This is a genomic window from Kribbella sp. WER1 (assembly GCF_054189145.1).
Window position 1 is genome coordinate 6,834,929 of record NZ_CM135186.1, and the last position, 225,330, is coordinate 7,060,258.

The following is a 225,330-nucleotide window of genomic DNA, read 5'->3' on the forward strand; positions in this document are numbered from 1 at the left end:
CGGGAAGTCCACCACCATCCGGGTCCTGCTCGGACTGCTGCGCGGCGACGCCGGCGATGTCTCGTTGCTCGGCGGGGACCCGTGGCACGACGCGGCCAAGCTGCACCGCCGGCTCGCGTACGTCCCGGGCGACGTGAACCTGTGGCCGAACCTGACCGGCGGCGAGGTGATCGACCTGCTCGGCCGGCTCCGCGGCGGGCTGGACGAGAAGAAGCGCGACGAGCTGCTCCGCCGTTTCGACCTGGACCCGACCAAGAAGGGCCGGACGTACTCCAAGGGCAACCGGCAGAAGGTCGCGCTGGTCGCGGCGCTGTCGAGCGACGTCGAGCTGCTGATCCTGGACGAGCCGACCTCCGGCCTCGACCCGCTGATGGAAGAGGTGTTCCGGCAGTGCATCGAGGAGGAGCGGCAGCGTGACCGTACGGTGCTGCTCTCGAGCCACATCCTCTCCGAGGTCGAGGCGCTGTGCGACCGGGTCAGCATCATCCGCCGCGGCAAGGTGGTCGAGACCGGCACGCTGTCCGAGCTGCGGCACCTGACCCGGACGTCGATCCACGCCGAGCTGGCGGAGTCGCCGAACGGCCTGGCGCAGCTCCCCGGCGTCCACGATCTCGATGTCGAGGGCAACCGGGTGCGGTGCGAGGTCGACACCGCGCAGCTCGAGGCGGTGATGCGGCAACTGTCCGCGAGCGGCATCAAGAGCCTGGTGGCGCAGCCGCCGACGCTCGAGGAGCTGTTTCTGCGGCACTACGAGGACGACGTCGCGGAACCCGAGGTGGCCGTCCGATGAACGACTTCGTCGGTACCGGGACGCTGGTGCGGCTCGCGCTGCGCCGCGACCGGTTGCTGATCCCGATCTGGATCATCGTGTTCGTGATGTCGGCGGCCGGTTCCGCCAAGGCGTCGATCAGCCTGTACTCCGACCCGAAGGCGCTGGCCGAGGCGGCGTCGACGTCCAACGCGTCACCGGCGCTGGTGTCGCTGTACGGGCGGATCTTCGACGAGCATTCGCTCGGGGAGGTCTCGCTGTTCAAGCTGACCGCGTTCGGCGCGCTGCTCGTCGGCCTGCTCGCGGGAATGCTCGTCGTACGGCACACCCGGACCGAGGAGGAGTCCGGCCGGCTGGAGCTGCTCAGCGCCGGGGTCCTCGGACGGTACGCCGCCTTGACCGCCGCGCTGATCGTGTCCGCGGCCACGGTCGTGGTCCTCGGGCTGGTGACGGCACTGTCGCTGATCGGCAGCGGGCTGGACACGCCGGGCTCGTTCGCGTTCGGGCTGATGTGGGCCGCAACCGGCCTGTCGTTCGCCGGCGTTGGGGCCGTGACAGCTCAGGTCACCGAGAGTGCCAGAGCAGCCAACGGGCTCACCGCGGTCGTGCTGGGTGTGTCCTATGTACTGCGGGCGATCGGTGACTCCTCGTCGGACGGCAGCACGCGCTGGGTGTCGTGGCTGTCTCCCATCGGCTGGTCACAGCAGGTCCGTGCGTACGCCGGTGACCGGTGGGCCGTACTGCTGCTACCGCTGGCGTTCCTGGCCGTCATGGTTGCCGCAGCGACCGCACTGATCCGGCGGCGCGATCTTGGCGCCGGGCTCGTACGGCCGCGTCCGGGTCCGCCGCGGGCCGCCGCTTCGTTGCGGTCGCCGTTCGCGCTGGCGTGGCGGTTGCACCGAGGCTCCCTGGTTGCTTGGGGATTCGCGTTCCTGCTGCTGGGGCTGCTGGTCGGCAACATCGCCAGCAACGTCGACGGGTTCGTCACCAGCGAGAGCGCCAAGGAGATGGTGCAGAAGCTCGGTGGCGTCCAGGGCATCACGGACGCGTTCTTGGCGACCGAGATGGGCGTGATGGGGCTGCTGGCATCGGCCTTCGGTATCCAGGCCGCACTGCGGCTGCGGTCGGAGGAGACCGCTCTCCGGGCAGAACCGTTGCTGGCAACCGGTGTGACGCGTGCACAGTGGTTGGGCAGCCATGTGCTGATGGCACTGCTCGGCACCGGTGCGCTGATCCTGGTTGCGGGTCTTGGCTCCGGGGTCTCCAGTGGGGCGTCGCTTGGCAACATGGGCCATCAGGTGCCGCGGATGCTGGCGGCTGCCGCCGTACAGCTGCCTGCGATCTGGCTGGTGACTGCGTTGGTCGTCATCCTCTTCGGTGTTGCGCCCAAGCTGGTCACCGCGGGTTGGGGGCTGTACGGGATCTTCCTGCTGATCGGGCAGTTCGGTGAGATCTTCAACCTGCCGCAGTGGGTGATCAACCTCAGCCCGTACGGCCACACGCCGCGGCTGCCTGGCGGTGGCTTCTCGGTCACACCGGTGCTGTGGCTGACCGGGATCGCCGCCGCGCTCACGATTGCCGGATTCGCCACGTTCCGGCGCCGCGACATCGGCTGACTCCTGAGCGGCGCTGGTCTGAGGGGTCCAGCGCTCACAGGCCCGCCCGGCGACGTTCCGGGCGGGCCTGTCTACGATCGCGGGGTGTTGAGTGAGCAACTGGTCGGCTTCTGGACCGAGCGGCACCTGTGCGTGCTGAGCACGGTCCGTGCCGACGGGACCGTCCATGCGACCCCGGTAGGCGCCACCCTGGATGCCGAGGCCGGGCTGCTGCGCGTGATCTGCTCCGGTACGTCGTACAAGGCGCGGACGATCCGCCGGCTGGGGGAGGCGTCCGTCGCGGTCACGCAGGTCGACGGGCGCCGGTGGAGCTCCCTGGAAGGCCGTGCCGTCGTCAGCGACGACCCGGCCGACGTACTGGAGGCCGAAGCCCGCTACGCCAAGCGCTACAAGCAGCCCCGCCCGAACCCCGCCCGCGTGGTCCTGCACATCACGATCACGAAGGCCCTTGGCAATGCCGGCTGACCCGCTCACCGTCGTCGGCATCGGCCCCGACGGCTGGTCAGGTCTCTCGCCAGCGGCCCGAGACGCGTTGACGACAGCGGACGTTCTGTTCGGCAGCTCCCGCCAACTGGCCCTCCTTGACCTGTCCATCGAGCGTGTTGCGTGGCCTTCACCGCTCTCGGAGGGTTTGCCTCGGTTGCTGGCGGAGTACCGCGGGCGACGGATCTGCGTGCTGGCCAGCGGCGACCCCACCTTCCACGGCATCGGTACGACGCTGGTCCGTCTACTCGGCGCCGACGCCGTACGCGTGATCCCGCACCCGTCCAGCGTCTCCCTCGCCTGCGCACGTCTCGGCTGGCCGCAGGACCAAGTGCAGGTCGTCAGCACCGTAACCAACCCCGTCGACCGCCTGCACCCGCACCTGCAGCCAAACCGTCGCCTACTGATCCTCAGCCGAACCGCTCAGACCCCAACGGAGGTCGCGCAGCTTCTGACTGCTCGCGGCTACGGCAGCAGCAGCTTCACCGTCCTGGAACAGCTCGACGGCCCAGCCGAACGCATCCGCACCTCAACAGCCGCCGACTGGTCCCACGAGGTCGACCCACTCAACGTCATCGCCATCCACTGCGCCGCGGACGCTCCCGGACTCTCCACCGCACCTGGCCTCCCGGACGACGCGTACGAGCACGACGGCCAGCTCACCAAACGCGAAGTACGCGCCGTCTCCCTCTCGCGCCTCGCACCCGTCCCCGGGCAACTCCTCTGGGACATCGGCGGCGGCGCCGGCAGCATCGCGATCGAATGGTCCCGCCATCACCCGGCCTGCCGAGCCATCGCGATCGAACGCGACCCCGCCCGCGCCGAACGCCTCGGACGCAACGCCACCGCACTCGGCGCCGCGGTCACCGTCGTCGAAGGCTCTGCTCCCAAGGCTCTCGACGACCTGGAAGCCCCCGACGCGATCTTCATCGGCGGCGGCGCCACCGCACCCGGCCTGTTCGACGCCTGCTGGAACGCGCTACGCCCCGGCGGCCGCCTGGTCGCGAACGGCGTCACACTCGAGACCGAAGCGCTGATCGTCCAGTGGTACAAGGCGTACGGCGGCGACCTCGTCCGCCTGGACGTCCACCGCGCATCCGCGATCGGCACCATGACCGGCTGGCGCCCCGCCATGCCCGTCACGATCTGGAGCGTGACCAAGTGACCGTGCATTTCATCGGCGCGGGCCCGGGCGCCGCCGACCTGATCACCGTCCGCGGGCGCGACCTGATCGCGGCGTCGCCGGTCTGCCTGTACGCCGGTGCGCTCGTCCCCGTCGAGCTCCTCGACCACTGTCCGCCCGGCGCCCGCAAGGTCGACACCGCGAACCTCACCCTCGACGAGATCGTCGCCGAACTCACCGCCGCGCACACGGCCGGCCACGACGTCGCCCGCCTGCATTCCGGCGACCCGTCCGTCTTCAGCGCGATGGCCGAACAACTGCGCCGCCTCGACGCCTTGCAGATCCCGTACGACGTCACGCCCGGAGTGCCGGCGTACGCCGCCGCGGCCGCCACGCTGCACCGGGAGCTGACCGTCCCGGAGGTCGGCCAGACCGTCATCCTGACCCGCATCGGCGGCAGCGCCAGCGCGATGCCGCCCGGCGAGGACCTGGCCGCCCTCGGCGCCGGGGGAGCGACGATCGTGCTGCACCTCGCCGTCCAGCAGATCGACCGCGTCGTCGCCGAACTCGTCCCGAACTACGGCGCCGACTGCCCGGTCGCGGTGGTCGCCCGCGCCTCCCGGGACGACGAACTGGTCCTCCGCGGCACGCTCGCCGACATCGCGGAACAGGTGAAGTCCGCCGGCGTCCGGCGTACCGCCGTGATCATCGCCGGAAAGGTGCTGTCGGCAACGGCGTTCCGGGACAGCCACCTGTACTCGGCCGACCGGTCCCGATGAGGGTGCTGCTGCTCGGCGGCACCGGCGACGCCCGCGAACTCGCGCGGCTGCTGGTTGCCGACGGCATCGAGGTCATCTCGTCGCTGGCCGGCCGGACGACCGGCGCCCGCCAACCGGCGGGCGAGGTCCGGGTCGGCGGTTTCGGCGGCGTCGACGGGCTGATCGCCTGGTTGCGAACGCATCCGGTCGATGTCGTCGTGGACGCCACGCACCCGTTCGCCGCCCACATGACCGCCAACGCCGCGGCCGCGACCACTCACCTCAACCTCCCGTTTGTGGCCCTCGACCGCCCGGGATGGGGCTCCGAGGACGACTGGCACTGGGCCGATACGCCCGCGGCCGCGGCGGAGCTGCTTCCCCGGATCGGTTCCCGGGTCTTCCTCACGATCGGCCGGCAGGGCCTCGACGCCTTCGCGTCCACCGGACTCTGGACGCTCGCGCGTTGCGTCGACCCACCCGCGCCGCGGCCGGCCTGGTGCGACCTCCTCCTGGCCCGCGGCCCGTTCTCGGAGGCCGACGAGCTGCGACTCCTCGAGCGGCACCGCATCGACGTACTCGTCACCAAGAACAGCGGCGGCCCCGCGACCGCCCCGAAGCTCCGGGCCGCCCACCAACTACGCATTCCGGTGGTCGTCATCCGGAGGCCGCCGCTGCCCGCCGGCCTCGACGTCGTGACGTCGCCCGCTCAGGCTGTCGCCTGGGTGATGCGAAAGAGCCATTCGTCGAGCACGTGACGCTCTCCGTCTGTCAGCGTCTTCAGCTCCGGCAGATGAGCCCGCAGCGCATTGGCCGCGCCGGTCGCGCCGTCACCACCGGACGTTGCGGTGCCGGCAGTCGCGATCGCGGAGATGACCGCATCGAACATCGCGTCCGCCAACCGTGCGTCGCGACTCTCCTCGGGCATGGCGAGCACTGTGAGTACGGCGCCTGAGCCGGCCGCCTGCATCATCTCCGTCGCCAGTTCCTCCGCCACACGCAACCGGCCGGCGGCCGCCAGGTTGCGGATGCGTGTCCGCAGGATCACCAGCCCGGCCTCCGCCGCCGCGGGGCGCTTGCCCGGCTGCATGTCGGCGTACATCAGCAGGAACAGCTCCCGGTTCGCCAGGCCGAAGCCGACGTGCAGGTCCCAGCCGGCGCGCAGGTCCGCGATCGGGTCGGCCGTCGGGTCGTGCGGCGGCTTCTCGGCGAGGTACTTCGCGAAGCCGTACTCGAGCACCGCCTGCAGCAGCCCGTCCTTGTCGCCGAACAACCGGTAGATCGTCGGCGCCTGCGTGCCCGCTGCCGCGGCGACCGCCCGGGTCGACACCGCCTCCCGGCCGCCGGACGCGAGCAGGCCGGCGGCGACCTCGACGATCTGCGCCCGCAGTTCGTCGCGGCTGCCTGTGCTCTCGTCCACGGACGCAACCGTAACGCTTGGCCGCGCGTGTTTCCAGTGATAACTTGATTGGGTTTCCACTGATAACAAGGAGTGTTCCATGATCATCGTCACCGGAGGTACGGGTCGGCTCGGGCGGGCCGTCGTCGAGCGCCTCGCCGAACAGGTACCGCCTTCCGAGCTCGGCGTCAGCGTCCGGGATCCAGGGAAGGCCGCGGACCTGGCTGCCCGGGGGATCCGGGTACGGCGAGCCGACTTCGACGATCCGGCCGCGCTGGCGACCGCATTCGAAGGTGCTACCCAGGTGCTGATCGTGTCGGGCCCGGCTGATCCGGCGCCGCACCGCGTCGCGATCGACACCGCGAAGGCGGCCGGCGCCGAGCGCATCCTCTACACCAGCCATCAGGCCGCGAACCTCGACTCGTTGTTCGTCGCCACCCGCGGGCATGCGGCGACCGAGCAGGACCTGGCGGGTTCCGGCGTACCGTTCACCGCGCTGCGCAACGGGTTCTATGCGAGTACGCCGGTGTATCTGCTGCGTTCGGCGCTGCAGAACGGGGAGCTGGTCCTGCCTGAGGACGGCCCCTTCTCGTGGACCGCGCACCGGGATCTGGCCGACGCGGCGGTCGTGGCGATCACCGATCCCGGGCGCCTCGGCGGAGTCACCCCGGCTTTGACCGGGCCCGAGACACTCGACTATGCCGACGTCGCCGCGATCGCGTCGGAGCTCACCGGGCGGAAGATCACCCGCGTGACGGTGCCGGACGAGGAATGGAAGCAGACGGCGCTCGGGCGCGGGATGCCGGAGTTCGCGGTCGAGCTGACGCTCGGGATCTTCCAGGCCGCCCGGCGTGGTGAGTTCGCGGTCGTCGATCCGGCACTGCCGAAGCTCCTCGGCCGCCCGGCGACCACGATCCGCGAGTTCCTGGCTGCCGAACTCGCCGTGTGACCCACGAGGTAACCACCGCGGGTCGCGCCGGGTGATCCGCGAGGGCTCGGCGGGTGAGGTCGGCCACCTTCGGGGCCCACCGCCTTCCGGGGGCGCGGTGAGCGCTCGATAGATTGACGCCATGGGGATTCAGATCGCGCCGAGCATCCTGTCCGCCGACTTCGCCCGGCTGGCCGACGAGGCCGTTGCCGTGTCGAACGCGGACTGGCTGCACGTGGACGTGATGGACAACCACTTCGTGCCGAACCTGACGCTCGGGATGCCGGTGGTCGAGTCGCTGGCGAAGGCGACCGACAAGCCGCTCGACTGTCACCTGATGATCGAGGACCCGGACCGCTGGGCACCCGGGTACGTCGAGGCCGGCGCGTCCAGCGTCACGTTCCACGCCGAGGCCTGCCGGGCGCCGATCCGGACCGCGCGGGAGATCCGCGCGAAGGGTGCCCGGGCCGCGATGGCGCTGAAGCCCGCGACCCCGATCGAGCCGTACGAGGACCTGCTGTCCGAGCTCGACATGATCCTGATCATGACCGTCGAGCCCGGGTTCGGCGGTCAGAAGTTCCTCGACGTGTGCGTGCCGAAGATCCGCCGGACCCGCGAGCTGCTCGACAAGCACGGCCTGGACCTGTGGATCGAGATCGACGGTGGCATCTCGGTGGAGACGATCGAGCGCTGCGCCGAGGCCGGCGCCGACGTGTTCGTGGCCGGCTCGGCGGTGTACGCCGCCGACGACCCGAACGGGATGGTCGAGGAACTACGCGGTCTCGCCGAGCAGGTCAGCGGCCGGTAACGGCTCCGCCTCCGCGACCTCCGGCGGCACACGGAGCAGCAGCACCGTCGAGAGCACCGCGAGGACGGCGGCCAGCAGCCACACGTACCGCACGCCCAACCCGTCGATGATCGCCCCGGCCACAGCCGCGCCGATCGCCCCGCCGGCGGTCGCCGCGCTGCTCATCCACCCGAACACCTCGGTCTTCGCGACGTCCGGCGTCAACGCCCCGAGCCGCCCGTACAGCGAGCCGATCGCCGGCGCCAGCGTCAGCCCCGACAACGCGAGCGCGATCCCGAGCGACACCGGCGACCCGGTCGCGAACACGCACAACAGCATCCCGACCGCGACCAGCGCGGCCCGGCGCCACAGGTGCGACGTACGGCGGCCGGGCAAGGCGCCCGCGACGACGCCGCCGAGCAGGCTGCCGAACGCCCAGGATGCCTCGAAGATGCCGGCGATCAGCCGCTGCCCGTGATCGTCCGCGAACGCGACGATCGCCAGCGAGATCCCGTTGAACGACATGATCCACAGGCCGAACGCGAGGATCAGCGGCAACCGGTGCCGGTGCCACAGCAACTCCCGCGCGGTCAGCGGTACGACGGTCCGCGGGTCGCGCCGCAGCGGCTCGGGTTGCCGGAGCGCGTACCACCAGATGAAGACCGCCGACATCGCCGCCGCGGACAGGACGCCGAGCCGTGGACTGGCCACGCTCACCGCGGTGGCCCCGAGCATCGGCCCGACCATGAACAGCAACTCCTGCGCCGTGGCGTCCACAGAGTACGCCGTCCGCAAGGCGGGACCGTCGACGACTCGCGGCCAGGCGGCGCGCAGCGTCTGGCTGACCGGCGGCACGACCGCACCGGCGAGCACCGCGAGCACCGGCAGGAACTGGTGCCGGCTCGCGGGCAGCAGGGCGATCGCGACCAGCGCGACACTCCACGCGAGGCCCGTCGCGAGCAGGATGCCCCGGGCGCCGCGGCGGTCCGCCGTCCGTGACCAGAGCGGCCCGGCCGCCGCAGTACCGACCGAATACGCGCCCGCGACCACGCCGGCCCAGCGGAACGAGCCGCTGGCGTCCTTCGCGAGGAAGGCGATGGGCACCGCGGTCGCGAGCATCGGCAGCCGCGCGAACAGCGACGACACCAGCAACGGAACCACCCCGCCGGCGCGCCACAAGTCTCGATAGCCCATGTCGAGATGCTCCCGGAAGCCACCGACAATTTACGATGAGCAGCGTGACCGAGCCCAAACCGGTGGATACCTGGCTGACCGACATGGACGGCGTCCTCGTGCACGAGGAGCGCGCGATCCCCGGCGCCAGCGACTTCATCGCCGCACTGCAGGCGTCCGGCAAGAAGTTCCTGGTCCTCACCAACAACTCGATCTTCACCCCGCGCGACCTCCGCGCCCGGCTGCTGGTCGCGGGCATCGACATCCCGGAGACGTCGATCTGGACCAGTGCGCTCGCCACCGCCCAGTTCCTCGACGACCAGCGCCCCGGCGGGACGGCGTACGTGATCGGCGAGGCCGGGCTGACGACCGCGCTGCACGAGGTCGGGTATGTGCTGACCGAGCGCGACCCGGACTACGTCGTACTCGGAGAGACCCGGACGTACTCGTTCGAGGCGATCACCAAGGCGATCCGGCTGATCGCCGACGGCGCCCGGTTCATCGCGACCAACCCGGACCCGACCGGCCCGTCCCAGGAAGGCCCGCTGCCCGCGACCGGGTCGGTGGCCGCGCTGATCACCCGCGCGACCGGCGTCGCGCCGTACTTCGTCGGCAAGCCGAACCCGCTGATGATGCGCAGCGCCCTGAACCGGATCGAGGGCCACTCCGAACACACCGTGATGATCGGCGACCGGATGGACACCGACATCATCAGCGGCCTGGAGGCGGGGCTGCGGAGCGTGCTGGTGCTGTCCGGGTCGACCGGCGAGCACGAGGTCGAGCGGTTCCCGTACCGCCCGACCCGGATCGTCGCCTCGATCGCCGACGTCGTACCCCTGGTGGGCGCGCTGTCCTAGCAGGTCAGGGTGCGGAAGCCGTACCCCTGCGCCTTCAGTGCCTTCAGGATCGCGGGTAGTGCGGCGACCGTCTGCGCGCGGTTGCCGCCGCCGTCGTGCATCAGGATCACCGAGCCGCTGTGCACGTTCTTGAGGACCCGCTGGACGATCGCGGTCGTCCCGGGCTTGGTCCAGTCGCGGGAATCGACCGTCCACACGACCAGGTCCTTGTGCAGTTGCCGGGCCCGTTGCCGGACGGTCGCGCTCACACCGCCGTACGGCGGCCGCAGGCAAGCCGGCGTACTGCCGATCGCGGCGCGGATCGCCTGGTCCGTCCCGGCGACCTCCTGCTGGAACCGCGCGGCGGTCAGCTTGCGCAGGTCGCTGTGGTCCCAGGTGTGGTTCTGCACGCTGTGCCCGGCGTCGTGGATCCGCTTGGTCAGCTCGGGATGCTTGCGGACGCTCTGGCCGATCTCGAAGAAGGTCGCCTTGGCGTCGAACTTCGCCAGCACGTCGAGCACCTTCGGGGTGTACTCGGCATCGGGACCGTCGTCGAAGGTCAGCACCACGTACTTGGTCGGCAGCGGCGTCGGGCTGGGCGTGCCGGCGGCCGGCGCGGCGACGGCCGGTGCGGGCGTGACGGGTTTGGCCGGCGACTTCGCGGCCGCGACCACGACCGTCCCGATCACCGCGCTCACCAGCATCATCACCGCCAGACCGACGGCCCTGTTCCCCGCACGCGTCAAGCGAACGTTCATTTTCCCCCCAGGGCGGTGGGTGGTTACTTCCTCACCCGTCCAACCCTCGGCGAACCACCGCCGAAAGCCAGCGGCCACGCCGCTTCCGCCGCAACAATTCACGGATACCGGACGCGTCAGGTGCAGGACATCGTGGTGAAGCCGAAGCCACGGGCCTTCAGCGTCCGCAGGATCGTCGGGAGCGCAGCCACCGTCTGACTGCGGTTCCCGCCGCCGTCGTGCATCAGGATCACCGAGCCGTCGTGCACGTTCGCGAGTGCTCGGCGCAAGATCACCGACGATCCGGGGCGCGACCAGTCGCGGGTGTCGATCGTCCAGACCCGGATCTTCTTGCCGAGCAGCGCCGCGCGACGCGCCTCCAGCTTGTCCATCCCGCCGTACGGCGGCCGCAGACACCGCGGGGTGTACCCGGTCTGCGCCCGGATGACCCGATCCGCCGTCAGCACCTGCGACCTGAACACCGGCCAGGAGACCCGCCGCAGATCCGGGTGTGACCAGGTGTGGTTCTGCACGCTGTTGCCCTGTCGATAGACGTTCCGCGTGTACGCCGGGTACCGCCGCACGTTCTGCCCGATCTCGAAGAACGTCGCCCGGGCGCCGTACGCGCGAAGAATCTTCAGCACCTGCGGCGTATACGTACTCGGTCCGTCGTCGAACGTCAGGTAGACGTACCTACGCGCCCGGGCCTCGCTCGTGCCGGTCGCGGACGCCCTGGGCGCCAGCCCGACCACGAGCAGGCAGAGTGCGAGCACTGCGACCAACAACCGGCGTACAGGCATGGCTACCCCCAGATGCAGCGTCGGACCTCCATCGTGCGCTTCGACCGGCTCACTCAGAGTACTTGCGAGAGGAACTGCCGCAACCGCGGCGACTCGGCTGCGCCGAACAGCTGGTCGGGTACGCCGGACTCGACCACGACGCCCTGGTCCATGAACGCGACCTGGTCCGCGACCTCGCGGGCGAAGCCCATTTCGTGGGTGACCACGACCATCGTCATCCCGGCGCCGGCCAGGTCGGCCATCAGCGCGAGCACGCCCTTGACCAGCTCCGGGTCGAGCGCGGACGTCGCCTCGTCGAACAGCATCACCTCGGGTTTCATCGCCAGCGCCCGCGCGATCGCGACCCGCTGCTGCTGGCCGCCGGACAGGTTGCCGGGGCGCGCGTTCGCCTTGTGCGCCAGGCCGACGAGCTCGAGCTGCTCGCGCGCCGCGGCCTGTGCGGCCTCGGTGCCGAGCTTCTTGATCTTGCGCAGCGGCAGCGTGATGTTGTCGAGCACGCTCTTGTGCGGGAACAGATTGAAGTGCTGGAACACCATCCCGATCCGGCGCCGCAGCACGTCCGGGTCACCCCGCAGTACCGACTCGCCACCGAGCCGTACGTCGCCTGCGTCCGGCTCGAGCAGCCGGTTGATCGCCCGCAGCAACGTCGACTTGCCGGAACCCGACGGGCCGATCACGCACGCGGTCCGCCCGGCCGGTACGGCGAGGTCGACCCCGCGCAGCACCTTGTTGCTGCCGAACGCGAGCTCGACACCGCTGACCTCCAGGCTCGCGGCCTCAACGTGCTGCATGTTCGACCTCCTCCACCGGGCGCCCGTCGCGCAGCCGCTTGTCGAAGTGGTTCACCAGATGCGTCAACGGCACCGTCATCACCAGGTAGAAGATGCCCGCGAGCAGCAGCGGCGAGAGGTTCCCGTTCGTCGCGGCCGCGTCCTGGCCGATCCGGAACAGCTCGCGCTGACTCGCGAGCAGCCCGAGGAAGTACACCAGGCTGGAGTCCTTCACGAGCGCGATGAACTGGTTCACCAGCGCCGGCAGCACCCGCCGAACCCCTTGCGGGATGACGACCAGCCGCATCCCGCTCGGGTAGCTGAACCCGAGCGCGCGGGCCGCCTCGAGCTGGCCCGCCTCGACGCTCTGGATCCCGGAGCGGAAGATCTCGCCGATGTACGCCGCCGCGATCAGAGACAGCGCGAGGATGCCGAGCGGGTACGGGTTCGGGCCCCACCAGTGCCGGGTGATCGGGGACAGGCCCTGGCCGATCAGCAGGATCGTCAGGATCGCCGGCAGGCCGCGGAAGATGTCGGTGTAGATCTTCGCCGGCCAGCGCAGCCACCGCGTCCGGGACAGCGCGAGGACCGCCACGACCATGCCGAGCACGGTGCCCAGCACGACCGAGGCGGCCGCCAGGATCAGCGTGTTGACCAGCCCGACCTTGAGCATCTCGGGCAGTACTTCCTTCATCGACTCCCAGTCGAGGAAGGTGTCACGCAGGGTCGACCAGATGTCCATCAGGCTTTGGGAGCCGTGAACTTGACCGATCCGCTGCCCGGCTTGAAGTTCGCCGGTACGGCGCGACCCGGGTAGTACTGCTCGACCAGCTTGGTCCAGGTGCCGTCGGCGATCACCTCGTCGAGCGCCTTGTTGACGGCCTCGCGGAGCTTGTCGTTCTTCTTCGCGACCGCGAACGCCATCGGCGCGTCACTCAGCTCCTTCGCGGCCAGGATCACTGTGCCGCCGCCCTGCTCCTTGGCCATCTTCTCGCCGATCTCCGCCGGCGACACCCACGCGTCCGCGGTGCCGGCCTTCAGTTGGCCGAGAGCGGCGTTGTAGTTCGGCACCCGGACCGGGTTCAGGTTCTTGCCGGTCGCGTAGTCGTCCTGGACGGTGCCCTGGACAACCACCACACGCTTGCCCGGCAGCTGGTCGAACTTCGTGATCCCGGAGCTCTTGGTGGTGTTCAGCCCGAGGTAGCCGAAGTCGTACCCGTTGCTGAATGCAACGGTCTTCTTGCGTGCCTCGGTGACCGTGATCGACGAGCTGCCGAGGTCGAACTGGCCGCCGTTCACCTGCGAGAGCAGCGCCGAGAAGTCGGTGCCGACGAACTCGGGCTTCAGGTTCAGCTTCGCCGCGACCGCGGTGATCAGGTCGTTGTCGAACCCGGTGAACTTGCCGTCCTTCACGTACACGTTCGGCGGCGCGTCGGTGAGCGTGCCGATCCGCAGCGTCCCCGGCTGCATCAGGCCGAGGTCCGGGCCGGAGGCGGAATCCTTCTGGTCGCTGCCGCAGGCAACCATCGCCGCCGCCAAGGTGATAGCCCCGACCACTGCGGCAACCCGCCGAAACGCACGCACAACTGTCTCCTCACACCGTCAACGAAGACGGAGCGATCGGCTCCGCCTTCGCAACCCAACACCAGCTTTCGGCGGTCGTATTCCGGTGTGACAAGACGTGAGACGGTGGTAAAAGTGCAGTCGGTCTGTGCTATATCAGGCGTGATTCCGCTCGTAGTGCGCGAGCGCATCCGCGGTCCGACCGGTGCCATAGGCAAGCAGTAGCTCGGCGACCGCCGGCGACTCCCCGGCAGCGGCCGCCGCCGCCCGCTGAATCTCGTCGGCCGACGCAACCGCCCGGAACAAATCCTGGATCTCCCGTACGACGGTCCGCGCGGGAAGCTCGGCACGCACCTCAGCGTGAGCCGGCTGCCAAGCGGCGGCTCCCGTCTGGACGGGCAGCCCGCCGGGGGAGACGAACGGCGCCGAGGCCTCCGCGCCCGCGGCGGTGCCCGCCCCCAGGCTCGCGCCCGCACTCCCGCCGAGACCTGCGCGTGCGCCCGTGTGCGGACCCTCGCCTCCGTCGGTGGCGGCGCGGGGGAGGTGGTTGGTGGTGGTGTAGGCGCTGGTTGCCGAGCGGATCGACTGCAGTTCGATCGCGATCTGCTCCGGTGGGAGTGCGTCGGCGATCGCGACGTCGGCGAGCTCGGACACGGCCCGCAGGCGGGTCACCACGGCGGGGTTGCCGATCTTCACCCGCTGCGCCCGGACCAGCTGGGACAGCATCGGCGCGGACAGCCCGATCACGGCCGCGAGCCCGCCCTGGGTCAGACCGAGCGCCTGGGTGACGCGCCGTACCACCTCGCCGAGCGGTTCGCCGTACAGCTCGACCTGCTGCTGCAGGTTCTGCCTGCTCTGTTCCATCCTCGCACTCCTCGCCGACCTGTCCGTTGGCACCTGCAAAGATCTTCGCACTTGCGAACAGCAAATACCAGTAGGGACCCGCTTGACATTTGCAATCGCAAACTGAGAGTGTTTGCGGCAGCGAATCCCACTCGGAGGAAACGATGACGACTCACCATCGACACCGCCACCCGGCGGTGCTGGCGCTTCTCGCCATCACACTGACCGCGCTGCTGGCCGGTCTGGCAGCGCCGACGGCCCAGGCCGACCCAGCCCCCGACAGCGGCAAGCTGGTTCTCGTGCTGGACTCGTCCGGCTCGATGAAGGAGCCGGCCGGTGACGGTACGACGAAGATCGCCGCGGCCCGGACCGCCCTGACCAAGGTCGTGGGCGCGCTGCCCGCGGACGCCCAGGTCGGTCTCCGGGTCTACGGTGCCACCGTGTTCAAGCGCAGCCAGCCGGGCGCCTGCACCGACACCCAGCTGACCGTCCCGATCGGAGCCGGTAACCGGCCGCAGCTCCAGGCGGCGATCGCGAAGTACCAGCCGTACGGCGAGACCCCGATCGGCTACGCGCTCCAGCAGGCCGCGAAGGACCTCGGCCCGAGCGGCCGGCGTACGATCGTGCTGGTCTCCGACGGTGAGGCCACCTGTGACCTCGACCCGTGCGTGGTCGCGCAGTCGATCGCCAAGCAGGGGATCGACCTGAAGATCGACGTGGTCGGGTTCCGGGTCGCGGGCAAGGCGCGCAGCCAGCTCCAGTGCGTGGCCCGCGAGGGCCGCGGCGACTACTACGACGCCGACTCGACCATCGACCTCGAGGCCGGGCTGGGCAGGCTGTCCACCCGGGCCTTCCGCCCGTTCCGGATCTCCGGTACGCCGGTCCACGGGGCGCCGCAGCCGGAAGGCGCGCCGGAGCTTGCCCCGGGCCACTACTCGGACATGTTCGGTGTCGACGACACCTCGAAGCACTACCTGATCAAGCGGACCATCAAGGGCTCGACGCTGCGCGCCGGGGTCAGCTTCCGGCGTCCGTCCGGCGGCAGCCTGGTGATCCAGACCGAGGTCCGGCTGACCACGCCGGACGGCAAGCAGTGCGGCTGGAGCTATCCGCGCAGCTTCGACGGCGATCAGGGGCTCGCGACCGGCACCGCCTCGAGCTGGTCGAAGTACGACTCCAAGGGCCTCTGCACGGACGCCGACGCGATGGTGCTCACCGTCAATCCGGGCAAGGACTTCCGCGAGCTCAGGGGCGTGCCGTACGAGCTGCGCATCGACGAGGAGCCGCCGGTCGACTCCACCACCAGCCTCCCGGCGGCGGCCGCCGACCCGGTCTGGATTCCGATGAAGGGATCGACTCCGCGCGAGGTCGTTCCCGGTTCGAGCTTCCCGGACGCCCCGGTGCTCCAGTCCGGTACGTACAAGACGACGCTGATGCCCGGCGAGCTCCAGCTGTACAAGGTCAAGCTCGACTGGGGCCAGCGGCTTCAGGTGCAGGCGACCGTCCCGGAGATGGCCGGCGCCACCGCCGAGGCGCTCGACGGGATCCGGTACCTCGACACCGCGGTGATCTCGCCGATCGGCGAGGACGTGTACGCCGTCTTCGCGAAGAACGTGCCGGGCGGCGGGTACAAGCGGGGCGTGCTGACCAAGCGCGGCCTGGTCAAGGCCGTCACCACCAAGGAGGTCCGCTACCTCAACCGCAACGGCGCCAACAACCAGGACACCGGCACATCGGTGCCCGGCGAGTACTACGTCGCGGTCTCGCTCACCCGGAAAACCGACGACAAGGCGTTCACGATCCCGCTGAACCTCACGGTCGCCGCGGTCGGTACGGCGGGCACCGGCAAGCCGGAGTACGTCGGCGGCGCGACACCGGTGACCGGCGAGACCGCAACCCCGACGCCGACCGCTTCCGAGCCGACTGCCTCGGAGCCGACCGCGTCCGAGCCGACCGGCTCCGGCGACAAGACCGAGGCCGGCGCGCCGATCCAGGACGACGCCGACACCACCGGCAACACCCCGATCGCGCTGATCGCCGGCCTCACCGGCGGCGGCGTTGTCCTCCTCCTCGTCGGGCTCCTCGTGGTGCTCCGCCTCCGGCGTACGCCCCAGCACCAGGGCGGCCCGCAGTACCCGGGCAATCAGCCGCCGAACAACCCTCCGGCGCCCAACTACCGCTGACCACGAGCCCCGGCCGAACCCACGGCCGGGGCTCGTCCCGTACTGCTCGTGGTCGTGCGAGGCGGTAGGTTCTGGGCGGTGGAGGCGTTTGCGGGGCGGTATCGGCTGATCGATCTGATCGGGACCGGTGGCATGGGTTCGGTCTGGCGCGCCTGGGATCTGCGACGTTCGACGTACGTCGCCGCGAAGGTGCTCGGGCAGCACGACGCTGCGACGTTGCTGCGGTTTGTTCGCGAGCAGTCGCTGCGGATCGAGCACCCGCAGGTGATCGCGCCGCACGGGTGGGCCGCGGACGACGACAAGGTCGTGTTCGCGATGGACCTGGTGCGGGGCGGTTCGGTCGCGACGCTGCTCGGCGACCACGGCCCGCTGCCGACGGCGTACGTCGCCGTACTGCTCGATCAGCTGCTGCACGGGCTGTCCGCGGTGCATGCGGCCCGCGTCGTACACCGCGACGTGAAGCCCGCGAACCTGCTCCTGGACGTGACCGGCACCGGCCGGCCGCATCTCCGGTTGTCCGACTTCGGCGTCGCCGGCCTGCTCGACGAACCGAGAATGACCCGCCACAGCACAATCCTCGGCACCCCTGGCTACCTCGCCCCCGAACAGCTCGCCGGCTCCGACCCCGACCCCCGCCAGGACCTGTACGCCGTCGGGGCCGTAGCCACCGAACTCCTCACCGGCGAACGCCCCACCCCCGCAGGCCACCTGCCGTCACCCGGCGGCCCCCTCGCCGACTTCGTCCACCACCTCACCGCACCGGACCCCGCCAACCGCCCCGCCACAGCAGCAGCCGCCGCCCAACTCCTGGCCGCCATCCCCACCACTCCCTGGGCAACAGGCCCCGACGCCCCCGAAGTATTCGACCAACTCCCACCCCTCCCACCCCCGTGGACCCCCACCGGCCCACAACCCACAACCACCACCCCACCACCCACACAACACCTCCAAATCCAGCCCCCACCAAGAACCCCACCTGCCACCGGCAGGCCGGCTACGGGTGAGCCGCCCGCCCCGGTCGGCGCCGCCGGCGCGCCGGGCGCACCCGCGCCAGCCAACCCGCGTGGGCACGTGGGGCGCGGTGCCGCGAGCGGTGAGTCGGGCACTGCCCGGCCGGTGGACCTGCCAGCAGCAGCTGCACCGGGTGCAGCAGGTGGCGTGCTGGGCGCACCCGCGCCAGCTAACCCGCGTGGGCACGCAGGGCGCGGTGCCGCGAGCGGTGGGCCGGGCTCCGCCCGGTCGGTGGATCTGCCTGCCGCAGCTGCGCCGGGTGCTGCAGATGGTGTGGCGGGTGTGCCCGCGCCTGGTGCAGCGGGTGGGGTGGTGTCGGGGGTGCGGCGGGGGTTGTGGTGGGTGGTTTGGGTTTGTTGGTTGGGGGCGGTGGGGTTGTTGGGGAGTGCTCTCTGGTTGTTGGTGCGGTAAATCGGCGGACGTCCGCCCGCCGCAGTGGGAGACTGCTGAGGATGGGTTCGCTTCTGGGGGAGCGGTTGCGGTTGTTGGTGGCTGCGTTGGCAGTGACGACAACCGTTGGGTACGGCGTACTGATCTACGCGTTCAGCGCGCTGCTCGGGCCGATGAGTCGGGCGTTGGATGTCTCCACCACGACCGTGGTCGGCGCTTCGACCACCGCTGTGCTGGTGAGCGGGCTGATCTCGATCCCGGTGGGCCGGCGGCTGGATGTGCGGGGCGGCCGCGGGCTGATGACGGCCGGCTCGATCCTCGCGGCCGTCGCCGTACTCGGGTGGTCGCAGGTCCACAGCACCTTCGAGTTGTACGTCGCGTTCGTCGCGATCGGCGTCGCCTCCGCGATGGTGCTGTATCCGCCCGCCTTCGCCGTAGTCGTCGCCGTCGCCGCGCCCGCGCGAAGGACCAACTCGATCCTCACCATCACGCTCGTCGGCGGTCTGGCGAGCTCGATCTTCATCCCGCTCACCGGATACCTCGCGCAGAGCCTCGGCTGGCGGACCGGCCTCGCCGTACTGGCCGGCGTACTCGCGCTGACCACCGTCCCGCTCCACTTCCTCGCCGTACCGCGCCGACCCCCAAGCCGCCCGACCGACAGATCAGCCAAATCACCAGTGAGAGTTCTCAAGGACCCCGGCTTCTGGCTGCTTGCCGGCGCGTTCGTCGTGCACAGCGCGGCGCTGGCCGTGATCGCCGTCCACCTCGTCCTGTACCTGATCACCCTCGGCCACCCGCCGGCCCGCGCGGCCACCCTCGCGGGTCTGCTCGGCCTGCTGTCTGTGACGGGCCGCCTGGTGACCAGCGTCTCCGCCCGATGGTTGCCGATGGCGACGATCACCGCGCTGATCCTGTTCGTCCAGGGGGTCGCGATCGCCCTGCTCCCGGTGGTCGGGCGGCACGTCGCGGGCGCGGTCGGCTGCCTGGTCCTCTTCGGTCTGGGCTTCGGCGTGTCGTCGATCGCGACGCCGGCGATCCTGCTCGACCGGTACGGCGCGACCGGGTTCGGCACGATCGCGGGCCTGCTCGGTACGCCGACCACGATCGCGAAGGCGACCGGGCCGCTCGCGGGCGCGGGGCTCGCGGACGCGTTCGGGTACCGGCCGCTGGTGCTCACCGTCGCGGTGGCCTGCGTGGTCGCGTCAGGCGGTCTCGCGCTGACGCGGAGGGTCCGCCCGGTGGCCACGATGTGACCTGGGTCGTGGCGGGGGTTGGCGGAGGGGGCATACTTGAGGAACGAGTGAAACCCACTCGCGTGCTCCGGGGTCGGTGTAATTCCGAGCCGGCGGTGACAGTCCGCGACCCGTGACTTCGCAAGAAGGAGCGGTTGACCTGGTGGAATTCCAGGACCGACGGTGAAAGTCCGGATGGGAGGCGCACGCGGTCGGCGGGTGTGCTCTGGCGCCCGGCGGCGCGGAGCGTGGGCTGTGAGGCCTGCGGGACGCGACCGGCGAGGGTCCGGTGACGGGCCTGGCGTTGGGACCGGCGAGTTCCAGCGACGGCGACGGAGCGGATGCGCCGAGCGAGGCCCCGGCAGTGCGTCCGTGACGACGAGGGGCCCGAGTAGTGAACGACGTGTCGCCGATGGATGTCGCGTGGATGCGGCGTGCCGTCGAGCTGGCCGCCCGCGGCACCGGCAGCACGCATCCGAACCCGGTCGTGGGCTGCGTGGTCACCGGCTCCGACGGGCATCCGGTCGGCGAGGGCTTCCATGCTGTTGCCGGCGGCCCGCACGCGGAGGTCGAAGCGCTCCGGATGGCGGGTGCCCGGGCCCGGGGCGGTACGGCGTACGTGACGCTCGAGCCCTGCAATCACACCGGGCGGACCGGTCCGTGCGCGGACGCGCTGGTCGAGGCGGGCGTCGCGCGGGTCGTGTACGCCGTACCGGATCCGAACCGTACGGCGGCCGGCGGCGCGGACAAGCTGCGCAGCAAGAACGTCGACGTCGTCGAGGGCGTCCTGCGGACCGAGGCCGAGGCGGTCAACCACGTGTGGCTGCACAGCGTCCGGGTCGGGCGGCCGTTCGTGACCTGGAAGTTCGCGACCACGCTGGACGGGCGGTCCGCGGCGCCGGACCGGACGAGTAAGTGGATCACCGGACCGATCGCGCGTGCGGACGTGCACCGGCTGCGGGCCGAGTGCGACGCGATCGCGGTCGGTACCCAGACGGTGCTGTCCGACGACCCGGAGCTGACGGTTCGGGACGAGAACGACGTACCCGCGGCGCGGCAGCCGTTGCGGGTGGTGGTCGGCGACCGGGAGATCCCGGCGACCGCGCGGGTCCGCAACGACCGCGCGGAGACGTTGCTGCTGCCGACGCACGATCCCGCCGAGGTGCTCCGGCAGTTGGACGACCGGCAGATCCGGCACCTCTGGCTCGAAGGCGGCCCGACGCTGGCCGCCGCGTTCCTGCGCGCCGGGCTGGTCGACCAGATCGTCGCGTACGTCGCCCCGGCCGTGCTCGGTTCGGGGTACGCCGCGGTCGGCGACCTCGGCGCGGAATCGATCGACCACCTGCTGCGGTTCAACCTAGCGGACGTCACCCGCCTCGGCGACGACGTCCGGCTGACCCTGGTTCCTCTGGGAGGAAAGTAGATGTTCACCGGCATCATCGAAGAGCTCGGCACCGTCGAGTCCCTGGAGCTGCTCGACGGCGACGCGGCCCGACTGACCATCCGCGGACCCCGCGTGACCGAGGACGCGGCGCACGGCGCGTCGATCGCGGTCAACGGCTGTTGCCTGACGGTCGTCGAGTACGGCGGCGGCGTGTTCACCGCGGACGTGATGCGCGAGACGCTGCAGCGCACCAGCCTCGGCGGCCTGGACAAGGGCTCGCCGGTCAACCTGGAGCGGGCGGTCGCCGCGCACGAACGACTCGGCGGGCACATCGTCCAGGGCCACGTCGACGGCACCGGGACGATCGCGTCCCGGACCCCCGGGGACCGCTGGGAGGATGTCCGGATCGCGACCTCGCCGGAGATCCTGAAGTACGTCGCCGAGAAGGGCTCGATCGCGATCGACGGGGTGTCGCTGACAGTCACCGACGTGGACGACGCGAGCGGCACGTTCGGCGTCAGCCTGATCCCGACCACGCTGGAGCTGACCGTGCTCGGCGCGAACAAGGTCGGCGACACCGTCAACCTCGAGGTCGACGTGATCGCGAAGTACGTCGAACGCCTGCTGACCGCGGGCGTCACTCCCTCTTCTGTTGCTGGAGGCAACAAGTGAATCCGATCGACTGGCTGTTGACCTCCCAGGTCACGATCGCCGGCTCGCCGGTGCTGGTCCGGGAGATCGTCGGCAACGTGTTCGGCCTGGCCAGCGCGCTGTTCGGGATGCGCCGGCTGGTCGCCGCGTGGCCGGTCGGCATCGTCGGCAACGTGCTGCTGTTCACGGTGTTCGTCGGCGGCATCTTCGACACCCCGCAGGACAAGGACCTCTGGGGCCAGGCCGGGCGCCAGGTGTTCTTCGCGCTGATCAGCCTGTACGGGTGGTACCGCTGGTACCAGACCCGCCACCACGGTTCCGCGCAGGCGGTCCAGCCGCGCTGGGCGACCGCCCGCCAGCGGCTCGAACTGCTCGGGATCGGCGTCGTCGTCTACGCGATCGCGTACTTCGTGCTGAAGGCGCTCGGCTCGTGGGGCCCGCAGTGGGACGCGTGGATCCTCACCGGGTCGATCCTCGCGACGTACGGGATGGCCCGCGGGTTCGTCGAGTTCTGGCTGATCTGGGTGGCCGTCGACGTGGTCGGCGTACCGCTGCTGGTGCAGGCGAAGTTCTACCCGTCGGCGACCATGTACGTCGTGTACGGGCTGTTCTGCGTACTCGGTTTCGCGTCGTGGTGGAAGATCCAGAACCGCGAGCGGGCCGCAGCTCCCGAGGCAGTGGTGGTGGGTTGAGATGGGCGAATCGTTGAAGCTCGACACGATCGAGGACGCGATCCACGAGATCCGCGCCGGCCGCGCCGTGATCGTGGTCGACGACGAGGACCGGGAGAACGAGGGCGACCTGATCTTCGCCGCGTCCAAGGCGACGCCGGAGCTGCTCGCGTTCCTGATCCGGTACAGCTCCGGGGTCGTGTGCGTACCGATGGAAGGCGCCGAGCTCGACCGGCTCGGCATCCCGCTGATGACGCCGCACAACCGCGAGCGGATGCGGACGGCGTACACGATCTCCGTTGATGCGCGGGACGGGATCAGCACCGGAATCTCGGCGGCCGATCGAGCGCGGACGATCCGGGTACTGACGGATTCCGCGTCGGAGTCGTACGACCTGGTGCAGCCCGGGCACGTGTTCCCGCTGCGTGGGCGCGAGGGCGGCGTACTCGTCCGCCCCGGCCACACCGAGGCGTCGATCGACCTGGCGCGGATGGCCGGGCTGACGCCGGCGGCCGTCATCTCGGAGCTGGTGAACGACGACGGCACGATGAAGCGCGGGCAGGAGCTGCGCACGTTCGCGGACGAGCACGGGCTGGTGCTGGTGTCGATCGACGACCTGATCCGGTACCGGCGGCGTACCGAGTCGCAGATCCAGCGGGTCGCGACCACGACGCTGCCCACGCAGTACGGCGATTTCGTTGCCCACGGCTACCGGAACACGGTCGATGGGTCGGAGCAGCTCGCGCTGGTGCGCGGTCCTGTCGGCGACGGGCCGACGCTGGTGCGGCTGCATTCGGAGTGTCTGACCGGGGACGTGTTCGGGTCGCTGCGGTGCGACTGCGGGCCGCAGCTGGACGAGGCCTTGCGTCTTGTTGCGGCTGAGGGCGGTGTCGTTGTCTACCTGCGCGGGCATGAAGGGCGCGGGATCGGGCTGTTGCACAAGCTGCAGGCGTACGAACTGCAGGACGCCGGGCGGGACACGGTCGACGCCAACCTCGACCTAGGGCTGCCGGCGGATGCGCGCGACTACGGGACCGGGGCGCAGATCCTTGCCGACCTCGGGGTGAAGTCGGTGCGGCTGCTGACCAACAACCCCGACAAGCTCGCCGGGGTCCAGGGCTACGGCATCGAGGTCGTCGAACGGCGCGGGATCTCGATCGACCCGACCGAACACAACCTGCGCTACCTGCGGACGAAACGCGACCGGATGGGCCATCACCTCCCCGATGGCCTCCTGACCGAAGAGAACGGAGCCGGCTGATGTCGGGCAGTGGAGCACCCACCATCGAGGCCCCCCGCGTCGAAGGCGCCCGCGTGGCGGTCGTCGCGGCGCAATGGCATCCCAAGGTGACCGACGGTCTGCTGGCCGGCGCACTTCGCGCGTTGGAGGACGCTGGGGTCACGGACCACACAGTCGTTCGTGTACCTGGATCCTTTGAGCTGCCGGTCGCCTCGTTGCACGCAGCCAAGTCCGGGTACGACGCTGTGGTCGCGCTGGGCGTGGTGATCCGCGGGGACACACCGCACTTCGAATACGTCTGCCAGGCAACGACAGAAGGCCTGATGCAGGTCGGCGTCACCACCGGAGTCCCCGTCGGCTTCGGCGTCCTCACCTGCGACAACGACCCACAAGCCTTGGACCGCGCCGGCCTACCCGACAGCCGCGAGGACAAAGGCTACGAAGCCACCCAGGCCGCCCTCTCCACCCTCGCCGCAATCCGCCAACTGCCCTGACCCGCGCGCCACCCGCCAACTGCCCTGACCCGCCGGCACCCGCCCGGCACCCACCCGGCACCCGTCGGCACCCGTCGGCGCTGGTCCGGCCGTCCGCGCGCACAAGAGGGGATATCCCGGCGTGTTGTGGCTTCTCCCCTCGTATACCAGGGGAGAAGCCACAACACCTGGGGATATCCCCTCCCGTTGGCCTGGCGGGGGGACGACCTGCGGCTGGTTGGCGGGCGCGGGTTATGACAGGCGGGTGTGTTCCATGTACCAGTTGGCGGTCCAGGTTTTTCCGTTGTCGGGGGAGAAGGATTGTTGCCAGGCGGCCTTGTCGGTGCCGGGGGTCCAGAGGAAGCGGACGTCGATGGGCTGGTTGTCCCAGGTGTCGGGGCCTTCGAAGATGCCTACGCCGTCGGTGAAGGAGCCGACCACCGGTGTCTCCAGTTGCCCGCGGGTGCTGTTGATCCAGTGGATGGACCATGTGCGCGACTCGGGGTTGTAGAGGCGGAACGTCGCCCCGCGGAAGCCTTCGCTCGGGAACCAGCCCTCGTCGAAGCTGATGGCGCCGTCGAAGTATGTCGTCGCCTCCATCGTCGCGTCGTGTTCGTACCAAGTGAACGGCTCGCCCAGCACCGGACGGCGTCGGCGGTTGTGGAAAGACCAGCGGCCGACCAGGAAGTCGAAGTCGGACGTGACCTTCGGTACGTCGAGTGCGGGCGGCGCATCCATTCGCCGGGTGAAGTCCATGGTCCAGTTGGTTTCCCAGGTGTCGCCGCCGTCTTCGGAGTATGCCTGTTCCCAGTGCGCTGTCTCGGAGGTGATCGACGACCATTCGTAGCTGCACAGGATCGGCCGGCCTTCGTGGGTGTCCTCGCCGACCAGCCGGCAGCGCGAGCCGTCCGCCGACCAGCCGCCGTGGACCGGTGGGTAGAGCTTCATCGTGGTGCTGTTGATCCACCAGATGCTCCACTGCTCGCTCACCGGGTCGAACAGCCGGAGCGACAGCCCGTACGTGCCCTTCGTCGGGAAGCGCATTTCGTCGATGCTGATCTGGCCGTCGAAGTACGTCCGCGCGCTCGTGGTGCCGTCGTACTCCAGCCACTCGTCGCAGCCGGCGAGGGCTTGTTTCAGTGTGCGGTGATGTACGTCGAAGTACCCGTTGAGGAAGTCGAAGTCCCCGGTCAGCTTGTCCATGGGTCCAGCGTGCGAGTGAAACCTGACAATCCATGGCAGTGATCGGGATTAACCTCGGAGTATGCGTTCGAGCCGGCTGTTGTCGATCCTGCTGCTGCTGCAGACGCGTCGGCAGTTGACGGCGCGTGAGCTCGCCGATGAGCTCGAGGTGTCGCTGCGGACGATCTACCGCGACGTCGAGGCGCTGGCGGCGGCAGGGGTTCCGGTGTACGCCGACCAGGGCCGGGCGGGCGGGTACCGCCTGGTGGAGGGTTACCGGACCCGCCTGACCGGCCTGACCGAACAGGAGGCGGCTGCGCTGTTCCTGGTCGGTATGCCCGGTGCTGCCGCGGCGCTCGGGTTAACGGCCGAGACGAGTGCAGCCGAGCTCAAACTGCTGGCAGCGCTCGCCCCGGACCAGCGGGACCGGGCTGGTCGTTTGAAGAACCGGTTCCATCTGGACCTGCCGGCCTGGTACCAGGACGCCGAGAACTCGCCCCAGCTCGCCGCAGTCGCCGACGCGGTGCTGCACGACCGCCGTGTCCGCGTGCGGTATCGCAGGTGGGAAGAGCCGCGCGAGGTCGAGCGGCTGCTCGAGCCGTACGGTCTCGTGCTCAAGAACGGCAGCTGGTACGTCGTGGCCGCCACACCCGGTGGACTGCGTACGTACCGCGTCTCGAACATCTTGGAGCTCACACCGACCGACGAGCAGTTCGAACGTGCCGACGGGTTCAACCTGGAGCAGTACTGGCAGGAACACCTGGAAGGTTTCGATCGCGTCCGTTTCACGGCAGAGGCGGTGATCAAGGTGTCAGCCGGGCTGGCCGGGCGGATGTACGACGTTTCGTACCCAGCACTCGTCAAAGCGGTCACGACTGCTGCTCCGGAGTCAGACGGGAGTGTTGTGGTGACGGTCCCGATTGAGTCCGTGCAGAACGCCGCAGCCTCGCTGAGTCGCTTCGGTGATGCTCTAGAGGTGCTGGAGCCGCAGGAGCTCCGGGCTGAGCTGGCTGAGCTCGGCCGGAAGCTCCGCGACCTCTACTCCTGACCCAGCTCTCCGTTGACGCGCTGGCCGGCCTCTGAGCTGCGCTTCAAGAAGTCAGCGATCACCGTGAGCTCGGCGTCGTTGTAGTCCGCCAGTACGTCGTCCATCGCGCCGATCATCGGCTGGTACAGCCGGAACACCTCGGTACTGCGGTCCGGCAGCACCCTGATCGTCACGCTCCGCCGGTCCGCGCGGGCGCGGTCGCGGGCGATCCAGCCGCCGCGTTCGAGTCGGTCGAGGATCCCGGTCAGCGTTGCCGGGTGCAGGCCGGCCTGGCGGGCGAGGGCGCTCGGGGTGAGCGGTCCGCTGCGGGCGAGGACGTCGAGGCAGTCCAGGTCGACGTCCTTGAGCGCCAGCTTGCCGCCGATCTGGTGGTTCAGCAGGGCGAGCTGGATCCGGAGGTCGCGGAGCGCGGCCTTGATCTCGTTCCCGGTGCGCCGGCGGTGCCGGACGTCCGCTTGTTCTTTCTGTTCCATATATTATGATTTCCGTACTATACGAGTTGCGGATCAGATTTACGGTAGCGCACAGGAGGCGGTTCGGATGCGGATCACGGTGTTCGGTGCCACGGGCGGGATCGGCGGTCACGTCGTCCGGCAGGCGCTGGAGGCGGGGGAGAAGGTGACGGCGGTGGTGCGTACGTCGTCGGCGTTCGAGGTGGAGCACCCGTCGCTGGAGGTCGTCCGGGTGCCGGGGCTGGACGTGGCGGAGGCGCTGCGGGACGCGGTCGACGGGAGTACGGCGGTGATCTCGGGCGTCGGCCCGCGCGGGCGGAAGGACGGGCCGGTCGCGTCCCGCAGTACGAAGGCGATCCTCGCCGCGATGGAGGCCGCCGGGGTACGGCGGTTCGTCGCGGTGAGCGCGGCGCCGCTCGGGCCGGTGCCGACGGACTTCCTCAACCGGCGGGTGGTGTGGCCGATGATCAACGCGTTCGCGGCCGAGGTGTACGCCGATCTGCGGGTGATGGAGGCGGACATCATGGGCAGCGCCGCCGAGTGGACGATCGTGCGGCCGCCGAAGCTCAACAACAAGCCGCACACGCGGAACTACCGGACCGAGGTCGGTGGGACGGTTGCTCGCGGGTACTTGATCTCCCGTGCCGATGTGGCCGATCTGATGCTCAAGTCGCTGACCGACCCGGCAACCGTCCGTCGGCCGGTTGGTGTTGCCTACTGAGGTCGCGGGACAGGTGGGACCGGCGGAGGCCGTGGTTGAGCAGGTAGCGCAGGTCGGGGGCTGTGTCGTACATGAGCTGCGTGTGGAAGTAGTTCACGTACTCCAGGACGGCTACTGCGGTGAAAACCAGGCCTGGGACGGTGTTGGCGCCAGGGTGCTGTAGGAGCGACCAGGTGGTGTAAAGGACGCCGGCAGTTAGTAGTGGGACATTCCAGCGGCGGGCGTGGGTGAACCAGCGTGCGCCGGGCAGGGCGCTGCGGGGGCGTTGGCGGAGCTTCAGGTGCCAGTAGGCGGCGCCTTGGAGTAGTAGGAGGGCGAAGAGTGCGTATCCAATGAGGTTGGGGGCTGTTGTCGGCAGGGCGACCAGGTGGAACCACACGACGTACTGCAGGGGGATGTTGAGGAGTTCGAGGGTTGTTAGAGAGCGGAGACGGTGGGTGATTCGGGAGCGGGTCACGTGGGCGGCTGGATTCGGTGGTGGGGGACGGCGTGGGCGGTGTGGTTCTGGAAGCCGGTGGTGGTGTGGGCCATGGTGAGGGAGTTGAGGAGGGCTTCTTCTGTTGCTTCGGTGACGGCCTGGAACGGGGTGCGGAGGTCGCGGTCGGCGTAGGACGGCGTACGGCTGGTGGTGAAGGCGATCGCGTAGTCGCCGGAGCCTGGCGCGTAGTCGGAGCCGACGCGGGCCATCGCGAAGACCGCCCGCCGGGCGAGGCGGGCGAGTTGGCGGGCGTCGAGGGGGAGGTCGGTCGCGACGACGATCATGCAGGAGTTGCCGTCCGCGTCGATGGGCTCTGCAGGCACTTGCCGTCCCAGCACAGTCAACACACCGGAAAAGTTCGCCTGCACCAACGTTCCTACTGTGTGACCGTCGATTGTGCGGGAGGCGGTGCCTATTCCGGCTTTGAAGCCTAGGGCGGTGGTGCCGGTGCCGGCGCCTGCGCAGCCTTCGGTGGGGAGTTCGTCCGAGGCGGTGTCGAGGGCGGCGTGGACGTCGGCGGGGGTGATGGGGCGGCGGCGGATGTCGGAGAGGTGGCCGTCGTTGGTTTCGCCGACGATGGGGTTGAGGCTGGTCGCGTGCGGGTTGCGGTCGAGGAGCCAGGTGAGGAAGGCGTCGGCGACGCGGAACGTGCTGAGGGTCCCGGTCAGCAGAATCGGGGTCTCGATGACGCCGAGTTCGTCGACCTGGGTGGTCCCGATCAGCTTGCCGTATCCGTTGCCGACAGCAACCGCCGCCGGCAGGGTCGCCTCCCAGCCGTCGGGGACGACCGCGGTGACGCCGGTGTTCAGCCCGTCGCCGGTGATCGTCGTCTGCCCGACGCGCACCCCTGGTACGTCGGTGATCGCGTTCAGCGGCCCGATCGGCAATGACCCCACCACGACGCCCAGTTCGCGCACTCTCCGGGGACTCTGCCTGCGGTTAAGGTCGGCCACATGCTGCAGCATCTCACCGGCCGGGTCTGGCTCGCCCCGCTCGACCCGGACCCGGACGCGATCCGCCCGTCGGTCGCGGTCATCGCCGACGACCGCGGCAGCGTCCTCGTCGACGCCGGCAACGGCCCGGAGCATGCCCGAACCATCCGTACGGCGATCGCCGCCGCCGGCCTGTCCGCCCCCAAATGGCTCGTCTACACGCACCACCACTGGGACCACACGTGGGGTGCCTGCGCCTGGCCGGACGTCACCGTCGTCGCCCACACCTCGACCGCCGGCCTCCTCCAGCCGGACGAGCCGTGGAGCCACCGCTACCTCCACGACCAGGTCGCCCGGAACCCGAAGCTCGGCCCCAGTTACCGCGCCCGCGCCCTCGCGGTCCCGGACTGGTCCGGCTTTCGCGTCGTCGTACCTGACCAGACCTTCGACGACACCCTCACGCTCCCGACGGGCGTCGTACCACCTCCGCACGGCCGACGACACCGCCGACCACGCGATGATCAAGGGGTTCCTGGCCGAGCGCCACAGCTGGTACGTCGACGCGCACTCGCCGCCGCGCCGGCTGTCCGAGGCGTTGACGCAGTCCGCGTAGCGGACCTGGGGACGGACCTCGCCGGACCGCCCCGTAGGCTGGGCGCGCGATGAAGACTTTTGACGAGCTGTTCGCCGAGCTGGGTGAGAAGGCGCGGACGCGGCCGGAGGGTTCCGGGACCGTGGCGGCGCTGGATGCCGGCGTGCACTCGATCGGCAAGAAGCTGGTCGAGGAAGCCGCCGAGTCCTGGATGGCCGCCGAGCACGAGGGCAAGGAGCGCGCTGCCGAGGAGATCTCGCAGCTGCTCTACCACGCCCAGGTGATGATGCACGCGCTCGGCCTGGACCTCGACGACGTGTACCGACATCTGTAGGAGTCCGCCACAGATCACCGGTTCACACCATCCGAAAGGGCAGTGCCATGCTGCGCGTCGCAGTACCGAACAAGGGCTCGCTGAGCGAAGCCGCCATCGGGATCCTCACCGAAGCCGGCTACAAACAGCGCCGGAGCACCAAGGACCTCACGCTCACCGACTCGGCCAACGAGGTCGAGTTCTACTACCTGCGCCCCCGCGACATCGCCGTGTACGTCGGCGAGGGCACCCTCGACGTCGGGATCTCCGGCCGCGACCTGGTGCTGGACTCGCACGCGGACGCGGACGTGATCATGGGCCTCGGGTTCGGCTCCTCGACGTTCCGGTTCGCCGGACGGCCCGGGGTCGCGGACTCGGTGAAGGACCTGGCCGGCAAGCGGATCGCCACGTCGTACGCCGGCGTGCTCCAGGACCACCTGGCCGACAACGGTGTCGAGGCGTCGGTGGTCCGTCTGGACGGCGCCGTCGAGTCGGCCGTCCAGCTGGGCGTCGCGGACGTGATCGCGGACGTCGTCGAGACCGGTACGACGCTGCGCCAGGCCGGGCTCGAGGTGTTCGGCGAGCCGATCCTGCAGTCCGAGGCCGTCCTGATCAAGCGGCACGGCGTGGAGATCCCGCCGAACGGCCTGCAGCAGCTGGTCCGCCGGCTGGAAGGCGTCCTGATCGCGCGGAACTACGTGATGATGGACTACGACATCCGCGCCGAGGACGTGGACGCGGCCACGTCGGTGGCGCCCGGGCTGGAGTCGCCGACGATCTCGCCGCTGCACCGGCAGGGCTGGGTCGCCGTCCGGGTGATGGTGCAGCGGGCCGAGGCGCAGCGGCTGATGGACCAGCTCTGGGAGGTCGGCGCGCGGGCGATCCTGACCACCGACATCCACGCCTGCCGGATCTGAGATGGCGTCCCGGGACCGGTTGCTGTCGTTCCATCCCTGGATCGTGTCCGGGATGTCGACCGGGATGGGGCTGTGCCTGATCGCGGTGTTCGGCGTGATCTGGTTCCGGTTGTCGCCGGAGGACCGGGCGACGTTCGACTGGTTCCAGCGGATCACGCTGCTCGCGTTCTTCGGCGCGGTGCTGTGGATCCTGTACCGGATGGCGACGCTGCGGGTGACGGCGTACGAGGACGGGCTGCGGGTGCGGAACGTGTTCAAGTCGTACACGCTGAAGTGGTCCCAGGTGACCGCGCTGCGGTTCCGGCCGGGGGACGCGTGGTTGCAGCTGTTCGATGCCGACGACAACCGGATCGGGATCCTCGCGGTCCAGGCCGCCGAGGGGGCGCGGGCGACCCGCGCCGCCAAGGAGCTGGCGGCGGTCGCCCGCGCTCACGGCGCCGGGGCTAGACCGACACCTGAAAAGTAGTCGTGTGGGACTCGCCCGGCTGCAGGACGGTCAGGTCCTGGCCGGTGCGGAACGCGTCCGGCGGGCAGGTCATCGGCTCCACGGCGAGCGCCGTACGGCCGACCGGTTCGCCGGTGAAGAGCTGCAGCCACGGGGTGTCACTCGAAAGGATCGAGCGGGCTCCGCTGTCCGGGTCGGTCAGCGTGACGGACCATTCGCCGGGTAGCCCGGTGAAGGCGTTGTCGATGACGGTGGCGCCGATCGGGCGCGGCTCGTGGAAGTCGTACTCCGTACCGCTCACCGGGGTGCGGCCGGTCGGAGTCATCCGCTCCGACAGTTCCAGGCGTTCGGCTGCCTCGAACTGGAGGACGCATTCGTCGATCGGGCGTCCTACGGTCAGGTACGGATGTGCTCCGTAGCCGTACGGCGCCGCGGTCTTGCCGACGTTGGTGGCGGATGCGGTGACGGTCAGGCGGTCGGTGAGGGCGTAGGTGAGCCGCAGGTCGAGTTGGTGCGGGTAGCCGGGTTCGCCGTGGAGGCGGTGCGCGAGTTCGAGGGTGGACTCGTCGGAGGCGTCGGCGATGCGGTCCCAGCCGGCCCAGCGGGTGAGGCCGTGGATGGCGTTCCGGCGGGCGGGTTCGCTGAGCGGGAGGTGCTGGGTGACGCCGTCGAAGGTGTACTCCCCGTCCGTGATCCGGTTCGGCCACGGGAACAGGTGCTGGCCGATTCCGGCATGCGCCAGCTCGTCCTCGCCGTACCCGAGCAGCACCGGGCGGCCGTCGTGGCTGAGCCCGCGCAACCCGCCGCCGACACTCACCACGGTCGCCTCGTACCCGCCGCCCCGCAGACCCCACTGATCACCTGAAGGCAAGACAGTCATGCGTCAATCCTCACCCAACCTGTCCATCGGAGGCGAACCCGTTCGTGGTGATGCTGTAGACACGGACACAGGAGGTACGACGTGAAGTACATGCTGCTGATCAACGCCGGCGAGCTCGACCTGCAGAACGCGCCGGTCGGGTGCGAGCCGGAGGACTGGATGCGGTTCGACAAGGAGATCCAGGACGCGGGCGTGGTGGTCGCGTCCGAGTCGCTGGCCGATCTGGTCACCGCGACTCGGGTGCAGGTCGCGAACGACGGCAGGCGGACCGTGGTGGACGGGCCGTTCGCGGAGACCCGGGAGGTGCTCGGCGGGTTTTACGTGATCGACGTACCGGACCTGGACGTCGCGCTGGACTGGGCCGCGAAGTGCCCGGGGTCGCGCGGCGGCGGGTCGGTCGACGTCCGCCCGGTCGCCGACTTCGGATGATGGACCAGGTCGAACACGTCTTCCGGGAGGAGCGCGGCCGGTTGCTGGCCGCGCTCGCCCGGCGGTTCGGCGACCTCGACCTGGCCGAGGAGGTGACGTCCGAGGCGATCGAGGTGGCGCTCACCCGCTGGCCGGTGGACGGCGTACCGCCGAACCCGGGCGGCTGGCTGATGACCACCGCCCGGCGCAAGGCGGTCGACCGGCTGCGGCGTGACCAGGTGTACGCCGCCAAGCTGGCGATCCTGCAGGTCGAGGCCGACCGCCCCGCGCCGCAGGCCGCCGGCGACGACCTGCCCGACGAGCGGCTGCAGCTGTTCTTCACCTGCGCGCACCCGGCGCTCGCCCCCGAGGACCGCGGCGCGCTGACGCTGCGCTGCCTGGCCGGGCTGACCACGCCGGAGGTGGCGCGGGCGTTCCTGGTGCCGACCGCGACGATGGCGAAACGGATCGTCCGCGCGAAGAAGAAGATCCGGGAGGCACGGATCCCGTTCCGCGTCCCCGGCCCGGACGAGCTGCCCGAGCGGCTGCCCGGCGTACTGCAGGTGATCTACTCGGTCTTCACCGAGGGGTACGCCGCCAGCTCCGGGCCGTACCTGCAGCGCCTCGACCTCGCCGAGGAAGCGATCCGCCTGGCCCGCATTGTGCATCGGCTGCTGCCGGCTGCCAGTGAGGTGACCGGTCTGCTCGCGCTGATGCTGCTGATCCACGCCCGCCGCGACGCCCGCAGCGGGCCGCAGGGCGCGATCGTCCTGCTCGAACACCAGGACCGCGGCCGCTGGGACCAGGACCTGATCGCCGAAGGCCGCGCCCTGGTCGTCGCCGCGCTCACCGGCGGCCCCGCCGGACCGTACGCCGTCCAGGCCGCGATCCACGCCGTCCACGACGAGGCCCCGGACTTCGCGGCCACCGACTGGCCACAGATCGTCCAGCTGTACGACGTCCTCCTCGAGCTCGACCCGTCGCCGGTGGTCGCGCTCAACCGGGCCGCCGCGCTCGCCTTCCGCGACGGCCCCGCGGCCGGGCTCGCGCTGCTCGAGGAACTGGCCGCCGACCCGCGGCTGCAGGACTACCATCCGTACGCCGTCGCCCGCGCCGACCTGCTGCGCCGGCTCGGCCGTTTGCCCGAGGCAATCACCGCGTACGAGCAGGCGCTGGCGCTGGCCGGCTCCGAACCGGAGCGTGCGCAGGCCCGTGACCAGCTCGCCGAGTTGGGGCAGACTGCCGATATGGAGACCGTTTACGAAGCGGCGGGTGGGTCCGAAGGTCTGGTGCGGCTGGCGGCCGCGTGGCACGAGCTGGTGATGGCCGATCCGGTCGTCAGCCACGCGTTCCACGGCGGGGCGAAGCCCGATCACACCGAACGGCTGGCGGCGTACTGGGGCGAGGCGCTGGGCGGGCCGCCCGACTACACGACGAAGTACGAGACCGAGGCGTTCGTGCAGCGGTTGCACTCGGGGAACGGCGAGCACGACGAGATGAACCGGCTCGCGATCGACTGCTTCGACCAGGCGATGACCGACGCGGAACTGACCGATCCGCGGGTCCGTCAGGTGCTGCACGACTACTTCGCCTGGGCGACGTTCAACACGATGTACCAGCATCGCGGCGAGGAGATCGCCGACGGTCAGGCTGTCGTCCGGTGGTCGTGGGACGGGCTGCAGGCGTGACCGACCGGCTCTCGCGCCTGGCCCGCAGCTGGGACGAGGCCGCCGAGGGCTACGAGCAGTACTTCGTCCCACGGTTCGCGCCGTGGGTCCGGGACGCCGTGGACACGATCGGCACGTCGCTCCCGGACGGCCCGATCCTCGTCCCGTGCTGCGGCACCTTCCCCGAACTCGGCCTGCTCGCGCCACGCTTCCCCGACCGAAAGCTCGTCGGCCTCGACCTGTCCGCCGAGATGGTCCGCCTGGCCCGCGAACGCGCGGCAGGACGAGCAGAAGTTGTTCAGGCCGACGCCACCAAGCTCGATCCCCAATGGTCAGCAGCAGCTGTGGTGTCCGTCTTCGGGCTGCAGCAGCTTCCGGATCCGGCCGCCGGCCTCCGCTCGTGGTACGACGTCCTCCGCCCCGGCGGCCGGCTCTGCGTCGTGTACTGGCCCGAGGTCGCCGAACAAACCGGCCCGTTCGCACTCCTCGACAAGGTGATCGGCCGCGCCGACAACACCTGGGAGCACACCCTCATCCCCGCCCTCGAAGGCGCGATCGTCGAACGCGACGAACTCGTCTCCCACCCGATGACCCACCCCGACGCCGCCGCGTACTTCGACGCCGCCAACCTCCACGGCCCGCTCCGCGCACGAGCCCTCGCGTACGGCGACGCCTCTATCGCGGACCTCCGCCGGCGCTACCTCGCCGAAGCGCCCACAGGGGAGTGGACCCACCACCCGCAGGCCCGCCTGATCGCGGTCAGCCAGTGATTCTCAGGAGGCAGCCGAATCGTGCAACGGCAGCGCCACCGACGTCGTGACCAGCTCCAGCGCCGGGTCGAACGGGATCGACGCGTTGCCGTCGACGATCACGTGCGCCCGGGACCGGGTGGCCTGCTCGGCGAAGTGGTCGCGCTCCCAGCGCATCCACTCCAGCCAGTGGTCGCGGAGTGCCTCGCCGTCGCGTTCGATCCCCCGGTCCAGGCGGACCTGGTTCGACGTCTCCACCCACAGTCGCAGCGACTGCCAGTGCGCGGCGTCCCGGTCGCAGGCGGTGACGCCTTCGACGATCAGCAGGTCCACGGTGTTCGGTACGACGTGCAGCTCGTCGTACGCGCCCTTGTACCAGTCGTACCGCCGGTAGCGTCCCTCGCGGCCGTCGGCCAGCCGCTGCAGGACGTGGTCGCGGAGCAGCGCGAATCCACGCTCGGCTCCGGTCCAGCCGTCGTACAGGTCGTCCATGTGGATCACGGAGGTGTTCAGGTCGCGCAGTTTCGCGCGGGCCTCGAGTCGGGCCGCGACGGTGGTCTTGCCGGAGCCGGCCGGTCCGTCGATGCCGATCAGCCGGGTCCGGCCCAGGCGCGGGGGGCCGGCCTGAACGTTGTCCAGCAGCGAGTCGATGGTCAGGGGGGAGCCGTGGTCAGCGGCTGTTTCAGTTGATTCCATGGCGCTTCAGGATGTCCTCGATCTCGTCGAACTCCGACGATTCCTGCTGCTTCGCCTTCCCCTTTGACGGCTTGGCAGCTTTGGCGGTCGTGGCTGACGCCGGCTCGGGGCCGGTTCGCGTCAGCTCTCCCGCGGGCGAGGCGGGTGTCTTCTTCTCCGATGCCTTCGGTGTGCGGCCGCGGGCGACGCCGGAGACGACGTACAGCACGACCGAGACGCCGAACAGGGCGACCCCGGCCCACACGGTCGGCGAGAAGATCAGGTGGGCGGCCCAGCTCACGACCGAGCGCACGACGTCCCAGAGCACCTTCAGCAGCCCGGTCATGTACAGGGACACCGGCAGCAGCGACCAGGCCACCCCGCGCGTCCCCGCCGCAAGCCCGCGGCGTCGCCAGGCGAACCACGAGCCGATCAGTCCGAGCAGCGTCAAGCCTGCGCAGAGCGGCAGTAGCGTCGAAGCGTCGTAAGTAGGCACATGTCCAGGCTCGCACAGATGGCGCGCGAACCAAGAGGGGAAGAGCCCTGACGTACCCCTGAAACAGTGCTTTGCGCACCTGAAGGGAGAATACCGGCATGCAACCAGAGCGGCGGCTGGCCTTCACCGGGTTCGACAACGACGACGGGTCCGCCGATCCGGCGTTGGCGGCGGCGCTGGCGGCGGGGGACGACGGCGCGATGCTGGCCGCGCTCACCCGGGCCCGGCTGCTGGTCCCGGTGGTGGCGATGCTCGGCGACGTCGAGTACGACGAGAACGGGCTGGCGCACGACAAGACGTCCGACATGGCCGTCGTACTGCTCCAGGGGCAGGACGGGCGGAACGCACTGCTCGCGTTCACCAGCAGCGAGAGCCTGGCCCGCTGGGACCCGGCGGCCCGCCCGATGCCGCAGCACGCCAAGCTGGTCGCGACCGCGGCGATCCAGGAGGGCGCGGCCGCGATCGTGCTGGACGTCGCCGGCCCGGCCGCGGGCGTGATCGAGTCCGACGACGTACGGCGACTGGCCGCCGGCCTCCAGGTCGTACGCCTGGAAGACGGCGGCTACGCGTGGATCGAACCCTCACCCAACCGGTGAGCTGAGCGCGTCCATCGGCCTGGAGCGCATCGCGATCCGGCCGGTGATCGCGGTCGTCGGCAGCACCAGCAGCAGTACGACGGCCACCCAGGCGACCAGGATCCACACCGGCCCCGACGGGATCGGCCAGCCGCGGGTCGCGATCGCGATCGGGAACACCGTGAACGCGGCCGTCACCAGCCCCGCGACCAGCCCGAGCGCCGCGACCAGCAGTCCCTCCAGGCCGAGCATCCGGGACACCTCGCGCCGGGTCGACCCGGTCAGCCGCTGCAGCCCGAACTCGCGCCGCCGGTCGAGCACCGCGACCGCGATCGTGTTGATCGAGGCGATCGCCGTGTACGCCACCGCGATCGCGGCCAGCAGGTAGCCGATCCACGCGTCCACGCCGAGCCCGGTGTCGAGCCCGTCGGAGAGCGCGCTCCGGCCGCCGATCGACGTACCGGGCCACCTCGCCAGGTCGGCGCCGAGCGTGGCCTTCTTGTCGTTGGTCTTCAGGATCAGGTCGCTCGGCAGGCCGGTGGTGGTGTGGGCGGCGAGCAGTCGCGCGGGCAGCAGGAGGGATTCGTAGCCGGCCGGGCCTTCGGCGAGCGCGACCACCTTGAGCTTGACCAGGGCGTCGTCGCCGAGTCGTACGCCGATCTCCGAGCCGACGTCGACCTTCAGCTTCTTCGCGGTACCGGGCGGGATCGCGACCGTGTCGCCGGTCAGATCGTCGAGCGAACCCTTCGTCACCTTGTCCTTGTAGACCGGTCCGCTCAGGCCGAGCAGCGGCCAGGCGTCGCTGGTGTGCGAGGTGTCGTACGGCTCCTCGATCCAGCCCTTGCTGCGGACCAGCTCCGAGACCGTGGTGACGCCCGGCATCGTGCGGGCCGCCTCGGTGAGCGAGGCGGGGATACCGCCGGTGGTCGAGCTGATCACGACGTCGCCGTCCAGGATCTTCGTGGACGCGTCGACGGCCGCCTGCTGCTGGGTGGTCTGCGAGTAGATGTTGCCGATGGCAATCGCCGTGGCGATCGTGATCGGTACCAGGATCGCGCCGAACTGGACCGCGCGGACCCGCAGGTTGATCACCGCGAGGGTGCCGCTGGTGCCGCGCTTCTCGACCAGGCGGGTGATCCGCGGGACGAGGGCGCGCTGGATCACCAGTGGGGCGAGGACCGCGACCGCGATCGAGCCGGTCAGCCCCGCCGGGCCGCCGATCGCCGCGGCGTTGGCCGGACCCATGAACGGCGTGGACAGCGCGATCGCCACCGTGCCGCCCGCGAACACCAGGCCGACGATCAGCCGGACCCGCCCGAGCGCGACGTTCGGTACGGCGGCCTCGGCGAGTGCCTGGATCGGGCGGATCCGGGCCGCGCGGGCGGCAGCGATTCCGACCGTGATCCGGAGTACGGCGAAGGTCAGGACGGCGGCACCGGCGAACGGGAGCGGACCCTGGTCGAAGCGCAGCTGCGGCGGTACGACGCCGCCGTCGGCGAGCATCCCGAAGATCCAGGTGCCGGCGATCCGGCCGCAGAGCAGGCCGAGGACGAGACCGAGCACGCCGACCACCATGGTCTCGGCGATCACCATCTTGCCGACCTGCCGCGGGGTCGCACCGCTGGCCCGGAGCAGGGCGAGCTCACGCCGCCGCTGCCGGACCGAGAGCCCGATCGTGGCGGAGACGACCAGCGCCATCACCACGGCCACCATCCCGCCGAACACGCCGGACATGATGATCAGCGGCAGGCTGGTCGCGATCCCCGAGAACTCCGCGACGCCGCGCTCGTCGCCGGTGTACGCCTTCACTCCTGCCGGAAGCTCGAGCCGCTTCGCGAGCTCGCGGGCGGAGGTCCCGCCGGCCGGAAACACGCCGATCGCGTCCACTCCCGCCGGCACGTCGGCGTCGGCGAAGAAGACCGCCGGAAGGTCGACCTGCTGGTGCGCGGCCGCAGTACCCGCCAGCGTGTAAGTCTTCTGCTCGCCGGTGACCGTGATCGTCACGCGCTCACCCGGCTTGGTTGCCCCAGCCAACCGCTCGTCCAGCACAACCTCCCCACTCCGAGGGGCACGCCCGCTGCTCAGCCGGTACGGCGTGAGTTCAGCCGACCCCCATCCATGCCCAGCCAGCACACCCTCGCTGGAGGAGTTGGTGAGTACGGCGGGGAAGGAGCGGTCGGGTACTGCTTTTGCCACGCCTGGGGTGTGGAGGAGTTTGGTGACGAGGGAGGCGTCTACGCGGTGGCGTTCCGGGAAGGGGGCGGAGCCGCTGCCGTTCGGGGGGTGGTAGGCGGGGTCGCCGGTGACGACGACGGGGGCGGCGGCGAGGCGTTGGGGTGGGGCGTTCAGGCGGAGGCCGGTTTCGAGCAGGCCGCCGGCGGCGCTGAGCAGTGCTCCGCCGAGCAGGACCGCGACGAAGATCGCGAGGAACGCGGCGGTCCGGTACCGCAGGGTGGTGACGGCGAGGCGGAACATGAGTCGGATCTCCCTTGGAGTAAGTAGGGGAACGTCAGTTGGAGCTGTGGGCGCGGCGGGTGGTGCTGAGGTGGGCCAGTTCGGAGGCGACCGTTTCCGGGGTCGGGGCGGTCGACTCGGACACGATCCGGCCGTCGACCAGGAACACGACACGGTCGGCGTACGACGCGGCGACCGGGTCGTGGGTGACCATCACGATCGTCTGACCGAGGCCGCGGGACTGGTCGCGGAGCAGCGTCAGCACCTCGAGCGCGGTACTCGTGTCGAGCGCCCCGGTCGGCTCGTCCGCGAACGTGATCGCGGCGTGCCCGGCCAGTGCCCGGGCGATCGCGACCCGTTGCTGCTGACCGCCGGACAGCTCGCTCGGCCGGTGCCGGACGCGCTCGCCGAGCCCGACGCGCTGGATCACCTCGGTGACCCACGCGTCGTCCGGCCGCTTCCCGGCGAGCGTCATCGGGAGTACGACGTTCTGCCGCACGGTCAGTGCCGGCATCAGGTTGAACGACTGGAAGACGAACGCGACATGCTCGCGCCGCAGCTCGGTCAACGCGGTCTCGTCCAGCCCGTCGAGCGACTGCCCGGCGAGTTGCACGGACCCGGCCGTCGGCGTATCGAGCCCGGCCGCGCAGTGCAGCAGCGTGCTCTTGCCCGACCCGGACGGCCCCATCACCGCGGTGAACGTCCCGGCCTCGAACCCGTACGTCACACCGGCCAGCGCGTCGACCGCGCCTGGCCCGGTGCCGTACACCTTACGAACGTCGGTCAGCTGGACCGGGGCGCTCATGCCGCCACCAGCACATCGCTCTTGCGGTGGTACGACTCGTTGGTCCACCACAGCATCGCCACGATCGCGCCGAGACCGAGATCCGACCACAGCCACCACGGCCCGTCGAAGTGGCCGAACACCGCCAGCGCCAGCCACACCGCGAACTGGACGGCGCACGCGACCAGCCACACTCCGGTGACCGCCTGCAGCGCCTTAGTCAGCCCGCGCGGCGGGGCGGCGTTCGCGACGCCGGCCAGGATGTTCCGGAGCTCACCGCGAGTCCGGGCGGTAAGCACCCGGGCCTGCCGGTCGCTCGCCTGCGAGGGGGTGAGAACAGCCTGCCGTACGGCGCTGTCCAGCCGGGCGACGGCGGCGCTCCGGTCGGCGTCGGTGAGCGCGACCTGCTCCGGGGTCAGCAGGGCTTCGAGCACGTTGTTCATGGGAGTGATTCCTCTCAGCGGGTTCCGATGTGAAAAAGCGTAGGGGTTGAACAGTTTCTCCCGCGCGGTGCTCAGGACCCGTTTCGGGGTGGTGCTAGCACCCCTGTGCGGAGGCGCCCGGCGTACGACAGGATGGGAGGTATGACCGAGGACCGCGGGGAACTGCCGCCGGGGCTCGCCCTGTCCTGGGGTGTGCAGCCGGTGCAGCGCCGCGGGCCGAAGCCTGCCCTGACGATCGAGCGGATCGTGGCCACCGGCATCGAGTTCGGTGACCGGGACGGCTTCGAGGCGATCTCGCTGCAGCGGATCGCGGGCCGGCTCGGGGTCACCACGAACGCGATGTACCGCTACCTCCGGTCCAAGGAAGAGCTGATCGTGCTCGTCCACGACAAGGCGATCGGCCCGCCGCCGGAGCTCCCGGAGGGCTGGCGGCCGGCCGCGATCGCCTGGGTCGACGCCCAGGTCAAGCAGTACGCCGAACGCCCGTGGCTGCTCGACGTACCGATCCGCGGCGCGCCCTTCACGCCGAACGTGCTGCGCTGGGTCGAGGTGATGCTCGCCGCGCTCGACGTGACCGGGCTGAGTCAGCACGACAATCTCGGCTGCCTGATGCTGCTGGACGGCTGGGCGCGCAACTACGCCGGCCTCGCCCGGCAGCTCGGCAACCGCGACGGCACACCGGTGCAGGCCGAGCAGGTCGGCCGGTTCCTGGTGCCGCGGCTGATCGAGGGCGGCTACCCGACGGTGGCGTCGCTGTACCTGAACGCGGAGTACGAGGACGAGCTCGACGACGACCTGGAGTTCGGGCTGGCCAGGATCCTGGACGGGATCGAAGCGCTGATCGCGAAACGCTGAGGAAACAGCCCGCGGAGTTGGATCTCAGTGGTCATCGATCACGTGAGGAGCACTCCGTTGGCACAGCAGAGCAGCAGGCGTACGTTTCTCCGCCGGTCCGGCCTGGCCGTCACCCCGGCGGTCGTTGCCGGAGGCACCTGGGCGTTCCCGAGCGCGGCGCAGGAATCCGGCAAACCGGAGCTCGGCAAGTACCTCGACAAGCTGGCGGCCGACGACGCGTTCTCCGGCACGGTCCTTGTGCTCCGCAACGGTCGCCCGGTCGTCTCCCGCTCGATGGGGTACGCCGACCGGCAGCGGCGGATCCGCAACCGGGCCGACACGATCTTCTGCCTGGCCTCGGTGACGAAGATGTTCACCGGGATCGCCATCGGGCAGCTCGCGCAACGCGGTGCGCTGGCCCTGGAGGATCCGATCAGCAAGTACCTGAGCGGCTTCGCCGACGGGGACAAGATCACGATCCACCAGCTGCTCACGCACACCTCGGGTCTCGGCGACTACATGCAGCTCGACGGGTACTGGAAGGAGTCGGCCACCTGGACGACGCCGCAGCAGACGATGGACGGCATCCTGCGCTTCATCCGCACGGAGTCGCTCGCGTTCACGCCGGGCACCGCCGCGAAGTACAGCAACTCCGGCTTCCACGTCCTCGGCTGCATCGTCGCGAAGGTCGCGGGCCTGTCGTACTACGACTACGTCGCCCGGCACATCCTCCGCCCGGCCGGGATGACGTCGTCCGGCTTCCCGCTGCTCAACCACTGGAAGACCGACCCGAGGTACGCGCATCCGTATCCGACCGACCGGTCCGGCCAACGGTACGATGCGCTCACCACGGACGCGTACGGCCTGATCGGCACCCCGGCCGGCAACGCGTTCGCGAACGCGCTCGACCTGATGCGGTTCATCAACGCACTGAAGGACGGCAAGCTGCTCAGCCCGACGTACCGCGACGTCTTCGTGACGCCGAAGTATCCCGGCGGGACGTTGCCGGCCAAGCCGGGCCTGCCCGCGATCATCAACCACTTCGGGTACGGCGTGGACAGCTCGATCCTGAACGGCGAGCTGATCGCCGGCCACACCGGCGGCGCCCCGGGCGTCAGCACGAGCGCCGAGTGGTACCCGGAGCGCGGGTACACCGCCGTACATCTCGGCAACTACGACCCAGCCCCCGGCGCGAACGTCAACCAGGAACTGCGTCAGGTCCTCACAAGCTGATGCGGACCGGGCCGTCCGCGCGGGCCGCGACCCACTGCCGGTGGAACTCGCTGCCGGGGGCAACTTCCGCGCGCCGCTCCGGCTCGGCCCGGAGGTCCGCCGGCAGGGTCAGCGTGGTCACCGGCTCCTGCCGCGGTACGCCGTTCAGCCGGACGTCGGCGATCACCTCCGCGAACGCCTGCGCCGCGGGCTTGCGTTCGTGGTCGACGGTGAACAACCCGAGGTCGTACTCGCGGTCCGGGAAGTCGAGCAACCGCCGGTCGATGTCGTGCGACGACCACCAGGTCACGCCGTACAGCGCCGGATTCGTCAGCACGCCCGCGACCGTACGCCGGGTGAACTCGGCCTGCAGATCGACCGGGATGTCCGGCCCCGGTACGCCGACCTCCTGCAGCCAGACGGGCCGCTCCGGCGCGAGCGACCGGGCGAGCTCGATCAGGTAATCGGCGTGCGTGAGGGTGGCCGGCCCGAGCGGACCGTCCACTCGTGAGACCCCATTGAACACCCACGAGTGCACGGTCGTCAGGTCACCCAGATCGACGGCGTCGCCCGGGTGGAACGGGTGGTCGCCCGCGTACCAGGCGTCGTCGAAGACCGAGTGCAGGCCGAGGATGTTCGGCGCCGCCTTCTTCAGCGTGATCAGCAGGTCCTGCGCCCACGCGGTCGACGTCTCCGGGGTGGTGGAGCTGTCCGGCCAGAGGTTGTTGACCTCGTTCCCGAGCGTGATCGCGAAGACGTTCGGCCGGCTCGCGACCGCCCGCGCCACCGCATCGACGTACGCCGTGAGGCCGTCGCGGACCGTCGCGTCCTCGAACAGGCTGCTCTTGTGCCAGGTCAGCACCCACGACGGCAGGAAGTCGAAGCTCGACAGGTGGCCCTGGATCAGGTCGACCGCGACGGTCAGCCCGTGCTCCGCGGCGGCGTCGATCGTGTCCAGCAGGTCGGCGATCGCGCGCTCGCGGATGATCGCCCGGTTCGGCTGGATCCACGGCCAGACCGGGAACACCCGGACGTGGTCGAGACCCATCCCGGCCAGGTCGGCGAAGTCCCGCCGGACCGCGTCCGCGTCGTAGTCGAGCCAGCTGTAGAACCACCCCGCCGACGGAACGTAGTTCGCCCCGAACCGGGGCGTGGTGGTCTGCAGAGCCATGCCGAGGATGCTAAATCGGTTTAGGCCGATGGCGCAAACATCAGCCCGGCGGAGCCGTCGACTCGCGGACCGTGAGCACCGGATCGGCGGTCCGGCGGTTGACCACGGTCGCCGGGTCGGCGATCGTGTCGAGCAGCACCTCGGCGGCCTGCAGGCCGAAGTCGAAGGTGTCGCGGGACAGCGCGGTCAGCGCCGGGTGCATCAGCTGGGTCAGGATCGAGTCGTCGAACGCGATGATCGACAGCTCGCCGGGCACCGAGACGCCCATCTCCATCGCCACCCCGAGCCCGGCGACCGCCATCACGTCGCTGTCGTAGACGATCGCGGTCGGCCGGTTCGGCTGGGAGAGCAGCTTGCGGGTGATCGCCGCGCCCTCCGCGTCGCTGAAGTCGGTGGTCAGCGACGGCGCGTCGAGCAGCCCGAGCCGCGGTGCCGCGTCCCGGACCGCGCGGATCCGGCGCTGCGTGTGCTGGAAGTTCGGCGTACCGGCGACGTGCGCGATCCGGCGGTGGCCGAGCGCGGCCAGGTACTCGACGATCGCCAGCATCGCGTCCCGGTCGTCGGCCCAGACCGAGGCCAGCGCACCCTTGCCGCCGCGGCCGCCGATCACCACGGCGGGCAGCTCGAGCGCCTTGAGCTCGTCGATCCGCGGGTCCTTCACGGTCAGGTCGACCAGGATCACGCCGTCCACCCGGTGCTCCGACGCCCACCGCCGGTACACCTCGATCTCGGCCGCGGTGTCCTCGACGATCAGCAGCTGCAGCGAGATCGACTCCGCGGACAGCCCGGACTGCACGCCGGACAGCAGGTGCGCGAAGAACGGCTCGACGCCCAGCGTCCGGGCCGGCCGCGCGATCACCATGCCGACCGAGTCCACCCTGGACGCGCCGAGCGCCCGGGCGGCGCTGTGCGGCCGCCAGCTCATCTGCTCGGCGATCTTCAGGATCCGTTCCCGGGTCGCGTCGCTGACCCCGGGTCGCCCGTTCAGCGCGAACGACACCGCGCCCTTCGACACCCCGGCCCTGGTCGCGATGTCCGCGATCGTCGGTCTCGCCATCGTGGTACCTCCTGCCCTTGACAGCGGATTCTACGATGTGGATAGTTCGGGAGCTATACCGGTTTATCAAATCCAGGAGATCCCATGCGTAGACGCCGTCCGGCGCTGGTGGCACTTCTTGCCGCCGCCGCCGTCACCCTCGCCGGCTGCGGCCTCGGTTCCGAGGACTCGGGCAGCAGCAGCGGCGGCGGCGCCAAGCCGACCGTGGACGCGAACGCCAAGGTGACCGGCGAGGTCAGCTTCCAGACCTGGGCGCTGAAGCCCAAGTTCACGTCGTACGTCGAGGGCGTGATCAAGGCCTTCGAGGCGAAGTACCCCGGGACCCACGTGACCTGGCTGGACCAGCCGGGCGACGGCTACGACAAGAAGGTGCTGAGCCAGGCGTCGGCCGGCCAGCTCCCCGACGTGACCAACCTGCCGCCGGACTTCGCGCTCTCGCTGGCCAAGCAGAACATGCTGCTCGACGTCGCCGCCGCGGACCCGAAGATCAAGGACGAGTACGTCGAGGGCGGCGTCCAGGCGTACGAGTACCAGGGCATGGACGGCACCTTCGGGTACCCGTGGTACCTGAACACCGACATCGACTACTGGAACGCGACCAAGTTCGCCGCGGCCGGGCTGGACGTGAAGAACCCGCCGAAGACCTTCGACGAGCTGCTCGCGGCCGCGAAGACGATGCACGACAAGACCGGCGGCAAGGAATACCTGATGAGCCGGCTGCCCGGCATCGGCGACTTCACCAACGCCGGCATCAAGATCCTGTCCGACGACGGCAAGAAGTTCGTCTTCAACACCCCCGAGGCGGCCGCGCTGCTGGACAAGTACCGCGACGCCTACAAGGCCGGGTACATGCCGCGCGACATCCTGACCAACGAGTACCTGGGCAACTCCAAGCTCTTCACCCAGGGCAAGGTCGCCTGGACCACCGGTGGCGGCAACGCGATCCAGGACTTCATGAAGGACAACCCGTCACTGAAGGGCAAGGTCGTCCCGTCGCCCGCGCTGGACACCCCGCCGCTGTACGTGCAGGGGCTGTCGGTCTCGGCGAAGACCAAGAACCAGGCCGCCGCGATCGCGCTCGCCCGGTTCGTCACGAACGCCGAGAACCAGGCCGCGTTCGCGAAGATCGTGAACATCTTCCCGTCCACCAAGGCCTCGGCCGAGGACCCGTACTTCTCGAAGTCCGACGGTACGCCGGAGAGTGACGCCAAGGTGCTCGCGTTCCAGTCGCTGGCCAAGGCGAAGAACCTGCAGCCGCCGGTGATCAGTGGCGCCACCAACGACTTCATCGGGCAGCAGATCTCGCTGGCGATATCCGGCAAGATCTCCTCGAAGGCAGCCCTCGACGCCGCGGTGGCGAAGGCCAACCAGCTGCTCACCTCCTGATGCGTTACAACCGGTGGTTCACCCCGTGGGTGCTGGTGATTCCGGCACTCACGTGGTTGCTGGTGTTCAACCTGTGGCCGTCGATCAACACCGTGATCCTGTCGTTCACGAACGCCAAGCCGATCGGCGGCGGCCACTTCGTCGGGCTGAAGAACTTCGAGACCCTGCTGCACGACGAGCAGCTGCGCTGGGCGTTGCTGAACAGCGTGATCTACATGGTGGTCTGCCTGCCGTTCCTCACGGTCCTGCCGCTGCTGCTCGCCGTACTGGTCGAGAAGAAGCTGCCCGGCATCACGTTCTTCCGTACGGCGTTCTACACGCCGGTGGTGGCGTCCGTGGTCGTGGTCGCGCTGATCTGGCAGTGGATCCTCGACGACCGCGGCCTGGTGAACGGGCTGGCCGAGAAGCTCGGGTTCATCTCCGGGCCGTTGCCGTTCCTGTCCGACCAGTGGCTGTTGTTGCTGAGCGCCATCAGCCTGACGATCTGGAAGGGGCTCGGGTACTACATGATCATCTACCTGGCCGCCCTCGGGAACGTCGGGCGTGAGCTGCACGAGGCGGCCGCGGTCGACGGCGCCTCGCCGCTGCGCCGGTTCGTGCACGTGACGATTCCGGGCGTTCGGGGAACGATGATCCTGATCTCGATCCTGATCTCGGTGTCCGCGCTGCGGGTGTTCTCGGAGCTGTTCATCCTGAGCGGCGGCAAGGGCGGCCCGGGCGGCCGGGACAACTCGGTCGTGATGCTGATCCAGCAGTACAGCCAGGGCTTCGAGGGCAACCTCGGGTACGCGTCGGCGCTGTCGATCGTGCTGTTCTTCGTCACCGTCGTACCGATGCTGGTACTGGCGCGTCTCAACCGCCGGGGAGCCGAAGCATGACGGCCGTGACCGAACGACCCGTCTCGACGCCGGCGGCCGCGCCTTCGGGGAAGCGGAGCCGTTCGTTCGGGTTCAACACGGTGTCGCCGCGGGAGAAGGTCGCGCGGTACGTGCTGCTCGTGTTCGTACTGCTGATCACGATCGGGCCGTTCCTGTGGCAGCTGTCGACGTCGCTGAAGGGGTCCGGCGAGGACATCTACACCCGGATCCCGCGGCTGCTCCCGGCGCAGCCGACGTTCGCGCACTACAAGGAGGTCACCGACACCATCCCGGTGCTGGACTACGCGCGGAACTCGCTCGTGGTCGCCGTACTGGTTGTCGGCGGCAACATCATCGGCGCGTCGCTGGCCGGGTTCGCGATCTCCCGGCTGCAGTTCCGCGGCCGCAAGATCGTGCTCGGGCTGTTCCTCGCCACGCTGGTGCTGCCGGGCGAGGTCACGATCATCTCGCAGTATGTGACGGTCCGGGAGTTCGGGCTGGCGAACACGCTGGTGGGCGTCGCGCTGCCCGGCATGATCGGCGCGCTGAACGTGCTGCTGATGTACAACGCGTTCCGCGCGTTGCCGCTGGAGGTCGATCAGGCCGCGATCGTCGACGGGGCGAACGCGTGGCAGCGGTTCGTGTACATCGGCCTGCCGTCGGTGCGCGGGACCATCAGCGTGATCGCGATCTTCGCGTTCATCGGCGCCTGGGACGACTTCCTCTGGCCGCTGATCGTGCTGACGGACCCGAACAAGTACACGCTGACCGTCGGCCTGCAGTACCTGTCCGGCACCTTCAGCAACAACCCGCGGCTGATCGCGGCCGGCACGATGATCGCGTTCATCCCGATCGTGATCGTCTTCGCCACCCTGCAACGCTTCTTCTTCAAGGGCGTCGAAGAAGGCGCCGTCAAGGGCTGAACGCGGATCGGCTCCGACCCCTGCAGTGGTCGGAGCCGATCGACGCGAACTACTTGACCAGCACGATCGAGTTGATCGGCGTCATGTTGTACGGGTCGGACGCTCCGGTCCAGCGGACGACGGCGGAGCAGCGCCCGCCCCCGGCGTCGTAGCAGACCTTGTATCCCGCGCCACCGGTCTGGTTGTTGACCAGGATCTTGTTGCCGATCACGTTCGACAGGTTGTGCGCGCCGTAGCTGTAGAAGATGTTCTTGCTGTAGATGGTGCCGTTGAGCTCACGGATGCAGACGGCCCCCGACGGACAGGCCGTCGCCGTACCCGCGGTGCTGGTCGTCGCGGCATTCGCGGTCGGTGCCATTGCCAGGCCCGTGCCCAGCGCGGCGGCCGCGATCCCAGCGGCGGTCATCGCAAACTTTCGCATCGTGTCATCCCCTCCGAGTGGTGACCTCCGGTGTGGAGGCCTACGTCGAAGGTAGGAGAGATTCGGGGCCCTGTGGGGCGTTCCGGGACCTTTTCGGCCTGAGCCGAAATGCATTGTTCAGGTCAGTCGGCCGACGGTGAAATCGAGCCAGAGCGAGACGTCGGCCGCGGTGTGGTGGCGGATCGACCAGTCGACCTGGCGGAGAGTCATGTGCGCCCAGTAGAGGCGGAGCACCTCGGGTTCGAGGACGCGCTCGAGCAATTCGTCGAACCACGTGAGGTCCTCGTCCGCCAGCCGTACGTGGGCGTCGAAGCGTAGCGTGACCAGGCCGAAGTGCCGGTCGCCGCGGCCGATGCCGTCCCAGTCGACGATGCCGGTGATGGTGCCGGCGCCGTCGACCAGCACGTTGCCGCTGTGGAAGTCCAGGTGCACCAGGTCGTCGCCGGTCATCTCGCTCGGTTCGGCGCGGCCGACCTCGTGGATCCGGCCGAGCAGCCTGCGGGTGCGTGGGTCGTACCGTTCGAGCGACTCGTGCAGGCAGAAGCCTGGGCCGCTCTCCAGTAGGTACATCGACGGCACCGGCAGGTCGGGCGCAAGCCCGGCGAACCGGTCCGCCAGCGCGATCATTGCCTCGAGCAACGTCTGGTCGAGCTTCTCCGGCGCCCGCCCCGGCAGCCGCTCCTGTACGACCCCGTCGCCCGCGAGCAGCTGATACCGCGGCACCGGCAACCCCACGGCCCGCGCCTTGTCGAGCGCCGACGCCGTACGCCGCAACTCGTCGACGCCACCGGACGCCCGCGTCAGTACGCCGTCCCGCCCGTCCGGCCAGCGCACGAACGCCGCCCCGACCTGCCCGCCGGCCGCCTGCCCGACGAACTCCAGGCCGGCGCCGGTGGTGTGGTTCACCTCGTCCAGCAGTTGCCGGGCGTCGAGCTTCGGGACCGGGGGCGGCAGCTCACTCATGTACCTGACCGTAGCGGCCGGCGGCGGATCGGCCGACCGGATATCGCGAACTTGTTCGTAACGAACATGTTCGTTATCGTGAAGTGGTGACCGAGGAACCGAGGAGCAGACGAGAGCGGCCGGCCAAGGCGGCGTTGTCGCGGCGGGCGATCGTTGCGGCGGCGGTCGAGGTGATGCGGGCCGAGGGAATGGACCGCGTGACGATGCGGCGGCTGGCGAAGGAGCTGGATACCGGTCCGGCGTCGCTGTACGTGTACTTCCGGAATACGGCGCTCCTGCACGGCGCGGTGCTCGACGACCTGCTCGCGGCGGTGGATCTGTCCGCGGTGACAGCCGCGGGTGGTTGGCGAGAGCGGATTGCGGCGGTGCTCTCGTCGTATACCCGGGTGCTGTTCGAGTACCCGAGCCTTGCGCAGTCGGCCGTGGCGGCGCGGCCGGCGGGGGAGAACTACTTGCGGCTGGTCGAGGGTCTACTGGCGTTGCTGGACGAGGGCGGTGTGCCGCCGGCGCAGGCTGCGTGGGGCGTGGATCTGCTGCTGCAGTTGGCCACCGCCACGGCTGCGGAGCATGCGGGTGGTGACGATCCGGAGGCGTGGGGTGCGGCGCGGGCGGCGCTGCTCGCGGTGCGGGCGGAGACGTATCCGCGGATCGCCGCGCTCGGCGAGGACCTGTTCAGCGGGCCGGGCGAGCAGCGGCTGGCGTGGGGGATCGACGTACTGATCAACGGGGTGCTCGGCACTCCACGGACGGGAGGTGAGTCGGCATGATCGCGATCATCGGTGCCGGGCTCGGCGGACTGATGCTGGCCCGGATTCTGCACGTCAACGGTGTCGAGGCCGTTGTCTACGAGGCGGACGCGTCGCCGGCGGCACGGACGCAGGGCGGCATGCTCGACATCCACGAGGACTCGGGCCAGGTGGCGCTGCGCGCGGCCGGGCTGTACGACGACTTCCTTCCGCTCGTGCTGCCCGGCGGCGAGGCCATGAAGGTGTACGACAAGCACGCCGTACTGCGGCATGCGGACGACGGCGGCAACGGCCGGCCCGAAGTCCACCGGAAGGCGCTGCGGGACCTGCTGATCAACAGCCTGCCCGCCGGGATGATCCGCTGGAACTCGAAGATCGACGGGCAACTGCCGGACGCGGACGTGGTCGTCGGGGCGGATGGCGCGTGGTCGAAGGTGCGGTCGCTGGTGTCGGACGCGGTCCCGCGGTACGCCGGGATCTCGTTCGCGGAGCTGGACCTGATCGATCCCGACGTACGGCATCCCGAGAGCGCGGAACTGGTCGGGGGCGGGGCGATGTTCGCGCTGTCCGACGGGCGCGGGCTGCTCGCGCACCGGGAGCCCGATCGGCTGCATGTGTACGCCGCCTACCGGGCGACCGAGTACGCGCCGATCACCGAGGCGGCGCTGGAGGACATGTTCGCCGGGTGGGACGACGCGTTGCTCCGGCTGATCCGCGACGCCGACGGCGAGCTGATCCCGCGGCCGATCCACGCGCTGCCGATCGGGCATCAGTGGAAGCCGGCACCCGGCGTCACGCTGCTCGGCGATGCGGCGCACCTGATGTCGCCGTTCGCCGGCGAGGGCGCCAACCTCGCGCTGCAGGACGCTGCCGAACTGGCTGCCGCCCTGATCGCCGGCGAGCCGCTCGCGACCTACGAGTCCGCGATGTTCGCCCGCGCCGAGCAGTCCGCGCTCGAATCGGCACAGAACCTCGAGATCTGCTTCGCGGCCGATGCCCCGACCGGTCTGGTGAATTTCTTCCGCGGTCTCTAGGGCGTGTCTCCTAATCCCCCGCCTACTGCGGGGGATTAGGAGACACGCCCTAGCTGCGCGGTCAATCAAGTTTGCGCCGTAGATACCGGGTATGCATACTCAGTATCCATGGAGAACGAGCAGGGGTTGGTGGTGCGCGACCTGACCCGGATTCACGGGGACGGCGCGCAGGCGGTGCACGCGTTGCGGGGTGTGGAGCTGGCGGTCCGGCCGGGGGAGCTGGTCGCGGTGATGGGGCCGTCGGGGTCGGGCAAGTCGACGCTGCTGACCTGCGCCGGCGGGCTCGACCGGCCGACGAGCGGGCAGGTGCTGGTCGACGGCACCGATCTGACCGCGCTGGGTGCGACCGCGGTCGCGGCGGTCCGCCGGCGGCTGATCGGGTACGTGTTCCAGGACTTCAACCTGATCCCCGCGCTGACCGCGGCCGAGAACGTCGCGCTCCCGCTGGAGCTGGACGGCGTCCGGACCCGGACCGCCCGCAAGCAGGCGCGGACCGCGCTGGCCGAGGTGGACATCGAGGACCTCGCGGACCGCTTCCCGGACGACATGTCCGGCGGCCAGCGGCAGCGGGTCGCGATCGCCCGCGCCATCGTCGGCGAACGTCGCCTGCTGCTGGCTGATGAGCCGACCGGCGCGCTCGACTCCACCACCGGGGAAGCAGTCCTCAAGTTGCTGCGCGACCGCTGTGACCAGCACGGCATCGCCGGAGTGCTCGTCACCCACGACGCACGGCACGCGGCCTGGGCGGACCGGGTCGTCTACCTGCGCGACGGTCGCGTCGACGGTCAGACGGACGCCCTGCTGGATGCGGACGTGCTGCTGTGAAGCTTCTGAACGACTGGGTGCTCGCGTTGCGCCTGGCCCGCCGTACGGCGCGGCGCACGCTGGGACGGACCCTGCTGATCGCAGCTCTTGTTGGGCTGCCTGTGCTCGCCGGTAGCTGGTTCAGCGTCGTACACCGCGCTACGCATCCCACGGGCGAGCTGTTGGCGCTAACTGTCCTCGGGTCGGCCGACGCGCAGCTGACGGTGCCGTCGGCACGCACCGACGTACGCCGAGCGCTCCCGAGCGGTTCGCAGTACGCCCGGGCGAAGTCCATGACCAGTGACATCGAGCTACGGGGCAGCGGGGCCGCCCTGAACGTCGGACTCGTCACGGGCGACTTCACGAACGCCTTGCTCGCCGGCACGTTCCGCTTGGACCAGGGGCGGATGCCTACGAAGTCCAGTGAGGTTGCGGTTTCTCCGGCGCTGGCCGAGCACCTGGGCCTCCGGCCGGGCAGTGCGATGACGGCTGCGAACGGTACGGCGTACCAAGTTGTGGGCGTTGCTCGCACGCTTGACTTCCCTAAGGCGCGACAGGTGTTCGCCCTGCCGGCAGTGGGCGACCCTGACTCGCAAGCGCAGTACCTGGTCGACCTCCCGAACGGGGTGGACACCGGGGCGCTGGCTGACCAGCTCAGTAAGCAGGGGATGACCCTTGAGACCAGGGCCGCCGTCATCGACCCGCCGGCGACACCACGCGGCCCTGTCGGTGGTGCGGCGGCGCGGGTGCTCATCGTCGGTTTCGGCGTACTGGAGCTCGTCCTGCTCGCGGGGACCGCGTTCGCGGTCGTAGCGCGCCGGCAGACCCGGGAGCTCGGTCTTGTCACCGCCGTCGGTGGTACGGCGGCCGACGTACGACGGGTCGTGCTGGCGCAGGGTCTGTACGCCGGACTACTCGGCGCGGGCGGTGGGCTCGTGATCGGCGTGGTGACCGCGCTGCTCGGGAAATCCTGGTGGGAGGACGCGACCTCGACGCTGATCGCCGGCTGGCAGATCCCGTGGCTGCAGCTGCTCGGCGTCGTCGCCGTCGGACTGGTCGCAGGGCTCGCGGCGGCGCTCGTACCGGCGATCGGCGCGGCGCGGCGACCACCGTTGGCTGCCCTGGCCGGGCGGTTCGCCGCAGTCGTGGGAGCTGTCCGGCTCCGCCGCGTCGCCCTCGTCCTGGTCGGCGCCGGGCTCGTTCTGTCCGTGATCGGCAACATCCAGCTGGCGTCCGCGCTCGACACCGCCCGGCAGGAACGCGCCGCGGCCGACCCTGCCCAGATCTCCCGGGTCGCCTCGGCCTCGCCGACCCTTCCGGTCGCGATCGTCGTCGCGGGCATCACGCTCGTCGTCGCCGGGCTGGTCTGGATGCTGCCCGCCCTGGTCGGCAAGGTCGCCGGGCGTTTCGGCAACCTGCCGTTGAGCATCCGGCTCGCGCTCCGGGACGCGTCCCGGCATCGTCACCGCACCGGCCCGGTCACCGCGGCGATCATGATCGCGGTCGCCGGTACGACGGCGCTCGCGTTCGCGGTGGTGAACCAGTCGGCGGCCAAGGCGCAGAACTACGAGCCGGCCGGGCGGATCAGGGACGCGGTCCTGCAGTTCGACGGCGACGTCCCGTACTCGGCGCAGCTCGTCGACCGGGTCCAGAGCCTGCTGCCGGTGGAGCACCGGTACGAGCTCGGCACCGTCGTACTGAACGGCACGAAGGCGACCGACGGGTACGTCGCGAACGGCAGCGTCTACTCGAGCGGCTACTCGCTGACGGCGGTCGACCCGGCGTACGTGGCGCGCTTCCTGGACTGGGGGCGGCGGGCTGCGGCGGCGCTTCGGCAGGGGAAGGTCGTCGTACCGCTGGCGGCCATGGCGCACGACGGCACGGTGAAGCTCGCGCGGGGGGACGACATCGACGGTCGCCGGACGTTCCCGTATCCGGCTGCGGTCGTGACGTCGCCGCCGCGGGTGGGGGTGCTGCCACGGTCGGCCCTGATCAGTGCTGATGCGGCCCGGCGGATCGGGACGGCGTCGGTCGACGAGGTCCACTTCAGCCTGCGGGAGGAGCCGAGTGCGGCGCAGTTGGCGGCTGTGGCGAGGCTGCTGGGACATGAGGACGTGTTGAAGGTTGAGCACGGCTACCAGAGCCCTGTGCGTAAGGCGTCGATCGGGCTGCTGCTGGCGGGGCTGGCCGCGACTCTGCTCGGTGTTGCGATGTCCGTCGCGCTGTCGATGTCAGAGGGACGTGCGGACTTTGCGACACTCGCGGCTGTCGGTGCACCGCCTCGGCTGCGGCGCGGGCTCGCGGCTGCTCAGGGTTGGTTCCTAGGGCAGCTTGGTTGTCTGCTTGGCGTCGCGGTCGGTGCGCTGTATGGGTTCACTGCGCACACGGTTGTCGGTTCACCGACCGTGGTGGTGCCGTGGGCTGTGATCGCGGGTGTTGCCGTGCTGGTGCCGTTGTTCGCTGCTGCGGTGCCGTATGCGCTGACGCGGTCGCGGTTGGAGCTGGTGCGTCGTGCCGACTGAGCAGAAGCTGGGCCGGCGTGGCTGGACGGTTCGGGTGGTCGTCGCCGTGGTCGGGATCGTGCTGCTGGTGCACGGTTCGGTGCGGGGGAGCGACGACCTGTGGCCGTTCGGGCCGATGTCGCAGTACGCGATGGTGGTCGCCGACGACGAGTCGATCGTGTTCACCCGGATCAGCGCGGTCACCGACGCCGGTACGACGGTCGACGTACCGCTGAACATCGAAGGCGCCGGGGTGGCCCGCGCCGAGATCGAGGCCCGCGCGGAGGAGATCGTGAAGAACCCGGCGCTGCTCCAGCAGGTGGCCGACGGGTGGGCGCGCAAGCATCCGGACAAGCCGCAGTACGTGACGTTGTTGCTGATCCAGGACACCACCCAACTGGTGCGCGGCCGCGTCGACGGCCCGCCGGCCCCGCGCATTCTCACCACCTGGAAGGTGCACCGATGAGCTGGTTCACGCCGCCGATCGCCCTCGGGCGGATCGCCTGGCTGCGGACGGTGCTGTACCTGTTCGTGATCCTCGACATGCACGCGTTCGTTCGGGACACGCTGCTGAAGGGCGAGCATCCCGGGCTGTACCAACCGCTGTTCCTCGCCCGGCTGTTCGACCTCCCGAAGCCGACCGTCGCGAACACGACCACGTTGTACTTCGTCCTGATCGCGGCCTGCCTCGTCGGCGCGACCAACTACTTCCCGCGGGTGGCCGGCTGGATCGTGGCGCCCGCGTTCACGTGGTGGGTGCTGATCGGGATGAGTGACGGCAAGGTCGACCACGACCACCTCGCGCTGGTGATCGCGTTGTGGGTGCTGCCGACGGTCGGCCGGGCGACGTACGGCGATCGGACCCCGTCGGAGGCGGCCGGGTGGGTGGTTCGGTGCATCCAGCTCTGCGTGATCGCGACGTACTTCCTGTCGGCGGTCGCGAAGCTCCGGAGCGGGCACTGGACGCTCGCGTGGCCGAGCAGCGCCGTACTGACCTGGGCGATCGTCCGGCGGCCGCATGCGGTCGGGGAGTTCTTGCTGCAGTACCCGTGGACGCTGCACCTGATGCAGTGGGTCGGGATCGTCGCGGAGTTCTGCTCACCGGTGATCCTGTGGCTGAAGGGGCGGTGGCAGCTGTTCGGAGCCCTGTTCTTCCTCGGGTTCCATGCGGCCACCACCGCGATCCTGCTGATCCACTTCCTGCCGACGGTGGTCTGCTGGCTGGCGTTCGCACCGTTGGAGCGGATCCGGGTCCCGCAATTGCGTAAGCGTTACTTGGCGGCGGCGGGGTAGACGGCGCCGGTGTACTTCTCGCCGGGTCCCTGGCCCGGCTCGTCCTGGATCGAGCTGGCCTCCCGGAACGCCAGCTGCAGCGAGCGCAGCCCGTCCCGCAGCGGCGCGGCGTGGTGGTGCCCGAGGGACGGGCCGGCCGCGTCCATCAGGCCGGCCAGCGAGTCGATCAGCGACCGCGCCTCGTCGAGGTCCTTGTGCTCCGGCAGGTCGGCGGCCAGGCCGAGGTTCACGGCGGCGGCGCTCATCAGGTGCAGCGCGGCGGTGGAGATGATCTCCACGGCGGGCACCTCCGCGATGTCGCGGGAAGCGGTCGCGAGCGGGTCGGGCTGCGGAGTGGCATCTGCGTCGGTCATGCTGCTACTCTTACACGGCGACCGACCTGGTCCGTTGGTGCCCCCTGAGTGGAATAGTCGGGGAGCGTCGACGGTTCAAGTCTAAGCGGAGGGCCACCTCCCACCCAGTCGATGAACAGTCGGCGGGTCCCGGTCAACGTACGGCGTACTTTCCCTTCACCGGGACGGGACGTCGTACCGCTGGGAATTGGGCCTTCGTGTGATCGCACGAGGGCCTTCGTGTTTTTCAGGAGGCTCACCGATCACGAGGTGGCACCCAGTACGAGTTCAACCCAGGAGGACCCATCACCACTGATTTGCGCGTCAACGAGCGCATCCGCGTTCCCGAGGTGCGGCTGGTCGGACCGAACGGTGAGCAGGTAGGCATCGTCCGGATCGAAGACGCACTTCGGCTGGCCCAGGAAGCCGATCTCGACCTGGTCGAGGTCGCTGCGACCGCCCGGCCTCCGGTCTGCAAGTTGATGGATTTCGGCAAGTACAAGTACGAGACCGCGCAGAAGGCGCGCGAGTCCCGCCGGAACCAGACCAACACCATCATCAAAGAGATGAAGCTGCGGCCGAAGATCGACCCGCACGACTACGAGACCAAGAAGGGTCACGTGGTGCGGTTCCTGAAGGCCGGGGACAAGGTCAAGATCACCATCATGTTCCGCGGACGTGAGCAGTCCCGGCCCGAGCTCGGGTTCCGGTTGCTGCAGCGGCTGGCCGAGGACGTGAGCGAGCTCGGCTTCGTCGAGTCCTCGCCGCGCCAGGACGGCCGGAACATGATCATGGTGCTCGGACCGCACAAGAAGAAGTCCGAGGCGCGCGTGGACGTGGAAGCCGAGAAGGCGCAGCGGAAGGCCGAGCGGGAAGCCGACGAGGAAGCGGAGCGCAAGGAACGCGCCGAGCAGGCTCAGGCTCACGAGGCCGAGCGCGCCGCCGGCGCCACCAAGAAGCCGAAGGGTCCGGCCGACAACCTCGACCCGGAGTGACGGACCGCTCCGGCCGCCGAGGTGGCCGGAGCCCGTCGTACCGATCGAGTCAACGAGAAGAAACTCAGGAGCAGAACAGCCATGCCGAAGATGAAGACCCACTCGGGGATGAAGAAGCGGGTCCGGGTCACCGGGTCGGGCAAGATCCGTCGTGAGCAGACGGGTGTCCGCCACCTCGCCGAGGCGAAGTCCTCGAAGCGCAAGCGCCGGCTGTCCGGCACCGTCGAGGTCGCCCCGTCGTACGTGAAGAAGGCCAAGAAGCTTCTCGGCATCTGAGCCCCCCACCCGAACATCCCCCGCTGTGGGCCTTGCGGTCCGTGGCGCAGAAATACAAGGAGTAACACCTCATGGCACGCGTGAAGCGGGCAGTCAACGCCCACAAGAAGCGCCGGGTCGTACTCGAGCAGGCCAGCGGCTACCGCGGCCAGCGCTCGCGGCTGTACCGCAAGGCCAAGGAGCAGGTCACCCACTCGCTCGTCTACGCCTACCGTGACCGCAAGGCGCGCAAGGGCGACTTCCGCAAGCTGTGGATCCAGCGCATCAACGCCGCGGTCCGCGCCGAGGACCTGACCTACAACCGCTTCATCCAGGGCCTGCGGCTGGCCGAGGTCGAGGTGGACCGCAAGATCCTCGCCGACCTGGCTGTCAACGACCCGGCCGCGTTCTCCGCGCTCGTGCAGGTGGCCAAGGCCGCCCTGCCGGCGGACGTGAACGCGCCGAAGTCCGACGCCGCAGCCTGAGCAACACCCGTACTCCACAAGTGGCGAGCCCTGGTCTGCTGACCGCGCAATCAGCGCGGATCAAGCAGGCTCGGCGGCTCGCCACTCGTGCGTTCCGGCGCAAGGCCGGCCGGTTCCTGGTCGAGGGACCGCAGGCCGTCCGGGAGGCGCTCGAGCACCGCGAACTGGTCGTCGAGGTGTACGCCGAGCCCGCCGTAGCGACCCGGCACCGTGACCTGCGCGACCTGGCCACGGCCGCCGGGGTTCCGTGGTTCGAGGTGGACCGGGCCGCGATCGAGGCGCTGAGCGAGACCGTCACGTCGCAGGGCGTGGTCGCGGTCTGCTCGCTGGTCACGGTCCCGCTCGGCCCACCGGGCCAGCTGATCGCGGCCGGGGTCCAGGTCCGCGATCCCGGCAACGTCGGCACGCTGATCCGTACGGCGGACGCCGCCGGCGCGGATGCCGTCGTACTGTCGGCGGAGTCCGTCGACCCCCACAACCCGAAAGCGGTCCGGGCCAGCGTCGGCAGCATCTTCCACGTCCCGATCAGCACCGACGTCGACATCGTGGACGCCGTCCGGGCGTGGCGCGAGCAGGGGCTGCAGGTTCTGGCTGCGGACGGGTACGGCGCGACCGATCTGGATACGTGCATCGACGACGGGACGCTCGCGAAACCGACCGTGTGGCTGTTCGGCAACGAGGCGCACGGCCTGCCGGACGGCATCAACGCCGTCGTGAACCACTCGGTGAAGGTGCCGATCTACGGCCGCGCCGAATCGCTCAACCTGGCCACCGCCGCGGCGATCTGCCTGTACGCCTCCGCCCGGGCGCAACGGCGATGATCTTCGACCTGCCGGGCAGGTTCTGGCGCGGGAACCTGCACACCCACTCGAACCGGTCCGACGGGTACCTGTCGCCCGCCGAGACCGCGGACGTCTACCGCACCGCCGGCTACGACTTCGTGTCGATCACCGACCACTTCCGGCCGGAGTACGACTACCCGGTCACCGACACCCGCGACCTGCGCACGGCCGACTTCACCACGCTGATCGGCGCCGAACTCCACGCTCCCAGGACCGAAGCCGGCCAGTCCTGGCACATCGTTGCGGCAGGCCTCCCACTCGACTTCCCGCCTCCAACCGGTGGCGAAACCGGTCCTGAGCTGGCCCGCCGAGCCCGCGCCACCGGAGCCTTCATCGGGATGGCGCACCCGTCGGCGTCCCTGCTGACAGCCTCCGACGCCGAGTCCCTCGACGCCGCCCACTCCATCGAGGTCTACAACGCGTTGGCCGACCGCGAGAACCGCGGCGACAGCTGGCACCTCACCGACGTCCTCCTGAACCGCGGCCACCACGTCACCACCTACGCCGCCGACGACGCCCACCTACAACCCCACGACCCGCCTCCCTGCCGGGCCTGGGTCCACGTCCGCGCCGAATCCCTAACCCCCGAAGCCCTCCTGAAGGCCCTGAAATCCGGCCACTTCTACTCCAGCACCGGCCCCGAACTCCACGACGTGCGCATCGACGGCGACCAGATCACCGTCCACTGCACCCCCGCCACCAAACTCCTCCTCACCGGCGGCCACCCCGGCGCAGAAGTAGCCCAAGGCACCAACCTCACCCACCACACCTTCCCCCTGACTCTCTTCCAAGGCACCCACTGCCGCCTCACCGCAGAAGACGCCACCGGCGCCCGAGCCTGGACCAACCCCATCCACCTCGGATGACGTCTGCCGGGCCGGGGCTCGGGGTTATTTCGCGGCGCGGGTTTGGAGGCCGTCGAGGAGGGCGTCGAGGCCGTAGGCGAAGTTGACGGTCAGGGCGGTGTCCAGGTCCTGGGTGCTGCGGCGGCGGATGGAGGCGTGCATCTCGGGGTAGTCGGCGGAGACCTGACGTGCCTGGTCGAGCATCTCGGTGGTCCACTCGTCCTCCGAGCGGCCGGACTTGCGGGCCATCTCGCGGGTCGCGACCTCGGCGCTCGCGCAGCCGAGTACGTAGGACATCACGCTGCTCACGGCGTGGTCGAGGTCGGTCTCGGTGAAGCCGCCCGCGCGGAACAGGACCAGGCTTCGGGAGCCGAGGACGAGTGCCTTCGGGCCCATGCTCGGCCGGGTGTACATCACCTCGGGCAGCCACGGATGCCGCAGTACGGCGGATCGCAAGCTGTGGCCTACCAGCAGCGCGCCGTTCCGCCAGCCGGCGAGATCCGGATCGGGTACGTCGATCTCGCCCCAGACCTCGTCGATCAGCAGGTCGATCAGGTCGTCCTTGGTCGGGACGTGCCAGTAGAGGCTGGTCGCGCCGGCGTCGAGTTTGGCCGCGAGCTTGCGCATGCTCAGGCCGGCGACGCCCTCGACGTCGAGGAGCTTCATCGCGGTGGCCACGATCTGCTCCCGGCTGAGCGTCTCGCGACCGGGCGACGCCTTGCGCTGACGGGTCCAGATCGTGTCTCTCATGACCCCATCCTACAAACCTCTCGCACACTGTTCGAGAAAGTCGTACAGTGTGCGAGTGACTAGTACACCGTTCGAGTCCGACGCCACCGCGCAGGGGCACCCCAAGCGCTGGTGGATTCTGCTGATCCTGTGCCTGAGCCTGATGGTGCTCGTCGTCGACAACACCGTCCTGAACCTGGCGATCCCGTCGCTGATGCGCGACCTGGACGCGACCCCGGCGGACATCCAATGGGTGATCGACGCCTACATCCTGGCGTTCGCGGGGCTGCTGCTGACCGCGGGCAGCCTGTCCGACCGGTACGGGCGCCGCAAGATGCTGCTGATCGGGCTGGTGCTGTTCGGTGCCGCCTCGCTGCTCGCCACGCTCGCCGCGAACCCGTGGCAGCTGATCGCCTGCCGCGGCCTGATGGGCGTCGGCGGCTCGCTGCTGATGCCGAGCACGCTGTCGCTGCTGTTCACGGTGTTCCCGCCGGAGGAGCAGCGCAAGGCGATGGCCGGCTGGTCGATGGTCGCGATGGTCGGCGTGGTGGCCGGGCCGACCGTCGGCGGCGTCCTGCTGAACCACTTCTGGTGGGGTTCGATCTTCCTGCTGAACGTGCCGATCGCGGTCCTCGCGATCATCGGCACGCTGGCGCTGATCCCGGAGTCGAAGGGTCCGGCGCGCGACGTCGACCCGGCCGGCGCGGTGCTGACGATCGTCGGCATGGCCTCGATCGTGTGGGCGATCGTGTCGATCCCGGGCAACGGCTGGGGCTCCGCGAAGGTGCTCGGCGGGCTGGCGGTCGGGATCGTCGCGCTGACCGCGTTCGCGCTCTGGGAGAGGCGCAGCGCGCATCCGATGGTGCCGCTCGCGTTGTTCAAGGACCGCCGTTTCAGTGGGACGAGCTTCTCGATCGTGCTGCTCTCGTTCACCGCGGGCGGGCTGATGCTGGCCCTCACGCAGTACCTGCAGTTCGCGCTCGGGTACTCGCCGCTGAAGGCAGGCCTGGCGCTGATCCCGTACGCCGTGGCTGCGACCGTGTTCAACGTCGTCGGCGCGACACTCGGGAAGAAGCTGGCGGACCGGACGCTGATCGCGCTCGGGCTGATCGTGATCGCGGGCGCGTTCGGGATCCTGACGCAGGTGTCGGACTCGACCGGGTACGGGCTGCTCATCCTCGGGTTGCTGGTGATGGGGATCGGCGGCGGCCTGGCCGGTCCGGCGGCGTACACGCTGTTGATGCAGGCCGTCCCGCCGGAGCACCGTGGGGTCGGTTCGGCGATGAACGACACCGTCCAGCAGACCGGCGCCGCGCTGTCGGTCGCCGTACTGGGCAGTGTGCTCGCGGCGGCGTACTCGTCGGCGTTGCCGGACTCGGTGCCGGAGGCGGCCCGCAAGTCGATCGCGGACACGCTCGCGCTCGGTCCGGACTTCTTCGCCGCGGCCAAGCACGCGTTCGTCGACGCGATGTCGATCGCGATGACGGTCGGCGCGGTCGGCGCGGTCGCCGGCGCCCTGGTCGCGGTGACGGTGCTCCCGAAGGGCGAGCCGAAGGCGCAGGACGCCCCGGCGGCGGTGGACGACCCGGTGCACTGACAGCATGCGGGCATGACGCGACGGTGGCTGACCGACCTGCCGACCCGGATCCACCTCTGGACGGCGGAGGCCGAGCTCCGCCACCGTCCGTCGGCCGGCCCGGCCCGTCGCCGCAACCTCGACGTACTGCGGGCTTACCGGAAGAGCCGCGAGTATCCGCGCAACGACACGGGCCTGCGGAGTACGCCGTACTTCGTCGACGCGGCCGGTCGGCACTGCGCGGTCGGCCAACTGATGCGGATGTCCGGCGACCACGATGCGGTCAGGCGGATCGCGGCCGGGTCGAACCTGGCGCGGATCGGCGACATGGACCCCGCCGTACTGGCGGACTGGACGGCACGGTCCGGGCTGACGAAACGCGAACTGGCCCGGATTCAGCCGAACTACCCGAACGACTCGCAGTGGGCGGTCATGCTGCTGCTCTGGTCGTCGCTGCTGATGATCCCCTTCGCGGTGCTGTCGGTCGTCCTGCACCGGGTGCGCCGCGACCGCACCGTCGTGCGGCGTGGACTCGCGGGTGTGGTGGTCGGACTGTGCACGGTGCTGACGTGGTTCGCGTGGGGTCTGCTGTCCGAGGTGGGAGACGGCGGCGGACGCCTCCAGGTGCTCGGCTGGGGACTGGTGCTGCTCGGACCGATCGCTGTCGCGGTCGGGATGGCGCTCCTGGTCCGGAACGAGCGGATCCCGTCCGACCTGGTGGCACCGGTCTCCGGTCTGCTGGCCGGCGGGCTGATGACGCTGCTCGCGGGCGTGTACCTCGTCCTCGACCTCGTCGTACCGGACCCGAGCGACCCGGCTCCCGGCGTGATCAGCATGAGCCCGGACCAGCCGGTCTTCTGGGCGCCGCCCGGGGTCGTCGCGCTGATCCTCGGGCTGCTGACGCTGGTCTGGGCGCGAAACGCGCTGCGTCAGAGCATCCTGGAGAGCCGTGCCTGAGTTCCAAGCGATCGCCAACGCCGTTCTGCTGGCGCTGCTGATGTTGCTGCCGTTTGCGCTCGGGACGATGTTGAGCGGGCGCTCGCGGGGGAGCAGGCGGGTGCTCAAGTGGGCGCGCAGGCTGTCGATCACGGCCGTGGTGCTGGCGGTCGCGTACGACGTGACCGGGGCGGTCTGCCTGATCCTGGCGGAACCGGCGCCGGGCCACGAGCCCTGGGTCGATCCGGCCGCCGTCGTCGACTACCCGACGTTCTTCCTCCCGATCGGCGTCGGCGCCTTCCTCGCCGGCCTCGGCGTCCTGATCGCCGCCATCCGAGCCCGCCACCGCCTCGGCTGACCCGATCTGGGGAGGATTTCATGCCGGACGGGGAAGAAATCCTCCCCGCACCGGCTGTCCACAGGGGAGAGGGCTGGGGCCGGCAGGTGGTGGGATCCGGGCATCTTCTTGGGGGTGGAGGAGAGAGTCGCGCGGTCGTTCGGGGAGTTGCGGCTTCGGCAGGCGGGGGCGTTCAGCCGGGCGCAGGCCGTCGCCCACGGGATCACCGACAAGGTGTTGCTCGGGCGTCGGCGGGCCCGGCAGTTGCAGCGCGTGCACACCGGCGTGTACGTCGACTTCACCGGTCCGCTGCCGTGGGAGACCCGAATGTGGGCGGCGTGGCTGGCGTGTGGGACGGACGCTGCGTTGACGGGTACGACGGCGCTCCGCAGGTACGGCGTGGCCGTGGACTCGCGGGACGAGCGGATCCACATCGCGCTACCGCACGCGCGGCGGGTCGACCCCAAGGCCGGGGTCGTCGTCACTCGGCACCGGCAGCTGCCCCGGCTCGTGCAATCCTCGCGTGAACCGCCGATGGTGCGGCTGGAGGTCGCGCTGCTGGTCGTCGCCGGCGGGACCGCGGACGTGTCGAGGCGGGCCGCCGTACTGTTCGACGCGTGCCGGCAGCGCTGGACGACACCCGCCCGGTTGCTGGCGGAACTGGACTCGCTCCCGGAGCTGACGGGTCGCCGGGTCCTGCGGCGGATCCTGGCCGAGGCGGCGGAGGGTGTGCAGTCGTTCCTCGAGCAGGCCTACCTCCGGCGCGTCGAGCGTGCGCACCGGCTGCCACGGGCGCGACGACAGGTGCGCGCCGTGGACGGCGGTGCTGTCGTCTACCGGGACTCCGAGTATTCGCCGTACGGCGTGATCGTCGAGCTGGACGGTCAGGCCGGGCACGCGGACGCGGCGAGTCGCTGGCGGGACATGGCGAGGGACAACACAGCCGCCGCGTCAGGCAAGCTGACACTCAGGTTCGGCTACCCGCTGGTCAGCGACCCGTGCACCGCGGCCGCCCAGGTAGCCGCCGCCCTCCGCCTCCGAGGCTGGCCCGGCTCCCCCCACCCCTGCACCCCCACCTGCCCCCTCACCCCCTAACCGGCCCACCCCCACCCCCACCCCCACCCCCACCGCCCTGCCCGTAGCCCACCCATCCCCTACCTCTCACCCCCGCCCTGCCGGTGTGGGGAGGATTTTGGCCCGATCCGGGACGAAATCCTCCCCAGGCCGGGCTGGGGAGGGTGGTTGTGGACGGGCGATTCACGGTATTGGGGTTGGGGTTTCTAGACTGCAATCCGCAGACGTACCAACCCGAGAGCGAGCCATGTCCGGTCCCAACACTGATTACGACCCGGTCGAAGTGACGCCGCTGCATGCCGAAGAGGTGGAGCGGACCCGCGACGAGGCGCTGACGGCGTTTACCGGGGCGGCCGATCTGGCTGCCCTGCAGGAGGCGAAGTCGGCCCATCTCGGCGACAAGTCGCCGATCGTGCTCGCCAACCGGGAGATCGGCGCGCTGCCGCCGCAGGCCCGCAAGGAGGCCGGTCAGCGGATCGGCGCCGCCCGGAAGGCCATCAACGAGGGGTTCGCGGCCCGGCTCGCGGTGCTCGAGGCCGAGCACGAGGAGCGGATGCTGGCCACCGAGCGCGTCGACGTGACGCTGCCGTGGCACACCCCCGAGCTCGGCGCCCGGCACCCGCTGTCGCTGATCTCCGAGCAGGTCGCGGACGTGTTCACCGCGCTCGGCTGGGACGTCGCCGAAGGCCCCGAGGTCGAGGCCGAGTGGCTGAACTTCGACGCGCTGAACTTTCAGCCCGACCACCCGGCGCGGCAGATGCAGGACACGTTCTTCGTCGAGCCGGCCGGCTCCGGCAAGGTGCTGCGGACGCACACGTCGCCGGTGCAGGCGCGGTCGATGCTGAGCCGCAAGCCCCCGATCTACGTGATCTGCCCGGGCCGCGTGTTCCGCACCGACGAGCTGGACGCGACGCACACGCCGGTCTTCTACCAGGTCGAGGGCCTGGTCGTGGACGAGGGCATCACGCTCGCGCATCTGAAGGGCACGCTCGACCACTTCGTCGTGTCGATGTTCGGCGAGGGGCTGGAGGCACGGCTGCGGCCGAACTTCTTCCCGTTCACCGAGCCGTCGGCCGAGGTCGACCTGAAGTGCTTCGTCTGCCGCGGCGCGTCCGTCGGCAACCCTGACCGCCCGTGCCGGACCTGCGGCAGCGAGGGCTGGATCGAGTGGGGCGGCTGCGGCGTGGTGAACCCGCGGGTCCTGCAGGCCAACGGCATCGACACCGAGCGGTACTCCGGGTTCGCGTTCGGCATGGGTCTGGAGCGGACGCTGATGTTCCGCAACGGGGTCGAGGACATGCGCGACATGGTCGAGGGTGACGTGCGGTTCAGCCGCCAGTTCGGGATGGAGATCTGATGCGGGTCCCACTGTCATGGCTTCGTGAGTACGTCGACCTCCCGGGGGACGTGACCGGCCGCCAGGTCGCGGAGCAGCTGATCCGGGCCGGCCTCGAGGTGGAGACCGTCGAGGAGTCCGACCTGACCGGCCCGCTCGTGGTCGGCAAGGTGCTGACGTACGAGAACGAGCCGCAGAAGAACGGCAAGACGATCCGCTGGTGCTCGCTCGACATCGGCAAGGACGAGCCGCAGTGGGTCGTCTGCGGCGCGCACAACTTCGAGGTCGGCGATCTGGTGATCGTGGTGCTGCCGGGCGCGGTGCTGCCCGGCGGGTTCGCGATCTCGGCGCGGAAGACGTACGGGCACGTGTCGAGCGGGATGATCTGCTCGAGCACGGAGCTCGGGCTCGGCGACGACGGGACGCACGGGATCGTGGTGCTCGAGCCGGGTGAGGCCGCGCCGGGCGACGACGCGATCGAGCTGCTCGCGCTGCGGGACGACGTACTGGACATCGCGGTGACGCCGGATCGTGGGTACTGCCTGTCGATCCGTGGGGTCGCGCGCGAGGCCGCGACGGCGTACGGCGTACCGCTGAAGGATCCGGCGGAGCTGGCGCTGGACGGGTCCGGTGCGGGCGGGTATCCGGTGCGGGTGGACGACGCGGCCGCGTGCAGCGCGTTCGTGACCCGGACGGTGACCGGGATCGACCCGAAGGCGCTGTCGCCGCGGTGGATGCAGAAGCGGCTGCTCGCGTCCGGGATGCGGCCGATCTCGGTCGGGGTCGACGTCGCGAACTACGTGATGCTCGAGCTCGGGCAGCCGATCCACACGTACGACGGGGCGCGGCTGGCCGGCGAGATCGTCGTCCGGCGGGCGAACGCGGGCGAGAAGCTGATGACGCTCGACGACCAGACCCGCGAGCTGGACACCGAGGACCTGCTGATCACCGACGACTCCGGGCCGATCGGTGTCGCCGGCGTGATGGGCGGTGCGTCGACGGAGATGTCCGACAGCACCACCCACGTGGTGATCGAGGCCGCGCACTTCGACCCGATCGTGATCGCGCGCGCGTCGCGGCGGCACAAGCTGTCGTCGGAGGCGTCCCGGCGCTTCGAGCGCGAGGTCGACCCGGCGCTGCCGAGGTACGCAGCGCAACGCGTCGCGAACCTGCTGGCCGAGTTCGCCGGCGGCACGATCCTCCCCGACGAGACGGTCGTCGACACCCACCCGTCCCCGTCCCCGGTAACCCTCCGAGCCGACCACCCGGCCCGCGTCGCCGGCGCCCCGATCACTCTCGACCAGACGCTGCAGTATCTGCAGTCCGTCGGATGCACGGTCGAGGTCGCGGCGGCGGACTCCGTTGCCGCTCCGTTGGCGGCGGGTGTGAACGCTCCTGTTCTCGACTCGGTCGGCACCACCACCCTTGGTTCGGTCAACCTCAAGGGTGATGATCTGCTGACGGTGGTTCCGCCGTCGTGGCGGCCGGATTTGCGGGATCCTAACGACTTTGCCGAGGAAGTTATCCGGCTGTTCGGGTATGACAACGTGCCGTCGATCCTGCCGTCCGCTCCCGGTGGGCAGGGGCTGACGGTGTCGCAGAAGCGGCGGCGGAAGGTGGCCACCGCGCTGGTCGGGGCCGGGCTGACCGAGGTCGTCTCGTACCCGTTCACCGGCGAGGCGGACTTCGACGCGCTCGGGCTGCCGGCCGACGACTCCCGGCGTACGACGGTGAAGCTCGTCAACCCGATCTCGGACGAAGAGCCGTCGATGCAGACCACCCTGCTCGTGACGCTGCTCCGGACCGCCGAGCGGAACGTCGGCCGCGGCGCGAGCGACCTGGCGATCTTCCAGACCGGCCTGGTGTTCCTGCCGAAGGCGGAGACGAAGCCCGCGCCGCTGCCGTCGGTCGAGCAGCGGCCGAGCGACGCCGAGGTGCAGGCGTTGTACGACGCGCTCCCGGACCAGCCGCTGCATGTCGGCGTGGTCCTGACCGGTGCGCGGACGCCGACCGGCTGGTGGGGCAAGGGCCGCCCGGCGGGCTGGGCCGACGCGGTGCAGATCGCGCGGCTGATCGCGTCCGCGGTCGGGGTCGAGCCCGTGGTGCAGAACGTGGAGCTCGCCCCGTGGCATCCGGGGCGGTGCGCGGAGTTCTCGGTGGCAGGCAAGGTCGTCGGGCATGCGGGGGAGCTGCATCCGAAGGTCTGCCAGGCGTTCGGGCTGCCGGCGAGGTCCAGCGCGGTCGAGCTGGATCTGGACGCGCTGATCGCGGCGGGTCCGGAGTCGATCTCGGCGCATCCGTTCTCGTCGTACCCGGTGGCGAAGGAGGATGTCGCGCTGATCGTCGCGGCCGACGTGCCGGCGGCGGACGTGCAGGCGGCGTTGGCCGAGGGTGCGGGCGAGTTGCTGGAGTCGGTGCGGCTGTTCGACGTGTACACGGGCGAGCAGATCGGCGAGGGCAAGAAGTCGCTCGCGTTCGCGCTCCGCTTCCGCGCGCCGGACCGCACCCTGAAGGAGAACGAGGTCGCCGACGCCCGCCAGTCCGCGGTCCAGGTGACCGTCGACCGCTTCGACGCTGTCCAACGGGTCGGCTGACAGTCATGACCGGCAGTCACCCGCGGGTGGCCGTCGCGGCGCCGAATGTGGCTGCGGCGGATGCGGGCGTGCGGGTGGCTGCCGAGGGCGGCAACGCGGTGGATGCCGCGATTGCCGCCACCTTGGTGACGATGGTGAACGAGATCGGCGTGGTGTCGCCGGCCTCGGGCGGGTTCGTGACGTTGGAGGCGGCCGGGGCCGCGCCGGTCACGATCGACGGCTGGGTGGAGATGCCGGGCCGCGGCCTGCACGGGGAGCGGTTCGGGCAGGGCGTGTGGGACGTCACCACCGACTACGGCGGCGGTACGACGACCACGGTCGGGCACGGCTCCGTCGCGACACCGGGCGGGATGAAGGCGCTCGACCTGGCGCATCGCCGTTCCGGCAAGGCGCCGTGGCGCGAGGTCGTCCAGCCGGCGATCGACATCGCCCGCAACGGCTTCCCGCTCAGCCGCACGTCGGGGTACTACCTCGGCTTCACCCACGAGATCATCTTCGGCTGGCATCAGCCGAGCCACGGTGTCGTGCACGACGGCGACGGCACCGTGATCAAGGCCGGCAGCACGGTCGTCATCCCCGAGCTGGCCGAAGCGCTCGAGCTGATCGCCCGCGACGGCGCCGAGACGATGTACACCGGCGATCTCGCCCGGCTGCTCGTCGAGGACATGGCCGCGAACGACGGCATCCTGACCGCCGAGGACCTCGCCGCGTACGAGGCCGTCGTACGTCCCGCCCTGATCGTCAAGCAGAACGGCTGGCGCCTGGCCACCAACCCGCCGCCCGCGGTCGGAGGTGTCGCGGCCGCGGCGATGCTCGCGCTCCTCGACGGCGTCCCGGCGGACGGCAGCTGGAGTCAGTCCGAGCTGGAGCGGCTGATCGACGTGCAGTACGCCGTCCTCGGCCGCCGGCTCGCGGAGCTCGACGCGGAGGACGTCCGGCGGCTCGAAGGGCAGAAGCTCCTCGATCTGGCCGCGGCCGGTGACCTGCGCGCACTGACCTCACCGAGTACGGCGACCGTCTCGGTGGTCGACGACGAGGGCGACGCGTGCGCGATCACGGTCTCGTCCGGGTACGGCTCGGGCGTCCTCACCCCGGGCACCGGCATCTGGCTGAACAACGCGCTCGGCGAGCAGGAGCTGTTGCACGGCGGCCCGCACAGCCTCGCCCCGGGCACGCGTCTGACGTCGAACATGGCCCCGAGCGTTGCCAGAAGAGACAGCGACGGCGCGGTGCTCGCGATCAGCTCGCCCGGTTCGGACCGGATCCCGACCGCGATCGCCCAGGTGTATGCACTCGCCACCCATGGCGGCCTGTCGTTGCGGGAGGCCGTGGAGCATCCGCGGCTGCACGTCCGCGTCCGTGAGGATGTGACCGTCGACTACGAGGACGACCTGCCGGTGTCCGGCTCGACCGCCCTGCCGACCCGCCCGATGCCGCCGCACTCGATGTACTTCGGCGGCGTCGCGGCCGCGTTCTGGGATCCGGCCGACGGTCTGCTCGCGGTCGGCGACCCGCGACGGACCGGTGCAGTGGCGATCTCGCCCACGTAGCACACGCTAAGGTCATCCTCTGATCGGCAGAAAGGCAGCCAATGCGGGACAAGCCCGAACTCTCCGTCGTCGTACCGATGTACGACGAGGAAGAGGTGCTGCCGATCTTCTTCGAGCGGATGCATCCACTGTTGGACGGGCTCGGGATCAGCTACGAGCTGCTGGTCGTCGACGACGGTAGCCGGGACCGGACCGCGGCGCTGCTGCTGGACGCCGCGAAGGACTGGCCGCAGCTGCGCGTCGTCCGCCTGCTCCGGAACAGCGGTCACCAGGCCGCGCAGTCGGCCGGCTTCCGGCGGGCCCGCGGGCAGTACGTGGTCACGATCGACGCCGACCTGCAGGATCCGCCGGAGGTGATCGCCGAGTTCCTGCGCGCGGTCGAGAAGGAGGACGTCGACGTCGTGTATGGCGTCCGCTCGGACCGCTCCAGCGACTCATGGGCGAAACGCACCACCGCCCGGCTGTACTACCGCCTGATGTGCCGCCTGGTCGGCAAGGAGATCCCGTTCGACGCCGCGGACTTCCGGCTGGTCACGCGCCGGGTGGTCGACGCCGTGAACGCGTTGCCCGACGACGGCCGGGTGTTCCGGCTGGTGATCCCGTGGCTGGGTTTCCCGAGCACCGAGGTGAAGTACGTCCGCGCGGAGCGGGCCGCCGGGACGACGAAGTACAGCGTGTCGAAGATGGTGCGGCTGGCGTTCGACAGCGTGACGGCGTTCTCGGCGGCCCCGCTGCGGCTGGCGACCTGGCTGGGCCTGCTCGGCGGTGCGATGTCCGGCGTGTTCGTGATCGGCGCGCTGGTGATCAAGCTGACCGGCCGGAGCATTCCCGGCTGGACGTCGACGGTGCTCGCGGTGAGCGTGATCGGCGCGATCCAGCTGCTGTGTCTCGGGCTGCTCGGTGAGTACGTCGCGCGCCTGTTCCAGTCGAGTCAGCGCCGTCCGCAGTTCCTCGTCGGCTACGACAGCCTCGACGACCACGGGCACCAGGAGCCCATCCACGAAAGCACCAGATGAGGCGGTCCGCCCCTTGGCTGCTGCCGATCCTGGTGGCGGCCGGCGGGTTCGTCTCGCTGGGTGACGTCGGCGCCGGCCCGATCCTCAAGTACGCCGCGTACTTCGCGGGTGCGGTCGCGCTGCCGGGGACGTTGCTGCTGCGGGCGGCGTGGCGCAGTACCGGCAACTGGGCGGAGGATCTCGGGCTCGGGTCGGTGGTCGGCGCGACCTGGCAGCTGATCGGCTGGGCGGTGTTCACCGCGCTCGGCTGGCAGCGGTGGCTGATCGTCTGGCCGGCGTTGGTGCTGGCCGGGTTCGCGGTCTTCGGGCGGCGGTACTTCCGGATCGCCGAGCCGAAGCCGCTCCCGTTGGCGTGGACCGTCGGGTTGGCGGTGTCCGCGGCGGTGATGGTCGGCGCGACCACGCTCGGCGTGATGGCGTACCACCCGATGCCACCGCATGGCGAGGCGTACTACCCGGACCTGCTGTACCACTTGTCGATGGTGCACGAGCTGGCCCGCGCGGTGCCGCCCGAGCTACCGCAGGTCGTCCACGAGCGCCTCGACTACCACTGGTTCGCGAACGCCGACATGGCCGCGGCCGTGGACGTCACGCGCCTCACGCCGCTCGTCGTACTGTTCCGGCTCTGGGTGCTCCCATGGCTCGTCGTTTCGCTGCTCGTGTGCGCAACACTCGCAAGAGTCGTCAGCCGCACCTGGTGGACCGGCGTACTCGCGGCACTCGCGTTAGCGGCCCCGCAGCTGTTCCTGCTGGTCGACACGAGTGTGAACCTCGCCCCGCCGGTCAGCCTGCTCAGCCCGTCCCAGACGTTCGGAATGGTCGCGGCTGTTGCGGTAGCGGTGTTTCTGATCGAGCTGCTGTTCAGAAACGGCAGCCAGCGGCTCTGGCTGCTGATCGTCCCGATAGCCGTTGCGGGCGGCGGCTCCAAACCGACGGTGCTCCCACTGCTGGTAGCAGCCGTCGGCCTCGCCGCCGTGTACCTACTGGTGACAACACGGCGCCTTCCGTGGCGTCTTATCGGCACGGCGGTCGTCCTGCTCATTGTCGGCGCGACAACCTTCCTGACGGTCGCTGGCAGCACGAGCGGCTCCCACGTGCAGTTCCTCGCCGTACTGAAGTCCCTGCCTGTCTACACGGCCGCTACCGGCGACAAGACACAGCCTGGTGACGGCGGGCTGATCCTGCCCGCGTTGGCGCACGGGGAGGTGCTCGGGACGCTCAGCCTGCTGCTTGGGCTGCTCCTGACGCTGCAGGTGATGTCGTGGGCCGGCCTCGGCGTCATCGTCCGCCGCGACCCGATCGCCTGGTTCCTGCTCGGGGCGATGATCGCCGGCTGGGCCGGGTACCTGCTGGTCGACCACCCGTCGGTGAGCGAGTCGTACTTCGTCTACACCGCGGCGCCGTTCAGCCTGGCCGGAGCGGGCTGGTTCGCGGCGACGAGTGCCCGCGCCTCCGGCCGCCCGATCCCGATCGCGGTCGCGGCGTTCGTGCTGTCCGTCGGGTACGCCGGTCTGCTCGTCTGGGCTCGCGGCGTCCCGGCGGCCTCGACCGGTCGGCAGCTGTGGCTGACGACCCGGATGCTGCTGGTCGTCCTCGGGATCACGCTGTTCCTGCTGCTCGTCTGGCGGTTGACGTTGCGGCAGGCGGGCGGCGGCATGTTCGTCGTACTCGTGCTGTTGTCGACCGCGCCGATCAGCTCGTTCGCGCAGAGCGCCGTGCACGGCGATACCGAGAAGGCGCCGACGTACCGCGCGGCGCGCTGGTGGGTGTACCCCGACGAGGCCGAGGCCGCGCTCTGGCTCGGCCGGCATTCGGGGACGTGCGACGTGGTCGCGACGAACACCTGGTGCCGCCCGGCCGGCTCGATCGCGGCGGGCTGCGACGCCCGCGGGTACCTGGTCAGTGGCATCGCCGGCCGCCGTACGCTCCTCGAGGGCTGGGCGTACACGAACCAGGCGATGGCCGCGCAGGGCGCCGGCGGCCGCCGGTACACCGAGCAGCCGTCGCCGTGGCCGGACCGTTTCACGCTCACCGAGCAGGCGCTGACCGCTCCGACCGCCGACGTCCTGCGCCGGCTCCGCGACGAGTACGGCGTCCGCTGGCTGTACGCCGACGGGCGGAACGGGCCGATCGCGCCCGCGCTCGACCGGCTCGCGGTCCGGCGACACAGCATCGGCAAGGTCCGGATCTACGACCTCGGAGCGTGAATCTCCCGTAACATCGGGTCAGCAAGGCTCGCCCGCCCGCGGCCGCAGCGTCGTTCGTGATTGCTCGGGAGGGCTGGACACATGCGGGCAACCCGACCGGGGGCCATTCTTCTTGTCACCGGCCTGCTGAGCCTCGGCACTGTGACGGCGACCGCCTACGAGGTGCCGACGGCGCCGTTCGCCGGCGGTGCGACCACGGTGATGCCGGGGTCCGGCCTGCGGCAGACGATCACGGTGAGCGGGCAGACCGAGCTCGGTGACCCGTCGACCGCGGGGTTCCGCGGCGCGGCCACGTACCGGCCGGCGATCGCGACCGGCACGCCCGCGCAGGACGTCGTGGTGAACACCGGCGACTGCGCGTCCACCGGCGGCTGCGGCGACCGCGGCACGGTGACGATCGCGTTCTCGCAGCCGGTCCGCAACCCGGTCCTGCACCTCGGCGGGATCGGCGGATCGGTGACCCGGACCGTCAGCGGCCGGACGGTCGCGCAGTCCGAGCTGCACGCGGTCCTGAAACTCGGCACCGCGGGCCTGAGCTTGACGAAGGTCGGTGCGGGCAACAATCTCGCGGTCACCAGCGACACGATCACCGCCGCGAACCACGACGCCGGCCCGAACTGCGTGAACACCAAGTCGCCGTCCGGTCTCGACACGTCCGCGACCGCTGCCTGCGGCTCGGTCCGCGTGAACGGCATCGTCACCAAGGTCAGCTTCGACGTCTCGGCGGTGTTCACCAAGCACCCGAAGCTGCCCGCGCTGAACAACGGCTCGTCCGGTGACGCGTTCTCGATCGTCGCGTCCGCGCCGGAGAACTTCAGCCACGCGCCCGCGTCGTACGGCAGTGCCTGGTCCGTGCTCAGCGACGTACGGCTCGGCGAGAACGCCCCGGAGGACAACCTCGACGTACCGAACGGAACGACCGGCCCGGTCACGCCGCGGACCGGCGACGGCGTCGTCTTCACGCCGCTGCACACCGGCCGGACGTCGTACTCCGCCGATCTGCGGCTCACCGGTGCGTCGAAGGCCGGGCGGGCGTGCGGGTGGATCGACTTCAACGTCAACGGGGCGTTCGACCCGGGGGAGCGGGCGTGCGCGACGTTCCCCGCGAAGCAGTCGACGGTCACGCTGCGCTGGTCCGAGCTCGCCCCGAAGGCGGGGACGGCGTACGCGCGGGTGCGGGTCGGGTACGACGCCGCGCAGGTGGACAAGCCGACCGGCGCGACCGACGCCGGTGAGGTCGAGGACTACCCGTTCGCGATCACGCCGCCGCCTCCGCCGGTACTGACCGACGACGCCGCGACGGCCGGGTTCGGCACCGCCGCGATCGTCAAGGTGCTGGCGAACGACAAGCCCGGTGACCCGGCAGCGCAGCTCGTCCCGGACACGCTGTGCCTCGTCGACGGCCGGCAGTGCACCCAGATGCTGAACGTCGTCGGCCAGGCGAAGTACGTCGCGAACGCCGACGGCACGGTCCGCGTCGAGCCCGTGCCCGGTTTCGTCGGCCCGGCCAAGCCGGTCACGTACCGCGTTGCCGACAGCAACGGTACGACGGCGACCGCGAAGCTCACCGTCACCGTGTCGCTGCCGGACCACCCGGTCGCGATGCCGGACACCGCGACCACGCCGCAGAACGTCAGCGTGTCCGTGCAGCCGCTCGCCAACGACCACGCGGCCGCGGGCGTGCAACTCGTCCCGGCGTCGGTCGTCCTGCGCGATCCCGCCGACGCGACGTTCAAGAAGCAGGTGGTGATCGCGGGCGAGGGCACGTACGTCGTGAAGCCGGACGGCGGCGTGGACTTCGTCCCGAAGCCACAGTTCACCGGGGTCGGGACGTCGCTCGGGTACCGGGTCAGCGACACCACGAAGCAGACGGCCGAGTCGACGCTGACCGTCACGGTCACGCCGGTGACGCCGACCGCGAACGGCGACTCGGTCTCGACCGCGTTCGACACCGCGATCGTCGTCCCGGTGCTCGACAACGACCTGCCCGGCTCGCCGGACGCGCCGCTGGTCCCGGCCACGCTGCGGCTGGTCGATCCGGCCAGCCAGCAGGTCATCGACAAGCTGACGGTCCCCGGCCAGGGCACGTACCTGGTGGCCGCCGGCAAGGTGACGTTCGACCCGCTGCACGGCTTCACGGGCGTCGGTACGCCGATCACCTACCAAGTCCTCGACAAGAACGGTACGTCGGCCCGCGCCGAGCTCACCGTCTCCGTCGCCGCCCCCGGCCCGCCGGTCGCGAACCCGGACACGATCACGACGCTGCAAGGCCGGACCGTGGTCGCGCCGGTGCTCGACAACGACAGGCCCGGCCCGACCGGCGCGGCCCTGAAACCCGGCAGCGTCCGGCTGCTGACGGCGACCCAGCCAGTGCTGTCCCTGGTCGTCCCCGGCCAGGGCAAGTACGTGGTGAAGGCCGACGGCAAGGTCCTCTTCGACCCGATCCCGTCGTTCAGCGGCACCGCGACCGCGGTCGGCTATCAGGTTGCCGACGGCAACGGTGCGGTCGGGCGGTCGACGCTGACGGTCCGGGTCACCAAGGTGCAGCCGGACGCGTCCGACGACACCGCGAGCACGCCGTACGGGCGTCCGATCACGGTGAACGTGCTGGCGAACGACGACGCCGGCGACCCGTCGGTCCCGCTGGTGCCGAGCACCGTCCGGCTGATCGACCCGGCCACGAAGCTGCCGACCGCGACGCTGGTGGTGAAGGGTCAGGCGAAGTACGTGACGACCGCGGACGGGACGATCGAGGTCACCCCGGCGGCCAAGTTCACCGGCGCCGCGACCCCGGTCACGTACCGGGTCGCGGACGTGAACGGTACGACGACCCCCGCGACGCTGACTGTCACCGTCGCGAAGCCGGCGCCACCGACCGCCGAGCCGGACACCGCGACCGGCAAGCAGAACGTCCCGCTGCGCGTGAGCCCGCTGGCCAACGACCTCCCCGGCGTCGGCACGGTCCTCGACCCGCACAGCCTCACGCTGGTGGACCCGGCGGACGGCTCGCTCGCGAAGCTGGTGAAGATCCCGGGGCAGGCGACGTACCAGGTCAACGCGGACGGCACGGTCACCGTCGACCCGCTGCCGGCCTTCACCGGGACGGGCGCCAAGGTGACGTACCGGGTGTCCGACGAGTTCGGGCAGACCGCGCGGTCGACGATCACGGTCACGATCGCGCCGGTCAAGCCGGTCGCGGCCGACGACACCGCGCGGACGCCGTACGGCAAGACGGTCACGGTGAGTGTGCTCGCGAACGACAAGCCGGGCGATCCGACCGCGCCGCTGGTGCCGGGCAGCCTGCAGCTCGTCGACCCGGCCGACGGGCTGGCGAAGGAAGCGGTACGGATCCCGAACGAGGGTGAGTACTCCGCCGCCGGCGGCGCGGTGCGGTTCGACCCGAGCGCGACGTTCCGCGGTCCTGGTACGCCGCTGACGTACCAGGTCGCCGATACGAACGGGACGAAGGCGTCCGCCCGGTTGACCGTCACCGTCGGGCAGCCGCCGGTCGCGATCGCCGACACCGCGTCCACGCTGCAGAACGTGACCGTGACGGTGAACGTGCTGTCGAACGACCGCCCGGGCACCGACGCGACGCTCGACCACAGCTCGGTCGGCCTCAACGGATCCGCGAAGCAGGTGACCGTCGCCCAGCAGGGCACGTACAAGGTGCAGGCGTCGGGAGCGATCCAGTTCGACCCGTTGCCCGCGTTCCGCGGCAAGGCGACCCCGATCGGTTACCGGGTCGCCGATTCCGACGGCAACTACGCCGCCTCGACGCTGAGCATCACCGTCACGCCGGTCACCCCGGTGGCCGTCGACGACTCCGCGATCACGCTGTACGGGCATCCGATCACGGTGAACGTGCTGGCGAACGACAAGCCCGGTGACCCGTCGGCGCCGCTCCGGCCGGGCACGCTGGTGCTGAAGGACGCGGCCGGGCAGTACGGCAAGACGATGACCCGAGCCGGCGAGGGGACGTACGCGGTGGACGCGTACGGGGCGGTGAAGTTCACGCCCGCGAAGGGGTTCCACGGCGTGACGACGCCGACGACGTACCGGATCGCGGACGCCAACGGGACGACCGCGGAAGGCCTGCTGCTGGTGACGGTCGGCCAAGGCCCGAAGGCAGCGCCGGACCCGGTCGGTACCAAGCAGAACGTCGTCGTGACGGTCGACCCGCTCGCCAACGACAAGCCCGGGACCGGCGCGCAGCTCGACCCCGCGACGCTCCAGCTGTACGGCGCGACCTGGGGGCCGAAGGTGGGGATCCCCGGGCAGGGCGTCTTCACCGTGAAGTCCGGCAAGGTCACCTTCGTCCCGGAGCCGGCGTACCGCGGGGTCGTGTCGGTCGCGTACCGGGTCAAGGACACGACCGGGAACCTCGCAAGCGCCACGGTCACCGTGACCGTCGCGCCGGTCGTCCCGGTGGTCAAGGACGACATCGCGACCACGCCGTACGAGACCGCGATCACCGTCGACGTCCTCGCGAACGACACCCCGGGTGATCCGAGCGCGCCGTTCCAGACCGGCGGCGTTCGGCTGATCGACCCGGTGACCGGGGCGCCGCTGCCGGCCCTCGTGGTACCGGGGGAGGGGACGTTCACCGTGCAGCCGTCCGGCGCGATCCGGTTCGCGCCGCTCGACGGGTACGCCGGGGTCGCGGTGCCGGTCGGGTATCAGGTTGCCGACCGCAACGGAACGGTCGGGTCCGCGACGTTGACGATCACCGTCCAGTCCCGGCCGATCGCGATGCCGGACGTCGTCCGCACCAAGCAGCACGTCGCGGTCACGGTCGACCCACTCGCGAACGACCGGCCCGGGCCCGGCGCGACGTTCGACCCGGACTCGCTGCTGCTCGTCGGCCCCGACGGCGCGCTCGTCGGCCAGGTGACGGTGCCGGGACAGGGGTCGTACGTCGTTGCGAACGGCAAGGTCACGTTCAGCCCCGAGCCGACGTTCTCCGGCACCGCGCAGCCGGCCGTGTACGAGGTCAAGGACAGCGACCGGAACGCCGCCCGCTCGACCATCACCGTGACCGTCGTGCCGGTCCGCCCGGTGGTCGTCGACGACAGCGCCGAGACGGCGTTCGGTACGGCGGTGGTCGTGAACGTGCTCGCCAACGACAAGCCCGGCGATCTGTCCGCACCACTGCGCCAGGGATCCGTCGTACTGCGGGACCCGGCGGACGGCAAGGAGAAGAAGAACGTCACCGTCCCGCGCGAGGGGACCTTCGTGGTCGGCGACGGCGGCGCGGTCACCTACACCCCGGCGAAGGACTTCGTCGGGACGACGCGGGCGCTCGTCTACCGGGTCGCCGACGCGAACGACACCTCGGACACCGCGCTGCTCGAGGTGACGGTCGCCGGCCCGCTGCTCGCCAAGGCGGCACCGGACACGGCGAACGGAACGCCGGGCAACCCGGTCACCGTGAACCCGTTGCTGAACGACAGCGGCACGATCCGGCCGAGCTCGGTCTGCCTGCGGACACCGACCGGTACCTGCTCGAAGAACGTCACGAACGGCGAGGGCACCTGGTCGGTCGGCGCCGACGGCACCGTCACGCTGAAGCCGGTCGCGGCGTTCACCGGGACCGCGAAAATGACGTACGAGACCGACGGCACGACTGCCGCCGCGGTGAAGTTCACCGTCGGCGCCGAGCCCGCCGACGAGCCGCGCGTCTACAACCGCGCCGAACTACCCCCGGCCGGCGGCCCACCCGCCGTCATCCTGACACTCGGCGTCCTGCTCGCGGCCCTCGGCGCGACGCTCGTCGTCCTCGCCCGCACGCGGAAGTGAACCGCCAGGCCATCACAATCGCGCCCGCGCCGCCGGCGCCCGCCTGAGCCGCCCGGCGGCGGTCGATTGTGATGGCCTACAGGTCCTGCACCATCATGATCTCGTCGCGGTAGTCGTCGGACGCGACGCGGATCGCCCGCGGGTGCGTGCCGACGACCCGGTAGCCGAGCGGACCGTAGAAGTTCTCCAGGCCGAGGCCGCCGCGGATCGTCAGCTGCAGCTGCTCCAGCCCGAGATCGTTCGCCGAGCCGCGCAAACCTTCCATCAGCAGCCGCCCGGCGCCCTGGCCCTGACAATCCGGATGCACCATCACTCGCAGCACCGTCCGCCAGTGCGGCTGCAGCGCGCTGTTGCGGGTCACCAGCATGCCCATCCCGACGTACCGCTCGCCGTTGTGCAAGACGCCGAGCACGTCCAGCCCGGCGGCGACCCGGCCGAGAGCGCCGTCCAGGTTCTGCGCGATCTCGGCCGTCGGCGCGGGCGCCGTGTAGCCGACCGCGCCGCCGGCGTTCGTCGCCGCCACCCAGGTGTCCAGCAGATCTGCCCGCAACCCGGGATCGAGCGCGTCGTCCGGTTCCGCCTCCAGGTACTTCACTGCACCTCCATCTGCGACTGAGTTGCAGATAGCTTACGGCTCCAGGGTGTGCAGCAGTGGAACGGTCCCCAGTTTGTCCGGGTTCCGGATCAGGTACAGCGCGGTGATCCGGCCGTCCGTGCTCTTCAGGAACGTGACGGTGTCCGGCTCGTCGTCGTAGTACGCGATGTAGGCCCGCTCGTCGTTCAGCGTGGCCACCCGGAGCTCGAACCCCGGGTTGTCCGCGAGCACCGCGAACAGCCAGCGGGCGATCTTCTCCGCGCCCTGGATCGGACGCAGCGCGGCCCGCTTCTTGCCGCCGCCGTCGCTGATCAGTACGGCGTCCGGCGCCAGCAGCGCGACCACCTCGTCGAAGTTGCCGGACCCGGCGGCCTGCATGAACCGCGTGGTCAGCTCGTCGTGCCGGGCCTTGTCGACCCGGTGCCGCGGCTGCCGGGCGTGCACGTGCCCGCGGGCCCGATGGGCGAGCTGCCGGACGGCGGACTCGGACCGCCCGAGCGTGTCCGCGATCTCGTCGTACGGCAGGTCGAAGACCTCGCGCAGGACGAACGTGGCCCGTTCGAGCGGGGACAGCGTCTCGAGGACGACGAGCATCGCCATGCTGACCGAGTCCGCCAGTTCGACCGCGGCGGCCGGATCGTCGTCGTCGACCGCGAGCGGCTCGGGCAGCCACGGGCCGACGTACTGCTCCCGCCGGGCCTTCTGTTCGCGGAGCTTGTTCAGCGCGAGCCGGGTGGTGATCCGGATCAGGTACGCGCGTGGCTCGCGGATGTCGCTCATGGTCCGGTGGTCGATCGCGGACCAGCGCAGCCACGCCTCCTGGACCACGTCCTCGGCGTCGCTGACGCTCCCGACCACCCGGTACGCCGCCCCAATCAGCACCTGGCGATGCTCGGCGAACTCGGCCGCGAGCTGCTCGTCGGTCATCGCACCGGCCTCAGTCTTTCCTCCCCGCCCCCGAGCGAAGCGAGGGGGCGGGTTTCGCAGGTTTCTTTGAAGCCCTGGCTGGTGAGTCCGAGCGCGGCGTTGGTGCGCGAGCGGTAGTTCTCCAGCGCGACGACCGCGGTCAGCTCGACCAACTGCTCCTCGCTGAGGTCCGCCCGCAACCGCTCGACCTGCTCGTCGGTGACCTCCGGCGGGGTCGCCGTCATCGCCTCGGCGTAGTCCATCACCGCGCGCTCCAGATCCGAGTAGACGTCGCTGTCCCGCCACCTTGGCACATCGCGCAGCTTGTCCTGCTCGACACCCTGGTGGTGGAACTCCCAGTACCCGAAGTCCATGCACCAGCTGCACCCGATCCGCGCCGAGGTCACCATCACCGCGAGCGCCGTCAGCCCCGGGCCGAGCTTGTTCCACCGCGACGCCGATCCCTCCATCATCAGCATCGTGGTCAGCACCCGCCGGTTGTGCAGCGCCGCCTTCCCCGGATCCAGCACCTCGCCGTACTTCCGCCGGCTGCCCCATTCGGCCATCCGGACGAACCATGTCCGCTTGTGCTCCAGCCCGATCCGCGCCATCTCACCCTCCAGGTTTCGTCGTCCCCCTTACGGACACCTGGTCGTGGAAGGCTGTGACATGAGCCGGGTCACAACACTCCCGCCGTTGGATATTCATCCGGGTCATGGCATACTCATTCACATGAGCGTGAAGGTGGCGGTGGCCGGTGCCAGCGGATATGCGGGGGGCGAGCTGCTCCGGCTGCTCAGCAGCCACCCGGAGGTCGAGATCGGCGCCCTGACCGCCGGCGGGAACGCCGGTACGGCGCTCGGCGTGCACCACCCGCACCTCGTGCCGCTGGCCGGGCGCATTCTGGTCGAGACCACGGCGGACAACCTCGCCGGTCACGACGTGGTGTTCCTGGCCCTGCCGCACGGACAGTCCGCCGGAATCGCCGAGCAACTCGGGGATGACGTCACCGTGATCGACTGCGGCGCGGACTTCCGGCTGACCGAGGCCGAGGCGTGGATCGAGTTCTACGGCGGCGAGCATGCCGGCTCGTGGCCGTACGGACTCCCGGAGCTCCCCGGTCAACGGGACAAGCTCCGCGGGTCGAACCGAGTCGCCGTACCGGGTTGTTATCCCACCGTCTCGACGCTGGCCCTGCTCCCCGCCGTGCAGGCCGGGCTCGTCGACGCGGGGCAGCTCGTCGTCGTCGCGGTCAGCGGTACGTCGGGCGCGGGCAAGGCCCCGAAGGCGCATCTGCTCGGCGCCGAGGTGATGGGGTCGGCGTCGGCGTACGGCGTCGGCGGCGTGCACCGGCACACCCCGGAGATCGAGCAGAACCTGACGCCGTACGCCTCGGAGTCTGTGAGCGTCTCGTTCACGCCGGTGCTGGTGCCGATGGCGCGCGGCATCCTCGCGACCTGCAGCGCACCGATCACGCCTGGCACCGACCTGGGCAAGCTCCGGAAGGCGTACGAGGACGCGTACGGCGACGAGCCGTTCATCCACCTGCTCCCCGAGGGACAGTGGCCGCAGACGCAGGCCACCCTCGGGGCGAACACCGTGCAGTTGCAGGTCGCCCTGGACCAGCGCACCGGCCGCGCCGTTGTCGTGGCCGCGATGGACAACCTCACCAAGGGCACCGCCGGCGCCGCCGTGCAGTGCATGAACCTGGCCACCGGTCTCGACGAGACCCTGGCCCTGCCCCTCGTAGGAGTAGCCCCGTGACAACTGTTGTCACCTCGGACACTCAAGTCGATCGGAGCGCCGGGGTCACCGCGCCGGCGGGCTTCCGCGCGGCCGGAGTGATCGCCGGGATCAAGCCGGCCGGTACGCCGGACCTCACCGTCGTGGTCAACGACGGACCGCACGACGTCGCCGCCGGCGTCTTCACCACGAACAAGGTGAAGGCCGCGCCGGTGCTCTGGTCGCAGCAGGTGCTGACCGCCGGCGTATTGAAGGCCGTCGTGCTGAACTCGGGCGGCGCGAACGCGTGCACCGGCCCGGAAGGCTTCCAGGACACCCACAAGACCGCCGAGAAACTGGCTTCCGTGCTGGGCGTCGGCGCCGCGCAGATCGGCGTCTGTTCCACGGGCCTGATCGGTGAGCGACTTCCGATGGATGTTGTGATTCCTGGGATCGATCAGGCCGTCAGTGCCCTTGCGGACGGGCCGGCGGCTGGGTTGGCCGCGGCGACTGCGGTGATGACGACGGACAACGTGCCGAAGCAGGCCGCGTTGCAGCACCCGGACGGGTGGAGTATCGGCGGCTTCGCGAAGGGCGCCGGGATGTGCGCGCCGAACATGGCGACGATGCTGAGCGTGATCACCACCGACGCCGTCCTCGACCAGCCGCACCTCGACCACGCGCTGCGGAACGCGGTCGGCAAGACGTTCAACCGGCTCGACGTCGACGGCGGTACGTCGACCAACGACACCGTGCTGCTGCTCAGCTCGGGCGCGTCCGGCGTGACCGTGTCGCCCGAGGCGTTCGAGGCCGCGCTGACCGCTCTGGCTGCTGACCTGGTGAAGCAGTTGCAGGCGGACGCGGAAGGCGTCACCAAGCACGTGAGCATCACCGTGCAGGGCGCGGCGTCCGAGGCGGAGGCACTGGCCGCCGCCAAGATCGTTGCCGAGGACAACCTGTGCAAGACCGCGTTCTTCGCCTCCGACCCGAACTGGGGCCGGATCGCGATGGCGGTCGGCAACGCCCCCACCGCGTTCGATCCCGCGCTGCTCGACATCACGCTGAACGGCGCGCGGATCTGCAAGGCCGGCGGCAAGGGCGTCGACCGCTCCGAGGCCGACCTGAGCGGGCTCGAGATCGACGTGGTCATCGACCTGCACGCCGGCCCGGCGTCCGCGACGGTCCTCACCACCGACCTGTCGCACGCGTACGTCGAAGAGAACTCGGCGTACTCCTCATGATTCCTGCCGATCCGATCGAGAAGGCCGCGGTCCTCACCGAGGCGCTGCCCTGGCTGAAGGAATTCCACGGCAAGACCGTCGTCGTGAAGTACGGCGGCAACGCGATGATCGACGAGAAGCTCAAGCGGGCGTTCGCCGAGGACATCGTGTTCCTGCGGTACTCCGGCGTCCGGGTCGTCGTCGTGCACGGCGGCGGCCCGCAGATCAGCGAGATGCTCGGGCGGCTCGGGATCGACAGCGAGTTCCGCGGCGGGCTCCGGGTCACCACGCCCGAGGCGATGGACGTCGTCGGCATGGTCCTGGTCGGCAAGGTCGGCCGGGAGCTCGTCGGCCTGCTGAACGCGCACGGCCCGTTCGCGGTCGGCATGTCCGGCGAGGACGCCGGCCTGTTCACCGCGGAGCGGCGTACGGCGCTGGTCGACGGGGAGCAGGTCGACATCGGGCTGGTCGGCGACGTCGTCGAAGTACGCCCGGAGGCGGTCGTCGATCTGATCGACGCCGGCCGGATCCCGGTCGTGTCGACGATCGCGCCGGACGAGGACGGCCAGGCGCACAACGTGAACGCCGACACCGCCGCGGCCGCGCTGGCGGCGGCGCTCGGTGCCGAGAAGCTCGTCGTACTGACCGACGTCGCCGGGCTGTACCGGAACTGGCCGGACAGCGACGACATCATCACCCAGATCGACACCGACGAACTCGCCGAGCTGCTGCCCACGCTCGCGTCCGGCATGGTCCCGAAGATGGAGGCCTGCCTGCGCGCCGTCGAGTCGGGCGTCTCCCGGGCGACCGTGATCGACGGCCGGGTGCCGCACTCGCTGCTGCTGGAGATCTTCACCGACGCCGGAAGTGGAACCCAGGTGATCCCCTCATGACCGAATTGCTGACCGTCGACGGCACCCAGGCGGCGCTGACCTCGCGGTACTCGGACGCGCTGATGAACACGTTCGGGGCGCCGAAGCGGGTGCTGGTCCGCGGCGAGGGCGCGTACCTGTGGGACGCCGACGGCACCAAGTACCTCGACCTGCTCGGCGGGCTCGCGGTGAACTGCCTCGGCCATGCGCACCCGTTCGTGGTGTCCGCGGTGACGTCGCAGCTCGCCACGCTCGGCCATGTGTCGAACTTCTTCGGCTCCGCGCCGCAGATCGCGCTCGCCGAGAAGCTGCTCGGCCTGTTCGACGTCCCGGGCAAGGTGTTCTTCACGAACTCCGGCACCGAGGCGAACGAGGCCGCGTTCAAGATCACCCGGCGCACCGGCCGGACCAAGATCGTCTCCACCGTCGGCGCCTTCCACGGCCGGTCGATGGGCGCACTCGCGATCACCTGGAAACCGGCGTACCGCGAGCTGTTCGCGCCGCTGCCGGGCGACGTGGAGTTCGTCCCGTACGGCGACGCCGAGGCGCTGGCCGCGGCCGTCGACGACGAGACCGCGGCCGTGGTGCTGGAGCCGATCCAGGGCGAGAACGGCGTCGTCGTACCGCCGGACGGCTACCTGCAGGCGGCGCGGCGGATCACGTCCGAGCACGGCGCGTTGCTGTGGATCGACGAGATACAGACCGGCATCGGGCGCACCGGGACGTGGTTCGCCTACCAGCCCGAAGGGATCACGCCGGACATCGTGACGGTGGCGAAGGGCCTCGGCGCGGGCATCCCGATCGGCGCCTGCATCGGGCTCGGCGCGGCCGCGGACCTGCTGCAGCCGGGGAACCACGGGACCACGTTCGGCGGCAACCCGGTCGCGGCGATCGCCGGGCTCGCGGTGCTGACCGTGATCGAGCGGGACGGCCTGCTCGACCAGGTGAATGCCGTCGGCAACCACCTCGCGTCGTCGGTGATCGCCCTCGACCACCCGTTGATCGGGGGCGTCCGCGGGCGCGGGCTGCTGCTCGCGATCCAGCTCACGGAGCCGGTGTCGGACCAGGTCACCGCGCTCGCGCTGGAGGCCGGGTTCATCGTCAACAACCCGATCCCGGACGCGTTGCGGCTGGCGCCGCCGTACATCCTCAGCAAGGCTGATGCGGACAGTTTCGTCGCGGCCCTCCCCGGGTTGCTCGACAAGGTGGAGATGTGATGGTGAGACACTTCTTGCGGGACGACGACCTGTCGCCGGTCGAGCAGGACGAGGTCCTCACCTTGGCCGCCCAGCTGGCTCAGGATCGCCTTTCGCACCAGCCGCTGGCCGGGCCGAAGACCGTCGCGGTGATCTTCGACAAGACCTCCACCCGGACCCGGATCTCGTTCGCGGTCGGGATCGCGGAGCTCGGCGGTTCGCCGCTGATCATCGACGCGCAGACGTCGCAGCTCGGCCGCGGCGAGCCGATCGCGGACACCGCGCGGATCCTCGACCGGCAGGTCGCGGCGATCGTCTGGCGGACGTTCGGGCAGTCGCGGATCGAGGAGATGGCGGGTGCGTCGTCGGTCCCGGTGATCAACGCGCTGACCGACGAGTTCCACCCGTGCCAGATCCTCGCGGACCTGCAGACCGTCCGGCAGCACAAGGGCGCGACGGCCGGGCTGAAGCTCGTGTACCTCGGCGACGGCGCGAACAACATGGCGCACTCGTACCTGCTCGGCGGCGCGACCGCGGGCATGCACGTCGTCGTGGCCTCGCCCGCCGACTACCAACCCGATCCGGCGATCCTCACGCGCGCCGCGGAGATCGCGGCGTCGACCGGCGGATCCGTCGCGTGGACCGCCGACGCCGCGGCGGCCGTCGACGGCGCGGATGTCCTTGCCACCGACACCTGGGTGTCGATGGGGCAGGAGGCCGAGGCGGCGTCGCGCGAGGCGCCGTTCGTGCCGTACGCCGTGACAGAGCAGCTGCTCGCGAAGGCGAAGGCCGATGCGATCGTGTTGCACTGCCTGCCCGCCTATCGTGGCAAGGAGATCGAGGCGGCCGTGATCGACGGACCGCAGTCGGTCGTCTGGGACGAGGCCGAGAACCGGCTGCACGCGCAGAAGGCGCTGCTGTCGTGGCTGTTGGCAAGGAGTTTCGAGGGATGAGTGTTGCCGTACCGACCACGAAGACCGCGCGGCAGCAGCGGATCGTCGATCTGCTCGGGCGGCAGCCGGTGCGGTCGCAGACCGAGCTGGCGGACCTGCTCGCCGCGTCCGGCCTGGTGGTCGGGCAGGCGACGCTGTCGCGGGACCTGGTGGAGATCGGTGCGGTCAAGGTCCGCGACGCGACCGGCCAGCTCGTGTACGCCGTACCGGGGGAGGGCGGTGACCGTACGCCGCGCGCCGGCGAAGCGGCTGCTTTCGAAGCGCGCCTGGCCCGGGTCGCGTCCGAGCTGCTGGTGTCCGCGGAGGGCAGCGCCAACCTGGTGATCCTGCGAACCCCGCCGGGAGCGGCCCAGTACTTCGCGTCGGCGATCGACCACGTCGGACTGGACGACGTTCTCGGCACCATCGCCGGCGACGACACCGTGATGGTCGTGTCCCGCAACCCCACCGGCGGCCAGGCGTTGGCCGCCCGCTTCCTGTCCCTGGCCGCCCGCTCCGAACCGAAGTAGAGGAATTTGCTGTGAGTAGTGCAGAGAACGCCGCCCGGGACACAGCTCTCTGGGGGGCCCGCTTCTCGGGTGGTCCGGCCGACGCGCTGGCGGCGTTGAGCAAGTCGACGCAGTTCGACTGGCGGCTGGCGCCGTACGACATCGCGGGCTCGAAGGCGCATGCCAAGGTGCTGCACCGCGCCGGGCTGCTGTCCGACGACGACCTGGCCGCGATGCTGGCCGGGCTGGACGAGCTGCTGTCCGACGTCCTCGCTGGTCGCTTCCTGCCCGCCGAGGCCGATGAAGACGTCCACACCGCCCTCGAACACGGCCTCCTCGACCGCCTCGGGCCGGAGCTCGGCGGCCGGCTGCGCGCCGGCCGGTCCCGGAACGACCAGGTGGCCACGCTGTTCAAGAGCTACCTGCGGGAGCACGGGCGGATCATCGCGCGGCTCGTGCTCGACCAGATCAAGGTGCTGGCCGACCAGGCCGAGCAGCACCTCGGTGTGGCGATGCCCGGTCGTACCCACCTGCAGCACGCGCAGCCGGTGCTGCTGTCCCACCAGCTGCTTGCGCATGCCTGGCCGTTGATCCGGGACCTCGACCGGCTCGCCGACTGGGACGCCCGGGTGGCGGCGGACTCGCCGTACGGCTCGGGTGCGCTGGCGGGGAGTTCGCTCGGGCTGGATCCGGTGTTCGTCGCGCAGGAGCTCGGGTTCACGAACTCGTCGGCGAACTCGATCGACGGAACCTCGGCGCGGGACTTCGTCGCGGAGTTCGCGTTCGTGACCGCGCAGATCGGCATCGACCTGTCCCGGCAGGCCGAGGAGGTGATCATCTGGGCGACGAAGGAGTTCGGTTTCGTCGAGCTGGACGACGCGTTCTCGACCGGGTCGAGCATCATGCCGCAGAAGAAGAACCCGGACATCGCCGAACTCGCCCGCGGCAAGGCCGGCCGGCTGATCGGGAACCTGAGCGGCCTGCTGGCGACGCTGAAGGCGCAGCCGCTCGCGTACAACCGCGATCTGCAGGAGGACAAGGAGCCGGTCTTCGACTCCATCGACACGCTGGAGGTGCTGCTGCCCGCGTTCACCGGGATGATCCGCACCCTCCGCTTCAACACCGCCCGCCTCGAGGAGCTGGCACCGCAAGGCTTCTCGCTGGCCACCGACATCGCCGAATGGCTGGTCCGCCAGCAGGTCCCGTTCCGCGTCGCCCACGAACTGGCCGGCGCCTGCGTCCAGGAATGCGAGAAACGCGGCATCGAACTCTGGGACCTCACCGACGCCGACCTGTCCGCGATCTCCCCGCACCTCACCCCCGACGTCCGCACCGTCCTCACCGTCCAGGGCTCCCTCTCCTCCCGCAACACCCGAGGCGGCACCGCCCAACCTCAGGTAGCAGCCCAACTGACAGAACTCCGCACCCGAGCCACCGAACACACCACCCGCCTCGCCTAGAGTTCTCCGCATGCGGCGTTCTCTTCTGGCTGGTCCTGTTCTGGAAGTAGCGCCGAAATTGTTGGGGACGGTGCTGCGGAGCACCAGCCCGGAAGGAACCGTGGCGGTCCGCCTCACCGAGGTGGAGGCGTACGACGGCGCGAACGACCCCGGCTCGCACGCGTACCGGGGTCCGACCGCCCGTACCGAGGTGATGTTCGGCCCGCCCGGCCACCTGTACGTCTACTTCACCTACGGCATGCACTTCTGCATGAACGTCGTCGCCGGCCCCGACGGCAAACCGTCCGCGGTTCTGCTCCGCGCCGGCGAGGTCGTCGAAGGTGTCGACCTCGCCCGCAGCCGCCGCGGCCAACCCGCCGTACAGCCCGTCGCCTTCAACCAGTCCGGCGCACGCCGGTCCGCCGTACGCCAGGGCCCGGTCGCCAAGCGGCCCAAGCCCGACCCGGACCGCGACCTGGCCCGCGGTCCCGCCCGCCTGTGTGTTGCCCTCGGCATCGGCCGCGACGACAACGGTACCGACCTGCTCGCCGCCGACGCCCTGATCCAGCTCGTCGACGGCCCCGGGTACGACGGCGTACCGTCCACCGGCCCGCGCGTCGGCCTCCGCGACGCCGCCGACCGCCCGTGGCGCTTCTGGATCCCCGACGACCCCACGGTCTCGCCGTACCGCCCGCACGTCCCGAAGAAACGCGCCTAACGCCGAGCCAACTCCAGCACGTACTCAAGCTGCGGCAACCCGTGCTCCACCTCCGGATCCGGGAACAGCCCGACGTGCTGCACCCCGGCCGCCTCCAGCCCGTCGAGATGCGCGGCCGCGTCCTCCACCGTCCCGATCGCGCCGATCGCCGTCCACCAGTCGCGCGGCATCCCGACCAGCGCCGCGTTCCCGCCCGCGTCGTACAGCTTCTTCAGCTCGTCGTAGAACGGCAACGTGGTCAGCCCGAGCGACTGTTCGCCGATCTGCCAGCCCAGCCACGGCGCCGTCCACTCGTACGCCGCCTTCCGGTCGGCGCGCACGCACATCGCCGCGAACACCGCGACCACGAACCCGTCGGGCGACCCGGCCTCCAGCACCGCCTGCCGCACGTACGGCGCGGTCGCCGGCTCCGCGAGCACGACACCGTCCGCGATCCGTCCGGCGAGCGCCATCGACTTCGGCCCGCGGACCCCGAGCAGGATCGGCGGCACCGTCGCCGGCGGTGCCTCCAGCTTCACCTTGTCGAGGTACACCGTCTTGCCCTCGAAGCTGACCTCCTCGCCGCGCAGCAACCGCGTGACGGTGGTCGTCACCTCGTCGAGGGCCGTCAGCGGCGACTTCGCCCGGACGCCCATCTGCCCCATCCACGACTGCACGCCGTGCCCGATGCCCGGCAGGAACCGCCCGGGCCCGAGCGCGTCCAGCGTCGCGAACTCCATCGCGGTAACCGCCGCCGTCCGGACGACGGCCGGCACGATCCCGAGCCCGACGGTGAGCTGCTCGGTCGACGTCAGCGCGGCCGCCGCCAGCGACGGGCCGGACGTGAAGAAGCAGTCCTCGATGATCCACAACTCGTCCGCGCCACCGCGGTCGAGCCGGCGCGCGACGTCGGTGACGAGCGCGGCGGGGAAGGTACGCGGGAAACACATTCCGATGCCGGTCATACCCGAGACGGTAGAAGACGGCACCGACAGTTCGCGACAGTTCACGACGGTTCGTGAAGGACGCGTCAAAGCTGTCCACGGCCCGCGGGGCAGGACGACTAGCGGCCCGTGCTCCGGGTAGGTTTCTGGTATGGCCCGTCCGCACTACTCATCCCGTCTCGAGGACTGGGTCAACGCCGGAGTTCAGGCCGTCCTGCGGCGGCGCGGCTGGCAGGAACGGATCATCCCGCAGGTGGGGTACGGCAACACCGAGTTCGTCCGGGTGCTCGCGCGGGTGGTGCTCGGCCGCGACCCGCGCAACCAGCCGCGGTACGACGAGGACCAGGTGGTGCGCGGCTGGCGCGCGTTCGTGACGGCGCCGGCGACGAAGGTGCCGGTGACGGTGACGGTCAGCGGGGAGACGTTCGAGACGGTCACCGATCGCGGCGGCTTCATCGACCTGACGGTTCCGGTGGTGCTGCCGCCGGGTTCGCACGAGATCGTGCTGGGCGTGCACGGCGACCGGCAGGCCCGGGCGCGGATCTTCGTACCGGATCCGGACGCGACGTTCGGTCTGGTGAGCGACATCGACGACACGGTGATCCTGACGATGCTGCCGCGTCCGTTGATCGCTGCCTGGAACACGTTCGTCCGCGACGAGCAGGCGCGCCGCGTCGTACCGGGGATGGCAGGGCTGTACGAAGAGCTGCTGGCGGATCACCCTGGTGCGCCGATGTTCTACCTGTCGACGGGTGCGTGGAACACGGCTCCTACGTTGGCCCGCTTCTTCGCACGGCACGGGTACCCGCAGGGGCCGTTGCTGATGACGGACTGGGGACCTACGAACACGGGCTGGTTCCGGAGCGGCCAGGAGCACAAGCGGACGGCCCTGCGTCGGTTGGCACGCGAGTTCCCGAAGGTGAAGTGGGTGCTGGTCGGTGACGACGGCCAGCACGACCCCCAGTTGTACGGCGACTTCGCACAGAGCCACCCGGACCATGTGCTCGCTATTGGCATCCGCCAGCTGACACCGGCCGAGCAGGTGCTCTCACACGGTCTACCGGTGCCCAACGCGGACCCGGGCGCTCACGACCCGCACCGGCCGACGGCGGTCACGGTGCAGGGGCCGGACGGGCATGCGCTCCGTCCGCAGCTGCGTTCGGTGCTCACACGTCCCGAGACCACCTGAGCGGCTACTTCTCGCCGTACAGGACACGAGTGTCCCGTACGCGATGAAGCTTGACGCTATCGGCGCCCAGGCACGCACCTCGCGGCACTTGGCCAGCGCCCACGATGCTCCGCATCGAGGCCACTGACCAAGCACCGCGATGCACGCACCTGGACACCGCTATCGTTCAAGCTTCATCGCGTACGGGACACTAGTGGTGACCGACGTACTCGAGGAGAGAACCAGTGACCGAACGCCGCACTCAGGTACTTGACGACCTGGAGAGCCGTGGCCTGATTGCCCATTCCACCGATCCGGACGCCCTCCGGGCCTCGATGGCGGCGGGGCCGATCACCTCGTATGTCGGTTTCGACCCCACCGCGCCCAGCCTGCACATGGGGAACCTGCTGCAGCTGCTGACGCTGCGCCGGCTCCAGCTGGCCGGCCACAACCCGATCGGGCTGGTCGGCGGCGCCACCGGACTGATCGGCGACCCCAAGGAGACGTCCGAGCGGGTGCTGAACCCGAAGGATCTCGTCCACGAGTGGGTCGAGCGCGTGCGCGGGCAGGTGGAGAAGTTCATCGACTTCGACCAGTCGCTGCCGAACCCGGCGCGGATGGTCAACAACTACGACTGGACCAAGGATCTCAACACGCTCGACTTCCTGCGGGACATCGGGAAGCACTTCCCGGTGAACCGGATGCTCGGCCGCGAGGTCGTGAAGGCGCGGCTGGAGCAGGGGATCAGCTACACGGAGTTCAGCTACGTGCTGCTGCAGTCGTTGGACTTCCTGGAGCTGTACCGGCGGCACAACTGCACGCTGCAGACGGGTGGCAGCGACCAGTGGGGGAACCTGACGGCCGGCGTCGAGCTGATCCGCCGTACGGATCAGGGCAAGGCGCATGCGTTGGCGACACCACTGGTCACCAAGGCGGACGGGACGAAGTTCGGGAAGACCGAGTCCGGGACGGTGTGGCTGGACCGGGAGCTGACGACGCCGTACGCGTTCTACCAGTTCTGGTTCAACAGCGACGACCGCGACGTGATGCAGCTGGTGCGGTTCTACACGTTCCGTACGGCGGAGGAGATCGCCGCGCTCGACCAGGCAACTGCCGAACGACCGCAAGCACGCGAAGCGCAACGTGTACTGGCCGAGGACGTGACGACGCTGGTGCACGGCGCCGAGGAGACGCGACGGGTGCAGGAAGCGTCGAAGGCGCTCTTCGGTCAGGGGGACCTGGGGTCGCTGGACGGCGCCACGCTCGTCGCCGCGCTCCGCGAAGCACCGCATGTGGAGCTGGCGGCCGGTGAACAGATGCCGACGTACGGCGACCTCCTGGTGAAATCCGGGTTGGTCGCCAGCAAGTCGGCGGCCCGGCGGACGGTGTCCGAGGGCGGGGCTTACCTGAACAACGAGAAGGTGAAGGACGCGGAGTACGTACCGGCCGCGGACGACCTGCTCCCCGGTGGAGTGCTCGTACTGCGGCGCGGGAAGCGTTCGTTTGCAGGGGTTCTGGCCTCGCCGGCGCAGGGCTGACGGCTGGTCGCGACCCGGGTGTGCGGGTGGGAGTCCAATCCCACATCCGGGTTGCCGAACGCAAATTGCAAGCCTGTGATTCAGCGCACCGGGGGCCGATTTGACCGGCCACCTGCGATCCACGTAATGTTCTTCTTGTTGGAAGCGAGGCGCGGGACGCGAAAGCGGCCGGTCGCTCCAAAACCCCCAAAGGCTAGCTTAGCCGGAACGTGTCTTCGGACTCGGGTCGGCCACCTGGACGCGGGTGGGGATCGGGAAAAACTGGGTCTTGACTCGGTGGATCTGATCCGGTAGAGTAACGCAGGTTGCCCCGGGAGCCTGGCTGCAAGGCCAGACTGCGGTGTGCGCCCGATTCTTGAGAACTCAACAGCGTGCCGAAAGTCAATGCCGAAAGATGCATTAACCCCGTCCACAGGCGTTGAACGATCCTCCTAGCCCCCCGGGTTTTCTGGGTGGGTGCAGGTGGTTGTTTGTCTGTCTGTGGCGGATTCCTTTGAAATATTTCTGGATTCAAGTCAGTTTGATTTGTTTCTGATGTTCAAAGGATCTACTCAAAGTAGTCTGTTTTCCACGGCTTGCCGTGGTTGACATATAGATTTCAACGGAGAGTTTGATCCTGGCTCAGGACGAACGCTGGCGGCGTGCTTAACACATGCAAGTCGAGCGGTAAGGCCTCTTCGGGGGTACACGAGCGGCGAACGGGTGAGTAACACGTGAGCAACCTACCCTCAACTTTGGGATAAGCCTCGGAAACGGGGTCTAATACCGGATAATACTGACCGTCTCATGGTGGTTGGTTGAAAGTTCTGGCGGTTGGGGATGGGCTCGCGGCCTATCAGCTTGTTGGTGGGGTAATGGCCTACCAAGGCGTCGACGGGTAGCCGGCCTGAGAGGGCGACCGGCCACACTGGGACTGAGACACGGCCCAGACTCCTACGGGAGGCAGCAGTGGGGAATATTGCGCAATGGACGAAAGTCTGACGCAGCAACGCCGCGTGAGGGATGACGGCCTTCGGGTTGTAAACCTCTTTCAGCAGGGACGAAGCGAGAGTGACGGTACCTGCAGAAGAAGGACCGGCCAACTACGTGCCAGCAGCCGCGGTAATACGTAGGGTCCGAGCGTTGTCCGGAATTATTGGGCGTAAAGGGCTCGTAGGCGGTTCGTCACGTCGGGAGTGAAAACTCGGGGCTTAACCCCGAGCCTGCTTCCGATACGGGCAGACTAGAGGTAGGCAGGGGAGAGCGGAACTCCTGGTGTAGCGGTGGAATGCGCAGATATCAGGAAGAACACCGGTGGCGAAGGCGGCTCTCTGGGCCTTACCTGACGCTGAGGAGCGAAAGCGTGGGTAGCGAACAGGATTAGATACCCTGGTAGTCCACGCCGTAAACGTTGGGCGCTAGGTGTGGGGGACATTCCACGTCCTCCGTGCCGCAGCTAACGCATTAAGCGCCCCGCCTGGGGAGTACGGCCGCAAGGCTAAAACTCAAAGGAATTGACGGGGGCCCGCACAAGCGGCGGAGCATGCGGATTAATTCGATGCAACGCGAAGAACCTTACCTGGGTTTGACATATAGGGAAATCCTCCAGAGATGGGGGGTCCGTAAGGGTCCTATACAGGTGGTGCATGGCTGTCGTCAGCTCGTGTCGTGAGATGTTGGGTTAAGTCCCGCAACGAGCGCAACCCTCGTCCTATGTTGCCAGCACGTCCTTCGGGGTGGTGGGGACTCATAGGAGACTGCCGGGGTCAACTCGGAGGAAGGTGGGGATGACGTCAAGTCATCATGCCCCTTATGTCCAGGGCTTCACGCATGCTACAATGGCCGGTACAAAGGGCTGCGAAACTGTAAGGTGGAGCGAATCCCAAAAAGCCGGTCTCAGTTCGGATTGGGGTCTGCAACTCGACCCCATGAAGTCGGAGTCGCTAGTAATCGCAGATCAGCAACGCTGCGGTGAATACGTTCCCGGGCCTTGTACACACCGCCCGTCACGTCATGAAAGTCGGCAACACCCGAAGCCGGTGGCCTAACCCTTGTGGAGGGAGCCGTCGAAGGTGGGGCTGGCGATTAGGACGAAGTCGTAACAAGGTAGCCGTACCGGAAGGTGCGGCTGGATCACCTCCTTTCTAAGGAGCACTTGGCACTCCGCTTTGTGAGTGTCCATGTCATCACTTTCTCAGGCGAGTGTTCTGAGGGTGATGGTGCTTCGGAATGTGGAACATTGACCATTAGGCCAGGATCTTTTCTGCAATATGTTAGTACTGCTCTTCGGGGCGTGGAACGCGGACGGTGGATGGGTGATGGGTCGAGGCGCGCTGTTGGGTCCTGAGGGATCGGGCCTGGTTCGCAGGGTTTTGCCCTGGGGGTCTGGACTGTTTCTTCTGGGTCACGGTTCAACTGGGTGACTGGTTGGATGTGGTGGCTGGGGCCGGCTCTCACCAAACCGTTGGTGTGGGTGTTTTCTTCTGGGTGTGTTGTTTCCCTGGTTGGAGATGCTGACTCGATAGGTGGTGGTTCGGGGTTGGTGTTCCTGCCCGTATTTTGAGAACTGTATAGTGAACGCGAGCATCTCTTTGTAGCGTAATTTTTGCTTTTAGTTTTGTGACAAGCTACTAAGGGCAATCGGTGGATGTCTTGGTACCAAGAGCCGATGAAGGACGTTGGAGCCTGCGATAAGCCCCGGGGAGTTGGCAACCGAGCTGTGATCCGGGGGTGTCCGAATGGGGAAACCCAGCTGGCATTCTAAAGCCAGTTACCAGTGCCTGAACACATAGGGTTCTGGAGGGAACGCGGGGAAGTGAAACATCTCAGTACCCGTAGGAAGAGAAAACAATAGTGATTCCGTGAGTAGTGGCGAGCGAAAGCGGATGAGGCTAAACCGTGTGCGTGTGATAGCCGGCGTGCGTTGCGCATGTGGGGTTGTGGGAGCATTCAGACACTAATGCCGTGGTGTCGGAGAGTTATAAATCGCTGTTGAAGTCGAATCTTCTGGAATGTTGAGCCGTAGTGGGTTATAGCCCTGTAGGCGTAAGACAGTGACTCTCGAGTGTTTTCCCAAGTAGCACGGAACTCTTGAAATTCCGTGTGAATCTGGCGGGACCACCCGCTAAGCCTAAATACTTCTTGGTGACCGATAGCGGACTAGTACCGTGAGGGAAAGATGAAAAGTACCCCGGGAGGGGAGTGAAATAGTACCTGAAACCGGTTGCCTACAATCCGTCGGAGCACTTTCGGGTGTGACGGCGTGCCTTTTGAAGAATGAGCCTGCGAGTTAGTGGTGTGTGGCGAGGTTAACCCGTGTGGGGTAGCCGTAGCGAAAGCGAGTCTGAATAGGGCGTTTTAGTCGCATGCTCTAGACCCGAAGCGGAGTGATCTATCCATGGGCAGGTTGAAGCGCGGGTAAGACCGCGTGGAGGACCGAACCCACCAGGGTTGAAAACCTGGGGGATGACCTGTGGATAGGGGTGAAAGGCCAATCAAACTCCGTGATAGCTGGTTCTCCCCGAAATGCATATAGGTGCAGCGTCGTGTGTTTCTTACCGGAGGTAGAGCACTGGATGGTCTAGGGGGCTTACCGGCTTACCGAAATCAGCCAAACTCCGAATGCCGGTAAGTGAGAGCGCGGCAGTGAGACTGCGGGGGATAAGCTCCGTAGTCGAGAGGGAAACAGCCCAGATCACCAGCTAAGGCCCCTAAGCGATTGCTAAGTGGAAAAGGATGTGGAGTTGCCCAGACAACCAGGAGGTTGGCTTAGAAGCAGCCACCCTTGAAAGAGTGCGTAATAGCTCACTGGTCAAGTGATTCCGCGCCGACAATGTAGCGGGGCTCAAGCAATCCGCCGAAGCTGTGGCACTCACATATGTACTCGGCGTCTCTTTGGAGACGTCCAGGTGTGTGGGTGGGTAGGGGAGCGTCGTGCAGCGTGTGAAGCAGCCTAGTGATGGAGTTGTGGATGCTGCACGAGTGAGAATGCAGGCATGAGTAGCGAATGACGGGTGAGAAACCCGTCCGCCGGATGATCAAGGGTTCCAGGGTCAAGCTAATCTGCCCTGGGTAAGTCGGGACCTAAGGCGAGGCCGACAGGCGTAGTCGATGGACAACGGGTTGATATTCCCGTACCGGCATTAACACGACCCGACCGAACCTGCTGATGCTAAGCCTTTGAAGCTGTGATGTCTTCGGACGGATCGGTGGATTCGGTGACCCGAGGTGGTAGTAGGTGCATTGAGGAGTGACGCAGGAGGGTAGTCCAACCGCGGCGATGGTAGGCGCAAGCTGATCCGCGGGCAAGGTGGTAGGGCGAGGCATAGGCAAATCCGTGTCTCATATAGCCTGAGAGCCGAGGCGGACCCGTTTAGGGGAAGTGGATGATCCCATGCTGCCGAGAAAAACTTCGCAGTGAGTGTTAGAGCCGCCCGTACCCCAAACCGACACAGGTGATCAGGTAGAGAATACCAAGGCGATCGAGTGAACCATGGTTAAGGAACTCGGCAAAATGCCCCCGTAACTTCGGGAGAAGGGGGACCGGATCCGTGACACCATTTGCTGGTGGTAGCGGTGATGGTCGCAGAGACCAGGCCCAAGCGACTGTTTACTAAAAACACAGGTCCGTGCGAAGAAGTAATTCGATGTATACGGACTGACGCCTGCCCGGTGCTGGAACGTTAAGGGGACAGGTTAGCTGGTTTTGGCCGGCGAAGCTTTGAACTTAAGCGCCAGTAAACGGCGGTGGTAACTATAACCATCCTAAGGTAGCGAAATTCCTTGTCGGGTAAGTTCCGACCTGCACGAATGGCGTAACGACTTGGGCGCTGTCTCAACCATGGACTCGGCGAAATTGCATTACGAGTAAAGATGCTCGTTACGCGCAGCAGGACGGAAAGACCCCGGGACCTTTACTACAACTTGGTATTGGTGGTCGGTACAATTTGTGTAGGATAGGTGGGAGACTGTGAAGCTCGGACGCCAGTTCGGGTGGAGTCATCGTTGAAATACCACTCTGATTGTTCTGGCTGTCTAACTTTGGTCCGTTATCCGGATCAGGGACAGTGCCTGGTGGGTAGTTTGACTGGGGCGGTCGCCTCCTAAAAGGTAACGGAGGCGCTCAAAGGTTCCCTCAGCCTGGTTGGCAATCAGGTGTTGAGTGTAAGTGCACAAGGGAGCTTGACTGTGAGACAGACATGTCGAGCAGGGACGAAAGTCGGAACTAGTGATCCGGCGGTGGCATGTGGGAGCACCGTCGCTCAACGGATAAAAGGTACCCCGGGGATAACAGGCTGATCTTCCCCAAGAGTCCATATCGACGGGATGGTTTGGCACCTCGATGTCGGCTCGTCGCATCCTGGGGCTGGAGTAGGTCCCAAGGGTTGGGCTGTTCGCCCATTAAAGCGGCACGCGAGCTGGGTTTAGAACGTCGTGAGACAGTTCGGTCCCTATCCGCTGCGCGCGCAGGAGACTTGAGAAGGGCTGCCCCTAGTACGAGAGGACCGGGGTGGACGAACCTCTGGTGTGCCAGTTGTTCCGCCAGGAGCACGGCTGGTTGGCTACGTTCGGGAGTGATAACCGCTGAAAGCATCTAAGCGGGAAGCACGCTTCAAGATGAGGTCTCCCACCGGGTTAACCGGGTAAGGCCCCCAGTAGACCACTGGGTTGATAGGCCAGAGGTGGAAGCGCCGTAAGGTGTGGAGCTGACTGGTACTAATAGGCCGAGGGCTTGTCACTCACTACAGACTACAAGCTCTGAAATTTGCGCTGTAACGATGTTCGCGTTCACTGTACGGTTCCCAGGATACGGTCAACCCCGGTCATGTGTGGCTTGTGTTGGTTGATAGTGTTCTCATAGAGTTTCGGTGGCCATAGCGTCGGGGAAACACCCAGTCTCCATTCCGAACCTGGAAGTTAAGCCCTTCAGCGCCGATGGTACTGCGACCGGGAGGTCGTGGGAGAGTAGGACGCCGCCGGACATTCACACTGTTAAGGGCCACCCCTCGGGGTGGCCCTTAACATTTGTCTGCCCTTAAACACTTGTCTGGGCGCCATCAGGTGGCTTTGCGGCTCGGTGTGTAGGTCCACCACGGGCGTGCGGGGTTCCCGTTGGCCTGGTCCACGGCGGAAGTGATCGTGTCGAGGAGACACGGGTCGTGGCGTTGGCGGTCGCGTTCGCAGATCGTTTCGTAGATCTGTACGGGATCTCGCCCGGCCAGTTGGTCGACGGTGGTGATGTCAGCTCGCGCCAGATACCGGGCCACGGCCGGGCCGACGTTCATGAGGGATGTCAGCTCCGTTGATCGCATGGTCGAACGATGACGCATCGCCGGCCGGTAGGTCTTGGACGGATCGGACGCCGTCGGCAAGCGGCATACGCCAAAGTTCGGCAGCTCTGTGTTGTCGGCTTCTGCCAATTGCCCGGGCGTTCCGGTCAGATGACGATGACACGGTGACCATGCTCGAGGAACTCGTACAGACAGCTCTCAACCGCGAACTGCCGTCGCGTACGGCGGCGCTCGAGGTGCTCAGTGGGAAGGACGAGCTCGTCGACGTGGTGGCGTCGGCGTTCCGGGTGCGGCGCGAGTTCTTCGGGCGACGGGTGAAGCTGAACACGATCATCAACCTGAAGAGCGGGCTGTGTCCGGAGGACTGCACGTACTGTTCGCAGCGGCTCGGCTCGACCGCGGACATCTTGAAGTACTCGTGGATCGATCCTGGCGAGGCGACGCAGCTTGCGGGACAAGCGGTCGCGGCCGGTGTGAAACGGGTCTGCCTGGTGGCCAGTGGACGGGGGCCTGGTGATCGGGACATCCGCCGCGTCGAGGGCATGATCGAGACGATTAGGGACGAGCACCCGCACGTGGAGGTCTGTGTCTGCCTCGGGCTGCTTCAGGACGGACAGGCCGAGCGGCTGCGGGACGCCGGCGCCTACGCATACAGCCACAACCTGAACACCAGCGAGCAGCGGTACGGCGAGATCTGTACGACGCACACGTACCGGGATCGCGTCGAGACGCTGGAGCGGGCGACGAAAGGTGGGTTGTCGCCGTGTTCGGGAGCGATCTTCGGGATGGGAGAGACGGACGAGGAGATCGTCGAGCTGGCGTTCGCGTTGCGCGAGCTCGATCCTGACTCGGTGCCGGTGAACTTCCTGATCCCGTTCGAGGGAACTCCGCTGGGCGGGCGCTGGGAGCTGACTCCCGAGCGGTGTCTACGGATTCTCGCGCTGTTCCGGTTCTGCTTTCCGGATGTGGAGGTGCGGTTGGCCGGTGGGCGGGAGATCCACCTCCGGGGGCTGCAGGCGATGGCGCTGCATGTGGCGAACTCGATCTTCCTGGGCGACTACCTGACCAGCGAGGGGCAGCCTGGTGCGGATGATCTCCAGTTGATCGCGGACGCCGGATTCACAGTCGAGGGTCTGGAGCAGCCGACGTTGCCGCAGCGGCGGCACGACCTGGTCGCCCTCAGGCGCCGTGGCGCGGGCAGCAGCACGCACGGCGACTCCTGACGCGGTGCTGTCCGGCTCGATCTCGCGGTGGGCTGGCGGGCGGGGAGTGCGGGGAGTGAGCGATGCGGTGGAATGGGGGGTTGGACGGTAACGTTTGTCCGATTACTGATCTTCAGCATTGTTAGGAGTCATCGTGGCGACGCCACCTCGCAATCCTCGCTCCGGTTCTGGGGACCGTCGTGGTTCCTCCGGGGGCGCCGGCCGTTCCGGCCGTACCGGTGGTGGACGTTCTGACTCCGGGAATCGGTCCGGTTCCGGTGGGGGCGGGCGCTCTGGCGGATGGTCCGGGAACGGTGGCGCCGGCGGTGGTCGGGGTGCTGGGGATGGGCGTACTGGCTCTGGGGCCGGGCGTGGTGGTGCGGGCGGCGCTGGTGGTTCTGGTGGCGGTCGGGCTGGTGCGGGTGCTGGGCGTGGGGCTGCGGGGAGTGGGCGGTCCGCGGCTGGTGCGGGTGCTGGTCGTAATGCGTCTGGTGGGAGTGGTGCTGGGCGTGGGGGTTCTGGGGCTGGGTGGACCGGGTCGGGTGGGGGACGGTCCTCGTCTGGTGGTTCGCGGGCCGGGGGCGGTGGCGCTCGGTCCGGGGGTGGGCCTCGGGGTGGCGGTGCTGGGAGTTCTGGTGGGGGTTCGCGGCGTACGGGGATTGCCGGTGGGCGGTCCGGGTACAGCGATCGGGATGAGAATTCGTTCGAGAATCGGCGGGGGTTTGCCGGGTCTCGGGGGGATGACAAGTCGCGGCGGGATCCGTTCGGTGGGCAGTTGGCCGGGGATGAGCGCGACGGGCGGTCCGGTGGGTATCGCCGGGATGAGCGTGGCGGGCGTGGGCCTGGCGCGGGCCGTGGGGTAGCCGGCTCGCGACGTGACGACCGCGGTGGGTACCGGCGCGACGAGCGTGGCGGTGATGACCGTGGTGGTTACCGACGGGACGAGCGCGGTGGTGATGACCGTGGTGGTTACCGGCGTGATGAGCGGGGTGGGGGCGAGCGTGGGTTCCGGCGGGATGAGCGTCGTGGGGATGAGCGCGGGGGCCGGCGGGACGAGCGTGGTGGGCAGGGTGCTGGGGGGTATCGGCGGGACGAGCGTGGGGCCCGGCGGGACGTGCGGGGGGCGGACTCGCGGGGTGGTCGGCGGGACGAGCGTGGCGAGCAGCGGGGTGGGGACTTTCGGGGGCGTGGGGGGCCTCGGCGGGAGGAGCGGGAGGAGAAGGTCGGGCCTCGGCGGGACGATCCGAAGATTCCGGACGGGATCACCGGGGCCGAGCTCGATCGTGGGGTGAAGGCCGAGCTGCGGTCGTTGCCGCGGACGCTGGCGGATCTCGTGGCGCAGCACCTGGTGGCGTCGGGGCGGTTCCTCGACGACGACGCGGAGTTGGCGTATCAGCATGCGCGGACGGCGCGGCGGCTGGCGGCGCGGCTCGGTGGGGTGCGGGAGGCGGTCGCGATCACGGCGTACCTGGCTGAGCACTACGACGAGGCGTTGACCGAGTTCCGGGCCGTACGGCGGATGACCGGGAACCACGAGGTGCTCGCGATGATGGCCGACTGCGAGCGGGCGCTCGGGCGGCCGGACAAGGCGCTGGCGCTGACGAAGGACAAGCACGTTCGGGAGCTCTCGGAGGCGACGCAGGTCGAGCTGCTGATCGTGGCGGCCGGTGCGCGGCGGGATCTCGGGCAGACCGCGGCGGCGGTTCAGATGCTCGAGGTGCCGGAGCTGACCAAGCGGACGCGGGCGGACTGGTTGCCGCGGCTGCGGTACGCGTACGCCGATGCGCTCGAGGAGGCCGGGCGGGCCGATGACGCGCTGGTGTGGTTCCACCGGGCGGCTGGGGTCGACGGTGACGGTGTGACCGGGGCAGCTGAGCGGGCGGCGCAGTTGGAGGGGCTGGAGTTCACCGACCTGGACGAGGATGTCGTCGTGGACGACGAGGATCTCGAGGTCGAGACCCCGGATGACGCGGACGAGGATCTCGAGGTCGAGCAGGCGGATGGCGCCGACGCCCAGGACGGCGACGTGGAGTCCGAGGGCGGGGAGTCCGAGGACAGCAAGGAGTAGAGCGTGGCCGGTGTGGGGCTGGTGGCCGGGGATCCTGTTGGAGGGCTGGTGGCGGCCGCGCTGGCCAAGGGCGCGCAGCGGCTGGAGAAGTCGGTGCGGATGGTGGCGGACGGCGAGGACGACGCCATCCACCAGGTGCGGGTGTCCTGCCGGCGGCTGCGGAGCGATCTGAAGCTGTTCCGCAAGCTGCTGGCGGGGGACTGGGCGACCGGGCTCCGGGCGGACCTGGCCTCGCTCGCGCAGGCGTGCGGCGAGGCGCGGGATCTTGAGGTGATCGCGGAGCTCGTCCGCGAGAATGTCACCAGCGAGGACAACCCGGAGCACGTCGACACGATCCTCACCACGCTCACGCTCGGCCTGGATCGCGCGCACGCCCGCTCCGCCGAGGTCGTTCTGGGCGACTCGACGAAGGAGCTGCTCACCACCCTCAAGGCCGTCGCAGTAGCGCCCGACCTGAAGCCGAAGGCAGAGAAGCCCTGCGGTGAAGTCCTCCCGCAGCTGCTGCGGACAGCCACCGCCAAGCTTGCCCAGGAAGCCGACAGGCTGGAGCCCTGGACTCCTGACGACGACTGGCACGAGGTGCGGCTGCTGGCGAAGCGTGTGCGGTACGCCGCCGACACCAGCGCCGCCGTGCTCGGTGAGGAGGCAAAAGCCACCGCCGCGCACGCAGCGACGTACCAGGAACTGCTGGGGCAGCACCAGGACCACTGTGCGGCTGCAGACGCTCTGACAGCGATGGCAGTCGACGCGGCCGCTCAGGACGACCCGGAGCTCTCCTTCACGCTAGGACGCCTCACAGAGCGCCACAGGGCCGCGCGGAAGCCCCTACGTGAGCAGTTCCTCAGCCTTTACCACCGGCCCTGAGCTACAGCGTCCGGAACAGCAGCCCCACTCGCGGTTTCGGGCCGAACGACGTGGCCTTCTGCGGCAGTACGACGCCCTGCGCGGCAGAGCGCAGTACCTGGTCCATGTGGGGTGCTGTGAGTTCTACCGCGAGCTGTTGCGCATCAGCGAGCGCTAGGGCGTCCGAAAGCGTGTGGTGGAAGCTGAGCGTGTCCTCAGCGACTCCCCACGCCGGCAGCAACACCTCGTGCAGCAATGCGACCGTAGGAGCGTCCGACGCCGCGTGAAGTGTCAGCCAACTGGAGCCGTCCGTGACAGAGATCCGGTTCGGATCGCCGTCCACCCGGCCCGGCTGCATCTGCCAGCCGGACGGCGTCCGCTGTTGCACGGTAGCGAGGTCCAGCCCCGGTACGACGCGGTGGATCGGGTCCAGCGTTAACGGGTGTCGTATGTAGTCCACCAGCATCGCCAGGCCGACCTGTGTGCTCTCCCGGTACGGCTCCCGCAGTTGGCGCTCGAGATACGCCGCATAGCGGTGGTGTCCGTCAGCAATGAGCGCCTCGTGCCTCGCCAGTTCGTTCGAGATGTCAGCGAGCACAGCCGGGTCGGCAATGCGCCAGATGCGGTGTTCGGCGCCATTGTCGGTTTCTGCTTCCAGCCAAGGCTCCCCGGCGCGCGCTGCGTCGACGGCATCGCTGGCGACGCCCCCATCGGAGTACGCGAGCAGGATCGGCTCCAGGTCCGCGTCGGTCGCCTCCATCAGCCGCAGGCGGTCGTCGACCCAGTGCGGCATGACGTCCTCGTGCGGCAGTACTACGTGACGTGTCGGGTCCAGCCGCAACGAGCCGACCAGCCCGCACAGTACGGCGTCCCCTAGGCGCTGCTCGTACACGTACAGTGCGGGCTGCTCGTCCTGCACTACGACACCGTCCCGCTGCCACCCGGACAGCCGGTGCGCCGGTTCGTCGTACCGGGCAGGTCCGAGGTCCGGATCGCGTGGAAGGATGAGCCTCACCATGTTGTGCAGATCAGAGTCAGTCAGCCGCCGGACGATGGCGGGTTCCAGCACGTCGTACGGCGGCGACGTGACCGCGCCCAGCGCGCTCACCTTCCCCGCCACGAACCGCCAGGCCCGCAGGGGATCGAGTCTCAGCACCGCATCCGGCATGCGCGGAATCGTACGGGGTGAAGGATGAGCACGGAACGAACTGCGCCCCAGCCGCTGTCGGCGTGTGACGAACCGCTCGCGACCCGGTACGACGTGGCGCTGCTGGACCTCGACGGCGTCGTGTACGTCGGCCCGGACCCGGTCCCGGACGCGCCCGAGAACCTGCGCAAGGCCGCCAAGGAAGGCATGCGGATCGGGTTCATCACGAACAACGCGAGCCGGCCGGCCGCGATCGTTGCCGAGCACCTCGCGTCGTTCGGGCTGGACGTGATCGCCGACGACGTGGTGACGTCCGCGCAGGCCGCGGCGAAGCTGGTCGCGAACGAGTTCCCGAAGGGCTCGCCGGTGCTCGTGGTCGGCGGCGAGGGACTGTACGTCGCGCTCGAGGAGTACGGGTTGACGCCGGTGCGGAGCAGCGACGGGCACCCGGTCGCGGTCGTCCAGGGGTTCCACCCGGACGTGAACTGGGTGATGCTGGCCGACGGCGCGCACGCGATCAACGAGGGCGCGAAGTGGTACGCGACCAACATGGACGTGACGATCCCGACCGCGGCCGGCAAGGCGCCCGGGAACGGCACGCTGGTGCAGGCGGTCCGGGCCGCCGTCGACGTCGATCCGGTGGTCGCCGGGAAGCCCGAGCCGCCGCTGCTGGAGACCAGCATCGAACGGCTGGAAGCCAAGCAGCCGTTGATGATCGGCGACCGGCTGGACTCCGACATCGAGGGCGCGAACAAGATCGGCATCGCGAGCCTGTGGGTGGCGACCGGGGTGCACGACGCGTACGACCTGGCGCGGGCGCCGAAGAACCAGCGGCCGACGTACGTCGCTGCCGGGCTCGGGGCGCTGGCGGAGAAGCAGCCCGGGGTGAAGGTCGACGGCGGCAAGCACACGTGTGCGGGCTGGACCGCCGAGGTCGTGGACAACGCCGTCACGGTGAAGGGCGAGGGCGAGCCGTACGACGGGCTGCGGGCGATCCTGTCCGCGGTCTGGGCCGCCGTCGACGCGCCCGCCGAGCCGGCGAAGTCCGCGAAGACGACCGCCCGCGGCCGCCGGCCACGCCCGAAGCCCGCGCCGACCGCCGATTCCATCGCGCTGGACGCAGCCCTGCACCGGATCGGCCTCGACAAGTAGGCAGGTCCGGCTGGTGTTGGGGCGCGGAGGCGATACCGTTGCTGGGACGACGCTAGGAGGCAGTCATGGTGATGGACGCGCTGCGCGGGTACGTACAGCTGGCGAACGGGTTGACCGAGGTCACCAAGCAGAAGGCCCAGACCGCTGCGAAGGCGCTTTGCAGCAGACCGGGGCGGACTCGCTGACCACCCGGGTGAGTGACCTGGCCGACGAGATCGTTGCCACCAGCAAGAGCAACCGTCAGCTGCTGCAGGCGATCGTGGCGAACGAGGTCGAGGGCGCGGTCGCGCGGCTCGGGTTCGTCCGGTCCGAGGAGGTCGCGGCGCTGACCCGGCGGGTCAAGGCGCTGGAGAACGAGCTGGCCGAGGCGCATGAGGCCGCGGCGGAGCGCGCCGCCGAGCCGGCGCCGGTGGTCGAGGACGTCGTCGAGGCGACGGTGGTCGAGGAAATCCCGGCTCCGGCGAAGAAGGCTGCTGCCAAGAAGGCCCCGGCCAAGAAGGCCGCCGCGAAGAAGGCCGCACCTGCGAAGAAGGCTGCCAAGAAGGCGCCGGCGAAGAAGACGGCGAAGAAGGCCTGAGATGACCGAGCATCCCGGCGAGCAGTTCCCGCCGCACGTGGACCCGGACGTGGAGCCAGGCTCCGATCCGTACCGTGCCGACGAGCCGCAGCCGCGTCCCGACTACGACACCGAGCCGGGGGAGCACGTGGATCCGGCGGAGGTCGAGTTCGGGCCGGAGTTCGCGCGGGCGCCGGGTCAGGAGTACGAGCACTCCTTCGAGTCCGGCTCGGCGGCCGACGAAGCGGCCGACGTACCGGTGGAGGAACCTGCGGAGGACGGCGGGCATCCGTTGGTCGAGGAGACGATGGTCCGGCTGGACGGGCTGCGGGACCGGCCGGTGAGTGAGCACGGTGAGGTGTACGCCGACCTGCACGAGCGGCTGCAGAGTGCGTTGGTCGAGGCTGACGCCGAGCAGAGCGACCGGGGCTGAGCGGCCGGACGAGTGGCCAAGGGAGTCAAGCGGTCGCGGCTCGATGCGGAGCTGGTACGGCGGGGTCTCGCGCGTTCGCGGGAGCACGCGAGCGAGCTGATCGCGGCCGGCAAGGTGAAGGTGTCGGGGACCGTGGCCGGCAAGCCCGCGACCGGGGTGGGCGCGGATGCGCCGATCGTCGTGGACACGTCCGAGCACGAGGACCCGGGGTACGCCAGTCGCGGTGCGCACAAGCTGATCGGTGCGCTGGAGGCGTTCCCGGACGTCCAGGTGAAGGGCCGCCGTACCCTCGATGCCGGGGCGTCGACGGGCGGGTTCACCGACGTACTGCTGCGCAACGAGGCCGCGCACGTGATCGCGGTCGACGTCGGGTACGGGCAACTGGTGTGGGCGTTGCAGACCGATGAGCGGGTCACCGTCATGGATCGGACGAACGTCCGGACGTTGACGTTGGAGGACATCGGCGGCGACCCGGTCGACCTGGTGGTCAGTGATCTGAGCTTCATCAGCCTGACGCTCGTGCTGCCGGCGCTGACCGGTGTGGTGAAGCCGGACGGCGAGCTTGTGCTGATGGTGAAGCCGCAGTTCGAGGTCGGCAAGGACCGGCTCGGCAAGGGCGGCGTGGTGCGCGACCCGGAGTTGCGCGCGGACGCGGTCCGTACGGTTGCCGTCAAGGCGCAGCAGCTCGGCTGGGGGATCGCAGGCGTGGCGGCCAGCCCGTTGCCTGGTCCGTCAGGAAATGTCGAATACTTCCTGTGGATACGCCGGGTTGCGCCGCCTCTCGATGAGACGATGCTCCAAACGGCTATCGAGCGTGGGCCGCAATGACCGGGGCGGTGGGGTGGGAAATGAATGAAGGGAGCGGCGGGGTTGGCTGAGCACGAGCCGCGGCGCGTGCTGCTGGTCACGCACACCGGCCGCGAGCAGGCGGTCGGGGTCGCCCGGGCCGCACACCGGCTGCTGACCGACGCCGGGATGCAGGTCCGGCTGCTCGGCGGTGAGGCCGCGGAGCTCAAGCTCGACCCGGTCGAGATCGTCGACGACCCGGAGAAGGCGGCGAACGACGTCGAGCTGATCATGGTGCTCGGCGGCGACGGCTCGATCCTGCGCGGCGCCGAGCTGGCCCGCCCGCACGGAACGCCGGTGCTCGGGGTGAACCTGGGCCACGTCGGGTTCCTCGCCGAGGCCGAGGTGGACGACCTGGAGCGGATCGTCCAGGTGGTCGTGAACCGGACGTACACGGTCGAGGAGCGGATGACGCTGGCCGTCGACGTCCGGCTGGACGACGACCTGATCTTCGAGACCTGGGCGCTGAACGAGGCCAGCGTGGAGAAGGCGGCCCGCGAGAAGATGCTCGAGGTGCTGGTCGAGGTGGACGACCGGCCGTTGTCGCGGTGGGGCTGCGACGGTGTCGTGGTGGCGACCCCGACCGGCAGTACGGCGTACGCGTTCTCGGCCGGCGGGCCGATCGTCTGGCCCGAGGTCGAGGCGATCCTGCTGGTGCCGCTGAGCGCGCATGCCTTGTTCTCCAGGCCGATCGTGGTGGCGCCGACGTCGCGGCTGTCGATCGAGCTGGTGCCGTCCTGGCACGGCCGCGGGGTGCTGTGGTGCGACGGCCGGCGGATGGTCGAGGTGCCGCCCGGCGCCGAGATCCAGGTCCGCCGGGGGAGTACGCCGGTCCGGCTGGCCCGCGCCCACGAGGCGCCGTTCACCGACCGGCTGGTGGCGAAGTTCGACCTCCCGGTGCTCGGCTGGCGCGGTGCCGCCGAGCGCAAACGCAACGGAACACAGGAGTCCTAGATGCTCTCCGAAATCCGCATCACCGGGCTGGGCGTGATCGAGGACGCGACGCTCGACCTGGATCCCGGATTCACCGCCGTCACGGGTGAGACCGGTGCCGGCAAGACGATGGTCGTGACCGGGGTGAACATGTTGCTCGGCGGCCGGGCGGACAGCGGGCTGGTGCGGCACGGGACGCGGCGGGCGCGGGTCGAGGGCCGGGCGAGCGCCGTACCGCGGGCGATCGTGCAGCAGGCCGAGGACCGTGGCGGCGAGCTGGACGACGACGAGTTGCTGATCGCCCGCGAGCTGTCGTCGGAGGGCCGGTCGCGGGCGTTCCTGGGCGGTGCGTCGGTGCCGGTGTCGGTGCTCGGCGAGGTGTCCGGGGACCTGGTCGCGATCCACGGGCAGGCGGATCAGTGGCGGCTGCTGCAGCCGGCGCGGCAGCGGGAGACGCTCGACACCTTTGCGGGCAAGGCGGTTCTGGTCCCGCTGCAGGAGTACTCCGCGGCGTACAGGCGGCATCGCGAGGTCGAGGCGGAGCTGACCGAGCTGGTCACCCGCGAGCGCGACCGGCTGGCCGAGGCGGACCTGTTGCGATTCGGGCTGGACGAGGTCGCGAAGGCGGAGCCGTTGCCCGGCGAGGACGTCGAGCTGGCCGCCGAGGAGCAGCGGCTCGCGTACGCCGACGGTCTGCGGACCGCGGCCACCACCGCCGCGGACGCGATCGCCTCCGAGGACCTGGACTCGACCCGGCCGAACGACGTACTCGGCCTGCTGGCGTTGACGAAACAGGTCCTGGACGGCGAGCGCGAGCACGACCCGAAGCTGGCCGAACTGGCCGACCGCGCGGGCGAGCTGGGCTACCTGGCGGCCGACCTGGCGCAGGAGCTGTCGTCGTACGCCGCCGATGTCGACACCGATCCGGCGCGGCTGTCCGTGGTGAGCGAACGGCGGGCGTTGCTGACCTCCTTGATCCGCAAGTACGGCGCCGACGAGGGCGTCGTCGACGAGGTACTCGAATGGGCGAAGCGTTCGGCGACCCGGCTGGCCGAGCTGGACGGCAGCGACGAACGCGTCGAGCAACTGAATGCCGAGCTGACCGAGCTGGACGCGACGCTCGCCGAGCTCGGGCAGCAGATGCGGGCGGCCCGGATCGAGGCGGCCGAGCGGCTCGGCGTCGCGGTGTCGGAGGAGCTGACCGGGCTGGCGATGCCGCACGCGAAGCTGTCGGTCGAGGTGCACGAGACGACCGCCGGCCCGTTCGGGATCGACGAGGTCGAGTTCTGCTTCGCGGCGAACCCGGGCAGCCCGGCCCGCCCGCTGCAGAAGGCCGCGTCCGGCGGTGAGCTGTCCCGGGTGATGCTCGCGCTCGAGGTGATCCTGTCCGACACGCATCCGGTGCCGACGCTGGTGTTCGACGAGATCGACGCCGGGATCGGCGGCCGGGCCGCGGTCGAGGTCGGCAAACGCCTCGCCCGGCTGGCCGAGAAGGCCCAGGTGATCGTGGTGACGCACCTGCCGCAGGTGGCAGCGTTCGCGGATCGTCACGCGGTCGTGCTGAAGAGTGACGACGGTTCGGTCACGACCAGCGGCCTGGTCGCTCTGGACGACGACGCCCGGCTCAAGGAACTGTCCCGGATGATGGCCGGTCTGGAGAACTCCGAGGCCGCGCAGACACACGCCGAGGAGCTGCTGGCGCTGGCCGCGAAGCGTCGGAAACCGCGCCGGAAACCTCGTTCCAAAGGATGATTTGACTCACCGTGACCGTTAATTCGGTGCGTGAACCGGGGGCCAGCCGGGTAAATGAGCAGGTAAGGGGCTCTTGACATGGCAGGATGAGAGCGCGATGAAACTGCCCAGCCTGCGGAGAGCACGTACCACTGAACTGCCCGGTGTCACCGGTGTGGTCCGGCTGGATCGGCGTACCAAGAATCTCACCAAACGGCTCAAGCCGGGTGAGATCGCGGTCATCGATCACGTCGACCTGGACCGGGTGAGTGCCGAGGCGCTGGTCGACTGCAAGGTCGCCGGGGTGGTGAACGTGGCCGACTCGATCAGCGGCCGGTATCCGAACCTCGGGCCGGAGATCCTTGTCGACGCGGGCATCCCGCTGGTCGACGGGGTCGGCCGCGAGGTGTTCTCGGTGCTGCACGAGGGTGAGCACGTCCGGCTCGACGAGGGCACGCTGTACCGCGGCGGCGAGGCGGTCGCGAAGGGTGTCGCGCAGGACAGCAACTCGGTCGCGAACCTGATGGACGAGGCCCGCTCCGGGCTGTCCACCCAGCTCGAGGCGTTCACCGCGAACACGCTGGAGTACCTGCGGCGCGAGAAGGACCTGCTGCTGGACGGCGTCGGCGTACCGCAGATCCACACACCGATGGAGGGCAAGCACGTCCTGATCGTGGTCCGCGGGTACGACTACCGCGACGACCTGGTCGCATTGAAGCCGTACATCCGCGAGTACCGGCCGGTGCTGATCGGCGTCGACGGCGGTGCGGACGCGCTGGTCGAGAACGGGTACGTCCCGGACCTGATCGTCGGCGACATGGACTCGGTCAAGGACGAGACGCTGAAGTGCGGCGCCGAGGTGATCGTGCACGCATACCGCGACGGCCGCGCGCCCGGGTCGGAGCGGCTCGAACGGCTCGGGGTCGAGTCGATCGAGTTCCCGGCCACCGGCACCAGCGAGGACGTCGCGATGCTGCTGGCCGACTCCAAGGGCGCCTCGCTGATCGTCGCGGTCGGCACCCACAACTCGCTGGTGGAGTTCCTCGACAAGGGACGCTCCGGGATGGCGAGCACCTTCATCACCCGGCTGCGGGTCGGTGCCAAGCTGGTGGACGCGAAGGGCGTCGGCCGGCTGTACCGGAGCCGGGTCTCGACGTTCCAGGTCGCCGCGCTGATCGTGGCCGGCCTGTTCGCGGTCGGGATGGCGCTGGTCGCCATCGGTGCCGACGATGTGCTCTGGTCGATCCTGCGGGCGCGCTGGAACGACCTCGTCTATTGGATCCGGGAGCTGTTCACGTGATCGACTTTCGCTACCACATCGTCTCGATCGTGGCGATCTTCTTCGCCCTGGGCGCCGGTGTGGTGCTCGGGGCCGGCCCGTTGAAGGGCACCGGAGACCAGTTCGTCGCCAGCCAGGCCGAGAAGGACCGCCAGCAGCTCGCCGACGCACGGGCCGAGCTGGTCCAGGTGAAGGCGCTGGACAAGTACCGCGACGACTACGTCGCCAAGGTGACCGCCGGGCTGACCGACGGCAAGCTGGCGAACAAGAAGATCACGCTGATCTCGATGCCGAACGCCGACAGCGGCCTGAGCGACGGCGTCCAGACCGAGCTGGAGAAGGCCGGCGGTACGGTGTCCACCAAGGTGTCGCTGGACGCGAAGCTGTTCGACACGGGTCAGCGGCAGCTGGTCGAGACGCTGGTCCAGCAGCTCGTCACCCCGGACATGAACATCGCGGCGAACAGTACGACGTACCAGCGGGCCGGGCTGCTGCTGGCGCGCGGGGTCGCGGCCAAGGACGAGGGCAAGTCCGTGGACGCGGACGCGACCAAGGTGCTGAGCGGGCTGACCGGCGCGAAGCTGCTGTCGCTGAAGCCGTCGACGGTGAAGGACCGGTCGAGCCTGATCGTGGTGATCGCCGCGGACCCGCCGACGCCGGCCCCGGACAACTCGACGTACACCGACGCCGTGGACTTCATCAAGGGCCTGGACATGGGCAGCGGCGGCGTGGTCGTGGCCGGTACACCGGCGTCCGCGAACGACGGCGGACTGATCAAGGCCTTGCGGAGTGACTCCGACGCCACCAAGATCGTTTCCTCGGTGGACGTGGCCGATCTCCCCGCCGGCCAGATGACCGTGGTGTTCGCGCTCGCCGAGCAGCTCACCGGGAAGGCGGGGCAGTACGGCGCGATCAACGCGAAGAACGGCGTGGCGCCGGCAGCCGTACAGACGAAGGACAACTGACGTGGGAATTCTGAGCGCTGCCGTCGCGGCGGCCGCTACTTCCGGGCTCGAGCGTGCGGCCGAACAGCTGCCGAAGGAGAACCGGGAGCCCTTCGAGCGGACGAACCACCGCGGTGAGCCGGTGACGCTGCTCGAGGGACCGGGCGCGGTGCTGGGCGCGCTGGCCGGTGTGCTGGCCGCCCGGGGCAGCAACAAGGTCAAGGCGGCCGCGGTCGTGGCTGGCGCGGTGTCGGGCGCCGTCGGGGCGTACGACGACCTGCGCGGGACCACGCAGGCGAAGGGTTTCCGCGGTCACCTGAGCGCGTTGCAGCGCGGCGAGGTGACGAGCGGTGCGGTGAAGATCCTCGGGGTCGGCGCGGCCGGTCTCGCGGCCGCGGCGTTGCTGCCGCGGAAGTCGCGCGGTGCTAAGGCCGTCGCCGGCGTGATCGCCGACGGCGCGCTGATCGCCGGTACGGCGAACCTGACGAATCTGCTCGATCTCCGTCCGGGGCGTGCGCTCAAGGCGGTCACCGCGGTGAACGCGCCGATGGCCGTGGTGAGCGGTCCGGCCGGTGCCGTCGTCGGTGCCGCCGCGGCCTCTGCTCCGGCCGACCTCGGCGAGCGGGCGATGCTCGGCGACTGCGGTGCGAACGGCCTCGGCGCGATCACCGGTACGGCGCTCGCCGCGTCGCTGCCGCGTCCGCTGAAGACGCTGGCGCTGGCGCTCGTCGTCGGCCTCAACCTGGCGAGCGAGAAGGTCAGCTTCACCAAGGTCATCGCCGACACCCCTGCCCTCGACAAGATCGACCAATGGGGCCGACGACCCCGGTGAGTGAGGACGCCCCGCAGAGCAGTTCGGTGGGCGGGCGGGTCGCGCAAGCTGCGTTGGTGGTTGCCGGTGTCACCGTGCTGGCACGGGTTGTCGGTTTCGGGCGCTGGCTGGTGTTCTCGAAAACGGTCGGCGCGGGTTGTCTGGCGGAGGCGTACACGACGGCAAACCAGCTGCCCAACATCCTCTTCGAGGTCGTGGCGGGCGGAGCGCTGGCCGGTGCGGTGATTCCGGTGCTGGCCGGTCCGGTCGCCCGCGGGGACAAGGCCGCGCAGGGCCGGATCATCGGGGCGTTGCTGTCCTGGTCGTTCGTCCTGCTGGCGCCGGTCGCCGTGCTGGCGTGGCTGCTCGCCGGCCGGTACACCGACGCGATGCTCGACCCGGGCGCCGAGTGCGGCAGCTCCACGGCGACCGCGACCCGGATGCTCGCGATCTTCGTACCGCAGATCTTCGGGTACGCCGTCGCGGTGGTCGCGACCGCCGTTCTCCAGTCCCACAAGCGTTTCGCGGCGGGTGCGCTGGCGCCGTTGATCTCCAGCCTGGTCGTGGTCGCAACGTACTTCGTGTTCGCGGCCGTTGCCCCGAACGCGGACCAGGCGTCCCGGGGCGCCAACGACGTACTCGCCTGGGGTACTACGGCCGGCGTGCTCGCGTTGGCGCTCACCGTGCTCGTTCCGATGCTCGTACTGCGCCTGCCGATCCGGCCGACGCTCAAGCTCGACCCCGGCGTCGGGCCGGTACTGCGGCGGCTCGCGCTCGCGGGGCTCGCCGTACTGATCGCGCAGCAGCTCACGTTCGTCGTCACGACGTACCTGGCCAACCACCGCGGCGTTGCGGGCAGCATCGCCGTCTATACGTGGGCGAACGCGATCTACCTGCTGCCGTACGCCGTTCTGGCCGTCCCGATCACCACGGCCGTCTTCCCGCGCCTGGCGGCCGCCTTCGAGGCAGGAGAGGGCTTCGACCGGTACGCCGCCACCTCGACGCGCGCCGTGATGCTCGCGGGCGGCGCGGGAGCGGCCCTGCTGATCGGTACGGCGGTACCGGTCGCCCGGATCTTCGCGTACGACAACGGCGCGGTCCAGGCGGGTAAGGCGACCTCGCTGGCCAACGGCCTGCTGGCGTTCGCCCCGGCTGCCATCGGGTTCGCCGTACTCATGCACCTCGGCCGGGTCCTGTACGCGCGCCACTCGGGGCGTGAGGTCGCCGTTGTGACCTCGGGCGCCTGGGTACTCGTCGCAGTGGCCGGTGTGCTGCTTACGGGCCACTGGGACGCCGTACCGGCGTTGGCAGCAGCCATGTCGATCGGGATGGTCGTCGGCGCGTTCGTACTGCTGCTGGTGCTGCGTAGGGAGGCCGGGCCGGGCGTACTGGCCGGTGTGCCGCGTGCGCACCTCACAGCGCTCGCAGGCGCCGTGCTAGCCGGTGCTGCGGGCTGGGCGGTCGCCCTGCCCGCTGGGCACGGTGGAGTCGCCAAAGCCGTCCTGTTCGCGCTCCTGTCCGGGCTCGCCGTTGTCGTCGTGTACGCCGTTGTCGTGCTTGCATTGGACCGCGCGGACGCGCGCGCCCTCCTACGACGGGAGAAACCATGAGGATCGGGCTGCTGCTCGCGGAGTCGCGGGGCGGGATCGGGCAGCACGTTGCCTCGTTGGTGCCGCGGTTCGTGAGCGCCGGGCACGAGGTTGTGGTGTGCGCGCCGCCCGGTACGTCGGAGCACTTCGACTTCGCGCCCGCGACCGTGGTGACCCAGACGACCGGGTTGCGCGGGTGCGATGTGATCCACGCGCACGGGTACCGCGCGGGCATGGCCGCGCTGCGCGACAGGTCCCGGCTGCGCCCGCTGGTCGTCACCTGGCACAACGCAGTGATCGCACCGGGGCCGAAGGGTCTCGTGATGCGCATGGGTCAGCGGCTGGTCGCCCGTGGCGCCGACCTGACGTTGGGAGCCTCCAGCGACCTGGTGGAGCTGGCCAAGAGCCTCGGCGCCAAGAACGCCCAGCTGGCGCCGGTAGCCGCTCCCGCGATGCCCACGGTCCGTACGTCGCGCGCGGCCGTGCGCCGGGAGCTAGGGCTCCGCGAGCAGCCCGTCGTACTCACGGTGGGCCGGCTGGCTCCGCAGAAGGACTACCCGACGCTCCTGTCGGTGGCTGCTCGCGTCCACGAGTCCACGCCGGACGTGGTGTTCGTGGTGGTCGGTGACGGGCCGCTGCGGGACAACCTGCAGGCGCGGATCGACGCGGAGCAGCTGCCCGTGCGGCTCCTGGGGCATCGGAACGACATCGCGGACCTTCTGGGAGCCGCGGACGTGTTTCTGCTCACGTCGCACTGGGAGGCCCGCGCGCTGGTCCTCCAGGAGGCGATGCAGGTCGGCGTACCGGTGGTGGCGACCGCGGTCGGCGGGGTGCCCGAGCTGGTCGACGACAGCGCGGTGCTGGCGTTTCCAGGCGACGCGGACGGCCTCGCGGACGGCGTACGGGCGGTTCTGTCCGAGCCGGACACGGCGAACGCTATGCGGACACGAGGCCGCGAGTTGGCCGCCAGATGGATGGACGAGGACGCGGTGGCAAAGAATCTCCTCGACATCTACGCGGGTCTCGTCGCGACCGGTGCTTGACACGAGGTAGGCTGGAGGCCCGTGGACAGGGCTTCGAATTCCCAGCAGACCAAGCACGTATTCGTCACCGGTGGCGTGGCATCCAGTCTCGGCAAGGGACTGACAGCGTCCAGCCTCGGCAGTCTGCTGACGGCGCGGGGCATCCGGGTCACCATGCAGAAGCTGGATCCGTATCTGAACGTCGATCCGGGCACGATGAATCCGTTCCAGCACGGCGAGGTGTTCGTCACCAACGACGGCGCCGAGACCGACCTCGACATCGGCCACTACGAGCGCTTCCTGGACCGCGACCTCTCCCAGGTCGCGAACGTCACCACCGGCCAGGTGTACTCGAGCGTGATCGCCAAGGAGCGCCGCGGCGAGTACCTCGGCGACACCGTGCAGGTGATCCCGCACATCACCAACGAGATCAAGGAACGGATGCTCGCGATGGCGGGCCCGGACGTCGACGTCGTACTGCACGAGATCGGCGGCACCGTGGGCGACATCGAGTCGCTGCCGTTCCTGGAGGCGGCCCGGCAGGTCCGGCACGACGTCGGCCGCGACAACGTGTTCTTCCTGCACATCTCGCTGGTGCCGTACATGGCGCCGAGCGGTGAGCTGAAGACCAAGCCGACCCAGCACTCGGTGGCCGCGCTGCGCTCGATCGGTATCCAGCCGGACGCGATCGTCTGCCGCGCCGACCGGCCGATCCCGGACAGCGTGAAGCGGAAGATCTCGCTGATGTGCGACGTCGACGTGGAGGCCGTGGTGGCCGCCGTCGACGCGCCGTCGATCTACGACATCCCGAAGGTCGTGCACGCCGAGGGCCTGGACGCGTACGTCGTCCGCCGGCTGAACCTGCAGTTCCGCGACGTCGACTGGACCCGCTGGGACGAGCTGCTCCGGGTCGTGCACCACCCGAAGGACGAGGTCACGGTCGCGCTGGTCGGCAAGTACATCGACCTGCCGGACGCGTACCTGTCGGTCGCCGAGGCGCTGCGCGCGGGCGGGTTCGACAACGACGCCCGGGTGAACCTGCGCTGGATCGCCTCCGACGAGTGCGCGACCCCGGAGGCCGCGGCCCGGCTGCTCGGCGACGTGGACGCGATCTGCATCCCGGGCGGCTTCGGCGTCCGTGGGATCGAGGGCAAGATCGGCGCGATCCGGTTCGCCCGCGAGCAGGGCATCCCGATCCTCGGCCTCTGCCTCGGCCTGCAGTGCATGGTGATCGAGGTGGCCCGAGACCTGGCCGGGCTCGACCAGGCGAACTCCAGCGAGTTCGACCCGGACGCCGAGCAGCCGGTGATCGCGACGATGGAGGAGCAGAAGCACATCGTCTCCGGGACCGGTGACATGGGCGGCACGATGCGGCTCGGTCTGTACCCGGCGAATCTGGCCGAGGGCTCGATCGTCCGCGGCCTGTACGACGCGCCGTCGATCCAGGAGCGGCACCGGCACCGGTACGAGGTGAACAACGCGTACCGGGACAAGCTGGAGGCCGCCGGGCTGGTGTTCAGCGGGCTGTCGCCGGACCACGAGCTGGTCGAGTTCATCGAGCTGGACCGGGCCATCCACCCGTACTTCGTGGCCACCCAGGCGCACCCGGAGCTGAGGTCGCGGCCGACGAAGCCGCACCCGCTGTTCTCCGGGCTGGTGGCGGCCGCGCTCGATCGGCAGCGCGAGTCCCGGCTGCCGGTGGAGGACCCGAAGCCGGCCGCCGCGTCGAAGAAGGCCACGGTCAAGGCGTGATGAAGGACTACCCCGAGCTCCGGTTCGGCGCCGGCCTCGCCGACCGGCCGGAGCACTGGCCGGTGTCCGCCTCCGAGGTGGTGCACGAGACCGGCCGGGTGATCGCGGTCCGCCGGGACACCATCGAGCCGCCGGACGGTACGCCGTTCGTCCGCGACGTCGTCGTCCATCCCGGCGCCGTCGGTGTGGTGGCGCTGGACGAGAACAACCGGATGCTGCTGGTCCGCCAGTACCGGCACCCGGTCGGCCACAAGCTGCTGGAGGCACCGGCCGGGCTGCTCGACGTCCAGGGCGAGCAGTACCGCCTGGGCGCCGAGCGCGAGCTCTGGGAGGAGACCGCGACCAAGGCCGCCGACTGGCGGGTCCTGGTCGACGCGTTCACCTCACCGGGCCTCACGAACGAGGCGGTCCGGATCTTCCTGGCGCGCGACCTGTCGCCCGCGGACGAGACGTTCGAACGCGAGGCCGAAGAGGCCGACATGGAGACGGTCTGGGCCCCGCTCATCGACGTGGTCGGCGCCGTCCTGGCCGGCCAGCTCCAGAACCCGATCCTGATCATGGGCGCGCTGGCCACCTGGACGGCGCTGAACGGCCCGGGCTTCGACACCCTCCGCCCCGCCGACTCTCCCTGGCCTGCCAAGGATCACTGAACTACGCGGAGGTCTTGACCGGTCGCGGTGGGTACGGGTATTTGTTGCTGACAACGATGTCACCCATCCGTGAAGGTTGGTCCGCCCATGCGTCGTTCTGCTTCGTTGATGCTTGCCGGGGTCGTGGTTGCTGCCCTCGCTCCGGCCGCCCATGCCGTGCCCTCACCGTCACCGTCACCGTCGCCTGCGTCCGCTCGTCCGACGACCGCGACGCCGCCTGATCCACTGGCCGCGCGGATGCTGGGGCCGGAGGTGGTGGGGAAGAGCCGGATCACCTCTCCTTCCGTGGATCCGACCGAGCACGTGGACCCGTTGGTGGGGACCTCGAACGCCGGGGACACGTTTGCGGGTGCGGTGATGCCGTTCGGGATGTTCTCGTTCAGTCCGGAGACGAGCCGGGGCAACGCGTACCGGACCGCGGCGCCGGGCGGATACCTGTACTCGGCGACCAAGATCCGCGGGTTCAGCCTGACCCACATGAGCGGGACCGGCTGCGCGGGCGGGTCGGGGGACATCCCGATCTTCCCGCTGGCCGGAGCGGTGACGTCGTCGCCGCAGAGTGACGCGAAGGACGCCGTGTATGCGAGCACCTTCAGCCACGTGAACGAGGTCGCGAAGCCGGGCTACTACAAGGTCGGTCTCGACTCCGGCGTGACGGCCGAGCTGGCGGCGACGACCCGGACCGGTTCGGCCGCGTTCACGTTCCCGGCGGACAAGGCGAAGACGCTGATGTTCCGGACGTCGAACTCCGAGGTCGGGTCGAGCGACGCGCGGATCGGCATCGACCCGGCGCACCGGACGGTCAGCGGCTCGGTGACCAGCGGCAACTTCTGCGGGTACCTTGCCAGCGTCGGGCAGCGCAGCTACTACACGCTGCACTTCGTCGCCGAGTTCGATCAGCCGTTCAAGGACCAGGGCACCTGGACCGACACGACGGTGACGCCCGGCAGCACGAGCGCCCGCGGCGGGACGACGTACGGCAAGGACGGCTGGATGCCGGCGGACAAGGGTTCCGGTGGGTACGTCGGGTTCGACAGCGACCGGGTGACGATGCGGATCGGCATCTCGTACGTCAGCGACGCCAACGCGCGGGCGAACCTGCGCGCCGAGAACCCCCGCGGTACGTCGGTCGGCGTGACGGCGCTCAAGGCGAAGCAGGCCTGGCGTCAGCAGCTGGACCGCATCGACGTCACCGGTGGTACGACGGACCGGCGCACGACGTTCTACACCGCGCTGTACCACTCCCTGCTGCATCCGAACGTGTTCAGCGACGTCAACGGTCAGTACTGGGGCTTCGACCAGAAACCGCACAACCTGTCCCGCGGTCAGCGGGCGCAGTACGCGACCTTCTCCGGCTGGGACGTGTACCGGTCGCAGCTGCAGCTCCTGACGCTGCTGGAGCCGCAGCGGGCCGGTGACATCGCCCAGTCGCTCTACAACCAGGCCTCACAGAACGACGGCGTCTGGGACCGTTGGACGCACGCTTCGGGCAGTACTGCGGTGATGACCGGTGATCCGTCCGCACCGGCCGTGGCCGGGATCTACGCGTTCGGCGGCACCAACTTCGACGCTCGCGGCGCATTGCGCTCGCTGGTGAAGGCCGCGACCGTACCGACCGCGAAGGACCTCAGCTCGGCCGGGAAGCCGGTGATGTCGATCGGGCAGCGGCCGTCGCTCGACAAGTACCTCGCGCTGCACTACGTCCCGACCAAGTCGAACGCGTGGGGCGGCGCGGTCGAGACGCTCGAGGACGTGACGGACGACTTCGCCCTTGCCCAGTTGGCAAAGCGCACCGGCGACGGATCGACGTACCAGAAGTTCCTGGGGCGGTCCCAGTACTGGCAGAACGTGTTCAACCCGGACAACGGCGGCTATGTGCAGAACCGGGACGACAACGGCGCCTGGCCGGCGTTCACGCCGTCGACGAACGACGGGTTCGCCGAGGGCAGCAGCGCGCAGTACACGTGGATGGTGCCGCACAACCGGGCCGGGCTGATCGACGCGATGGGCGGTACGGACGCCGCGAACCAGCGGCTGGACGCGTTCTTCAAGAACCCGGACGGCACCTGGGCGCTGACCGGTGCTGGCGATCTGCACGCGGAGATGGCCAACGAGCCGTCGATCAACACCCCGTGGATCTACAACTACACGGGCCGCCCGTACCAGACGCAGGAGACGTTGCGGCAGGCAATGAACCAGCTGTGGAACACCAGCACCGGCGGGATCCCCGGGAACGACGACCTGGGCGCCATGTCGTCCTGGTACGTGTGGACCGCCCTCGGGCTGTACCCGGACGTGCCGAGCCGCGCCGAGCTGCAGGTCGCCGCTCCGCTGTTCGAACGGGCCGTGATCCACCGCGACGGCGGCAGGACGATCCGGATCAACGCTCCCGGCGCGGACGCGCAGTACGTGCAGTCCTTGAAGGTGAACGGGAAGTCCACCAACCAGCCGTGGCTGCCGGAGTCGTTCGTTCAGCGTGGCGGGACCTTGGACTTCACTCTTGGTACGACGGCCAACAAGAGCTGGGGCACTGGGCAGGCACCGCCGTCCTGGCGGACCGGGGAGATCCCGTTCCAGACCTCTACCGACACAAGCCGCGTGGTTGTTGCTCCTGGCACCACCAGCGCGCCTGTGACACTGCAAGCGCACCGACTGAGTGGAATCGCGCAGGACGTCACCTACACGATCAACACACCGGCCGGTCTGACAGCAACGCCGGCCACTGGCACCTTCCATGTAGACCAGAAGGGAAGTGCGGCGGTCACTATTACTGCTCCGGCCGGCACGGCTGACGGCCGCTACCCGGTGACCGTACAGATGAAGGCAGCCGACGGAACTGCCTTGCCACAGGTCGGTTTCACCGTGGTTGTAGGTCAGCCGAACTCCTTCTTCGTCCTACGCGAAGGTGTAGGCATCTCTGACGACAACGGTGACCACACCGAGGCCGACTACGACGGTGGCGGCGTCAGCTACTCACGTCAGGCGCTGGCGGCGGCAGGCCTCACGCCCGGCGGTACGGGCACCGGGCAGGGCCTCGGCTTCACGTGGCCCGACGTACCGTCCGGTGACCCCGACAACGTGCCCGCCGACGGCCAAGTGCTCAACCTGAACCTGCCCGCCGGTACGACGAAGCTGTCCTTCATCGGCAGCGCCGTCAACGGCAACCAGCAGACGACAGCCACCCTCAACTACGCGGACGGTACGACGTCGCCGGTGGACCTGTCCTTCAGCGACTGGACCCTCGGCGGTGGCGGCGACACCCTGCACTACGGCAACGTGATCGTCGCGACCACGCCGTACCGCAACGAGTCCGGCGGCGGCAAGGACAACGTGACGACCCACATCTTCGCCACGGCCCCTGTCACGCTGACGCAGACCCCGGTGAGCATCACCCTCCCCAAGAACCGGGACCTGCGCCTGTTCACGCTCGCCAGCGGGTGACTGCCTCGCCGCCGCCCGCGGCCAGGGCGGCGGCGACCTGGCGGGCGTTGGCGGTGAACTCGTCGGTGGGGATGGCGGGGAGCATGTCGTCCCAGATCGCGATCATCGCGCCGCGGAGCTGCATCATGCCGAGTGGACGGGCCTGGAACCACAGGTGGAAGTGCTCGCTGCCGTCGCCCCAGCGGTTGAAGTGGGTGCGGGCGACCGGGGCCAGGTCCTGGATGGCCTTCGCGACCCGCTGGATCGCCGGGCCGAGGGTGGCGGTGAGTTCGGGCGGCAGGTTGTCCAGCCGGTAGTGCTCGCGGGGCTCGAGGATCGCGACGAACGGCAGGCCGGACGGCTTGAAGGCCTTGAGCTTCCACTGGTCGTCGCGCCAGATGACGTCGCGGTCGGGCTCCGTACACGACCTGCAGTCGGTGCCGCCCTCGCCACCCCGGGCCGGCTCGGGCAGGACCGGCTCGGCCAGCGGCACCACCTGGACGTCGCCCTCGAACGGGAAGAACGGGTGGCCGACGAGCGGCTCGGCGGACATGCGCTCGCCGTACGGGAGCCGGGCGGTGGTAGTCGGAGGTCATGACCGCACTCTGCCGCAGCGTCGTCGGGGCGGGGAAGTTTCGGCCGTCGTTTCAGTGGTTGACGGGGCGACGGGCCAGCGGTCAGGCTGCGGGGAATCGATTTCCGTGAGGTGACTGATGGAGCTGAGGCGGCGGACTGTGGTGCTGGGTGGACTAGGGCTGGCAGCTACCGGGCTGACTGGGCTGACGGACCTGACTGGCCTGACCGGGCTTCCGGCGGAGGCGGCGGCGTTGGCCTGGGTCGGGGCAGGGCCGTTGCGGCACGTGTACGACCCGACGCCGGACGGGCCGCCGTACGAGTACATGAACGACCACTGCGTCATCCAGGGACCTGACGGCACCTGGCACCTGTACGGGATCATCGGCGACTCCGCGCCACCCGGCAGCTTCCCGGACGGCGCGAAGGAGATCCACTTCGCGCACGCGACCGCGCCGGCGCTGGACGGGCCGTGGACGACGCAACCGCACGTCCTGACCGTCGACCCGAACTACTACGGCGAAGTACACCTCTGGGCGCCGCACGTGATCGAAAGCGGCGGCACGTACTACATGTACTACGCCGCCGGCGGCAACGGTTGCGCGATCAACCTGGCGACGTCGACGGACCTGTTCACCTGGACACGCATCCCCCAGGGCCCGGTCTTCCGCGGGCTGGTCGCGCGGGACCCGTACGTGACCCGCGTCGGCGACCAGTGGGTCATGTATTACTGCGAGTTGAAGGACTGGAAGTCGAACCACATCGTCGCGGCGCGCACCAGCACGGACCTGATCCACTGGAGCGCTGCGCGAACCGTCTTCACCGACCCGAGTACGGACGCGAACGCATCGGTCACGGAGTCGCCCGTCGTTGTCGAGCGCGACGGCACCTACTACCTGTTCATCGGCCCACGTTTCGGGTACGTCGGTACCGACGTGTTCCGCAGTACCGACCCGTTCAACTTCCAGCTGTCCAGCTACGCCGGACACGTGCCCGGGCACGCGATTGAGGTCGTCGGCGACCACGTGACCGCGGCCGGCTCGTTCCAGCACGGCATCTACCTGGCCGACCTGCAATGGCGCAGTACGCCGCCTGTCTGGCACAGCCCGGACAACCCGGCCGCGGGGCTGAACCCGCAGGGTGCCATCGAACTGTTTGCCCTCGACAACAACCACCGGATCGTCCGGAGGGTGCTGCCGGGGGACTGGGAGCTGTTCAGCGACGAGGTCACGACCGTGCCGACCGTTGGCCGCAACACGGACGGCAGGCTGGAGCTGTTCACGGTCGCGAAGGACCAGGGCCTCATCCACCGCGTCCAGCGGGCTGACGGGACCTGGGGCGACTGGGAGGTGTTCGGAGGCGCGGCGGGTGCCGCACCGACCGTTTCGCGCAACGCCGACGGCCGGCTCGAGGTGTTCGCGCTCGGACCGGCAGGGGCGTACATCACGCACCGCTGGCAGAACGGGGGCGGCTCTACGACCTGGAGCGACTGGGAGAACTTCGGTGGCGCGGCCGGAGCACCACCTGTCGTCGGCGTGAATGCTGACGGCCGCATGGAGGTCTTCGCGCTGGGCCCTGGCGGGGCTTACGTCGCACACCGCTGGCAGAACGCGCCCAACAGCGGCTGGAGCTCCTGGGACACCTCGTTCGGCGGACCGGCTGCTGCGCTCAGCACGGTCAACCGGGACGGGCGTGGGCTGTTGAACGTGTTCGCGCTCGCTCCGGTGAGTACCGGCGTACACCGGAGAGTGCAGGCCGCTCCGAGCGGTGGCTGGGCCGGCTGGCAGCAGGCGGACTCGTGGGCCGACGCGGCCGCGCGTACGGCGGTCAACGCGGACGGGCGGCTGGAGATGTTCTGTATCCCGCCCGGCGGCGCGCAGATCACCCACCGCTGGCAGACGACCCCGACCAGCGGTGCGTGGAGCAACAGCGAGGTGTTCGACCCGCAGCCGGTCGCGGCGAGCCCAACGGTGATCGTGGACGCGAGCGGCCGTCAGCACGTGTTCGCCGTGTCACCGGACGGCGTACTGCGCGAACGGATCCAGGTGACCCCGAGCAGCGGCTGGGGCCCCTGGCAGACGTTGCCAGGAGCCCCCATCCTGCCGGTCCCGACGGGCCACCCGTCCTAGCCGGCTAGCGGAGTACGGTCGCGAGGGCCTCGTAGCCGGGGAGCAGGTCGACGCCTTCGTGGCCGAGGAGCTGGATCGCGACGTGGTCCGCGCCCGCGTCCAGGTGTGCCTTCAGGCCGTCCGCGACCTCGACCGCGGAGCCGTGCAGCACCATCGCGTCGACGAGCTTGTCGCTGCCGCCGTTCGCGATGTCCTCGTCGCCGAACCCGAGCCGCTTCCAGTTCGCGAGGTAGTTGCTCAGCTGCAGGTACGGCGCCAGCCGGTCCCGCGCGGTCGCCCGGGCGATCTCCGGGTCGGTCTCCAGGACGACCGCCTGCCCGGGCGCGATCAGTACGCCGCCGCCGAGCGTCCGGCGGGCCTCCCGGGTGTGCTCCGGGGTGGTGAAGTACGGCAGCGCGCCGGCCGTCCGCGCGCCGGACAGCTGCAGCACCTTCGGGCCGAGCGCCGCCAGCGCCCGCCGGTCGGCCGGCACCTTCTCGTCGTCGAGCGCGTCCAGGTACGCCACGATCGTCCGGTACGGCGACGCGTACTCGCCGGTGCTCTCCCGATGCCCGATCCCGACGCCGAGCAGGAACCGCCCGGGGTGCTCGTCCTCGAGCCGGTGGTACGACGCCGCGACCTCGGCCGCCGGCGACTTCCACATGTTCACAATGCTGGTGCCGACGGCAACCGAAGACGTTGCGGCCAGCAACACCTCGGCGTCGCGCAGGCCGGCCTCCGGCGAGCTGCCCAGCCAGAGCGTGCCGTACCCGGCGCGCTCCAGTCCGGCCGCGAGTTCCGGTCCGTAGTGCTGCGCCGCGTGCCAGACCCCGTAGCGTCCCAGTTCCATCGCCACCGCGTGCTCCTCTCGTCGGGCGTCCTTCCCAAAGCATCCCTGACCACTACGAATAGCCGTCAATGATGGTTGCCGCGTCAGCCGCAGTACGATCAGACCATCCGGTCGAGTGGTATGAACCGAACAGGCATACACTCGGCAGCGACCTGGCAGCGTCCCCTCAACCGCCGGGCCGCGGACACAACGATGTGGGCCGCACACCTGGACGGGAAAGAAGGGCGTGTTGTGAAGGTCGGAGTTCCCAAGGAAGTCAAGAACCACGAGTACCGGGTGGCGATCACCCCCTCCGGCGTGCACGAGTTCGTGCGCAACGGGCACGAGGTTCTGATCGAGCAGGGGGCGGGCGGCGGCTCGCTGATCCCGGACGACGAGTTCGTCGCCGCGGGGGCGCGGATCGTGGCCGCGGCGGACGACGTCTGGGCTGACGCGGAGCTGGTGCTCAAGGTGAAGGAGCCGGTGGCGGAGGAGTACCACCGGATGCGCAAGGACCAGGTGCTGTTCACGTACCTGCACCTGGCCGCCAGCCAGGACTGCACCGAGGCGCTGCTCAGGTCCGGTATCACCGGGATCGCGTACGAGACCGTGCAGCTGCCGGACGGCACGCTGCCGCTGCTGGCGCCGATGAGCGAGGTGGCCGGCCGGCTCGCGCCGCAGTCCGGCGCGTACCACCTGATGGCGCAGGGCGGCGGCCGCGGCGTACTGCTCGGCGGCGTGTCCGGCGTGCACCCGGCCCGCGTGGTGATCCTCGGCGCCGGTGTCTCCGGGATGAACGCGGCCGCGATCGCGCTCGGGATGCAGGCCCAGGTGCAGCTGTTCGACCGGAACATCGCGCGGCTGCGGCAGGCCGACCAGATCTACCAGGGCCACCTGCTGACGATCGCCTCGAACGCCTACGAGATCGAGCGCGCGGTGCTGGAGGCCGACCTGGTGATCGGCGCGGTGCTGGTGGTCGGCGCGAAGGCGCCGAAGCTGGTCACCAACGACATGGTCCGCCGGATGAAGCCCGGCAGCGTGCTGGTGGACATCGCGATCGACCAGGGCGGCTGCTTCGAGGACTCCCGGCCGACCACGCACGCCGACCCGGTGTACAAGGTCCACAACTCGCTGTTCTACTGCGTCGCGAACATGCCCGGCGCGGTGCCGAACACGTCGACGTACGCGCTCACCAACGTGACGCTGCCGTACGCGATCGAGCTGGCGAACCTGGGCTGGCGCGAGGCGCTCAAGCAGGACCACAGCCTGGCGCTCGGGCTGAACACGTTCGACGGCCACGTGACGTACGGCCCGGTCGCGGAAGCGCACGACCTGGCCCAGCTGAAGCTGGACGAGGTGCTGGTCTGAGCATCAGTAGAGCGGTTGGCGCATACCTGGACCACTTGACGGTGGAACGCGGCCTGGCCGCCAACACTCTGGCGTCGTACCGGCGTGACCTGCGCCGGTACGGCGGCTACCTGGCCGAGGCCGGTGTCGACGACCTCGGCCGGATCACGGAGGCCGTGGTCAGCGACTTCCTGATGCGGCTGCGCGAAGGGGACGCGGACCACCCGCCGCTGACCGCGTCCAGCGCCGGACGGACCGTGGTGGCGGTCCGCGGGTTCCACAAGTTCTGCGTCCGCGAGGGACTGACCGGAGTCGACCCTGCGGCGGCCGTGAAGCCGCCTGTGCCGCCGCAACGGCTGCCGAAGGCCCTGTCGGTCGACGAGGTCACCCGGATCCTCTCAGCGGCCGCTGGCGCCGACGCGGAACCGGCCGTTCTGACCACCCGGGACGCGGCGTTGCTGGAGTTCCTGTACGGCACGGGCGCCCGGATCTCCGAGGCCGTCGGGCTGGACGTGGACGACATCGACCTGGACGCCGGGGGAGTCCTGTTGCGCGGCAAGGGCAGCAAGGAACGGGTAGTACCCGTCGGTACGTACGCCCGCGACTCGCTGTCGGCGTACCTGGTCCGTGGCCGACCGGAACTGGTCACCCGCGGCAGGGGTACTCCGGCACTGTTCTTGAACGCCCGCGGTGGTCGTTTGTCCCGGCAGAGCGCTTGGACGGTACTGCGTCGCGCTGCGCAACGGGCCGGCATCTCGAAGGAGATCTCGCCGCACACGCTGCGCCACTCGTACGCGACGCACCTGCTGGACGGCGGCGCCGACGTACGCGTCGTCCAGGAGTTGCTGGGGCATGCCTCCGTGACCACGACCCAGGTCTACACACTGGTCACCGTCGACAAGCTGCGCGAGGTCTACGCGACTTCGCATCCACGGGCCCTCTCCTCGTCGTAGTCTTGGCGGCCGTGGCTGACCAAGCTGAGGAACGGCACGCCAGCTGGCTGGAGCTGTTCTTTGATCTGACAGTGGTTGCGGCTGCCGCCCAGATCGCGCACCGGCTGCACGAGGCCGACACCGTTGGGCAAGTGGCTGCGTGTGCAGCGATGTTCTACGCGGTGTGGAGCGTCTGGACGACGACCAGCGTGTACGCGAACGTGGCCGGTGCCCGGACGCGCCGCCGCGCCGTACTGCGGACCATGCTGGGCGTCGGCGTGATGGCTGCCGCCGTACCAGGTGTCTTCCCGGAGCTGTTGCCGCAGCACGGCGAGACGGAACTGAAAGGGCGGACGGCCGCGTTCACCGTCGCTTTCATCATCTGTAGAGGCATCGCGTCCCGAGCTGCGTCCCGCGACGGGCAGGTGATCGCCTTCTGGCCGGCGACGCAGACAGCGTTGGCCGCACCCTTCATCGTCTCGCTGTTCACGTCGGGCACGGTTACGTACTGGCTGTGGGGTGCGGGCGTCGTACTGGACCTGGTGCTGTCCGTGCTCGGCGCCCGGAACCCCAAGTCGATGGAGGAGCGTGCTGAGCGGATCCGCCAGCAGCAACAGCAGGAGCAGCGCAGGAACGCCTGGCTGGCCCGGCTGATCCGGCTGGGCCGCGGTGAGTCGGCTGAGCCCACAACACCGGCCCTGGTCACGGTAGCCCGTGCTGAGCGCGGCCATCTGGACGAGCGGCTCGGGCTGTTCGTGATCATCGTGCTGGGCGAGGCGGTGGCGCAGGTGGTCAGTGCGGACACCGGCAAACCCTGGACCGGGGCCGTGGTGCTCTCGTCGGTCGCGGCGTTCTTCCTGGTCGTGATCCTGTGGCAGCTGACGACGCTGTACGGGTTCACGCCGGCGCCCCGCAGTACCAAGCCGCTGGAGCCGTGGCAGGCGCTGCCCGCACACCTGGGCGTGACCGCGGCGATCGTTTCCGTCGCGGCCGGGCTCGGCGCGCTCATTCCGGAGGCGGACGGGCACCTGCTCACCAGGGACCGCTGGCTGATCTTCGGCGGGCTGGCGCTGTACCTGATCAGCAGCGTCGGCGCCGGGGTCGCCGGACGGGCGCCGGTGCGGTGGTTCGCCGGGTGGGCGGTGCCGAGCCTGGTGGCCGCCGTACTGCTCGGTGTCCTGGGGCACGGGATCGCGGCCTGGTTGCTGGCGGCGCTGTCGGTCGTCGTGCTCGGGTGGTTCGCGCTCTACAACTGGTTCGGCAGGGAGCGGACCCCGGCGGGCGCCGGCTAGGAACGGTGTGCGATCATCTGGTGACGGTTGGTCACTCGGGAGGCGTGATCCACCGCGTTCGGAGCTTTGTCGACAAACAGCCCCACCCCGGTGCGGAGTGGCTGGTTGAGAGTGCTTGAATGCACGCTTACAGTCGCTGGGATCGCCCGTATCGGTTGAAAGGTTTGACGAGTCATGAACGAGTCGACATTCCCGGGCACCGAACACGTGATGGGCCACTACGCCGCCCCGGAGCCGGCCCAGCAGATCAGCACGCCCCTGAACCCTCAGGAGCAGCCCCAGCACAGTACGCCGCCCCGCCCGGCACCCGTGCCGGCGCGAGCCCTGCCCGACAACTATGCGGAGATGCCGAAGCCGACGGCCAAGCTCACCGCGGAGGACCTTGCACCCGTGAAAGACCCGAACGGTCCGCGCCACATCATCGGGCCGACCGGCCGGCCCATGCCGGACCTGCCGGAGCCGCAGCCACCGACCAAGACCGGCCCGGCGCAGGTGATCGCGATGTGCAACCAGAAGGGCGGCGTCGGCAAGACCACCACCACGATCAACCTCGGCGCCTCGATCGCCGAGACCGGTCGCAAGGTGCTGCTGATCGACTTCGACCCGCAGGGCTCCGCCTCGATCGGTCTCGGCGTCCAGCCGCATGACCTCGAGCTGTCGGTCTACAACCTGCTGATGCAGCGCGACATCACCGCCGACGAGGTCATCCAGCCGACCAACGTGCCGAACCTCGACCTGCTGCCGGCCAACATCGACCTGTCCGCCGCCGAGGTGCAGCTCGTCCAGGAGGTCGCGCGCGAGTACACGCTGCAGCGCGTCCTGGACCCGATCATCCCGCTGTACGACGTGATCCTGATCGACTGCGCCCCGTCGCTCGGTCTGCTCACCGTGAACGCGCTGACCGCGTCCAACGGCATCGTCGTACCGCTCGAGTGCGAGTTCTTCGCGCTCCGCGGGCTGGCCATGCTCACCGACACGATCGCCAAGGTCCAGGACCGGCTGAACCCCAAGCTCGAGATCGTCGGGATCCTCGGCACCATGTTCGACGGGCGCACGACGCACGCCCGGGAGGTCCTCGACCGGGTGGTCCAGGCCTTCGACGAACGCGTCTTCCACACAGTCATCCGGCGTACCGTCAAGTTCCCCGAGACCACGGTCGTCGGCGAGCCCATCACCACGTACGCCCCGTCATCGAGCGCGGCCGCGCAGTACCGCGATCTCGCCAAGGAGGTGCTGGCGCGTTGTCCCGCCGGGTGAGCCTGCCAGGTGCCAGTGAACTCTTCGGGGGTGCGGCACCGAAGCAGACCAGACCCGAGAAGCGCACCACCACCGACGAGCCGGCGACCGGAGTCCGGTCCCGCACGGCCGTCGTAGACGACCGCAAGTCCAGCGGTCGGATCCGGCACGACACGAAGATCACCGTGTACGTGACGGAGGAGGAGCTGCTCGGCCTGGAACAGACCAGACTCGCGCTGCGCGCGGAGCACGGCCTGACGGCCGACCGGGGCCGGATCGTCCGCGAGGCGATCGACGTCCTGCTCGCCGACTTCGTCGACCACGGACCGGACTCGGTACTGGTACGGCGGTTGAAGGCCTCGGAGTGACCGTGTCCGCCACGGACCCGCTGGACCCCGCACTGGACGACGCTGCGCCCGAGGGTGCTGTTGCCGAAGGTGCTGTTGCTGAGGGCAAGGGGTTCAGCGTTCACCTGGTGAACTTCGAAGGACCGTTCGACCTGCTGCTGCAGCTGATCTCGAAACACAAGCTGGACATCACCGAGATCGCGCTGTCGGTGATCACCGACGACTTCATCGCGCATATCAAGGCGCTGGGATCGGAGTGGGACCTCGACCAGACGTCGGAGTTCCTGCTGATCGCGGCGACCCTGCTCGACCTGAAGGCGGCCCGGCTGCTGCCCAAGGGCGAGGTCGAGGACGACGAGGACCTCGCGCTGCTGGAGGCGCGGGACCTGCTGTTCGCGCGGCTGCTGCAGTACCGGGCGTTCAAGCAGATCGCGGCGCTGATGCAGGAACGGATGGCGCTCGAGGCCCGGCGTTTCCCGCGAGCCGTCGGGGTCGAGCCGCGGTTCGCGGAACTGCTGCCGGAGGTGCTGCTCGGGATCGACCCCGCCGGGCTGGCCGCGCTCGCGGCCCGGGCGCTCGCGCCGAAGAACGACGTACCGCCCGGGGTGTCGTTGGCGCACCTGCACGCGCCGGCCGTCACGGTCCGCGAAGAGGCGATCGTGATCGTGGAACGGCTCCGCCGGCAACGGAGCGCGACGTTCCGCTCGCTGGTGGCGGACTCGCCCGACACGGTGACGACGGTATGCCGCTTCCTGGCACTGCTGGAGCTGTTCCGCGAGGCGGCCGTGTCGTTCGACCAGGTGACACCGCTGGGCGAACTGACGATCCGCTGGACCGGAACCGACGACGGCGACATCGCCGTCAGCGACGAGTTCGACGAAGAACAGAAGCCCGCCGACGAGTCCGGCGAGGCCCCTCGCGTCGAGGACGACCCCACCTTCCTGGAACCCGGCCCCAGCGCCACCGACGAATCCGACATCGAACCCGCCCCAGACGAGACGGCAAACCAGTGACCGACACCACCGACACCCCCGAACCCGTCACCTCCGAGACCACGCACTCCGCGATAGTGCCCGGGGAGGACCTGGTTGGGGAGGATGGTGTACCCGAATCGGCAGGTAGTTCTCCCCAGACCGATGAGGAGCCGGGGGGCGCCGAGCCCGGGGCGGACGGAGTGCCGGCGGCGGCGGGTGCGGCCGACGTACCGGGTGATGACGAGGATTATCTGCCGGAGGGGCAGACGGCGTTGGCAGTCGGGGATGAGGTTGTCGTCGACGACACGACGATGCGCCGGGCGCTCGAGGCTATTTTGATGGTGACGGACGAGCCGTTGCCGGTGCTGACGTTGGCGCGCGCGGTGGGGCGGCCTACCGGGGACATTGCTGCGGCGTTGGCGGAGTTGGCGGCGGAGTACACCGAGCAGGGGCGTGGGTTCGACCTGCGTGAGGTCGGCGGGGGATGGCGGTACTACACCCGCCCGGACGCCGCGCAGTACGTCGAACGCTTCGTGCTCGACGGGCAGCAGTCGCGGATCACCCAGGCGGCGCTGGAAACGCTCGCGGTGGTGGCGTACAAACAGCCGGTCAGCCGCGCGCGGGTATCCGCGATCCGTGGGGTGAACGTCGACGGCGTGATGCGCACCCTCGTCGCCCGCGGCCTGGTCGAGGAGGCCGGCGCGGACACGGAGTCGCAGGCGACGCTCTACCGCACCACGACGTACTTCCTGGAACGCATGGGCATGCAGTCCCTCGACGACCTCCCGGAGTTGGCGCCGTACCTCCCCGAAATGGACGACATCGAGGAGGAGCTGGCCGCCCAAACCCTTCCCCCCACGGACGGAGGCGCCGCAACCGAAGGCGCTCCCACAGACGGCGGGCCGGGCACGGCAGATTCAGCCGACGACACCTCGACGTCGCCCACCACCCCACCTGCCGACGAGCCAGCAGACGACCACGACCCGACTACACCAACCCCACCAGCGTCCGACGGCACCACGTCCGCCGACACGGTGCACGCAGCGGCCGATGCCGAGCCGACCAACCACGCGCCGACGGATGCCGAGCCGACAGATGGCGCGCAGACCGACGCCGCGCTGGCGTACGACGATCCCGCACACGGTGCGCAGTCCGACGACGTGCTCGTGGACGAGCCGCGCGACGAACCCGCACTTGGTGGCCGGCAGGGCGGCGAGTTCGCAGACGGTGGGCCGTCCGACGACGTGCTGGTGGACGAGCCGCGCGATGAGCCCGCACTTGGTGCGCAGCAGGATGACGTGCCGGCGGGCGAGCCGCGCGGCGAACACGGTGAGCATGCGCCGCAGGTGGTCGTGGTGGGGGAACACGAGGAGGGTGAGCCGAGCGGGTCGACCCAGGCGGGTGGTGGCGAGGCGCTTGACGGCGGCGCCGTTGGTGTGGAGCCGGACGCCTACAACGTGCTCGCCGATGAGGCGCGCGATGAGCCCGCACTTGGTGGGCGGCAGGGCGACGAGTTCGCAGACGGTGGGCCGTCCGATGATGTGCTGGGGGATGAGGCGCGCGACGTGCCCGCACTTGGTGCGCAGCGGGATGACGTGCCGGCGGGTGAGCCGCGCGACGGGCACGGTGCGCAGGCGCCGGAGGGGGTCGTGGGGGAACGTGCCGTGGGCGAGCTGGGTGGGGCGACGCCGGTGGGTGATGGTGGTGACACGGAGGCGGGGGACTCTGCTGTTGGTGAGGTGAGTGGCGTGCGTGGTGACGGCGCCGCGGGGGAGGGGGTGCGGTATGGCGGATGAGGCCGGGGTTCGGTTGCAGAAGGTTTTGGCCCGGGCGGGCGTGGCTTCTCGGCGTAATGCGGAGCTGATGATCGAGGAGGGCCGGGTCGAGGTCGACGGGCGGGTGGTGACCGAGTTCGGGGTGCGGGTGGATCCGGAGAGTGCGGTGATCCGGGTGGACGGGGAGCGGATTCCGCCGGTCAGTGCGAACGTTTACCTGGTGCTGAACAAGCCCCGCGGCGTCGTCACGACGATGTCCGACCCGCAGGGGCGGCCGTGTATCACCGACTTCGTGCAGGATCGGCCGGAGCGGCTGTTCCACATCGGGCGGCTGGACACCGACACCGAAGGGCTGCTGCTGCTCACCAACCACGGTGAGTTCGCGCACCGGCTCGCGCACCCGTCGTACGAGGTCTCGAAGACGTACGTCGCCGAGGTCGACGGCAACGTGAAACCGGTCGTACTGCGCCGGCTCCTGGACGGGGTGGATCTCGAGGACGGTCCGGCGCGCGCCGACACCGTGAAGATCGTGTCCACCGTCCCGGGGCGCACGCTGGTCGAGATGAGCCTGCACGAGGGGCGGAACCGGATCGTGCGGCGGATGTTCGACGCGGTCGGGCACCCGGTGAAGCGGCTGACCCGGACCGCGATCGGCCCGGTCCGCCGCGGCAACCTGCACACCGGCCAGCTACGCGAGCTCGACCCGAAGGAACTCGGGCAGCTGCTCGATCTGGTCGAGCTGTAGGGCCGGATCCCCAGGCCATCACAACCGCACGCGTTCGGCGCGGCTGAGCGTGGCTCAGCTGCGCCGACGGCGATTGTGATGGCGTAGGGATCCGGACCTCACGTCTGCAGGTCCGCCTCCTCCGGCAGGACGACCTGGTTGACCATGTCGGTGATCCGTTCGGACGGCAGCGCGACGGCGAGTGCCCAGTAGTAGATGATCAGGCTGAACACGGCGACCGCGACGATGTCCCACCACAGCGGGAACCACGGGTGCTTGAGCGGCCCGAAGTCGCTCAGGTACACGATCAGCCCCATCCCGATCAGGTACACCGGCAGCCACTGCGCGGCCTTGAGGTCGAGCTGCGGCGTGATCGGGTTCATCTTGAACACCCGGTTGGCGACCAGGATCACGTACCCGATGAGGATCGCGACGCCGAGCTTCCAGTCGGTGACCCAGCCGGACCACAGGATCAGCAGGTTCGCGACCACGAAGGCCAGCGGCGACATCCAGGACGCTCCCGGCAGCCGGTACGGGCGGGTGGCCTCGGGCAGCCGGCGACGGAACACGCCGAGTGACAGCGGCGCGCCGGCGTACATCAGCACGCTCGCGCTGGTGATCAGCCCGACGAGCGACCGCCAGCTCGGGAACGGCAGGAAGCACACGCAGCCGATGATGAAGGCGGTGATCAGACCGACCCACGGTACGCCGCGGCTGTTGGTCTTCTCGAACACCGACGGGACGTACCCGTTGCGGCTCAGTCCGTACGAGACGCGGGAGCTGCCGGTGATGTAGATCAGGCCGGTACCACCTGGGGAGATGATCGCGTCGATGTAGAGGATCGTGGCCAGCCAGCCCAGCGACGCCAGCGTGGCGACCTGCGCGAACGGACCGGTCAGGGTGTTGAACGCCGCGGTCGCCCAGGTGCCCTGGACCTGTGAGGCCGGCAGCGCGCCGAGGAAGACGACCTGCAGTGCGATGTAGATCAGCGCACCGATCACGATCGAGCCGATCACCGCGCGCGGGATGTCGCGCCGCGGGTTGGAGCTCTCACCGGCCAGCTGGTCGGCCTGCTCGAAACCGAGCATCGCGAAGATGATGCCGCTGGTCGAGACCGCGGACAGGATGCCCTTCGCGCCGTCCGGGTTGAACCCGTTGGCGGCGGTGAAGTTGCTGCCGTGGAACTGCGCGATCGCGAGTACGAAGATGGTCAGCAACGGGATGCCGACCTTCCACCAGGTCGCGACGCTGTTGGTCCGGGCGAGCAGCCGGATGCTGAGGAAGTTGATCGCGGTGACCGCGGCCATCAGCAGCACGGCGACGACGATTCCGGGCCCGGTCAGGATGTGCTCGCCGGCGCTGGTCCGCTCCCAGCCCTTCGCGAACGAGTAGTGGGTGCCGTAGGTGATCATCGCGAGCACCTCGATCGGTGCGACGGTGGCCGCCTGCAGCCAGGAGAACCAGCCGAACGACGCCCCGGCCGCGCCGCCGAAGGCGTAGTGCGGGAACCGCGCCGTCCCGCCGGAGACCGGGTACATGCCGCCGAGTTCGGCGTGTGTCAGTGCCAGGATCAGGATCGCGACACCGCCGATCACCCAGGAGATGATCGCCGCTGGGCCGGCGGTGGCGAGCGCGCCCTGCGCGCCGAACAGCCAGCCGGAGCCGATGATCGACCCCTCGGACGCCCAGATCAGGCCGACGAAACCGATGTCCCGTCGCAGTCCGGGCCGGTTCCGCTCCGTCGAGGGATGTGCAATGGAAGTGGCCATAACCGCACCATCGCTCCGGTCCGCGACCGGTGCAGTAACGCTGGCTGGAGACCCGCCCCCCTGCTAGCAGGTACGGCGGTGTTCCGGCCTGCAGCGAGGACGCGACGGTGTACCGGATCGCATGCTGACGGGGAGAGAACCCAGCGGCGATCATGAAGGACGCACGATGCGAACATCATCCAGAGCAGTCGCACTGACCGGTACCACCGTGGTACTGCTGGCCGGTCTTGTTGCTTGCGGCAACAGCAACAACAGCTCGTCGAGCGGCAGTACGACGTCGGCGCCGCCGGCCAACACCAAGGTCGGCGTCCTGCTGCCGGACACCGCGACCTCGCCCCGCTGGGTCTCGGCGGACCCGAACGAACTGCGCAAGCAGTGCACCGACAACAAGCTGACGTGCTACATCGACAACGCCAACGGCAGCGCGACGAACATGGAGTCGCAGGCCCAGGCGCTGATCAACAAGGGCGTCGGCGTACTGCTGGTGACGAACCTCGACTCCGGTTCGGGCAAGGCGATCGAGTCGCTGGCCAAGCAGCACAACGTGGTGACGATCGACTACGACCGGCTGACGGCCGGCGGCAGCGCGGCGTACTACGTCTCGTTCGACGGCGTGAAGGTCGGCGAGGACCAGGGCAAGGCGCTGACCGCCTGTCCGCAGGTGGCCGGGAAGAGCACGGTCGGGTACGTCGAGATCGACGGCGCGCCGACCGACAACAACGCGACGCTGTTCGCGGAGGGCTACAACTCGGTGCTGTCCAAGCAGAAGGGCTGGACGAAGCTCGGCGACCAGACCGGTAACTGGGATCCGGCGACCGCGCAGGCGGTGTTCACCACGATGCTCGGCAAGAACCCGAACCTGAACGCGGTGATGGTCGCCAACGACACCATGGCGCAGTCGGTGATCAACGTGCTGAAGTCGCAGAACCTGTCCGGCAAGGTGGCGGTGTCCGGTCAGGACGCGACCGCGGGCGGCCTGGACAACGTGATGCAGGGCACCCAGTGCTTCACGATCTACAAGCCGGTCGCCGGTGAGGCGGACGTCGCGATCAAGCTGGCGGGCCAGATCCTGTCCGGTCAGAAGCCGACCGCGCCGGCCACGATCAAGGACCCGGCGAGCGGCCGGATGGTCCCGTCGTACCTGGCGTCGCCGACGATCATCACGAAGAAGAACGTGGCGCTGCCGGTGACGGACGGGTACGTGCCGGCGAAGTCGGTCTGCCCGACCCCCGCGCTGGTGGCGGTGTGCAGCCAGAACGGGATCCACACCCCGTGAGAACTCTGGAACTGCACGGCATCGGCAAGTCGTTCGGCCCGGTGATGGCGCTGACGTCGGTGGACTTCGGCGCCGAGGCCGGGGAGGTGACCGCGCTGGTGGGGGACAACGGCGCCGGCAAGTCGACGCTGGTGAAGTGCATCGGCGGCATCTACCGGATCGACGAGGGCGAGATCCTGGTCGACGGTACGGCGCACCAGTTGCACGAGCCGCGGGACGCCGCGCACCTGGGGATCGAGATCGTCCACCAGGACCTGGCGCTCTGCGACAACCTCGATGTGGTCGGCAACATGTTCCTCGGCCGCGAGCGGATCGGCCGGCTGCGCACGCTGGACGAGAACTCGATGGAGCAGTTGGCCACCGAGACACTGGCGTCGCTGTCGGTCCGGACGGTGCGTTCGGTGCGGCAGAAGGTGGCCAGCCTGTCCGGTGGCCAGCGGCAGACGGTGGCGATCGCGAAGTCGGTGCTGTGGAGCTCGAAGATCGTGATCCTGGACGAGCCGACCGCGGCCCTCGGCGTCGCGCAGACCGAGCAGGTGCTGGAGCTGGTCCGGAGGCTCGCGGACCGCGGCGTGGCGGTCGTGCTGGTGTCGCACAACATGAACGACGTGATGCAGGTGGCGGATTCGATCGCGGTGCTGTTCCTGGGCCGGATGGCGACCCAGGTACGGCGCTCCGACGTGACACAGACGCAGGTCGTCGAGCTGATCACGTCCGGCCGGTCGGGCGACCTGGGACTGGCGGGAGCCGTATGAACACGATCCTGGCCGACGACGCGCAACGGCACGACAAGGCGCCGCGGCACCGGGAGGCGGCCGCGCTGAGCGCCTACCTGCGCGACTACATCGCCCGGCTGCGCGGCGGCGAGCTCGGGTCCGCGCCGGCGATCGTCGGGCTGATCGTGATCACGGCGTTCTTCGCGATCGTCCACCAGGGCTTCCTGAGCGCGTACAACCTGGAGGCGCTGGTGATCCAGGCGGCGCCGATCATCGTGATGGCGATGGGCCTGGTGTTCGTGCTGCTGCTCGGCGAGATCGACCTGTCCGCGGGGACCACGGGCGGGCTGTGTTCGGCGATCACCGCGGTGATGATGCTGCGGCACGGCTGGTTCTGGTGGCTGGCGATCCTGGCCGGGCTGGTGGTGGGGCTGGCGATCGGGTTCGTGATGGGCTGGTTGCGGGCGCAGGCGGGGATCCCGTCGTTCGTGATCACGCTGGCGACGTTCCTGGCGTTCCAGGGTCTGACGTTGATCCTGATCGGCGGTCAGGGCTCGGTGATCCTGCCGGCCGGTACACCGTTGATCTCGCTGGAGAACAGTTTCGTGCCGATCTGGCTCGGCTGGGTCCTGCTGGGCGTGTTCGTGCTCGGGTACGCCGCCCTGAAGCTGACCGACGCGCAGTCCCGCCGGCGGACCGGGCTGTCGGCGACTCCGGTCGTGGTGATCGTGGCGAAGGTGGTCGGGGTGGCGTTGCTCGGCGTCGCGTTCACCTACGAGATGGGGATCAACCGGAACCTGATCACGAACGCGTTCTTCAGCAGCAAGGCGCAGGGCGAGCCGTGGGTCGTCGTACTGCTGGCGTTGCTGTTCGTGGTCTGGCACTTCGTCCTCAGCCGGACCCGGTACGGGCGGCACGTGTACGCGGTCGGCGGCAACGAGGAAGCGTCCCGGCGCGGCGGTGTCGCGGTCTCGCGGATCCGGATCTCGGTGTTCGTGATCTGCTCCGGGATGGCCGCGGTGTCCGGCCTGGTGGCGGCGTCGCTGCTGCAGTCGGTGCAGTCGAACGCGGGCGCCGGGAACACGCTGCTGCTGGCGGTCGGCGCCGCGGTGATCGGCGGCACGTCGTTGTTCGGCGGCCGCGGGCGGATGATCGACGCGGTCCTCGGCGGACTGGTGGTCGCGGTGATCATCAACGGGATGAGCGACCTGATCCAGGGGTCGAACTCGTCCGGGTACGAGTGGGTCGTGACCGGTGCCGTCCTGCTGCTGGCAGCCGGGTTCGACGCCGTCGTCCGGCGGGGTAAGACGGCGTGAGGCCGGCGCGCGCGATCAGCGGCCGAGGAGGCGGCTGATCGCGCGCGCCGACAGGCTGGTCTTGGCGACGAACCCGATCGCCGGGCTGGCCGCGATCAGGTCCGCGTAGTCCTGCTCGGCGTGGCTGGAGATCAGGATCATCGGCGCAGACTCGCCGGCCGCGCGCAGCCGGCTGATCAGGTCGAACCCGCTCTCGCCGCCGAGGTCGATGTCGACCAGGACGACGTCCGGGCGGAGCCGGCCGATCAGCCCGGTGGCCTCGGCGGTCGTGGTCGCCGTACCGACGACCGCGACGCCCTCGCGGACCAACAGTCCCTGGGCCGCGTCCAGGAAGCGCCGGCTGTCGTCGACGATCACGCACCGCATGGCTCCAGCATCGCAGCGCCGTGCCGCCGGTCGCATTCCTGCTGCCTGTACTACAGCGGCAGTGTGACGGTGAGCGTAGTGCCTTTACCTGAAGGGCTTTCGACTTTCAGCGTGCCGTTCAGGGTGGCGATCCGGTCGGCGAGTCCGACCAGACCGGAACCCTTGGCCGGATCCGCGCCGCCGCGGCCGTCGTCGGCGACCGAGAGCCGCAGCCGGTGGTGCTCGAGCCGTACGTCGACCACCGCGGCGGACGCGTCCGCGTGCTTCGCGGCGTTGGTCAGCGCCTCGGACACCACGTAGTACGCGGCGGCCTCGACCGGTTCCGGGAGCCGGTCCGGTACGTCGATCGTGACCTCGACGGGGAGCTTCGAGCGGCGGGCCAGCATCCGTACCGCCGGGGCGATGCCGCCCTGGGTGAGGATCGCCGGATGGATGCCGCGGGCAATCTCCCGGAGCTCGTCCAGGGCCGCCGCCAATCCGTTGGCCACACCATCGAGTTCGGCGGCCGCGCCGTCCGCCTGCAGGGCGCGGACGTCGAGGGTGAGCGAGACCAGCCGCTGCTGGATGCCGTCGTGCAGGTCGCGCTCGATCCGCCGCCGGGTCTCGTCGGCGGACCGGACGATCCGGGCCCGGGACGCGGCCAGCGCGGCACTCGCCGTGCCGAGCGAGGCCGCCATCGTGTTGAACGCCCGCTCGAGCGTGCGGATCTCGCCGACGCCGCTCTCGGGGACCCGGACCGCGAGGTCGCCGGCGGCCACCCGGTTCGCCATCGCGGCGGTCATCCGGACCGGCCGGACGATCGCCCGGGTCATGTACATGGTGAACCCGAGGACGAGGAGGACGGATCCGGCCAGCCCCGCGGTCGCCGCGAACACCGCACGGTCGGCGATCATGTCGGTCTGCTGCTGTTGGGTCGTGGACAAGTCCTGCTCGGTCGCGATCAGCGTGTCGAGCCCGGAGCGGATCGCGTTGACACGCTGGGTGCCTTCGGCGATGGCCGCCGCGGTCCGGGTCGAATCCGGATCCTTCTGTGCGGCCTCGATCTGCGGGAGCGAATAGTCCTGCAGATACGACGTGATGCTGCGGCCGGCCTGCTGCGCCCGGGCGAGCTCGTCCGGGCTCCCGGCAACCAGGTCCTGCAGGGAGCGCGTCTGCGCGGGCAGGGCCTCGGCTGCCTGTTCCCATGGCTCCAGGAACTTCTTCTGCCCGGTGATGACGAAGTCACGCTGTCCTGTCGCCAGGTCGGCGACCAGCCGCTCCACCTGGTTCGCGCTGGCCAGTACTGCGGACGTGTGCTGCGCCTGGTGCTCCGACGTACGAAGGCCCTGCACAGACACCAGCAGTACGACGAAGCCGGATCCGACGAGCACCATGAGCAGTCCGCCGGCGATCACCACCCGGCCGGCCACTCCGGCGTGGCGGTTCATCAGCGGCCGTCCAGGTACCTCAGGACGGCCAGGACGCGACGGTGGTCGTCAGTGGTCTCCGGGAGGTCCAGCTTGGTCAGGATGCTACGGACGTGCTTCTCGACGGTGCCTTCGGTCACCCAGAGCCGTCGGGCCACCCCGGCGTTCGAACGGCCTTGTGCGACGAGCGCGAGCACTTCCAGTTCGCGCTCGCTCAGGACGGACAGCGGGTCGTTGCGGTGCTGGGCGTCGACCAGCTCTTGGACGAGGGCAGGGTCGACGACCGAGCCGCCACGGGCAACGCGGCGGAGGCTTTCGAGGAATTCGTCGACGTCCGTGACCCTGCTCTTCAAGAGATAGCCGACACCGTGCCCCGCCGCCATCAGCTGCAGGGCATGTTCCACGTCGACGTGTGCGGACAGCAGTACGACCGCGGTGCCCGGACGTTCGCGGCGGATCACGTCTGCCGCGTCCAGCCCTTCGGTGAGGTGCTCCGGTGGCATCCGGATGTCGACGACGACCAGGTCCGGTCCGTGCCGACGGACAAGGTCCAGCAGTTCCGGGCCGTCGCCCGCCGTACCGAGGACCGCGAAGCCGGAACGCTCGAGCAGGCTGGCCAGTCCCTCGCGCAGCAGGACGTCGTCGTCCGCAATCGCCACTCGGGTCCGGCTCACGCTCTGCCCCCTGCTTGCCTGGTGATTCCAGTGTTCACCCGGGAGTCAAGTCACTCTCCGTAGAGCAGTGCGTCCGCTTCTGTGCTCGACGGGTAGTAGCGGGAGTAGGCCTTGTCCTCGGGAGCCGCCAGCTGGTTGCTGACCAAACCGAGGCCCTTGATGACGGTTGCTGCACCGTTGGCGTGGCTGACGGCGTACAGGTAGCCGGCCCTGGTGTCCTTGTCGATTGCCAGCAGCAGGGTGCTCTGCTTGCCGCACCTGTCCGCGATGAGCGTCTCGAACTTCTGCCAGGTCGCCGTACGCACCTTCTTGACGACAGGGGCTCCGCTGAACGGGATACGGATCGTGTAGAGCGCCCCGCCGCGAGTGTTGGCCAGGAACGTGTCGTACGTCCGGGTCTGACTGATCAACGCCATCGTCTTCACGGCCGAGAACCCGTTGTACGTCGCCTTGTTACGCCAGGCGGACCCCTCCACCGTCCAACGCGTGATCGTGTTCCCCTCCAACGCATACGTGTGGTTCGTCGAGTTCTCGAAGTACGTCTGGTGGATCCAGCCGCCGCCGACCCTGGTCTTCTGGAACGACGCGGGGTCGAGCTGACCGGTCGTCACGTCGGTGATGTACCGGTAGCGGTAGAGGTCGTTGACGATCCGGACGTACCCGCTGCTCGCCATCCCCGACGGCGGATCCGGCTCCCAGCCGACCGACGACGCCAGCCGTACCTGGTCGACCGGGAAGAGCGCCTTGGGGCCGACATGGGGTGCTCCGAGCGTCACGGGGGACGTGGCCGTGATCCGCTGGAACTTGTGATCGCCTTGCACGGTCACCGTGCTCAGGGTCATCGAGCAGGCCGCTGCTGCCTGCTCCGCGGCGGCGTGCGCGGGCATCGGGCCCAGTACCGCCGCCGTCATCGCTGCCCCCACAGCGATCGCTGCTCTGGCCATTCGGCCTCCTTCGCGGAGTGGTGTCATCCACCTCGATGCACGTCAGTGCCGAAAGGTTAGGTCGAAATAGCCACGGACCAGCCGCCGTACTTCGGGGACACCACAGGGGCTCGTGCCGATCAGCTTGGCACGGTTGGCCGACGTCATGAGGCCGGCCGACTGCAGCTGGGGTGCCAGTGCCGCGTAGTCCGTCCAGATCCAGTGGTTGGCGTCGGACAGCTGCACCCGGCGCACAGGGCCACCTTGAGCCATCACGGCCGACCAGGTGCGGTCGAAACGGACGTCGCGGAAGCCATCGGTTCCGGCCAGCAGCAAGGGCTTCTTGGCGATCGTGTAGAGCTCCCCGTCCAGGGTGTCGAGGTAGCCCTCGAGGTTGACGGCTGCCCGGACCTTTGGGTGCGCCAACGACACTGCAGCGGTCGCACCTCCGGCCGAGTGGCCGTACACGCCGACCTGTCCGTCCAGCTGGTCCAGAACGAACCGCATGTCCGCGAAACGCGTGTCCATCATCAGCCGCGACCGCACCGGGTCCGTCAGTACGTCAGGGGTGATCTCGATGACCCGCAGCCGTCCGTCCGGGAACACGACCTCGCTGGCTTCACCCGGGTGGTCCATGGTGATCACGACGTACCCGTGACTCGCCAGGTCCTCGGCCAGCGAGGTACCAACGGTGCGTGGGTCCGCACCGGCCGGGCTGTAGACCAGGGTCGGCCGGCGGCCGGGCAGGGCGGGCGCGTCGACGTACGAGTGCGTCAAGGTGGCGGCCCAGTCCACACCGCTCGTCGGGAGTTCTGGGTGCAGTAGGCCGGCGTCCAGTTGCTTGAACACCTCAGCCGCGGCGGGAGCGAGCTGTGGGGCGCGTTGGTACCCACGGACGCTGATTGCCGGGTAGAAGACCGTCAGCGCGATCTCGCGGGTCGGGGCTCCGTTCCAGGGGTCGGAACGGGTCGGGTCGGTTAGGGCTCGGGTCTTGGTGCCCACGGGCCACGGGCCGGTCGGAGCGGGCAGGCGCAGGGTGCGATCCGTGGTTGCCGACGCCGTCTGCATCCCGGCCAGCGCAGAGGCGGCGGTCGCGGCGGTGGCGGCGCTCGCGGTCAGGAAAGTACGTCGTCTCATGCCGTCGACGGTGTCAGCCGCGGCCGTGCGCGTCTGCAGGACCGGACGCTTCTCCACCCGGAGTTCCAGCCCCGGGTGGAGAAGCTGTGCCGTCAGGCGCCGGTGAGGACGGTGCCGGCGGTGTAGTAGCGGAAGTACGAGTCGGCGGCCGGGAACGTCGTCGGGACCTTGCCGAGGCCCTTGATGACGGTGGCCGCGCCGTTCGCGTGGCCGACGGCGTACAGGTAGCCGGCACCGGTGTCCTTGTCGATGCCGAGCAACAGCGTCCCGGAGTTGCCGCACTTCTCCGCGATCAGCGTTTCGAACCCCTGCCACGTCGACGTGCGGATCTTCGTCACCACCGGCTTCCCGGAGCCTGTCGGCACCTGCACGGTGTAGAGCGCGCCGCCGTTCGTGGTTGCCAGGAACGTGTCGTACGTACCGCCCTGACCGATCAGCACCATCGTCTTCACGGCCTGGAAGCCGGGGTACGTCGTGTAGTACTTCCAGCCGCTCGGCGTGACCGTCCAGCGCGCGATGTAGCCGCCGTTGAACTCGACCATCAGCGAGTACACGTTCGACCTGGTGGAGGTCTGGCTGGTTTCGACGTACTTGTGGAACTCGTCCCAGCCGCCGCCGATCAGCGTCTGCTTCACGGTGCCCGGAACGACGGCTGTGCCGGTGCCGTCCGTGATGTAGCTGGTGCCGTACATCCGCGGCCCGACCGCGACCAGGCCAGTGCGCTGCTCGCCGGCCGGCACGACCAGCTCGGTCCGGACCGAGCTCGGCAAGTGGGCCTGGCCGGCCGGGTACAGGTTCTTCGGGCCGACCTTGCGGGCACCGGCTGACGGCGCAGCGGTGATGGTCTGGATCGTGTGGTCGCCACCTGGGGTGACGGAGCCGAGCCGCAGTGAGCACGCGGCGGTCGTGGTGGCCGGTGTGGCACCGGCCTGGGCCGGCGCGAGCCCGGCTGCCAGGAGCACGCCGGTGGCGAGCGTTCGCCCGTATCTGATCATCGGAAAACCTTTCGTCACAGGTCACGATGCGGGCGGCCGGACCATTGTTGCGGGCATCAAAGGGGTAACAGGGGACGACGGCGCGCCTGGGACAGCACCCGGTTGTCGGAGGGGCGCCGTAGTGTGGGTGATGTGAACCGGCGAATCTTCGGTCTCGAGAACGAGTACGGCGTCACCTGTACGTTCCGCGGGCAGCGGCGACTGACCCCGGACGAGGTCGCGCGGTACCTTTTCCGGCGCGTCGTGTCCTGGGGACGCAGCAGCAACGTCTTCCTCCGCAACGGCGCCCGGTTGTACCTGGACGTCGGCTCGCACCCGGAGTACGCGACCGGCGAGTGCGACTCGGTCACCGACCTGATCGCGCACGACAAGGCCGGGGAGCGGATCCTCGAGGGCCTGCTGGTGGACGCGCAGAAGCGGCTGCACGACGAGGGCATCTTCGGCGACGTCTACCTGTTCAAGAACAACACCGACTCGGCCGGCAACAGCTACGGCTGCCACGAGAACTACCTGGTCAGCCGGCACGGCGACTTTGCGAAGCTCGCCGACGTGCTGATCCCGTTCCTGGTCACCCGGCAGCTGATCTGCGGTGCCGGCAAGGTGCTGCAGACCCCGCGCGGCGCGGTGTACTCCGTGAGCCAGCGCGCCGAGCACATCTGGGAGGGCGTGTCGTCCGCGACCACCCGGTCCCGGCCGATCATCAACACCCGCGACGAGCCGCACGCGGACGCCGAGCGGTTCCGCCGGCTGCACGTGATCGTCGGCGACTCGAACATGTCCGAGACCACGATGCTGCTCAAGGTAGCCAGCACCGATCTCGTCCTGCGGATGATCGAGGCCGGCATCGTGATGCGTGACCTGACCCTGGACAACCCGATCCGGGCGATCCGCGAGATCAGCCACGACATGACCGGCCGCCGCGAGGTCCGGCTGGCGAACGGCCGCGAGGCGTCCGCGCTGGACATCCAGACCGAGTACCTGACCAAGGCGCGCGACTTCGTCGACCGCCGCGAGCTCGGGACGCCGGCCGTCGAGCGGGCGCTGTCGCTGTGGGAGCGGACGCTGAAGGCGATCGAGTCCGGCGACCTGTCCGGGATCGAGCGCGAGATCGACTGGGTGATCAAGTACCGGCTGATCGAGCGCTACCGCTCGCAGAACAACCTCGGCCTGGCGAGCCCGCGGGTCGCGCAGCTCGACCTCGCGTACCACGACATCCACCGGCCGCGCGGGCTGTACTACCTGCTCGAGCGCAAGGGCGCGGTGACCCGGGTCGTCGACGACCTGCGGGTGTTCGAGGCCAAGTCGGTGCCGCCGCAGACCACGCGGGCGCGGCTGCGCGGCGAGTTCATCAAGCGCGCACAGGAACGCCGCCGCGACTTCACCGTCGACTGGGTGCACCTGAAGCTGAACGACCAGGCGCAGCGGACTGTGCTGTGCAAGGACCCCTTCAAGTCCCACGACGAACGAGTAGAGAAGCTCATCGCCAGTATGTAGTCGTGCGCTAAATGGAGTGCTTGGTTGTCGTGCGCTGCTTAGAAAGGGCGCATGACGATCGAGATCCGGCCGATCACCCCGGCTGAGGCAGTCGAGTATCTGCGCGTCCTGCCGTACGTGAACGGGTTTCCGCAGGAGGAGCCCGAGCCGTCGGCCTGGTACGCCGGGAGTGCCGCCTGGCCGCCGCAGGTGCCGAAGACCGCCGCGGACGTGCAGCGGTACGCCGAGGAGTTGCCGGCGGACTGGTTCCGCCCGCAGGCCGCGTTCGTGGACGGGAAGATCGTGGGCGGGTCGGCGATCGTCTCGGTGCAGGTGACCGTTCCGGGTGGCCGGCAGGTGGCGCTCGGCGGGGTGACGTCGACGGCCGTGCTGCCGACGTACCGGCGGCGTGGGCTGTTGCGGCAGATCATGGCGGCGATGCTGGACGACTGCCGGGAGCGCGGGGAGTTCCTGGCAGGGCTGAGTGCGAGTGAGGGGACCATCTACGGGCGGTACGGGTTCGGGCCGGCGACGTTCCAGCACCGGTGGGAGGTACGGCGTGCCGACGTGGAGTTCCGCGACGACTTCACGGATCCCGGTGCGCTCGAACTGGTCGATGCCGGAACAGCTTCTGCAGTGTGGCCGGTGCTGCACGAGCAGGTGCGGGCCGAGCGCGTGGGGGAGATCAGCCCGCTGCCAGGCAAGTGGGACAGGCTGGACGGGTTGCCCGCGGACGGGTCGGGCGTGGCGCACCACCTCGTGCACCGGGACGCCCACGGCGTAGTGGATGGTGCCGCGCTGTTCCGGTTGCCGTGGTCGCCGGACCCGGCGCAGGACGGCGTACTGCAGGTGGAGGCGTTCGAGGCGTTGTCGTTTGATGCTTACCGAGCGCTATGGGGGCTGTTGCTCGACTTCGACCTGACCAAGCGGGTGGTGGCGGCCCGTAGGCCGGTGGACGAGCCGCTGCGGTGGATGCTGACGAACCCGCGGGCGCTGAAGGTCACGCGTACGCGGGACAACCTGTGGCTGCGGATCCTCGACGTACGGGCGGCGTTGGAGGCACGGACGTACGTAGCGTCGGATGCGTTGGTGCTGGAGGTGGACGGCACACGGTGGCTGCTGGACGGTGGCAGTTGTACGGCGACCGACCGGGCCGCTGACGTCAGCCTCGGCGTGAACGAGCTGGGCTCGTTGTATCTGGGCGGTGTCCGCGCGAGTGAGCTTGCTTACGCGCGGCGGATCGTCCAGCACGCACCCGGGGCCGTGTCCCGGCTGGACGCGCTGCTGCGACCTGATCGCGCCCCGCACAACGCCGTGGGTTTCTGAGCGTTGTGACTGTGCGTGGTGTGACGCAATGGTGACTCGGGCGGCTGCTGGTCCGGTTGAATCCGCAGGCTAGGGTGGTCCGCGTCGTTGACCGGAGGCAATCGGCGCACACTTCAGCGCCGGGATGGTTCGAGGTGCTGTTTTCGTGCGCAAGCTGTTGAGTTTGGTCGTCGTCGCGACGCTGGGGGCGTCCCTGGTGGCGTGCGGATCGGACAAGAAGAACGAATTCGATGCCGCCGGTGTCAAGGTGACCTCGGACTTCGGGCAGAAGCCGACCATCACGCACCGCGAGGGCGACCCCGACAAGCAACTGGTCACCGAGGTCCTCAAGGAGGGCGACGGCCCGGTGGTGAAGAAGGGCGAGCTGCTCACCGCGAACTACCTCGGCCAGATCTGGCGCGACGGCAAGGTCTTCGACAACTCCTACGACCGCGGCGCGCCGTCGTCGTTCCCGATCGGGGTCGGCGGTGTCATCACCGGCTGGGACGAGGGCCTGGTCGGCAAGAAGATCGGCAGCCGGGTGCTGCTCTCGATCCCGTCCGACAAGGGCTACAAGTCCGAGGGCAACTCGCAGGCCGGCATCAAGGGTGACGACACGCTGATCTTCGTCGTCGACCTGGTCGGCGCGGCCGCCAACGACACCCCGCTGAACGCCGCTCCGGTGACCCCGTCGACGCCGACCAAGATCAGCGTCACCGGCGGCCTGAACGCCGAGCCGAAGGTCACCGTCGCGCCGGGCACCAAGCCGCCGGCGAAGCCCGGCAAGCCGATCGTGTTCGCGCTCGGCAAGGGCAAGCCGATCGAGAAGTCCAGCCAGCTGATCGGCCGCTACGTGGTGTACGACTACACCGGCAAGAAGCAGGCCAGCACCTGGGACCCGCAGCCCGCGACCGCGCAGAGCGCCGCCCAGCCGGCCGCGCCGACCGACCAGCTGCAGGTCGGCCCGGGCCCGAACGGGCAGACCGGCGCACTCGACGGGCTGGCCGGCGTCCCGATCGGTAGTCGCGTTCTCGTTGAGCTCCCGGCCTCCAAGGACCAGGCAGGCAAGGTGGTCAACGCCTTCGCCGTGATCGACGTGCTGAACGCTTTCCCGGCCCCCAAGACGACAGGCCAGTAAAGCACCGGATGTATGAGGATGGCCGGCTCCCTTCGTGGGAGCCGGCCGTTCGACGTTTCAGCGGGTTCGGCGGACTGCGCGGCGGCTGAACCAGCGGTTGGCGTCGGGCTGGAAGCTCAGCAGGATCGCGGTGATCACGGCCGTGATGTGCACGCAGCGGACGGCGGCGAACGCGATGAACGAGGCCGACCAGTGCAGCGTCCCGAAGTCGCCGTTGTGCAGCAGCCAGCCGATCGGGCCGACGACCAGCGAGGCGATGCCGACGGTGCCGAGCAGGACGGTGAGCAGCCAGCGGGACCAGCCGACGCCGGGACGGAAGTAGCGGTCGATGACCACGAACAGGCCGCCGTACACGATCGCCCGGAAGGCGACCTGCATGACCAGGCCGAGCAGCGGGGCGCCGTCGGCGATCGCGCCGGCGACCCCGAGGACGGACTCGGCGACACCGGCACCGACGGCGGTCAGCCAGAGCGTGGTCGCGCCGCGGACGGCCAGCGGCGGCTCTGGCCGGACGACGTCGTGGATCGTGAGGTTGCGGTGCTTGGTGCTGTTCATACCACCACTGTCGCGGCGGACGGCGATCCGATCAGGAGTGCTGCGACCCCAGCACGGGTAGACCTGGATCCACTGCTCAGCTACGTGCAGGCACGTCCACCAGCCGGGCCGCATGACGCCCGGCGGCGGCAGCAGCCTCGAAGTACGCGCGGTCCTCGTCCAGACCACGGCCCATCGTCGACAGCCTCACCGGGGCCGCCCGCATCGCGTCGTACAGCCCGTCGACGCCGACGCGCACCACGTGATGCCTGGCCTTCAACGGCTCGGCCGCATCGCGTACTGCGTCGCCGAAGTCGCCAGGCAGATCCGGTACGACGACATCGGCCGGTTGGAGCGCTACGCGGCCGTACGCGGTCAGGCTGTGGTGGGAGATGCCACGGTGCCGCGGGCGCGGGTCTGCCTCGGAGATCCTCAGTGACGCGACGGCCCGGCCACCCAGGGTGCCGATGGCGTTCACGGCCTCGCCCGACTGCACACCGGAGAAGCCCCAGCGCGTACCCGTCCCCAGGTTGCCGGGGCCTTGCGTGATGACGACCAGCTCGGCCGTAAGCACCTCTACCGCGGTCAGGAGCCCGGTGTGGACCGTTACCGCCTCACGGTCTCCACCGTACGCCTGGCCGACCGTGACGGTGCCGCTGAGCCAGCCGGCGTCCCGTAGCGACGCGACACTCCGCGAGAACGCCAGGGGGAGCGCCCCGCCGTCGGTCATCACGTAGACGACGCGTGTGGACGGCCGGGCCTCATACACGCCCGCCAGCACAGCAGGCAGCGCTGAGTGCAGGTCGGCGACGACTACCGGCGTACCGAAGAGATCGTCGGCGTCACGCAGGACGTCGTGGTCGGGGGAGTCCTGCTCGTCCGCCCCCATCACCATCGCCTGCAGCGGCGTGTACCGGGCCTTCACCAGGTGCCCGTGCTCCGGCGGGTCCTCCGGGAGCCTGTCCGGTACGGCGACCACCAGGGCGTACCCGCCCGTCCCCAGACCGCGGTCCAGCGCGCCGACGTTCAGCAGCACGCGGTCGCCCGCTACCGGCGTACCGACGAGCTCTGGGTACGCCAACGCACGCACAGTCTGTTGTCCGACCGTCACAGTCAGCTCAAGCGCGCCGGCCCAGCTCCGCCCGGCCTGTGCAACCACACCGTCCCGCCAACGAATCACACGAAGGACCCTACTGGGTCGAACCGGTGTTCGAAGTTCCGGTGCGGTAAGGCGGGTTTTGACCGCCGGAGGCCGTAAGGTGGTCGGGTGTCGGCGCGGAAAAGTGAGCGGCTGCTCAACGTGGTCATCTGCCTCCTGGTCGCGCGCACCTATGTGACCAAGGAGCGGATCCGCGAGGTCGTCGAGGGGTACGCGGGGCAGACCGACGACGCGTTCGAGAAGATGTTCGAGCGCGACAAGGACGAGTTGCGCGATCTCGGCATCCCGATCGAGATGGGCACGATCGACAAGTTCTTCTCCGACGAGGTCGGGTACCGGATCCGCCGCGACGTGTTCGAGCTGCCCGAGGTACACCTGGAGCCGGACGAGGCCGCCGTGCTCGGCGTCGCCGCGCGGGTCTGGCAGCACGCCGGGCTGTCCGAGGCGACCACGTCCGCGGTCCTGAAGCTGAAGGCGGCCGGGATCCAGACCGACCAGTCGGCGCTGAGCGCGATCGAGCCGCACGTCGGCGCGTCCGAGCCGTCGTTCGACCCGCTGTGGGCGGCCGTGGTGGCGCGCCAGGCGGTCCGGTTCCAGCATCTGCGCAGCGGCGCGTCCGAGCCGACCACCCGGACCCTGGAGCCGTGGGGCATCGTCTCCTGGCACGGCCGGTGGTACGTCGTCGGGCGCGATCGCGACCGGCAGGCGACCCGGATGTTCCGGATGTCACGGATCGGCGGCGCCGTGAAGACGGTGGGGGAGCCCGGCGCGTTCACGGTGCCGGAGGGGACCGACCTGCGCTCGCTGGTCACCGAGCTGGCCCCGCCGCGGCCGACGTCCGAGGCGAAGGTCCGGGCCCGGACCGGGTCCTGCGTGAGCCTGCGCCGCCGCGCGAACGCGATCGAGCCGTACGAGGACGGCTGGGACCTCCTGCACGTCCCGTACGCCGACTCGTCGGTGCTGGCCGAGGAGATCGCGTCGTATGGGACGGACGCGGTCGTCGAGGGCCCGGGCGACGTACTGGACGGGGTGCTGTGGCGGCTGCGGACGGTGGCGGCCGTATGAGTAATGCGCGTGACCAGGTGCAGCGGCTGCTGGCGCTGGTGCCTTACCTGCGGGAGAACGACGGTGCCCGCGTCGACGACGTCGCCAAGGAGTTCGGCGTCCGGCCGAAGCAGATCATCGCGGACCTGAAGGTGCTGTGGTTCTGCGGGCTGCCCGGTGCGCAGATGGGCGACCTGATCGAGATCGACATCGAGGCGGCCGAGGGCGACGGCGTCATCCACATCAACAACGCGGACTACCTGGCGCGCCCGCTGCGGCTGGCCGCCGACGAGGCGCTCGCGCTGCTGACCGCGCTCCGGACGCTCCGCGAGGTGACGGCCGGCCCGGACCGGGACGCCGTCGACCGCGCGATCGCGAAGCTGGAGCGCGCCGCCGGTGAAGCTGCCGCCGCGAGCGAGGGCGCCGCCGCGCACGTCCATGTCGAGCCGGCCGCGCCGGAGATCGCCGAGACCGTCAACCGCGGCCTCGCGACCAAGCGCCGCCTGCACCTGACGTACGACGTACCGTCCCGCGACGAGACGACCGAGCGGGACGTGGATCCGATGCGGCTCGTGGTGTCCGAGGGACGCACGTACCTCGAGGCCTGGTGCCGGCTGGCCGAGGACGTCCGGCTGTTCCGCCTGGACCGGATCGCGGACGTGAAACTCCTCGACCTGCCGAGCGAACCGCCGCCCGAGGCGACCCCGCGCGACCTGTCGAACGGCATGTTCCAGCCGTCCGAGCAGGACCTGCTGGCGACGCTCCGGCTGGCCCCGCCGGCCCGCTGGGTCGCGGAGTACTACCCGAACGAGTCCGTCGAGGAAGGCCCCGAGAACTCGCTGATCGTCAAGCTCCGGGTCGCCGACACGAACTGGCTGCAGCGCCTGGTCCTCCGCCTCGGCGGCGCCGCCACGGTCCTCGACCCACCCGACCTCACCACCCAGATCGCCGCCACCGCCCGCGACGCCCTCGCCGCGTACGACGTCTAGCCCTGGCTGAGCAGCCTCTCCAATTAGGAGCCGACGCGGGCCGCTCGCACACGAGGGGATATCCCCGCGTCTTGGGGGTTCTCCGGTGGTGTTAGAGGGGAGAACCCCCAACACGAACGGATATCCCCTCGTGTGCGGGGCAGTGGTGGGTGGGTGGGGATCAGCCCTGGCTGAGCTGCTTCTCCAAGGGGGAGCGGAAGCGGGGTGTGACGCGGACGCCTGCGAGCCAGGTGGTCCAGCGGGCGGCTTCGGACTCGACCCGGGCGGTGACCTCGGCGCCGACGTCCTCCAGCAGCTGGTAGCGGACCTCGCCGGACTCGGGCTGGCCCCAGCCGCCGATGATGCGGCCGTCGGACCAGATCGACGGGCCGATGTTGCCGGTGTTGTCGAACAGCTTGGACTTGTGCGGGCCGAGGAACCAGTCGCGCTCCTTCCAGCCCATCGGTGTGGGGTCCAGCCCGGGCAGGAACGCGACCCACGGCTCGACCGGGGCCTCGGGCGCCTCGTCGCCGGGCAGTACGTACCCGACCTGGCCGTCCAGGTCCACCTCGACGGCTTCGACGGCGGCCAGCGCCTTCCGGGTCTGGCCGAGCGTCCACCCGGCGTACCACTGGAGGTCCGCCGCCGTACCGGGGCCGAACGACGTCAGCCAGGCCCGCGCGAGTGTCACCCGCGCCTCGTCCGCCGGCGGCTTGTCGCCGAGGCCGCCGGGCAGCCAGTCCGCCGACGGCGACCACTGGTGCTGACCGCTCAGCCAGGTCCCCAGCGGCCGGCCGCGGACGATCCGCCCCTCTGCGGCCAGCTGGAACAGCACCCGGCTCGTCACGTACGGCTGAGCGGAGTACGACTTGCCCTCTGCCATGCTCAGCCGGGTCCGCAGCCGTGGCTCGTCCGCGGACAGCTCCTGCGCCGTCGCGGAACCGCGCAGCGCCAGGGCGGTCGCCGTGGACTCCTCCACGGTCGCCAGCCACCGCCCGCACGCCTCCGTGTCCTCGGCGATTCCCGCCTCGGCCAGGTGCTTCACCAGCAACTTCCGCTGCTTCACCGCGATGTCGTCCGAACACGCCGCCTGGACGACCGGCGCGAACGGTGTCGGTACGACGAACACCGTACGGCGCATGCCCAGCATCCGGATCAGCGCCCGGTCGTCGTACAGCGCACGCTCCGTGATCGCGACCTCACTCCCCGGAACTCGTGCGGCCACGCTCAGGTGCACCGTCGCCGGATCGGTCGCATGCAGCGCGACCATCGCCGCGGCCGCCGCGACCGGATCCGCCGCCTGGCAGCCCGCGCCGAGCCGGTGCCGGCGCCCGAGCCGGGCCCGCCGTTCCGTCACCTCGATACGCCTCATCCACACCCCTCGACCGGTCGGAAACACCCTGCAGGACACTCGGTTTTACCATCACGTTCCGGCACCGTTGTCCGCGGAGACGCACCGCGGGTCGTGGGCCGCGCGCCGGAACCGGCTAGGCTCCTGGGTATGTACTGGTTCCTGCTCTTCGTCGCGGTGGTGGTGGTGTGGACGATCGTCCTCGCCCTGCTCGCGCTGAAGCTCTGGCGCCAGGGCAAGGCACTGACGCGCGAGTTGGTCGCCGCCCAGTCCAAGCTGGACGCTGCCCAGTCCGCGGCCGGGTCTGGACAGACCCGTGATCACTCAGCAGCTCCGGCGTAGTATTCGGCCACACGAACTCAGGCTCGGGTCCCGAGTCGAGATGTTGGCAGTGTTTGATGTGAAAGGGAGATCGACATGGCAGCACCGCTCCTCGGTATGCCCCAAGGCGCAGAGTGGCTCGTGATCCTCGCGATCGTCGTGCTGCTGTTCGGTTCGGCGAAGCTGCCGCAGCTGGTCAAGCAGCTCGGCAAGTCGAAGAAGATCTGGGAGGACGAGGTCGGTCCGCGCAAGAAGGACGGCGAACTGACCGAAGAGGCCTCGCAGCAGCCGGTCCAGCAGCAGGCGCAGCCGGTCCAGCAGGCCCAGGCGCAGCCGAACCAGGCGAACGGCCCCGGCGACAACCTGCCGCCCACGCACACGGCGAACTGAACAGAACGCCCCACTTGTGTCGATGGTGAGGTTCGGGCGACGGAAGGCGAAGGAAGACCGCCGCCCGAAGGACCCAGAGGGTCGGATGACCCTGCGCGAACACATTGTCGAGCTCCGTAACCGGCTGCTCATCAGTGTGCTCGCGATTGTGGTGTGCACGATCGCGGCCTGGTTCATCTACTACCAGGCGCTGGAGATCCTGAAGCACCCGTTCGAAGAGGCCGTCCGGCCGTTCGCCGAGAACCGTGGCCTGAAGCCGCAGCTCACCTTCCAGGGCGTCGGCGACCCGCTGACGTTCCGGATCAAGGTGTCCGCGCTGCTCGGCCTGATCGTGGCCGGCCCGATCTGGCTGTTCCAGCTCTGGGCGTTCATCGCCCCGGGGCTGCACCGCAGCGAGAAGAAGTGGGCGTACCTGTTCGCCGCGATCGCCGCGCCGCTGTTCGCGACCGGTATCGCGCTCGGCTACTGGACGCTGCCGAAGGGCATCCAGATCCTGCTGGGCTTCACCCCGGATCAGGTGCAGAACCTGATCGAGCTCGGTCACTACCTGGACTTCGTGATCCGGACCTTGCTGGTCTTCGGCGTCGCGTTCCTGATCCCGCTGGTGGTCGTGCTGCTGAACATGGTCGGGGTGGTGCCGGCGTCCGCGCTGGCCAAGTTCCGGCCGTACATCATCCTGGTGATCTTCGTGTTCGCCGCGGTCGCGACGCCGTCCGGTGACCCGTTCACGATGTGCCTGCTGGCGATCCCGATGTGTCTGCTGTTCTTCGCGTCCGAGGTGATCGCCCGGATCAACGACAAACGCCGCAAGGTGCGCAACGACGAGTTGCTGGCGGACTAGGTGAGCCGACGGATCGCGCTGGTGGTGAACCCCTCCAGCGGACGGGGTCGTGGTGCGCGGATCGCGCCGTCGGTGCGGGAGCGGCTGGCCGCTGCCGGGCTCACGGTCGACGTGCACACCACCACCTGCGCGGACGACGTCGGCCGGATCGCCGCCGAGGTGGTCGCCTCCGGGGCGGACGCGGTCGCGCTGATCGGCGGCGACGGCACGATCCACCTCGGCGCGCAGGTGCTGGCCAATTCCGGGATGCCGTTCGGCGTCATCCCGGCCGGTACCGGCAACGACTTCGCCCGGGGCATCGGCGTACCGCTGAAGGACCCGGGCGCCGCGGCCGACCTGGTGATCGGCGGGCGGACCCGCGCGATCGACCTGGCGACGGCGAAGGACGTGTTCATCACGACGGTCGTGGCCGGCGGCTTCGACTCGCTGGTGAACAAGCGCGCCAACGCGATGTCCTGGCCGAAGGGCAGCTCCCGGTACACGCTCGCCACCTTCGCGGAGCTGCGCACCTTCAGCCCGCTCGAGTACGTCGTGACGGTCGACGGCGAGCAGATCGAGACCGCGGCGATGCTGGTCGCGGTCGGGACCGGGCCGACGTACGGCGGGGGACTGCAGATCTGCGCCGGTGCCGAGATCGACGACGGGCTGCTGGACGTCACGATCATCAAGCCGGTGTCGCGGATGACCCTGCTGCAGCTGTTCCCGAAGCTGTCGAAGGGGACCCACGTCGGCCACCCGGCGGTGCACGCGCTGCGCGGCCGATCGGTGCGGATCGAGTCGCCGGGGATCACGGCGTACGCCGACGGTGAGCCGCTCGGGCCGCTGCCGGTGGAGGTCGGGATCGCGCCCGGCGCGCTGACCGTCTTCCACTGAGACACAATCATGAAGTTCTGAGCTATTCCCCTCTCTGGGTTCGCTCTGATAGGAAAGGTTCCTAACAGTTCATTCCTCGGACGCCCCTCGGAGGACCCCATGGAAAACCGCCCCACCCGCCGGACCACGCTGCTGCTCGGCCTGTCCCTGGCTGCCGTGCCGGCCGGCCTCGCCGCCGCCCGCTTCGCGTCGCCCGCCGACGCCGCGGTCGCGGTGAAGGCGACCGGACTCGACGATCCCGCGAAGAAGGAGATCGCGATGGAGATCGTCTGCAGCGCGGAGAACTCGTCGCTGGACTGGAAGGCGCAGTACAAGTACATCGAGGACATCGACGACGGCCGTGGGTACACCGCGGGCATCATCGGATTCTGCTCCGGCACCGGCGACATGCTCGACCTGGTCGAGCTGTACACGAACCGGAAGCCGGGCAACGTGCTGGCGAAGTACCTGCCGGCGCTGCGCAAGGTGAACGGCAGCGACTCGCACCAGGGTCTCGACCCGAACTTCACCAAGGACTGGAAGACCGCGGCCAAGGACTCGGCGTTCCAGGGCTGCCAGAACGACGAGCGCGACCGGGTGTACTTCAACCCGGCCGTCAAGCAGGGCAAGGCCGACGGGATCGGCACCCTCGGGCAGTTCTGCTACTACGACGCGATCGTCATGCACGGCGACGGCGACGACCCGACCAGCTTCGGCGGAATCCGCAAGCGCGCGCTCAGTCACGCGAAGCCCCCGTCGCAGGGCGGGAACGAGACGACGTACCTGAACGCGTTCCTGGACGCCCGTGTGTGGGCGATGAAGCAGGAGGAGGCGCACAGCGACACCAGCCGCGTCGACACCGCCCAGCGGGTCTGGCTGAAGAAGGGCAACCTCGCGCTGAACACCCCGCTGGACTGGAAGGTGTACGGCGACCCGTACCACATCAGCTGATCACCCCACCGGACCGCGGCCGGGCTCTCATCGACCACCAGGGACGAGAGCCCGGCCGCGTCATGTCCGCGGTGCGTACGCGGCCAGGAAGATCCGTACGCCGGTGTCGACCAGGTGCTCGAGCTCCGCCGGGTCCACCGCGACCGCGCCGTACCAGGTCCGGTTCTGGACGGGCCCGGTGACCAGCAGGCCGAGGAACTCGGCGGCCTCGTCCGGGTCGGGCACCGCGAGCAGACCGCGCTCGTCCAGCGCCGCCAGCCGGCCGGCCAGCGCGTCCCGGGTCGGCTGCTCGCCGAGCAGCGCGGGGAAGTGCCGGACCTCGGCGATCATCAGCCGCAGGATCGCGGCCCGCTCGTTCGACCGGGAGATCTCGGTGGCGAAGGCGCGGCCGAACGTGCGCAGCGCGGGTTCCACCCCGGCGGCGTCGGCGATGTCGCCGAGCGTCTCGTCCAGCAACTGCCCGAACGCGCTCTCCATCCGCGCCCGGGTCTCGGCGACCGCGGACAGGAACAGGCGTTCCTTGCCGCCGTAGTAGTCGTACATCGTGCGCTTGGAGACCCCGGCCTCGGCCGCGATCGTGTCGACGCTGGCGCGCGCGTACCCCTCGTCGAGAAAGACCTTCAGGGCCGCTCGCACGATAGCGGCCCGCTTGGCTGGTGACCCTTCCCGCACGCTCCCACCCGTCCTCCGATCGGCTACACCGTGCAGTGTAGCGGAACTACACTGCACGGTGTAGTGTGCCACGCATGTCATCCACAACAGCGTTGGACAGGTCGGTCCTGAGACTCGGGGGCGTGGTGGTCGTCGGCGCCCTGACCCCGTTGCTCGACATGACGATGGTGACGGTGGCGCTGTCCCGGATCGCGGCCGGGTGCTGAGCCTGGCGTCCGTCCCGGCGCAGCTGGCCCCGATCGCCGGTCCGCCGCTCGGCGGGTTCGTGGTCGACGCGCTGGGTTGGCAGTGGCTGTTCCTGGTCAACGTGCCGATCGGCGTGACCGCGATCGTGCTTGCGTGGAAGGCCGTGCCGACGGGTCCGGTACGTCGTGGCGGCGGGCTGGACCTGGTCGGCCTGGCCCTGGTCGCGCCGGCGATCGCGCTCGTCGTCCTGAGCCTGAGCGGTACGGCCGCGTGGCCGGCGGCCGTCGCGGGGGTCGTCCTGCTCGCCGCGTTCGTCCGGCACGCGCTGCGGGCGGCGCGGCCGATCCTCGACGTCCGGCTGTTCGGGCATCGCGCGGTGTCCGTGGCCGCCGTACTGAACTTCCTGTCCCGGTTCTCGGTGTTCGGCGCGATGATCCTGATGCCGCTGTACTTCCAGCAGGTCCGCGGTCACAGTGCGCTCGAGGCGGGTCTGCTGCTCGCCCCGCAGAGCGTCGGCACGCTCCTCGCGCTGCCGCTGGTCGGCCGCCTGACCGACCGGATCGGCGCCCGCCCCCTCGTCCTCGGCGGAGTCGGGATCTCCGTCGCGGCGACGGCCGCCTTCACCCAGGTGACCGGGGAGAGCAGCCTGGTCGTGCCGGTGATCGCGCTGCTTTTCTGGGGGATCGGGATCGCCGCGGCCTCGGTACTGACCGCGATCCTCCAGTCGCGGCTCGGCCGGCATGCGGCCGAACCGGCCGCGGCGTTCGCGGACACGTTCTGGTGGATCCTCGCCTTCACGGCGGTCACGCTGCTCCCGGCCGTACTACTTCCTATCGCCAGAAACCGCAGTGGTGCTCCCGGCTGAGGTCGATCGGCGTCGGGGCGCCGAGCTGGAGGGCCTGCGTGGTGCTGCCGCCGTCGAATCGCGGCCAGGTCGGTAGGCCGGGACCGTTGGGGTCGCCGGAGCGCGCGAAGTTCGTCCAGTACTTCGTCATCTGCCGGGACAGGACGGTCTGCCGCGGGGTGAACCGGACGTCGACGTCGAACAGGTACGGCACCTCGGACCCGTGGTACGCGCCCGGCTCGTACCCGGCGGGGAACCCGAAGAAGTCCGGCGCGGTCCGGTCCGCGAACGAGAACGAGTACACGTCCGTGAACCGGGACATCGTCGTACTGCTGCGCAACGCCGTACAGACCCAGCCGCGGTCGGTCGTCACCGCGTTCCACGCCGCGATCCCGGTGCCGACGGCGGCGTACTCGCGCTCCACCGCCCCGGCCCGGTCGCCGAAGCTCTTCACGAGATTCTCGCGGTACGCCGTGGTCGTCATCGGCCCGGCCAGCTCGTACAGCCAGCCGAAGAAGCCCTGCTCGTCGCGGGTGTTGCCCTCCATCACCGGGACCCGGTTGAACAGCCCGGTCTTGAGGGCCGTCCGCGGGTCGATCGGGAGCAGCGGCGTACCGACGCCGACCTGGGTGAAGTCGCCCAGCTTCTGGATCGTGGACGTGTCCTTTGCCCGCAGACAGGCCAGGTCCGGGCAGCCGAGCTTGGTCGCGGCCGTCCGGCCCGCGGCGGCGATCTGCGCGCGCGGCGCCCACCACTGCTTGGCAGGACTGTCCGGGGAGTTGCCGTTGACCGGGAAGTTCGTCTCGCAGGAGCCACTCTCGATGATCGCGCGCGCCATCAGCGGCCCGGCGCTCGGCGAGGTGAGCTGGGCGCAGGTGGACAGCCCGCCGGCCGACTCGCCGAGGACGGTCACGTTGTGCGGGTCGCCGCCGAACGCGCGGGCGTTGCGCTGCACCCAACGGAGCGCGGCCTGCTGATCGGCGAGGCCGTACGTCCCGGAGTCCTTGAGGCCCGGGTACCCGAGGAAGCCGAGCGCCCCGAGACGGTAGTTGATCGTGACGACCACGACGTCGCCGGTCTCGGCGAGCCGGCGGCCGTCGTAGTCGCTGCCGGTGCCGCTGTTCCAGCCGCCGCCGTGGATCCAGAACATCACCGGACGGGGTTTCCCGGTGGTGCCCGGGGTGGTCACGTTGAGGTACAGGCAGTCCTCGGACGAGCCGGGTACGAGCGCCTTGGCGTCCGCGTCGAGCTGCGCGCACTGGGCGCCGGGTCTGCTCGCGTCGCGGACGCCGGTCCACGGCGCGGCCGGGCGCGGCATCGTCCAGCGGTACGGCCCGGTCGGCGGGGCGGCGTACGGGATGCCGTCGAAGGTCTGCGAACTGCCGCTGAGGACGCCGCGGACGGTTCCTTTGTCGGTCTGCACGACGGGCGGCGCGGCGCTCGACGGTACGGCGCTCACGGTCAGTGCTGCGGCCGTCAGCGCCAGGGTGGTTGCCAGGCTTCGAACACGAAAGGTGGTCACGTCGCGACCCTAGGAAGTCCACCTGGCCGGCCGGATCCACCATTGGTATCTGTCCGCAAGCAGATGGTCGGACGTGGGATTGTCCTTGGCGTCGCATAGATTGGTGTCATGAGCACCCCGTCCGAGAAATACGCCGTGTTCCGCTCGGACCAGGAGCATCCCGCCGTGAAGGAGTTCCGGGGGCTCTACGACTTCGAGCTGGACGAGTTCCAGCTGCGCGCCTGCGCCGCCCTCGAGGACGGGCACCAGGTGCTGGTCGCGGCGCCCACCGGATCCGGTAAGACGCTGGTCGGCGAGTTCGCCGTCCACCTGGCGCTCGAGCGCGGGCAGAAGTGCTTCTACACGACCCCGATCAAGGCGCTCAGCAACCAGAAGTACGGCGACCTGGTCAGCCGGTACGGCGCCGACAAGGTCGGGCTGCTCACCGGCGACAACTCGATCAACTCCGAGGCCCCGATCGTGGTGATGACCACCGAGGTGCTGCGGAACATGCTGTACGCCGGCTCGCAGACACTGCTCGGCCTGTCGTACGTCGTGATGGACGAGGTGCACTACCTGGCCGACCGATCCCGCGGCGCGGTCTGGGAAGAGGTGCTGATCCACCTGCCGGACTCGGTGTCGGTGGTCTCGCTGTCCGCGACCGTGAGCAACGCCGAGGAGTTCGGCGACTGGCTGGAGACGGTCCGCGGCAACACCGTCGTCGTCCTGGAGGAGAAGCGGCCGGTGCCGCTGTTCCAGCACGTGATGGTCGGGAAGCGGCTGCACGACCTGTTCGCCGGTGAAGCGCCGACCGCTCGGGTCGGCGCTGCCGCGTCGGGCAAGTCCGGCAACCCCGCGAAGGCGGCCCGCTCGGACCTGAAGGACCTGGTCAACCCGCAACTGGTCCGGATCGCCCGCGACGACAACCGGGTCTTCCGCGACGACTCCCGCAAACCCCGCCGGCGCCGCGACCTGCCCCGGAACCGGCCGTCCAAGACGCACTTCACGCCGTACCGCTCGGACGTCGTCGAGGAGCTGGACGCCGGGGCGCTGCTGCCGGCGATCTACTTCATCTTCTCCCGCAAGGGCTGCGAGGACGCGGTCGTGCAGTGCCTGCGCTCCGGGCTGCGGCTGACCAAGCCGTCCGAGCGCGACGAGATCAAGCGGGTCGTCGCCGAACGCACCGCCGACCTCCCCGACGAGGACCTCGGCGTGCTCGGGTACCACGACTTCGCCGAGGCGCTGTCCCGCGGCATCGCGGCACACCACGCCGGCATGCTCGCAGCCTTCAAGGAGGTCGTCGAGGAGCTGTTCGCGCGCGGGCTGATCAAGGTCGTGTTCGCCACCGAGACGCTTGCCCTGGGCATCAACATGCCGGCGCGTACCGTCGTACTGGAGAAGCTCTCCAAGTGGAACGGCGAGGCGCACGTCGACATCACGCCGGGGGAGTACACGCAGCTCACCGGGCGGGCCGGGCGGCGCGGCATCGACGTCGAGGGGCACGCGGTCGTGCTCTGGCAGCCCGGGTTCGACCCGCGCGCGGTCGCCGGCCTCGCGTCGACGCGTACGTACCCGCTGCGGTCGTCGTTCTCCCCGTCGTACAACATGGCCGTCAACCTCGTCCGCCAGGTCGGACGGACCCGGGCGCGGGACATGCTCGAGCTGTCGTTCGCGCAGTTCCAGTCCGACCAGGCCGTCGTCGGGCTGGCCCGGCAGGTGCAGCGCAACACCGAGGCGCTCGAGGGGTACAAGGAGTCGATCGAGTGCCACCTCGGCGACTTCCTCGAGTACGCCGCGCTCCGCCGCCGGATCGGCGACCGCGAGGCGTCCGGCTCCAAGCGCCGCAAACTCGACCGCCGCGTCGAGGCCCAGGAGTCGATCGAGAAGCTCAAGACCGGCGACATCATCCGGATCCCCGCCGGCCGCAGCGCCGGCTGGGCCCTCGTCCTCGACCCGGGCATGCGCTCCGAACGCGAAGGCCCGCGGCCGACCGTCCTGACCCTCGACCGGCAGGTCCGCAAACTGTCGATGGTCGACTTCCCGACCCCGGTCGAAGCGATCGGCACACTGCGGATCCCGCGCAAGTTCAACCCGCGCAACCCGCAGCAACGCCGCGAACTCGCCCAGGTACTGCGCACCCGCACCGACCTGCTCGGCGAAGACGGCCCGCCGTCCCGCCACCGCGACGTGATCGCGCACGCCGACGACCCCGAACTGCAGGACATGCGCGCCCAGCTCCGCGCCCACCCCTGCCACGGCTGCTCCGACCGCGAAGACCACGCCCGCTGGGCCGAACGATACTTCCGCCTCGACCGCGAGAACCGCGACGTCCAACGCAAGATCGAGCAGCGGACGAACACGATCGCCCGCCAGTTCGACCGGGTCTGCCAGGTCCTCGACGCGCTGCACTACCTCGACGGCGACAAGACCACCGAAGCCGGCGACCGCCTCTCGCGCATCTACACCGAACTCGACCTGGTCGCCGCCGAATGCCTGCGCCAAGGCGTCTTCGACGACCTCACCGTCCCGGAACTCGCCGCCTGCCTGGCAGCCCTGGTCTACGAGTCCCGTTCGAAGGACGACCCGACCTCACCCCGCCTGCCGCGCGGCGACGTACGCCAGGCCCTCGAGAAAATGGGCGCCATCTGGCGCGACCTGTCCGCCCTCGAACGCGACATGCGCGTCGACTTCCTCCGCTCCATGGACCTCAACTTCTGCTGGCCAGCCTTCCGCTGGGCCTCCGGCGCCTCCCTCGCCGAGGTCCTCTACGAATCCGACCTCGCCGCCGGCGACTTCGTCCGCTGGGTCAAACAACTCATAGACCTCACCGAACAAATAGCCGACGCCGCCGGCCCCACCCCCCTCCGCACCACCGCCCGCGCCGTAGTAGACCAAATCCGCCGAGGCGTAATCTCCTACGCCACCGTCGTCGACTAACCCACCCCGCCTCCTTGCGCACGTACGCGGAGGAGGCGGGGTAGGTGGGTAGCGGTGCAGATGGTGACGCGCGATGGTCACCGCTCCGCGGCGGCTGCCTGTTGGCCGCCTCCGGCCGCGTGCTACCGCCTCCGGGCGGATGAGTGGGTGAAGGGCGGGTGGTGACGTAGGGCGGTCACCGCTTCGCGGTGGATGTTCTGTTGGCCGCCTCCGGCGGCGTGCTACCGCTTCCGGATGGGGGTGTGGGTAGTGACGTGGATCGGTCACTGCTTCGCGGCGACTGTCCTGTTGGCAGCCCCCGGCCGCGTGCTACCGCCGCCGGGCGGATGCGGTAGGTAGAGGGGCGGGTGGTGACGTGGATCCGTCACCGCTGCTTCGCGGTGGCTGTCTTACTGGCCGCCTCCGGCGGTGTGCTACCGCTTCCGGGTGGATGTGCCGGCGGAGCGAAGCGTCACGTGGAGCGGGCACGGCCCTGCGGCCGCCGTCCTGCGGGTCGCATGCGGGGGCGGGGGGACTGCCGCCGGGTGGATGAGGCGAGCGATGGCGCGGCTTGTGAGGCGGAGCTGTCTTGCTGGAAGTCGTCGGTGGTGCACCGCTGCTGCCGGTGGATGCGTGCCATTAGCAACTGGTCACCAGCCCGGAAGGATTTCGTTCGCGGCGGCTTCCTGTCGGCGTACGTCTGTGCTGTTACGACGCAGGCGTCTCCGGAGGCAGATTCGGGCCTTTGGTTTGGCGTTGGGAGGAGGGCGAGCGTTTCGGCTGGCCCTCGTCGTGGCTCAGATGGTGATGAAGGGTGGTGGGTCGGTGGCGGGGCTGGTGGGCGTGCGGGTGCCCCAGACGGCGAAGCGGGCGGCGGCGGTGAGGGTGGCTTCGTCGGCCTTCCAACGGCTGCGGCGTTGGGCGGGCAGATCTGTGCAGCCCCATGGGTTGGGTGGTGAGGGCTCGGCGGGGGTGCTGTCGGGGCAATTTGGGCGTGCGGGGGTGGCACCCGGTGGCGCGGGTGTGTCGGGGAGGTCTTGTGGCGTGTTGGGTGGTGGGGGATCGGGGCGTGTCGGGGGTGCGGGCAGAGGTGTGGGCAGAGGTGTCCTCTGGTGTGTGTTTGCGGGTCGCGTGGGTTCTGCGGCTGCGGGTTGGGCAGGGCGCAGGCGTGCGGGTTGGGTGGGGTGGGTGCTTTGTGGCTGGGTGGGGCCTGTGTCTTTGGGGTGGGCCGGGGTGGCCCAGGTGGGGCGTTGCACGTGGACTTTGCCGTTGGTGATGGTCAACTGCCAGCGGCCGGCATGGAGGTCTACGTGGTGGCGGCGGCACAGCAACGCCAGGTTGGTGAGGGCGGTTGCTCCTCCGTCGAGCCAGGAGATCAGGTGGTGGGCGTCGCACATCACCGGGGGTGCCGCGCACACGACACAGCCGCGGTCGCGGGCGTTCAGCGCGTGGCGGATGGCGCGGGTGACGAGGCGTTCGCGGCGGCCGACATCCAAGGGTTCGGAGTTGGAGCCGAGGACGAGCGGGATGATGCCTGCGTCGCAGGCCAGGCGGCGGACGGTGGCGGCGGACAGGTCGTCGCCGTAGACCATCCGACCGGTCCCCGCGCTCTGGCCGGTACCGCCGGGCTGGTCGGTTCGGCCGGTTCGGCCGGTTCCGCCGGGCTGGCCGGTCCCGCCGGTTCCGCCGGGCTGGCCGGTCCCGCCGGTTCCGCCGGGCTGGCCGGTTCCGCCAGTTTGGCTGGGCTGGTGGGTTTGGCCGGTGGCGTTCGCGGTGGTGGTGCGGAGGTCGTCGAGGTCGATGGTGATGGTGATGTTGGCTTTGGCGCCGTGGCCTGGGGTGTCGGTGTCCCAGGCGTTCGAGGCGACCGTTAGTGCGGTGGTGAGGGCGTCGGCTTGGCGTTTGTCGCGGGCGCGGGGGTCGTGTTCGCCGTCGGTGGTTTTGTGGGGGCGGGCGCCGGTGTGGATGATCGCGCGCAATCGTTCGGCGTTTTCGTTGGCGAGGTAGCCGCGGAACTTCACGCCGTTCTCGGCAGCCGTCAGGGTGAGGGACTCGCGCTGGTAGGCCTTTTGCTCGTCGGGTTCGGGGCCGTCGGAGTCGAGGAGGTTGCAGAGTTGTTTGGCGGCGGTGCGGAGCTCGTTCGGGGTGAGGTGGGCGGCTAGTCCGACGAGTTGTTCCTCGGCGATGTCGAGGTCTTCTACCGGGACGCGGGTACGGACGCGTTCTAGTTCGGTGGTGATTGCGGAGGCGTGGGCTGGTTGGAGGGTGTCGAGGGCTGCTTGGACGGTCTTGTACTTGGGGAGGGTGCGGGCCAGGCGGACGTCACGCCATGCTTCGGGGCGGTTGCGGTGGTGGCGGAAGGTGAGGAGCTCGACCGTGTCTCGGGCGCCCAACTCCTGGGGGAGGCCGGACTCTTCGATGCGGGCGATGACTTGGAGGCGGAGGGATTCCAGGCGGAGGATCTCGGCGTTCACGGCGTCGAGGGCGGGCAGGACCTCATGGTTGCCTAGGGCAACTACGGATCTGCCGTCGAGGACGTCCATGGAGATAACTCTAGACACGGCCTCCGACAGTTTTCAAAGTGGAAGGCCTTGTTTTAAAGGCGGTCTAGGAAAATCCTTCGCCGAAGCTGACAGGCGGCCGCGCGTGGATCGCGTAGGTGGATGGGGCTGGTTGGGATCAGTGTGGGTGTTAGGTGTCGCCGGAGCGCTCAGGGGGTGGCTGGGGTTGGTGGTGGAGGAAGGGGGTGAGTAGACCTCTTGGGGTGAAAGACTCCGGGCTGGTGTTCCGTCTGGGTGAAGGAGAAGGCGTTCGTGGAGTTGTCGCGTCGGGGTCTCGGGAAGTTGGCTGTTGCTACTGGTGCTACGGCTGCGGTCGGTACCGGGGCCGGTTATCTGATCGGGCGGCCTGCTGATGCTGCTGCTACCTGGAAGGCGACGGGTACGGCGGTGCCGGCGTTGGTCGGGTTCGACAATCAGATGAAGGGGTTCATGCAGGCGCGGGGGATCACCGCGGGGCAGGTGGCGGTGACGTACAAGGGGCGGCTGGTGCTTGCCCGGGGCTACAGTACGTCGACGGCGCTGGCGGTGCAGCCGACGTCGTTGTTCCGGATCGCGAGCCTGTCGAAGTCGTTGACGGCGGCGGCGATCGTGAAGCTGGTGCAGGACGGGAAGCTGAGTCTGTCGACGCCGGTCGCGAACATCATCGACATTACGCCGGCGACAGGGCTGACGCGGGATCCGCGGTGGTCGAAGATCACGTTGTGGAAGGTGCTGCAGCATCTCGGCGGCTGGGACCGGGACGTGTCCGGTGACCCGGAGTGGAAGGACGCGACGATCTCCCGGACGCTCGGCGTACCGATGGAGTTGCACCAGGCCGACGTCATCAAGTACGTCGCCGGGCAGAAGCTGGACTTCGAGCCGGGGACGAAGTACGCGTACTCGAACTTCGGCTACACGCTCGCCGGCCGGGTGATCGAGAAGGTCAGCGGGCTCAGCTACGAGAACTACGTGAAGCAGAAGCTGCTCGCGCCGTTGAAGATCAAGCGGATGGCGCTCGGCTACTCGATCGCGAAGCACACCGGCGAGACGTCGTACGAGTCGCAGTACTCCGGACCGACCGTGCTCGACATGTCCGGCAAGACCGTGCCGGCGCCGTACGGCTCGTTCAGCATGCGGATCCAGGACGCGAACGGCGGCTGGATCGCCAGCGCGCCGGACCTGGTGCGGTGGGCGAAGATGTTCGACGCGCCGTCGAGCGTGCTGAACAGTACGTCGCTCGGCCGCGTCTGGGCGAAGCCGTCCACCGGGGTGAACTCCGACGGCTGGTACTACGGCCTCGGCTGGCAGATCCGCCCGGTCACCGGCGGCACCGGCCGGAACACGTGGCACACCGGCAGCATGCCCGGGACGTACTCGATCGTCGTCCGCACGTCCAACGGGATGAGCTGGGCGGCCGTGTTCAACCGCCGCGACGACGCCAGCGGCAAGTCGTACGGCGACATCGACGCCGCGCTGTGGACCGCGGCCAACGGCGTCAAGAGCTGGCCGACGAACGACCTGTTCCCGCAGTACTTCAGCTAGAACATCAACGCCCGGAAGTGCGGCGTACTGATCTGGGCCTCGCCGGCCATTTCGGTCAGTACGTCGCGCAGGGCGTCGACCGCGTCGTCGCCGAGGCGTTTCCGGAGCCGGCGTTCGTAGTCGCGGTGGAACCGGCGCGCCGCCGACAGAGTGGCGTGGCCGCGGTCGGTGAGGTGCAGTAGACGTGCGCGGGCGTCGGTCGGGTCGGGGCGGCGTTCGACGTACCCGCGGCGCACCATGTCGTCGGCGATCTGGCCGGCGCCCTGCTTGGTGATCTCCAGCCGCTCGGCCAGCCGGGTAATAGTGGTCGGGCCGTCCGCCAAGGTGCGGAACACGAAGCCGTCCGAACGGCCCTGGTCCTCATACCCCTGCGCGGCCAGCTGTTCGCGGAGTTCGCGGACGAACTCCTGGTCGGCCAGCAGTAGAAGGATGCCGATATCCGGCTTGCCCGATCGCGTCATGCCCGCCATGATAGTCAAGTCAACTTGGTCAAGTTGTCTTGACTAAATGGGAAGGGGAGAAGGATGCAGGTCATCCACGCGGAGGACGCGCCGCGGTTCCGGCTGCCGGGGGTCGAGTTCACCGGGTACGCCGCGCCGAGCCGGGGTTCGGCCGGGCTGTGCACGTGGCGGCTCACGGTCGACGCCGGTCACGGTGGCGACGCGCCGCACACGCTCGACCGCGACGAGGTGTTCATGGTGCTCAGCGGCAGCGTGCAGCTGCGCGACGGCGGCGGCAAGCTCGGCCCGGGCGACGCCGCGGTGGTGCCCGCCGGCGAACCGATCGCCCTGACCAACCTGGGCGAGGAGAAGGCCGAGCTGATCGTGGCCATCACGGCAGGCTTCACCGGCCTGCTCGCCGACGGCACGTCCGTCCAGCCGCCCTGGGCGCAGTAACCGCAGTAACCCGCCGTCAGCAACGCCTAAGAGGTGCCGTATAGCTCGTGTTGCTCGCAGTAGCGACGTAGTAGTCGGTGACCCAGCTCCCGTCGCTCAACCGGTCCCAGACGGCGGTGGTGCCGACCTTCGAGCCCGGCGCCTGGCAGCTGACCCAGGCCAGCGATCCGATCGGTAGTGTGCTCGGGTACGCCGCGTACGTCGTACCTGGGCCGTGCCGCCGGGAGAGACCGTTGACGGTCGTCTGGAACGGCAGGCTGCATCCTGGCAGCGGCGGGCTGTAGCCGGTCTTGTTCGGCGTCCTGACGTAGTAGTCCGTGACGTACGTACCGTTGGTCAGCTGGTCCCAGACGGTCGTCGTGCCGAGCTTCGGGCCGGGCGTCTGGCAGCCGATCCGTACCGCGGCGTTCCGGGCGATCGTCGCCCGCACGGTGTAGCTGAACGCGGTCGACGCGACCGGAGCGTCGAACCTGTCGTTGTCGATGTGCAGCGTGACCCCGCCGTACGTCTCGGCGTGGTCGCCGCGGTACTGCTTCGCGCGCTGCCCTACGGCCCAGAACGCGGCGGGCACGGTCGGCCAGCCGGTCAAGGAGCTGTCGTTGTCCCAACGGGCGATCCACAGCGCGTCAGGACGGGCGTAGGACGTCGAGTTGTAGGCAGCGGCCAGGTCGACGGCGCCTGAGCTCTGGTTCGCGTACACACCGGACACGTAGCCGAGCCTGTGCAGTTCGGCGGTCCAGGCCGACACGTAGTGCAGTACGGCGGACCGGCAACTGGTCGTGACGTTCGTGTAGTGCTCCATGTCGTTGTAGATCGCGCTATCCGGCAGCAGGCCGAGCGCCTTGGCGATCGCGTCGTCGGCCTACCGGATCGCCTCGCGGTTGGACGAGGTCGCCGACATCTGGTGCACGGCGCCTGCAGGCCCAGGTAGATCGGGACGAGCCGCCAGCCCATCGCGCTGACCGCGGTGACCCACGCCGCGGTCAGCTGCGGCTGGGCACACGTCCGGTTGACGCCGCCGACGTACACCCCGATCCCTTGTACGGCGAGGCCTTCCACGCGGTCATGGCCGTCAACGGCGGCGCCGTACAGGTGTCGAACGCCAGGCCGGTGAACCTGGTCGCCGTGGAACCGGCGGGATACGTGAGCGGAGTCGTCGGCGCGGCCGCGGCCGGGATCGACGGCAGGACCAGCGCCGCGGCGGCGGCAGCGGTAAGAAGCTTGACCTTGAGCATGGCTACCCCCGCTTCCAGTACAGCCGAAGCGCTAGGTTGAACTCAAGACCCAGAGTTGGGAGGACGGCATGCCGGAGATCGTGGAGTTGGGGGAGCGGCCGTACGTCGCGCTGCGGGGGACCGTGGCGATGGACGGCATCGCGGCGTTCGCGGACCGGTTGCGGGAGGTGATCGACTGGCTGGCGGCCCGGGAGATCGCGCCGAACGACGCGCCGTTCTTCAAGTACGACGTGGTCGACATGGAGCACGGGCTGACGATGGAGATCGGGTTCCCGGTCGACGACGTGCACTCCGGTGAGGGCGAGATCGTCACCGGCGTACTCCCGGCCGGCCGGTATGCGACGAGCACGTACCACGGGCATCCCGACGGGCTGATCGGCGCGACCGGGGAACTGCTGGACTGGGGTGCGGAGCAGGGAGTCGTGTGGGACGCGGACGGCGACAACTGGGTCGCTCGCCTGGAGATCTACCGCTCCGACCCGCGTGAGGTGCCGAACATGGACGACTGGGTCACCGACCTGCAGTTCAAGCTGAAGGGCTGAGTGCCGACCGTACTGGCGGGCGTCGGCCGGCTCGACGCCGAGCGGATCCGCCACGTCGCCTCGCCGCTGATCGAGCTCGGCTCGGCGCTGCACGTACTCGCGGAGCCCGCACACCACGGCCGCGCCGACTGGGCGGCCGCCCTGCCGCTGCCGGACGACCTGCGCCGGGAGCTCGCGCAGTGGACCTGGACCGTACGAGCGGTCCGGGCACGCTTCTTTGCGACAACCGCCGCCACGGGGATGCCGTCGTGGGACGACGAGCTGGCCGAACTCCGGAAACGTCCGCCCGAGGACGTGGCCGCGGAACTCGTCCGCCCGCTCCGTGGCCGTCCGTTGAACTCGACCGACAACACGGCAGCACTGCATTGGGCCCGTAGCCGCGGACGGGCGACCTCAGCGCTCGTTGAGTCGCTGCTGACCGACCCTGCTGATCCGGTACGTCGTTTCACCGACCTGCTGGACGCCTGCTGGCAGGAATGGTTCAGCGCGGTCTGGAACGAGTCACGCGATGCCCTGGCCGCGCGTGGCCGTCAAGACCGCGACCTGGCGGTCCGGGACGGTGTCGGGGCGATGCTGCGCTCGTTGGACGCGTCGATCGACGTACGGGACGCGGACAGCGTGGTGGTGCAGAAGGTGCAGAGCAAGCGGATCGACATCAGCCGTCGCTCGCTGCTGCTTGTCCCGAGCAACTACATCGCGCCGCACCTGTTCATCGGCGAGATCCCGGGCGAGCCGATCACGATCATCTACCCGACCGGCGGGCGGACAGCCGACGTACCGACAGCGCAGCTGATCCGGGCGCGCCTGGACGCGCTGGCGTCGCCCGACCGGCTGCAGGTGTGCCGGGCCGTTGCCAGCGAGCCGCGTACCGCCGGGGAGATCGCTGCGCTGTGGGGTCTGCACCCAACGCAGGTAACGCGTCACCTTCGGGCGCTCACGAGAGCCGGTCTGGTGACGGCTGAACGTGAAGGCCGTTTCGTGGCCTACAAATTGAACAATGACGCGCTCACGACGCTAGGCGCCGATCTCCTGACGCTCATCATGCGCTAGCAGGTCGCGGAGAGCCCTGGCAGCCGCGAAGCCGGCGCGGTTTGCACCAATGGTGCTGGCTGACGGCCCGTAGCCGACAAGATGAATGCGTGGGTCGGCTGCTGTCGCCGTGCCGTTCATACGGATGCCACCGGACGCTTCACGCAGGTGCAGCGGTGAGAGGTGCGCCAGGTCTGCACGGAAGCCCGTAGCCCACAGAATCGTGTCTATGTGCTGCCTGCTGCCGTCAGCCCACTCCACACCGTCCGGTGTGATGCGGGAGAACATCGGGAGCCGCGTGTAGACGCCACGGTTCCACGCAGTCTGTTCCTGTTGCCGCAGGTGCAGCCCGGTCACGCTGACGACGCTCCGCGGCGGCAGCCCTGCCCGGACGCGCTCCTCGACCTGAGCCACCACCTGACGCCCGTACTCCGGTGTGAAGTCCACGCCGGTCCGCCACTCCGGCGGGCGCCGTGTGACCCACGTCGTGGTCGCCACCTCGGACACCTCCGCCAAGAGCTGCACCGCGGATGCTCCACCGCCAACCACGAGCACATGCTGCCCGGCCAGTTCAGCCGCGCCCTGGTAGTCGGCCGTGTGCAGCTGCCGCCCGCGGAACGTCTCGATCCCCGGGTACCACGGCACGAACGGCCGGTCCCACGTACCGGTCGCGTTCACCAGCGCGGCAGCGGCGTACGCCCCGGCCGACGTCTCCAGCGCGAACCCGCCGTCGATCTCCCGCACGCTCTCCACGGTCACCGGCCGTACGACGGGCAGCTCAAAGCGCTTCTCGTAGTCCGCGAAGTACGCCGGCACGAACGCGTTCGCCTGCTCGGCCCCGACGCTCGACGGCACCGGTACGCCGGGCAGGTTGGCGATCCCGTGCACGTCGTGCATCGTCAGCGAGTCCCACCGGTGCTGCCAGGCACCGCCCGGCTCCGCGTTGCGATCCAGTACGACGACCGCGTCGTACGGTGCGAAGCCGAGCCGCACTAGGTGGTACGCAGCCGACAGCCCCGCCTGTCCCGCACCGATCACCGCTACTTCAAGCACACCAACAGCAACGCGAAGCGGGCCTCACGTCTTCCCAGGCTACTCGTTGTCCACCCGCCGCTGTCCGGACTTACCTCCGACAACAGCCGCGATCAGCGTGACCAGTACCGCTGCTCCAGCCGCGACCAGCCCGCCCGTGGTGAGCGTCCGGTCGGCGATCGGCAGCCCCAGCCGGTTCAGCACGTTGTACTGCGAGCCGGCCAGACCTGCGAGTACGGCGACGATCGCGGTGACGACGACTCCGAGCAGCCAGACGCCGAAACCGTGGCGGCCACCGTGGATCCGGGCCAGCCGCCCAGCCACGTATCCGCCGTTGTAGTAACCAATAGCCAGGATCACCAGCAGGACGGCACCGGAAGCGATCCCGATGGTGCCTGCGCTGCCCTTGGCGTCGTTCCAGTTGAACGTGACCGCGTAGTCGACGGCTGCTGCGGCTGCACCGATGACGACGGTCAGCAGCCCGACCATCCCCACAGCGACCAGCCAGCCGTAGAACGTCGCTCCGCCCGCAGATGCCCGGTGAGCGGGCTCTACGCGCTGTTCGTCCGCGTAGACCTCGGACGGCCCGACGCGGGTGTCTTCTTCGTACTGCTGCGTCATGTCAGCTTCTCCTTACCGGACAAGCCCCGTGTGACTAGCAGGTACCCGGCGGGAAACCGACGCGGTGGATCAGAGCAGTTCGTCGATGCGGTCGTGGTAGCGGCGACCGGCCTTGCCGCCGATGATCGCGGCGATCAGCGTGAATACCAGCAGGGCGGCGGCCGCGGCGGCGCTGCCGAGCAGGAGCGTGTTGTTGGACAGCGAGACGTTCGGCCGGTGGATGTTGCCGACCAGGTCGTACTGGCTGTCCAGGAACCAGGTGAGACCGCCCGCGATCGCGCCGACGAGCAACGCGATCATCCACACCCCGAAGCCCTGCCGGCCGCCGTCGAAGCGCGCCAGCCGGCCCGCGACGTACCCGCCGATGTAGAACGCCAGCGTGAGCATGAAGATCGTGACCGCGGCCGCGGTGATCGACGCGGCGCCGGGCTGCGCCTTCGCGTCGCTGGTCGTGTAGTCGAGGACCTGCGCGGTGCCGAACGCGGCCGCGGACACGGCGGCCAGCAGCAGTACCGACATCGAGATGGCGATCAGCCAGCCGAAGAACGCGGCGCCGAACTTGAAACCGCGGTACGACAGCAGTTCCGGGTCGACATCGGAGCCCTCGGCGGCGGCCGGGGGCGGGGTGCGCAGCGGCTGGTCGGCCGGGACGGTGATCGTGTTGATGGCCCGGCTGGCCGCGGCCCGTGCTTCCTCGTACCGCTGGGTGCTGTCACCGGCGGGCGTGGTGATCGTGGCGGTGTCACCGGGGTACTGCTGACTCATGGCCGCTGGCTCCTCACTGGTCTGCCGAAAATCAAGCGCCGTGCGGACGCCCCCTACCCGTCCGCACGCTTCCTGACACAGTCGGAGTACGGATTTAACGGCCTCCTGGTGTGGCTTCACTGACCGTGGCCGGGTAGCGGCGCGGAGTGAAGACCAGCGGGCCGGCCGGACGGGGCACAGTGCGCGTCTGTGACGAGCCGACCAGCAGCAAGCACCGCATGTCAACCGTTTGCGGCTCCAGTTGGCCCAGAGTTGTCACAGTGATCGCCTCGGCCGGGCCGCCGACATCACGCCCTACAACGACCGGTGTGTCGGCGGAACGGTGTTCCAGCAGCAGGTCCCGGGTGGCAGCGACCTGCCAGGTCCGGGACTTCGATGCGGGGTTGTAGATCGCTATGGCCAGGTCGGCCTGCGCCGCTGCCGTCAGCCGCGCGGCGATGATCTCCCACGGCTTGAGCCGGTCCGACAGCGACAACACGCAGTAGTCGTGCCCCAGCGGCGCCCCAACGCGGCTGGCAACAGCCTGTGCAGCGGTCATGCCCGGCAGCACGTGTACGGCGATGTCGGCGTACTCCGGCTCCGCCGCGACCTCCGTGACCGCACTGGCCATCGCAAACACGCCAGGGTCGCCGGACGACACCACAACGACGCGGGAGCCCTTCCTGGCCAGATCCAGCGCGAACGCGGCCCGCTCCGACTCCACGCGGTTGTCCGACCCGTGCTTGCGCTGCCGGGCCCTGTCGGGCAGACGGTCGACGTACGTCGTGTAGCCGATCACGTCGTCGGCGCCCGCGATGGCCGCGCGTACTTCGGGGGTCATCCACTCCGGGCCGGCCGGGCCGAGGCCCACGACCGTGACGGAGCCCTCCGGCGCGGTCTTGGGCGTTGGGGGAGTGAAGGTGTTGTTGATAGGGCTCGGGAGCAGCGCCAGCGAGAAGTACGGCACCTCGTCCGGGTCGACCTCGTTCAGCGGGGCCGTGCGCTGGGCGTCGGTGGTCGCACGTTCGACGTACCAGGCCTCGTCGGCGCGTCCGGCCAGCTCGAACGCCTCCCGGACGTTCTCGAACGTCCGGCCGAGCTTCATCACCGCCGCCGCGTCCGTAGAGCGCAGCCGGTCGGCCAGGACGTCCGGTGGCAGCGTCCCGGGCAGCACGGTGAGGATCTCGTCGCGCTCACAGAGCGGACGCCCCAGTACGGCGGCGGCCGCGCTCACGGACGTCACGCCTGGGACCACCTCGCACGGGTACCGGTCCGCGAGGCGTTTGTGCATGTGCATGTACGAGCCGTAGAAGAGCGGGTCGCCCTCCGCCAGTACGACGACGTCCCGGCCCGCGTCCAGATGGGCGGCCAGACGGGCGGCGCAGTCGGCGTAGAAGTCGTCCATCGCGCCCTGGTAACCGCCCGGGTGGTCCGTGGTCTCGGTGGTCAGCGGATAGACCAGGTGCTCCTCGAGTTGGCCCTCGGTCAGGTACGGCGCGGCGACCGACCGCGCGATGCTCCGCCCGTGCCGCGCGCTGTGGAACGCGATCACGTCCGCGGCGCCGATCAGCCGCGCCGCCTTCACCGTGACGAGTTCCGGATCGCCCGGACCCAGTCCGACGCCCCACAAACGACCCGTCATCACCGTCATCACTCAGCCTCGCTTGCGATCGCGTTGACGGCGGCCGCGGTGATCGCGCTGCCGCCCCGGCGTCCCCGGACCACCAGGTACTCCAGGCCGAGTGTGTTCGCCGCCAGCGCCTCCTTGGACTCGGCCGCGCCGATGAACCCGACCGGGATCCCCAGCACCGCGGCCGGTCGCGGACCGCCCGCCGCGATCACTTCCAGCAGCCGGAACAACGTCGTCGGAGCGTTGCCGATAGCAACAACCGCGCCGTCCAGCCGCTCCGTCCACAGGTCGACGGCGGCCGCGCTCCGAGTCGTCTGCAGTTGCTGGGCGAGCTCGGCGGTCCGCGGGTCCTGGAGCGTGCAGATGACCTCGTTGTCCGCAGGCAGCCGGCGCCGGGTGACGCCGGCCGCGACCATCTGCGCGTCACACAGCACCGGCGCGCCGTTCTGCAGCGCGGCGCGGGCGTTCTTCACGACGTTCGGCGACCAGGCCAGGTCCGCGACCAGGTCGGTCATCCCGCACGCGTGGATCATCCGTACGGCGACCTGCGACACGTCGGCCGGCAACCCGTCGAGCGCCGCCTCGGCCCGGATCGTCGCGAACGACCGCCGGTAGATCTCCGCGCCGTCGCGCTCGTACTCGTAACTCACAGCCGTTCCCCATCCACCAGATAGCCGTCACCGACAGCAACCACATCCACGAACTCGCCGGCGGGCTTCCCGCAGCGCCGTTCACATCCCGACCAGTGCACCCGCCGGCCACGCACTGTCAGCTGCCTGGCGTCGGCTCGCACGTCGGCCAGGGCCTTCGCGCACCCGGGGCGACCGGCACACGCAGTGACGCCCTCCCACGGCGAATCGGGCGAAGTAATCAGCCCGACCTGATCCAGCCCGCGCGTATCGGCCGGGACCACCAGCGATCGCCAAGGCGTGACACGCACGTGCCCCAACGCCGCAGCCTGCTCCTGCGTAAGACTCCCTAGCGGCACCGTGACGACCAAAGCGCGCCCATGCACACCAGCCAGAACCCGTGTGGTCTCAACCGGCACCAGCTCAGTCGCCAGCAATCCAAGGCGTTCAAAGATCCGCGTGGCGCCGCCGGCAACTTCAGCCACCCGCCACTCCTGCTCACGGATCTGGAGGAACGCCTCAGCCGCGGCAACCATCAGCTCCGGCACTGCGTCCCAGCCGACCCGAACACCGCGCTCACCAAGGCTCAGCAGTGCAGTGTGCTCATCAAAGGCCCGTACCGACACGTCCGCCTGCAGCTCAGCCAGATCACCGCGGCCGTCGTCCAGCGCGAACAAGAACCGCCCCGGCAGCTCAGCCAGCGCGGGGCGGTCGCACAACGCCCGATCCAGCGCAGCCACCACCGGCATTACGTCGTACCGCGACTCCTGATCCAGACCGGATAGCGGGGACGCCAGGATGTTCCGTACGCGCTCGTGGGTGATCGACGGCAGCAGCCCTGCCGCGTACAACCGGTCGGACAGTTCCCGCGGCCCAGCGGCGTCCAGTCCGCGCAGCTGCACGTTGGCGCGTGACGTCAGCTCCAGCCGCCCGTCACCCAGCTCAACGGCAGCACGACGCAGTACGTCGAGCTGTGCCGCCGACAGAAGCCCGCCTGGCAGCCGTACGCGCGCCAGACCGCCGTCAGCAGCCTGGTGCACTGCCAGCACACCAGGGCACCGATCCGCTTCAGTCCTCGCCACACGCGTGATGCTACGTGCCCGAAACCCGCTGTGTTCTGGACCACAGCAGGACTCCCACCGTCAGCACCGCGCAGCAACCGCCCGCCACCATCACCACCGGCACGGACCACGCGTCCACGACCAGACCGCCCAGCAGCGCACCCGTCGACAGCACAGCTTGGAACGACGACGTGAACCACACGGTCGCCGCCTCCCGCGACTCCGGCGCAGCCTGGGCGAACATCGTCATCGAGCACACCGGTACGCCGCCGTACCCGAGCCCCCACACCACGAGCAGCGCCAACGCACCGGCCGTACTGCGACCGAGCACCGGCATCAGCAGCGTCGCCGTGGCGATCAACGCAGCGCAGGTAGTGAACGTGGCGGTGAGGTTGCGCGCCGCGAAGGTCCCCGCGACAGCGTTGCCGACCAGACCGGCGCCGCCGTAGACCAGCAGGAACAGCCCGATCAGCTCCGGGCGTACGACGTCCCGCAGGAACGGCGTGATGTACGTGTACGTCGCGAAGTGCGCCGTGACGATCAAACAGGTGACAAGCAAGGCCCATGGACTCCGACGCAAAGCCTTGGCGAGTACGACGGCCCGCGTGACCTGCAAGGGCGGCAGCGGAGGGACCGTACTGCGCAGAGCGACCAGGGCGACCAGTGCGAGCACCCCGAGCGCCGCGAACGACGTACGCCAGCCGGCCAGCTCACCAAGGAACGTGCCGGCCGGTACGCCGAGCACGGAGCCGAGAGGTACTGCGGAGAAGATCACCGCGGTCGCCCTGGCCGCCTGTGGTGCCGGCACCAGGCGTCCGGCGAGGCTGGCGCCGATCGACCAGAACGCGCCGAGGGTGAGCCCTACGAGAAACCGGGCGACCAGTTCGAGCCAGAACGCGGGCGCGGCGGCCGCCAGGAAGCCGGCCGCGGCCAGCAGCACCATGAGCGCGCAGAGCATCAGCCGCCGGTCCAGCCGGGCAGTGACGAGCGTGACGACCGGAGCGGACACGGCCGCGACCAGTCCGGGCATGGTCATCAGCAGCCCGGTCCGCCCGGGCGTGAGGTGGAACGAGGTGCCGATCGGCGTGAGCAGGCCGATCGGGAGGATCTCGGTGGTAGCGATCGCGAAGATCCCGAGCGTCACCGCGCCGACGCCGTACCAGCGCACGGCCGGCGACCGGGTTGCCGTCTGGAGTGTCATGTCCTCCAGGCAACCGGCGGCGCGCGTCTGCGGCTCGCGGTTTCGCGACAGTGCGGTCTGTCGCGAGCAGGACGTCGTTTTCCCGCCACTAGGGTTCGGCCATGACGCCGAGGAACCGGCCGTGGCCGGACGACGACTTGACCCTTCCGCAGTCGGTGCTCGGGTTCTTCCAGTTGATCCACACCACCGCGGTGAACAAGCTCGACGGCCTCGACGAGCAGCAGGCCCGGGCGACGCCGCTCGCGACCTCGCCGGTGATGAATCCGCTCGGCCTGATCAAGCACCTCACCGCGGTCCAGCGTCAGCACATCCAGCGCACGATCGGCGGTCAGGACCTGCCGTCGCTGTGGCGCTCCGAGGACCACGACTACGAGTTCCGGATCGGCGCGGACGAGACGATCGCGTCGGTGCTGGCGGCGTACGACGCAGAATGGGAGCGGTCGCAGGCGACGTTGCGGGCGGTCGACTGGGACGGTCTCGTCGGGGTACCACGGCCCGGTGCGGGTCGCGCGGCTGCTGGTCGACGTACTGCAGGAGTCGGCGCGGCACCTCGGGCACCTGGACGTGATCCGCGAGCTGGTCGACGGCGCGACCGGAGAATGATCCGGATCGGGATCATCTGCGGGTAGATGGTCCCGCGTTACCCTCGGAGGTATGGCGCAACTCCCGGAACGCACGGTCCCCGACCTCACCGGCTACCTGACGCACGCCGGGCACGTGCTGGAGACGCAGTTGTCCGCGGCGCTCGCCGAGATCGGGCTGACGCTGCGGATGCAGTGCGTGCTGCGGCACGCGCTCGAGGCGGAGCGCACCCAGATCCAGATCGCCGAGCTGTCCTACATGGACAAGACCACGATGGTCGTCACCGTCGACGCGCTCGAGAAGGCCGGGTACGCCGAGCGCAAGCCGTCGGCCACCGACCGCCGCGCACGGATCATCGCGGTCACCGACGCCGGTGCCCGGATCGCCGCCGAGGGTCAGCAGATCGTCGACCGGGTGCACGCCGAGGCTCTGGCCGCCCTCGCCGCGCCGCAGCGCCAGCCGTTCGTGGACGCGATGACCACGCTGGTCGACGGCCCGCTGGCGACCCCGGTCACCGCGCAGCCGGTCCGCCGCTCCCGGCAGCGTGCCGGCTGAATCATATCCTCCAATAGAAGATCGTCTATTACGGAACTATCTGTTAAGGTCTCTCCTGTCGGATGAAGGACAGGAGTGGACTGTGGTGACGGACGTAGCCGTGCGAGGCCGGGCCAAGGCGCTCGTGGTGCTCTGTGTGATGCAGCTGATGATCATCCTCGACGGGACCGTGGTGACGGTCGCCTTGCCTACGATCCAAGGGGATCTGGGCTTCTCGCAGGCCGGCCTGGCCTGGGTGATGAACTCGTACCTGATCGCGTTCGCGGGCCTGCTGTTGCTCGCCGGACGGATCGGGGACCTGATCGGCAGCAAGCGGGTGTTCCTCGCCGGGCTCGGGTTGTTCACCGCGGCGTCGCTGTTGTGCGGTCTGGCGACCAGTGCGGAGACCCTGATCGCCGGGCGGTTCCTGCAAGGCGTCGGCGGGGCCCTGGCGTCTGCTGTCATTCTCGGGATGATCGTGAGCCTCTTCCCGGCTCCTGCCGAGCAAGCACGCGCTATGGGCGTCTACAGCTTCACGGCGGCCAGTGGTGCGTCGATCGGGCTCATCTTCGGCGGTGTGATCACCCAGACCGTCGGCTGGTCCTGGGCGTTCCTGATCAACGTTCCGATCGGCCTGGTCGCGTTGGCGTTCGCTGTACGCCTTCTGCAGCAGCAGCCCGGTCTAGGCCTGGCCAACGGTGCTGACGTGCTGGGAGCGGTGCTGGTCACGGCAGGGCTCTCCTTGGGCGTCTACACGATCGTCCAGACAGCCGAGCCGCACGCGACGCTCACCCGGACTCTGGTGCAAGCAGGTGCCGCAGTTCTGCTGCTGGCGGCATTCGTCGTACGGCAGGCTCGGATCAAGCACCCACTGCTTGCCCTACGCATCTTCCGGCGCCGCCAGCTCACCGTCGCGAACGTCATCGTCGTACTGCTCTTCGCGGCCGGTTTCGGGTTCCAGTTCACGACGGCGCTCTATGTCCAGCGTGTGCTCGGCTACGACTCGCTCACGACTGGCCTGGCGTTCCTGCCGGCGCCGCTTATGAACGCGTTGATGTCGCTGTCACTCGCACCACGGCTCACGGTCCGCTTCGGCCCTCGCAAGATGCTGATTGCCGGGCTGGTCGTGTTCATGCTCGCCCTGCTCTGGATCAGCCGTGCCCCGGTCGATGGTTCGTACGTCGTCAACGTCGGGCCTGTGCTCGCCGTGATGGGTGCCGGCGTCGGCGTAGCCATTCCTGCATCGATCATGCTGGCCATGTCCGCCGCGGACCCGGCCGACGCCGGACTGGCCTCCGGCCTCAACAACACCGCCCAGCAAGCCGGAGCAGCCGTCGGTACGGCGGTACTCGCCTCCCTGGCTGCTTCGACGACCGCGCACCGGGCTGCCGACGGTGCGGGCAACCTCCTGGCGCTGCGGGACGGCTACGGCGCCGCATGGCTCGCTGCAGCCGGCTTTGTCCTCGCGGCGGCGCTGCTGGCTGTCGGCCTGCTCCGCAGTACGGCTACTGTTGTCCGCCGTGAGTAAGTCGAGGGACCCGGACCGGCTGGTGCTGTTCACGGATGCGGTCGTGGCGATCGCGATCACGTTGCTGGTGCTGCCGCTGGTCGACATGGTCCCCGAGGTCAAGGCCCACGGAGGCGAGGCGACCAGCGTGATCACCGAGCACCGGCAGGAGATCTTCACGTTCCTGCTGAGCTTCGTGGTGATCGCCAACTTCTGGCTCGGCCACCACCGGATCTTCGAGCACGTCCGCGTCTACACCTCGAGCATCCTGCGGCTGAACCTGCTCTGGCTGCTCGCGATCGTCGTACTGCCGTTCACGACCGAGGTCATCGGCGCGTTCCAGAGCGACCGGTTCGTCGCCGGTCTGTACATCGGAACGATCCTCGTGCTGAGCATCTGCCAGTCCGCGCTCGCCCTGCTGATCCGCGGGCACAAGGAGCTGGAGGCGCCGGGCAACCCGGTCGGCCGTCGGGAGATTGTCGGCTCCCTGGTGCTGACCGGGTTCACCCTGCTGGCGTTCCTGCTCGGGTCGCTGGTTCCGGGTGTGAACTTCTACGCGCTGTTGCTGCTGCTCCTACCGACGATCGTGATGCGGATCTGGCGCATCAGGCACCCAGAGCAGCCCAGAATCGACACTGGTGCTCAGAGCTGAGGTTGACCTGCTGGATGCCGTTCTGGTCGGTCGGGGCGAGTGAAACGCCGCTGACCGAACTGCTGGCGGTACGAGTCCACTGCGGACGACCAGGCCCGTTCGGGTCGCCCGTGCGGGCGAACGCCGTCCAATAGTCGATCATCTGGTTCGACAGCTCCTGCTGCGGCTTGGACATCGGGAAGTCGTAGCCACCGAGCCGGAACAGGTAGGGCAGCTCCATGGCGTGTGCAGCCCCCATTCCGGGCGCCGCGATCGGGGAGTGCTTGTCGGCGAACTCGTACGCGTACACCGGGACGTGCTTCGCAGCCTGCTGGTCCGTCGCGACCTGGGTGCACGACCAGATCCGGTCCGTCGTCACAGCACCCCATGCGGCCGCGGGCGACGCGTAACGGGACTGCGGGTAGTGCCGCAGTACCTGTGCCGCCTTGGACGCGCCCACCATGTTCTTCACGAGCGCCGGGTAGTCCTTGATGTCACCGAACGCGGCCAGCCACCCGTTGGCCTCGTCGTGGTTGTTGCCCGAGATGATCGGCACCCGGTGGAACAGCCCCGCCTCCATCGCCTTCGCCGGGCTGAACGGGACGGCCGCGGTGCCGCCGTACCCGATCTGGGTGAAGTTGAGCGTGTCGTCGACCAGGTCTTCGGCCTTGAGGGCGCGCAGGCACTCGATCGTCGTACAGGACAGCTTCTTGCCGGCCGCCCACTCCTTGCCGTTCGCCTCGACCTGGCGGACCGGGATCCACGGCGAGTCGGCGGGCTGACCCGGGTACTGGCTGTTCGCGGCCCAGTTGAACGCGCACGAGCCGCTCTGCATGATCGCCTTCGCGAACAGGCCTGTCGACGTCGGCGACGTCAGCTGCGCGCACACGCTCATCCCACCGGCCGACTCGCCCGCGACCGTGACATTGCGCGGGTCACCGCCGAACGCGGCCGCGTTCCGCTGTACCCAACGCAGCGCCGCCTGCTGGTCCTGCAGCCCGAAGGTGCCGGAACCAGGCAGCCCCGGATACCCGAAGAACCCGAAGATGCCGAGCCGGTAGTTGACCGTGACAACGACCACGTCGCCACGGGCCGCGAACTTCGACGCCTCGTAGCTGCTGCCGGCCCCGGAGAAGAACCCGCCGCCGGGCAGCCAGACGACCACCGCGCGCGGCTTGGCCGACGCCTTGGCCGGGGTGGTCACGTTGAGATAGAGGCAGTCCTCGGCGGACGAGCCGTTCGGCGCCTCGGAGTTCGCCTGCTGCGGGCACACGTCCCGGACCTTCGACGGCCGTACGCCGTTCCACGCCGCCGCGGGCTGCGGCGCCTTCCAGCGCAGCGCGCCGACCGGGGGAGCGGCGTACGGAATCCCGTCGTACACCAAAGCATCCCCAACGGCCTTGCCTGCAACCAGTCCCTTGTCTGTTCGTACGGCTTGCGCAGCCTCGCCGGGGCCTGCGAAGGCCACCAGCAAACTACCCGCCGCTGCCATCGTCGCCAAGATTCTCTTCATGCCCAGCAGCCTCTGCTGGACGGCACTTGTACGACTTCGGCCGGGAGGCTGAAAACACTAAGACTTTGGTCTACCCGAGCGCCTCAGCAAGTACGTATCCATGATCCAGCCCTTTCGCTCCCGGGCTTCGGCGCGGACCTTCTCGATCTCCGCCGCCACCTCGCGCACCGGCCCCGAGATCAACAGCTCGTCCGGCGTCCCCAGGTACGCGCCCCAATAGATCACCGCGTCCTGATCGAGATGCTGCGTGAACGCCGTCTGCGCGTCCAGCATCACCACGACATCGTCCACCCCGTCCGGCCACTCCGCCGCCAGCCGCCGACCGGTGGTGATCTGGATCGGCCGCCCGACCTGGTTCAGCCCGACCCGGTGCCGCGCGGCGAGCGTCGACACGCTGCTGATCCCCGGAATCACCTGAACCTCGAATGCGAGCTCGCCCCGCGCCTGGATGTCGTCCAGGATCGCCAGCGTGCTGTCGTACAGCGCCGGATCGCCCCAGACCAGGAACGCCCCGACCTGATCCTCGCCGAGCTCGGCCGCGATCATCGCGGCGATCACGTCGGCCCGGCGCCGCCGCCAGTCGTCGACGGCCTCGACGTACGCCGAAGTCGTCCGGTCGCGCTCCGGGTCCTGCCCGACGACGACGCGGTACTCCTTCGAGGTCGCGTACCGCCGGAGGATCTCGCCGCGCAGGTCGACCAGCTCCTGCTTGACCTCGCCCTTGTCGAGTACGAACAACACGTCGGCCCGGTTCAGCGCCGACACGCCCTGCATCGTCACCTGCTCCGGATCCCCCGCACCGACCCCGATGACCAGAATCTCCCGCATGACCCGGAGCCTATGTCAGCGGGAGAACTGCCACCGGATCTGGTCGCTGTCCGGCAGCACGATGACCGTGCCGCGGCCGAGCGTCCAGCCGTCGTGCAGCAGGAACATCCGGCCGCCGGACCCGGCCAGCAGCCGGAGGCCCGTGGTGCGGTAGTACAGCACCTTGCCGCCCTGGACGACCGGGGTCTCGACCACGCCCGGTCCCCGGACGCCGAGCGCGGTCGTGCTGATCGCGGTCACCCGGGGCAGCTGGGAGACGCCGGCCTGGATCTGCAGCGCGTACCCGCGTCCCACGATCGTCGCGTAGTCGGAGACCGCCCAGAACAGCGCGGCCGTGACCACGCCGCCGATCAGCAGCATCCGCAACGCCCGGTGCCAGACGGGCAGGACCTCCGGCGTGGAGTCACCCGTCGCGTTCCGGAGCCAGGCGCCGTACGCCGCGACAACGGTGCCGATGGCAACGACCAGTGGGGCGAACAACTGGACGCCGCTGCGCAGTACCGCGGCCAGCACGACGGCCACCGCGATCGCGACGAGTCCGGCGATCAGCGCGACCCGCGCGGACGTCCGCAGCACCGGTCGGGCGTCCGGACGACGGAGCGCGGCGCCGATCCGGCGATGGACGGCGAGGCCGCTGAGCGCGAGGCTGGCGACGACCAGCAGCGGCAGGTACAGCGAGCTGATGCTGTGCATGACGTAGTCCTGCGCCGAGAAGCCGAACAGGCTGACGTCCAGCCCCATCGCCCGCGCCTGCGTGTCGGTGCGGGCCCAGCCGAAGTAGATCATCAGCGTGGTGGCGATCGTCAGCGGCGGGCCCAGCGTGGTCAGTACCGACAGCACCGCCTGCAGCGGCGACTCCCGCGACGGTCCCTCGGTCATCCCGGTGACTCGCTCGGGGAAGGCACGGACTCAGGACTCGACGACGGACTCGGCGACTCCTCGTCCGTGGGCTCCGCACCGGGGGACTCGGCCTGCCCGCACTGCGTCTGACCCGCCACCCGTTCGAACTGCACGGTGACCTTCTCGCCCGGATGCGCCTGATGCCAGTCGACCGCGCGGGACAGCAGGTCCGTCACCAGCCCCGCGAGACAGTCGTTCGCCAACGGCGCCGGATCGGCGCCCGCGTTCTGCTCGACGGCCGACCACTGGCTGGTGTCGCCTCCACGGCCGCCTGGCAGACCGCGAGCATCGCCGTCGCGATCCCGGTGCCTTGCAGACCACCGGTGTCGTGGCTCAGATAGTCCTGCAGATTCGAGCACTTCCCGGCCGCCAGCGCGTTGTACGCCGGCCACGACGGCGTCGGGAACTGCGGATCCTTCGGCCCGAACGGCACCCAGGCCAACGATCCGCCGCCGCCCTGTCCACTGCCGCCCTGTCCACTGGTGCCCTGCCCGCCGGGCGTCGACGTCCCGACCTGCGACGTACCGGATCCACCCGAGCTGCCGGACGAGTTGTCGTTCGCGCCGCAGCCGGCCAGGACGCCGGACAAGACCAGCAGCGCGACGGTACGGCGCCACCCCATGGCCCCACCCCCAAAGGAACACCCCTCTGGAATCTCAGGGTGCCCGGGCCACGGCGCAGCGTCAACGACGAACGGCTACTCGCGCCACTCGCGCTCGAACGGGAGCCGCCAGGCGCGCGGGGCGATCAGCTGGTGGATCGCGTTCGGGCCCCAGGTGCCCGGCTGGTACGGCTTGGCCGGCGGCGGGTCCTCCAGCAGCGGCGCGGAGCGGTCCCACAGCGACTCGATGCCCTCGGCCGTCGTGAACAGCGTGTGGTCCCCGCGCATCGCGTCCAGGATCAACCGCTCGTACGCCTCCAGTACGTCGGCCGCGCCCGCCGTCTCCTGCGTCGAGAACTGCATCGACAGCTTCTCCAGCCGCATCCCCGGACCGGGGCGCTTGCCGTAGAACGACAGCGAGACCCGCGAGGAGTCGGCCAGGTCGAAGGTCAGGTGGTCCGGGCCCTCGGAGCCGACGCCGGAGCCGGCCGGGAACATCGTCTTCGGCGCCTCCTTGAACGCGATCGAGATGATCCGCTGGCCCTCGGCCATCTTCTTGCCGGTGCGCAGGAAGAACGGCACACCGGCCCAGCGCCAGTTGTCGATCTCGACCCGCAGCGCGATGAACGTCTCGGTGTCGGAGTCCGGCGCGACCCCTTCCTCGCCGCGGTAGCCGGAGTACTGCCCGCGGACCACGTCGCCGGGGTTGATCGGCAGCATCGACCGGAAGACCTTGTTCTTCTCCTCCGAGATCGCCCGCGGCTCCAGGGCGGTCGGCGGCTCCATCGCGACGAACGACATCACCTGCATCAGGTGCGTGACGACCATGTCCTTGTACGCGCCGGTCGGCTCGTAGAAGGTGGCCCGCTGGTCCAGGCCGAGCGACTCCGGGATGTCGATCTGCACGTGGTCGATGAAGTTCCGGTTCCAGATCGGCTCGAACAGGCCGTTCGCGAACCGGAACGCGAGGATGTTCAGCGCCGCTTCCTTGCCGAGGAAGTGGTCGATCCGGAAGATCTGCGACTCGTCGAAGGTCTCGTGCACGAAGTCGTTCAGCTGGATCGCGCTGGCCAGGTCGTCACCGAACGGCTTCTCCATCACCACCCGGGCGCGCTCCACCAGACCGGCGTCGCGGAGCATCGCGATCACCGCCTGGGCGGCCTTCGGGGGCACCGACAGGTAGTGCAGCCGCCGGGTGTCCGGGCCGAGCAGCTCCTCGGCCTTCTTCACCGCCGCCGCCAGCGCCTCCGGCCCGGCCGTCACCGGCACGTACTCGATCCGGTCCGCGAACTGCGCCCACTGCTCGTCGGTCATCTTGTGGGTGCCGAACTTCTCCACCGCCTGCCGGGCCCGGTCCCGGAACTCGTCGCAGCTGAGCTCCTCGGTCGCGGTCCCGATGATCCGCACGTCCGGCGCGAACTTCGACTGCTGCAGGTACGCCAGCCCGGGCAGCAGCTTGCGCTTGGCCAGGTCACCGGTCGCGCCGAACAGCACGATCACGTGCGGCGCCAGCGGCTCCGGATCCCGCCGCGACGGGCGCGACCCGGGCGCCGGGTACGCAATGGTCTGGGTACGGTCTGGCATGTTTCGGTCCTCCCGAGGACGTCACCGGAGCCCTCAGTCTAGGCACTCCCGCGTGAACTACCGGTGTACGTCGAACCTCGCCTCGGCCCCCAGCAGCGCGGACAGATCGCTGCCGGCCGCGATCTCCTGCGGAGCAGCGCCCCGGCGGAACAACCGCCCTCCCGCCGGAAGCCCGGCGAGGTTCGTCCCGGCGCTCGACCCGATGTACGGCGCGCCGCCGCGGACCCGGTTCCGGATCACCTCCAGGTCGCCGCGTTCGTGCAGCGTCTTGACCAGCCGGAACGTGTTCCCGCCACCGACGAAGGCCGCCGCGGCGGACGCCAGCGGCGCGGTGTGGGCGCCGACGACCGACACCCCGAGCGGTTCCAGCGCGGCCCGGATCTTCGCGGTGTAGCCGTCGTGGTCGGACAGCGCGTACGGGACGAACACGAGCTCGTCGACACCGCGCAGTACCTCGCGCAACGCGTCCAGCGCGTGCTCGAGGAACGGGCGGCCGTGGGTGGCGGAGTTCGAGAGCAGCAGCAGTTCCACGGGGGATGATCCTTCAGCGTCGGCGGGCGGGGGTGCGGTGCGCGAGCAGGTTGCTCAGTTCTTCGGTTGCCTCCAGCAACCGTGGGACGTGGTCCCGGATGTCGCCGGGCAGTTCCTCGGTCTTGCCCTCGACCACGGTCAGCGATCCGATCGGGCGGCGGCCGAGCCGGACCGGCGCCGCGATCGCCCGGGTGGCGGCATCGTACTCGCCGTCGGCGAACGCCCAGCCGGTCTGCACGGTGTCCTCGAAGACCCGTTCCAGCGCGGCCTCGTCGACCTCGGTGAGGTCGGTGAACCGGGCGAACGGCCGGCCGGACAGCAGCGCGCGGCGCTCGTTGCGGTCCAGGAACGCGAAGTACGCCCGGGACGTCGCGCCGGCGTGCGCCGGGTACAGGTCGCCGACCAGCGGGTGGCTGCGCAGCGGGCCGCCGCCACCGTCGACGGCGGCGATGCAGCGCACGTGGAAACCGTCCGGGATCGTGAACGTCGCGGTCCGCTCGGTGTCCCGCGCGAGCCGCTCGAGCACCGCGTCGGCGAGCGCGGCGAGCCCGCCGGTCCGTTCCCACAGCGCGGCCATCCGCCACATCGTCGGCCCGAGGCTGTACCGCCGGCTGATCGGGTCGGAGCGCAGGAAGCCGCGGAACGCCAGCGCCGCGAGCAGTCGCTGCGCCGACGACTTGTCGATGCCGAGCTCGTCGGCGAGCTCCATCACGCCCCAGTCCCGGCGCTGCTCGGAGTACGAGATCAGGATCTGCAGGGCCCGGGCTCGGGGCGCGGCCGGAGCGGATCGGGTTCGTGTCCGACGGCGACGGTGCGCTGGTCGCGCTCGCGGTGGCCGCCAAGCTCGGGCCGATGGCCCGCCGCGGCGACCGGCTGCCGGGCGACGTGATCGTCGCGACGCACGTCTGCCCGGACGCGCCGACCCGGCCGCACGACCCGGTGCCGTTCAATGGACTCGCCGGTGGACGTCGGCGCGATGAACGCGCACGAGGTCGAGCCCGCGATGGAGGCGGTGCTCTCGGTCGACACCACCAAGGGCAACCGGATCGTCAACCACCACGGGTTCGCGATCTCGCCGACTGTGAAGGAGGGCTGGATCCTCCGGGTCAGCGAGGACCTGCTCGAGCTCGCGTCCCAGGTCACCGGCCGGCTGCCCGCCGTACTGCCGCTGACGATGCAGGACATCACGCCGTACGGGAACGACGTTTACCACGTGAACTCGATCCTGCAGCCGTGTACGGCGACCGCCGCGCCGGTGGTCGGCGTGGCGATCACCACCGAAACCGCGGTCCCGGGCTGCGGAACCGGCGCCACCGATCTGGCCGGCGTCGAGTCCGCCGCCCGGTTCTGCGTCGAGGCCGCGAAGAGCTACGGCGCCGGCATCTGCGCGCTGTACGACCCGACCGACTTCGACCGGCTCACCACCCGCTACGGCTCGATGCGGCACCTCCAGACGATGGGAAGCTAGGCGTTCTGCCAGAGTCCGAGGACGTTGCCCTCCGGGTCCTTGAAGTAGGCGGCGAAGCCCATGTCGCCGACCGGCATCTTCTCGCCGACGCGTTCGCCGCCGAGGCTTTCGATGGTCTTCCAGGCGGCGTCGATGTCCGCCACGTCCACGGTCAGCACGGGCCGGGTGAGGTCGGCGTTGTCGGCGCTGCGCTGGAACATCCCGCCGTTGATGAAGCCCGGCTCGGTCGGCATCTGCTGCTCGTTCACCGGCCCTGTGGACACCATCGTGTAGTTCATCTCGGGCATCTCCAGCACGTTCCACCCGAAGGCTTCGCGGTAGAAGGCCCGCGCTCGCTCACCGTCGTCGTACGGCACCTCGAAGTGCACGATCCGGCCAGTCATCGGTGTACCTCCCCCAAAGAGTTCCTTGCTGCCGACGCTAGACCTGCGAGGATGAGGACGTGAAGTACCTGCTGATGATCTGTGGAGACGAGTCGGCCGCGGCGCACGCCAACGACGGCTGCGGAGGCTGGACCGAGGAGATGCAGGCCCGTGGCGTGGTGGCCGGCGGGGCCGGGCTGCGGCCGCCGGACGAGGCGACCACGGTCCGGGTGCGGTCCGGCGAACTGCTGCTCACCGACGGGCCGTTCGCGGAGACCAAGGAGCAGATCGGCGGCTTCGTGCTGATCGACTGCGCGGACCTGGACGAGGCGATCGAGATCGCGGGCAAGCACCCGGCGGCGGGCTACGGCACGATCGAGATCCGGCCGGTCCTCGAGCCGCCGGTGTGACGTTCGAGGAGATCTACCGGCAGGAGTGGGGCCAGTTGGTCGCCACGCTGATCCGGGTGACCGGCGACTGGGAGCTGGCCGAGGAGTGCGCGCAGGAGGCCTTCGCCGCGGCGCTGCAGCGGTGGCCTTCCGATGGCGTACCGGACCGTCCCGGAGCGTGGCTCACGACGACGGCGCGCAACCGTGCGATCGACTGGTTGCGACGGGAGGCCGTAGGCGCTGCCAAGCTGCAGCAGGTGGCAGCGTTGGGCGTCGAGCCGTCGGAGCCCGCGTACGACGTACCGGATGATCGGCTGCGGCTCATGTTCACCTGTTGCCACCCCGCGCTGGCGATGGAGGCCAGGGTGGCGTTGACGCTGCGGACACTGGCCGGTCTGAGTACGGCGGAGATCGCACGCGCGTTCCTGGTGCCGGAAACGACCATGTCCAAGCGGCTGACCCGTGCCAAGCAGAAGATCCAGCACGCCGGCATCCCGTACCGCGTACCGCCCGCACACCTCCTGCCGGAGCGCACACCCGCCGTACTGGCTGTTCTGTACCTCCTGTTCAACGAGGGGTACTCCGACGTCGTCCGGAGCCAGCTGAGCAGTGAAGCGATCAGGCTGGCGCGACTGCTCGTGCAGCTGATGCCGGACGAACCTGAAGCCGGCGGGCTGCTCGCACTGATGCTGCTGCACGACGCGCGCCGGGACGCGCGGCTGGCCCCGGACGGCGCCCTGGTGACGCTGGACGACCAGGACCGCGCTACCTGGGACTACACGCAGATCGCCGAGGGTACGGCGGTCCTCGACGCAGCGTTGGGTCATGGCGCTGCCGGCCCGTACCAGATCCAGGCGGCCGTTGCCGCCTGTCACGCGACCGCTCGTACGGCGGACGACACCGACTGGTCCCAGATCGCCGCGCTCTACGCCCAGCTCCCGCAGACCCCGGTTGTCGCCCTCAACCGCGCCGTGGCGATCGGTATGGCCGACGGGCCCGCGGTCGGCCTACGCGCCGTCGACGAACTCGCGGCCGGCCCGTTGACCGGCTACCACCTGCTCCCGGCGACCCGGGCCGACTTCCTCCGCCGCCTGAACCGCCTGGCCGAGGCTGCCACCGCCTACCGTGAGGCCCTGACTCTGGCCACCACCGAGGCCGAACGGCTGTACCTGCAGAAAAGACTGCAGGAGGTGTCTGTCCCGCGCTGAGCCGTTCGTCGGTGAGGTATGACGGACATCAGAAGTGCTGTGGCGGGAGAGCGGACCGAGCTGGCGGAGCTGCTGGCCAGGCTGCCGGAGACGGACTGGGACAAGCCGACGCTGTGTGCCGGCTGGCGGGTGCGCGAGGTCGTCGCGCACATCACCATGCCGTACCGGATCCGCATGCCGCAGTTCCTGGCCGGGCTGGTACGGGCCGGCGGCAACTTCAACCGGTACGCCGACCGGCAGGCGCGGCGGGACGCGTCGACGCTGACGTCGGGCGAGCTGGTCGACTGCCTGCGACAGAACGTCGACAACCCGTGGAAGCCGCCGGGCGGGGGTTACGAGGGCGCCCTGTCGCACGACGTGATCCACGGCCTCGACATCACCGTTGCCCTCGGCATCGACCGCCAGGTACCCCTCGACCGGCTCCGGCGGATCCTCGACGGGCTGCAGCCCCGGCAGCTCAGGTACTTCGGCGTCGACCTCACCGGCGTACAGCTGCAGGCAACGGACCTTGACTGGACCTACGGTGCCGGTGAGCCACGCACCGGCACCGCCCAGGACCTCCTGCTCCTGGTGAGCGGCCGCAAGATTCCTTAGAGCAGACTGCGGCTGTAGGCCGTCGCTTTGCGGGTGCCGGCCGCGTGGAAGCGGAACAGCCGCCCGCCGTCGCGCAGCCAGGCGACCTTGCCGTCGTCGGCGCGGACGAAGTTGGCGCGGGTGTGCGAGGGCGTACCGTCCGGGTTGAGCGCCAGGACGTAGTCCTTGCGGTAAAAGACGAAGCGGAGCATCGTCTGACCGCCAACGCTCGCGACCAGCTCGCCGTCCTCCGCTTTGACGTCCAGGCCGATCTCCTCGGGCTTGCCGTCGAAACCGATCTGCTGGGCGACGTACGTCCCCTCGTACTCGGCCAGCCGCGCCGGCGGCAGCTCCCGCGGTACGGCGGGCAGGTTGTTCACTCCTGCGAACTCCTGCAGCGCCCAGTCGTCGGCGAACAGCTCAGCGACCAGGAACGGCCCGCTTTCCGAGTTGGTGAGCAACGTGATCGCGAAGTCCCGCTCCGGAATGAACAGGAACCCGGAGTGCTGTCCTGACCAGTCACCACCGTGCTGCACGACGATCGGGCCCTGGGCCGTCGGACGCAGCATCCAGCTCACGCCGACACCGTTCAGCTCCACGAACAGCGTGCCGCCCGGACCAGGGTGCGATTGCATGGCCCGCCGGGTGCGTTCGCTGATCACCTGCGGGAGGTCGCGGTGCCCGAGCTGGAAGCGTGCGTACCGCAGCTGGTCGCGTGCACTCGAGATCAGCCCGCCGACCGCGGACAGCCCTCGCGGGACCCGGTCGAACGACGGCTCCACGACCGGCTTCCCGTTCACGATGTTGTGCGACGCGGCGACGCTGAATCCGGCCAGCTCGCTGCGGAAGTACCGGCTGTGGTCCAGGCCGAGCGGGTCGATGACCAGCTCGCGGACGGCGGTCTCGTACGTCTTCCCGTACACGGTCTCGAGGATCAGCCCGGCGACGCCGATCGCGGCGTTGTTGTACGAGAACACCTTCCCGAGCGGGGTCAGCTGCGGGATCTTCGTCATGTCCGCGACGTACTTCGCGAGCGCGTCGTCGCCGTCGCCGGTGTCCTCGAAGTAGTCGCCCTGCCAGCCGGCCGAATGGTTCAGCAGCTGCCGCACGGTGACCCGGGCCGACACCGCCGGGTCCGCGACCGCGAAGTCCGGCAGGTACGCGCGGACCGGCCGGTCCAGGCTGATCCGGCCGCGCTCGGCGAGCCGCATGATCGCGGTCGCGGTGAACGTCTTGGTGGTCGAGCCGATCCGGAACACGGTGTCCCCGGACACCGGCTCGTTCGTGTCGACGCTGGTCACGCCGAAGCCGCGGACGTACTCGCGGCCGCGGTACCAGACGCCGAGCCCGGCGCCGGGGATCGCGTACTTGGCCATCCCGGCCTGGATCTTCTCCGCCAGCCGCCCGATCGCGACCGGTTCGGTGGCAGGGGTTGCCGATGACGGCAGAGTGGTGGCCGCCGCGACCGGGAACGCGGCAGCGGCGGACTTGAGCACGGTACGACGGGTGAGCGACACGTCAAGGTCTCCTCGGGGCGAATGGATGGTACCGATGCCGCTATTATTACCACCATTGGTATCAATGGATACCCTGAAAGATCCCTGATGGAGAGCCGATGGAGGAGTCACCGACCCCGGTGCTGGACGTCCTGCTGCACCCGATCCGCTGGCGGATCGTGCAGCGCGTGCTGGGCCGAGAGGTCACCACCACCGATCTCAGGCGGGACCTGCCCGACATCCCCGCCACCACGCTGTACCGGCACGTCGCCGCGCTGATCGACGCCGGCTACCTGACCGTGGTCCGGGAGCGCAAGGTGCGCGGGACGACCGAGCGGACGCTCAGCCTCGACCAGACCACGGTCGGCCGGATCGACGCCCGCGAGGCGCGTGCGATGACGCCGGACCAGCACCGGCAGGCGTTCCTGATGATGCTGACCCGGCTGGCCGCCGACTTCGACCGCGTCGTCGAGCACGGCGACCTGTATCCACGGATGGACCAGGTCGGCTACTCGCAGCTCGCGATGTACCTGAGCCCGGAGGACATGGTCGGCTTCCGCGAGCGGTTCGCCGAGCTGATCGAGCCCTACCTGGCCGAAGCTCCCGGCAAGGACCGTGTGGTGCTGTCGGTGTTCTCCCTCCCGGACAGCTGAGTCAGCCGCAGCTGCGCGACGTCGAGGTACCCGGACGCGAACCCGGCCTCGCTGTAGGCCAGATAGAACTCCCAGGTACGCCGGAACGTCTCGTCGAAGCCTTCCGCCCGGACGGTCCGCCAGTTGGCGAGGAACGTCCGTCGCCACCGGCGGAGCGTCTCCGCGTAGTCGGCGCCGAACCGGTAGTCCTCGTCGACCCGCAGCGCGGTGTGCCGCGCGAGCGTCTCGTCGATCGCGGTCCGGGACGGGATCAGCCCGCCGGGGAAGATGTACTTCTGGATCCAGCCGTACGACTTCCGGGTGGCGAGCATCCGCTCGTGGTCCATCAGGATCGCCTGCAGCGCAACGGTTCCGCCGGGTGCGAGCAGCCGGTCGATCGTGCGGAAGTACTCCGGCCAGTACTCCGCGCCGACCGCCTCGATCATCTCGACGCTGACGACCGCGTCGTACGAACCGGTCACCGCGCGGTAGTCCTGCAGCCGCAGGTCGACCCGGTCGGCCATCCCCACCTCGGCCACGCGCTTCTGGGCCAGCTGCAGCTGCTCGGTCGACAACGTGATGCCGACGACCTGCGCGCCGCGCCGGGCGGCGGCGATCGACAGAGTGCCCCAGCCGATTCCGATCTCCAGCAGCCGGGTGCCCGGACCGACGCCGGCCTGGTCGAGGATGCGCTCGACCTTGCGTTTCTGCGCCTCCTCGAGGTCCAGGCCGGGCCGCTCGAACAGGGCCGAGCTGTACGTCATCCCAGGGTCGAGGAACGCGCCGAACAGCGCGTTGCTGAGGTCGTAATGGGCCCGGATGTTGCTTCGGGCACCTGTCGGCGTGTTCCGCTGCCGGCCGGGCATCCGCTGGTCGACGACCCGGCGGAACCGCACCAACGAGTGCGGTACGAGCTCCGCGACCCGGGCGGCGAACGGCGTCAGCAGCTCGCCCAGGTCGGTCCCGTCACCGGCTCGCCAGTCGCCCGCCTGGTACGCCTCGCCCAGCCCGATCTTCGGGCTCCGGGCCAGTCGTCCGTACAGCGCCTGCGGCCGGACGATCTGCAGCACCGGGGCGTCCGCGCCGCCCCCACCGCGCACCGTGCCGTCCGGGTAGACGGCACGGACCGGAACCTGATCGAGGATCCTGTCGACGATCAGCCGGGCGAGTCGCGCCCTCATCGTGCTCCTTCCTGGAGAGGTCGCTTGATCACCGGCAGCCGTCGCGCCCACAGCCAGACGCCGTGCATCCGGATCAACGCCGACACCCGTTGGGTCATCAACGGCATCCGTAGGGCGGCCGCCAGAACGGCCCGTCGAGTAGCAGGTCGCGGTACGCCGTCGAAGCTCGCGCCGAACACCGCCCGGTCGTCCTGGGACAGCGTGACCTGGACCCTGACGTGTTCCCGGTCCAGCTCGAACGTGAGGTTGTAGCTGCCCGACACCTCGTAGAAGGGGGAGACGTAGAACTCCTTGGCGGTACGGGCGTTCCCGTTCGGGTCAGGGCGGAGCAGGTACGCGTGTCGTTGGCCGTACGTGTTGTGGACCTCGGCCACGACGTACGGGCCGTCGATGCACCAGTAGACGGTGATCGGGTCGAAGACGTGACCTAATACCCGCGCGTTCGCGAGCATGAGGACGCGGCCGTCGTACTCGATGTCGTTGTCGGCCAGGTAGCGCCGGAGGTCCAGGTGGTCGCGGCTGTCGAAGCGGGCGAGCGGACGCAGGTACCAGGGCAGCCGCGGCACGTCGTCCAGGTCGATCAGCCACTGATACGCCCGATGCCGGAACGCATGCCGCACCGCACCGGACCGCCCGTGCCGGACGAAGCCGGTGACGATCGCCGGGAGTGGGGGTAGCTCACCGACGACCGTCACCAGCGGACCCCGAAGGACGCGGCCGCCGCGACACCGGCGCGGCAGCCGTCCTCATGGAAGCCCCAGCCGTGGTACGCCCCCGCGAACGCGACCCGGCCGGTGTTGAGCCCCGCCAACCGGCTCTGTGCGCCAACTGCGTCAGGGGTGTAGATGGGATGCCGGTAGTCCATCCGGGCGATCACCTTCGCCGGATCGACCGTCTCGGCACCGTTGAGCGTCACCAGGTACGTCTCGTCCGTGTCCAGCCCCTGCAGCCGGTTCATCCAGTACGTCGTCAACGGAGCACCCGGGCGTACTACGTAGTTCCACGAGGCGCGGGCGTTCTTCGTGACGGGAAGCAAGGACGCATCCGTGTGCAGGACTGTCTCGTTGCGGCTGTACTCGAACGGACCGAGCACAGCCTTCTCCTGCGGCGTCGCGTCGGTCAGCAGATCCAGGGCCTCGTCGGCGTGCGTGGCGACGACGACCCGGTCGAACTCGAGGGTGCCGCCGTCAGCAACGGTCACCGTGACGCCGTCCGGATGGCGCTGCACGGACCGCACCGGCCGGCCGGCGCGTACTGCGTTCAGCCGGCTGGCTACGGCGACGACGTACGTCCGGGAGCCGCCTGTGACGGTCATCCACTGCGGGGAGCCGCCGACGGAGAGCATGCCGTGGTGATCGAGGAACCGGAACAGATAGCGGGCCGGATACGTCAGGGCCGAGCTGCCGCCGCAGGACCACACGCACGAGACCACGGGGACGGCGTACAGCCGGATGAAGTCAGGGCTGAAGTTCTCCGCCTCGAGGAAGTCGCCGAACGTCAGCACGTCGTAGTCGTCGGTCCGGGTCACGTAGTCGGCGGCGCGGCGGTGGAAGCGGCGGACCTCCGTCAGCAGGCGCAGGAAATGCGGGTCCGCGATCCGGCGGCGCTGCGCGAAGATCCCGGTCGCACCCCGTCCGCCCGCGAACTCCAGCCCGCTGGCGGGGTCGCTGATGCTCATGCTCATCTCGGTCGGCTGCGTCCGGACGCCGAGCTCGTCGAACAGCCGCCGCAGCAGCGGGTAGGTGCGGGTGTTGTGCACGATGAAGCCGGTGTCGACCGCGAGCCGGCGTCCGGCGGGGTCGGTGACGGAGTGGGTGTGGGCGTGGCCGCCGAGCCGCGGCCCGGCCTCGAGGAGGGTGACGTCGAACTGGCGGGCGAGCAAATAGCCGGCGGTCAGGCCGGACACGCCGGCGCCGATCACAGCCACGGACTCGGTCATCGAAGAAGCCCTCCTAGGCTGTCTAAGGTCTGTCTAGAGATTAGACACGCTGATCCAGGTTAGTCAAAGGTCTGTCTAGAGTTTGTATAGTGATCTCATGGAGACTTCGGTGCCGGGCGGTCTGCGGATCGGTGCGCTGAGCAAGCGCGCGGGTGTCAGCGAGCACGTACTCCGCGCCTGGGAGAGCCGCTACGGCCTGCTGTCACCGACCCGTTCGCCCGGCGGCTTCCGGCTGTACTCGGAAGTCGACGTACGGCGGGTGCAGCGGATGCGGGCGTATCTTGCCGACGGCCTGTCCGCGGCTGAGGCAGCCCGAGCAGTGCTGGCCGAGCCAGGCTCCGTCGTTACGGTCGTTACGCGTGAACCGGACCCCGTTGCTGTTCGTACGGCTGCCGTAGGCGCGGCGGCGAGCCTGCAGGTCGCGTTGGACGATCTGGACGAGCGGGCCGCGCACGTCGTACTGGACGAGCTGTTCGGCGCGTTGTCGATCGAGGCGGTGCTCCGCGACGTACTCATCCCGTACCTGCACGAGCTGGGGGACCGATGGGCGCGTGGGGACGTGACGGTCGGCCAGGAGCACTTCGCGAGCAACGTGATCCGCTCCCGGCTCGCCGCGCTGTCCCCGGGATGGGGTGGCGGCCAGGGCCCGCGGGCCGTGCTGGCCTGTCCGCCCGGTGAACTGCACGACATCGCCCTGCTGTCGTTCGGTCTCGTACTGCGGCGTTCCGGGTGGCGGGTGGTGTTCCTCGGCGCCGACTCGCCGCTGGCCGATATCGAACGGACCGCCGAGGTCTTCGACCCGGACCTGGTGATGCTCGCTGCCTCCGACCAGGCCCGCTTCGACACGATCCGGCCCGAGCTGGTCCGGCTGTCCCAGCGCCGCCGGCTCGCGCTGGCCGGCGCCGGAGCCGCTCCGGACCTCGCGGCGGCCGTCGGAGCGGAGTACGTCGCGGACGACCCGGTCACCGCGGCCGAGCGGTGGGCCGAGCGATGACGCGGGTCCTGGTCACCGGAGCCACCGGCTACATCGGCGGCCGGCTCGTCCCGGAGCTGCTCGCTGCCGGGTACGACGTCCGCGTGCTGGCGCGGCGCGCGGAGCGCCTCGACGGCCGTCCGTGGCGGTCCCGGATCGAGGTCGCCGAGGGCGATGCCGCCGACCCGGTCGCCCTGACGAAGGCGCTGGCCGGCGTCGACGTCGCGTACTACCTGATCCACTCGCTCGGCACCGGCCGCCGGTTCGAGGAGCGCGACCGCCGGATGGCGCTCGGCTTCGGGGTCGCCTGCCGCGAGTCGGAGGTCGGCCGGATCGTGTACCTCGGCGGGCTGTACCCGGACGGCGAGGAGCTGTCGCCGCACCTCGGGTCCCGGCGTGAGGTGGGCGAGATCCTGCTCGCCAGCGGCGTACCGACGACCGTGCTGCGCGCGGCGGTGATCATCGGCTCGGGGTCCGCGTCGTTCGAGATGCTGCGCTATCTGACCGAGCGGCTGCCGGTGATGGTGACGCCGCGCTGGCTCGAGACGCGGATCCAGCCGATCGCGGTCCGCGACGTACTGCACTGCCTGGTCGGCTCCGCCCGGATGCCGGCCGACGTCAGCCGCGGCTTCGACATCGGCGGCCCGGACGTACTGACGTACCGCGCGATGATGCAGCGGTACGCCGCCGTCTCCGGCCTCCGTCCGCGCCGGATCCTGACCCTCCCGCTGCTCAGCCCCGGGCTGTCGAGCCACTGGGTCGGACTGGTCACGCCGGTGCCCAGCGGCATCGCCCGCCCGCTGGTCGACAGCCTCGTCCACGAGGTGGTCTGCAAGGAACACGACATCGACCGGTACGTCGCCCCGCGCGACCCGATCGGCTTCGACCGCGCCGTCGAGCTCGCACTCAAGAAGGTCCACGACCTGGACGTGAGTACGTCGTGGGCGTCCGCCGCGACCCCCGGCGCGCCGAGCGACCCGCTGCCGGGCGACCCGGACTGGAGCGGCGGGTCGCTGCACGTCGACGAGCGCGACTGCACGGTCGACGCGTCACCGGAGCAGCTCTGGACGGTGATCGAGGGCATCGGCGGGCGCCGCGGCTGGTACTCCTGGCGGCTCGGCTGGTGGACCCGCGGCCTGCTCGACCGGGTCGTCGGCGGTCCTGGCCTGCGCCGCGGCCGGCTGCACCCGGACACGCTGGCCGTCGGCGATCCGCTCGACTGGTGGCGCGTCGAGGCGATCGACCGCGGCCGGCTACTCCGGCTGCGCGCCGAGATGCGCCTGCCCGGCGAGGCCTGGCTGGAGCTGCGCGCCGGGAACGACGAACGCGGCCGCACGGTGTTCCGGCAACGCGCCCTGTTCCATCCACGCGGACTGCCGGGGGAGCTGTACTGGGCGGCGATCAGTCCGTTCCACGACGTCGTCTTCGGAGGGATGCAACGCAACATCGCGCACGCAGCCGAACGAGCAGAGGAGCCCCGATGATCGTCGTCGAACGCGAAGTAGCCGTCGCTGCCACCCCCGAGCGGGTCTTCGACTACCTGTCCGACTTCCGCACCACCGAGGAGTGGGACCCCGGCACCGTCCACACGACCCTGCTGTCCGGAGACGGCGGCCTGGGATCGAGGTACCGCAACATCTCCCGCTTCAACGGCCGCGAGACCGAACTGATCTACGTCGTCGAGGACTACAGCCGCCCCGACCGGATCGTCCTCCGCGGCGAGAACCGCACAATCGTTGCCCGCGACACCATGACGTTCCGCGAGGACGCCCACATCACCAGAGTCACGTACCGAGCAGAGTTCCACCTCAAGGGCCTGGCCCGCCTGGCAGAACCCTTCCTCCGCAAGCCTTTCGACCACTTGGGCGAAGAAGCCGAAGAAGGCCTCCGCGCAGCCCTAGGACGGCTGGCAGCATGACCACAGACACTCTCCTGGACCGCCTGGTGATCCCCGGCTACACCAAACTCGGCTACGCCCTCCGCCGCCGCACCTGGCCCCCGGGCGACCCCAAACCCCAAGCCTTACAAGGCAAAACCGTAATAGTCACCGGCGCAAGAACCGGCCTAGGCAAAGCAACTGCAGCAGCCCTAGCCGCCCTAGGCGCAAAAGTCCGCCTAGCAGTAAGAGACCCCGCCAAAGCCACCAACGCCCTAGCTGACCTCCGATCCACCGGAGGCACCTACACCCTCGACCAGTGCGACGTAGCTGACCTCACCTCAGTCCGCACCTACGCAGCAACCATCAACGAACCCATCCACGCCCTGATCCACAACGCAGGCGTAATGCCCCCCAAACGAACCGAAAGCCCCCAAGGCCACGAACTAACCCTCGCCACCCACGTCCTGGGGCCCCTACTCCTAACAGACCTGATCCACCCCACCCGAGCCATCTTCATCTCCTCCGGCGGCATGTACACCCAACCCGTCCCCAAAGACTCCGAGTACCAAGACGCCCCCTACAAACCCGCAGTCGCCTACGCCCGCAGCAAGCGAATCCAAGTAGCCCTAACCCCGCTCATGGCGACCCACTTCGCCCCCACCACGATCGCCACAATGCACCCCGGCTGGTCCGAAACCCCAGGCCTGACAGCATCGCTACCAGGCTTCTCCCGACTGACGAAACCCCTGCTGAGGACACCAGCCGAGGGCGCGGACACGGCGGTATGGCTAGCAGCCACCGAACCAGCACCCCCCGCGGGACAGTTCTGGCACGACCGCAAGATCCGCCCGACCCACTACACCCGCCGCACCATGACCCCCGCCACGTCAACAGCAACCACCTGGACCTACTGCCGCGAACAAGCAGCCATCTAAACGAACCACCCGATCGCCCGCGCGACGCCGGGGGGTCCGGGGGGCGAAGCCCTCCCGGGGCGGGTTCTGGGGGCTCCGCCCCCAGAAAACACGGCGGCCGATCGATGTGCGCTTTCTGCACACAAGGATCGGCCAGATCGGTCGCGCCCCCGGCAGGATTCGAACCTGCGCACCCGCCTCCGGAGGGCGGTGCTCTATCCCCTGAGCTACGGGGGCTCAGGAACGAGCAGAACATTAGCAGCATGTTCATGCCATTTCCGAATCGGGGGCCTCCGGCGTGGGGTAGAAGTCTGGACATGCGCAAACCAGGGATCTCTCTTGTTGTCGTGCTAGCCGCCCTCCTCCTGCCCACCCAGGCCCAGGCCGTCACCGGATGGCACGTTGTCGGGTCCGACAACGCCCGCCCGTTGGACGAGAGTCAGGGGCTGGCCACGGTCACCCGCGGCGGCAGCACGCAGTACCGCTACACAGGTGTCGGGACCATCCCGTCGGACCTCCTGGTCCGTGGCTGGAACCATGTCGGCGACCCGGGCGCGTCCCAGGGCTGGTACGTCGAGCCGTACCAGCGGGACGACCGCGGCGGGAAGCTGTACCGCGTGCAGTCGCCGGACGGTACGTGGGCCAACTACACGCACGCCCTGGAGTCCTGGGAGGCGAACAACAACAGCTTCGCGGCGGTGAGCCCGGACGCCCAGTGGCTGGTCACGGGGGAGTGGGGCACGATGGACCGCCTCCTGGTCCTCCCGATGCCGGGTGTTGCCGCCACGGACCCGTCGAAGAACCTTGCGTACGCTGCCGCGATCCGCCTGGACCACCAGGTCCGTGACGTCCAGGGCTGCGATTTCGTGAACGCCACTCAGCTCCTGTGCTCCTCCGACGACCCGGACGGCAGCCTGTTCGGTACGACGAAGCCGTTGCTCCAGGTGGACCTGTCCGCGCCTGTCGGCTCGAGCGACGTCACCGGCCATGTCACCTCGCTCGGCCAGCTCCCGCTGCAAAGTAGCTGCTCCGGCAACTTCGAGGTGGAAGGCCTCGACTACTACGAGCAGGACGGCACCCTGCGCGTCGTGGTGATGTCCCCGGGCGTCTGCGTCGGCATCGACAGCAAGACGTACCGGTTCCAGCGCTGAGCTAAGGACCCCCACCCATCGGTCCCTGAGCGGACCCTGGAACCCCGGCGCGGTGGCATCCGGCACGCCTCGAGCACCGTCATAGTGGAGGTAAGCCCCACGGTGGAAAGGAAACGGTACTCATGGCTAGCTCTCTGGTCCGCCCGTCACACGATCGCTGGATCGGCGGTGTCTGCTCCGGACTGGCTCGCCGGTTCGGTATCTCGTCCAACACGATGCGGCTGATCTTCGTGATCAGCTGTTTGCTCCCGGGCCCGCAGTTCCTGATCTACATCGCGCTCTGGATCCTGATGCCGTCCGAGCGCTGACCCCGGCGACCGGGCGTCCCGGCGTACCTGACAACCTGCTCCCATGCGAGCAGGCAGGTGGCGCCGGGCGGCCGGGACGGCGGGCGTGTTGCTGTTCGCCGGCGTGCTGCTCGGCGGTTGTGGGCTTGGCCCGGCCGAGCCCGCGGCCGCCGATCTACGGGCTGCCGCACCGCCCTGGGCTGCGCCCCGGGACGCGGTCGCCTACATCGACAAAGCCGGGTTCGAGCGGCTGCCGCTGGACTTCTCCGGCCCGTCGCCGTACACGCTGAACGTCGCGGTCACCCTCGGCGGCAAGCCGGTCCAGGTCGCGGCCGGGATCGGCATTGACAAGCTCCGCGCCGAGCAGGCCGCCGTCCACACCCACGGCACCGACGGCGTCGTCTGGGTGGAGGCGAAGACCGCCGCCGAGCGCCCGACGCTCGCCCAGTTCTTCACGCTCTGGGGTGTCCGGTACGACGCGCAGTGCCTCGCCGACGCCTGCCAGAACCTGACCGTCACGGTCGACGGCAGACCGGCCGCCTGGGACACTCCGCTGGTCCGCAACAGCCACATCACGGTGAGTGCTCGGTAGCGCTGCTGTACCGGGCTGTGGATAGCGAGTCAAGGGTTTGGGCCGCGGCCCATTAGGCTGATCCGGTGACTCCGGAACAGCTCGCTGAGAAGATCCTCCAGGCCCTGGCCGCGCTCGCCGCCGACGGCACCATCACCGTCGAGGGCGGGCTGCCGCGCGAGCTGAAGGTCGAGCGACCCAAGAACCCCGAGCACGGGGACTACGCGACCAACGTCGCGATGCAGCTCGGCAAGCGCGCCGGGCTGAATCCGCGGCAGTTCGCCGAGCTGCTGGCCGCGAAGCTCCGCGACGACGAGGCGATCACCGCGGTCGACATCGCCGGCCCCGGTTTCATCAACCTCCGGGTCGCGGCCGATGCCCAGGGCAAGGTCGCGCAGTCGATCCTGGACGCCGGCGCGGCGTACGGCACCAGTGACAGCCTGCAGGGCCGGGCGATCAACCTCGAGTTCATCTCGGCGAACCCGACCGGTCCGCTGCACCTGGGCCACACCCGCTGGGCCGCGGTCGGCGACGCGCTGGCCCGGGTGCTGGCCGCCGCCGGCGCGAGTGTCACCCGCGAGTTCTACATCAACGACCGCGGCAACCAGATGGACAAGTTCGGTGCCAGCCTGCAGGCCGCCGCGCACGGCGAGCCGATCCCCGAGGACGGGTACCACGGGGAGTACATCCTGGATCTCGCGAAGCGGATCGTCGACGAGGTCCCGGGGATCACCGAGCTGCCGGTGGACGAGCAGCTGGTCGCGTTCCGCGAGGCGGGGTACGAGCGGCAGCTCAAGGAGCAGCAGGACCAGCTCGAGCACTTCCGGACCAAGTTCGACGTCTGGTTCTCCGAGCGCAGCCTGCACGAGCAGGACGGCGTACCGCACGCGATCCAGAAGCTCCGCGACCAAGGCCACCTGTACGAGGCCGACGACGCGCTGTGGATGCGGACGACGGACTTCACCGACGACAAGGACCGGGTGCTGATCCGGTCGAACGGCGAGCCGACGTACTTCGCCTCCGACGCGGCGTACTACGTGAACAAGCGCGAGCGCGGGTTCGAGACCTGCGTCTACCTGCTCGGCGCCGACCACCACGGCTACGTGAACCGGCTGAAGGCGATCGCGGCCTGCGCCGGCGACGACCCCGAGCACAACATCGAGATCCTGATCGGCCAGCTGGTGAAGATCCTCAAGGGCGGCGAGGAGATGCGGCTGTCCAAGCGGGCCGGCACCATCGTCACGCTCGCCGAGCTGGTCGAGGAGGGCGGCGTCGACGCGCTCCGCTACACGCTGTGCCGGTATCCGGCCGACTCCCCGCTGACCCTGGACATCGAGGAGATGACCCGCCAGGCCAGCGAGAACCCGGTCTTCTACGTGCAGTACGCGCACGCCCGGCTGGCCTCGATCCTGCGGAACGCCGACGAGCTCGGCATCAAGCTGGACGAGTTCGACCCGGGCCTGCTCAGCCACGAGCGCGAGGGCGACCTGCTGCGTGCGCTGGCCGAGTTCCCGCGGGTGGTCGCGACCGCCGCCGAGCTCCGCGAGCCGCACCGGATCGCGCGGTACCTCGAGGACACCGCGGCGGCGTTCCACAAGTTCTACGACAGCTGCCGCGTGCTGCCGCGCGGCGACGAGGAGGTGGAGCCGGTGCACAAGGCTCGCCTGACCCTGGTCTCCGCGACCCGGACCGTGCTCGCCAACGGGCTCGACCTGCTCGGCGTCTCCGCCCCGGAGCGGATGTGAGGGCGCACGAGGCGGGCGCGCTGCACGCCGACATCGGCCACCGGGCACCCCCCTGGCTGCGCGCTCCCCGTGACCCCAACGAACTGGTCCCGTCGCTCTGGTCGATGAACGCGAAGAAGGACGCCGAGGGCGCCCTCGTGGTCGGCGGCGTCGACGTCCGCGACCTGGTCGCCGAGCACGGCAGCCCGGCGTACGTGCTCGACGAGGACGACTTCCGGGCCCGGGCGCGCGCGTTCAAGCTCGCCTTCAGGGACGTCGACGTCTACTACGCGGGCAAGGCGTTCCTCTGTACGACGGTCGTCCGCTGGGTGATGGAGGAGGGGCTGAACCTCGACATCTGCAGCGGGGGAGAGCTGGCTGTCGCGCTCCGGGCGGGTGCCGACCCGAAGCGGCTGGGGTTCCACGGGAACAACAAGTCCGAGTCCGAGCTGGCCCGCGCGCTGGAGGCCGGCGTCGGCCGGATCGTCGTCGACTCGCAGTTCGAGATCACCCGGCTGATCGAGCTGGCCCGCGAGCGCGGCGTCGTCGCGCCGGTGATGGTCCGGGTCACCGCGGGCGTCGAGGCGCACACCCACGCGTACATCGCGACCGCGCACGAGGACCAGAAGTTCGGCTTCTCGATCACCTCCGGCGCGGCCTTCGAAGCCGTTGCCCGGATCAACGAAGCGCCCGAGCTCGAGCTGCTCGGCCTGCACTCGCACATCGGCTCGCAGATCTTCGACTCGTCCGGGTTCGAGGTGGCCGCGAAGCGCGTGATCGCCTTGCACGCCAGGGTTTCGGAGGAGATCGGCGTCGACATGCCGGAGCTCGACCTGGGCGGCGGCTTCGGGATCGCCTACACCACGCAGGACGATCCGTCCGACCCGGCCCAGCTGGCCACCGAGATGGGCAAGATCGTCGAGCACGAGTGCCACGAGCACGACATCCCGGTCCCGCAGGTGTCGGTCGAGCCCGGCCGCGCGATCGTCGGCCCGGCGATGTGCACGGTGTACGCGGTCGGCACCGTCAAGGAGGTCGAGCTGGACGCCGGCGCGGCCCGGACGTACGTGTCGGTGGACGGCGGGATGAGCGACAACATCCGCGCCGCGCTCTACGACGCCGACTACTCCTGCACACTCGCCAACCGGTACTCCGACGCCGAGCCGACGCTGGCCCGGGTGGTCGGCAAGCACTGCGAGGCCGGCGACATCGTCGTGAAGGACGAGTTCCTGCCCGCCGACGTCCGGCCCGGTGACCTGGTCGCCGTGCCCGGGACCGGTGCGTACTGCCGGTCGATGGCGAGCAACTACAACCACGTGCCGCGGCCACCGGTGATCGCGGTCAAGGACGGCCGAACGCGCGTCGTGGTACGCCGTGAGACCGAAGACGACCTGCTGCTCCTGGACATGGGGACCGCCGATGAATGATGCAAAACCTCTCAAGGTAGGCCTGCTCGGTTGCGGAGTGGTCGGCACCGAGGTGGTGCGGATCCTGACCGAGCAGGCGGACCATCTGGCAGCCCGCGTCGGCGCCCGCCTGGAGATCGCGGGGATCGCTGTCCGCCGGGCCGGCCGCGAACGCGACATCGCCGTGGACCCGGCGCTGGTCACCACCGACGCGCAGGCGCTGGTCTCGCGCGGCGACCTGGACCTGGTGATCGAGGTGATCGGCGGGATCGAGCCCGCCCGGACGCTGATCCTGACCGCGCTCGAGCACGGCGCCTCGGTCGTCACCGCGAACAAGGCGCTGCTCGCCGAGGACGGCCCGACGCTGTTCGCGGCCGCCGAGAAGCACCAGCGTGACGTGTACTTCGAGGCCGCGGTGGCCGGTGCGATCCCGATCCTGCGCCCGCTGCGCGAGTCGCTGGCCGGCGACGACGTGATCCGGGTGATGGGCATCGTCAACGGCACCACGAACTACATCCTGGACAAGATGGACAGCACCGGCGCCGGCTTCGACGAGGCGCTCGAGGAGGCCCAGGCGCTCGGGTACGCCGAGGCCGACCCGACCGCGGACATCGAGGGCTTCGACGCCGCCGCGAAGGCCGCGCTGCTCGCCAGCCTCGCGTTCCACACCCGGGTGTCGATCGCGGACGTGCACCGCGAGGGCATCACCGAGGTGACCGCGACCGACATCGCGTCGGCCCGGGAGATGGGCTGCGTGGTGAAGTCGCTGGCGATCTGCGAGCTGGACGAGACCACCGACTCGGTGAGCGCCCGGGTGTACCCGGCGATGATCCCGGTCGCGCACCCGTTGGCCAGTGTTCGGGACGCGTACAACGCGGTTTTCGTGGAAAGCAAGGCAGCCGGGCGGCTGATGTTCTATGGTCGTGGTGCCGGCGGCGCCCCGACGGCCAGTGCCGTCCTCGGGGATCTGGTGTCCGCCGCGCGCAACCGGCTCAAGGGTGTGCCGGGAGTCGGCGAGTCGTCGTACACCCAGCGGGCCGTGCGGCCGATGGGCGACGCGACGACCCGCTACCACGTGTCGCTGGACGTGGCCGACAAGGCCGGTGTGCTGGCGGCGGTGGCCCAGGCGTTCTCCGAGCACGACGTGTCGATCCAGACCGTCCGCCAGGAGGGCCGGGGCAGTGACGCGCAGCTGGTGGTGGTCACCCACACCGCGACCGATGCCGCGTTGTCCGCGACCGTGGAGTCCTTGCGGGACATGGACATCGTCCGTGAAGTCAGCAGTGTGATGCGGGTAGAAGGCGAGTAACGAGCATGGTGCACCAGTGGCGTGGCGTGATCGAGGAGTACAGAGACCGGCTTCCCGTCTCGGCGGACACGCCGGTGGTCACGCTCGGCGAGGGCGGGACGCCGCTGGTGGCCGCGCAGTGGCTCAGCGAGCAGACCGGCTGCGAGGTGTGGCTGAAGGTCGAGGGCAACAACCCGACCGGCTCGTTCAAGGACCGCGGGATGACCGTCGCGATCTCGCTGGCCGCGCAGGCCGGGGACAAGGCGGTCGTCTGCGCGTCGACCGGCAACACGTCCGCGTCGGCCGCGGCGTACGCCGTCCGCGCGGGGATGCTGCCGCTGGTGGTGATCCCGGCCGGGCGGATCGCGAAGGGCAAGCTCGCGCAGGCCGTGGTGCACGGCGCGAAGCTGGTGCAGATCGACGGCGGGTTCGACGACTGCCTGCGGATCGTCCGTGAGCTCGGGAAGAACTACCCGGTCGCGCTGGTGAACTCGGTGAACCCGGTCCGCCTGGAGGGGCAGAAGACTGCGTCGTTCGAGGTCTGCGACGCGCTCGGCGACGCGCCGGACCTGCACCTGCTGCCGGTCGGGAACGCGGGCAACATCGCGGCGTACTGGAAGGGGTACCAGGAGTACGCCAAGGACAAGCTGGCGACCCGGACCCCGAAGATGTGGGGCTTCCAGGCCGAGGGCGCGGCGCCGATCGTGCGCGGCGCGATCGTGGAGAAGCCGGAGACCGCGGCGACCGCGATCCGGGTCGGCAACCCGGCGTCCTGGACCCTGGCCGAGGCCGCCCGGGACGAGTCCGGCGGCCGGATCGACCTGGTCACCGACGAGCAGATCCTCACCGCGCAGCGCGAACTCGCAGCCCGCGAAGGCGTCTTCGTCGAGCCCGCGTCCGCGGCCGGTGTGGCCGGCCTCCTGGAGGCAAAGGCCGCCGGCGAGGTCCCCGGTGGTTCCACGATCGTGATCACCGTCACCGGCCACGGCCTGAAGGACATCGACACGGCTTTGTCGCACGCGACGTTCGAAGAGCCTCCGGTGACGCCGGCCGACACGGACGCGGTCGCCCGCCTCGCCGGCCTCGCCTGAGCAGGCCGTGATGAGCGAAGAGACCAGCGATCGCAGAACGTGTGACCAGGTGCGGGTGCGGGTGCCCGCCACCAGTGCGAACCTCGGGCCCGGGTTCGACGCGTTCGGGCTGGCGTTGACGTTGTACGACGAGCTGGTCGTCACCCCGGGTGGGTCCGGGGTGACGGTGCAGGTGAGCGGCTGCGGCGAGGGCGAAGTACCGCTGGACGAGTCGCACCTGGTGGTGCGGGCGATCCGGGCGGGGCTGGACGTGCTGGGCGCGTCGGTGCCCGGCTTCACGTTGCGGTGCGAGAACCGGATTCCGCACGGGCGCGGGCTCGGATCGTCGTCGGCGGCGATCGTCGGCGGGCTGGCCGCGGCGTACGCGCTGGCCGGCGAACAGCTCGACCGCGAGCGTCTCGTCGTCCTCGCGAACGAGCTCGAAGGACACCCGGACAACGTTGCCGCGGCAGCACTCGGAGCCTTCACTATCGCTTGGACTGAAGGGGAAACCGGCCGCGCGGTGCAACTGCAACCGGCGGCGGGAACTGCTGCGGTTGCCTACGTACCGGACAACCGCGTGCTGACCAAGGAGGCGCGCGGACTGCTGCCGGGCGTTGTTTCCCACAGTTCAGCGGCGGCCAATGCCGGGAAGGCTGCGCTGCTCGTCGCCGCGCTGACCGGCCGCCCGGAGTTGCTGCTCACCGCGACCGAGGACCTGCTGCACCAGGAGTACCGCGAGCCCGCGATGCCGGAGAGCCTCGCGCTGGTGCACAAACTGCGCGGCAGCGGCCTGGCCGCGATCATCAGCGGCGCCGGCCCGACGGTCGCCGTGCTCGGTCACGACGACGGCAAGGGTGCAGGTCAGGGCGCGTTTTTCCGGAGTACGCCGGACGCCCCGGACGGCTGGACCAAGCACGAGCTGGCGATCGATCCAGTCGGCGTACAGGTCTGGTCGATGGAGGCCGGCTGACGCGGGGAATGCGCCGCGACGGACACGCGTTGAACCCCCTGGAGTCGGCAGAAGGACCTGTGTTGGTGCTAGTCTCGACTCACCCGATCCCCTCCAGGTGATCGGTGTGCTCTCGTCACGATCCGGGCTGTGCTCCCGGCACCCTGTGTTGTGTGGCGACCCTCCTGTGGATGTGACCTTGCGCCGCCTGCGTCGGAGATGTCCGGTGGGACTCAGATCGAGCGAGAGACCTCCTGTACCCCGCGTGCCCGTTGTGTGGCCGTGGGTGGAATGAAATTTTGGTCGATGGGCCGTGCCGGCTCTCGACGATCCGTGTGGGAAGGACCTCACGTGACAGAAACTGTTGAAGCTTCCAGCGGGGACGCCGCGACCACTACCGCGCGTCGCCGGAAGGCTGGAAGCGGCCTCGAGGGCATGCTGCTCCCCGAGCTCAAGCAGCTCGCCGGGACGCTCGGCATCAAGGGCACCGGCGCACTGCGCAAGGGCCAGCTGATCGAGGCGATCAAGGCCGCTCAGACGGGATCTCCCGCGGGCGGCTCTACCGGCCGCGGCCGGGCGAAGGCGACGCAGTCGGCGCAACCGACGCAGCCGACGCTCGACGAGTCGGCCGAGGCGCCGGCGGCGAAGTCCGCCGAGACGCCGGCCAAGCGCGAGGGCGGCAGTCGCCGGACCCGCGCCGCCGCGCAGAAGGACGCGGCCACCGACCCGGCGCCGACCGAGGCGCCCGCCCAGCAGGACGTCCGTCAGGACGCGCGGCAGGATGCGCGCCAGGACGTCCGGCACGACGGACAGCACGATGCCCGGCAGAACGGTGCCGCCCCCGAGGCCGCCGTCGAAGCACCCGCGGCGCGGCAGTCCCAGCCGGAGGTGCAGCACGGTGCCCCGAGCGGTGCCGAGGACCGCGGCGACGACCGCGGTGAGAACCAGGGCCGCAGCCGCGACCGGAACAACCGGAGCCGCGACAACCAGAACCGGGACACCAACCGGGACGGCAACCGTGAGCAGAACCGGGACGGCCAGCGCGACAACCAAGGCCGCGACGGCCAGCGTGACAACCAGGGCCGTGACAATCAGGGCCGTGACAATCAGGGCCGTGACAACCAGCGGAACCGGCAGGACCAGAACGACCGCGGCGAAGAGGGCGAGGGCCGTCGCCGGCGCCGCCGGGGCCGCGACCGGGACCGCAACCGCGACGGCCAGACCGGCCGCGACGGTGGCCGGGACGGTCGTGACAGTGGGCGTGACGGCGGTCGCGACGGTGGCCGCGACGGTGGCCGGGACAACAGCCGCAACCGCGGCCGCGGCGAGCGGTACGACGCCGAGCCGACGATCACCGAGGACGACGTCCTGGTCCCCGCGGCCGGCATCCTCGACGTACTCGACAACTACGCGTTCGTCCGGACCAGCGGCTACCTGCCGGGCCCGAACGACGTGTACGTCGCACTCTCGATGGTGAAGCGTTACGGCCTCCGCAAGGGCGACGCGATCACCGGCGCGGTGAAGCAGCCGCAGGAGGGCGAGCGCAAGGAGAAGTTCAACCCGCTGGTCCGGATCGACACCGTGAACGGTGCGGACCCGGAAATCGCCAAGCAGCGGCAGGACTTCAACAAGCTCACCCCGCTGTACGCGACCGAGCGGCTCCGGCTGGAGACCGAGCCGGGCATCCTGACCACCCGGATCGTCGACATCGTCAGCCCGATCGGCAAGGGTCAGCGCGGCCTGATCGTCTCCCCGCCGAAGGCCGGCAAGACGATGGTGCTGCAGGCGCTCGCGAACGCGATCACCACGAACAACCCCGAAGTACACCTGATGGTCGTGCTGGTGGACGAGCGGCCCGAAGAGGTCACCGACATGCAGCGGACGGTCAAGGGCGAGGTCATCGCGTCGACCTTCGACCGGCCGGCCGACGACCACACCACGGTCGCGGAGCTGGCGATCGAGCGGGCCAAGCGGCTGGTGGAGCTCGGGCACGACGTCGTCGTACTGCTGGACTCGATCACCCGGCTGGGGCGTGCGTACAACATCGCGGCGCCGGCCAGCGGGCGGATCCTGTCCGGTGGTGTGGACTCGTCCGCGCTGTACCCGCCGAAGCGGTTCTTCGGCGCGGCCCGCAACATCGAGGACGGCGGTTCGCTGACGATCCTCGCGACCGCGCTGATCGAGACCGGCTCGAAGATGGACGAGGTGATCTTCGAGGAGTTCAAGGGCACCGGCAACATGGAGCTCCGGCTCCGTCGCGAGTTCGCCGACCGCCGGATCTTCCCGGCCATCGACGTGGTCGCCTCCGGCACCCGCCGCGAGGAACTGCTGATGTCCAAGGACGAGACCCAGGTGGTCTGGAAGCTCCGCCGGGTGCTGTCCGCCCTCGACGGCCAGGCTGCGCTCGAGCTACTGATCGGCAAGCTCAAGGAGAGCAAGTCGAACATCGAGTTCCTCCTCCAGGTCAACAAGACCACCCCGTCCACCGGCACCCCCCACAACACCACCAACGGCGACTGACAAGTCGGTACGTGGGGTGGGCGAACAACCCACCCCACCTACCAACACCGCCACCGACCGCACCTGACCAACACCCCAACCCACACCGCCACCCCATAAACCCTGCTGGCCCCGCCTCCCACACCACCGCCGCGCTTCACGTCCCGCGTCGGCCCGGCGCCCTCACCTCCCGCGCCGGCACCCGTCGCGCCTCTCGTGCCGTGCCGCTGCCGACGTACCTCTCCTGCCGCGCCGGCCTCGTCGTACCTGTCCTGGCGTCCGGTGCCGTCCCCTCACCTCCCGTGTGGGCGCCGTCTCTCGCGCCGTCCCTGGCCAGTGCATTTCAGGGGTTCACTCCTGAAATGCACGGTTTGCACCCCGTATGCAGGGTGCAAACCGGCAAGCTCGGTGGTTAACCCCTGAAATGACCGTTCGCGCCGGTTGGGTGGTGTGGGTGGACGTATTCGTGGTGAACCTCCGGGATGGTCCGTTTGCGTGGCGCATGCGCGGGGCGAACCGGCACGCCTGGAAGTTCACGTCTCAAACGGTGGGTGGCGGGTGGCCGGCGCGGCGTGGACGGCGCGAAGGGGAGCGGCTGGGGGTGGAGCGGCGCGGGGTTCGCGGGGTGGGGAGGGCGTGGGTGGGGAGGGCGTGGGTGGGGACGGCGTGGTGGAGACGGCCGTGGGTGGGGACGGCCGTGGGTGGGGACGGTGGGGCTGAGGGGGGACTCAGGTAGCTGAGAGAAGGTGTGCCGGGGGTTCATCTGGAACTCACCGAAGGTTTCTCGCCGGGGGAGATGTGTATCCCGTCAAGTAATCACTTCGGCGGGAGTTGGAATGCGCACAAGATGGCGACTGGCCTCGGTCGTCGGGGTCGCGCTGGTGGCGGTCACCGGCGTCGCGGCCGCGAACGGGCTGCCCGGCCGGCACGCGGGCCCGCGCCCCGACGGTACGGCGACCACGACGTACGGCTGGCGGGTGACGCCGGCCGGCGATCAGAGCAAGCTCGGCGAGAAGCCGTTCGGTTCGGCGCTCAGCCCGGACGGCAAGTACCTCGCGATCAGCAACGACGGCACCCGGACGCAGAGCATCTCGCTGGTCGAGGCCGCGACCGGCAACGTCGTCCAGAACCTCCCGTACGCGAGCCCGGAGGCCCTCTTCATCGGCCTCGCCTGGAGCCCGGACGGCAGCAAGTTGTACGCCGCGGCCGGCGGCAACGACAAGATCCGCGTCTACACGCAGGCGAACGGGGTGCTCACCGAGACCTCCCCGATCGCCCTCCCGAAGGGCACGTTCCCGGCCGGCCTCACCCTCAACGCCGACGGCAGCAAGCTGTACGTCGCCGGCAACGGCAACGCCGCGATGTCCGCGATCGACACCGCCACCGGCACGGTCCTCGGCAAGGTAGCGACCGGCCCGAACCCGTTCACGGTCGGCCTGACCGCGGACGGCAAGACGGCGTACGTCTCGAACTGGGGCACCAACACGGTCTCGGCCGTCGACACCGCGACCCTCACCGTCCGGAAGACCCTGACCGTTGGCAGCCACCCGACCGCGATCCTGCGGAACCCGGCCACCGGCGAGCTGCTCGTCGCGGTCACCGACGCCGACAAGGTGATCGGCATCGACCCGGCCACCGACGCGATCACCCGGACGATCGAGCTCGCGCCGTACCGGCACGCGCCGGTCGGCTCGAGCCCGCAGGGCCTGGCGATCGACGGGAACACGCTGTACGTCGCCAACGCCGGCAACAACGACGTCGCGGTCGTGAACCTGCGGACCAACCGCGTCACCGGGCTGATCCCGACCGGCTGGTACCCGACCACGGTCACCGTCACGCGCGACCACAAGCGCCTGCTGGTCACGAACGCGAAGGGCCTCGGCGCCGGCCCGAACCCGGGCGGCCCGCAGCCGACGAACCCGGTCGTCGACTACTCGCAGTACGTCGCGTCGATGATCATGGGCACGCTCTCCGACATCGCCGTACCTGGCCGTGACCAGCTCGCGCACTACACGAAGCAGGTCCGCGAGAACGACGGCTTCGACGGCGCCGGGCACCCGAACGGCCCGGCGAACGTGATCCCGGTCCGCCCGGGCGATCCGAGCCCGATCAAGCACGTGATCTATGTGGTGAAGGAGAACCGCACGTACGACCAGGTGTTCGGCTCGCTCGGCAAGGGCGACGGCGACCCGTCGCTGAACCTGTTCGGCGACGACTCCGCCCCGAACCAGCGGCAGCTGGCCCGCCAGTTCGTCACGTTCGACAACTTCTACGCCGACGGCGCGGTGTCCTCGGACGGCTGGGAGTGGGCGACGGCGTCCGAGTCGAACGCGTACAACGAGCACCTCTGGCCGGTGGCGTACTCCGGTCGCGGCCGCAGCGACGACGTGTACACGAACCAGGCGACCGACCCGGGCAAGCTGACCGGCGACTCGCGGATCTGGGACCGGCTCGACGACGCCGGCATCTCGTACCGCAACTACGGCATGTGGGCGGGCGGCCCGCTGCCGGCCAAGGTGTTCGCGACCGAGCCGCGGCTGGCCGCGCACACCGACCCGAACTACGCCGCGCAGAGCGGTGACATCCGGGACAACTCCCGTGTCGACGAGTGGCTCAAGGAGTTCAACGCGTCCGGCGACCTGCCGACGATGCAGTTCGTCCGGCTGGCCAACGACCACACGTTCGGTACGTCGGTGGGCAAGCCGACGCCCAAGGCCGCGGTGGCCGACAACGACCAGGCGCTCGGGCGGATCGTGGACGCGGTGTCGCACAGCAAGCACTGGAAGGACACCGCGATCTTCGTCACCGAGGACGACGCGCAGAACGGCCCCGACCACGTCGACGCGCACCGGACCGTGGCGCTGGTGATCAGCCCGTACACGCAGACCGGCAAGGTCGACTCGACCATGTACAGCACGGTCTCGATGATGCGGACCATGGAACTGATCGCCGGGATCGGCCCGCTCACCCAGTTCGACGCCGGGGCGACCCCGATGACCGCGAGCTTCACCGGGAAGCCTGATTTCACGCCGTACGACGCCCGGACGCCGTCGCAGTCGCTCGACGAGAAGAACACCGCGTCGGCCCCGCTCGCCGCGGAGTCGTCGAAGATGGACTTCAGCCAGGCGGACAAGGCGCCCGAGCAGCAGCTGAACGAGGCGATCTGGAAGAGCGTGAAGGGCGCGAACAGCCCGATGCCGGCACCGCGGGGCGCTCCGGCGAGCGGCGCGGAGGCGGCCGAGGAAGGCGGGCGCTGACCCCGGATTTCCGGCGGATTACCAGGTCGTGGCACACTAGATGGCTGGTTCCGGTTCACGTTCGTACCGTGCGGACGACCCGGGGCACCTGATCCTAGGAGACTGTCTTGAAGAGCGACATCCACCCGACGTACGTGGACACCCAGGTGACCTGCACCTGTGGCGCGACGTTCACCACGCGCTCGACCGCGGAGAACGGCGTCATCCACGCCGACGTGTGCTCGCAGTGCCACCCCTTCTACACCGGCAAGCAGAAGATTCTGGACACCGGTGGCCGCGTCGCCCGCTTCGAGAAGCGGTACGCCAAGAAGTAGTTTTTCGGCCGCGCGCCGGTTCCGCACGTCTGTGTGGAACCGGCGCGCGGTTTGTCATCTCAGAGAAGCTTGAAGGGAGGAGTGCGCATGTTCGAAGCGGTGCAGACGCTGAAGGCGGAGTACGCCGAGCTGGAGCGGCAGATGGCGGAGCCGGAGCTGCACTCCGACCAGGCCAACGCCCGCCGGGTCGGCAAGCGGTACGCCGCGCTGGCGCCGGTGGTGCGGACGTACGACGAGTGGTTGCAGACCGGCGACGACATCGAGGCGGCGCGGGAGCTGGCGTCCGAGGACCCGGCGTTCGCCGAGGAGGCTACCCGGCTGACCGCGCGCCGTGAGGAGCTCGCGGACCGGCTGCAGACGCTGCTCGTCCCGCGGGACCCCAACGACGACAAGGACGCGATCCTCGAGATCAAGGCCGGCGAGGGCGGCGACGAGTCGGCGCTGTTCGCCGGGGACCTGCTGAAGATGTACCTGAAGTACGCCGAGTCGCAGAACTGGAAGACCGAGGTGCTCGACTCGGCCGAGTCCGACCTCGGCGGGTACAAGTCGATCACGGTCGCGGTGAAGGCGAAAGGTACGCCGGAGCCGGGCGACGCGCCGTACGCGAAACTGAAGTTCGAGGGCGGGGTGCACCGGGTGCAGCGGGTCCCGGTGACCGAGTCGCAGGGGCGGATCCACACGTCCGCGGCCGGCGTCCTGGTGCTGCCCGAGGCCGAGGACGTCGACGTCGAGATCGACCCGAACGACCTGCGGATCGACGTGTTCCGCTCGTCCGGTCCGGGCGGGCAGAGCGTGAACACGACCGACTCCGCCGTCCGCATCACGCACCTGCCGACCGGCATCGTGGTGTCGATGCAGAACGAGAAGTCCCAGCTGCAGAACCGCGAGCAGGCGATGCGCGTGCTGCGCGCGAGGCTGCTCGCCGCGGCCCAGGAGGCGGCGGATCAGGAGGCGTCGGACGCACGCCGCTCGCAGATCCGCACGGTGGACCGCTCGGAGCGGGTCCGCACGTACAACTTCCCGGAGAACCGCTTCTCCGACCACCGCGTCGGCTACAAGGCCCACAACCTGGACCAGGTCCTCGGCGGCGACCTCGAACCGGTCATCAAGGCCCTCACCGAAGCAGACCTGGCCGCGCGACTAGAGTCCGTCGACTCCCAGTGAGCACTGGGGGAGTGCAGGGGCTGGTCTCGGAGGCGGCGGCACGACTGCGTGAGGCTGGAGTTGCTTCGCCGGAGTTCGATGCTGGTGAGCTGCTTGCGTTTGTGACCGGTTCCAGTCGGTTGATGCTGCGTGAACCTACCGCCGAGCAGCGGGTCAGGTTTGAGGAGTTGGTGGCGCGGCGGGTGGGGCGGGAGCCTTTGCAGCATCTGACAGGGGTGGCTGCGTTTCGGTATCGGGAACTGGCGGTTGGGCCTGGGGTGTTTGTGCCGCGGCCGGAGACCGAGGTGATGGTGGGGTGGGTCCTGGAGCGGATCGCCGGGGTGGCGAATCCTCTGGTGGTCGACCTCTGCACCGGGTCGGGGGCGATCGCGGGGGCGGTGGCTACCGAGCGGCCGGACAGTACGGTGCACGCGGTGGAGCTGTCCGCGGACGCGGTCGCGTGGGCTCGCCGGAACCTGGACGGTACCGGGGCGATCCTTCACGAGGGCGACATCGACGGGTGTCTGCCGGAGCTGGACGGGCAGGTGGACGCGGTGATCTCGAACCCGCCGTACATCCCGTTGACCGCCTGGGAGTCCGTCACGGCCGAGGTCCGCGATCACGACCCGGCGCTGGCGCTGTGGTCCGGTGACGACGGGCTCGACGAGATCAAGGTGGTCGCGGCGACCGCCGGCCGGCTGCTCAAACCTGGCGGCTGGTTCGCCTGCGAGCACGCCGACGTCCAGGGCGAATCCGCCCCGGCTGTCTTCACCGCCACCGGCCTGTACGCCGAGGTCCGCGACCAACTCGACCTCTCCGGCCGCCACCGCTTCACCACCGGCCGCCGCATCTGACGCCCGAGCCGACCGCCGGGCCGAGCCGACGACCGCGTCTAGCGCGCGAACCCTCGCGTGCCAGGCGATTGCCGCGTCGGCGGCCGACGCAGATCCTGCTCGCGGACCCGCCCACCGGCGACCGTCCCGGCGTCCCGCCGCTCGAGCCGGCAAACGACCACGTGATGATCCGCCCCGGCGACCTGCACCACCTCCGCCTCCCGGCTCACCAGATCACGGGTCGAGAACAACCGATCGATCGACCGCCCATCCGGCGTGGTAGCCGGCGGCGGATCCCCAAACGCATCCACCAACCCCAAACCTTCACCGAAAACCTCCCGCGGGTCCGCCATGTTCAGATCCCCCGCGACAACCGCCTGCCGCACCCCGCGCGCCGCCAGCTCAGCCCGCAGAAACCCAGCCAGCTGTACGCCGTACTCCCGCCCGACCCCCTCCGCATAGCTGTACTCCACCCCCTCCGCACTCCGGAACATATGCACCGGACACACCTGCCCACCCACGATGTCCACGCCGAACTCGGTGCGCGCCACCACGAACCCCTTCGGATGCGGATCCATCGGCGCACCCGTCCGCCAGTGCAGGTAGTCGATCGGCGGATCCGGCAGGTCGATCCGCTCCAGCTCGGTCAGCGGGTACGCCGACGCGATCCCCACCCCCAGCCGCTCCACCCCCGGGATGTGCGAGTCCGAGAACTCCTGCCGCGCGAACGACAACTCCCGCCCCGGCATCGCCGCAGCCCCGAGCCGCTCCAGCTGGTCGCCGCGGGTGTCCAGCTCGGTCACGATCAGTACGTCGGCCCGCATCCCGGCCAGCGCCCGCCCGAAGTCCTCCGTCCGGTCGGCCCCGAGGTACCCGTCCGGCCCGACCAGCCGCCCGCCGGCGACGTTCGCGAAAGCGATCGAGATCATTCGTAGACCACCAGTTCCGGCCGTGGTTTCAGCGCGAGCACCTGCGCGGGCGTCATCAGCGGACCGTGCCGGGTGTCCTCGGTGTAGAACAGCTTGAACCCGGCATGCACCGCCGCCGGCAGATGGGCCGTCAGCTTCGTCCAGGTCTTCAGCTTGTCCTTCCGCGCACCGATTCCGTCGACCGACTTGATCGTCACCACCCCCGGATGTGCCTTGAGCGCGGCCTCGCCGCTGACGATCTTCGTCGACAGCTGATGGAACACGAACACCTTCTCCGGCAGGTGTTGCGCCGTCACGAGCCCCGACAGGTACGCCGCGATGCTGTTCAGCTCGGCGCCGGTCGTATGCCCGAACACCTTGCCCGGCACCTGCGTAGGCCCGACCGCCCACTCCGGATCGAACGCCAGCCCGACGTCCGGTTCCTTCAACCACCGCTCCAGCCGCTGCACTTCGGGCAGGATCTTCGAGCGGCCCGGCTGGATGTCGAGCAGCAACAGCATCTTGTGTCTGCGGGCAACCGTCAGGTATTGCGCGATCTTGGCGTCAGGCAGCCGCCCGCGGTACATCCCGTCCTTCCCGCGCGACCCGCGCGCCACCACGGTGATCAGCTCCAGCACCGGCTGCGGTGTACGCCCTGCCGCATAAGCATGCGCCAGGGTCTCCAGCTTGGCGGCTTTCGCGTCCAGGTCCTTGTCCAGCGGTCCCAGCGCCGGGGAGCCCGGCAGACCGACGTACGCGACCAATTGGTACTTCGGGAACAGCACACGCCCGCCACGCGGTAAACCGTCAGGCGCGGCCTGGAGCGTTGGGGTGGAATGCGTTGGGGTCGGAGGTGTTGCGGCTGGTGCCTTTTTGCCGCTGCAGGCCGTCAGAGCCAGCAGTACGACGGCTACGACAGAACAGACTCTCCGCATCAGCCCAGCCAACCACATGTCACGCCTCTGAACGCTCCAGCCCGTCGGCCGCACGTTCCACCATCGATTCAGGCCCCTCGGCGAGTGCCAGCTCCAGCGCACGCGCGAAATGCGGCCGTGCCTGGGTGAGCTCGCCCTTGTGCAGCAGGGTTTCCGCCAGCCGCAGGTACGCGTTCTGCTGCGACTGCCGCGACTCACTCTCCAACGCCAGCTCCAGCGACCGCCGCCCGACCTCGATCGCGTCCTCCCACCGCTCTTGCCGCGCGTACGCCGTCCCAAGGAACGCGTAGGTGTAGATCAGGCTGTAGTCGGCCCCACGCTCCACCCCGAGATCACGGGCCGTCGTCAGCGCGTCCACAGCCTCATCGACCTGTCCCAGCTCCAGCTGGCACTCGCCGATCCCGTTCAGCACCTCTGCCCGTACGGCGGGCTCCCCGAGCTCCAGCGACTCCTCGTACGCCGCCAACGCCTGCGCGAACTCCCGACGGTCCCCGTACGTCACCCCGAGGTACGCCAGCACCCGCGCCACGATCCCCACGTCACCCGACTGCCGCGCCACGGCCAACGCCTCGTCCAGTACGGCGAGCGCGTCGTCGTCCGGCTTCACCTTGGCTTGGCTGTACCCGATCGACGCGAGGATCCGCGCCCGCAACACCAGGTCGGCGTCCTCCGGCAGCCGGTCGCGGGCGTCCTGCAACGTCCGCAGACTCGCCTCCGCGCCGCGCCGGTACCGCCCGAGGCTGCCGATCGACAGCAGTACGCGCGCCTGCGCCGCAGCGTCCGGCGCCGTCCGCAGCGCGACCTCCAGCGCCTCGTCCATCTCGTCCACCCGGCCGCGCTGGAAGAAGCACGACGCGATCGCCAGGCCGAGCTGGTACGCGTGGTCGACAGCGCCGCTCGACTCCGCGAACCGGATCGCCGCCAGCACGTTCGCACCCTCGGCGTCGACCCATTCCAGGCCGTCCGCCGCTGACGTGAACTCGGGCAACCGCACCGGCGCCGGCGATGGCAGCGGCTGCAGCTGGCTGCTGAAGATCGCCGTACTCGCGGCTGCCGTCGCGTAGAGGTAGAAGTCGAGCAAACGTCGTCCGGCGTCCGGCTCCGTCGGCAGGGTCCGTGCGTACTGCCGCAGCAGGTCGTGGAACTGGAAACGGCCAGGCCGGAGCTGTAGTAGCAGGTTGGCGTCGACGAGCTGCTCCAGCAGGTCTTCGGCCTCAAAGGCGTCCACATCGGCCAGTGCGGCCGCGGCGTACGCCTCGATGTCCTGGCCGGTCATCGCACCCAGCAGCCGGAACAGCCGCTGCTGGTCGGCCGGCAGGTGCTCGTACGACAAGGCGAACGCGGGGGAGACCCCACCGCTGTCGGTGCTGAGCTCAGCCAGCCGCCTGTCCTCGGCGCCGAGCCGTTTGCTCAGGTGCTCGACCGTCCAGCTCGGCCGGTGCCGCAGTCGCGACCCCGCGACTCGAATCGCCAACGGCAAGTACCCGCACCGGCTCACGACCTCTGCTGCCGCAGCAGGGTCCTTGGCGCGGTCGGGCCCGACGAACTCGGCCAGCAGCTCCTGCGCATCTTCAGGCCGCAGTACGTCGACCGCGAACCGGGCTGTCGCGTCAAGACCGGACAGCTGCCGTCGGCTCGTCACCAGGACGCCACAGCGCGGACTGCCGGCCAGCAACGGCAGCACTGCCGCGCTGTCCGGCGCGTTGTCGAGTACTACGAGCATGCGCCGCCCGGACAGCTCAGAACGCCACAGGGCGGCCCGTTCCTCGAGGTCTGCAGGGATACGGTCCGCTGGGACGGACAGTGTGCGCAAGAGCCGATCTAACGCATGCAAAGCGGACACAGGCTCGTGGCCGGGCGTGTAGCCATGCAGGTCGATGAAGAGCCGCCCGTCCGGGTACACCTCTGCCAGCCGACGCGCTGCCCGAACAGCCAGCGCAGTCTTGCCCACACCAGCCATCCCGTCGATCGCCACGACCACAGGACCCTCGGTACGCAGCGCATCGACCACCTGATGCAGTACGTCGTCCCGCCCGACAAACGCGGCGCCGTCGTACGGCAGCTCGTCACGGACCGCAGGGCGGGCCAGCGGCTCGTCGTTGCGCAAGATCCGCTGGTGGATCTCCCGCAACGCCGGACCGGGCTCCACGCCGAGCTGGTCGATCAAGGCCTGCCGTGTCTGCGTGTAGGTGTCGAGCGCTTCCGAACTGCGCCCGCTGCGCCAGTACGCGAGCATCAGCTGCCCGGCGAACTGCTCGCGCAGCCGATCCGCCTCCACCAGCGCGACCAGCTCCGGTACGAGGTCGCCGTACCGGCCGAGCTCCAGGTCCGCGTCGATCCGCTCCGCGAGCACCTTCAGCCGCCGTTCCGTCAACCGGTGCCGCTCGACGCCGAGGTAGTGTCCGGGCAGCCCGGCCAGCGGCTCACCCCTGAACAACGCCAGGGCTTCCGCCAACCGGTCCGCCCGTACGTCGACGTCGTCGGCCGCATGCGCCGCGTCGACGAGCGCTTCGAACCGGGTCAGGTCCGTCCCGCCGAGCAGCAGGCTGTACCCGTCCCGCGAACGCACCAGCACGTCCTTCGGCAACAGCTGCCGCAGCCGGTAGACGTACGGTGCGACGATGCGCGCGCCACTGTCCGGCGGCGCGTCGTTCCACACCAGATCGACCAACTCGTCGGCCGACAACACCTGCCCGGCCCGCAACGCCAGCACAGCCAGCAATGCCTGCTGCCGCAACGGCCCGAGCTCGATCCCACGATCAGCCGCCCAGCCACGCAACGGACCGAGCAGGTCGAGCCGCAGGTCGTCCGTCACGCACGACAGTGTGGCAGCTACACCGCGTTCTTGCTCACGTATGCGTCGATCTCGGACACCAGAGCGGTCTTCACCGAGTCCTCGGCGAACGACTCGCGGACCGCGGTCTTCGCGAGTTCGCCGACGCCGGCCTCGTCGAGGTCGAGCAGCCGGGCGGCGACGGCGTACTCGTTGGTGAGGTCGGTGCCGAACATCGGCGGGTCGTCGGAGTTGATCGTCACCACCAGACCGGCGTCGACCATCGCGCGCAGCGGGTGCACGTCGTACGACTCGACCGCCTTGGTGGCGATGTTGGACGTCGGGCTGACCTCCAGCGGAATCCGGTGCTCGCCCAGGTAGTCGACCAGTGCCGGGTCCTGCATCGTCGACGTGCCGTGGCCGATCCGCTCGGCCTTCAGCTCCCGCAGCGCGTCCCAGATCGTCTGCGGACCGGTCGTCTCGCCCGCGTGCGGCAGGCTGTGCAGCCCGGCCGCGACCGCCGCCTCGAAGTGCGGCTGGAACTGCGGCCGCGGGACGCCGATCTCCGGACCGCCGAGCCCGAACCCGATCAGCCCCTCCGGCCGGATCTTGGTGGCGATCCGCAGCGTCTCGTCGGCGGCCGGGATCCCCGCCTCGCCGGAGATGTCGAAGATCCACCGCAGGACCAGGCCGAACTCCTTCTCGGCCGCCACCCGGGCGTCCTCGATCGCCTCGCAGAACGCCTCCGCCTGGATCCCGCGGACCACCGAGGTGTACGGCGTGACGGTCAGCTCGGCGTACCGCAGGCTCTGCTGCTCCGACATCTCGCGGGCGATCTCGTAGGTCAGCAGCCGGACGTCCTCGGGCGTCTTGATCAGCGCGACGACGGACAGGTAGATGTCGATGAAGTGGGCGAAGTCGCTGAACTTGAAGTACTCGGCCAGCGCCGCCGGGTCGGCCGGCACCGGCGAGCTGGGGTGCCGGGCGGCCAGCTCGGCGACGATCCGCGGCGAGGCGGACCCGACGTGGTGGACATGCAGCTCGGCCTTGGGCAATCCGGCGAGGAACTCACGGCTCACAGTCATGGCAGGGATCCTAGGGAGTGCACCGCCCGGTCCGCGCGGAAGCTGACAATCGTTTGTCAGCAATGACCCGGGTGGAGCCGGGGCCTCTGTGAGTGGCACGATTCACTCCGTGAGTGAGCGCTTCGACTTCACCGGGGACGAACTGGCACCGGCGTACCGCGCAGCGGTGGACGCCATCGAGGCCGGCGACCTGGTCGTGCTGCCGACCGACACCGTCTACGGCATTGCCGCCGACGCCTTCAAGGCGGACGCCGTGCAACGGCTGATGGACGCCAAGGGCCGCGGCCGGGACATGCCGCCGCCGGTACTGATCTCGGTGGTGGAGTCGCTGGACGCGCTCGCCACCGACGTACCGGACGCCGGCCGGAAGCTCTGCGAGGAGTTCTGGCCCGGTCCGCTGACCGTGATCTGCCACGCGCAGAGCTCGCTGATGTGGGACCTGGGCGAGACCCAGGGCACGGTCGCGTTGCGGGTGCCGGACCACGAGAACACCCGCGAGCTGCTGTCCCGCACGGGCCCGCTCGCGGTCAGCTCGGCGAACACGTCGGGCAACCCGGCGGCGCTGGACGTGTACGACGCCGAGGAGCAGCTGGGCGAGGCGGTCGCGGTGTACCTGGACGGCGACCGGGTGTCCGGCGGGCAGCCGTCGACGATCGTCGACATCACCGGCGAGACGCCGCGGGTGCTGCGGGTCGGCGCGCTGTCGCTCGAACAGCTCCGCGCGATCGCCCCCGAGCTCACCTCGGACGACGATCCCGAGCCGGCGCCGGACGCGAAGCCGCAGGACGAGGAGCCCCAGGACGAGAAGCCGGAAGACGAGAAGCCGGAAGACAAGCCCGAAGCGAAGCCAACTGAAGAGCCCGCGGAAGCGTCCAACAAGGGCGAGGAGAACAAGCCCGATTCCGATGTGAGGCCTGCGGACCAAGGTCATGACTCCTGACTCCACACCTACTGCGCGGCACTCGGCGCGGCATCTCGCCGCACGAGTGCAAAGGGCAAGATGCTCCGCATCTGACCCTTCGCCCTCGCGCGCCGAGCTACCACGCCGAGTACCTGCTCGCTACGGCGTGAAGTCAGGAGACATGACCTAGTGCGCGAGTACCTGCTGGTCCTGTTCGTGGCGATGGCCACGACCTTCCTGCTGACCGGCGTCGCCCGGCAGATCGCGATGCGGTACGGCGCGGTCGCCAAGGTCCGGGCCCGGGACGTGCACAAGGTGCCGATCCCGTACTTCGGCGGCCTCTCCATCCTCGGCGGCCTGATCGCCGGCTACGCGGTGGCGAGCAACCTGCCGTTCCTCGGCAACAGCCTGCAGGTCGCGCACGACGCCCGCGCGATCCTGGTCGGCGGCGTGGTGATCTGCGCGGTCGGCGTGGTCGACGACCTGTACGAGCTGGACGCGATCACCAAGCTCGCCGGCGAGGTGCTCGCGGTCGGCGTACTCGTTGTCCAAGGCATCCAGTTGTACTGGCTGCCGCTCCCGGGCGGAGTGATCTCGCCGTCGCCCGCGCAGCTCGCCGTACTGACCGCGGGCATCCTGCTGGTGTCCTGCAACGCGGTGAACTTCGTCGACGGCCTGGACGGTCTGGCGGCCGGCGTGACCGCGATCGGCGCCACCGCGTTCTTCATCTACTCGTACCTGCTGAACGTGCACGAGAACCTCGACCGGGCGACCACGTCGACGCTGATCACGGTCGCGCTGGCCGGCGCCTGCCTCGGGTTCCTGCCGCACAACTTCTTCCCCGCAAGGGTTTTCATGGGCGACTCCGGCGCCCTGCTGATCGGCCTGATGCTGGCCGCGTCGACGATCAGCCTGACCGGCCAGATGGACCCGAACGCGGTCCCGTACGAGGTCGGCGGCTCCAGCCTGCTGCCCGCGCTCCTACCGTTGGTCCTCCCCATCGCCATCCTGGCGATCCCGGCGCTGGACCTGACGCTCGCCTACATCCGCCGTACCAAGGCCGGCCGCTCACCGTTCGCCGCCGACAAGCAGCACCTGCACCACCGCCTGATGCAACGCGGCCATTCGCACCGCCGCGCCGTCCTGCTGATGTACCTCTGGACCGCCTTGATCGCGTACGGCGTGGTCGTCCTCGGCCTCGTCCTGTACTGGTGGACGGCGCTGATCGTGTTCGCCGTCGCGGTGACCGCGGTGCTGCTCACGACAGGTCTCCCGGGCCGCCGGCGGAAACCGCTCGCCAAAGTCTGAGTGCCAGCTGAGAGGGACCAGACCACCGGTCGGTGTGGCCTACCGATAAGGTGTGGCTGTACAGCGGCAGGGGCCTCGTTTTGCTGAGCGTGCAGACTTTGTGCTAGTTTTCACAAGCACCAGCAAAGAACAGCGACACCCCTGACCCCGCCCACCCGACGAGCTGGCCGCGAGACCAGCACGCCAGCAGGACGGAACCACCAGATGGCTCCCACGGCCCACAGCCCGAAAACCGCCGGACAAGCAACCAAGCACCCGGCGCTGGCAATGCTGCGCGGCGCTCTGGTCGCAGCCCTCGTCGTCGGCGTGAACGCGACCGCCGTCTCGACGGTCGCCGCCGGTCTGCCCGGCCTGTGGGGAGCCCTCCTCGGAGTGCTGATGGTGGTCGTCTTCTCCGGTGCCGGCCTGTTCGCGTTGCACCTGTCCCGGCGGTCCACGCCGACGATGCAGCTCGCGATCGCGATGGCGTCGTACACCGGCCGGATCGCGATCTTCGGCGGCCTGCTGGCGATCGCGTTGAGCTCGGACTCGCTGGCCCGGCACGTGAATCTGACCGTGCTCGGTCTGGTCGCACTGGTAGTGGTGATGGGCTGGATGGCGGGCGAGATCTGGGCCTGGTCCCGGCTGCGGGTGCCGATCTACGACCTCGACCACGAGGTGACCGCATGAGCACCCTGGGTAACGATTTCCCTGCTGTGGTGGAGATTACGGACGCCGGTGTGACCGTCACTGTCGCCAACTGGTACGTTTCGGGTGCCAATGAGCGAGAACCAGGATCCGAAGCCATCACCCCCCAATTCGGGCGACGGCTGGCGGGTCCTGTCCTACTTGATCGGCGGTGTCCTGTTGTACGGGGGCATCGGGTTCGGGTTGGACCGGCTCTTCGGCACCCAGTTCCTGGTTGTGGTGGGCATCGTTCTCGGCGCCGGCCTCAGCATCTTGATGTTGCACTTCCGGTACGGGCAGCGGTCCTGACGAAGGGCCCGGCCCCTACCGGGTCTGACGTTGTTGACCGCCATGCCCTGAGCCGCCCTGCCCTTAGCTACAAGGCGTCCGACTTGAGCACGACGCGAGAGGAGACCCGGTGATTGCCGGCGTTTCGACCGAGTTCACCCCACCCGGTCCAGAAAGCTTCAATCTCCCGCCGATCATCCCCGGCGTGGACTGGTTCACCAAGCCCGTGCTGGTGGCCGCGTTGTCCGTCGTGGTGATCGTCTGGTTCTTCTGGGGTGCGTCCCGCAAGGCCGCCATCGTGCCGAGCCGGATGCAGTTCACCGGCGAGCTCGCGTACAACTTCGTCCGCAACTCGATCGCGCGTGACGCGATCGGCAGCCAGGACCACATGAAGTACGTGCCCTACCTGTGCGGCCTGTTCTTCTTCATCCTGCTGAACAACGTCGCCGGATCGATCCCGTTGATCCAGTTCCCGACCTTCAGCCACATCGGCTGGGCCTACGTCGCCGCGGTCATGAGCTGGGTCATCTACAACGCGGTCGGCATCAAGAAGAAGGGCCTGTGGGGCTACTTCAAGCACCAGACCATGCCGGCCGGTGTGCCGATCTGGCTGATGCCGCTGATGATCCCGATCGAGTTCATCTCGAACATCCTGGTCCGGCCGATCTCGCTGAGCCTGCGGTTGTTCGCGAACATGTTCGCCGGCCACATCCTGCTCGGGGTGTTCGTGCTCGGCGGCGAGTACATGGTGTTCGAGTCCGGGAAGATCTTCCTCGGCGGCGTCGGCATCGTCACGTTCATCATGGCCCTCGCGATCGCCGGGCTGGAGCTGTTCGTGCAGTCCATCCAGGCCTACATCTTCGTGGTGCTGACCGCGCAGTACATCGGCAGCGCCATCGCCGACGAGCACTGATCCCCACGAAGCCGCAGTACCCCTAGACCCGTAGTAACGGAAATCCCGGATAGGCCCCTATCCGCACCCGAAAGGAAACACCGCAATGTCGAGCATCGCTCTCGCAATCAGCGGCAACATCGCCGTCCTCGGCTACGGCCTCGCCGCGATCGGCCCGGGCGTCGGCGTCGGTCTGATCTTCGCCGCGGTGATCAACGGCACCGCGCGTCAGCCGGAGGCCCAGAGCAAGCTGCAGTCGATCGCCTGGATCGGCTTCGGTGTCACCGAGGTTCTGGCCATCATCGGTATCGCGCTCGCGTTCGTCTTCAAGAACGGCTGACCCACTCCTTCTTTACTGACTGACAGGACTCAGATATGACGACGTTGGTGCTACCACTCGAGGCGGCTCCGAGCCCGCTGCTGCCGCACACCGCCGAGATCATCTTCGGTTTCGTCTTCCTGGTCCTG

215 protein-coding genes, 1 tRNA gene, 3 rRNA genes, 2 pseudogenes and 1 riboswitch (2 of these 222 only partly in view) are annotated in these 225,330 nt (G+C 69.5%); of the genes and pseudogenes, 147 read left to right on the forward strand and 74 right to left on the reverse strand.

What is annotated here, in order from left to right:
* The 6 genes from ACXJJ3_RS33535 to ACXJJ3_RS33560 all read left to right on the forward strand — a co-directional run.
* Positions 1–790, forward strand: partial view of an ABC transporter ATP-binding protein gene (locus ACXJJ3_RS33535; protein WP_458165887.1) — the 3' portion only. The gene continues 122 nt to the left of window position 1, outside the view; 790 of the gene's 912 nt are visible here — the last part of the coding sequence; the start codon falls outside the window, past its left edge; the stop codon is at positions 788–790.
* Positions 787–2,385, forward strand: coding sequence for an ABC transporter permease (locus ACXJJ3_RS33540; protein WP_458165888.1), 1,599 nt, complete (start codon positions 787–789; stop codon positions 2,383–2,385). Before ACXJJ3_RS33535 ends, ACXJJ3_RS33540 begins: the two co-directional genes overlap by 4 nt.
* Before the next feature lie 84 nt (positions 2,386–2,469).
* Complete coding sequence (locus tag ACXJJ3_RS33545) at positions 2,470–2,850, forward strand: TIGR03618 family F420-dependent PPOX class oxidoreductase (protein ID WP_458165889.1); 381 nt, start codon at positions 2,470–2,472, stop codon at positions 2,848–2,850.
* Complete coding sequence (cbiE, locus tag ACXJJ3_RS33550) at positions 2,840–4,033, forward strand: precorrin-6y C5,15-methyltransferase (decarboxylating) subunit CbiE (RefSeq protein WP_458165890.1); 1,194 nt, start codon at positions 2,840–2,842, stop codon at positions 4,031–4,033. The genes ACXJJ3_RS33545 and cbiE overlap by 11 nt, the downstream gene beginning before the upstream one ends.
* Complete coding sequence (gene cobM, locus ACXJJ3_RS33555; protein ID WP_458165891.1) at positions 4,030–4,770, forward strand: precorrin-4 C(11)-methyltransferase; 741 nt, start codon at positions 4,030–4,032, stop codon at positions 4,768–4,770. The genes cbiE and cobM overlap by 4 nt, the downstream gene beginning before the upstream one ends.
* Positions 4,767–5,504, forward strand: a complete 738-nt coding sequence (locus ACXJJ3_RS33560; RefSeq protein ID WP_458165892.1) for a cobalt-precorrin-6A reductase — start codon at positions 4,767–4,769, stop codon at positions 5,502–5,504. The genes cobM and ACXJJ3_RS33560 overlap by 4 nt, the downstream gene beginning before the upstream one ends.
* Here the strand turns inward: ACXJJ3_RS33560 and ACXJJ3_RS33565 are convergent.
* Positions 5,456–6,166, reverse strand: a complete 711-nt coding sequence (locus ACXJJ3_RS33565; RefSeq protein ID WP_458165893.1) for a TetR/AcrR family transcriptional regulator — start codon at positions 6,164–6,166, stop codon at positions 5,456–5,458. The genes ACXJJ3_RS33560 and ACXJJ3_RS33565 overlap by 49 nt on opposite strands.
* 79 nt (positions 6,167–6,245) lie before the next feature.
* Here ACXJJ3_RS33565 and ACXJJ3_RS33570 point away from each other — a divergent pair, with 79 nt between their 5' ends.
* On the forward strand, positions 6,246–7,094 hold the full coding sequence (locus ACXJJ3_RS33570) for an SDR family oxidoreductase (protein WP_458165894.1): 849 nt from the start codon (positions 6,246–6,248) through the stop codon (positions 7,092–7,094).
* Between the two features lie 121 nt (positions 7,095–7,215).
* A complete protein-coding gene (rpe, locus tag ACXJJ3_RS33575; protein ID WP_458165895.1) occupies positions 7,216–7,881 on the forward strand; it encodes a ribulose-phosphate 3-epimerase in 666 nt (221 codons plus the stop codon).
* On the opposite strand, the gene ACXJJ3_RS33580 is transcribed toward rpe, so the two are convergent.
* A complete protein-coding gene (locus ACXJJ3_RS33580) occupies positions 7,846–9,054 on the reverse strand; it encodes an MFS transporter (RefSeq protein WP_458165896.1) in 1,209 nt (402 codons plus the stop codon). The two genes, rpe and ACXJJ3_RS33580, sit on opposite strands and share 36 nt — an antisense overlap.
* A 35-nt stretch (positions 9,055–9,089) precedes the next feature.
* On the opposite strand from ACXJJ3_RS33580, the gene ACXJJ3_RS33585 reads away from it, so the two are divergent.
* Positions 9,090–9,890: an HAD-IIA family hydrolase gene (locus tag ACXJJ3_RS33585; protein WP_458165897.1), complete on the forward strand. Its 801-nt coding sequence runs from the start codon at positions 9,090–9,092 to the stop codon at positions 9,888–9,890.
* Here the strand turns inward: ACXJJ3_RS33585 and ACXJJ3_RS33590 are convergent.
* The 6 genes from ACXJJ3_RS33590 to ACXJJ3_RS33615 all read right to left on the reverse strand — a co-directional run bounded on the left by ACXJJ3_RS33590 (position 9,887) and on the right by ACXJJ3_RS33615 (position 14,603).
* The gene (locus ACXJJ3_RS33590; RefSeq protein ID WP_458165898.1) at positions 9,887–10,627 is read right to left on the reverse strand and encodes a polysaccharide deacetylase family protein; all 741 of its coding nucleotides are present in this window, start codon (positions 10,625–10,627) and stop codon (positions 9,887–9,889) included. The two genes, ACXJJ3_RS33585 and ACXJJ3_RS33590, sit on opposite strands and share 4 nt — an antisense overlap.
* 116 nt (positions 10,628–10,743) lie before the next feature.
* A complete protein-coding gene (locus tag ACXJJ3_RS33595) occupies positions 10,744–11,406 on the reverse strand; it encodes a polysaccharide deacetylase family protein (protein ID WP_458165899.1) in 663 nt (220 codons plus the stop codon).
* Positions 11,407–11,459: 53 nt separating this feature from the next.
* Positions 11,460–12,197: an amino acid ABC transporter ATP-binding protein gene (locus ACXJJ3_RS33600; protein ID WP_458165900.1), complete on the reverse strand. Its 738-nt coding sequence runs from the start codon at positions 12,195–12,197 to the stop codon at positions 11,460–11,462.
* On the reverse strand, positions 12,184–12,918 hold the full coding sequence (locus ACXJJ3_RS33605; RefSeq protein WP_458165901.1) for an amino acid ABC transporter permease: 735 nt from the start codon (positions 12,916–12,918) through the stop codon (positions 12,184–12,186). The genes ACXJJ3_RS33600 and ACXJJ3_RS33605 overlap by 14 nt, the downstream gene beginning before the upstream one ends.
* Positions 12,918–13,760, reverse strand: coding sequence for a substrate-binding periplasmic protein (locus tag ACXJJ3_RS33610; protein ID WP_458165902.1), 843 nt, complete (start codon positions 13,758–13,760; stop codon positions 12,918–12,920). The genes ACXJJ3_RS33605 and ACXJJ3_RS33610 overlap by 1 nt, the downstream gene beginning before the upstream one ends.
* A 135-nt stretch (positions 13,761–13,895) precedes the next feature.
* Positions 13,896–14,603: a helix-turn-helix domain-containing protein gene (locus ACXJJ3_RS33615; protein ID WP_458165903.1), complete on the reverse strand. Its 708-nt coding sequence runs from the start codon at positions 14,601–14,603 to the stop codon at positions 13,896–13,898.
* Between the two features lie 143 nt (positions 14,604–14,746).
* On the opposite strand from ACXJJ3_RS33615, the gene ACXJJ3_RS33620 reads away from it, so the two are divergent.
* The 8 genes from ACXJJ3_RS33620 (at position 14,747) to ribH (ending at position 23,838) form a co-directional block, all read left to right on the forward strand.
* On the forward strand, positions 14,747–16,765 hold the full coding sequence (locus ACXJJ3_RS33620) for a vWA domain-containing protein (RefSeq protein ID WP_458165904.1): 2,019 nt from the start codon (positions 14,747–14,749) through the stop codon (positions 16,763–16,765).
* A 78-nt stretch (positions 16,766–16,843) separates the two neighbouring features.
* Entirely contained in the window at positions 16,844–18,187 is a 1,344-nt protein-coding gene (locus tag ACXJJ3_RS33625) for a serine/threonine-protein kinase (protein ID WP_458165905.1), read from the forward strand.
* A gap of 41 nt (positions 18,188–18,228) precedes the next feature.
* The gene (locus tag ACXJJ3_RS33630) at positions 18,229–19,419 is read left to right on the forward strand and encodes an MFS transporter (protein ID WP_458165906.1); all 1,191 of its coding nucleotides are present in this window, start codon (positions 18,229–18,231) and stop codon (positions 19,417–19,419) included.
* A 59-nt stretch (positions 19,420–19,478) separates the two neighbouring features.
* A riboswitch (FMN riboswitch) is annotated at positions 19,479–19,609 on the forward strand.
* Between the two features lie 201 nt (positions 19,610–19,810).
* The gene (gene ribD / locus ACXJJ3_RS33635) at positions 19,811–20,821 is read left to right on the forward strand and encodes a bifunctional diaminohydroxyphosphoribosylaminopyrimidine deaminase/5-amino-6-(5-phosphoribosylamino)uracil reductase RibD (RefSeq protein WP_458171972.1); all 1,011 of its coding nucleotides are present in this window, start codon (positions 19,811–19,813) and stop codon (positions 20,819–20,821) included.
* Complete coding sequence (locus ACXJJ3_RS33640) at positions 20,822–21,454, forward strand: riboflavin synthase (protein ID WP_458165907.1); 633 nt, start codon at positions 20,822–20,824, stop codon at positions 21,452–21,454. It abuts the gene before it with no gap.
* Complete coding sequence (gene pnuC / locus ACXJJ3_RS33645; RefSeq protein ID WP_458165908.1) at positions 21,451–22,125, forward strand: nicotinamide riboside transporter PnuC; 675 nt, start codon at positions 21,451–21,453, stop codon at positions 22,123–22,125. The genes ACXJJ3_RS33640 and pnuC overlap by 4 nt, the downstream gene beginning before the upstream one ends.
* Before the next feature lies 1 nt (position 22,126).
* Complete coding sequence (locus ACXJJ3_RS33650) at positions 22,127–23,365, forward strand: bifunctional 3,4-dihydroxy-2-butanone-4-phosphate synthase/GTP cyclohydrolase II (protein ID WP_458165910.1); 1,239 nt, start codon at positions 22,127–22,129, stop codon at positions 23,363–23,365.
* The gene (ribH, locus tag ACXJJ3_RS33655; protein WP_458165911.1) at positions 23,365–23,838 is read left to right on the forward strand and encodes a 6,7-dimethyl-8-ribityllumazine synthase; all 474 of its coding nucleotides are present in this window, start codon (positions 23,365–23,367) and stop codon (positions 23,836–23,838) included. Before ACXJJ3_RS33650 ends, ribH begins: the two co-directional genes overlap by 1 nt.
* Before the next feature lie 231 nt (positions 23,839–24,069).
* Here ribH and ACXJJ3_RS33660 read toward each other — a convergent pair whose 3' ends face one another.
* Positions 24,070–25,020: a hypothetical protein gene (locus ACXJJ3_RS33660; RefSeq protein WP_458165912.1), complete on the reverse strand. Its 951-nt coding sequence runs from the start codon at positions 25,018–25,020 to the stop codon at positions 24,070–24,072.
* Between the two features lie 61 nt (positions 25,021–25,081).
* Here ACXJJ3_RS33660 and ACXJJ3_RS33665 point away from each other — a divergent pair, with 61 nt between their 5' ends.
* Complete coding sequence (locus ACXJJ3_RS33665) at positions 25,082–26,047, forward strand: helix-turn-helix transcriptional regulator (RefSeq protein WP_458165913.1); 966 nt, start codon at positions 25,082–25,084, stop codon at positions 26,045–26,047.
* Here the strand turns inward: ACXJJ3_RS33665 and ACXJJ3_RS33670 are convergent.
* On the reverse strand, positions 26,038–26,520 hold the full coding sequence (locus ACXJJ3_RS33670; RefSeq protein WP_458165914.1) for a MarR family transcriptional regulator: 483 nt from the start codon (positions 26,518–26,520) through the stop codon (positions 26,038–26,040). The two genes, ACXJJ3_RS33665 and ACXJJ3_RS33670, sit on opposite strands and share 10 nt — an antisense overlap.
* Before the next feature lie 67 nt (positions 26,521–26,587).
* Here ACXJJ3_RS33670 and ACXJJ3_RS33675 point away from each other — a divergent pair, with 67 nt between their 5' ends.
* Positions 26,588–27,220 carry an NAD(P)-dependent oxidoreductase gene (locus ACXJJ3_RS33675; protein WP_458165915.1) on the forward strand — a complete coding sequence of 211 codons (633 nt, stop codon included), beginning with the start codon at positions 26,588–26,590 and terminating at the stop codon, positions 27,218–27,220.
* Here ACXJJ3_RS33675 and ACXJJ3_RS33680 read toward each other — a convergent pair.
* Positions 27,165–27,677: a hypothetical protein gene (locus ACXJJ3_RS33680; protein WP_458165916.1), complete on the reverse strand. Its 513-nt coding sequence runs from the start codon at positions 27,675–27,677 to the stop codon at positions 27,165–27,167. The two genes, ACXJJ3_RS33675 and ACXJJ3_RS33680, sit on opposite strands and share 56 nt — an antisense overlap.
* On the reverse strand, positions 27,674–28,615 hold the full coding sequence (locus ACXJJ3_RS33685; RefSeq protein WP_458165917.1) for a P1 family peptidase: 942 nt from the start codon (positions 28,613–28,615) through the stop codon (positions 27,674–27,676). The genes ACXJJ3_RS33680 and ACXJJ3_RS33685 overlap by 4 nt, the downstream gene beginning before the upstream one ends.
* A 36-nt stretch (positions 28,616–28,651) precedes the next feature.
* On the opposite strand from ACXJJ3_RS33685, the gene ACXJJ3_RS33690 reads away from it, so the two are divergent.
* From ACXJJ3_RS33690 to ACXJJ3_RS33705, 4 genes are read left to right on the forward strand one after another with little or no spacing between them, the layout of a single operon-like run.
* Positions 28,652–29,296, forward strand: coding sequence for an MBL fold metallo-hydrolase (locus ACXJJ3_RS33690; RefSeq protein ID WP_458165918.1), 645 nt, complete (start codon positions 28,652–28,654; stop codon positions 29,294–29,296).
* Positions 29,293–29,556, forward strand: a complete 264-nt coding sequence (locus tag ACXJJ3_RS33695) for a phosphoribosyl-ATP diphosphatase (RefSeq protein WP_393127783.1) — start codon at positions 29,293–29,295, stop codon at positions 29,554–29,556. Before ACXJJ3_RS33690 ends, ACXJJ3_RS33695 begins: the two co-directional genes overlap by 4 nt.
* 47 nt (positions 29,557–29,603) lie before the next feature.
* Positions 29,604–30,452 carry an ATP phosphoribosyltransferase gene (hisG, locus tag ACXJJ3_RS33700; RefSeq protein WP_458165919.1) on the forward strand — a complete coding sequence of 283 codons (849 nt, stop codon included), beginning with the start codon at positions 29,604–29,606 and terminating at the stop codon, positions 30,450–30,452.
* A gap of 1 nt (position 30,453) precedes the next feature.
* Positions 30,454–30,918 (forward strand): PH domain-containing protein, encoded by a 465-nt coding sequence (locus ACXJJ3_RS33705; RefSeq protein ID WP_458165920.1) that lies wholly within the window; start codon positions 30,454–30,456, stop codon positions 30,916–30,918.
* Here ACXJJ3_RS33705 and ACXJJ3_RS33710 read toward each other — a convergent pair.
* Complete coding sequence (locus ACXJJ3_RS33710; protein WP_458165922.1) at positions 30,896–31,777, reverse strand: aldose 1-epimerase family protein; 882 nt, start codon at positions 31,775–31,777, stop codon at positions 30,896–30,898. The genes ACXJJ3_RS33705 and ACXJJ3_RS33710 overlap by 23 nt on opposite strands.
* Positions 31,778–31,867: 90 nt before the next feature.
* Here ACXJJ3_RS33710 and ACXJJ3_RS33715 point away from each other — a divergent pair, with 90 nt between their 5' ends.
* Genes ACXJJ3_RS33715 through ACXJJ3_RS33725 form a run of 3 tightly spaced genes read left to right on the forward strand, consistent with a single transcriptional unit; the run spans position 31,868 to position 34,622 of the window.
* Positions 31,868–32,206 (forward strand): YciI family protein, encoded by a 339-nt coding sequence (locus tag ACXJJ3_RS33715; protein ID WP_458171973.1) that lies wholly within the window; start codon positions 31,868–31,870, stop codon positions 32,204–32,206.
* On the forward strand, positions 32,206–33,873 hold the full coding sequence (locus tag ACXJJ3_RS33720) for a DUF6596 domain-containing protein (protein ID WP_458165923.1): 1,668 nt from the start codon (positions 32,206–32,208) through the stop codon (positions 33,871–33,873). The genes ACXJJ3_RS33715 and ACXJJ3_RS33720 overlap by 1 nt, the downstream gene beginning before the upstream one ends.
* Positions 33,870–34,622 (forward strand): class I SAM-dependent methyltransferase, encoded by a 753-nt coding sequence (locus ACXJJ3_RS33725; RefSeq protein ID WP_458165924.1) that lies wholly within the window; start codon positions 33,870–33,872, stop codon positions 34,620–34,622. Before ACXJJ3_RS33720 ends, ACXJJ3_RS33725 begins: the two co-directional genes overlap by 4 nt.
* Before the next feature lie 3 nt (positions 34,623–34,625).
* Here ACXJJ3_RS33725 and ACXJJ3_RS33730 read toward each other — a convergent pair whose 3' ends face one another.
* Positions 34,626–35,297: a uridine kinase family protein gene (locus ACXJJ3_RS33730; RefSeq protein WP_458165926.1), complete on the reverse strand. Its 672-nt coding sequence runs from the start codon at positions 35,295–35,297 to the stop codon at positions 34,626–34,628.
* Positions 35,284–35,772 carry a hypothetical protein gene (locus ACXJJ3_RS33735; protein WP_458165927.1) on the reverse strand — a complete coding sequence of 163 codons (489 nt, stop codon included), beginning with the start codon at positions 35,770–35,772 and terminating at the stop codon, positions 35,284–35,286. The genes ACXJJ3_RS33730 and ACXJJ3_RS33735 overlap by 14 nt, the downstream gene beginning before the upstream one ends.
* A gap of 98 nt (positions 35,773–35,870) precedes the next feature.
* Between ACXJJ3_RS33735 and ACXJJ3_RS33740 the strand changes: the two genes are divergently transcribed.
* A complete protein-coding gene (locus ACXJJ3_RS33740) occupies positions 35,871–36,368 on the forward strand; it encodes an SseB family protein (protein WP_458165928.1) in 498 nt (165 codons plus the stop codon).
* Here the strand turns inward: ACXJJ3_RS33740 and ACXJJ3_RS33745 are convergent.
* The 3 genes from ACXJJ3_RS33745 to ACXJJ3_RS33755 are packed head-to-tail and all read right to left on the reverse strand — an operon-like array spanning position 36,354 to position 40,028.
* Positions 36,354–38,822, reverse strand: coding sequence for an FtsX-like permease family protein (locus ACXJJ3_RS33745; protein ID WP_458165929.1), 2,469 nt, complete (start codon positions 38,820–38,822; stop codon positions 36,354–36,356). The two genes, ACXJJ3_RS33740 and ACXJJ3_RS33745, sit on opposite strands and share 15 nt — an antisense overlap.
* Positions 38,823–38,856: 34 nt before the next feature.
* Positions 38,857–39,606: an ABC transporter ATP-binding protein gene (locus tag ACXJJ3_RS33750; protein WP_458165930.1), complete on the reverse strand. Its 750-nt coding sequence runs from the start codon at positions 39,604–39,606 to the stop codon at positions 38,857–38,859.
* Entirely contained in the window at positions 39,603–40,028 is a 426-nt protein-coding gene (locus tag ACXJJ3_RS33755) for a DUF1707 SHOCT-like domain-containing protein (protein WP_458165931.1), read from the reverse strand. Before ACXJJ3_RS33755 ends, ACXJJ3_RS33750 begins: the two co-directional genes overlap by 4 nt.
* A 141-nt stretch (positions 40,029–40,169) precedes the next feature.
* Here ACXJJ3_RS33755 and ACXJJ3_RS33760 point away from each other — a divergent pair, with 141 nt between their 5' ends.
* Together ACXJJ3_RS33760 and ACXJJ3_RS33765 are read left to right on the forward strand one after the other, a co-directional pair.
* Complete coding sequence (locus tag ACXJJ3_RS33760) at positions 40,170–40,883, forward strand: TetR/AcrR family transcriptional regulator (RefSeq protein ID WP_458165932.1); 714 nt, start codon at positions 40,170–40,172, stop codon at positions 40,881–40,883.
* A gap of 57 nt (positions 40,884–40,940) precedes the next feature.
* Positions 40,941–42,095 carry a serine hydrolase domain-containing protein gene (locus ACXJJ3_RS33765; RefSeq protein WP_458165933.1) on the forward strand — a complete coding sequence of 385 codons (1,155 nt, stop codon included), beginning with the start codon at positions 40,941–40,943 and terminating at the stop codon, positions 42,093–42,095.
* Here the strand turns inward: ACXJJ3_RS33765 and ACXJJ3_RS33770 are convergent.
* Together ACXJJ3_RS33770 and ACXJJ3_RS33775 are read right to left on the reverse strand one after the other, a co-directional pair.
* Complete coding sequence (locus ACXJJ3_RS33770; RefSeq protein ID WP_458165934.1) at positions 42,085–43,245, reverse strand: glycoside hydrolase 5 family protein; 1,161 nt, start codon at positions 43,243–43,245, stop codon at positions 42,085–42,087. The two genes, ACXJJ3_RS33765 and ACXJJ3_RS33770, sit on opposite strands and share 11 nt — an antisense overlap.
* 40 nt (positions 43,246–43,285) lie before the next feature.
* The gene (locus ACXJJ3_RS33775; protein WP_458165935.1) at positions 43,286–44,302 is read right to left on the reverse strand and encodes a LacI family DNA-binding transcriptional regulator; all 1,017 of its coding nucleotides are present in this window, start codon (positions 44,300–44,302) and stop codon (positions 43,286–43,288) included.
* Positions 44,303–44,386: 84 nt separating this feature from the next.
* On the opposite strand from ACXJJ3_RS33775, the gene ACXJJ3_RS33780 reads away from it, so the two are divergent.
* Genes ACXJJ3_RS33780 through ACXJJ3_RS33790 form a run of 3 tightly spaced genes read left to right on the forward strand, consistent with a single transcriptional unit; the run spans position 44,387 to position 47,468 of the window.
* Complete coding sequence (locus ACXJJ3_RS33780) at positions 44,387–45,688, forward strand: ABC transporter substrate-binding protein (protein ID WP_458165936.1); 1,302 nt, start codon at positions 44,387–44,389, stop codon at positions 45,686–45,688.
* Positions 45,688–46,566 carry a carbohydrate ABC transporter permease gene (locus tag ACXJJ3_RS33785; RefSeq protein ID WP_458165937.1) on the forward strand — a complete coding sequence of 293 codons (879 nt, stop codon included), beginning with the start codon at positions 45,688–45,690 and terminating at the stop codon, positions 46,564–46,566. Before ACXJJ3_RS33780 ends, ACXJJ3_RS33785 begins: the two co-directional genes overlap by 1 nt.
* Positions 46,563–47,468 carry a carbohydrate ABC transporter permease gene (locus ACXJJ3_RS33790; protein WP_458165938.1) on the forward strand — a complete coding sequence of 302 codons (906 nt, stop codon included), beginning with the start codon at positions 46,563–46,565 and terminating at the stop codon, positions 47,466–47,468. Before ACXJJ3_RS33785 ends, ACXJJ3_RS33790 begins: the two co-directional genes overlap by 4 nt.
* Before the next feature lie 49 nt (positions 47,469–47,517).
* Here ACXJJ3_RS33790 and ACXJJ3_RS33795 read toward each other — a convergent pair whose 3' ends face one another.
* Together ACXJJ3_RS33795 and ACXJJ3_RS33800 are read right to left on the reverse strand one after the other, a co-directional pair.
* Entirely contained in the window at positions 47,518–47,889 is a 372-nt protein-coding gene (locus tag ACXJJ3_RS33795; protein ID WP_458165939.1) for a hypothetical protein, read from the reverse strand.
* Between the two features lie 117 nt (positions 47,890–48,006).
* Positions 48,007–48,852 (reverse strand): phosphotransferase, encoded by an 846-nt coding sequence (locus ACXJJ3_RS33800; RefSeq protein WP_458165940.1) that lies wholly within the window; start codon positions 48,850–48,852, stop codon positions 48,007–48,009.
* An 86-nt stretch (positions 48,853–48,938) separates the two neighbouring features.
* Here ACXJJ3_RS33800 and ACXJJ3_RS33805 point away from each other — a divergent pair, with 86 nt between their 5' ends.
* The 6 genes from ACXJJ3_RS33805 (at position 48,939) to ACXJJ3_RS33830 (ending at position 55,230) form a co-directional block, all read left to right on the forward strand.
* Complete coding sequence (locus ACXJJ3_RS33805) at positions 48,939–49,619, forward strand: TetR/AcrR family transcriptional regulator (RefSeq protein WP_458165941.1); 681 nt, start codon at positions 48,939–48,941, stop codon at positions 49,617–49,619.
* Positions 49,616–50,632, forward strand: a complete 1,017-nt coding sequence (locus ACXJJ3_RS33810) for an FAD-dependent oxidoreductase (protein ID WP_458165942.1) — start codon at positions 49,616–49,618, stop codon at positions 50,630–50,632. The genes ACXJJ3_RS33805 and ACXJJ3_RS33810 overlap by 4 nt, the downstream gene beginning before the upstream one ends.
* A gap of 108 nt (positions 50,633–50,740) precedes the next feature.
* A complete protein-coding gene (locus tag ACXJJ3_RS33815; protein WP_458165943.1) occupies positions 50,741–51,457 on the forward strand; it encodes an ABC transporter ATP-binding protein in 717 nt (238 codons plus the stop codon).
* A complete protein-coding gene (locus ACXJJ3_RS33820) occupies positions 51,454–53,958 on the forward strand; it encodes an FtsX-like permease family protein (protein WP_458165945.1) in 2,505 nt (834 codons plus the stop codon). The genes ACXJJ3_RS33815 and ACXJJ3_RS33820 overlap by 4 nt, the downstream gene beginning before the upstream one ends.
* Positions 53,948–54,403, forward strand: a complete 456-nt coding sequence (locus ACXJJ3_RS33825) for a hypothetical protein (RefSeq protein WP_458165946.1) — start codon at positions 53,948–53,950, stop codon at positions 54,401–54,403. The genes ACXJJ3_RS33820 and ACXJJ3_RS33825 overlap by 11 nt, the downstream gene beginning before the upstream one ends.
* Complete coding sequence (locus ACXJJ3_RS33830) at positions 54,400–55,230, forward strand: hypothetical protein (protein WP_458165947.1); 831 nt, start codon at positions 54,400–54,402, stop codon at positions 55,228–55,230. Before ACXJJ3_RS33825 ends, ACXJJ3_RS33830 begins: the two co-directional genes overlap by 4 nt.
* On the opposite strand, the gene ACXJJ3_RS33835 is transcribed toward ACXJJ3_RS33830, so the two are convergent.
* On the reverse strand, positions 55,209–55,583 hold the full coding sequence (locus ACXJJ3_RS33835) for a DUF1844 domain-containing protein (protein ID WP_458165948.1): 375 nt from the start codon (positions 55,581–55,583) through the stop codon (positions 55,209–55,211). The two genes, ACXJJ3_RS33830 and ACXJJ3_RS33835, sit on opposite strands and share 22 nt — an antisense overlap.
* A gap of 296 nt (positions 55,584–55,879) precedes the next feature.
* On the opposite strand from ACXJJ3_RS33835, the gene infC reads away from it, so the two are divergent.
* The 5 genes from infC (at position 55,880) to ACXJJ3_RS33860 (ending at position 59,005) form a co-directional block, all read left to right on the forward strand.
* Entirely contained in the window at positions 55,880–56,557 is a 678-nt protein-coding gene (gene infC / locus ACXJJ3_RS33840; RefSeq protein ID WP_458165949.1) for a translation initiation factor IF-3, read from the forward strand.
* 81 nt (positions 56,558–56,638) lie between these two features.
* Positions 56,639–56,833 carry a 50S ribosomal protein L35 gene (gene rpmI, locus ACXJJ3_RS33845; RefSeq protein WP_344180008.1) on the forward strand — a complete coding sequence of 65 codons (195 nt, stop codon included), beginning with the start codon at positions 56,639–56,641 and terminating at the stop codon, positions 56,831–56,833.
* Between the two features lie 71 nt (positions 56,834–56,904).
* Positions 56,905–57,297 (forward strand): 50S ribosomal protein L20, encoded by a 393-nt coding sequence (gene rplT, locus ACXJJ3_RS33850; protein WP_131367113.1) that lies wholly within the window; start codon positions 56,905–56,907, stop codon positions 57,295–57,297.
* A 20-nt stretch (positions 57,298–57,317) separates the two neighbouring features.
* Positions 57,318–58,118, forward strand: coding sequence for a TrmH family RNA methyltransferase (locus ACXJJ3_RS33855; RefSeq protein WP_458165950.1), 801 nt, complete (start codon positions 57,318–57,320; stop codon positions 58,116–58,118).
* The gene (locus ACXJJ3_RS33860) at positions 58,115–59,005 is read left to right on the forward strand and encodes a CehA/McbA family metallohydrolase (RefSeq protein WP_458165951.1); all 891 of its coding nucleotides are present in this window, start codon (positions 58,115–58,117) and stop codon (positions 59,003–59,005) included. The genes ACXJJ3_RS33855 and ACXJJ3_RS33860 overlap by 4 nt, the downstream gene beginning before the upstream one ends.
* Positions 59,006–59,029: 24 nt before the next feature.
* Here ACXJJ3_RS33860 and ACXJJ3_RS33865 read toward each other — a convergent pair whose 3' ends face one another.
* Positions 59,030–59,734, reverse strand: coding sequence for a TetR/AcrR family transcriptional regulator C-terminal domain-containing protein (locus ACXJJ3_RS33865; RefSeq protein ID WP_458165952.1), 705 nt, complete (start codon positions 59,732–59,734; stop codon positions 59,030–59,032).
* 55 nt (positions 59,735–59,789) lie between these two features.
* Here ACXJJ3_RS33865 and ACXJJ3_RS33870 point away from each other — a divergent pair, with 55 nt between their 5' ends.
* The 10 genes from ACXJJ3_RS33870 to ACXJJ3_RS33915 all read left to right on the forward strand — a co-directional run bounded on the left by ACXJJ3_RS33870 (position 59,790) and on the right by ACXJJ3_RS33915 (position 78,138).
* Positions 59,790–61,310 (forward strand): MFS transporter, encoded by a 1,521-nt coding sequence (locus ACXJJ3_RS33870; RefSeq protein WP_458165953.1) that lies wholly within the window; start codon positions 59,790–59,792, stop codon positions 61,308–61,310.
* A gap of 12 nt (positions 61,311–61,322) precedes the next feature.
* A complete protein-coding gene (locus ACXJJ3_RS33875) occupies positions 61,323–62,246 on the forward strand; it encodes a hypothetical protein (RefSeq protein WP_458165954.1) in 924 nt (307 codons plus the stop codon).
* Positions 62,239–62,583 (forward strand): hypothetical protein, encoded by a 345-nt coding sequence (locus ACXJJ3_RS33880; RefSeq protein ID WP_458165955.1) that lies wholly within the window; start codon positions 62,239–62,241, stop codon positions 62,581–62,583. The genes ACXJJ3_RS33875 and ACXJJ3_RS33880 overlap by 8 nt, the downstream gene beginning before the upstream one ends.
* A gap of 114 nt (positions 62,584–62,697) precedes the next feature.
* A complete protein-coding gene (locus tag ACXJJ3_RS33885; RefSeq protein ID WP_458165956.1) occupies positions 62,698–63,657 on the forward strand; it encodes a hypothetical protein in 960 nt (319 codons plus the stop codon).
* A gap of 226 nt (positions 63,658–63,883) precedes the next feature.
* A complete protein-coding gene (gene pheS, locus ACXJJ3_RS33890) occupies positions 63,884–64,993 on the forward strand; it encodes a phenylalanine--tRNA ligase subunit alpha (RefSeq protein WP_458165957.1) in 1,110 nt (369 codons plus the stop codon).
* Entirely contained in the window at positions 64,993–67,566 is a 2,574-nt protein-coding gene (locus tag ACXJJ3_RS33895) for a phenylalanine--tRNA ligase subunit beta (protein WP_458165958.1), read from the forward strand. Before pheS ends, ACXJJ3_RS33895 begins: the two co-directional genes overlap by 1 nt.
* Before the next feature lie 5 nt (positions 67,567–67,571).
* Positions 67,572–69,116 (forward strand): gamma-glutamyltransferase, encoded by a 1,545-nt coding sequence (locus ACXJJ3_RS33900; RefSeq protein ID WP_458165959.1) that lies wholly within the window; start codon positions 67,572–67,574, stop codon positions 69,114–69,116.
* Positions 69,117–69,157: 41 nt separating this feature from the next.
* Positions 69,158–70,132, forward strand: a complete 975-nt coding sequence (locus tag ACXJJ3_RS33905; protein ID WP_458165960.1) for a glycosyltransferase family 2 protein — start codon at positions 69,158–69,160, stop codon at positions 70,130–70,132.
* Positions 70,129–72,339 carry a hypothetical protein gene (locus ACXJJ3_RS33910; RefSeq protein WP_458165961.1) on the forward strand — a complete coding sequence of 737 codons (2,211 nt, stop codon included), beginning with the start codon at positions 70,129–70,131 and terminating at the stop codon, positions 72,337–72,339. The genes ACXJJ3_RS33905 and ACXJJ3_RS33910 overlap by 4 nt, the downstream gene beginning before the upstream one ends.
* A 141-nt stretch (positions 72,340–72,480) precedes the next feature.
* Entirely contained in the window at positions 72,481–78,138 is a 5,658-nt protein-coding gene (locus ACXJJ3_RS33915) for an Ig-like domain-containing protein (protein WP_458165962.1), read from the forward strand.
* 76 nt (positions 78,139–78,214) lie between these two features.
* Here ACXJJ3_RS33915 and ACXJJ3_RS33920 read toward each other — a convergent pair whose 3' ends face one another.
* The 3 genes from ACXJJ3_RS33920 to ACXJJ3_RS33930 are packed head-to-tail and all read right to left on the reverse strand — an operon-like array spanning position 78,215 to position 80,250.
* A complete protein-coding gene (locus tag ACXJJ3_RS33920) occupies positions 78,215–78,733 on the reverse strand; it encodes an N-acetyltransferase family protein (RefSeq protein ID WP_458165963.1) in 519 nt (172 codons plus the stop codon).
* Positions 78,734–78,766: 33 nt separating this feature from the next.
* The gene (locus ACXJJ3_RS33925; RefSeq protein ID WP_458165964.1) at positions 78,767–79,660 is read right to left on the reverse strand and encodes an RNA polymerase sigma-70 factor; all 894 of its coding nucleotides are present in this window, start codon (positions 79,658–79,660) and stop codon (positions 78,767–78,769) included.
* On the reverse strand, positions 79,657–80,250 hold the full coding sequence (locus ACXJJ3_RS33930; protein WP_458165965.1) for a carboxymuconolactone decarboxylase family protein: 594 nt from the start codon (positions 80,248–80,250) through the stop codon (positions 79,657–79,659). Before ACXJJ3_RS33930 ends, ACXJJ3_RS33925 begins: the two co-directional genes overlap by 4 nt.
* A gap of 121 nt (positions 80,251–80,371) precedes the next feature.
* Between ACXJJ3_RS33930 and argC the strand changes: the two genes are divergently transcribed.
* From argC to ACXJJ3_RS33970, 8 genes are read left to right on the forward strand one after another with little or no spacing between them, the layout of a single operon-like run.
* Positions 80,372–81,403, forward strand: a complete 1,032-nt coding sequence (gene argC / locus ACXJJ3_RS33935; RefSeq protein ID WP_458165966.1) for an N-acetyl-gamma-glutamyl-phosphate reductase — start codon at positions 80,372–80,374, stop codon at positions 81,401–81,403.
* Positions 81,400–82,602, forward strand: a complete 1,203-nt coding sequence (gene argJ / locus ACXJJ3_RS33940) for a bifunctional glutamate N-acetyltransferase/amino-acid acetyltransferase ArgJ (protein WP_458165967.1) — start codon at positions 81,400–81,402, stop codon at positions 82,600–82,602. The genes argC and argJ overlap by 4 nt, the downstream gene beginning before the upstream one ends.
* Entirely contained in the window at positions 82,599–83,474 is an 876-nt protein-coding gene (argB, locus tag ACXJJ3_RS33945; protein WP_458165968.1) for an acetylglutamate kinase, read from the forward strand. The genes argJ and argB overlap by 4 nt, the downstream gene beginning before the upstream one ends.
* Entirely contained in the window at positions 83,471–84,670 is a 1,200-nt protein-coding gene (locus tag ACXJJ3_RS33950; RefSeq protein ID WP_458165969.1) for an acetylornithine transaminase, read from the forward strand. Before argB ends, ACXJJ3_RS33950 begins: the two co-directional genes overlap by 4 nt.
* Complete coding sequence (gene argF, locus ACXJJ3_RS33955) at positions 84,670–85,602, forward strand: ornithine carbamoyltransferase (RefSeq protein ID WP_458165970.1); 933 nt, start codon at positions 84,670–84,672, stop codon at positions 85,600–85,602. Before ACXJJ3_RS33950 ends, argF begins: the two co-directional genes overlap by 1 nt.
* Positions 85,599–86,111 (forward strand): arginine repressor, encoded by a 513-nt coding sequence (locus tag ACXJJ3_RS33960; protein WP_458165971.1) that lies wholly within the window; start codon positions 85,599–85,601, stop codon positions 86,109–86,111. Before argF ends, ACXJJ3_RS33960 begins: the two co-directional genes overlap by 4 nt.
* Before the next feature lie 11 nt (positions 86,112–86,122).
* Complete coding sequence (gene argH, locus ACXJJ3_RS33965; protein WP_458165972.1) at positions 86,123–87,550, forward strand: argininosuccinate lyase; 1,428 nt, start codon at positions 86,123–86,125, stop codon at positions 87,548–87,550.
* A gap of 10 nt (positions 87,551–87,560) precedes the next feature.
* Positions 87,561–88,247, forward strand: a complete 687-nt coding sequence (locus tag ACXJJ3_RS33970; RefSeq protein WP_458165973.1) for a DNA-3-methyladenine glycosylase — start codon at positions 87,561–87,563, stop codon at positions 88,245–88,247.
* Here ACXJJ3_RS33970 and ACXJJ3_RS33975 read toward each other — a convergent pair.
* Positions 88,244–89,191: an LLM class flavin-dependent oxidoreductase gene (locus ACXJJ3_RS33975; RefSeq protein WP_458165974.1), complete on the reverse strand. Its 948-nt coding sequence runs from the start codon at positions 89,189–89,191 to the stop codon at positions 88,244–88,246. The two genes, ACXJJ3_RS33970 and ACXJJ3_RS33975, sit on opposite strands and share 4 nt — an antisense overlap.
* A 130-nt stretch (positions 89,192–89,321) precedes the next feature.
* On the opposite strand from ACXJJ3_RS33975, the gene ACXJJ3_RS33980 reads away from it, so the two are divergent.
* From ACXJJ3_RS33980 to rrf, 5 genes are all read left to right on the forward strand, one after another.
* On the forward strand, positions 89,322–90,359 hold the full coding sequence (locus ACXJJ3_RS33980) for an App1 family protein (RefSeq protein ID WP_458165975.1): 1,038 nt from the start codon (positions 89,322–89,324) through the stop codon (positions 90,357–90,359).
* A gap of 224 nt (positions 90,360–90,583) precedes the next feature.
* The gene (tyrS, locus tag ACXJJ3_RS33985) at positions 90,584–91,876 is read left to right on the forward strand and encodes a tyrosine--tRNA ligase (protein ID WP_458165976.1); all 1,293 of its coding nucleotides are present in this window, start codon (positions 90,584–90,586) and stop codon (positions 91,874–91,876) included.
* Positions 91,877–92,474: 598 nt separating this feature from the next.
* Positions 92,475–93,999 (forward strand): 16S ribosomal RNA (locus tag ACXJJ3_RS33990).
* A gap of 476 nt (positions 94,000–94,475) precedes the next feature.
* A 23S ribosomal RNA gene (locus tag ACXJJ3_RS33995) occupies positions 94,476–97,594 on the forward strand.
* 124 nt (positions 97,595–97,718) lie between these two features.
* Positions 97,719–97,836: ribosomal RNA gene (rrf, locus tag ACXJJ3_RS34000) — 5S ribosomal RNA — on the forward strand.
* The 16S, 23S and 5S rRNA genes sit together here, the layout of an rRNA operon.
* 75 nt (positions 97,837–97,911) lie before the next feature.
* On the opposite strand, the gene ACXJJ3_RS34005 is transcribed toward rrf, so the two are convergent.
* Positions 97,912–98,274 carry a helix-hairpin-helix domain-containing protein gene (locus tag ACXJJ3_RS34005; RefSeq protein WP_458165977.1) on the reverse strand — a complete coding sequence of 121 codons (363 nt, stop codon included), beginning with the start codon at positions 98,272–98,274 and terminating at the stop codon, positions 97,912–97,914.
* 41 nt (positions 98,275–98,315) lie between these two features.
* Between ACXJJ3_RS34005 and bioB the strand changes: the two genes are divergently transcribed.
* The 4 genes from bioB (at position 98,316) to ACXJJ3_RS34025 (ending at position 102,279) form a co-directional block, all read left to right on the forward strand.
* Positions 98,316–99,368, forward strand: a complete 1,053-nt coding sequence (gene bioB / locus ACXJJ3_RS34010; RefSeq protein ID WP_458171974.1) for a biotin synthase BioB — start codon at positions 98,316–98,318, stop codon at positions 99,366–99,368.
* Between the two features lie 221 nt (positions 99,369–99,589).
* On the forward strand, positions 99,590–100,210 hold the full coding sequence (locus tag ACXJJ3_RS34015) for a hypothetical protein (protein WP_458165978.1): 621 nt from the start codon (positions 99,590–99,592) through the stop codon (positions 100,208–100,210).
* A gap of 251 nt (positions 100,211–100,461) precedes the next feature.
* The gene (locus ACXJJ3_RS34020) at positions 100,462–101,415 is read left to right on the forward strand and encodes a hypothetical protein (RefSeq protein ID WP_458165979.1); all 954 of its coding nucleotides are present in this window, start codon (positions 100,462–100,464) and stop codon (positions 101,413–101,415) included.
* Positions 101,416–101,418: 3 nt separating this feature from the next.
* A complete protein-coding gene (locus ACXJJ3_RS34025) occupies positions 101,419–102,279 on the forward strand; it encodes a CHAD domain-containing protein (protein ID WP_458165980.1) in 861 nt (286 codons plus the stop codon).
* 1 nt (position 102,280) lies between these two features.
* On the opposite strand, the gene ACXJJ3_RS34030 is transcribed toward ACXJJ3_RS34025, so the two are convergent.
* Positions 102,281–103,426 (reverse strand): DUF1015 family protein, encoded by a 1,146-nt coding sequence (locus ACXJJ3_RS34030; protein ID WP_458165981.1) that lies wholly within the window; start codon positions 103,424–103,426, stop codon positions 102,281–102,283.
* Between the two features lie 24 nt (positions 103,427–103,450).
* On the opposite strand from ACXJJ3_RS34030, the gene ACXJJ3_RS34035 reads away from it, so the two are divergent.
* From ACXJJ3_RS34035 to ACXJJ3_RS34100, 14 genes are all read left to right on the forward strand, one after another.
* On the forward strand, positions 103,451–104,557 hold the full coding sequence (locus tag ACXJJ3_RS34035; RefSeq protein WP_458165982.1) for an HAD-IIA family hydrolase: 1,107 nt from the start codon (positions 103,451–103,453) through the stop codon (positions 104,555–104,557).
* Between the two features lie 157 nt (positions 104,558–104,714).
* The gene (locus ACXJJ3_RS34040; RefSeq protein WP_458165983.1) at positions 104,715–105,134 is read left to right on the forward strand and encodes a phasin family protein; all 420 of its coding nucleotides are present in this window, start codon (positions 104,715–104,717) and stop codon (positions 105,132–105,134) included.
* A gap of 1 nt (position 105,135) precedes the next feature.
* The gene (locus tag ACXJJ3_RS34045; protein ID WP_458165984.1) at positions 105,136–105,546 is read left to right on the forward strand and encodes a hypothetical protein; all 411 of its coding nucleotides are present in this window, start codon (positions 105,136–105,138) and stop codon (positions 105,544–105,546) included.
* A gap of 12 nt (positions 105,547–105,558) precedes the next feature.
* Entirely contained in the window at positions 105,559–106,374 is an 816-nt protein-coding gene (locus ACXJJ3_RS34050) for a TlyA family RNA methyltransferase (protein WP_458165985.1), read from the forward strand.
* Positions 106,375–106,398: 24 nt separating this feature from the next.
* Positions 106,399–107,346, forward strand: a complete 948-nt coding sequence (locus ACXJJ3_RS34055; protein WP_458165986.1) for an NAD kinase — start codon at positions 106,399–106,401, stop codon at positions 107,344–107,346.
* A complete protein-coding gene (recN, locus tag ACXJJ3_RS34060) occupies positions 107,347–109,077 on the forward strand; it encodes a DNA repair protein RecN (protein WP_458165988.1) in 1,731 nt (576 codons plus the stop codon).
* A 97-nt stretch (positions 109,078–109,174) separates the two neighbouring features.
* The gene (steA, locus tag ACXJJ3_RS34065) at positions 109,175–110,356 is read left to right on the forward strand and encodes a putative cytokinetic ring protein SteA (RefSeq protein WP_458165989.1); all 1,182 of its coding nucleotides are present in this window, start codon (positions 109,175–109,177) and stop codon (positions 110,354–110,356) included.
* The gene (locus tag ACXJJ3_RS34070; RefSeq protein WP_458165991.1) at positions 110,353–111,300 is read left to right on the forward strand and encodes a copper transporter; all 948 of its coding nucleotides are present in this window, start codon (positions 110,353–110,355) and stop codon (positions 111,298–111,300) included. The genes steA and ACXJJ3_RS34070 overlap by 4 nt, the downstream gene beginning before the upstream one ends.
* Position 111,301: 1 nt before the next feature.
* Positions 111,302–112,111: a hypothetical protein gene (locus tag ACXJJ3_RS34075; RefSeq protein WP_458165992.1), complete on the forward strand. Its 810-nt coding sequence runs from the start codon at positions 111,302–111,304 to the stop codon at positions 112,109–112,111.
* Positions 112,090–113,700, forward strand: a complete 1,611-nt coding sequence (gene murJ, locus ACXJJ3_RS34080) for a murein biosynthesis integral membrane protein MurJ (protein ID WP_458165994.1) — start codon at positions 112,090–112,092, stop codon at positions 113,698–113,700. The genes ACXJJ3_RS34075 and murJ overlap by 22 nt, the downstream gene beginning before the upstream one ends.
* Positions 113,697–114,722, forward strand: coding sequence for a glycosyltransferase family 4 protein (locus ACXJJ3_RS34085; RefSeq protein ID WP_458165995.1), 1,026 nt, complete (start codon positions 113,697–113,699; stop codon positions 114,720–114,722). Before murJ ends, ACXJJ3_RS34085 begins: the two co-directional genes overlap by 4 nt.
* A gap of 21 nt (positions 114,723–114,743) precedes the next feature.
* The gene (locus tag ACXJJ3_RS34090) at positions 114,744–116,453 is read left to right on the forward strand and encodes a CTP synthase (protein WP_458165996.1); all 1,710 of its coding nucleotides are present in this window, start codon (positions 114,744–114,746) and stop codon (positions 116,451–116,453) included.
* A complete protein-coding gene (locus ACXJJ3_RS34095) occupies positions 116,453–117,103 on the forward strand; it encodes an NUDIX domain-containing protein (RefSeq protein ID WP_458171975.1) in 651 nt (216 codons plus the stop codon). The genes ACXJJ3_RS34090 and ACXJJ3_RS34095 overlap by 1 nt, the downstream gene beginning before the upstream one ends.
* Before the next feature lie 87 nt (positions 117,104–117,190).
* Complete coding sequence (locus tag ACXJJ3_RS34100; RefSeq protein ID WP_458165997.1) at positions 117,191–120,544, forward strand: GH92 family glycosyl hydrolase; 3,354 nt, start codon at positions 117,191–117,193, stop codon at positions 120,542–120,544.
* On the opposite strand, the gene ACXJJ3_RS34105 is transcribed toward ACXJJ3_RS34100, so the two are convergent.
* Complete coding sequence (locus tag ACXJJ3_RS34105) at positions 120,525–121,076, reverse strand: hypothetical protein (protein ID WP_458165998.1); 552 nt, start codon at positions 121,074–121,076, stop codon at positions 120,525–120,527. The genes ACXJJ3_RS34100 and ACXJJ3_RS34105 overlap by 20 nt on opposite strands.
* Before the next feature lie 160 nt (positions 121,077–121,236).
* On the opposite strand from ACXJJ3_RS34105, the gene ACXJJ3_RS34110 reads away from it, so the two are divergent.
* Complete coding sequence (locus ACXJJ3_RS34110) at positions 121,237–123,225, forward strand: family 43 glycosylhydrolase (RefSeq protein ID WP_458165999.1); 1,989 nt, start codon at positions 121,237–121,239, stop codon at positions 123,223–123,225.
* A gap of 4 nt (positions 123,226–123,229) precedes the next feature.
* Here the strand turns inward: ACXJJ3_RS34110 and ACXJJ3_RS34115 are convergent, their stop codons facing one another.
* A complete protein-coding gene (locus tag ACXJJ3_RS34115) occupies positions 123,230–124,054 on the reverse strand; it encodes an LLM class F420-dependent oxidoreductase (RefSeq protein ID WP_458171976.1) in 825 nt (274 codons plus the stop codon).
* A 231-nt stretch (positions 124,055–124,285) separates the two neighbouring features.
* On the opposite strand from ACXJJ3_RS34115, the gene ald reads away from it, so the two are divergent.
* The 8 genes from ald (at position 124,286) to ACXJJ3_RS34155 (ending at position 132,681) form a co-directional block, all read left to right on the forward strand.
* Positions 124,286–125,401, forward strand: coding sequence for an alanine dehydrogenase (ald, locus tag ACXJJ3_RS34120; RefSeq protein ID WP_458166000.1), 1,116 nt, complete (start codon positions 124,286–124,288; stop codon positions 125,399–125,401).
* Positions 125,398–126,333 (forward strand): site-specific tyrosine recombinase XerD, encoded by a 936-nt coding sequence (gene xerD / locus ACXJJ3_RS34125; protein WP_458171977.1) that lies wholly within the window; start codon positions 125,398–125,400, stop codon positions 126,331–126,333. Before ald ends, xerD begins: the two co-directional genes overlap by 4 nt.
* An 11-nt stretch (positions 126,334–126,344) precedes the next feature.
* The gene (locus ACXJJ3_RS34130) at positions 126,345–127,604 is read left to right on the forward strand and encodes a low temperature requirement protein A (RefSeq protein WP_458166001.1); all 1,260 of its coding nucleotides are present in this window, start codon (positions 126,345–126,347) and stop codon (positions 127,602–127,604) included.
* 174 nt (positions 127,605–127,778) lie between these two features.
* Positions 127,779–128,861, forward strand: coding sequence for a ParA family protein (locus tag ACXJJ3_RS34135; RefSeq protein WP_458166002.1), 1,083 nt, complete (start codon positions 127,779–127,781; stop codon positions 128,859–128,861).
* Entirely contained in the window at positions 128,846–129,208 is a 363-nt protein-coding gene (locus tag ACXJJ3_RS34140; RefSeq protein ID WP_458166003.1) for a hypothetical protein, read from the forward strand. Before ACXJJ3_RS34135 ends, ACXJJ3_RS34140 begins: the two co-directional genes overlap by 16 nt.
* Positions 129,209–129,210: 2 nt before the next feature.
* Positions 129,211–130,200 (forward strand): segregation and condensation protein A, encoded by a 990-nt coding sequence (locus ACXJJ3_RS34145; RefSeq protein WP_458166004.1) that lies wholly within the window; start codon positions 129,211–129,213, stop codon positions 130,198–130,200.
* A 161-nt stretch (positions 130,201–130,361) separates the two neighbouring features.
* On the forward strand, positions 130,362–131,957 hold the full coding sequence (scpB, locus tag ACXJJ3_RS34150) for an SMC-Scp complex subunit ScpB (RefSeq protein ID WP_458166005.1): 1,596 nt from the start codon (positions 130,362–130,364) through the stop codon (positions 131,955–131,957).
* On the forward strand, positions 131,947–132,681 hold the full coding sequence (locus tag ACXJJ3_RS34155; protein ID WP_458166006.1) for a pseudouridine synthase: 735 nt from the start codon (positions 131,947–131,949) through the stop codon (positions 132,679–132,681). Before scpB ends, ACXJJ3_RS34155 begins: the two co-directional genes overlap by 11 nt.
* Before the next feature lie 98 nt (positions 132,682–132,779).
* Here ACXJJ3_RS34155 and ACXJJ3_RS34160 read toward each other — a convergent pair whose 3' ends face one another.
* A complete protein-coding gene (locus tag ACXJJ3_RS34160) occupies positions 132,780–134,429 on the reverse strand; it encodes an APC family permease (RefSeq protein WP_458166007.1) in 1,650 nt (549 codons plus the stop codon).
* A 166-nt stretch (positions 134,430–134,595) separates the two neighbouring features.
* Between ACXJJ3_RS34160 and ACXJJ3_RS34165 the strand changes: the two genes are divergently transcribed.
* Genes ACXJJ3_RS34165 through ACXJJ3_RS34175 form a run of 3 tightly spaced genes read left to right on the forward strand, consistent with a single transcriptional unit; the run spans position 134,596 to position 137,737 of the window.
* Entirely contained in the window at positions 134,596–135,705 is a 1,110-nt protein-coding gene (locus ACXJJ3_RS34165; RefSeq protein WP_458166009.1) for a sugar ABC transporter substrate-binding protein, read from the forward strand.
* Positions 135,702–136,460 carry an ATP-binding cassette domain-containing protein gene (locus ACXJJ3_RS34170; protein WP_458166010.1) on the forward strand — a complete coding sequence of 253 codons (759 nt, stop codon included), beginning with the start codon at positions 135,702–135,704 and terminating at the stop codon, positions 136,458–136,460. Before ACXJJ3_RS34165 ends, ACXJJ3_RS34170 begins: the two co-directional genes overlap by 4 nt.
* Positions 136,457–137,737, forward strand: a complete 1,281-nt coding sequence (locus ACXJJ3_RS34175; RefSeq protein ID WP_458166011.1) for a sugar ABC transporter permease — start codon at positions 136,457–136,459, stop codon at positions 137,735–137,737. Before ACXJJ3_RS34170 ends, ACXJJ3_RS34175 begins: the two co-directional genes overlap by 4 nt.
* A 15-nt stretch (positions 137,738–137,752) precedes the next feature.
* On the opposite strand, the gene ACXJJ3_RS34180 is transcribed toward ACXJJ3_RS34175, so the two are convergent.
* The 6 genes from ACXJJ3_RS34180 to ACXJJ3_RS34205 form a co-directional block, all read right to left on the reverse strand.
* Complete coding sequence (locus tag ACXJJ3_RS34180; protein WP_458166012.1) at positions 137,753–138,103, reverse strand: response regulator; 351 nt, start codon at positions 138,101–138,103, stop codon at positions 137,753–137,755.
* Between the two features lie 50 nt (positions 138,104–138,153).
* Positions 138,154–139,530 carry a CHASE3 domain-containing protein gene (locus ACXJJ3_RS34185; protein WP_458166013.1) on the reverse strand — a complete coding sequence of 459 codons (1,377 nt, stop codon included), beginning with the start codon at positions 139,528–139,530 and terminating at the stop codon, positions 138,154–138,156.
* Positions 139,530–140,183: a response regulator transcription factor gene (locus ACXJJ3_RS34190; RefSeq protein WP_458166014.1), complete on the reverse strand. Its 654-nt coding sequence runs from the start codon at positions 140,181–140,183 to the stop codon at positions 139,530–139,532. The genes ACXJJ3_RS34185 and ACXJJ3_RS34190 overlap by 1 nt, the downstream gene beginning before the upstream one ends.
* A 50-nt stretch (positions 140,184–140,233) precedes the next feature.
* Entirely contained in the window at positions 140,234–141,127 is an 894-nt protein-coding gene (locus ACXJJ3_RS34195; protein WP_458166015.1) for a hypothetical protein, read from the reverse strand.
* A gap of 42 nt (positions 141,128–141,169) precedes the next feature.
* Entirely contained in the window at positions 141,170–142,243 is a 1,074-nt protein-coding gene (locus ACXJJ3_RS34200) for an alpha/beta hydrolase (RefSeq protein ID WP_458166016.1), read from the reverse strand.
* A 92-nt stretch (positions 142,244–142,335) separates the two neighbouring features.
* Positions 142,336–143,238, reverse strand: coding sequence for a hypothetical protein (locus ACXJJ3_RS34205; RefSeq protein ID WP_458166017.1), 903 nt, complete (start codon positions 143,236–143,238; stop codon positions 142,336–142,338).
* Between the two features lie 132 nt (positions 143,239–143,370).
* Here ACXJJ3_RS34205 and pafA point away from each other — a divergent pair, with 132 nt between their 5' ends.
* The 3 genes from pafA to ACXJJ3_RS34220 all read left to right on the forward strand — a co-directional run bounded on the left by pafA (position 143,371) and on the right by ACXJJ3_RS34220 (position 147,154).
* Positions 143,371–144,732 carry a Pup--protein ligase gene (gene pafA / locus ACXJJ3_RS34210; protein WP_344202029.1) on the forward strand — a complete coding sequence of 454 codons (1,362 nt, stop codon included), beginning with the start codon at positions 143,371–143,373 and terminating at the stop codon, positions 144,730–144,732.
* A 51-nt stretch (positions 144,733–144,783) separates the two neighbouring features.
* The gene (locus ACXJJ3_RS34215) at positions 144,784–146,037 is read left to right on the forward strand and encodes a GNAT family N-acetyltransferase (RefSeq protein ID WP_458166018.1); all 1,254 of its coding nucleotides are present in this window, start codon (positions 144,784–144,786) and stop codon (positions 146,035–146,037) included.
* Between the two features lie 145 nt (positions 146,038–146,182).
* Positions 146,183–147,154, forward strand: a complete 972-nt coding sequence (locus ACXJJ3_RS34220; RefSeq protein WP_458166019.1) for an FKBP-type peptidyl-prolyl cis-trans isomerase — start codon at positions 146,183–146,185, stop codon at positions 147,152–147,154.
* Positions 147,155–147,211: 57 nt separating this feature from the next.
* Here ACXJJ3_RS34220 and ACXJJ3_RS34225 read toward each other — a convergent pair whose 3' ends face one another.
* Both ACXJJ3_RS34225 and ACXJJ3_RS34230 read right to left on the reverse strand, forming a co-directional pair.
* Entirely contained in the window at positions 147,212–147,709 is a 498-nt protein-coding gene (locus ACXJJ3_RS34225) for a hypothetical protein (RefSeq protein WP_458166020.1), read from the reverse strand.
* A 76-nt stretch (positions 147,710–147,785) separates the two neighbouring features.
* Positions 147,786–148,868, reverse strand: a complete 1,083-nt coding sequence (locus ACXJJ3_RS34230; RefSeq protein WP_458166021.1) for a DUF3866 family protein — start codon at positions 148,866–148,868, stop codon at positions 147,786–147,788.
* 87 nt (positions 148,869–148,955) lie between these two features.
* On the opposite strand from ACXJJ3_RS34230, the gene ACXJJ3_RS34235 reads away from it, so the two are divergent.
* Complete coding sequence (locus ACXJJ3_RS34235; RefSeq protein ID WP_458166022.1) at positions 148,956–149,912, forward strand: helix-turn-helix transcriptional regulator; 957 nt, start codon at positions 148,956–148,958, stop codon at positions 149,910–149,912.
* The gene (locus ACXJJ3_RS34240; protein ID WP_458166023.1) at positions 149,909–150,880 is read left to right on the forward strand and encodes a helix-turn-helix transcriptional regulator; all 972 of its coding nucleotides are present in this window, start codon (positions 149,909–149,911) and stop codon (positions 150,878–150,880) included. Before ACXJJ3_RS34235 ends, ACXJJ3_RS34240 begins: the two co-directional genes overlap by 4 nt.
* 160 nt (positions 150,881–151,040) lie before the next feature.
* Here the strand turns inward: ACXJJ3_RS34240 and ACXJJ3_RS34245 are convergent, their stop codons facing one another.
* Positions 151,041–152,231: a winged helix DNA-binding domain-containing protein gene (locus ACXJJ3_RS34245; protein ID WP_458166024.1), complete on the reverse strand. Its 1,191-nt coding sequence runs from the start codon at positions 152,229–152,231 to the stop codon at positions 151,041–151,043.
* A gap of 129 nt (positions 152,232–152,360) precedes the next feature.
* Here ACXJJ3_RS34245 and ACXJJ3_RS34250 point away from each other — a divergent pair, with 129 nt between their 5' ends.
* The 5 genes from ACXJJ3_RS34250 (at position 152,361) to ACXJJ3_RS34270 (ending at position 155,565) form a co-directional block, all read left to right on the forward strand.
* Entirely contained in the window at positions 152,361–152,552 is a 192-nt protein-coding gene (locus ACXJJ3_RS34250) for a hypothetical protein (RefSeq protein WP_458166025.1), read from the forward strand.
* 75 nt (positions 152,553–152,627) lie between these two features.
* Entirely contained in the window at positions 152,628–152,921 is a 294-nt protein-coding gene (locus tag ACXJJ3_RS34255) for a twin-arginine translocase TatA/TatE family subunit (protein ID WP_458166026.1), read from the forward strand.
* An 85-nt stretch (positions 152,922–153,006) separates the two neighbouring features.
* On the forward strand, positions 153,007–153,762 hold the full coding sequence (gene tatC, locus ACXJJ3_RS34260; RefSeq protein WP_458166027.1) for a twin-arginine translocase subunit TatC: 756 nt from the start codon (positions 153,007–153,009) through the stop codon (positions 153,760–153,762).
* Entirely contained in the window at positions 153,763–154,635 is an 873-nt protein-coding gene (locus ACXJJ3_RS34265) for a diacylglycerol/lipid kinase family protein (RefSeq protein WP_458166028.1), read from the forward strand.
* 99 nt (positions 154,636–154,734) lie between these two features.
* On the forward strand, positions 154,735–155,565 hold the full coding sequence (locus ACXJJ3_RS34270; protein WP_458166029.1) for a chitosanase: 831 nt from the start codon (positions 154,735–154,737) through the stop codon (positions 155,563–155,565).
* A 60-nt stretch (positions 155,566–155,625) separates the two neighbouring features.
* On the opposite strand, the gene ACXJJ3_RS34275 is transcribed toward ACXJJ3_RS34270, so the two are convergent.
* The gene (locus tag ACXJJ3_RS34275; RefSeq protein WP_458166030.1) at positions 155,626–156,201 is read right to left on the reverse strand and encodes a TetR/AcrR family transcriptional regulator; all 576 of its coding nucleotides are present in this window, start codon (positions 156,199–156,201) and stop codon (positions 155,626–155,628) included.
* A gap of 110 nt (positions 156,202–156,311) precedes the next feature.
* Here ACXJJ3_RS34275 and ACXJJ3_RS34280 point away from each other — a divergent pair, with 110 nt between their 5' ends.
* Both ACXJJ3_RS34280 and ACXJJ3_RS34285 read left to right on the forward strand, forming a co-directional pair.
* Positions 156,312–156,443, forward strand: a complete 132-nt coding sequence (locus ACXJJ3_RS34280; protein WP_458166031.1) for a hypothetical protein — start codon at positions 156,312–156,314, stop codon at positions 156,441–156,443.
* Positions 156,437–157,288 carry an MFS transporter gene (locus ACXJJ3_RS34285; RefSeq protein WP_458166032.1) on the forward strand — a complete coding sequence of 284 codons (852 nt, stop codon included), beginning with the start codon at positions 156,437–156,439 and terminating at the stop codon, positions 157,286–157,288. The genes ACXJJ3_RS34280 and ACXJJ3_RS34285 overlap by 7 nt, the downstream gene beginning before the upstream one ends.
* Here ACXJJ3_RS34285 and ACXJJ3_RS34290 read toward each other — a convergent pair.
* Positions 157,254–158,789, reverse strand: a complete 1,536-nt coding sequence (locus ACXJJ3_RS34290) for a carboxylesterase/lipase family protein (protein WP_458166033.1) — start codon at positions 158,787–158,789, stop codon at positions 157,254–157,256. The two genes, ACXJJ3_RS34285 and ACXJJ3_RS34290, sit on opposite strands and share 35 nt — an antisense overlap.
* 108 nt (positions 158,790–158,897) lie before the next feature.
* Here ACXJJ3_RS34290 and ACXJJ3_RS34295 point away from each other — a divergent pair, with 108 nt between their 5' ends.
* Positions 158,898–161,705 carry a DEAD/DEAH box helicase gene (locus ACXJJ3_RS34295; protein ID WP_458166034.1) on the forward strand — a complete coding sequence of 936 codons (2,808 nt, stop codon included), beginning with the start codon at positions 158,898–158,900 and terminating at the stop codon, positions 161,703–161,705.
* 776 nt (positions 161,706–162,481) lie between these two features.
* On the opposite strand, the gene ACXJJ3_RS34300 is transcribed toward ACXJJ3_RS34295, so the two are convergent.
* Positions 162,482–164,227 carry a DUF222 domain-containing protein gene (locus ACXJJ3_RS34300; protein ID WP_458166035.1) on the reverse strand — a complete coding sequence of 582 codons (1,746 nt, stop codon included), beginning with the start codon at positions 164,225–164,227 and terminating at the stop codon, positions 162,482–162,484.
* Positions 164,228–164,497: 270 nt separating this feature from the next.
* Here ACXJJ3_RS34300 and ACXJJ3_RS34305 point away from each other — a divergent pair, with 270 nt between their 5' ends.
* Entirely contained in the window at positions 164,498–165,766 is a 1,269-nt protein-coding gene (locus ACXJJ3_RS34305; protein ID WP_458166037.1) for a serine hydrolase domain-containing protein, read from the forward strand.
* Here the strand turns inward: ACXJJ3_RS34305 and ACXJJ3_RS34310 are convergent.
* Positions 165,763–166,227 carry a MarR family winged helix-turn-helix transcriptional regulator gene (locus ACXJJ3_RS34310; RefSeq protein ID WP_458166038.1) on the reverse strand — a complete coding sequence of 155 codons (465 nt, stop codon included), beginning with the start codon at positions 166,225–166,227 and terminating at the stop codon, positions 165,763–165,765. The two genes, ACXJJ3_RS34305 and ACXJJ3_RS34310, sit on opposite strands and share 4 nt — an antisense overlap.
* Before the next feature lie 63 nt (positions 166,228–166,290).
* Here ACXJJ3_RS34310 and ACXJJ3_RS34315 point away from each other — a divergent pair, with 63 nt between their 5' ends.
* Complete coding sequence (locus ACXJJ3_RS34315) at positions 166,291–166,662, forward strand: cupin domain-containing protein (RefSeq protein WP_458166039.1); 372 nt, start codon at positions 166,291–166,293, stop codon at positions 166,660–166,662.
* 16 nt (positions 166,663–166,678) lie between these two features.
* Here the strand turns inward: ACXJJ3_RS34315 and ACXJJ3_RS34320 are convergent, their stop codons facing one another.
* The 3 genes and pseudogenes from ACXJJ3_RS34320 to ACXJJ3_RS34330 form a co-directional block, all read right to left on the reverse strand.
* Positions 166,679–167,464, reverse strand: coding sequence for a glycoside hydrolase domain-containing protein (locus ACXJJ3_RS34320; protein WP_458166040.1), 786 nt, complete (start codon positions 167,462–167,464; stop codon positions 166,679–166,681).
* A gap of 122 nt (positions 167,465–167,586) precedes the next feature.
* Positions 167,587–167,691: pseudogene (locus ACXJJ3_RS34325) on the reverse strand (glycoside hydrolase domain-containing protein); the annotation flags it as partial.
* A complete protein-coding gene (locus tag ACXJJ3_RS34330) occupies positions 167,646–167,897 on the reverse strand; it encodes a hypothetical protein (protein ID WP_458166041.1) in 252 nt (83 codons plus the stop codon). The pseudogene ACXJJ3_RS34325 and the gene ACXJJ3_RS34330, both read right to left, overlap by 46 nt.
* A 68-nt stretch (positions 167,898–167,965) precedes the next feature.
* Here ACXJJ3_RS34330 and ACXJJ3_RS34335 point away from each other — a divergent pair, with 68 nt between their 5' ends.
* Together ACXJJ3_RS34335 and ACXJJ3_RS34340 are read left to right on the forward strand one after the other, a co-directional pair.
* Positions 167,966–168,439, forward strand: a complete 474-nt coding sequence (locus ACXJJ3_RS34335) for a GyrI-like domain-containing protein (protein ID WP_458166042.1) — start codon at positions 167,966–167,968, stop codon at positions 168,437–168,439.
* A complete protein-coding gene (locus ACXJJ3_RS34340) occupies positions 168,440–169,489 on the forward strand; it encodes a DUF5937 family protein (RefSeq protein WP_458166043.1) in 1,050 nt (349 codons plus the stop codon). It begins immediately after the preceding gene.
* Here the strand turns inward: ACXJJ3_RS34340 and ACXJJ3_RS34345 are convergent.
* The 7 genes from ACXJJ3_RS34345 to ACXJJ3_RS34375 all read right to left on the reverse strand — a co-directional run bounded on the left by ACXJJ3_RS34345 (position 169,454) and on the right by ACXJJ3_RS34375 (position 176,386).
* Positions 169,454–170,521: an FAD-dependent oxidoreductase gene (locus ACXJJ3_RS34345; RefSeq protein WP_458166044.1), complete on the reverse strand. Its 1,068-nt coding sequence runs from the start codon at positions 170,519–170,521 to the stop codon at positions 169,454–169,456. The genes ACXJJ3_RS34340 and ACXJJ3_RS34345 overlap by 36 nt on opposite strands.
* A 39-nt stretch (positions 170,522–170,560) precedes the next feature.
* Positions 170,561–171,121, reverse strand: coding sequence for a hypothetical protein (locus ACXJJ3_RS34350; protein WP_458166045.1), 561 nt, complete (start codon positions 171,119–171,121; stop codon positions 170,561–170,563).
* Positions 171,122–171,190: 69 nt separating this feature from the next.
* Positions 171,191–171,886, reverse strand: coding sequence for a hypothetical protein (locus ACXJJ3_RS34355; protein WP_458166046.1), 696 nt, complete (start codon positions 171,884–171,886; stop codon positions 171,191–171,193).
* A gap of 94 nt (positions 171,887–171,980) precedes the next feature.
* The gene (locus ACXJJ3_RS34360) at positions 171,981–173,507 is read right to left on the reverse strand and encodes a precorrin-2 C(20)-methyltransferase (RefSeq protein WP_458171978.1); all 1,527 of its coding nucleotides are present in this window, start codon (positions 173,505–173,507) and stop codon (positions 171,981–171,983) included.
* Positions 173,508–173,515: 8 nt separating this feature from the next.
* Positions 173,516–174,145 carry a precorrin-8X methylmutase gene (locus tag ACXJJ3_RS34365; protein ID WP_458166047.1) on the reverse strand — a complete coding sequence of 210 codons (630 nt, stop codon included), beginning with the start codon at positions 174,143–174,145 and terminating at the stop codon, positions 173,516–173,518.
* Positions 174,142–175,206 (reverse strand): precorrin-3B synthase, encoded by a 1,065-nt coding sequence (locus ACXJJ3_RS34370; RefSeq protein ID WP_458166048.1) that lies wholly within the window; start codon positions 175,204–175,206, stop codon positions 174,142–174,144. Before ACXJJ3_RS34370 ends, ACXJJ3_RS34365 begins: the two co-directional genes overlap by 4 nt.
* Positions 175,207–175,216: 10 nt before the next feature.
* Positions 175,217–176,386 carry an MFS transporter gene (locus ACXJJ3_RS34375; RefSeq protein ID WP_458166049.1) on the reverse strand — a complete coding sequence of 390 codons (1,170 nt, stop codon included), beginning with the start codon at positions 176,384–176,386 and terminating at the stop codon, positions 175,217–175,219.
* Between the two features lie 101 nt (positions 176,387–176,487).
* Between ACXJJ3_RS34375 and ACXJJ3_RS34380 the strand changes: the two genes are divergently transcribed.
* From ACXJJ3_RS34380 to ACXJJ3_RS34395, 4 genes are all read left to right on the forward strand, one after another.
* On the forward strand, positions 176,488–177,015 hold the full coding sequence (locus ACXJJ3_RS34380; protein ID WP_458166050.1) for a mycothiol transferase: 528 nt from the start codon (positions 176,488–176,490) through the stop codon (positions 177,013–177,015).
* A gap of 25 nt (positions 177,016–177,040) precedes the next feature.
* The gene (locus tag ACXJJ3_RS34385; RefSeq protein ID WP_458166051.1) at positions 177,041–177,523 is read left to right on the forward strand and encodes a MarR family winged helix-turn-helix transcriptional regulator; all 483 of its coding nucleotides are present in this window, start codon (positions 177,041–177,043) and stop codon (positions 177,521–177,523) included.
* Positions 177,524–177,608: 85 nt separating this feature from the next.
* Positions 177,609–179,030 carry an MFS transporter gene (locus ACXJJ3_RS34390; protein ID WP_458166052.1) on the forward strand — a complete coding sequence of 474 codons (1,422 nt, stop codon included), beginning with the start codon at positions 177,609–177,611 and terminating at the stop codon, positions 179,028–179,030.
* Entirely contained in the window at positions 179,023–179,661 is a 639-nt protein-coding gene (locus ACXJJ3_RS34395; protein WP_458166053.1) for a TMEM175 family protein, read from the forward strand. The genes ACXJJ3_RS34390 and ACXJJ3_RS34395 overlap by 8 nt, the downstream gene beginning before the upstream one ends.
* On the opposite strand, the gene ACXJJ3_RS34400 is transcribed toward ACXJJ3_RS34395, so the two are convergent.
* The 8 genes from ACXJJ3_RS34400 to ACXJJ3_RS34435 form a co-directional block, all read right to left on the reverse strand.
* Positions 179,615–181,153, reverse strand: a complete 1,539-nt coding sequence (locus ACXJJ3_RS34400) for a carboxylesterase/lipase family protein (protein ID WP_458166054.1) — start codon at positions 181,151–181,153, stop codon at positions 179,615–179,617. The genes ACXJJ3_RS34395 and ACXJJ3_RS34400 overlap by 47 nt on opposite strands.
* A 57-nt stretch (positions 181,154–181,210) precedes the next feature.
* Positions 181,211–181,981 (reverse strand): precorrin-6A synthase (deacetylating), encoded by a 771-nt coding sequence (gene cobF / locus ACXJJ3_RS34405; protein WP_458166055.1) that lies wholly within the window; start codon positions 181,979–181,981, stop codon positions 181,211–181,213.
* A gap of 15 nt (positions 181,982–181,996) precedes the next feature.
* Positions 181,997–182,860 carry a hypothetical protein gene (locus ACXJJ3_RS34410; RefSeq protein ID WP_458166056.1) on the reverse strand — a complete coding sequence of 288 codons (864 nt, stop codon included), beginning with the start codon at positions 182,858–182,860 and terminating at the stop codon, positions 181,997–181,999.
* Positions 182,857–183,057, reverse strand: coding sequence for a hypothetical protein (locus ACXJJ3_RS34415; protein ID WP_458166057.1), 201 nt, complete (start codon positions 183,055–183,057; stop codon positions 182,857–182,859). Before ACXJJ3_RS34415 ends, ACXJJ3_RS34410 begins: the two co-directional genes overlap by 4 nt.
* Positions 183,054–183,503 (reverse strand): hypothetical protein, encoded by a 450-nt coding sequence (locus ACXJJ3_RS34420; protein WP_458166058.1) that lies wholly within the window; start codon positions 183,501–183,503, stop codon positions 183,054–183,056. Before ACXJJ3_RS34420 ends, ACXJJ3_RS34415 begins: the two co-directional genes overlap by 4 nt.
* Positions 183,504–183,578: 75 nt before the next feature.
* The gene (zwf, locus tag ACXJJ3_RS34425; protein ID WP_458166059.1) at positions 183,579–185,066 is read right to left on the reverse strand and encodes a glucose-6-phosphate dehydrogenase; all 1,488 of its coding nucleotides are present in this window, start codon (positions 185,064–185,066) and stop codon (positions 183,579–183,581) included.
* Between the two features lie 57 nt (positions 185,067–185,123).
* The gene (locus ACXJJ3_RS34430) at positions 185,124–185,597 is read right to left on the reverse strand and encodes a Type 1 glutamine amidotransferase-like domain-containing protein (RefSeq protein ID WP_458166060.1); all 474 of its coding nucleotides are present in this window, start codon (positions 185,595–185,597) and stop codon (positions 185,124–185,126) included.
* 13 nt (positions 185,598–185,610) lie between these two features.
* Positions 185,611–186,306: an IclR family transcriptional regulator gene (locus ACXJJ3_RS34435; protein WP_458171979.1), complete on the reverse strand. Its 696-nt coding sequence runs from the start codon at positions 186,304–186,306 to the stop codon at positions 185,611–185,613.
* 86 nt (positions 186,307–186,392) lie between these two features.
* Between ACXJJ3_RS34435 and ACXJJ3_RS34440 the strand changes: the two are divergent.
* Both ACXJJ3_RS34440 and ACXJJ3_RS34445 read left to right on the forward strand, forming a co-directional pair.
* Positions 186,393–186,485: pseudogene (locus tag ACXJJ3_RS34440) on the forward strand (DUF1177 family protein); the annotation flags it as partial.
* Between the two features lie 61 nt (positions 186,486–186,546).
* The gene (locus ACXJJ3_RS34445; protein WP_458166061.1) at positions 186,547–187,065 is read left to right on the forward strand and encodes a DUF1177 family protein; all 519 of its coding nucleotides are present in this window, start codon (positions 186,547–186,549) and stop codon (positions 187,063–187,065) included.
* On the opposite strand, the gene ACXJJ3_RS34450 is transcribed toward ACXJJ3_RS34445, so the two are convergent.
* Positions 187,062–187,448 carry a VOC family protein gene (locus tag ACXJJ3_RS34450; RefSeq protein WP_458166062.1) on the reverse strand — a complete coding sequence of 129 codons (387 nt, stop codon included), beginning with the start codon at positions 187,446–187,448 and terminating at the stop codon, positions 187,062–187,064. The two genes, ACXJJ3_RS34445 and ACXJJ3_RS34450, sit on opposite strands and share 4 nt — an antisense overlap.
* Positions 187,449–187,507: 59 nt before the next feature.
* Between ACXJJ3_RS34450 and ACXJJ3_RS34455 the strand changes: the two genes are divergently transcribed.
* Genes ACXJJ3_RS34455 through ACXJJ3_RS34465 form a run of 3 tightly spaced genes read left to right on the forward strand, consistent with a single transcriptional unit; the run spans position 187,508 to position 189,618 of the window.
* Positions 187,508–187,837, forward strand: a complete 330-nt coding sequence (locus ACXJJ3_RS34455; protein WP_458166063.1) for a YciI family protein — start codon at positions 187,508–187,510, stop codon at positions 187,835–187,837.
* Positions 187,834–189,024: an RNA polymerase sigma factor gene (locus tag ACXJJ3_RS34460; RefSeq protein WP_458166064.1), complete on the forward strand. Its 1,191-nt coding sequence runs from the start codon at positions 187,834–187,836 to the stop codon at positions 189,022–189,024. The genes ACXJJ3_RS34455 and ACXJJ3_RS34460 overlap by 4 nt, the downstream gene beginning before the upstream one ends.
* 18 nt (positions 189,025–189,042) lie before the next feature.
* A complete protein-coding gene (locus tag ACXJJ3_RS34465; RefSeq protein WP_458166065.1) occupies positions 189,043–189,618 on the forward strand; it encodes a maleylpyruvate isomerase family mycothiol-dependent enzyme in 576 nt (191 codons plus the stop codon).
* Here the strand turns inward: ACXJJ3_RS34465 and ACXJJ3_RS34470 are convergent.
* Positions 189,615–191,114: a serine hydrolase domain-containing protein gene (locus ACXJJ3_RS34470; RefSeq protein ID WP_458166066.1), complete on the reverse strand. Its 1,500-nt coding sequence runs from the start codon at positions 191,112–191,114 to the stop codon at positions 189,615–189,617. The genes ACXJJ3_RS34465 and ACXJJ3_RS34470 overlap by 4 nt on opposite strands.
* A 98-nt stretch (positions 191,115–191,212) precedes the next feature.
* Here ACXJJ3_RS34470 and ACXJJ3_RS34475 point away from each other — a divergent pair, with 98 nt between their 5' ends.
* Positions 191,213–191,746: a helix-turn-helix domain-containing protein gene (locus tag ACXJJ3_RS34475; RefSeq protein WP_458166067.1), complete on the forward strand. Its 534-nt coding sequence runs from the start codon at positions 191,213–191,215 to the stop codon at positions 191,744–191,746.
* Here ACXJJ3_RS34475 and ACXJJ3_RS34480 read toward each other — a convergent pair.
* From ACXJJ3_RS34480 to ACXJJ3_RS34490, 3 genes are read right to left on the reverse strand one after another with little or no spacing between them, the layout of a single operon-like run.
* Positions 191,680–192,906, reverse strand: coding sequence for a class I SAM-dependent methyltransferase (locus ACXJJ3_RS34480; protein ID WP_458166068.1), 1,227 nt, complete (start codon positions 192,904–192,906; stop codon positions 191,680–191,682). The genes ACXJJ3_RS34475 and ACXJJ3_RS34480 overlap by 67 nt on opposite strands.
* The gene (locus ACXJJ3_RS34485; protein WP_458166069.1) at positions 192,903–193,601 is read right to left on the reverse strand and encodes a DUF1365 domain-containing protein; all 699 of its coding nucleotides are present in this window, start codon (positions 193,599–193,601) and stop codon (positions 192,903–192,905) included. Before ACXJJ3_RS34485 ends, ACXJJ3_RS34480 begins: the two co-directional genes overlap by 4 nt.
* A complete protein-coding gene (locus ACXJJ3_RS34490; protein ID WP_458166070.1) occupies positions 193,598–194,845 on the reverse strand; it encodes an NAD(P)/FAD-dependent oxidoreductase in 1,248 nt (415 codons plus the stop codon). The genes ACXJJ3_RS34485 and ACXJJ3_RS34490 overlap by 4 nt, the downstream gene beginning before the upstream one ends.
* A gap of 97 nt (positions 194,846–194,942) precedes the next feature.
* Between ACXJJ3_RS34490 and ACXJJ3_RS34495 the strand changes: the two genes are divergently transcribed.
* From ACXJJ3_RS34495 to ACXJJ3_RS34510, 4 genes are read left to right on the forward strand one after another with little or no spacing between them, the layout of a single operon-like run.
* Positions 194,943–195,839, forward strand: coding sequence for a MerR family transcriptional regulator (locus ACXJJ3_RS34495; RefSeq protein ID WP_458166071.1), 897 nt, complete (start codon positions 194,943–194,945; stop codon positions 195,837–195,839).
* Positions 195,836–197,302 carry an SDR family oxidoreductase gene (locus ACXJJ3_RS34500; RefSeq protein ID WP_458166072.1) on the forward strand — a complete coding sequence of 489 codons (1,467 nt, stop codon included), beginning with the start codon at positions 195,836–195,838 and terminating at the stop codon, positions 197,300–197,302. Before ACXJJ3_RS34495 ends, ACXJJ3_RS34500 begins: the two co-directional genes overlap by 4 nt.
* Positions 197,299–197,736, forward strand: a complete 438-nt coding sequence (locus tag ACXJJ3_RS34505; RefSeq protein ID WP_458166073.1) for an SRPBCC family protein — start codon at positions 197,299–197,301, stop codon at positions 197,734–197,736. Before ACXJJ3_RS34500 ends, ACXJJ3_RS34505 begins: the two co-directional genes overlap by 4 nt.
* Positions 197,733–198,632, forward strand: a complete 900-nt coding sequence (locus tag ACXJJ3_RS34510) for an SDR family NAD(P)-dependent oxidoreductase (protein ID WP_458166074.1) — start codon at positions 197,733–197,735, stop codon at positions 198,630–198,632. Before ACXJJ3_RS34505 ends, ACXJJ3_RS34510 begins: the two co-directional genes overlap by 4 nt.
* A 144-nt stretch (positions 198,633–198,776) precedes the next feature.
* Here ACXJJ3_RS34510 and ACXJJ3_RS34515 read toward each other — a convergent pair.
* A tRNA-Arg gene (locus ACXJJ3_RS34515) sits at positions 198,777–198,848 on the reverse strand.
* An 80-nt stretch (positions 198,849–198,928) separates the two neighbouring features.
* Here ACXJJ3_RS34515 and ACXJJ3_RS34520 point away from each other — a divergent pair.
* The 13 genes from ACXJJ3_RS34520 to prmC all read left to right on the forward strand — a co-directional run bounded on the left by ACXJJ3_RS34520 (position 198,929) and on the right by prmC (position 215,127).
* Entirely contained in the window at positions 198,929–199,762 is an 834-nt protein-coding gene (locus ACXJJ3_RS34520) for a hypothetical protein (RefSeq protein ID WP_458166075.1), read from the forward strand.
* 122 nt (positions 199,763–199,884) lie between these two features.
* Positions 199,885–200,070: a PspC domain-containing protein gene (locus tag ACXJJ3_RS34525; protein WP_325042364.1), complete on the forward strand. Its 186-nt coding sequence runs from the start codon at positions 199,885–199,887 to the stop codon at positions 200,068–200,070.
* Positions 200,071–200,113: 43 nt separating this feature from the next.
* Entirely contained in the window at positions 200,114–200,641 is a 528-nt protein-coding gene (locus ACXJJ3_RS34530; protein WP_458166076.1) for a hypothetical protein, read from the forward strand.
* A gap of 65 nt (positions 200,642–200,706) precedes the next feature.
* On the forward strand, positions 200,707–202,365 hold the full coding sequence (gene argS, locus ACXJJ3_RS34535; protein WP_458166077.1) for an arginine--tRNA ligase: 1,659 nt from the start codon (positions 200,707–200,709) through the stop codon (positions 202,363–202,365).
* A complete protein-coding gene (gene lysA / locus ACXJJ3_RS34540; RefSeq protein ID WP_458166078.1) occupies positions 202,362–203,771 on the forward strand; it encodes a diaminopimelate decarboxylase in 1,410 nt (469 codons plus the stop codon). The genes argS and lysA overlap by 4 nt, the downstream gene beginning before the upstream one ends.
* Complete coding sequence (locus ACXJJ3_RS34545; protein ID WP_458166079.1) at positions 203,764–205,059, forward strand: homoserine dehydrogenase; 1,296 nt, start codon at positions 203,764–203,766, stop codon at positions 205,057–205,059. The genes lysA and ACXJJ3_RS34545 overlap by 8 nt, the downstream gene beginning before the upstream one ends.
* 5 nt (positions 205,060–205,064) lie before the next feature.
* On the forward strand, positions 205,065–206,129 hold the full coding sequence (thrC, locus tag ACXJJ3_RS34550) for a threonine synthase (protein WP_458166080.1): 1,065 nt from the start codon (positions 205,065–205,067) through the stop codon (positions 206,127–206,129).
* Positions 206,130–206,139: 10 nt separating this feature from the next.
* On the forward strand, positions 206,140–207,081 hold the full coding sequence (thrB, locus tag ACXJJ3_RS34555) for a homoserine kinase (protein ID WP_458166081.1): 942 nt from the start codon (positions 206,140–206,142) through the stop codon (positions 207,079–207,081).
* Positions 207,082–207,411: 330 nt separating this feature from the next.
* Positions 207,412–209,580, forward strand: coding sequence for a transcription termination factor Rho (gene rho, locus ACXJJ3_RS34560; protein ID WP_458166082.1), 2,169 nt, complete (start codon positions 207,412–207,414; stop codon positions 209,578–209,580).
* A gap of 815 nt (positions 209,581–210,395) precedes the next feature.
* Positions 210,396–212,816, forward strand: a complete 2,421-nt coding sequence (locus ACXJJ3_RS34565) for a glutaminyl-peptide cyclotransferase (RefSeq protein WP_458166083.1) — start codon at positions 210,396–210,398, stop codon at positions 212,814–212,816.
* Positions 212,817–212,923: 107 nt separating this feature from the next.
* The gene (gene rpmE / locus ACXJJ3_RS34570) at positions 212,924–213,130 is read left to right on the forward strand and encodes a 50S ribosomal protein L31 (protein ID WP_458166084.1); all 207 of its coding nucleotides are present in this window, start codon (positions 212,924–212,926) and stop codon (positions 213,128–213,130) included.
* An 87-nt stretch (positions 213,131–213,217) separates the two neighbouring features.
* The gene (gene prfA, locus ACXJJ3_RS34575) at positions 213,218–214,294 is read left to right on the forward strand and encodes a peptide chain release factor 1 (RefSeq protein ID WP_458166085.1); all 1,077 of its coding nucleotides are present in this window, start codon (positions 213,218–213,220) and stop codon (positions 214,292–214,294) included.
* Positions 214,295–214,305: 11 nt separating this feature from the next.
* Complete coding sequence (gene prmC, locus ACXJJ3_RS34580; protein WP_458171980.1) at positions 214,306–215,127, forward strand: peptide chain release factor N(5)-glutamine methyltransferase; 822 nt, start codon at positions 214,306–214,308, stop codon at positions 215,125–215,127.
* 38 nt (positions 215,128–215,165) lie between these two features.
* Here the strand turns inward: prmC and ACXJJ3_RS34585 are convergent, their stop codons facing one another.
* The 4 genes from ACXJJ3_RS34585 to ACXJJ3_RS34600 form a co-directional block, all read right to left on the reverse strand.
* The gene (locus ACXJJ3_RS34585) at positions 215,166–216,035 is read right to left on the reverse strand and encodes an endonuclease/exonuclease/phosphatase family protein (RefSeq protein WP_458166086.1); all 870 of its coding nucleotides are present in this window, start codon (positions 216,033–216,035) and stop codon (positions 215,166–215,168) included.
* Entirely contained in the window at positions 216,032–216,799 is a 768-nt protein-coding gene (locus ACXJJ3_RS34590) for a hypothetical protein (protein ID WP_458166087.1), read from the reverse strand. The genes ACXJJ3_RS34585 and ACXJJ3_RS34590 overlap by 4 nt, the downstream gene beginning before the upstream one ends.
* A 169-nt stretch (positions 216,800–216,968) precedes the next feature.
* A complete protein-coding gene (locus tag ACXJJ3_RS34595; RefSeq protein ID WP_458166088.1) occupies positions 216,969–219,764 on the reverse strand; it encodes a BTAD domain-containing putative transcriptional regulator in 2,796 nt (931 codons plus the stop codon).
* Positions 219,765–219,781: 17 nt separating this feature from the next.
* Positions 219,782–220,807, reverse strand: coding sequence for an adenosine deaminase (locus tag ACXJJ3_RS34600; protein ID WP_458166089.1), 1,026 nt, complete (start codon positions 220,805–220,807; stop codon positions 219,782–219,784).
* A 109-nt stretch (positions 220,808–220,916) separates the two neighbouring features.
* Here ACXJJ3_RS34600 and ACXJJ3_RS34605 point away from each other — a divergent pair, with 109 nt between their 5' ends.
* From ACXJJ3_RS34605 to ACXJJ3_RS34635, 7 genes are all read left to right on the forward strand, one after another.
* Positions 220,917–221,747 carry an L-threonylcarbamoyladenylate synthase gene (locus tag ACXJJ3_RS34605; RefSeq protein ID WP_458166090.1) on the forward strand — a complete coding sequence of 277 codons (831 nt, stop codon included), beginning with the start codon at positions 220,917–220,919 and terminating at the stop codon, positions 221,745–221,747.
* A 150-nt stretch (positions 221,748–221,897) separates the two neighbouring features.
* Positions 221,898–223,016 (forward strand): glycosyltransferase family 4 protein, encoded by a 1,119-nt coding sequence (locus ACXJJ3_RS34610; RefSeq protein WP_209693877.1) that lies wholly within the window; start codon positions 221,898–221,900, stop codon positions 223,014–223,016.
* Between the two features lie 204 nt (positions 223,017–223,220).
* Positions 223,221–223,685 carry a hypothetical protein gene (locus ACXJJ3_RS34615; RefSeq protein WP_458166091.1) on the forward strand — a complete coding sequence of 155 codons (465 nt, stop codon included), beginning with the start codon at positions 223,221–223,223 and terminating at the stop codon, positions 223,683–223,685.
* Between the two features lie 90 nt (positions 223,686–223,775).
* Complete coding sequence (locus tag ACXJJ3_RS34620; RefSeq protein WP_458166092.1) at positions 223,776–223,991, forward strand: AtpZ/AtpI family protein; 216 nt, start codon at positions 223,776–223,778, stop codon at positions 223,989–223,991.
* A gap of 109 nt (positions 223,992–224,100) precedes the next feature.
* A complete protein-coding gene (atpB, locus tag ACXJJ3_RS34625) occupies positions 224,101–224,883 on the forward strand; it encodes a F0F1 ATP synthase subunit A (RefSeq protein ID WP_458166093.1) in 783 nt (260 codons plus the stop codon).
* 85 nt (positions 224,884–224,968) lie between these two features.
* The gene (gene atpE, locus ACXJJ3_RS34630; RefSeq protein WP_458166094.1) at positions 224,969–225,202 is read left to right on the forward strand and encodes an ATP synthase F0 subunit C; all 234 of its coding nucleotides are present in this window, start codon (positions 224,969–224,971) and stop codon (positions 225,200–225,202) included.
* 35 nt (positions 225,203–225,237) lie between these two features.
* On the forward strand, positions 225,238–225,330 hold the start of the coding sequence (locus tag ACXJJ3_RS34635; RefSeq protein ID WP_458166095.1) for a F0F1 ATP synthase subunit B. It continues 468 nt past the right edge of the window; only the first 93 of its 561 coding nucleotides appear in the window; the start codon lies at positions 225,238–225,240; its stop codon lies beyond the right edge, outside the window.

Excerpts from the sequence above, each read along its gene's own strand:
- ACXJJ3_RS33865 (WP_458165952.1), bottom strand. The coding sequence starts at position 59,734 with ATGAGAGACACGATCTGGACCCGTCAGCGCAAGGCGTCGCCCGGTCGC.
- ACXJJ3_RS34350 (WP_458166045.1), bottom strand. The coding sequence starts at position 171,121 with ATGACGCAGCAGTACGAAGAAGACACCCGCGTCGGGCCGTCCGAGGTC.
- ACXJJ3_RS33570 (WP_458165894.1), top strand. The coding sequence starts at position 6,246 with ATGATCATCGTCACCGGAGGTACGGGTCGGCTCGGGCGGGCCGTCGTC.
- ACXJJ3_RS33755 (WP_458165931.1), bottom strand. The coding sequence starts at position 40,028 with ATGAACAACGTGCTCGAAGCCCTGCTGACCCCGGAGCAGGTCGCGCTC.
- ACXJJ3_RS33720 (WP_458165923.1), top strand. The coding sequence starts at position 32,206 with ATGGACCAGGTCGAACACGTCTTCCGGGAGGAGCGCGGCCGGTTGCTG.
- ACXJJ3_RS33615 (WP_458165903.1), bottom strand. The coding sequence starts at position 14,603 with ATGGAACAGAGCAGGCAGAACCTGCAGCAGCAGGTCGAGCTGTACGGC.
- ACXJJ3_RS34295 (WP_458166034.1), top strand. The coding sequence starts at position 158,898 with ATGAGCACCCCGTCCGAGAAATACGCCGTGTTCCGCTCGGACCAGGAG.
- ACXJJ3_RS34420 (WP_458166058.1), bottom strand. The coding sequence starts at position 183,503 with ATGGGGTGGCGCCGTACCGTCGCGCTGCTGGTCTTGTCCGGCGTCCTG.
- ACXJJ3_RS33785 (WP_458165937.1), top strand. The coding sequence starts at position 45,688 with ATGCGTTACAACCGGTGGTTCACCCCGTGGGTGCTGGTGATTCCGGCA.
- ACXJJ3_RS33930 (WP_458165965.1), bottom strand. The coding sequence starts at position 80,250 with ATGGCGCGGATCGGGCTGGAGCACAAGCGGACATGGTTCGTCCGGATG.
- thrC (WP_458166080.1), top strand. The coding sequence starts at position 205,065 with ATGGTGCACCAGTGGCGTGGCGTGATCGAGGAGTACAGAGACCGGCTT.
- ACXJJ3_RS34165 (WP_458166009.1), top strand. The coding sequence starts at position 134,596 with ATGCGAACATCATCCAGAGCAGTCGCACTGACCGGTACCACCGTGGTA.
- ACXJJ3_RS34400 (WP_458166054.1), bottom strand. The coding sequence starts at position 181,153 with ATGAAGAGAATCTTGGCGACGATGGCAGCGGCGGGTAGTTTGCTGGTG.
- ACXJJ3_RS34115 (WP_458171976.1), bottom strand. The coding sequence starts at position 124,054 with ATGGAACTGGGACGCTACGGGGTCTGGCACGCGGCGCAGCACTACGGA.
- ACXJJ3_RS34245 (WP_458166024.1), bottom strand. The coding sequence starts at position 152,231 with ATGAGGCGTATCGAGGTGACGGAACGGCGGGCCCGGCTCGGGCGCCGG.
- ACXJJ3_RS34600 (WP_458166089.1), bottom strand. The coding sequence starts at position 220,807 with ATGACTGTGAGCCGTGAGTTCCTCGCCGGATTGCCCAAGGCCGAGCTG.
- ACXJJ3_RS34085 (WP_458165995.1), top strand. The coding sequence starts at position 113,697 with ATGAGGATCGGGCTGCTGCTCGCGGAGTCGCGGGGCGGGATCGGGCAG.
- ACXJJ3_RS34110 (WP_458165999.1), top strand. The coding sequence starts at position 121,237 with ATGGAGCTGAGGCGGCGGACTGTGGTGCTGGGTGGACTAGGGCTGGCA.
- hisG (WP_458165919.1), top strand. The coding sequence starts at position 29,604 with ATGCTGCGCGTCGCAGTACCGAACAAGGGCTCGCTGAGCGAAGCCGCC.
- ACXJJ3_RS33695 (WP_393127783.1), top strand. The coding sequence starts at position 29,293 with ATGAAGACTTTTGACGAGCTGTTCGCCGAGCTGGGTGAGAAGGCGCGG.
- ACXJJ3_RS33640 (WP_458165907.1), top strand. The coding sequence starts at position 20,822 with ATGTTCACCGGCATCATCGAAGAGCTCGGCACCGTCGAGTCCCTGGAG.
- ACXJJ3_RS33715 (WP_458171973.1), top strand. The coding sequence starts at position 31,868 with ATGCTGCTGATCAACGCCGGCGAGCTCGACCTGCAGAACGCGCCGGTC.
- ACXJJ3_RS33730 (WP_458165926.1), bottom strand. The coding sequence starts at position 35,297 with ATGGAATCAACTGAAACAGCCGCTGACCACGGCTCCCCCCTGACCATC.
- ACXJJ3_RS33900 (WP_458165959.1), top strand. The coding sequence starts at position 67,572 with ATGACCGGCAGTCACCCGCGGGTGGCCGTCGCGGCGCCGAATGTGGCT.
- ACXJJ3_RS33830 (WP_458165947.1), top strand. The coding sequence starts at position 54,400 with ATGAGCTGGTTCACGCCGCCGATCGCCCTCGGGCGGATCGCCTGGCTG.
- ACXJJ3_RS34160 (WP_458166007.1), bottom strand. The coding sequence starts at position 134,429 with ATGGCCACTTCCATTGCACATCCCTCGACGGAGCGGAACCGGCCCGGA.
- ACXJJ3_RS34105 (WP_458165998.1), bottom strand. The coding sequence starts at position 121,076 with ATGTCCGCCGAGCCGCTCGTCGGCCACCCGTTCTTCCCGTTCGAGGGC.
- ACXJJ3_RS33600 (WP_458165900.1), bottom strand. The coding sequence starts at position 12,197 with ATGCAGCACGTTGAGGCCGCGAGCCTGGAGGTCAGCGGTGTCGAGCTC.
- ACXJJ3_RS34175 (WP_458166011.1), top strand. The coding sequence starts at position 136,457 with ATGAACACGATCCTGGCCGACGACGCGCAACGGCACGACAAGGCGCCG.
- ACXJJ3_RS34200 (WP_458166016.1), bottom strand. The coding sequence starts at position 142,243 with ATGAGACGACGTACTTTCCTGACCGCGAGCGCCGCCACCGCCGCGACC.
- ACXJJ3_RS34565 (WP_458166083.1), top strand. The coding sequence starts at position 210,396 with ATGCGCACAAGATGGCGACTGGCCTCGGTCGTCGGGGTCGCGCTGGTG.
- argC (WP_458165966.1), top strand. The coding sequence starts at position 80,372 with ATGAGCGTGAAGGTGGCGGTGGCCGGTGCCAGCGGATATGCGGGGGGC.
- ACXJJ3_RS33595 (WP_458165899.1), bottom strand. The coding sequence starts at position 11,406 with ATGCCTGTACGCCGGTTGTTGGTCGCAGTGCTCGCACTCTGCCTGCTC.
- ACXJJ3_RS34445 (WP_458166061.1), top strand. The coding sequence starts at position 186,547 with ATGGACTCGCCGGTGGACGTCGGCGCGATGAACGCGCACGAGGTCGAG.
- ACXJJ3_RS33960 (WP_458165971.1), top strand. The coding sequence starts at position 85,599 with ATGAGTGTTGCCGTACCGACCACGAAGACCGCGCGGCAGCAGCGGATC.
- rpmI (WP_344180008.1), top strand. The coding sequence starts at position 56,639 with ATGCCGAAGATGAAGACCCACTCGGGGATGAAGAAGCGGGTCCGGGTC.
- atpE (WP_458166094.1), top strand. The coding sequence starts at position 224,969 with ATGTCGAGCATCGCTCTCGCAATCAGCGGCAACATCGCCGTCCTCGGC.
- ACXJJ3_RS34410 (WP_458166056.1), bottom strand. The coding sequence starts at position 182,860 with ATGACCGAGGGACCGTCGCGGGAGTCGCCGCTGCAGGCGGTGCTGTCG.
- zwf (WP_458166059.1), bottom strand. The coding sequence starts at position 185,066 with ATGCCAGACCGTACCCAGACCATTGCGTACCCGGCGCCCGGGTCGCGC.
- ACXJJ3_RS34505 (WP_458166073.1), top strand. The coding sequence starts at position 197,299 with ATGATCGTCGTCGAACGCGAAGTAGCCGTCGCTGCCACCCCCGAGCGG.
- ACXJJ3_RS34280 (WP_458166031.1), top strand. The coding sequence starts at position 156,312 with ATGTCATCCACAACAGCGTTGGACAGGTCGGTCCTGAGACTCGGGGGC.
- ACXJJ3_RS34545 (WP_458166079.1), top strand. The coding sequence starts at position 203,764 with ATGAATGATGCAAAACCTCTCAAGGTAGGCCTGCTCGGTTGCGGAGTG.
- ACXJJ3_RS34355 (WP_458166046.1), bottom strand. The coding sequence starts at position 171,886 with ATGAGTCAGCAGTACCCCGGTGACACCGCCACGATCACCACGCCCGCC.
- ACXJJ3_RS33810 (WP_458165942.1), top strand. The coding sequence starts at position 49,616 with ATGATCGCGATCATCGGTGCCGGGCTCGGCGGACTGATGCTGGCCCGG.
- ACXJJ3_RS33860 (WP_458165951.1), top strand. The coding sequence starts at position 58,115 with ATGATCTTCGACCTGCCGGGCAGGTTCTGGCGCGGGAACCTGCACACC.
- ACXJJ3_RS33980 (WP_458165975.1), top strand. The coding sequence starts at position 89,322 with ATGGCCCGTCCGCACTACTCATCCCGTCTCGAGGACTGGGTCAACGCC.
- ACXJJ3_RS33745 (WP_458165929.1), bottom strand. The coding sequence starts at position 38,822 with ATGTTCCGCCTCGCCGTCACCACCCTGCGGTACCGGACCGCCGCGTTC.
- ACXJJ3_RS34155 (WP_458166006.1), top strand. The coding sequence starts at position 131,947 with ATGGCGGATGAGGCCGGGGTTCGGTTGCAGAAGGTTTTGGCCCGGGCG.
- rplT (WP_131367113.1), top strand. The coding sequence starts at position 56,905 with ATGGCACGCGTGAAGCGGGCAGTCAACGCCCACAAGAAGCGCCGGGTC.
- argF (WP_458165970.1), top strand. The coding sequence starts at position 84,670 with ATGGTGAGACACTTCTTGCGGGACGACGACCTGTCGCCGGTCGAGCAG.
- ACXJJ3_RS33670 (WP_458165914.1), bottom strand. The coding sequence starts at position 26,520 with ATGGAACAGAAAGAACAAGCGGACGTCCGGCACCGCCGGCGCACCGGG.
- ACXJJ3_RS34360 (WP_458171978.1), bottom strand. The coding sequence starts at position 173,507 with ATGACGGGTCGTTTGTGGGGCGTCGGACTGGGTCCGGGCGATCCGGAA.
- ACXJJ3_RS34270 (WP_458166029.1), top strand. The coding sequence starts at position 154,735 with ATGGAAAACCGCCCCACCCGCCGGACCACGCTGCTGCTCGGCCTGTCC.
- ACXJJ3_RS33660 (WP_458165912.1), bottom strand. The coding sequence starts at position 25,020 with ATGGACAAGCTGACCGGGGACTTCGACTTCCTCAACGGGTACTTCGAC.
- ACXJJ3_RS34530 (WP_458166076.1), top strand. The coding sequence starts at position 200,114 with ATGCGAGCAGGCAGGTGGCGCCGGGCGGCCGGGACGGCGGGCGTGTTG.
- ACXJJ3_RS33780 (WP_458165936.1), top strand. The coding sequence starts at position 44,387 with ATGCGTAGACGCCGTCCGGCGCTGGTGGCACTTCTTGCCGCCGCCGCC.
- tatC (WP_458166027.1), top strand. The coding sequence starts at position 153,007 with ATGACCCTGCGCGAACACATTGTCGAGCTCCGTAACCGGCTGCTCATC.
- ACXJJ3_RS33875 (WP_458165954.1), top strand. The coding sequence starts at position 61,323 with ATGACGCGACGGTGGCTGACCGACCTGCCGACCCGGATCCACCTCTGG.
- ACXJJ3_RS34495 (WP_458166071.1), top strand. The coding sequence starts at position 194,943 with ATGGAGACTTCGGTGCCGGGCGGTCTGCGGATCGGTGCGCTGAGCAAG.
- ACXJJ3_RS33630 (WP_458165906.1), top strand. The coding sequence starts at position 18,229 with ATGGGTTCGCTTCTGGGGGAGCGGTTGCGGTTGTTGGTGGCTGCGTTG.
- ACXJJ3_RS34320 (WP_458166040.1), bottom strand. The coding sequence starts at position 167,464 with ATGGAGCACTACACGAACGTCACGACCAGTTGCCGGTCCGCCGTACTG.
- prfA (WP_458166085.1), top strand. The coding sequence starts at position 213,218 with ATGTTCGAAGCGGTGCAGACGCTGAAGGCGGAGTACGCCGAGCTGGAG.
- ACXJJ3_RS34620 (WP_458166092.1), top strand. The coding sequence starts at position 223,776 with ATGAGCGAGAACCAGGATCCGAAGCCATCACCCCCCAATTCGGGCGAC.
- ACXJJ3_RS33590 (WP_458165898.1), bottom strand. The coding sequence starts at position 10,627 with ATGAACGTTCGCTTGACGCGTGCGGGGAACAGGGCCGTCGGTCTGGCG.
- ACXJJ3_RS34475 (WP_458166067.1), top strand. The coding sequence starts at position 191,213 with ATGGAGGAGTCACCGACCCCGGTGCTGGACGTCCTGCTGCACCCGATC.
- cbiE (WP_458165890.1), top strand. The coding sequence starts at position 2,840 with ATGCCGGCTGACCCGCTCACCGTCGTCGGCATCGGCCCCGACGGCTGG.
- rpe (WP_458165895.1), top strand. The coding sequence starts at position 7,216 with ATGGGGATTCAGATCGCGCCGAGCATCCTGTCCGCCGACTTCGCCCGG.
- ACXJJ3_RS34055 (WP_458165986.1), top strand. The coding sequence starts at position 106,399 with ATGAAGGGAGCGGCGGGGTTGGCTGAGCACGAGCCGCGGCGCGTGCTG.
- ACXJJ3_RS34500 (WP_458166072.1), top strand. The coding sequence starts at position 195,836 with ATGACGCGGGTCCTGGTCACCGGAGCCACCGGCTACATCGGCGGCCGG.
- ACXJJ3_RS34180 (WP_458166012.1), bottom strand. The coding sequence starts at position 138,103 with ATGCGGTGCGTGATCGTCGACGACAGCCGGCGCTTCCTGGACGCGGCC.
- ACXJJ3_RS34250 (WP_458166025.1), top strand. The coding sequence starts at position 152,361 with ATGTACTGGTTCCTGCTCTTCGTCGCGGTGGTGGTGGTGTGGACGATC.
- ACXJJ3_RS34240 (WP_458166023.1), top strand. The coding sequence starts at position 149,909 with ATGAGTAATGCGCGTGACCAGGTGCAGCGGCTGCTGGCGCTGGTGCCT.
- ACXJJ3_RS34435 (WP_458171979.1), bottom strand. The coding sequence starts at position 186,306 with ATGGAGCTCGCCGACGAGCTCGGCATCGACAAGTCGTCGGCGCAGCGA.
- ACXJJ3_RS34300 (WP_458166035.1), bottom strand. The coding sequence starts at position 164,227 with ATGGACGTCCTCGACGGCAGATCCGTAGTTGCCCTAGGCAACCATGAG.
- ribH (WP_458165911.1), top strand. The coding sequence starts at position 23,365 with ATGTCGGGCAGTGGAGCACCCACCATCGAGGCCCCCCGCGTCGAAGGC.
- ACXJJ3_RS34490 (WP_458166070.1), bottom strand. The coding sequence starts at position 194,845 with ATGACCGAGTCCGTGGCTGTGATCGGCGCCGGCGTGTCCGGCCTGACC.
- ACXJJ3_RS34465 (WP_458166065.1), top strand. The coding sequence starts at position 189,043 with ATGACGGACATCAGAAGTGCTGTGGCGGGAGAGCGGACCGAGCTGGCG.
- ACXJJ3_RS34045 (WP_458165984.1), top strand. The coding sequence starts at position 105,136 with ATGACCGAGCATCCCGGCGAGCAGTTCCCGCCGCACGTGGACCCGGAC.
- ACXJJ3_RS34215 (WP_458166018.1), top strand. The coding sequence starts at position 144,784 with ATGACGATCGAGATCCGGCCGATCACCCCGGCTGAGGCAGTCGAGTAT.
- ACXJJ3_RS34225 (WP_458166020.1), bottom strand. The coding sequence starts at position 147,709 with ATGAACAGCACCAAGCACCGCAACCTCACGATCCACGACGTCGTCCGG.
- ACXJJ3_RS34380 (WP_458166050.1), top strand. The coding sequence starts at position 176,488 with ATGACGCCGAGGAACCGGCCGTGGCCGGACGACGACTTGACCCTTCCG.
- ACXJJ3_RS34310 (WP_458166038.1), bottom strand. The coding sequence starts at position 166,227 with ATGACGCGATCGGGCAAGCCGGATATCGGCATCCTTCTACTGCTGGCC.
- recN (WP_458165988.1), top strand. The coding sequence starts at position 107,347 with ATGCTCTCCGAAATCCGCATCACCGGGCTGGGCGTGATCGAGGACGCG.
- ACXJJ3_RS33710 (WP_458165922.1), bottom strand. The coding sequence starts at position 31,777 with ATGACTGTCTTGCCTTCAGGTGATCAGTGGGGTCTGCGGGGCGGCGGG.
- ACXJJ3_RS34335 (WP_458166042.1), top strand. The coding sequence starts at position 167,966 with ATGCCGGAGATCGTGGAGTTGGGGGAGCGGCCGTACGTCGCGCTGCGG.
- ACXJJ3_RS33760 (WP_458165932.1), top strand. The coding sequence starts at position 40,170 with ATGACCGAGGACCGCGGGGAACTGCCGCCGGGGCTCGCCCTGTCCTGG.
- ACXJJ3_RS34030 (WP_458165981.1), bottom strand. The coding sequence starts at position 103,426 with ATGCCGGATGCGGTGCTGAGACTCGATCCCCTGCGGGCCTGGCGGTTC.
- ACXJJ3_RS33925 (WP_458165964.1), bottom strand. The coding sequence starts at position 79,660 with ATGACCGACGAGCAGCTCGCGGCCGAGTTCGCCGAGCATCGCCAGGTG.
- ACXJJ3_RS34585 (WP_458166086.1), bottom strand. The coding sequence starts at position 216,035 with ATGATCTCGATCGCTTTCGCGAACGTCGCCGGCGGGCGGCTGGTCGGG.
- ACXJJ3_RS33800 (WP_458165940.1), bottom strand. The coding sequence starts at position 48,852 with ATGAGTGAGCTGCCGCCCCCGGTCCCGAAGCTCGACGCCCGGCAACTG.
- argB (WP_458165968.1), top strand. The coding sequence starts at position 82,599 with ATGATTCCTGCCGATCCGATCGAGAAGGCCGCGGTCCTCACCGAGGCG.
- ACXJJ3_RS34035 (WP_458165982.1), top strand. The coding sequence starts at position 103,451 with ATGAGCACGGAACGAACTGCGCCCCAGCCGCTGTCGGCGTGTGACGAA.
- ACXJJ3_RS34520 (WP_458166075.1), top strand. The coding sequence starts at position 198,929 with ATGCGCAAACCAGGGATCTCTCTTGTTGTCGTGCTAGCCGCCCTCCTC.
- ACXJJ3_RS33650 (WP_458165910.1), top strand. The coding sequence starts at position 22,127 with ATGGGCGAATCGTTGAAGCTCGACACGATCGAGGACGCGATCCACGAG.
- ACXJJ3_RS33795 (WP_458165939.1), bottom strand. The coding sequence starts at position 47,889 with ATGCGAAAGTTTGCGATGACCGCCGCTGGGATCGCGGCCGCCGCGCTG.
- ACXJJ3_RS34480 (WP_458166068.1), bottom strand. The coding sequence starts at position 192,906 with ATGAGGGCGCGACTCGCCCGGCTGATCGTCGACAGGATCCTCGATCAG.
- ACXJJ3_RS33790 (WP_458165938.1), top strand. The coding sequence starts at position 46,563 with ATGACGGCCGTGACCGAACGACCCGTCTCGACGCCGGCGGCCGCGCCT.
- ACXJJ3_RS33905 (WP_458165960.1), top strand. The coding sequence starts at position 69,158 with ATGCGGGACAAGCCCGAACTCTCCGTCGTCGTACCGATGTACGACGAG.
- ACXJJ3_RS33620 (WP_458165904.1), top strand. The coding sequence starts at position 14,747 with ATGACGACTCACCATCGACACCGCCACCCGGCGGTGCTGGCGCTTCTC.
- ACXJJ3_RS34615 (WP_458166091.1), top strand. The coding sequence starts at position 223,221 with ATGGCTCCCACGGCCCACAGCCCGAAAACCGCCGGACAAGCAACCAAG.
- ACXJJ3_RS34195 (WP_458166015.1), bottom strand. The coding sequence starts at position 141,127 with ATGGCCAGAGCAGCGATCGCTGTGGGGGCAGCGATGACGGCGGCGGTA.
- ACXJJ3_RS34510 (WP_458166074.1), top strand. The coding sequence starts at position 197,733 with ATGACCACAGACACTCTCCTGGACCGCCTGGTGATCCCCGGCTACACC.
- ACXJJ3_RS34315 (WP_458166039.1), top strand. The coding sequence starts at position 166,291 with ATGCAGGTCATCCACGCGGAGGACGCGCCGCGGTTCCGGCTGCCGGGG.
- ACXJJ3_RS33705 (WP_458165920.1), top strand. The coding sequence starts at position 30,454 with ATGGCGTCCCGGGACCGGTTGCTGTCGTTCCATCCCTGGATCGTGTCC.
- ACXJJ3_RS34255 (WP_458166026.1), top strand. The coding sequence starts at position 152,628 with ATGGCAGCACCGCTCCTCGGTATGCCCCAAGGCGCAGAGTGGCTCGTG.
- ACXJJ3_RS33815 (WP_458165943.1), top strand. The coding sequence starts at position 50,741 with ATGGAGAACGAGCAGGGGTTGGTGGTGCGCGACCTGACCCGGATTCAC.
- thrB (WP_458166081.1), top strand. The coding sequence starts at position 206,140 with ATGAGCGAAGAGACCAGCGATCGCAGAACGTGTGACCAGGTGCGGGTG.
- ACXJJ3_RS34525 (WP_325042364.1), top strand. The coding sequence starts at position 199,885 with ATGGCTAGCTCTCTGGTCCGCCCGTCACACGATCGCTGGATCGGCGGT.
- ACXJJ3_RS34330 (WP_458166041.1), bottom strand. The coding sequence starts at position 167,897 with ATGCTCAAGGTCAAGCTTCTTACCGCTGCCGCCGCCGCGGCGCTGGTC.
- steA (WP_458165989.1), top strand. The coding sequence starts at position 109,175 with ATGAAACTGCCCAGCCTGCGGAGAGCACGTACCACTGAACTGCCCGGT.
- ACXJJ3_RS33910 (WP_458165961.1), top strand. The coding sequence starts at position 70,129 with ATGAGGCGGTCCGCCCCTTGGCTGCTGCCGATCCTGGTGGCGGCCGGC.
- ACXJJ3_RS33775 (WP_458165935.1), bottom strand. The coding sequence starts at position 44,302 with ATGGCGAGACCGACGATCGCGGACATCGCGACCAGGGCCGGGGTGTCG.
- ACXJJ3_RS33975 (WP_458165974.1), bottom strand. The coding sequence starts at position 89,191 with ATGACCGGCATCGGAATGTGTTTCCCGCGTACCTTCCCCGCCGCGCTC.
- ACXJJ3_RS33580 (WP_458165896.1), bottom strand. The coding sequence starts at position 9,054 with ATGGGCTATCGAGACTTGTGGCGCGCCGGCGGGGTGGTTCCGTTGCTG.
- ACXJJ3_RS34205 (WP_458166017.1), bottom strand. The coding sequence starts at position 143,238 with ATGATCAGATACGGGCGAACGCTCGCCACCGGCGTGCTCCTGGCAGCC.
- ACXJJ3_RS33740 (WP_458165928.1), top strand. The coding sequence starts at position 35,871 with ATGCAACCAGAGCGGCGGCTGGCCTTCACCGGGTTCGACAACGACGAC.
- ACXJJ3_RS33690 (WP_458165918.1), top strand. The coding sequence starts at position 28,652 with ATGCTGCAGCATCTCACCGGCCGGGTCTGGCTCGCCCCGCTCGACCCG.
- ACXJJ3_RS33950 (WP_458165969.1), top strand. The coding sequence starts at position 83,471 with ATGACCGAATTGCTGACCGTCGACGGCACCCAGGCGGCGCTGACCTCG.
- bioB (WP_458171974.1), top strand. The coding sequence starts at position 98,316 with ATGCTCGAGGAACTCGTACAGACAGCTCTCAACCGCGAACTGCCGTCG.
- ACXJJ3_RS34450 (WP_458166062.1), bottom strand. The coding sequence starts at position 187,448 with ATGACTGGCCGGATCGTGCACTTCGAGGTGCCGTACGACGACGGTGAG.
- ACXJJ3_RS33750 (WP_458165930.1), bottom strand. The coding sequence starts at position 39,606 with ATGAGCGCCCCGGTCCAGCTGACCGACGTTCGTAAGGTGTACGGCACC.
- murJ (WP_458165994.1), top strand. The coding sequence starts at position 112,090 with ATGGGGCCGACGACCCCGGTGAGTGAGGACGCCCCGCAGAGCAGTTCG.
- cobF (WP_458166055.1), bottom strand. The coding sequence starts at position 181,981 with ATGCGGGAGATTCTGGTCATCGGGGTCGGTGCGGGGGATCCGGAGCAG.
- ACXJJ3_RS33675 (WP_458165915.1), top strand. The coding sequence starts at position 26,588 with ATGCGGATCACGGTGTTCGGTGCCACGGGCGGGATCGGCGGTCACGTC.
- ACXJJ3_RS34095 (WP_458171975.1), top strand. The coding sequence starts at position 116,453 with ATGAAGGACTACCCCGAGCTCCGGTTCGGCGCCGGCCTCGCCGACCGG.
- ACXJJ3_RS34385 (WP_458166051.1), top strand. The coding sequence starts at position 177,041 with ATGGCGCAACTCCCGGAACGCACGGTCCCCGACCTCACCGGCTACCTG.
- ACXJJ3_RS33835 (WP_458165948.1), bottom strand. The coding sequence starts at position 55,583 with ATGACCGACGCAGATGCCACTCCGCAGCCCGACCCGCTCGCGACCGCT.
- ACXJJ3_RS33605 (WP_458165901.1), bottom strand. The coding sequence starts at position 12,918 with ATGGACATCTGGTCGACCCTGCGTGACACCTTCCTCGACTGGGAGTCG.
- ACXJJ3_RS33970 (WP_458165973.1), top strand. The coding sequence starts at position 87,561 with ATGCGGCGTTCTCTTCTGGCTGGTCCTGTTCTGGAAGTAGCGCCGAAA.
- ACXJJ3_RS34135 (WP_458166002.1), top strand. The coding sequence starts at position 127,779 with ATGAACGAGTCGACATTCCCGGGCACCGAACACGTGATGGGCCACTAC.
- ACXJJ3_RS34375 (WP_458166049.1), bottom strand. The coding sequence starts at position 176,386 with ATGACACTCCAGACGGCAACCCGGTCGCCGGCCGTGCGCTGGTACGGC.
- ACXJJ3_RS33585 (WP_458165897.1), top strand. The coding sequence starts at position 9,090 with ATGAGCAGCGTGACCGAGCCCAAACCGGTGGATACCTGGCTGACCGAC.
- ACXJJ3_RS33560 (WP_458165892.1), top strand. The coding sequence starts at position 4,767 with ATGAGGGTGCTGCTGCTCGGCGGCACCGGCGACGCCCGCGAACTCGCG.
- pheS (WP_458165957.1), top strand. The coding sequence starts at position 63,884 with ATGTCCGGTCCCAACACTGATTACGACCCGGTCGAAGTGACGCCGCTG.
- ACXJJ3_RS33895 (WP_458165958.1), top strand. The coding sequence starts at position 64,993 with ATGCGGGTCCCACTGTCATGGCTTCGTGAGTACGTCGACCTCCCGGGG.
- ACXJJ3_RS33540 (WP_458165888.1), top strand. The coding sequence starts at position 787 with ATGAACGACTTCGTCGGTACCGGGACGCTGGTGCGGCTCGCGCTGCGC.
- ACXJJ3_RS33770 (WP_458165934.1), bottom strand. The coding sequence starts at position 43,245 with ATGGCTCTGCAGACCACCACGCCCCGGTTCGGGGCGAACTACGTTCCG.
- ACXJJ3_RS34185 (WP_458166013.1), bottom strand. The coding sequence starts at position 139,530 with ATGAACCGCCACGCCGGAGTGGCCGGCCGGGTGGTGATCGCCGGCGGA.
- ribD (WP_458171972.1), top strand. The coding sequence starts at position 19,811 with ATGGATGTCGCGTGGATGCGGCGTGCCGTCGAGCTGGCCGCCCGCGGC.
- ACXJJ3_RS33665 (WP_458165913.1), top strand. The coding sequence starts at position 25,082 with ATGCGTTCGAGCCGGCTGTTGTCGATCCTGCTGCTGCTGCAGACGCGT.
- ACXJJ3_RS34100 (WP_458165997.1), top strand. The coding sequence starts at position 117,191 with ATGCGTCGTTCTGCTTCGTTGATGCTTGCCGGGGTCGTGGTTGCTGCC.